Source organism: Bradyrhizobium sp. LVM 105 (genome assembly GCF_003957705.1).
Taxonomy (GTDB): Bacteria; Pseudomonadota; Alphaproteobacteria; order Rhizobiales; family Xanthobacteraceae; genus Bradyrhizobium; species Bradyrhizobium frederickii.
In genome coordinates, this window is sequence record NZ_QZMV01000004.1 from 1 (window position 1) to 226,852 (window position 226,852).

Annotated in this window: 215 protein-coding genes, 3 tRNA genes and 3 pseudogenes (1 of these 221 cut by a window edge); 153 read left to right on the top strand and 68 right to left on the bottom strand. The window is 64.1% G+C overall.

The annotated features are described in order from the left end of the window. Positions 1-32 precede the first annotated feature (32 nt). Positions 33-1,637 carry a TRAP transporter large permease gene (locus D6B98_RS12410; RefSeq protein ID WP_126257304.1) on the top strand — a complete coding sequence of 535 codons (1,605 nt, stop codon included), beginning with the start codon at positions 33-35 and terminating at the stop codon, positions 1,635-1,637. Between the two features lie 326 nt (positions 1,638-1,963). Continuing rightward, a complete protein-coding gene (locus D6B98_RS12415) occupies positions 1,964-3,103 on the top strand; it encodes an asparaginase (RefSeq protein WP_126257305.1) in 1,140 nt (379 codons plus the stop codon). Between the two features lie 798 nt (positions 3,104-3,901). On the opposite strand, the gene glnA is transcribed toward D6B98_RS12415, so the two are convergent. Together glnA and D6B98_RS12425 are read right to left on the bottom strand one after the other, a co-directional pair. Next, the gene (glnA, locus tag D6B98_RS12420) at positions 3,902-5,311 is read right to left on the bottom strand and encodes a type I glutamate--ammonia ligase (protein ID WP_126257306.1); all 1,410 of its coding nucleotides are present in this window, start codon (positions 5,309-5,311) and stop codon (positions 3,902-3,904) included. Positions 5,312-5,462: 151 nt separating this feature from the next. Further along, positions 5,463-5,801 (bottom strand): P-II family nitrogen regulator, encoded by a 339-nt coding sequence (locus D6B98_RS12425; protein WP_007603495.1) that lies wholly within the window; start codon positions 5,799-5,801, stop codon positions 5,463-5,465. 380 nt (positions 5,802-6,181) lie between these two features. On the opposite strand from D6B98_RS12425, the gene D6B98_RS12430 reads away from it, so the two are divergent. Beyond that, positions 6,182-7,681, top strand: a complete 1,500-nt coding sequence (locus tag D6B98_RS12430; RefSeq protein ID WP_126257307.1) for an NAD(P)H-hydrate dehydratase — start codon at positions 6,182-6,184, stop codon at positions 7,679-7,681. A gap of 4 nt (positions 7,682-7,685) precedes the next feature. Here D6B98_RS12430 and D6B98_RS12435 read toward each other — a convergent pair whose 3' ends face one another. Continuing rightward, positions 7,686-8,990 (bottom strand): multicopper oxidase family protein, encoded by a 1,305-nt coding sequence (locus tag D6B98_RS12435; protein WP_126257308.1) that lies wholly within the window; start codon positions 8,988-8,990, stop codon positions 7,686-7,688. A gap of 154 nt (positions 8,991-9,144) precedes the next feature. Here D6B98_RS12435 and D6B98_RS12440 point away from each other — a divergent pair. From D6B98_RS12440 to D6B98_RS12470, 7 genes are all read left to right on the top strand, one after another. Beyond that, positions 9,145-9,229, top strand: a tRNA-Leu gene (locus D6B98_RS12440). Positions 9,230-9,404: 175 nt separating this feature from the next. Then, positions 9,405-10,766, top strand: a complete 1,362-nt coding sequence (tig, locus tag D6B98_RS12445) for a trigger factor (RefSeq protein WP_126257309.1) — start codon at positions 9,405-9,407, stop codon at positions 10,764-10,766. A gap of 282 nt (positions 10,767-11,048) precedes the next feature. Beyond that, entirely contained in the window at positions 11,049-11,684 is a 636-nt protein-coding gene (locus tag D6B98_RS12450; protein ID WP_126257310.1) for an ATP-dependent Clp protease proteolytic subunit, read from the top strand. 459 nt (positions 11,685-12,143) lie between these two features. After that, on the top strand, positions 12,144-13,415 hold the full coding sequence (gene clpX / locus D6B98_RS12455; protein WP_018320118.1) for an ATP-dependent Clp protease ATP-binding subunit ClpX: 1,272 nt from the start codon (positions 12,144-12,146) through the stop codon (positions 13,413-13,415). Between the two features lie 324 nt (positions 13,416-13,739). Next, a complete protein-coding gene (gene lon, locus D6B98_RS12460) occupies positions 13,740-16,163 on the top strand; it encodes an endopeptidase La (RefSeq protein WP_126257311.1) in 2,424 nt (807 codons plus the stop codon). 71 nt (positions 16,164-16,234) lie between these two features. Continuing rightward, complete coding sequence (locus tag D6B98_RS12465) at positions 16,235-16,639, top strand: GFA family protein (RefSeq protein WP_126257312.1); 405 nt, start codon at positions 16,235-16,237, stop codon at positions 16,637-16,639. Positions 16,640-16,699: 60 nt separating this feature from the next. Next, positions 16,700-16,776 (top strand) — tRNA-Val (locus tag D6B98_RS12470). A 41-nt stretch (positions 16,777-16,817) separates the two neighbouring features. Here the strand turns inward: D6B98_RS12470 and D6B98_RS12475 are convergent. Beyond that, positions 16,818-17,855: an acyltransferase family protein gene (locus D6B98_RS12475; RefSeq protein WP_349644816.1), complete on the bottom strand. Its 1,038-nt coding sequence runs from the start codon at positions 17,853-17,855 to the stop codon at positions 16,818-16,820. 260 nt (positions 17,856-18,115) lie between these two features. Here D6B98_RS12475 and D6B98_RS12480 point away from each other — a divergent pair, with 260 nt between their 5' ends. Continuing rightward, positions 18,116-18,973 (top strand): class I SAM-dependent methyltransferase, encoded by an 858-nt coding sequence (locus tag D6B98_RS12480; RefSeq protein WP_126257314.1) that lies wholly within the window; start codon positions 18,116-18,118, stop codon positions 18,971-18,973. A 256-nt stretch (positions 18,974-19,229) separates the two neighbouring features. Here D6B98_RS12480 and D6B98_RS12485 read toward each other — a convergent pair whose 3' ends face one another. The 6 genes from D6B98_RS12485 to D6B98_RS12510 form a co-directional block, all read right to left on the bottom strand. Further along, entirely contained in the window at positions 19,230-20,090 is an 861-nt protein-coding gene (locus D6B98_RS12485) for a cobaltochelatase CobT-related protein (RefSeq protein ID WP_126257315.1), read from the bottom strand. A 93-nt stretch (positions 20,091-20,183) separates the two neighbouring features. Continuing rightward, on the bottom strand, positions 20,184-21,149 hold the full coding sequence (locus D6B98_RS12490) for a cation diffusion facilitator family transporter (RefSeq protein WP_126257316.1): 966 nt from the start codon (positions 21,147-21,149) through the stop codon (positions 20,184-20,186). A 2-nt stretch (positions 21,150-21,151) separates the two neighbouring features. Then, on the bottom strand, positions 21,152-24,370 hold the full coding sequence (locus D6B98_RS12495; protein ID WP_126257317.1) for an efflux RND transporter permease subunit: 3,219 nt from the start codon (positions 24,368-24,370) through the stop codon (positions 21,152-21,154). Beyond that, positions 24,363-25,337: a divalent metal ion exporter adaptor subunit IhpB gene (gene ihpB / locus D6B98_RS12500; protein WP_126257318.1), complete on the bottom strand. Its 975-nt coding sequence runs from the start codon at positions 25,335-25,337 to the stop codon at positions 24,363-24,365. Before ihpB ends, D6B98_RS12495 begins: the two co-directional genes overlap by 8 nt. Further along, positions 25,334-26,611 carry a divalent metal ion exporter subunit IhpA gene (ihpA, locus tag D6B98_RS12505; RefSeq protein ID WP_126257319.1) on the bottom strand — a complete coding sequence of 426 codons (1,278 nt, stop codon included), beginning with the start codon at positions 26,609-26,611 and terminating at the stop codon, positions 25,334-25,336. The genes ihpB and ihpA overlap by 4 nt, the downstream gene beginning before the upstream one ends. A gap of 55 nt (positions 26,612-26,666) precedes the next feature. Continuing rightward, the gene (locus D6B98_RS12510) at positions 26,667-27,029 is read right to left on the bottom strand and encodes a hypothetical protein (protein WP_126257320.1); all 363 of its coding nucleotides are present in this window, start codon (positions 27,027-27,029) and stop codon (positions 26,667-26,669) included. 464 nt (positions 27,030-27,493) lie between these two features. On the opposite strand from D6B98_RS12510, the gene D6B98_RS12515 reads away from it, so the two are divergent. Next, positions 27,494-28,384, top strand: coding sequence for a hypothetical protein (locus tag D6B98_RS12515; RefSeq protein ID WP_126257321.1), 891 nt, complete (start codon positions 27,494-27,496; stop codon positions 28,382-28,384). 16 nt (positions 28,385-28,400) lie between these two features. On the opposite strand, the gene D6B98_RS12520 is transcribed toward D6B98_RS12515, so the two are convergent. The 5 genes from D6B98_RS12520 to D6B98_RS12540 all read right to left on the bottom strand — a co-directional run bounded on the left by D6B98_RS12520 (position 28,401) and on the right by D6B98_RS12540 (position 31,569). Then, complete coding sequence (locus D6B98_RS12520; RefSeq protein ID WP_126257322.1) at positions 28,401-29,216, bottom strand: alpha/beta fold hydrolase; 816 nt, start codon at positions 29,214-29,216, stop codon at positions 28,401-28,403. Between the two features lie 29 nt (positions 29,217-29,245). Then, positions 29,246-30,496 carry a peptidase T gene (gene pepT, locus D6B98_RS12525; protein ID WP_126257323.1) on the bottom strand — a complete coding sequence of 417 codons (1,251 nt, stop codon included), beginning with the start codon at positions 30,494-30,496 and terminating at the stop codon, positions 29,246-29,248. Between the two features lie 101 nt (positions 30,497-30,597). Continuing rightward, the gene (locus D6B98_RS12530) at positions 30,598-30,927 is read right to left on the bottom strand and encodes an HU family DNA-binding protein (protein ID WP_126257324.1); all 330 of its coding nucleotides are present in this window, start codon (positions 30,925-30,927) and stop codon (positions 30,598-30,600) included. A gap of 202 nt (positions 30,928-31,129) precedes the next feature. Further along, positions 31,130-31,206 (bottom strand) — tRNA-Asp (locus tag D6B98_RS12535). A gap of 159 nt (positions 31,207-31,365) precedes the next feature. Beyond that, positions 31,366-31,569 (bottom strand): hypothetical protein, encoded by a 204-nt coding sequence (locus tag D6B98_RS12540; RefSeq protein ID WP_126257325.1) that lies wholly within the window; start codon positions 31,567-31,569, stop codon positions 31,366-31,368. Between the two features lie 414 nt (positions 31,570-31,983). Between D6B98_RS12540 and D6B98_RS12545 the strand changes: the two genes are divergently transcribed. The 22 genes from D6B98_RS12545 (at position 31,984) to D6B98_RS12650 (ending at position 54,409) form a co-directional block, all read left to right on the top strand. Next, a complete protein-coding gene (locus D6B98_RS12545; protein WP_164718560.1) occupies positions 31,984-34,245 on the top strand; it encodes a TonB-dependent siderophore receptor in 2,262 nt (753 codons plus the stop codon). Positions 34,246-34,993: 748 nt separating this feature from the next. After that, complete coding sequence (locus tag D6B98_RS12550) at positions 34,994-35,359, top strand: NADH-quinone oxidoreductase subunit A (RefSeq protein WP_008136158.1); 366 nt, start codon at positions 34,994-34,996, stop codon at positions 35,357-35,359. Beyond that, positions 35,350-35,937, top strand: coding sequence for a NuoB/complex I 20 kDa subunit family protein (locus tag D6B98_RS12555; protein WP_028136064.1), 588 nt, complete (start codon positions 35,350-35,352; stop codon positions 35,935-35,937). The genes D6B98_RS12550 and D6B98_RS12555 overlap by 10 nt, the downstream gene beginning before the upstream one ends. Before the next feature lie 11 nt (positions 35,938-35,948). Then, positions 35,949-36,563, top strand: coding sequence for an NADH-quinone oxidoreductase subunit C (locus tag D6B98_RS12560; RefSeq protein WP_126257328.1), 615 nt, complete (start codon positions 35,949-35,951; stop codon positions 36,561-36,563). A 2-nt stretch (positions 36,564-36,565) separates the two neighbouring features. Beyond that, the gene (locus D6B98_RS12565) at positions 36,566-37,762 is read left to right on the top strand and encodes an NADH-quinone oxidoreductase subunit D (RefSeq protein WP_028136066.1); all 1,197 of its coding nucleotides are present in this window, start codon (positions 36,566-36,568) and stop codon (positions 37,760-37,762) included. Further along, entirely contained in the window at positions 37,762-38,724 is a 963-nt protein-coding gene (locus D6B98_RS12570) for an FkbM family methyltransferase (RefSeq protein WP_164718561.1), read from the top strand. Before D6B98_RS12565 ends, D6B98_RS12570 begins: the two co-directional genes overlap by 1 nt. A 12-nt stretch (positions 38,725-38,736) precedes the next feature. Beyond that, positions 38,737-39,348, top strand: coding sequence for an NADH-quinone oxidoreductase subunit NuoE (gene nuoE, locus D6B98_RS12575; RefSeq protein ID WP_091885987.1), 612 nt, complete (start codon positions 38,737-38,739; stop codon positions 39,346-39,348). Beyond that, positions 39,348-39,554, top strand: a complete 207-nt coding sequence (locus D6B98_RS12580; RefSeq protein WP_126257330.1) for a hypothetical protein — start codon at positions 39,348-39,350, stop codon at positions 39,552-39,554. The genes nuoE and D6B98_RS12580 overlap by 1 nt, the downstream gene beginning before the upstream one ends. A 15-nt stretch (positions 39,555-39,569) precedes the next feature. After that, positions 39,570-40,895: an NADH-quinone oxidoreductase subunit NuoF gene (nuoF, locus tag D6B98_RS12585; RefSeq protein ID WP_028136070.1), complete on the top strand. Its 1,326-nt coding sequence runs from the start codon at positions 39,570-39,572 to the stop codon at positions 40,893-40,895. 5 nt (positions 40,896-40,900) lie between these two features. Continuing rightward, positions 40,901-42,976 (top strand): NADH-quinone oxidoreductase subunit NuoG, encoded by a 2,076-nt coding sequence (gene nuoG / locus D6B98_RS12590; protein WP_126257331.1) that lies wholly within the window; start codon positions 40,901-40,903, stop codon positions 42,974-42,976. Positions 42,977-42,986: 10 nt separating this feature from the next. Then, positions 42,987-44,054 carry an NADH-quinone oxidoreductase subunit NuoH gene (gene nuoH, locus D6B98_RS12595; protein WP_085969087.1) on the top strand — a complete coding sequence of 356 codons (1,068 nt, stop codon included), beginning with the start codon at positions 42,987-42,989 and terminating at the stop codon, positions 44,052-44,054. 8 nt (positions 44,055-44,062) lie between these two features. After that, on the top strand, positions 44,063-44,557 hold the full coding sequence (gene nuoI, locus D6B98_RS12600; protein ID WP_191093171.1) for an NADH-quinone oxidoreductase subunit NuoI: 495 nt from the start codon (positions 44,063-44,065) through the stop codon (positions 44,555-44,557). A 116-nt stretch (positions 44,558-44,673) separates the two neighbouring features. Then, positions 44,674-45,312, top strand: a complete 639-nt coding sequence (locus D6B98_RS12605) for an NADH-quinone oxidoreductase subunit J (RefSeq protein ID WP_061027048.1) — start codon at positions 44,674-44,676, stop codon at positions 45,310-45,312. Beyond that, a complete protein-coding gene (gene nuoK, locus D6B98_RS12610) occupies positions 45,309-45,617 on the top strand; it encodes an NADH-quinone oxidoreductase subunit NuoK (RefSeq protein WP_126257332.1) in 309 nt (102 codons plus the stop codon). The genes D6B98_RS12605 and nuoK overlap by 4 nt, the downstream gene beginning before the upstream one ends. Before the next feature lie 8 nt (positions 45,618-45,625). Further along, the gene (gene nuoL, locus D6B98_RS12615; protein WP_126257333.1) at positions 45,626-47,701 is read left to right on the top strand and encodes an NADH-quinone oxidoreductase subunit L; all 2,076 of its coding nucleotides are present in this window, start codon (positions 45,626-45,628) and stop codon (positions 47,699-47,701) included. Further along, positions 47,702-49,210, top strand: a complete 1,509-nt coding sequence (locus D6B98_RS12620) for an NADH-quinone oxidoreductase subunit M (RefSeq protein WP_126257334.1) — start codon at positions 47,702-47,704, stop codon at positions 49,208-49,210. 22 nt (positions 49,211-49,232) lie between these two features. Beyond that, positions 49,233-50,669 (top strand): NADH-quinone oxidoreductase subunit NuoN, encoded by a 1,437-nt coding sequence (gene nuoN / locus D6B98_RS12625; RefSeq protein WP_126257335.1) that lies wholly within the window; start codon positions 49,233-49,235, stop codon positions 50,667-50,669. Position 50,670: 1 nt separating this feature from the next. Next, positions 50,671-51,477 carry a biotin--[acetyl-CoA-carboxylase] ligase gene (locus tag D6B98_RS12630; RefSeq protein WP_126257336.1) on the top strand — a complete coding sequence of 269 codons (807 nt, stop codon included), beginning with the start codon at positions 50,671-50,673 and terminating at the stop codon, positions 51,475-51,477. Continuing rightward, positions 51,477-53,147, top strand: a complete 1,671-nt coding sequence (locus D6B98_RS12635) for a ribonuclease J (RefSeq protein ID WP_164718562.1) — start codon at positions 51,477-51,479, stop codon at positions 53,145-53,147. The genes D6B98_RS12630 and D6B98_RS12635 overlap by 1 nt, the downstream gene beginning before the upstream one ends. Positions 53,148-53,159: 12 nt before the next feature. Continuing rightward, on the top strand, positions 53,160-53,564 hold the full coding sequence (mce, locus tag D6B98_RS12640; protein WP_126257338.1) for a methylmalonyl-CoA epimerase: 405 nt from the start codon (positions 53,160-53,162) through the stop codon (positions 53,562-53,564). 9 nt (positions 53,565-53,573) lie between these two features. Further along, positions 53,574-53,849 (top strand): DUF1467 family protein, encoded by a 276-nt coding sequence (locus D6B98_RS12645; RefSeq protein WP_126257339.1) that lies wholly within the window; start codon positions 53,574-53,576, stop codon positions 53,847-53,849. 212 nt (positions 53,850-54,061) lie between these two features. Then, positions 54,062-54,409 (top strand): hypothetical protein, encoded by a 348-nt coding sequence (locus D6B98_RS12650; RefSeq protein ID WP_126257340.1) that lies wholly within the window; start codon positions 54,062-54,064, stop codon positions 54,407-54,409. An 88-nt stretch (positions 54,410-54,497) separates the two neighbouring features. On the opposite strand, the gene D6B98_RS12655 is transcribed toward D6B98_RS12650, so the two are convergent. Together D6B98_RS12655 and D6B98_RS12660 are read right to left on the bottom strand one after the other, a co-directional pair. Then, the gene (locus D6B98_RS12655; protein ID WP_126257341.1) at positions 54,498-54,761 is read right to left on the bottom strand and encodes a GlsB/YeaQ/YmgE family stress response membrane protein; all 264 of its coding nucleotides are present in this window, start codon (positions 54,759-54,761) and stop codon (positions 54,498-54,500) included. Positions 54,762-54,791: 30 nt separating this feature from the next. Further along, on the bottom strand, positions 54,792-55,259 hold the full coding sequence (locus D6B98_RS12660) for a YidB family protein (RefSeq protein ID WP_126257342.1): 468 nt from the start codon (positions 55,257-55,259) through the stop codon (positions 54,792-54,794). 326 nt (positions 55,260-55,585) lie between these two features. On the opposite strand from D6B98_RS12660, the gene D6B98_RS12665 reads away from it, so the two are divergent. Together D6B98_RS12665 and mtnK are read left to right on the top strand one after the other, a co-directional pair. Then, positions 55,586-55,765 carry a hypothetical protein gene (locus tag D6B98_RS12665; RefSeq protein ID WP_126257343.1) on the top strand — a complete coding sequence of 60 codons (180 nt, stop codon included), beginning with the start codon at positions 55,586-55,588 and terminating at the stop codon, positions 55,763-55,765. A 105-nt stretch (positions 55,766-55,870) separates the two neighbouring features. Then, positions 55,871-57,181, top strand: coding sequence for an S-methyl-5-thioribose kinase (gene mtnK, locus D6B98_RS12670; RefSeq protein WP_126257344.1), 1,311 nt, complete (start codon positions 55,871-55,873; stop codon positions 57,179-57,181). Positions 57,182-57,320: 139 nt separating this feature from the next. Here mtnK and D6B98_RS12675 read toward each other — a convergent pair whose 3' ends face one another. After that, positions 57,321-58,205 carry a hypothetical protein gene (locus D6B98_RS12675; protein WP_126257345.1) on the bottom strand — a complete coding sequence of 295 codons (885 nt, stop codon included), beginning with the start codon at positions 58,203-58,205 and terminating at the stop codon, positions 57,321-57,323. A gap of 267 nt (positions 58,206-58,472) precedes the next feature. Between D6B98_RS12675 and D6B98_RS12680 the strand changes: the two genes are divergently transcribed. From D6B98_RS12680 to D6B98_RS12710, 7 genes are all read left to right on the top strand, one after another. Further along, positions 58,473-60,062 (top strand): ABC transporter substrate-binding protein, encoded by a 1,590-nt coding sequence (locus D6B98_RS12680; RefSeq protein ID WP_126257346.1) that lies wholly within the window; start codon positions 58,473-58,475, stop codon positions 60,060-60,062. 60 nt (positions 60,063-60,122) lie between these two features. Next, the gene (locus tag D6B98_RS12685) at positions 60,123-61,046 is read left to right on the top strand and encodes an ABC transporter permease (protein ID WP_126257796.1); all 924 of its coding nucleotides are present in this window, start codon (positions 60,123-60,125) and stop codon (positions 61,044-61,046) included. Beyond that, entirely contained in the window at positions 61,043-61,864 is an 822-nt protein-coding gene (locus D6B98_RS12690; protein ID WP_126257347.1) for an ABC transporter permease, read from the top strand. The genes D6B98_RS12685 and D6B98_RS12690 overlap by 4 nt, the downstream gene beginning before the upstream one ends. After that, on the top strand, positions 61,861-62,841 hold the full coding sequence (locus D6B98_RS12695; protein WP_126257348.1) for an ABC transporter ATP-binding protein: 981 nt from the start codon (positions 61,861-61,863) through the stop codon (positions 62,839-62,841). Before D6B98_RS12690 ends, D6B98_RS12695 begins: the two co-directional genes overlap by 4 nt. Then, positions 62,834-63,877: an ABC transporter ATP-binding protein gene (locus D6B98_RS12700; protein WP_126257349.1), complete on the top strand. Its 1,044-nt coding sequence runs from the start codon at positions 62,834-62,836 to the stop codon at positions 63,875-63,877. The genes D6B98_RS12695 and D6B98_RS12700 overlap by 8 nt, the downstream gene beginning before the upstream one ends. 80 nt (positions 63,878-63,957) lie before the next feature. Next, positions 63,958-65,238, top strand: coding sequence for a lipoprotein-releasing ABC transporter permease subunit (locus D6B98_RS12705; protein ID WP_126257797.1), 1,281 nt, complete (start codon positions 63,958-63,960; stop codon positions 65,236-65,238). A gap of 375 nt (positions 65,239-65,613) precedes the next feature. After that, the gene (locus D6B98_RS12710) at positions 65,614-67,374 is read left to right on the top strand and encodes a B12-binding domain-containing radical SAM protein (RefSeq protein ID WP_126257350.1); all 1,761 of its coding nucleotides are present in this window, start codon (positions 65,614-65,616) and stop codon (positions 67,372-67,374) included. 54 nt (positions 67,375-67,428) lie between these two features. On the opposite strand, the gene D6B98_RS12715 is transcribed toward D6B98_RS12710, so the two are convergent. Then, positions 67,429-68,055, bottom strand: a complete 627-nt coding sequence (locus D6B98_RS12715) for a LysR family transcriptional regulator (RefSeq protein WP_126257798.1) — start codon at positions 68,053-68,055, stop codon at positions 67,429-67,431. Positions 68,056-68,183: 128 nt separating this feature from the next. Between D6B98_RS12715 and D6B98_RS12720 the strand changes: the two genes are divergently transcribed. Further along, positions 68,184-68,576: a RidA family protein gene (locus D6B98_RS12720; protein ID WP_126257351.1), complete on the top strand. Its 393-nt coding sequence runs from the start codon at positions 68,184-68,186 to the stop codon at positions 68,574-68,576. A gap of 49 nt (positions 68,577-68,625) precedes the next feature. Then, a complete protein-coding gene (locus D6B98_RS12725; RefSeq protein ID WP_126257352.1) occupies positions 68,626-69,327 on the top strand; it encodes an L-2-amino-thiazoline-4-carboxylic acid hydrolase in 702 nt (233 codons plus the stop codon). 153 nt (positions 69,328-69,480) lie between these two features. On the opposite strand, the gene D6B98_RS12730 is transcribed toward D6B98_RS12725, so the two are convergent. The 4 genes from D6B98_RS12730 to D6B98_RS39790 all read right to left on the bottom strand — a co-directional run bounded on the left by D6B98_RS12730 (position 69,481) and on the right by D6B98_RS39790 (position 73,596). After that, a complete protein-coding gene (locus D6B98_RS12730; RefSeq protein WP_126257353.1) occupies positions 69,481-70,506 on the bottom strand; it encodes an ABC transporter permease in 1,026 nt (341 codons plus the stop codon). Between the two features lie 11 nt (positions 70,507-70,517). Continuing rightward, complete coding sequence (locus tag D6B98_RS12735; protein WP_126257354.1) at positions 70,518-72,020, bottom strand: sugar ABC transporter ATP-binding protein; 1,503 nt, start codon at positions 72,018-72,020, stop codon at positions 70,518-70,520. A 6-nt stretch (positions 72,021-72,026) separates the two neighbouring features. Then, positions 72,027-73,049: a sugar ABC transporter substrate-binding protein gene (locus D6B98_RS12740; RefSeq protein ID WP_126257355.1), complete on the bottom strand. Its 1,023-nt coding sequence runs from the start codon at positions 73,047-73,049 to the stop codon at positions 72,027-72,029. 142 nt (positions 73,050-73,191) lie between these two features. After that, positions 73,192-73,596, bottom strand: coding sequence for a globin (locus D6B98_RS39790; RefSeq protein WP_164718621.1), 405 nt, complete (start codon positions 73,594-73,596; stop codon positions 73,192-73,194). 482 nt (positions 73,597-74,078) lie between these two features. Between D6B98_RS39790 and D6B98_RS12750 the strand changes: the two genes are divergently transcribed. The 8 genes from D6B98_RS12750 to D6B98_RS12785 all read left to right on the top strand — a co-directional run bounded on the left by D6B98_RS12750 (position 74,079) and on the right by D6B98_RS12785 (position 83,006). After that, positions 74,079-74,453, top strand: coding sequence for a DUF2946 family protein (locus D6B98_RS12750; protein WP_126257357.1), 375 nt, complete (start codon positions 74,079-74,081; stop codon positions 74,451-74,453). A gap of 88 nt (positions 74,454-74,541) precedes the next feature. Then, positions 74,542-76,749 (top strand): TonB-dependent receptor family protein, encoded by a 2,208-nt coding sequence (locus D6B98_RS12755; RefSeq protein WP_126257358.1) that lies wholly within the window; start codon positions 74,542-74,544, stop codon positions 76,747-76,749. A gap of 63 nt (positions 76,750-76,812) precedes the next feature. Next, on the top strand, positions 76,813-77,346 hold the full coding sequence (locus D6B98_RS12760; RefSeq protein WP_126257359.1) for a copper chaperone PCu(A)C: 534 nt from the start codon (positions 76,813-76,815) through the stop codon (positions 77,344-77,346). A gap of 29 nt (positions 77,347-77,375) precedes the next feature. Beyond that, positions 77,376-77,903, top strand: coding sequence for a YcnI family copper-binding membrane protein (locus tag D6B98_RS12765; protein ID WP_164718563.1), 528 nt, complete (start codon positions 77,376-77,378; stop codon positions 77,901-77,903). Next, positions 77,903-79,465, top strand: a complete 1,563-nt coding sequence (locus D6B98_RS12770) for a copper resistance CopC/CopD family protein (RefSeq protein WP_126257361.1) — start codon at positions 77,903-77,905, stop codon at positions 79,463-79,465. Before D6B98_RS12765 ends, D6B98_RS12770 begins: the two co-directional genes overlap by 1 nt. Before the next feature lie 143 nt (positions 79,466-79,608). Further along, positions 79,609-80,928: a proline--tRNA ligase gene (gene proS / locus D6B98_RS12775; protein ID WP_126257362.1), complete on the top strand. Its 1,320-nt coding sequence runs from the start codon at positions 79,609-79,611 to the stop codon at positions 80,926-80,928. An 88-nt stretch (positions 80,929-81,016) separates the two neighbouring features. After that, the gene (locus D6B98_RS12780; RefSeq protein ID WP_028136099.1) at positions 81,017-82,297 is read left to right on the top strand and encodes a lipoprotein-releasing ABC transporter permease subunit; all 1,281 of its coding nucleotides are present in this window, start codon (positions 81,017-81,019) and stop codon (positions 82,295-82,297) included. A 7-nt stretch (positions 82,298-82,304) separates the two neighbouring features. Beyond that, the gene (locus D6B98_RS12785) at positions 82,305-83,006 is read left to right on the top strand and encodes an ABC transporter ATP-binding protein (protein ID WP_164718564.1); all 702 of its coding nucleotides are present in this window, start codon (positions 82,305-82,307) and stop codon (positions 83,004-83,006) included. A 94-nt stretch (positions 83,007-83,100) separates the two neighbouring features. Here D6B98_RS12785 and D6B98_RS12790 read toward each other — a convergent pair whose 3' ends face one another. After that, the gene (locus D6B98_RS12790; RefSeq protein ID WP_164718565.1) at positions 83,101-84,180 is read right to left on the bottom strand and encodes a zinc-binding dehydrogenase; all 1,080 of its coding nucleotides are present in this window, start codon (positions 84,178-84,180) and stop codon (positions 83,101-83,103) included. A gap of 109 nt (positions 84,181-84,289) precedes the next feature. On the opposite strand from D6B98_RS12790, the gene D6B98_RS12795 reads away from it, so the two are divergent. From D6B98_RS12795 to fabZ, 17 genes are all read left to right on the top strand, one after another. Continuing rightward, a complete protein-coding gene (locus D6B98_RS12795) occupies positions 84,290-85,075 on the top strand; it encodes a helix-turn-helix transcriptional regulator (protein WP_126257365.1) in 786 nt (261 codons plus the stop codon). A 406-nt stretch (positions 85,076-85,481) separates the two neighbouring features. After that, positions 85,482-86,207 (top strand): outer membrane protein, encoded by a 726-nt coding sequence (locus tag D6B98_RS12800; protein WP_126257366.1) that lies wholly within the window; start codon positions 85,482-85,484, stop codon positions 86,205-86,207. A 477-nt stretch (positions 86,208-86,684) separates the two neighbouring features. Next, the gene (gene dnaE, locus D6B98_RS12805) at positions 86,685-90,188 is read left to right on the top strand and encodes a DNA polymerase III subunit alpha (RefSeq protein ID WP_126257367.1); all 3,504 of its coding nucleotides are present in this window, start codon (positions 86,685-86,687) and stop codon (positions 90,186-90,188) included. Between the two features lie 113 nt (positions 90,189-90,301). Further along, entirely contained in the window at positions 90,302-91,045 is a 744-nt protein-coding gene (locus D6B98_RS12810; RefSeq protein ID WP_126257368.1) for a carbonic anhydrase, read from the top strand. Between the two features lie 144 nt (positions 91,046-91,189). Continuing rightward, on the top strand, positions 91,190-91,717 hold the full coding sequence (locus tag D6B98_RS12815; protein WP_164718566.1) for a DUF2846 domain-containing protein: 528 nt from the start codon (positions 91,190-91,192) through the stop codon (positions 91,715-91,717). 202 nt (positions 91,718-91,919) lie between these two features. Further along, on the top strand, positions 91,920-94,502 hold the full coding sequence (locus D6B98_RS12820) for a caspase family protein (protein WP_126257369.1): 2,583 nt from the start codon (positions 91,920-91,922) through the stop codon (positions 94,500-94,502). A 221-nt stretch (positions 94,503-94,723) separates the two neighbouring features. Next, the gene (locus D6B98_RS12825) at positions 94,724-95,719 is read left to right on the top strand and encodes a 30S ribosomal protein S2 (RefSeq protein ID WP_126257370.1); all 996 of its coding nucleotides are present in this window, start codon (positions 94,724-94,726) and stop codon (positions 95,717-95,719) included. Positions 95,720-95,850: 131 nt separating this feature from the next. Further along, the gene (tsf, locus tag D6B98_RS12830) at positions 95,851-96,774 is read left to right on the top strand and encodes a translation elongation factor Ts (RefSeq protein ID WP_126257371.1); all 924 of its coding nucleotides are present in this window, start codon (positions 95,851-95,853) and stop codon (positions 96,772-96,774) included. Between the two features lie 60 nt (positions 96,775-96,834). Next, positions 96,835-97,551: a UMP kinase gene (pyrH, locus tag D6B98_RS12835; RefSeq protein ID WP_126257372.1), complete on the top strand. Its 717-nt coding sequence runs from the start codon at positions 96,835-96,837 to the stop codon at positions 97,549-97,551. A 68-nt stretch (positions 97,552-97,619) separates the two neighbouring features. Further along, on the top strand, positions 97,620-98,183 hold the full coding sequence (frr, locus tag D6B98_RS12840; protein WP_126257373.1) for a ribosome recycling factor: 564 nt from the start codon (positions 97,620-97,622) through the stop codon (positions 98,181-98,183). A gap of 12 nt (positions 98,184-98,195) precedes the next feature. Beyond that, positions 98,196-98,954, top strand: coding sequence for an isoprenyl transferase (locus D6B98_RS12845; protein WP_126257374.1), 759 nt, complete (start codon positions 98,196-98,198; stop codon positions 98,952-98,954). Beyond that, positions 98,951-99,793 carry a phosphatidate cytidylyltransferase gene (locus D6B98_RS12850; protein WP_126257375.1) on the top strand — a complete coding sequence of 281 codons (843 nt, stop codon included), beginning with the start codon at positions 98,951-98,953 and terminating at the stop codon, positions 99,791-99,793. The genes D6B98_RS12845 and D6B98_RS12850 overlap by 4 nt, the downstream gene beginning before the upstream one ends. A 4-nt stretch (positions 99,794-99,797) precedes the next feature. Further along, entirely contained in the window at positions 99,798-101,021 is a 1,224-nt protein-coding gene (gene dxr / locus D6B98_RS12855; RefSeq protein WP_126257376.1) for a 1-deoxy-D-xylulose-5-phosphate reductoisomerase, read from the top strand. Positions 101,022-101,064: 43 nt separating this feature from the next. Then, positions 101,065-102,216, top strand: coding sequence for an RIP metalloprotease RseP (rseP, locus tag D6B98_RS12860; protein ID WP_126257377.1), 1,152 nt, complete (start codon positions 101,065-101,067; stop codon positions 102,214-102,216). 176 nt (positions 102,217-102,392) lie between these two features. Beyond that, positions 102,393-104,915: an outer membrane protein assembly factor BamA gene (gene bamA / locus D6B98_RS12865; RefSeq protein WP_126257378.1), complete on the top strand. Its 2,523-nt coding sequence runs from the start codon at positions 102,393-102,395 to the stop codon at positions 104,913-104,915. Positions 104,916-105,040: 125 nt separating this feature from the next. Then, positions 105,041-106,108, top strand: a complete 1,068-nt coding sequence (gene lpxD, locus D6B98_RS12870) for a UDP-3-O-(3-hydroxymyristoyl)glucosamine N-acyltransferase (RefSeq protein WP_126257379.1) — start codon at positions 105,041-105,043, stop codon at positions 106,106-106,108. Beyond that, positions 106,105-106,566, top strand: coding sequence for a 3-hydroxyacyl-ACP dehydratase FabZ (gene fabZ / locus D6B98_RS12875; RefSeq protein ID WP_024341283.1), 462 nt, complete (start codon positions 106,105-106,107; stop codon positions 106,564-106,566). Before lpxD ends, fabZ begins: the two co-directional genes overlap by 4 nt. A 27-nt stretch (positions 106,567-106,593) precedes the next feature. Here fabZ and D6B98_RS12880 read toward each other — a convergent pair whose 3' ends face one another. Next, a complete protein-coding gene (locus tag D6B98_RS12880) occupies positions 106,594-106,917 on the bottom strand; it encodes a KTSC domain-containing protein (RefSeq protein ID WP_126257380.1) in 324 nt (107 codons plus the stop codon). Positions 106,918-107,092: 175 nt separating this feature from the next. Between D6B98_RS12880 and lpxA the strand changes: the two genes are divergently transcribed. The 5 genes from lpxA to D6B98_RS12900 all read left to right on the top strand — a co-directional run bounded on the left by lpxA (position 107,093) and on the right by D6B98_RS12900 (position 112,131). Next, complete coding sequence (gene lpxA, locus D6B98_RS12885; RefSeq protein WP_126257381.1) at positions 107,093-107,884, top strand: acyl-ACP--UDP-N-acetylglucosamine O-acyltransferase; 792 nt, start codon at positions 107,093-107,095, stop codon at positions 107,882-107,884. A gap of 19 nt (positions 107,885-107,903) precedes the next feature. Next, on the top strand, positions 107,904-108,761 hold the full coding sequence (locus D6B98_RS12890) for an LpxI family protein (RefSeq protein ID WP_164718567.1): 858 nt from the start codon (positions 107,904-107,906) through the stop codon (positions 108,759-108,761). Continuing rightward, positions 108,758-109,957, top strand: coding sequence for a lipid-A-disaccharide synthase (gene lpxB / locus D6B98_RS12895; RefSeq protein ID WP_126257383.1), 1,200 nt, complete (start codon positions 108,758-108,760; stop codon positions 109,955-109,957). The genes D6B98_RS12890 and lpxB overlap by 4 nt, the downstream gene beginning before the upstream one ends. A gap of 264 nt (positions 109,958-110,221) precedes the next feature. Next, the gene (locus D6B98_RS41395) at positions 110,222-110,347 is read left to right on the top strand and encodes a hypothetical protein (RefSeq protein ID WP_283810153.1); all 126 of its coding nucleotides are present in this window, start codon (positions 110,222-110,224) and stop codon (positions 110,345-110,347) included. A gap of 323 nt (positions 110,348-110,670) precedes the next feature. Next, positions 110,671-112,131 carry an adenylate/guanylate cyclase domain-containing protein gene (locus D6B98_RS12900; RefSeq protein ID WP_126257384.1) on the top strand — a complete coding sequence of 487 codons (1,461 nt, stop codon included), beginning with the start codon at positions 110,671-110,673 and terminating at the stop codon, positions 112,129-112,131. A gap of 194 nt (positions 112,132-112,325) precedes the next feature. On the opposite strand, the gene D6B98_RS12905 is transcribed toward D6B98_RS12900, so the two are convergent. The 8 genes from D6B98_RS12905 to gltX form a co-directional block, all read right to left on the bottom strand. Continuing rightward, entirely contained in the window at positions 112,326-113,093 is a 768-nt protein-coding gene (locus tag D6B98_RS12905) for an SDR family NAD(P)-dependent oxidoreductase (RefSeq protein WP_126257385.1), read from the bottom strand. Further along, the gene (locus D6B98_RS12910) at positions 113,090-114,199 is read right to left on the bottom strand and encodes an ABC transporter ATP-binding protein (RefSeq protein ID WP_126257386.1); all 1,110 of its coding nucleotides are present in this window, start codon (positions 114,197-114,199) and stop codon (positions 113,090-113,092) included. The genes D6B98_RS12905 and D6B98_RS12910 overlap by 4 nt, the downstream gene beginning before the upstream one ends. Before the next feature lie 10 nt (positions 114,200-114,209). Further along, complete coding sequence (locus D6B98_RS12915; RefSeq protein WP_164718568.1) at positions 114,210-115,067, bottom strand: carbohydrate ABC transporter permease; 858 nt, start codon at positions 115,065-115,067, stop codon at positions 114,210-114,212. After that, positions 115,060-115,983, bottom strand: a complete 924-nt coding sequence (locus D6B98_RS12920; RefSeq protein WP_164718569.1) for a carbohydrate ABC transporter permease — start codon at positions 115,981-115,983, stop codon at positions 115,060-115,062. The genes D6B98_RS12915 and D6B98_RS12920 overlap by 8 nt, the downstream gene beginning before the upstream one ends. Continuing rightward, a complete protein-coding gene (locus D6B98_RS12925; RefSeq protein ID WP_126257388.1) occupies positions 115,980-117,266 on the bottom strand; it encodes an ABC transporter substrate-binding protein in 1,287 nt (428 codons plus the stop codon). The genes D6B98_RS12920 and D6B98_RS12925 overlap by 4 nt, the downstream gene beginning before the upstream one ends. 59 nt (positions 117,267-117,325) lie before the next feature. Next, positions 117,326-118,504, bottom strand: coding sequence for an ROK family transcriptional regulator (locus D6B98_RS12930; protein WP_205680482.1), 1,179 nt, complete (start codon positions 118,502-118,504; stop codon positions 117,326-117,328). A gap of 278 nt (positions 118,505-118,782) precedes the next feature. Further along, positions 118,783-120,087, bottom strand: coding sequence for a citrate synthase (gene gltA, locus D6B98_RS12935; protein ID WP_126257390.1), 1,305 nt, complete (start codon positions 120,085-120,087; stop codon positions 118,783-118,785). 146 nt (positions 120,088-120,233) lie between these two features. Further along, positions 120,234-121,658 (bottom strand): glutamate--tRNA ligase, encoded by a 1,425-nt coding sequence (gene gltX / locus D6B98_RS12940; RefSeq protein WP_126257391.1) that lies wholly within the window; start codon positions 121,656-121,658, stop codon positions 120,234-120,236. 154 nt (positions 121,659-121,812) lie between these two features. On the opposite strand from gltX, the gene D6B98_RS12945 reads away from it, so the two are divergent. The 5 genes from D6B98_RS12945 to D6B98_RS12965 all read left to right on the top strand — a co-directional run bounded on the left by D6B98_RS12945 (position 121,813) and on the right by D6B98_RS12965 (position 126,619). Further along, a complete protein-coding gene (locus D6B98_RS12945) occupies positions 121,813-123,489 on the top strand; it encodes a glutamine--tRNA ligase/YqeY domain fusion protein (protein ID WP_126257392.1) in 1,677 nt (558 codons plus the stop codon). Positions 123,490-123,495: 6 nt separating this feature from the next. Then, the gene (locus tag D6B98_RS12950; RefSeq protein ID WP_126257393.1) at positions 123,496-123,882 is read left to right on the top strand and encodes a nuclear transport factor 2 family protein; all 387 of its coding nucleotides are present in this window, start codon (positions 123,496-123,498) and stop codon (positions 123,880-123,882) included. Positions 123,883-123,968: 86 nt separating this feature from the next. After that, a complete protein-coding gene (locus D6B98_RS12955) occupies positions 123,969-124,202 on the top strand; it encodes a DUF2171 domain-containing protein (protein ID WP_126257394.1) in 234 nt (77 codons plus the stop codon). A gap of 136 nt (positions 124,203-124,338) precedes the next feature. After that, the gene (locus tag D6B98_RS12960) at positions 124,339-125,403 is read left to right on the top strand and encodes a site-specific integrase (protein WP_126257395.1); all 1,065 of its coding nucleotides are present in this window, start codon (positions 124,339-124,341) and stop codon (positions 125,401-125,403) included. Between the two features lie 517 nt (positions 125,404-125,920). Continuing rightward, on the top strand, positions 125,921-126,619 hold the full coding sequence (locus D6B98_RS12965) for a phosphoribosyltransferase (RefSeq protein ID WP_126257396.1): 699 nt from the start codon (positions 125,921-125,923) through the stop codon (positions 126,617-126,619). 136 nt (positions 126,620-126,755) lie between these two features. Here D6B98_RS12965 and D6B98_RS12970 read toward each other — a convergent pair whose 3' ends face one another. Beyond that, positions 126,756-127,682, bottom strand: a complete 927-nt coding sequence (locus tag D6B98_RS12970) for an IS1595 family transposase (protein ID WP_126257397.1) — start codon at positions 127,680-127,682, stop codon at positions 126,756-126,758. A gap of 130 nt (positions 127,683-127,812) precedes the next feature. On the opposite strand from D6B98_RS12970, the pseudogene D6B98_RS12975 reads away from it, so the two are divergent. From D6B98_RS12975 to D6B98_RS13030, 12 genes and pseudogenes are all read left to right on the top strand, one after another. After that, positions 127,813-129,030 (top strand): annotated as a pseudogene (locus D6B98_RS12975) (ComEC/Rec2 family competence protein); the annotation flags it as partial. Positions 129,031-129,450: 420 nt separating this feature from the next. Continuing rightward, positions 129,451-129,672 (top strand): hypothetical protein, encoded by a 222-nt coding sequence (locus D6B98_RS12980; RefSeq protein ID WP_126257399.1) that lies wholly within the window; start codon positions 129,451-129,453, stop codon positions 129,670-129,672. Next, positions 129,669-130,409, top strand: a complete 741-nt coding sequence (locus tag D6B98_RS12985) for a hypothetical protein (RefSeq protein ID WP_126257400.1) — start codon at positions 129,669-129,671, stop codon at positions 130,407-130,409. The genes D6B98_RS12980 and D6B98_RS12985 overlap by 4 nt, the downstream gene beginning before the upstream one ends. Further along, positions 130,406-130,621: a hypothetical protein gene (locus D6B98_RS12990; RefSeq protein ID WP_126257401.1), complete on the top strand. Its 216-nt coding sequence runs from the start codon at positions 130,406-130,408 to the stop codon at positions 130,619-130,621. Before D6B98_RS12985 ends, D6B98_RS12990 begins: the two co-directional genes overlap by 4 nt. Beyond that, positions 130,608-130,928: an HNH endonuclease gene (locus D6B98_RS12995; RefSeq protein ID WP_126257402.1), complete on the top strand. Its 321-nt coding sequence runs from the start codon at positions 130,608-130,610 to the stop codon at positions 130,926-130,928. Before D6B98_RS12990 ends, D6B98_RS12995 begins: the two co-directional genes overlap by 14 nt. Positions 130,929-131,432: 504 nt before the next feature. Continuing rightward, positions 131,433-131,759 (top strand): hypothetical protein, encoded by a 327-nt coding sequence (locus D6B98_RS13000; RefSeq protein ID WP_126257403.1) that lies wholly within the window; start codon positions 131,433-131,435, stop codon positions 131,757-131,759. A gap of 55 nt (positions 131,760-131,814) precedes the next feature. After that, positions 131,815-132,459: a hypothetical protein gene (locus D6B98_RS13005; protein ID WP_126257404.1), complete on the top strand. Its 645-nt coding sequence runs from the start codon at positions 131,815-131,817 to the stop codon at positions 132,457-132,459. Between the two features lies 1 nt (position 132,460). Beyond that, positions 132,461-133,132, top strand: a complete 672-nt coding sequence (locus D6B98_RS13010) for an HK97 family phage prohead protease (protein ID WP_126257405.1) — start codon at positions 132,461-132,463, stop codon at positions 133,130-133,132. A gap of 145 nt (positions 133,133-133,277) precedes the next feature. Continuing rightward, positions 133,278-133,661 carry a hypothetical protein gene (locus D6B98_RS13015; protein ID WP_126257406.1) on the top strand — a complete coding sequence of 128 codons (384 nt, stop codon included), beginning with the start codon at positions 133,278-133,280 and terminating at the stop codon, positions 133,659-133,661. A 12-nt stretch (positions 133,662-133,673) separates the two neighbouring features. Next, positions 133,674-133,862, top strand: coding sequence for a hypothetical protein (locus tag D6B98_RS13020; protein WP_126257407.1), 189 nt, complete (start codon positions 133,674-133,676; stop codon positions 133,860-133,862). Between the two features lie 135 nt (positions 133,863-133,997). Then, positions 133,998-136,025: a hypothetical protein gene (locus D6B98_RS13025; protein WP_126257408.1), complete on the top strand. Its 2,028-nt coding sequence runs from the start codon at positions 133,998-134,000 to the stop codon at positions 136,023-136,025. Between the two features lie 45 nt (positions 136,026-136,070). Further along, on the top strand, positions 136,071-136,700 hold the full coding sequence (locus D6B98_RS13030) for a hypothetical protein (RefSeq protein ID WP_126257409.1): 630 nt from the start codon (positions 136,071-136,073) through the stop codon (positions 136,698-136,700). Between the two features lie 14 nt (positions 136,701-136,714). Here the strand turns inward: D6B98_RS13030 and D6B98_RS13035 are convergent, their stop codons facing one another. The 7 genes and pseudogenes from D6B98_RS13035 to D6B98_RS13055 form a co-directional block, all read right to left on the bottom strand. Next, positions 136,715-137,278 (bottom strand): hypothetical protein, encoded by a 564-nt coding sequence (locus D6B98_RS13035; RefSeq protein ID WP_126257410.1) that lies wholly within the window; start codon positions 137,276-137,278, stop codon positions 136,715-136,717. A gap of 174 nt (positions 137,279-137,452) precedes the next feature. After that, positions 137,453-138,940, bottom strand: coding sequence for a hypothetical protein (locus D6B98_RS13040; RefSeq protein WP_245481350.1), 1,488 nt, complete (start codon positions 138,938-138,940; stop codon positions 137,453-137,455). Between the two features lie 30 nt (positions 138,941-138,970). Continuing rightward, positions 138,971-139,030, bottom strand: a pseudogene (locus tag D6B98_RS41920) (SEC-C metal-binding domain-containing protein); the annotation flags it as partial. After that, entirely contained in the window at positions 139,031-139,234 is a 204-nt protein-coding gene (locus tag D6B98_RS13045; RefSeq protein WP_126257412.1) for a hypothetical protein, read from the bottom strand. A 17-nt stretch (positions 139,235-139,251) separates the two neighbouring features. Then, complete coding sequence (locus tag D6B98_RS13050; RefSeq protein ID WP_126257413.1) at positions 139,252-139,455, bottom strand: hypothetical protein; 204 nt, start codon at positions 139,453-139,455, stop codon at positions 139,252-139,254. A 21-nt stretch (positions 139,456-139,476) separates the two neighbouring features. Then, positions 139,477-139,620 carry a hypothetical protein gene (locus D6B98_RS39795; protein WP_164718570.1) on the bottom strand — a complete coding sequence of 48 codons (144 nt, stop codon included), beginning with the start codon at positions 139,618-139,620 and terminating at the stop codon, positions 139,477-139,479. A 58-nt stretch (positions 139,621-139,678) separates the two neighbouring features. Further along, entirely contained in the window at positions 139,679-140,212 is a 534-nt protein-coding gene (locus tag D6B98_RS13055; RefSeq protein ID WP_126257414.1) for a hypothetical protein, read from the bottom strand. A gap of 338 nt (positions 140,213-140,550) precedes the next feature. Here D6B98_RS13055 and D6B98_RS13060 point away from each other — a divergent pair, with 338 nt between their 5' ends. Together D6B98_RS13060 and D6B98_RS13065 are read left to right on the top strand one after the other, a co-directional pair. Beyond that, positions 140,551-140,925 carry a type II toxin-antitoxin system RelE/ParE family toxin gene (locus tag D6B98_RS13060; RefSeq protein WP_126257415.1) on the top strand — a complete coding sequence of 125 codons (375 nt, stop codon included), beginning with the start codon at positions 140,551-140,553 and terminating at the stop codon, positions 140,923-140,925. Continuing rightward, positions 140,922-141,257 carry a helix-turn-helix domain-containing protein gene (locus D6B98_RS13065; protein WP_126257416.1) on the top strand — a complete coding sequence of 112 codons (336 nt, stop codon included), beginning with the start codon at positions 140,922-140,924 and terminating at the stop codon, positions 141,255-141,257. The genes D6B98_RS13060 and D6B98_RS13065 overlap by 4 nt, the downstream gene beginning before the upstream one ends. 159 nt (positions 141,258-141,416) lie before the next feature. On the opposite strand, the gene D6B98_RS41400 is transcribed toward D6B98_RS13065, so the two are convergent. Continuing rightward, on the bottom strand, positions 141,417-141,551 hold the full coding sequence (locus tag D6B98_RS41400) for a hypothetical protein (RefSeq protein ID WP_283810154.1): 135 nt from the start codon (positions 141,549-141,551) through the stop codon (positions 141,417-141,419). A 130-nt stretch (positions 141,552-141,681) separates the two neighbouring features. On the opposite strand from D6B98_RS41400, the gene D6B98_RS13070 reads away from it, so the two are divergent. Beyond that, positions 141,682-141,885 (top strand): hypothetical protein, encoded by a 204-nt coding sequence (locus D6B98_RS13070; protein WP_245481351.1) that lies wholly within the window; start codon positions 141,682-141,684, stop codon positions 141,883-141,885. Between the two features lie 201 nt (positions 141,886-142,086). On the opposite strand, the gene D6B98_RS39800 is transcribed toward D6B98_RS13070, so the two are convergent. After that, positions 142,087-142,245 (bottom strand): hypothetical protein, encoded by a 159-nt coding sequence (locus D6B98_RS39800; RefSeq protein ID WP_164718571.1) that lies wholly within the window; start codon positions 142,243-142,245, stop codon positions 142,087-142,089. A gap of 395 nt (positions 142,246-142,640) precedes the next feature. Between D6B98_RS39800 and D6B98_RS13075 the strand changes: the two genes are divergently transcribed. Together D6B98_RS13075 and D6B98_RS13080 are read left to right on the top strand one after the other, a co-directional pair. Beyond that, on the top strand, positions 142,641-143,036 hold the full coding sequence (locus tag D6B98_RS13075) for a hypothetical protein (RefSeq protein ID WP_126257418.1): 396 nt from the start codon (positions 142,641-142,643) through the stop codon (positions 143,034-143,036). Beyond that, positions 143,033-143,470: a hypothetical protein gene (locus tag D6B98_RS13080; RefSeq protein WP_126257419.1), complete on the top strand. Its 438-nt coding sequence runs from the start codon at positions 143,033-143,035 to the stop codon at positions 143,468-143,470. The genes D6B98_RS13075 and D6B98_RS13080 overlap by 4 nt, the downstream gene beginning before the upstream one ends. 840 nt (positions 143,471-144,310) lie before the next feature. Here the strand turns inward: D6B98_RS13080 and D6B98_RS13090 are convergent. Together D6B98_RS13090 and D6B98_RS39805 are read right to left on the bottom strand one after the other, a co-directional pair. Further along, complete coding sequence (locus D6B98_RS13090; protein ID WP_126257421.1) at positions 144,311-144,628, bottom strand: hypothetical protein; 318 nt, start codon at positions 144,626-144,628, stop codon at positions 144,311-144,313. A 373-nt stretch (positions 144,629-145,001) separates the two neighbouring features. Continuing rightward, positions 145,002-145,172 carry a hypothetical protein gene (locus D6B98_RS39805; protein WP_164718572.1) on the bottom strand — a complete coding sequence of 57 codons (171 nt, stop codon included), beginning with the start codon at positions 145,170-145,172 and terminating at the stop codon, positions 145,002-145,004. 467 nt (positions 145,173-145,639) lie between these two features. Here D6B98_RS39805 and D6B98_RS41925 point away from each other — a divergent pair, with 467 nt between their 5' ends. The 3 genes and pseudogenes from D6B98_RS41925 to D6B98_RS13105 form a co-directional block, all read left to right on the top strand. Next, positions 145,640-145,873: a helix-turn-helix transcriptional regulator gene (locus D6B98_RS41925; RefSeq protein ID WP_126257422.1), complete on the top strand. Its 234-nt coding sequence runs from the start codon at positions 145,640-145,642 to the stop codon at positions 145,871-145,873. Between the two features lie 190 nt (positions 145,874-146,063). Then, the gene (locus tag D6B98_RS13100) at positions 146,064-147,197 is read left to right on the top strand and encodes a tyrosine-type recombinase/integrase (protein WP_126257423.1); all 1,134 of its coding nucleotides are present in this window, start codon (positions 146,064-146,066) and stop codon (positions 147,195-147,197) included. 38 nt (positions 147,198-147,235) lie between these two features. Further along, positions 147,236-148,306: pseudogene (locus D6B98_RS13105) on the top strand (ComEC/Rec2 family competence protein); the annotation flags it as partial. 7 nt (positions 148,307-148,313) lie between these two features. On the opposite strand, the gene D6B98_RS39810 reads toward D6B98_RS13105, so the two are convergent. The 6 genes from D6B98_RS39810 to D6B98_RS13135 all read right to left on the bottom strand — a co-directional run bounded on the left by D6B98_RS39810 (position 148,314) and on the right by D6B98_RS13135 (position 153,737). Then, on the bottom strand, positions 148,314-148,748 hold the full coding sequence (locus tag D6B98_RS39810; protein WP_164718573.1) for a hypothetical protein: 435 nt from the start codon (positions 148,746-148,748) through the stop codon (positions 148,314-148,316). 516 nt (positions 148,749-149,264) lie between these two features. Further along, positions 149,265-149,966: a transcriptional repressor LexA gene (gene lexA / locus D6B98_RS13115; protein WP_126257425.1), complete on the bottom strand. Its 702-nt coding sequence runs from the start codon at positions 149,964-149,966 to the stop codon at positions 149,265-149,267. A gap of 175 nt (positions 149,967-150,141) precedes the next feature. Then, a complete protein-coding gene (locus D6B98_RS13120) occupies positions 150,142-151,353 on the bottom strand; it encodes a molybdopterin molybdotransferase MoeA (protein WP_126257426.1) in 1,212 nt (403 codons plus the stop codon). Between the two features lie 213 nt (positions 151,354-151,566). After that, complete coding sequence (locus D6B98_RS13125; protein ID WP_126257427.1) at positions 151,567-151,773, bottom strand: hypothetical protein; 207 nt, start codon at positions 151,771-151,773, stop codon at positions 151,567-151,569. Positions 151,774-151,940: 167 nt separating this feature from the next. Next, the gene (locus D6B98_RS13130) at positions 151,941-152,564 is read right to left on the bottom strand and encodes an HAD family hydrolase (RefSeq protein WP_126257428.1); all 624 of its coding nucleotides are present in this window, start codon (positions 152,562-152,564) and stop codon (positions 151,941-151,943) included. Positions 152,565-152,603: 39 nt separating this feature from the next. Beyond that, on the bottom strand, positions 152,604-153,737 hold the full coding sequence (locus D6B98_RS13135) for an alpha-hydroxy acid oxidase (protein WP_126257429.1): 1,134 nt from the start codon (positions 153,735-153,737) through the stop codon (positions 152,604-152,606). 320 nt (positions 153,738-154,057) lie between these two features. Between D6B98_RS13135 and D6B98_RS13140 the strand changes: the two genes are divergently transcribed. Then, positions 154,058-155,395, top strand: a complete 1,338-nt coding sequence (locus D6B98_RS13140; RefSeq protein WP_126257430.1) for a S41 family peptidase — start codon at positions 154,058-154,060, stop codon at positions 155,393-155,395. Positions 155,396-155,520: 125 nt separating this feature from the next. Here the strand turns inward: D6B98_RS13140 and D6B98_RS41695 are convergent, their stop codons facing one another. Continuing rightward, a complete protein-coding gene (locus D6B98_RS41695; protein WP_347338970.1) occupies positions 155,521-156,021 on the bottom strand; it encodes a hypothetical protein in 501 nt (166 codons plus the stop codon). 83 nt (positions 156,022-156,104) lie between these two features. Beyond that, positions 156,105-156,353, bottom strand: a complete 249-nt coding sequence (locus D6B98_RS39815; protein WP_164718558.1) for a hypothetical protein — start codon at positions 156,351-156,353, stop codon at positions 156,105-156,107. Between D6B98_RS39815 and D6B98_RS13150 the strand changes: the two genes are divergently transcribed. The 7 genes from D6B98_RS13150 to D6B98_RS13180 all read left to right on the top strand — a co-directional run bounded on the left by D6B98_RS13150 (position 156,250) and on the right by D6B98_RS13180 (position 163,365). Continuing rightward, the gene (locus D6B98_RS13150; RefSeq protein ID WP_245481386.1) at positions 156,250-157,473 is read left to right on the top strand and encodes an OpgC domain-containing protein; all 1,224 of its coding nucleotides are present in this window, start codon (positions 156,250-156,252) and stop codon (positions 157,471-157,473) included. The two genes, D6B98_RS39815 and D6B98_RS13150, sit on opposite strands and share 104 nt — an antisense overlap. A gap of 164 nt (positions 157,474-157,637) precedes the next feature. Next, the gene (locus D6B98_RS13155; RefSeq protein WP_245481353.1) at positions 157,638-158,348 is read left to right on the top strand and encodes a Spy/CpxP family protein refolding chaperone; all 711 of its coding nucleotides are present in this window, start codon (positions 157,638-157,640) and stop codon (positions 158,346-158,348) included. Between the two features lie 22 nt (positions 158,349-158,370). After that, a complete protein-coding gene (locus tag D6B98_RS13160; RefSeq protein WP_126257432.1) occupies positions 158,371-160,359 on the top strand; it encodes a 2Fe-2S iron-sulfur cluster-binding protein in 1,989 nt (662 codons plus the stop codon). A gap of 3 nt (positions 160,360-160,362) precedes the next feature. Next, on the top strand, positions 160,363-161,067 hold the full coding sequence (locus D6B98_RS13165) for an iron reductase (protein WP_126257433.1): 705 nt from the start codon (positions 160,363-160,365) through the stop codon (positions 161,065-161,067). A 23-nt stretch (positions 161,068-161,090) separates the two neighbouring features. Continuing rightward, complete coding sequence (locus D6B98_RS13170) at positions 161,091-161,840, top strand: class III cytochrome C family protein (protein WP_245481355.1); 750 nt, start codon at positions 161,091-161,093, stop codon at positions 161,838-161,840. 207 nt (positions 161,841-162,047) lie between these two features. Next, entirely contained in the window at positions 162,048-162,440 is a 393-nt protein-coding gene (locus D6B98_RS13175) for a hypothetical protein (protein ID WP_126257435.1), read from the top strand. Positions 162,441-162,753: 313 nt separating this feature from the next. After that, positions 162,754-163,365 carry an RNA polymerase sigma factor gene (locus D6B98_RS13180; RefSeq protein ID WP_126257436.1) on the top strand — a complete coding sequence of 204 codons (612 nt, stop codon included), beginning with the start codon at positions 162,754-162,756 and terminating at the stop codon, positions 163,363-163,365. Here the strand turns inward: D6B98_RS13180 and D6B98_RS13185 are convergent. The 5 genes from D6B98_RS13185 to D6B98_RS13205 all read right to left on the bottom strand — a co-directional run bounded on the left by D6B98_RS13185 (position 163,362) and on the right by D6B98_RS13205 (position 170,564). Continuing rightward, entirely contained in the window at positions 163,362-166,082 is a 2,721-nt protein-coding gene (locus D6B98_RS13185; RefSeq protein WP_164718574.1) for a bifunctional diguanylate cyclase/phosphodiesterase, read from the bottom strand. The two genes, D6B98_RS13180 and D6B98_RS13185, sit on opposite strands and share 4 nt — an antisense overlap. Positions 166,083-166,258: 176 nt before the next feature. After that, positions 166,259-166,807 (bottom strand): cyclic pyranopterin monophosphate synthase MoaC, encoded by a 549-nt coding sequence (gene moaC / locus D6B98_RS13190; RefSeq protein ID WP_126257438.1) that lies wholly within the window; start codon positions 166,805-166,807, stop codon positions 166,259-166,261. A 1-nt stretch (position 166,808) separates the two neighbouring features. Next, complete coding sequence (gene trpC, locus D6B98_RS13195) at positions 166,809-167,630, bottom strand: indole-3-glycerol phosphate synthase TrpC (protein WP_126257439.1); 822 nt, start codon at positions 167,628-167,630, stop codon at positions 166,809-166,811. 7 nt (positions 167,631-167,637) lie between these two features. Continuing rightward, the gene (trpD, locus tag D6B98_RS13200; protein ID WP_126257440.1) at positions 167,638-168,651 is read right to left on the bottom strand and encodes an anthranilate phosphoribosyltransferase; all 1,014 of its coding nucleotides are present in this window, start codon (positions 168,649-168,651) and stop codon (positions 167,638-167,640) included. A gap of 14 nt (positions 168,652-168,665) precedes the next feature. Next, on the bottom strand, positions 168,666-170,564 hold the full coding sequence (locus tag D6B98_RS13205; RefSeq protein WP_126257441.1) for a peptidylprolyl isomerase: 1,899 nt from the start codon (positions 170,562-170,564) through the stop codon (positions 168,666-168,668). A gap of 223 nt (positions 170,565-170,787) precedes the next feature. Here D6B98_RS13205 and tpiA point away from each other — a divergent pair, with 223 nt between their 5' ends. The 7 genes from tpiA (at position 170,788) to D6B98_RS13240 (ending at position 176,726) form a co-directional block, all read left to right on the top strand. Next, positions 170,788-171,543, top strand: a complete 756-nt coding sequence (gene tpiA, locus D6B98_RS13210) for a triose-phosphate isomerase (protein ID WP_126257442.1) — start codon at positions 170,788-170,790, stop codon at positions 171,541-171,543. A 140-nt stretch (positions 171,544-171,683) separates the two neighbouring features. Further along, positions 171,684-172,070, top strand: coding sequence for a preprotein translocase subunit SecG (gene secG, locus D6B98_RS13215; RefSeq protein ID WP_126257443.1), 387 nt, complete (start codon positions 171,684-171,686; stop codon positions 172,068-172,070). A gap of 166 nt (positions 172,071-172,236) precedes the next feature. Beyond that, complete coding sequence (pyrG, locus tag D6B98_RS13220; protein WP_126257444.1) at positions 172,237-173,868, top strand: CTP synthase; 1,632 nt, start codon at positions 172,237-172,239, stop codon at positions 173,866-173,868. A 76-nt stretch (positions 173,869-173,944) separates the two neighbouring features. Further along, on the top strand, positions 173,945-174,271 hold the full coding sequence (locus D6B98_RS13225) for an NIPSNAP family protein (RefSeq protein WP_126257445.1): 327 nt from the start codon (positions 173,945-173,947) through the stop codon (positions 174,269-174,271). A gap of 117 nt (positions 174,272-174,388) precedes the next feature. Further along, a complete protein-coding gene (kdsA, locus tag D6B98_RS13230; protein ID WP_126257446.1) occupies positions 174,389-175,237 on the top strand; it encodes a 3-deoxy-8-phosphooctulonate synthase in 849 nt (282 codons plus the stop codon). Beyond that, entirely contained in the window at positions 175,237-176,445 is a 1,209-nt protein-coding gene (locus tag D6B98_RS13235) for an MFS transporter (protein ID WP_126257447.1), read from the top strand. The genes kdsA and D6B98_RS13235 overlap by 1 nt, the downstream gene beginning before the upstream one ends. Positions 176,446-176,510: 65 nt before the next feature. Further along, complete coding sequence (locus D6B98_RS13240; RefSeq protein ID WP_126257448.1) at positions 176,511-176,726, top strand: hypothetical protein; 216 nt, start codon at positions 176,511-176,513, stop codon at positions 176,724-176,726. 50 nt (positions 176,727-176,776) lie between these two features. Here D6B98_RS13240 and queF read toward each other — a convergent pair whose 3' ends face one another. Continuing rightward, positions 176,777-177,229 carry a preQ(1) synthase gene (gene queF, locus D6B98_RS13245; protein WP_164718576.1) on the bottom strand — a complete coding sequence of 151 codons (453 nt, stop codon included), beginning with the start codon at positions 177,227-177,229 and terminating at the stop codon, positions 176,777-176,779. Positions 177,230-177,388: 159 nt separating this feature from the next. Next, a complete protein-coding gene (locus D6B98_RS13250) occupies positions 177,389-178,366 on the bottom strand; it encodes a Vgb family protein (protein ID WP_126257450.1) in 978 nt (325 codons plus the stop codon). 174 nt (positions 178,367-178,540) lie between these two features. Between D6B98_RS13250 and eno the strand changes: the two genes are divergently transcribed. The 4 genes from eno (at position 178,541) to D6B98_RS13270 (ending at position 182,839) form a co-directional block, all read left to right on the top strand. Next, a complete protein-coding gene (gene eno / locus D6B98_RS13255; protein ID WP_126257451.1) occupies positions 178,541-179,824 on the top strand; it encodes a phosphopyruvate hydratase in 1,284 nt (427 codons plus the stop codon). A 34-nt stretch (positions 179,825-179,858) separates the two neighbouring features. Next, entirely contained in the window at positions 179,859-180,992 is a 1,134-nt protein-coding gene (locus tag D6B98_RS13260; RefSeq protein WP_126257452.1) for a zinc-binding dehydrogenase, read from the top strand. 118 nt (positions 180,993-181,110) lie between these two features. Then, positions 181,111-182,109, top strand: coding sequence for an MBL fold metallo-hydrolase (locus D6B98_RS13265; protein ID WP_126257453.1), 999 nt, complete (start codon positions 181,111-181,113; stop codon positions 182,107-182,109). A gap of 178 nt (positions 182,110-182,287) precedes the next feature. Then, positions 182,288-182,839, top strand: coding sequence for an NADPH-dependent FMN reductase (locus tag D6B98_RS13270; protein WP_126257454.1), 552 nt, complete (start codon positions 182,288-182,290; stop codon positions 182,837-182,839). Between the two features lie 66 nt (positions 182,840-182,905). Here D6B98_RS13270 and acmB read toward each other — a convergent pair whose 3' ends face one another. Beyond that, entirely contained in the window at positions 182,906-184,099 is a 1,194-nt protein-coding gene (gene acmB, locus D6B98_RS13275; protein ID WP_126257455.1) for a methyl acetate hydrolase AcmB, read from the bottom strand. A 54-nt stretch (positions 184,100-184,153) separates the two neighbouring features. Next, positions 184,154-185,791 carry a flavin-containing monooxygenase gene (locus tag D6B98_RS13280; protein WP_126257456.1) on the bottom strand — a complete coding sequence of 546 codons (1,638 nt, stop codon included), beginning with the start codon at positions 185,789-185,791 and terminating at the stop codon, positions 184,154-184,156. Between the two features lie 357 nt (positions 185,792-186,148). Between D6B98_RS13280 and D6B98_RS13285 the strand changes: the two genes are divergently transcribed. From D6B98_RS13285 to D6B98_RS13345, 13 genes are all read left to right on the top strand, one after another. Continuing rightward, complete coding sequence (locus D6B98_RS13285; RefSeq protein ID WP_126257457.1) at positions 186,149-187,036, top strand: helix-turn-helix domain-containing protein; 888 nt, start codon at positions 186,149-186,151, stop codon at positions 187,034-187,036. A gap of 99 nt (positions 187,037-187,135) precedes the next feature. Continuing rightward, entirely contained in the window at positions 187,136-187,453 is a 318-nt protein-coding gene (locus D6B98_RS13290; RefSeq protein ID WP_094977753.1) for an FtsB family cell division protein, read from the top strand. A 215-nt stretch (positions 187,454-187,668) separates the two neighbouring features. Beyond that, complete coding sequence (locus D6B98_RS13295) at positions 187,669-188,628, top strand: helix-turn-helix domain-containing protein (RefSeq protein WP_164718577.1); 960 nt, start codon at positions 187,669-187,671, stop codon at positions 188,626-188,628. Positions 188,629-188,902: 274 nt separating this feature from the next. Then, a complete protein-coding gene (gene adh / locus D6B98_RS13300; protein WP_126257459.1) occupies positions 188,903-190,420 on the top strand; it encodes an aldehyde dehydrogenase in 1,518 nt (505 codons plus the stop codon). A gap of 263 nt (positions 190,421-190,683) precedes the next feature. After that, complete coding sequence (gene pdhA, locus D6B98_RS13305) at positions 190,684-191,706, top strand: pyruvate dehydrogenase (acetyl-transferring) E1 component subunit alpha (protein ID WP_126257460.1); 1,023 nt, start codon at positions 190,684-190,686, stop codon at positions 191,704-191,706. 29 nt (positions 191,707-191,735) lie between these two features. Then, positions 191,736-193,124, top strand: a complete 1,389-nt coding sequence (locus tag D6B98_RS13310) for a pyruvate dehydrogenase complex E1 component subunit beta (protein ID WP_126257461.1) — start codon at positions 191,736-191,738, stop codon at positions 193,122-193,124. A gap of 3 nt (positions 193,125-193,127) precedes the next feature. Beyond that, positions 193,128-193,430 carry a DUF5076 domain-containing protein gene (locus D6B98_RS13315; RefSeq protein ID WP_126257462.1) on the top strand — a complete coding sequence of 101 codons (303 nt, stop codon included), beginning with the start codon at positions 193,128-193,130 and terminating at the stop codon, positions 193,428-193,430. 2 nt (positions 193,431-193,432) lie between these two features. Beyond that, positions 193,433-193,885, top strand: coding sequence for a nucleoside deaminase (locus D6B98_RS13320; RefSeq protein ID WP_126257463.1), 453 nt, complete (start codon positions 193,433-193,435; stop codon positions 193,883-193,885). A gap of 63 nt (positions 193,886-193,948) precedes the next feature. Next, positions 193,949-195,298, top strand: coding sequence for a pyruvate dehydrogenase complex dihydrolipoamide acetyltransferase (locus tag D6B98_RS13325; RefSeq protein WP_126257464.1), 1,350 nt, complete (start codon positions 193,949-193,951; stop codon positions 195,296-195,298). A 22-nt stretch (positions 195,299-195,320) separates the two neighbouring features. After that, positions 195,321-195,551 carry a hypothetical protein gene (locus D6B98_RS13330; protein WP_126257465.1) on the top strand — a complete coding sequence of 77 codons (231 nt, stop codon included), beginning with the start codon at positions 195,321-195,323 and terminating at the stop codon, positions 195,549-195,551. A gap of 17 nt (positions 195,552-195,568) precedes the next feature. Then, positions 195,569-196,990, top strand: a complete 1,422-nt coding sequence (lpdA, locus tag D6B98_RS13335; protein WP_126257466.1) for a dihydrolipoyl dehydrogenase — start codon at positions 195,569-195,571, stop codon at positions 196,988-196,990. 138 nt (positions 196,991-197,128) lie between these two features. Further along, positions 197,129-198,370 (top strand): threonine synthase, encoded by a 1,242-nt coding sequence (locus tag D6B98_RS13340; RefSeq protein WP_126257467.1) that lies wholly within the window; start codon positions 197,129-197,131, stop codon positions 198,368-198,370. 186 nt (positions 198,371-198,556) lie between these two features. Continuing rightward, on the top strand, positions 198,557-199,525 hold the full coding sequence (locus D6B98_RS13345) for a tripartite tricarboxylate transporter substrate binding protein BugD (protein ID WP_126257468.1): 969 nt from the start codon (positions 198,557-198,559) through the stop codon (positions 199,523-199,525). A 45-nt stretch (positions 199,526-199,570) separates the two neighbouring features. On the opposite strand, the gene D6B98_RS13350 is transcribed toward D6B98_RS13345, so the two are convergent. From D6B98_RS13350 to D6B98_RS13360, 3 genes are all read right to left on the bottom strand, one after another. Then, complete coding sequence (locus D6B98_RS13350; protein ID WP_126257469.1) at positions 199,571-199,957, bottom strand: response regulator transcription factor; 387 nt, start codon at positions 199,955-199,957, stop codon at positions 199,571-199,573. Between the two features lie 93 nt (positions 199,958-200,050). Next, on the bottom strand, positions 200,051-200,722 hold the full coding sequence (locus D6B98_RS13355; RefSeq protein WP_126257470.1) for a response regulator transcription factor: 672 nt from the start codon (positions 200,720-200,722) through the stop codon (positions 200,051-200,053). Beyond that, positions 200,719-202,701, bottom strand: a complete 1,983-nt coding sequence (locus D6B98_RS13360; protein ID WP_126257471.1) for a PAS domain S-box protein — start codon at positions 202,699-202,701, stop codon at positions 200,719-200,721. The genes D6B98_RS13355 and D6B98_RS13360 overlap by 4 nt, the downstream gene beginning before the upstream one ends. Positions 202,702-203,162: 461 nt before the next feature. On the opposite strand from D6B98_RS13360, the gene D6B98_RS13365 reads away from it, so the two are divergent. The 3 genes from D6B98_RS13365 to D6B98_RS13380 all read left to right on the top strand — a co-directional run bounded on the left by D6B98_RS13365 (position 203,163) and on the right by D6B98_RS13380 (position 204,356). Then, entirely contained in the window at positions 203,163-203,372 is a 210-nt protein-coding gene (locus D6B98_RS13365) for a hypothetical protein (protein ID WP_126257472.1), read from the top strand. Between the two features lie 439 nt (positions 203,373-203,811). Next, positions 203,812-204,000, top strand: a complete 189-nt coding sequence (locus tag D6B98_RS13375; RefSeq protein ID WP_126257474.1) for a hypothetical protein — start codon at positions 203,812-203,814, stop codon at positions 203,998-204,000. After that, positions 203,997-204,356: a hypothetical protein gene (locus tag D6B98_RS13380; protein WP_126257475.1), complete on the top strand. Its 360-nt coding sequence runs from the start codon at positions 203,997-203,999 to the stop codon at positions 204,354-204,356. The genes D6B98_RS13375 and D6B98_RS13380 overlap by 4 nt, the downstream gene beginning before the upstream one ends. A gap of 76 nt (positions 204,357-204,432) precedes the next feature. On the opposite strand, the gene D6B98_RS13385 is transcribed toward D6B98_RS13380, so the two are convergent. Continuing rightward, positions 204,433-206,646, bottom strand: a complete 2,214-nt coding sequence (locus tag D6B98_RS13385) for a lytic transglycosylase domain-containing protein (RefSeq protein WP_126257476.1) — start codon at positions 206,644-206,646, stop codon at positions 204,433-204,435. Between the two features lie 322 nt (positions 206,647-206,968). Here D6B98_RS13385 and D6B98_RS13390 point away from each other — a divergent pair, with 322 nt between their 5' ends. From D6B98_RS13390 to D6B98_RS13415, 7 genes are all read left to right on the top strand, one after another. Next, the gene (locus D6B98_RS13390; RefSeq protein WP_126257477.1) at positions 206,969-208,705 is read left to right on the top strand and encodes an adenylate/guanylate cyclase domain-containing protein; all 1,737 of its coding nucleotides are present in this window, start codon (positions 206,969-206,971) and stop codon (positions 208,703-208,705) included. 105 nt (positions 208,706-208,810) lie between these two features. Further along, the gene (locus D6B98_RS39820; protein ID WP_164718578.1) at positions 208,811-208,987 is read left to right on the top strand and encodes a hypothetical protein; all 177 of its coding nucleotides are present in this window, start codon (positions 208,811-208,813) and stop codon (positions 208,985-208,987) included. Between the two features lie 147 nt (positions 208,988-209,134). Next, entirely contained in the window at positions 209,135-209,347 is a 213-nt protein-coding gene (locus tag D6B98_RS13395; protein ID WP_126257478.1) for a hypothetical protein, read from the top strand. 109 nt (positions 209,348-209,456) lie between these two features. Beyond that, a complete protein-coding gene (locus D6B98_RS13400) occupies positions 209,457-209,720 on the top strand; it encodes a hypothetical protein (RefSeq protein ID WP_235885196.1) in 264 nt (87 codons plus the stop codon). 440 nt (positions 209,721-210,160) lie between these two features. Beyond that, positions 210,161-210,568, top strand: coding sequence for a hypothetical protein (locus D6B98_RS40830; protein WP_126257802.1), 408 nt, complete (start codon positions 210,161-210,163; stop codon positions 210,566-210,568). A 465-nt stretch (positions 210,569-211,033) separates the two neighbouring features. Then, complete coding sequence (gene ilvD / locus D6B98_RS13410; RefSeq protein ID WP_126257479.1) at positions 211,034-212,755, top strand: dihydroxy-acid dehydratase; 1,722 nt, start codon at positions 211,034-211,036, stop codon at positions 212,753-212,755. Continuing rightward, positions 212,742-213,569, top strand: coding sequence for a tetratricopeptide repeat protein (locus D6B98_RS13415; protein WP_126257480.1), 828 nt, complete (start codon positions 212,742-212,744; stop codon positions 213,567-213,569). Before ilvD ends, D6B98_RS13415 begins: the two co-directional genes overlap by 14 nt. 124 nt (positions 213,570-213,693) lie before the next feature. On the opposite strand, the gene xth is transcribed toward D6B98_RS13415, so the two are convergent. Continuing rightward, the gene (gene xth, locus D6B98_RS13420) at positions 213,694-214,491 is read right to left on the bottom strand and encodes an exodeoxyribonuclease III (RefSeq protein ID WP_126257481.1); all 798 of its coding nucleotides are present in this window, start codon (positions 214,489-214,491) and stop codon (positions 213,694-213,696) included. Between the two features lie 134 nt (positions 214,492-214,625). On the opposite strand from xth, the gene D6B98_RS13425 reads away from it, so the two are divergent. Further along, on the top strand, positions 214,626-216,956 hold the full coding sequence (locus tag D6B98_RS13425) for a hybrid sensor histidine kinase/response regulator (RefSeq protein ID WP_126257482.1): 2,331 nt from the start codon (positions 214,626-214,628) through the stop codon (positions 216,954-216,956). A 5-nt stretch (positions 216,957-216,961) separates the two neighbouring features. On the opposite strand, the gene erpA is transcribed toward D6B98_RS13425, so the two are convergent. Next, complete coding sequence (gene erpA / locus D6B98_RS13430; RefSeq protein WP_024342679.1) at positions 216,962-217,291, bottom strand: iron-sulfur cluster insertion protein ErpA; 330 nt, start codon at positions 217,289-217,291, stop codon at positions 216,962-216,964. A gap of 129 nt (positions 217,292-217,420) precedes the next feature. Here erpA and D6B98_RS13435 point away from each other — a divergent pair, with 129 nt between their 5' ends. From D6B98_RS13435 to serS, 10 genes are all read left to right on the top strand, one after another. Beyond that, positions 217,421-218,617 carry a deoxyguanosinetriphosphate triphosphohydrolase gene (locus D6B98_RS13435; RefSeq protein WP_164718579.1) on the top strand — a complete coding sequence of 399 codons (1,197 nt, stop codon included), beginning with the start codon at positions 217,421-217,423 and terminating at the stop codon, positions 218,615-218,617. A 10-nt stretch (positions 218,618-218,627) separates the two neighbouring features. Continuing rightward, entirely contained in the window at positions 218,628-220,418 is a 1,791-nt protein-coding gene (gene argS / locus D6B98_RS13440; protein ID WP_126257484.1) for an arginine--tRNA ligase, read from the top strand. 140 nt (positions 220,419-220,558) lie between these two features. Next, entirely contained in the window at positions 220,559-222,076 is a 1,518-nt protein-coding gene (locus D6B98_RS13445) for an SPOR domain-containing protein (protein ID WP_126257485.1), read from the top strand. A 46-nt stretch (positions 222,077-222,122) separates the two neighbouring features. Continuing rightward, positions 222,123-223,151, top strand: a complete 1,029-nt coding sequence (gene nagZ / locus D6B98_RS13450) for a beta-N-acetylhexosaminidase (RefSeq protein WP_126257486.1) — start codon at positions 222,123-222,125, stop codon at positions 223,149-223,151. Then, a complete protein-coding gene (locus tag D6B98_RS13455) occupies positions 223,148-223,987 on the top strand; it encodes a segregation and condensation protein A (RefSeq protein ID WP_126257487.1) in 840 nt (279 codons plus the stop codon). Before nagZ ends, D6B98_RS13455 begins: the two co-directional genes overlap by 4 nt. A 21-nt stretch (positions 223,988-224,008) precedes the next feature. Further along, positions 224,009-224,785, top strand: a complete 777-nt coding sequence (scpB, locus tag D6B98_RS13460; protein WP_164718580.1) for an SMC-Scp complex subunit ScpB — start codon at positions 224,009-224,011, stop codon at positions 224,783-224,785. A gap of 166 nt (positions 224,786-224,951) precedes the next feature. Beyond that, positions 224,952-225,185, top strand: a complete 234-nt coding sequence (locus D6B98_RS13465) for a twin-arginine translocase TatA/TatE family subunit (protein ID WP_028136237.1) — start codon at positions 224,952-224,954, stop codon at positions 225,183-225,185. A gap of 93 nt (positions 225,186-225,278) precedes the next feature. Next, a complete protein-coding gene (gene tatB, locus D6B98_RS13470; protein WP_126257489.1) occupies positions 225,279-225,794 on the top strand; it encodes a Sec-independent protein translocase protein TatB in 516 nt (171 codons plus the stop codon). Continuing rightward, entirely contained in the window at positions 225,791-226,603 is an 813-nt protein-coding gene (gene tatC / locus D6B98_RS13475; protein WP_126257490.1) for a twin-arginine translocase subunit TatC, read from the top strand. The genes tatB and tatC overlap by 4 nt, the downstream gene beginning before the upstream one ends. Before the next feature lie 138 nt (positions 226,604-226,741). Further along, a protein-coding gene (gene serS, locus D6B98_RS13480; RefSeq protein WP_126257491.1) for a serine--tRNA ligase crosses the window boundary here: on the top strand, positions 226,742-226,852 show its 5' end (the start). The gene runs 1,221 nt beyond the window's last position; the window shows 111 of its 1,332 coding nt (coding positions 1-111); it begins with the start codon at positions 226,742-226,744; the stop codon falls past the right edge of the window.

Sequence of the window (226,852 nt, forward strand, 5' to 3'; positions counted from 1 at the left end):
ACCATCGAGGCGAAATACGAGCGGCCGACCCAATGATCACGCTTGAGATGATGCCGCCGCTGATGTTCGGCGGGCTGGTCCTGGCCATGCTGATCGGATATCCGGTCGCCTTCACGCTGGCCGCGCTCGGCCTTTCATTCGGATTTCTCGCAATCCACGAAGGGTTTTTCGGGTTCAGCTTCCTCCAGGCGATCCCGGAGCGCATCTACGGCAGCGTTCTGGCGAACGAGCTGCTGCTCGCAATCCCATTCTTCACGTTCATGGGCTCGATCCTCGAACGATGCGGCCTCGCGGAGGACATGCTGGATTCGATGGGGCAGTTGTTCGGGCCCGTTCGCGGCGGTCTCGGCTATTCCGTGATCATCGTCGGCTTCATCCTCGGCGCCATCACGGGCACCGTGGCGGCGCAGGTGATCGCGATGGCGCTGATCTCGATGCCGGTGATGATCCGCTACGGCTACAACATGCGCTACATCACCGGCGTGCTTGCGGCCTCCGGCACCATTACCCAGCTGGTGCCGCCCTCGCTGGTCCTGATCGTGCTCGCGGATCAGCTTGGGAAGTCGGTTGGCGATATGTATCTGGGCGCCTGGGGCCCATCGATCCTCCAGATCGCCCTGTTCGCCGGTTACACGTTTGTCCTGAGCTTGATCAAGCCGGGCCACGTTCCGGCAGTGCCGAAGGAAGCAAGGACGCTCACGGGTTGGGCGCTCTGGCGCAAATGCCTGTTGGGCATCATTCCGTCCGCCGTCCTGATCTTCGTGGTGCTCGGCACGATGATGCTCGGTCTCGCCACCCCGACCGAAGCAGGCGCGATGGGCGCGGTCGGCGCGATCGTTCTCGCCGTCATCCATCACAAGGATTTCAGCTCGGCCGGACACAAGATATTGCTCGTCGGCGTTGCGGCGGCGGGCGTCGGCACCATCATCGGCATCTATTTCACGCCGAATCTGGCGTTCAAGATCGCCTTCGCGATCGCCTATCTCGCGGTCGCCTGGGTCTGCATCGAGGCGGTCAGGATTCCGGACCTGCGCAGCCTGGTCAAGCAGGGCTACGAGACCACCATGCGCATCACCTGCATGGTGACGTTCATCCTGATCGGATCGACCTGCTTCTCGATCGTCTTTCTCGGTTGCAACGGTGGTGTCTGGCTGGAGCACATGCTGACGTCGCTGCCGGGAGGCGTGTGGGGCTTCCTGATCTTCATGAACCTGTTCATCTTTTTCATCGCGTTCTTCCTCGACTTCTTCGAGATCGCCTTCATCATCATTCCGATGATCGCGCCGATCGCGCAGAAGCTGCTGACGCCGGTCGTCGGCGCGGACGCCGCTTTGATCTGGTTCGGTGTCATGCTCTGCGTCAACATGCAGACCTCCTTCCTGCATCCTCCCTTCGGCTTTGCCTTGTTCTACCTGCGGGGCGTGGCGCCGAAGGAGGTCAAGAGCTCGGACATCTATTGGGGCGCGATGCCCTGGATCGGCCTGCAGGCGATTATGGTTGCGGTCGTCATTGCATTCCCGATCACGGTCACCGGATTGCTGGACGCTCCCAGGAAGGTGGATCTGGACAAGATCAAGATCGAAATTCCGGACATCGAGATGCCGCCGCCGCTCGATTTCGGCCAGCCGAAGAATTGAGGAGATGGCTCTGCGCGCGGGGTGACAGGCGCGGTCCGGCGACGTGCCGACCGCGCCATACACTCAATCGGCATTCCAAATCTCGGACGAGATAAACCAATCAGTAGGAATTGGTCCGGCCTGATATTTGCGGCTCTGATTTGTTCTTTGAGAACGAAGTGGAGTCAGATGCAGAACGAAAGCTGACGGGTCCGATGCGGGGCGCATCCCGATACGGCCGGCGAGATGATGTCTTGCCAGGACTCTACCCGCCCTGCGTGTGCCGTCCATCTTCGGCCCCATTGCGCGGCTTCGAATTGTCTGCCCGGGACAGCAGGAGACATTCGATGACCAGCGACGCCGTCACATCAGCACTTCACGGGCCTGGCCGACGATCGGCACTTGCCATTCCTCTGATGGCTTTCGTGCTCTGGTCTGGCTGCATCGGCGCGGCAGCGCAGGCTGCGGAGCCGGGCAAGGATGCTTCGGCTGGCGGCCTGCCGCGCATACTCGTTCTTGCGACGGGCGGCACCATCGCGGGCCAGGCCGACGCGCGTGCGACGGGGGCGTACAAATCGGGCCAGATCACGGGCGAGCAGCTGATGCAGTCCGTCCCGGGCCTGGACAAGCTGGCGAAGCTGAATGCCGAGCAGATCTCGTCGATCGGGTCCCAGGACATGAACGACAAGGTCTGGTTTGCGCTGGCCCGTCGCATCCAGGACGCTTTCGACAAGAACGAAGCGGACGGCATCGTCATCACCCATGGCACCGACACGCTCGAGGAGACCGCGTTCTTTCTCGACAATGTGGTGCGCGGCGACAAGCCGGTGGTGATCGTCGGCTCGATGCGGCCGGCCACGGCGGTGAGCGCCGACGGCCCCGGCAATCTCTATGAAGCCGTGCAGGTCGCTGCCGATCCGCGCTCGCGCGGGCGCGGCGTTTTGGCCGTGTTGAACGACAAGATTCAGGGCGCGCGCTCGGTCACCAAGACCAACACCACCAGCGTCGAGACGTTCGGCTCGCCCAATGACGGACCGGTCGGCTATGTCGACACCGCCGGCGGCATTCGGTTCATGACCCAGACCGCGAGCTTCAGGCGCGCGACCTATCCGCTGCCGGCGGGCGAGCAATTGCCGCGCGTCGAGATCGTCTACTCGCACGCCAACATGGACGCCGTCCCGATCGAGGACGCCATCAAGCGTGGCGCCAAGGGCATCGTGCTGGCCGGGGTGGGCGACGGCAACACCTCAAAGCCGGCGCTCGATGCACTCGAAGCCGCGGCCAGGAAGGGCATCATGGTCGTGCGCTCCACGCGCGTCCGCTCCGGCTTCGTCACGAGGAACGTCGAGGTCGACGACGACAAGAACGGCTTCGTCGTTTCCGAGGACCTCAATCCGCAGAAGGCGCGCGTTCTCGCCCAGCTGCTGATCGCGAGCGGTGTGACGGTGCCGGCCGAGCTGCAGAAGGCGTTCACGGCGACGTGGTGAGGCGGGTCGCGACGCGTAGGGTTGGTTAGGGCGTGTACTCATAAATTTGCGATGTCCGCTTATTCTCCAACAGCGGAGCAGGAGCGGACATCGCGCGAGGTCCGAGAAGGGCCACAAGCGGACAAATTGGCGGAAACGGGCAGAAGGTCGGCTATGGGCAGAATGGGCGTCGCTCAATCACGCATTTGCGCGCGCTGAAATGCAAAAACAATCCCCATCACGCAGTTCGCAACAAGGACACCAAAGTAAACGACAGCTGCGTATTCAGCGGGAAGCTGAAGAATTATCATTACAAAGAGGAGGATGCATGCCCATGCAACATTGATCATGAACCGCTTGAACAGCACTCCAAGGGTTGGGACACCTGCGAACCAGTCGCTCAAAAAGTACCACAGACTCATATGGCCTCAGGTTAGCAGGCAGCAACGACCATACTACCATAACTCAACCAAGTCTAAGCGTGTATTAACCGCCGCGCACAACCTTCCACTATAGTATGTGGTACCTTGCCGCTGGCGCGTGTGACGACGGCTGGTTTGGGTCAAAACCGGCGATACTCTGATTGAGCAGAAAATTTCTGCTTGGACTCCAAAAGCCGACGTCTGCGCCTTTATGAGTACACGCCCTAGCCGAAGGCGTAACCCACCGCTATTCGTGCCCGGAAAGACGGAAGAGGTGGGTTACGCGCCGCAGACGCGCGCTTCGCACATCTGCGAGGCTAACCCACCCTCCGGTCCCCCAAACGAAAAGGCGCCCCGTTCGGGGCGCCTTTTGCTGGTCGCAGACAGTTCAGGCCGCTTAGCCCGAATAGTACATCTCGAACTCGACCGGGTGCGGGGTCATCTCGAAGCGGGCGACCTCGGTCATCTTCAGCTCGATGTAGGCGTCGATGAAGTCGTCGTCGAACACGCCGCCGGCCTTGAGGAAGCCGCGATCCTTGTCGAGGTTCTCGAGCGCCTCGCGCAGGCTGCCGCACACCGTCGGGATCTGCTTCAGCTCTTCCTTCGGCAGGTCGTAGAGGTCCTTGTCCATCGCCGGACCCGGATCGATCTTGTTCTTGATGCCGTCGAGGCCGGCCATCAACATCGCGGCGAAGCCGAGATAAGGATTGGCCATCGGATCGGGGAAGCGCACCTCGACGCGCTTGGCCTTGGGCGAAGCGGTGTAGGGGATGCGGCAGGAGGCCGAGCGGTTGCGCGCGGAATAGGCGAGCAGCACCGGAGCCTCATAGCCCGGGACCAGACGCTTGTAGGAGTTGGTCGAGGGGTTGGTGAAGGCGTTGATCGCCTTGGCGTGCTTGATGATGCCGCCGATGTAGTGCAGGCAGGTCTCCGACAGGTCGGCGTACTTGTTGCCGGCGAACACCGGCTTGCCGTCCTTCCAGATCGACTGGTGCACGTGCATGCCCGAGCCGTTGTCGCCGAAGATCGGCTTCGGCATGAAGGTGGCGGTCTTGCCGTAGATGTGCGCGACCTGATGGATGCAGTACTTGTAGATCTGCATGTGGTCGGCCATCAGCGTCAGGGTGTCGAACTTCATGCCGAGCTCGTGCTGGGCGGAAGCGACCTCGTGGTGATGCTTCTCGACCTTGACGCCCATCTTGGCCATGGCCCCCAGCATCTCGGAGCGCATGTCCTGCACAGAATCCTGCGGGGGAACGGGGAAATAGCCGCCCTTGGTGCGGATGCGGTGGCCGAGATTGCCGCCTTCATATTCGGTGTCGGAATTGGTCGGCAGCTCCGAGGAGTCGAGCCGGAAACCGGTCTTGTAGGGGTCGGCCGAATAGCGCACGTCATCGAACACGAAGAACTCGGCTTCGGGGCCGACGAACACGCTGTCGCCCACGCCCATCGACTTCACCATGGCCTCGGCCTTCTTGGCGATGCCGCGGGGGTCGCGGTTGTAGGGCTCGCCGGTGGTCGGCTCGAGCACGTCGCAGGTGATGACCATGGTGGTCTCGGCGAAGAACGGGTCGATCGTCGCGGTGACCGGATCGGGCATCAGGCACATGTCGGACTCGTTGATCGCCTTCCAGCCGGCGATCGAGGAGCCGTCGAACATCGTCCCTTCGGCGAAGATGTCTTCATCGATCATGGTGACGTCGAACGTCACATGCTGCCACTTGCCGCGCGGATCGGTGAAGCGCAGGTCGACGTACTTGACGTCGTTGTCCTTGATCGATTTCAGGACGTCTTTGGCGGTCTTCATGCATACCCCTTTTGGCTCTGCGGGTCGGTTTCCAGATGAGCAAAATTATTCTCGCTCAGGCGAGTTTTGCGCGACCGCACAAACGAAATCAGGCCGCCGAAGCAGCCTTCATTCTAGTCGGAGTGTCGCAAAGTGCGGGATAGCACCCGGCTCAGATAGCGTCCAGCCCGGATTCGCCGGTTCGGATGCGGATCGCCTCTTCGATGTTGGAGACGAAGATCTTACCGTCGCCGATGCGCCCGGTTTGCGCGGCGCGGCGGATCGCGTCGATGGCGCGCTCGACCAGATCGTCGCCGATCACGATCTCGATCTTCACCTTGGGCAGGAAGTCGACGATGTATTCTGCTCCGCGGTAGAGCTCGGCGTGCCCCTTCTGCCGGCCAAAGCCCTTGGCCTCGGTCACCGTGATGCCCTGAAGGCCGACTTCCTGAAGCGCTTCCTTCACCTCGTCGAGCTTGAATGGCTTGATGATGGCTTCGATTTTCTTCACTGCGCGCCTCCCGGCCTTTCGATCAAATAGCAACGTCTTCGTCAGGATGCGCTTCTCTAACGCACGATCTTGTCTTCGCTATGCCGGAAGCCCTGACCTGTCCGGCACCAACGGCCGGCGACACCCTGAGAAATGCCAGTGAGCACGACGAACCGAAGCGGCTTCCTCGAAAGCAGGGTCTATGCCAAGTTGCAAATGCCCTGATTATTGGAGCGTTATCAGCCTTTTAACGAGCATCTCTGAGTGGTGGCGCCAATCTGCACAAAATACCGAAGACTACGGAATAGGCAAACGGTTCAATATATGTGCAGTTCGTTGTTCCCTGCGTCGGAGCGGCGCCGAAGCTGCCTGTTGAAAAGGCGATTGTATAGGGAAGTGGCATGGAAGTTCTGACCAACGCCGAAATGCAGCGCGCCGACCAGCTCACCATCGCGGCCGGCACGCCCGGCTTCAAGCTGATGCTGAGCGCGGGCCAGGCGGTCGCCGAGGCCGCCCAGGCGCTGGTCGAGGAGGGGCCGATCCTGATCGTGGCCGGGCCCGGCAACAATGGCGGTGACGGCTTTGTCGCAGCCGCCGAGCTCGCCGCCCAGGGGCGGGAGGTCTCTGTGATCCCGATGTGCGAGCGCGACCAGCTCCAGGGCGATGCGGCCTCCGCCGCGCGCGGCTGGAAGCACCCGGTGCTCCCGTTCAATCCGCAGGCGATCGGAAGACCTGCGCTGATCATCGATGCGCTGTTCGGTGCGGGTCTCAGCCGCCCCGTCGATGGTGAGGCGCGTGCGATGATCGAGGCGATCAACGCCAACGGTGCCCCGGTGCTCGCGGTCGATCTGCCGAGCGGCATCAACGGCACCAGCGCCGCATTGATGGGCGCTGCGGTGAACGCCACCGAGACCGTCACCTTCTTCCGCAAGAAGCCGGCGCATTTGCTGCTGCCGGGCCGGATGCATTGCGGCCGGGTGCGCGTCGCCGACATCGGCATCGAGGCGCAAGTGCTGGACGAGATCGCGCCGCAGACCTTCGAGAACGATCCGGATCTCTGGGGCGCCGCCTTTCCGGTGCCGCGCATCGATGGCCACAAATACGCGCGCGGGCATGTGCTGGCGGTCTCCGGCGATGCGGCCGCGACCGGGGCCGCGCGGCTCGCCGCGCGCGGCGCGCTGCGGGCAGGGGCGGGCCTGGTGACGCTGGCGAGCCCGCGCGATGCGCTCGCGATCAACGCGGCTGCGCTGACGGCGGTGATGGTGCGCCCCGTCGACACCGTCGTCGAGTTCGGCGAGCTGCTCGGCGACAAGCGCTACACCACCTGCATCATCGGTCCCGGCGCGGGCATCGGTGAGCGCACCTGCGATCTCGTCCACACCGCGCTGAGCGCGCAGCGTCGTCTGGTGCTCGATGCCGACGCGCTGACCAGCTTTGCCGCAACCCCCGAGCGCCTGTTCGAATCGATCAAGTCCTCACAGGACAATGCGGTGGTGCTGACGCCGCACGAAGGCGAGTTTCCGCGCCTGTTCTCGGATCTCAGCAACAAATTTCCGGGCCGCTCCAAGCTGGAGCGGGTGCGCGCCGCCGCCGAGCGTTCCGGAGCCGTCGTGCTGCTGAAGGGGCCGGACACCACGATCGCCGCCCCCGACGGCCGCGCCACCATTGCCGCCAACGCGCCGCCCTGGCTCGCCACCGCCGGCGCCGGTGACGTGCTGTCCGGCATCATCGCAGGGCTGCTGGCGCAGGGCGTGCCGGCGTTCGAAGCCGCCAGCATCGGCGTCTGGATGCATGGCGAGGCGGCAAGCGAAGCCGGGCCGGGACTGATCGCGGAGGATCTCACCGAGACGCTGCCGGCGGTGCACCGGCGGATCTATTCCGCGCTGGGCATCGAATACTGAGCGCTCACTCCACCGCGTACCAGCGCACCAGCCGCGGTGCGGCCCAGTCGGTGGCGACGGATTCGAGCAGCCAGCGGCCGGGCGCGGTCGCCGCGAAGGCGACGCGCTGGGTCTGGCCCGGCTCCATCGCCAGCGTGTCGAGCCAGTACGGCTTCCAGCCGTCGTCGAGCTTGTCGAGCAGGCGGAAGGGGTGGCCGTGCAGGTGGAGCACGGTGGTGACAGAGCCGGGGTTCTTCAGGGCAAGCACGACGGTGCGGCCGGTCTTGGCCCGGAAGGCGGGTGCGGAGGCCGTGGAGAAGTTCACCGGCCGGGCCCAGCCGGCGTCGGGCGCGCCGAGCGCGACATCGAACCGCAGGGCGCCTCTCAGATCGAGCTTCTCGGGAAGGTCGTTCGGAGCGAGCGGCTGCGGCGGCGCCAGCGCAACGCGCCGCGCCAGCTGATCTGAGATCTTGAGGCTGCCGACCTGGTGCGCCGCCGTGCCGTCATGCAGCAGGAACCGGGCGGATACGGCCGCATCCACGAAGGCGTCGGCCCGTGCTCCGGGCGCCAGCACCAGGGCGCCGTTGCGCGCCGAGAACGGCTCGGCGGGCTGCCCGTCCAAGGCCAGCACGCGGACGTCGTGGCTTTCCAGTTTGACAGCCAGCACAGTACGTTGCGAGCCGTTGATAAAGCGCAGCCGCAGCCGTTGATGGCCCAGGCCTGAGAGTTCGAATGAAGTCTGACCGTTGATCGTATAGAGCGCCGTCGCGTCCTTTGGATCCTGGCCCGGCGGGACAGCGGTGCCATCGGGGCGCAGGCGCCATTCCTCGATCAACAGCACCTGGTCACGGTCGACGACGGGCGGGCTGGTCTCGGCCGCCAGGATCGGAAGCGGGCGCGCGGGCTGCTTCAGGCTGTCCTCGAACAGGCGGAAGTCGACCAGCAAGGTTCCGGCATGAGGTATTGAAACAATTGATGTTTCGACCGCATTCGATGGCGCGGGCGCGCGCCCCCGCAGCGGGTCGGCCGTAGCGGGGCCATTGAGGCCGTACCAGACTGGGGCAAGCGGCACAGGCAGGTCGTTTCGAAACACCACCTCGCAACGGTCGCCGCGCTTGAGCCGGACGTCCTGGAGGTGGCTGACGGCGGCCAGCTCCCAGATTGGTGTTGCCGGCTGACCGGGTCTGAGAGCCAGGGTTGACGCCCTTGCCTGAAGGGCAAGCTGGGCGGTCACAGGCGGGGTTGCTCCGCCCGCCAGGACCCCGGCCGCGGAAGCGCCAAGCCCGGCCAGAACCTCGCGCCGATTGGGGTCAAAGATCCGCGGTTTCATGGGGCGATCCGGACCACGCCGCGCTGGATAAGTCCAGCCATCGTGCCTACTTGAAGCCTGCCGCCATCAGACCATTTTTTTGCTGCGAACAGTCAGGCACATGCTATAAGCCCGGCCGCCCGCGGCATCGCGGCCGGTCTTGATGCAACTTCACGCGGGCGTGGCGGAACTGGTAGACGCGCTGGATTTAGGTTCCAGTGACGAAAGTTGTGGGGGTTCGAGTCCCTCCGCCCGCACCAAGCGCTTATCGCGTTTGCACGGATTACGAGGACCTGCTTTCGCGCGGATGTCTTGTCCGCTGGGAGCCGGTCCGATGCAGCACCGGCATTGAGGCGTTTGCCTTGCGCCGGATCGATTAATGACAGCGTCCCGACGCATGCGCGCCGGGACCGAACGAGAAGAAGATTGGACGCCATGCAGGTCACAGAGACCCTCTCGGAAGGTTTGAAGCACGAGTTCAAGATCAGCGTTCCCGCGTCTGATCTCGACGCCAAGGCCGGCGCCAAGCTCGTTGACCTCAAGGACAAGGTCCGCATCAACGGCTTCCGTCCCGGCAAGGTGCCGGTCTCGCACCTGAAAAAGGTCTACGGCCGCTCGGTGATGGCCGAGACCATCGACCAGACCATCCGCGACACCAACACGCAGCTGTTCTCCGAGCGCGGCTTCCGCCTTGCGACCGAGCCGAAGATCACCATGCCGAGCGAGCAGGCCGAGGTCGAGGAGCTCCTGAGCGGCAAGACCGACCTGACCTACACGGTCGCGATCGAGGTGGTGCCGGCGATCGCGCTCGCCGACTTCAAGACCTTCCAGGTCGAGAAGCCCGTCGCCGAAGTCACCGACGCCGACGTCGACGAAGCGATCAAGCGCATCGCCGACAGCAACCGCACCTATGCCGCGAAGGCCGAGGGCGCCAAGGCCGAATCCGGCGACCGCGTCACCATCAACTTCAAGGGCTCCATCAACGGCGAAGTCTTCGAGGGCGGCACCGGCGAGGGCATCCAGGTCGCGATCGGTTCCAACACCTTCATTCCGGGCTTCGAGGAGCAGCTGATCGGCATCGGCGCCGGCGAGACCCGCACGCTGAAGGTGTCGTTCCCGAAGAACTACATGAACGACAAGCTTGCCGGCCAGCCGGCCGAGTTCGAGACCACCGCAACCTCGATCGAGGCGCCGCAGGACGTTGCGATCGACGACGAGTTCGCCAAGACGCTTGGCCTGGAATCGCTGGACAAGCTGAAGGAAGCCGCGCGCGAGCGTCTGGTTGCCGAGTTCGCGACCGCGACGCGCCAGCGCGTCAAGCGCGCCTTGCTCGACCGCCTCGACGAAGCGCATCGCTTCGAGGCGCCGCCCTCGCTGGTCGATGAAGAGTTCAATCTGATGTGGAATTCGGTCAAGGCCGAGATGGCTTCCGCCGGCAAGACCTTCGCCGACGAGGACACCACCGAGGACAAGGCCCAGGAAGAGTACCGCAAGATCGCCGACCGCCGCGTGCGGCTTGGCCTCGTGCTCTCCGAGATCGGCGAGAAGAACAAGATCACCGTCACGGATGACGAGGTCGGCCGCGCCGTGATCGAGCGCGCGCGCTCGATGCCGGGCCGCGAAAAGGAGGTCTGGGACTATTACCGCAGCAACGCCCAGGCGTTGGCCCAGCTTCGTGCACCGATCTATGAGGACAAGGTCGTCGACTTCATCCTCGAGCTCGCCAACGTGACCGAGAAGAAGGTCTCGCGCGAGGACCTCTACAAGGACGACGAGGCGGAAAAGACCGCGGCCTGAGGACTTTGAGAGAGCCATCTGTTAAGGATGATCAGCGAAGAGGCCCAGCTAGCCAGATGGCCGGCTGGGCCTCTTTGTGCGAATCAGCGTCAACTGCCCGACGGATTAAGCCTTAATGCGCGCCGCACTTGTCAGGAGCGAATTGGGCTATATCTGTCGATACGCCTTCTACCTCTTACCCAAGTTCCTGCATCACAGGACGTCCATTCGCCCGTCCGGCAGTTCCAGCCAAGCTGGCAGCCTTGCCCGGCGATGGCCGTCTCCGAAAACCCTAGGTGACTCATGCGCGATCCGGTTGAAACCTACATGAACCTCGTGCCCATGGTGGTCGAGCAGACCAACCGTGGCGAGCGCGCCTACGACATCTTCTCGCGCCTCCTGAAGGAGCGCATCATCTTCGTGACCGGCCCGGTCGAGGACGGCATGTCGACGCTGATCGTCGCACAGCTCTTGTTCCTTGAAGCGGAAAATCCGAAGAAGGAAATCTCGATGTACATCAACTCGCCGGGTGGCGTGGTGACGTCGGGCCTTGCGATCTACGACACCATGCAGTTCATCCGTCCGCCGGTCTCGACGCTGTGCACGGGGCAGGCGGCCTCGATGGGCTCGCTGCTGCTCTGCGCCGGCGAGAAGGACATGCGCTTCTCGCTGCCGAATTCACGCATCATGGTGCACCAGCCCTCCGGCGGCTTCCAGGGCCAGGCCACCGACATCATGCTGCACGCCCAGGAAATCCTGAACCTGAAAAAGCGGCTCAACGAGATCTACGTGAAGCACACCGGCCAGACCTACAAGACGATCGAGGACGCGCTGGAACGCGACAAATTCCTCACCGCCAACGACGCGAGGGACTTCGGCTTGGTCGACAAGGTCATCGAAAAGCGCGCTGAGGAACCCGCGCCGGCGAAGACCCAGTAACACTACTGGGGTGGACGGCGATCCCTCGGCAACCCCTTGGGAAGATCGCCTGTCACCATCAGGCGACGTTCACGCTATGGTCGCGTGCGCGCGTTGCAAAACGCAGTTTTCCGACCTGCGACAGGCAGAAAGTTCCGCTTTCGTGCTTGTTTTTCGTGGCAATCCAGCAACGCCGTGGTGATTTCGGTCACTTCGCCCGTGCCAAGACCGGAAATCACGGTATTGTCACGGGTAGCCGGCGGCCCCCGATTAGCGAATTCTTGATAGTCGGGTGACAGCATGGTTGGCTACGATTGATCGGCTATGATCGCGGAGAATCGAGCGACCGTGATTCGCACGGGATGTAATGCGTAGGGTCTTTTTTGGTACGGAATTTGCTCTACTTAAGCTACATGCCGACCGTCGTGTCGGAATGGAGCGATCGAGCGGAACGGGATCGAACCGCGGACGGAGACATGAATGAGTAAGGTCGGCACGAGCGACTCCAAGAACACGCTATATTGCTCGTTCTGCGGCAAGAGCCAGCACGAAGTCCGCAAACTGATCGCGGGTCCCACGGTCTTCATCTGCGACGAGTGCGTCGAGCTCTGCATGGACATCATCCGCGAGGAGAACAAGTCCTCGCTGGTCAAGTCGCGCGACGGCATTCCGACGCCGAAGGAAATCTGCAAGGTCCTGGACGACTACGTGATCGGCCAGAGCCATGCCAAGAAGGTCCTGTCGGTCGCGGTGCACAATCACTACAAGCGCCTCAACCACCAGACCAAGCACAACGACGTCGAGCTCGCGAAGTCGAACATCCTGCTGATCGGTCCGACCGGTTCGGGCAAGACGCTGCTTGCGCAGACGCTCGCCCGCATTCTGGACGTGCCGTTCACCATGGCGGATGCGACGACGCTGACTGAGGCCGGCTATGTCGGTGAGGACGTCGAGAACATCATCCTGAAGCTGCTCCAGGCCGCCGACTACAATGTCGAGCGGGCTCAGCGCGGCATCGTCTACATCGACGAAATCGACAAGATCAGCCGCAAGTCCGACAATCCCTCGATCACGCGCGACGTGTCGGGTGAGGGCGTGCAGCAGGCCCTGCTCAAGATCATGGAAGGCACGGTGGCGTCGGTTCCGCCGCAGGGCGGCCGCAAGCATCCGCAGCAGGAGTTCCTGCAGGTGGATACCACCAACATCCTGTTCATCTGCGGTGGCGCGTTCGCCGGCCTCGAGAAGATCATCTCCGCGCGCGGACGGTCGACCTCGATCGGTTTCGCCGCCCAGGTGATGGCGCCGGAAGACCGCCGGACCGGCGAGATCTTCCGTCACGTCGAGCCTGAGGACCTCCTGAAGTACGGCCTCATCCCCGAGTTCGTCGGCCGTCTGCCGGTCGTGGCGACGCTCGAGGACCTCGACGAGACCTCGCTGAAGAAGATCCTCACCGAGCCGAAGAACGCGCTGGTGAAACAGTACCAGCGGCTGTTCGAGATGGAGAACATCGAGCTGACCTTCGCCGACGAGGCGCTTGGCGCGGTCGCCCGCAAGGCGATCGAGCGCAAGACCGGCGCGCGGGGCCTGCGTTCGATCCTCGAAGCGATCCTGCTCGAGACCATGTTCGACCTGCCGGGTCTGGAAGGTGTGGAAGAAGTCGTGATTTCCCGCGAAGTCGTGGAAGGCACGGCGCGTCCGCTCTACATCTACGCCGATCGGTCCGATCGCGCCGTCGAGAACGCCAGCGCCTGATCTGGCGGCGCTGGAACGCTCCAATCGTACCTTCAAGTCGGGCTGCGGAAGAATATCTCCGCAGCCGGTGTTGCGTCGCTTACCGCGTTGCGTAAGCGCCTGATGGCGCGCGTTTTTCAATGACTTGACACCCCCCGGGTCGATAGCCACCTAATGTCGGCGGCGAGCGAGAATTCTCTTCCAGATTCGCCTCAGTTCCGATCCGGCGAGCCGGTCCAACTCGTAGAGGACCGACCGGTCTTGCGGATCACCTCGGCACCTTGTGGCGGTTGCGCATGAGCATGGCGGGCTGCGTGCAAGGGGGCAAAGCAAAAGGAAAAGGCCATGACTAATCCAAAAACCCGGCCAACCATCGTCCATGGCGAAACGCACGCCTATCCTGTGCTGCCGCTGCGCGACATCGTCGTCTTCCCGCACATGATCGTTCCGCTCTTCGTCGGTCGCGAGAAGTCGATCCGCGCGCTCGAGGAGGTGATGAAGAACGATGCGCTGATCATGCTCGCGACGCAGAAGAACGCGTCCGACGATGATCCGGCGCCCGATGCCATTTACGAGACCGGGACGCTCGCCAGCGTGCTGCAGCTCTTGAAGCTTCCCGACGGCACCGTGAAGGTGCTGGTCGAAGGGCTCGAGCGCGCGCGCGTGTCGAAATACACCGATCGCGCCGATTATTACGAGGCGACGGCCGTCGCGCTCGCCGACACCGATGCGAAGTCGGTCGAGGCGGAGGCGCTGGCACGCTCGGTCGTGTCCGACTTCGAGAGCTATGTGAAGCTCAACAAGAAGATCTCGGCCGAGGTCGTCGGCGTCGTGCAGGCGATTACCGATTTCGCCAAGCTCGCCGACACCGTTGCCTCGCATCTCGCGGTCAAGATCGCGGATCGGCAAGGCATCCTGGAGACGCTGTCGGTCACTACGCGCCTGGAGAAGGTGCTGGGCCTGATGGAGAGCGAGATCTCGGTGCTGCAGGTCGAGAAGCGGATTCGTTCTCGTGTCAAACGACAAATGGAGAAGACCCAGCGCGAGTATTATCTCAACGAGCAGATGAAGGCGATCCAAAAGGAACTCGGCGACGACGACGGTCGCGACGAGCTCGCCGACCTCGAAGAGAAGATCTCCAAGACCAAGCTCTCCAAGGAAGCGCGCGAGAAGGCGCAGCATGAATTGAAGAAGCTGCGCCAGATGTCGCCGATGTCCGCGGAAGCGACCGTCGTGCGCAACTATCTGGATTGGCTGCTGTCGATTCCGTGGAACAAGAAGTCCAAGGTGAAGAAGGATCTGGAGGCTGCGCAGGCCATCCTGGATTCGGATCACTATGGGCTCGAGAAGGTTAAGGAACGCATCGTCGAGTATCTCGCGGTGCAGTCGCGCGCCAACAAGCTGACGGGCCCGATCCTGTGCCTCGTCGGACCTCCCGGCGTCGGCAAGACCTCGCTTGGCAAGTCGATCGCGAAGGCGACGGGGCGCGAATTCGTGCGCGTCTCGCTCGGCGGCGTGCGCGACGAGGCCGAGATCCGCGGTCACCGCCGCACCTATATCGGCTCGATGCCCGGCAAGATCATCCAGTCGATGCGGAAGGCGAAGTCGTCCAACCCGCTGTTCCTGCTGGACGAGATCGACAAGATGGGCGCCGATTTCCGCGGCGATCCGTCCTCCGCCTTGCTCGAGGTCCTCGACCCCGAGCAGAACGGGACCTTCAACGACCACTATCTCGAGGTCGACTACGATCTGTCCAACGTGATGTTCATCACCACCGCGAATACGCTCAATATTCCGGGGCCGCTGATGGACCGCATGGAGATCATCCGGATCGCGGGCTACACTGAGAACGAGAAGGTCGAGATCGCGCGCAAGCATCTGATCCCGAACGCGGTGTCCAAGCATGGCCTGGACTCCAAGGAGTTCTCGATCGACGACGACGCGCTGCTGCTGTTGATCCGCCGCTACACCCGCGAAGCGGGCGTGCGTAATCTGGAGCGTGAGCTCTCCACACTCGCCCGCAAGGCGGTGAAGGAGCTGATGATCTCCAAGAAGAAGTCGGTCAAGGTCACCGAGAAGACTCTGGAAGAGCTGCTCGGCGTGCCGAAGTACCGCTTCGGCGAGATCGAGAGCGAGGCGCAGGTCGGCATCGTCACCGGCCTTGCCTGGACCGACGTCGGCGGCGAGCTCTTGACGATCGAAGGCGTCATGATGCCCGGCAAGGGCAAGATGACGGTCACCGGCAATCTGCGTGATGTGATGAAGGAGTCGATCTCGGCGGCGGCGTCCTATGTCCGCTCGCGCGCGATCAACTACGGCATCGAGCCGCCGCTGTTCGACCGGCGCGACATCCACGTGCACGTGCCGGAGGGCGCGACGCCGAAGGACGGTCCGTCCGCAGGTGTCGCGATGGCCACCGCGATCATCTCGGTCATGACCGGCATCCCGGTCCGCCACGATGTCGCGATGACCGGCGAGATCACGCTGCGCGGCCGCGTGCTGCCGATCGGCGGCCTGAAGGAGAAGCTGCTGGCTGCGGCCCGCGGCGGTATCAAGACGGTGCTGATCCCCGAGGACAACGCCAAGGATCTCACGGAGATTTCCGATGCGATCAAGGGCGGCATGGAGATCATCCCGGTCTCCCGCCTCGACGACGTCATCGCCAAGGCGTTGGTGAAGAAGCCGACGCCGATCGTCTGGGAAGAGGACACCAAGGTGACGGTGAAGCCCGACGGCGACGAGGCCGCCGGCGGTCTGACCGCTCACTAGGCCGAAGCGAAAGATGATAAAACGGCGCCTTCGGGCGCCGTTTTTGTTTGGGGTGGAGGGGAGAGAGGGCGATGCAGATCGACGGCCAATGCCATTGCGGCAGGATCACCTATCAAGCCGAGATCGACCCCGAAGCCGTGTCGGTTTGCCATTGCACCGATTGCCAGACCCTGACCGGCTCGCCGTTCCGCGTGACGGCCATCTGTTCGGGAGCTGACATTCGCCTGACCGCCGGCACGCCAAAAATCTACGGCAAGCGCGGCGACAACGGCCGGATGCGCTTCCAGCACTTCTGCGCCGATTGCGGTTCCCCGCTGTTCACCAGCGGCGAGGGCGACCAGGCCGACGATTGGGGCATCCGCTGGGGCTCTATCCGCCAGCGCGACCAGCTGCGCCCCGTCCGGCAGATCTGGTGCCGGTCGGCCGCGGTGTGGATCGACGCGGTGCCGCTGCTGCCGGGGCGGCCGCAGGATTGAGGCCGGGACTGAAGTTCCGCGCTTGCCCGTCCGGGGCCTGTGAGGCTAAAGAGGCGGCGAGGGCGGTTAGCTCAGCTGGTTAGAGCATCTCGTTTACACCGAGAGGGTCCGCGGTTCGAATCCGTGACCGCCCACCAATCTGCCGGTCGGTGCGCTTGCGATTCAGCGCGGATCGGATCTACCCGACCGGCTCCCCGCGCGCGACGTCTGCGCTGGCCGCGGCGGCTTGATACCGGGTTTGCGCCGCTGACGGCTGCCATTGCCGAACCCAAGCGAGCGGGTTGGCCAGCAACGCTGTTAGCGGCTTGATCGCGGGTTTCTCAACAAGTGCAAAGATCAGCCAAGCCATGCCAGCGAGGAAACCTGGCAGCACGACGGCTCGAACGAGCAGGGCCGAATTATGGTCGCGGCCAATGTGAGCCCAGTGCAGGATCATATTCCCGATGTCCTGATGAAGCAGGTAGAGCGGATAGCTGATGACGCCGATGAAGGCCAAGGGGACGGCCACGGCGCGAAGCGATCGAAGCAGGACATGGTCATACCGCGCGGCAAGATAGACGGCCGCCGTGCCGGACCATAGCAGCAGCGACCGGTACATCTCGATTGCGACCGACGGCTGCTTGACGTTGAAATTCAGATGATAGAGTTCGACCGAGAACGCCACGGCGATTCCAATGATCGCCTCCCTCCTGCGCCCCCTGACGAGAGCTGCGACGCTCATGCCGGCAATGAAGAACGGAAAGAAATCGTTTGAGGTGTAGAAGTCCGTGCTGGTGGTCAGGGTCCGGAATATGGTCACCACGCAGAGCAACGCCACGAGCCGTTGCTTGAGGCCCAGCGCCATCATCACGAAGCAGAAGAGGTAGAACTGAAACTCAATCTGCAATGACCAATAGGCGCCGTCGGGCAAATGATGATCGACGTGGAGGACGTTGAGAGTCGGGAGAGATATCAGCGTATAGACGTAGTCGAACCAAGTCACTCCACGGCCTTGCTCGACCAGATCGGGCATCACATTCTTGAACAGCGTCGTCAGGAAGCCGCAGACGATCAGCGCCGGCAGCAGGCGGCCGAGCCTCTTGGCGTAGAAGTGCCAGGCCGATTGCGAGGTCTCAACGCTGAATGCGATGCAATAGCCGCTGATGATGAAGAACAGCAGGACGCCAAACGTACCGCGATTGAAGACCTGAAGCGGCACAAAATGAAAGAGCAGCACCCAGATGATCGCGATGGCGCGCAGGCAATCGATGCCGACTGATCGTTCGGATTTCAAAGGGTTTCCCCATGTTTCCCGAGTTAGAACAGTGGGTCTCGATTGTGTCAACTCTGGACCGGTCGCACACGTCGCTCCCGTACCTTTCCGCTCGCGACTGTAGCTGCCGCAGATAGCTCGCCGGAATCGGTCTTGCGTCCGGGAACTGCATGCGGATAAGCCTCTTTCGGCGGGGCGGGCGGCCCAGCCCGAAGGAGAATGCGATGCAACAGCCTGGCCACGAGCAGAATGCCGACCAGATCGCCTATTGGAACGGCCCGAGCGGGCAGCGCTGGGCCGATCGCCACGCGGCCCAGGAGAACCTGCTCGGACCCATTGCCGACGCGCTGATCGACCGCGCCCGGCCGAAGCCGGGTGAGCGCGTCCTCGACGTCGGCTGCGGCTCCGGCGCGACGACGTTCGCGTTCGCCAAGGCTGTCGCGCCCGACGGGTTTGCGCTCGGCCTCGACGTCTCTGAGCCGATGCTGTCGCAGGCGCGTGCACTGGCGCCAAAGGGCCTGCCGCTCGATTTCGTGCTGGCGGATGCGACGGTGTACCCGTTCGAGCCGGCGAGCTTCGATCTGCTCGCCTCGCGCTTTGGCGTGATGTTCTTCGCCGATCCGATCGCGTCCTTCACCAATCTGCGACGCGCGCTGAAGCCGTCGGGTCGGCTCGCCTTCGCCTGCTGGCGCGAGCCCAAGGAGAATCCGTGGATGATGGCGCCGCTGATGGCGGTCTACAAGCACGTGCCGAAGATGCCGCCGGTCGGGCCGGAGGAGCCGGGCCCGTTCGCCTTCGCTTCGGAGGAGCGCGTGATGCGCATCCTGAAAGGCGCAGGCTTCGTGGACGTGGCGATGCAGCCGCACAATCTGCCGATGGATGTCGCGATCGGCGGCGGGCTCGATGCCGCCGTCGACGGCGCGCTGCAGATCGGCCCCGCCAGCCGTGCGCTGCAGGGCCATCCGCCGGAGACGTACGATGCCGCCAAGGCGTCGATCCGTGAGATGCTGACGCCATTCCTGAAAGGGCAGAGCGTGGCGTTGCAGGGTGCGATCTGGATCGTGACGGCGAAGGTGGGGTGAGGCTCGGCGCTCTCTCCACGCCCGTCATTGCGAGGAGCGAAGCGACGAAGCAATCCAGAGTCTTTCTGCGGAAGGATTCTGGATTGCTTCGCTGCGCTCGCAATGACGAAAATCTACGAACTGGGTCACTTGCGGCCGCAGATATGAGTTGGTCGAATCGACGACAGCACGCTGCCGTGGAGGGTGAGCCGTCACCCGCTTTGATCCTCGAGATTTCAGCTGCTGGCGTGAAGCGGTTGACCGAGGAGCAGGGCCACTAGGTCGCCTTCGCAGTGAGCACACGCTCGATGAGCGACAGCAGGGCGCCGCCCAGATCGCTGGCGGCGTCGATCTGAGCGAACACGGGGTAGTGTGGGCGGGCTTCGTGGCCGATCAAGACGGCTGCGAGTTGCACCTCGCCAGTTCCTTGGATCCGTTCGATCACGTCGCGGAGGTGATCCCAGAGGTAGTCCTTGCCATTGGCTTGAAGCGTCGAGTCATCGACCGGCGCGCCATCTGACAAGACAATGAGATGCTTGCGTCGGTGCGGCAAGGCTCGCAAGCGGCATTCCGCCCACAGGATTGCTTCACCGTCGATATTCTCCTTGAGCAAATCTGGGCGGAGCATCTGGCCGAGATGCCACGCGCTGATGCCTTTGTCATTCGGGCTTTGGTAGACGATGTGAAGGAGATCATTCAACCGGCCCGGGTTTTCTGGTGGTCTAAAGCGCCACTTCCACCGCCTGCGCGAGCGTCCGCCACGCCATTGCGAGGTTGTGAAGCCGAGCACCTCGTGCGCAATCCCTAGCGATTCCAGAAACCTGTGGACCACTTCTATCGCGGCTGCCGTGTACAGGATCTTTTGCCCCCGCATTGAGCCCGAATGGTCGATGAGAATGGAGACGACGGCATCCGCCCGTCCGGCGTCTCCAAGAGTCGATCTGATCCGGATCGCAGTCTCGGAAGCAGTAATTTCGAGGTCTGTTTTCCAAGGCAGCAGGCGCATTGCCAGCACCCGCCTGGCCTCGTCGAGTGCCGCTTGCTCGTTGGGAGATAGCGGACCCAGGACTGAGTCGATCTCGCCGGCGCGGATCTCTTTGTCAAACTTGGTCGTATAGACGCGATATTCCGACGGCATGCGCTTTTCGACGGCAGGGATGGGCAAAGGGGCAGTCTCACATTTTGAGCAGCGCCGGTGCAACCGGCAACCGGCACAGCCGTTGCCGTCTCCTCACACCACATCATCAGGCGCCAGCGCGCAGCCGTTGTCGGGATGGGTCTCGACCTGGAGCGTGGTGTGGCCGATGCGGAAGGATGTCTTCAAGAGCTGCGCCGTCTGCATCAGGAATGCGTCGTCCGCGCCGGCGGGCATGACGAGATGGCAGGTCAACGCCGTCTCGGTCGTCGAGATCGGCCAGACGTGCAGGTCGTGGATGGCCGACACGCCGGGACGCGCGAGCAAAAACGCCCTGATCGCGGCGAGGTCGGTGCCTTTGGGTGCGGCTGCCATCGACATGTCGATCGAGCCACGCAAGAGGCTGGTGGTGCTCCAGAGAATCGTGGCGCAGATGGCGAGACTGGTGACGGGGTCAAGCCAGAGCCAGCCCGTCCAGATGATCAGCGCCGCCGAGACCACGACGCCGAACGAGACCGCGGCGTCGGCCGCCATGTGCAGATAGGCGCCTTCGATGTTGATATCGTCCTTGCGTCCGCCCGCGAACAGCAGGGCGGTGAAGCCATTGATGAGGATGCCGATGCCCGCCACCACCATCACGGTGACGCCCGCGACCGGCTCCGGTTCGCGCAGGCGCAGGATCGCTTCCCAACCGATCGCGCCGGTGGCGACCAGCAAGAAGATGGCGTTCGCCAGCGCCGCCAGGATGGTGGAGGCGCGCAGGCCATAGGTGAAGCGGCCGCTCGGCGCGCGTCGCGCTGCGATCGAGGCGCCCCAGGCGATGACGAGGCCGAGCACGTCGGACAGGTTATGGCCGGCGTCGGCGAGCAGGGCGGTAGAGTTGCCGATGTAGCCGTAGATCGCCTCGGCGACGACCAGCGCGGTGTTGAGCGAAATGCCGAGCGCGAACGCCTTGCCGAAATTCGCGGGGACATGGACATGGCCGTGCCCATGACCATGACCATGATCATGCGAATGGCCGGCATGATCCTGGTGGTGATGAGCGTGGTGATCGTGGCCCAATTCTAGCGCTCCCCGGAAGCCGCCAAATCAGGCGTCATTGTAGGCGTTTCGCGCGCCCCGTCACGGCGGAACAGCACGTAGAGCGCCGGCAGCACCAGCAGGGTCAGGACGGTCGAGGAGATGATGCCGCCGATCACCACGGTCGCGAGCGGCCGCTGCACCTCGGCGCCGGCGCCGGTGGCGAGCGCCATCGGCACGAAGCCGAGCGAGGCGACGAGCGCCGTCATCAGCACCGGCCGCAGCCGCGTCAGCGCGCCCTCGCGCACGGCCTCCGCGATGGGGCGCCCCTCGCTGCGCAGCCGCTCGATGAAGGCGATGATGACGAGGCCGTTGAGCACGGCGACGCCCGACAGCGCGATGAAGCCGACACTGGCGCTGATGGACAAGGGAATGTCGCGCAGCAGCAGCGCGGCAACGCCGCCGGTCAGCGCCAGCGGCACGCCGGAGAACACCAGCGCCGCGTCGGCCGCCGATCCCATGCTCATGAACAGCAGCAGGAACACCAGCAGCAACGCCACCGGCACCACGATGGTCAGCCGCTTGGTCGCCGAGACCAGCTGCTCGAACTGGCCGCCCCAGCCGATGAAGTAGCCCGGCGGCAGCTTGACCTTCTCGGCCACCGCTGTCTCGGCCTCGGCTACGAAGGAGCCGAGGTCGCGCGCGCGGACATTGGCGGTGACGACGATCCGTCTCTTGCCGTTCTCGCGGCTGATCTGGTTGGGCCCGGGCGTCGCATCGACGGTTGCGACCGACGACAGCGGCACGTAGCGCATCTGGGCGAGGGGAGAGGCGACGAGGGCGGTTCGAATGGCCGGGCCGGAGCCGGCCTCCTCGCCAGGCGGCAACGGGATGGGGATCGCCCGGATCGCCTCGAGATTGCCGCGCAAATGCTCGGGCAAGCGGACCACGATGTCGAAACGGCGGTCGCCCTCGAACAGCTTGCCGGCGGACTTGCCGCCGACTGCGATCTCGACGATGCCCTGCACCTCAGCGACGCTGAGGCCGTAGCGGGCGAGCGCCTGGCGGTCGAGCCGGACGGTGAGGATGGGCAGGCCCGCGACCTGCTCGATCTTGACGTCGCTGGCGCCTCGGATGCCGCGGATCGCGGCCTCGACCTGCCTTGCAGCACCTTGCAGGATGTCGAGGTCATCGCCGAAAATCTTGACGCCGACATCGCTGCGCACGCCGGAGATCAGCTCGTTGACCCGGAACTGGATCGGCTGGGACAGTTCATAGGCGCTGCCGGGAATGTCGTCCGCGGCATGGTCGATGGCCTCGATCACCTCCGATTTCGGCTTGTCCGGGTCGGGCCATTCGCTGCGTGGCTTGAGCATGATGTAGCCGTCGGTCTGCGCCGGCGACATCGGGTCGGTCGCGATCTCGGCGGTGCCGATGCGGGTGAAGAACTCCTTCACCTCCGGAATCTGCGTGATGCGCTTTTCCAGCGCCTTCTGCAGATCCAGCGATTGCGTCAGGCTGGTGCCGGGAATCCGGATCGAGGCAAGCGCGACGTCGCCTTCGTCCAGGCTCGGAATGAACTCGCCGCCCATGCGCGAAGCAGCGATCCCGCTGGCGATCACGATGAGCGCGGCCATGATGGCGACGGCCGCGCGGTTGTCGATGGCCCAGCGGAGCAGGGGCAGATAGCCGCGCTTCGCCATCCGCATGAACAGGTTTTCGTGCTCGGACACCTTGCCGGTGACGAAGATGGCCACCGCCGCCGGCACGAACGTGATCGAGAACAGCACGGCGGCGCCCAGCGCCATCAGCACGGTCAGCGCCATCGGCGTGAACATCTTGCCTTCGACGCCGGTCAGCGTCAGCACGGGCAGGTAGACCACCGCGATGATCAGCGTTCCGAACAGGCTCGGCTTGATGACTTCGCTCGACCCGCGCAGGATCGCGCGCAGCCGCTCCGGGAGCGTGAGCAGGCGCCCCTTCTCGCGCTGGGCCGCAGCCAGCATGCGCAGGCAATTCTCGACGATGATCACTGCACCGTCGACGATGATGCCGAAATCGATCGCGCCCAGGCTCATCAGGTTCGCGCTGACCCTGGTCTCGACCATGCCGGTGATCGTCATCGCCATCGATAGCGGAATGACGCAGGCCACCACGAGCGCCGCGCGGATGTTGCCGAGGATCAGGAACAGCACCGCCACCACCAGCGCCGCGCCCTCCAGCAGGTTGTTCCTGACGGTGCGGATGGTGGCTTCGACGAGGTCGGTGCGATCGTAGACGGTCCGCGTCACGACGCCTTCGGGCAGCGATTTGGCGATGTCCTCGAGCCGGGCCGCGACGCGGCGCGCCACCGTGCGGCTGTTCTCGCCGATCAGCAGCATGGCGGTGCCGAGCACGGTTTCCTCGCCGTCGCGCGTCGCAGCTCCCGTGCGCAGATCGCGGCCCTCGGTGACGGTCGCGACGTCCCTGATCCTGACGGGATTGCCGCCGCGCGAGCCGATCACGATGTCCTGGATCTCGCTGATGTTGCCGACCTGGCCCGGCGAACGAACCAGATATTGCTCGCCGTTGCGCTCGATATAGCCGGCGCCGACATTGGCGTTGTTGGCGGCGAGCGCCGTCATCACGTCGCGGAAGCCGAGCCGGTAGGCCATCAGCTTGCCGGGGTCCGGCAGTACGTGGAATTGCCGTTCGAAGCCGCCGATGGTGTTGATCTCGATCACGCCGGGCACGTTGCGAAGCTGCGGCTTGATGATCCAGTCCTGCACGGTGCGCAATTCGGTCAGCGAATAGTCGTGGCCGCCTTGCGTCTTCGCGCCCGCCTTGGCCTCGACTGTGTACATGAAGATTTCGCCGAGCCCGGTCGAGACCGGGCCCATCGCGACCTCGACGCCAACAGGCAGCTGGTCCTTCACCTGCTGGATGCGTTCGCCGACGAGCTGGCGGGCGAAGAAGATGTCGGTGCCGTCCTTGAAGACGACCGTCACCTGGCTGAGGCCGTAGCGCGACAGCGAGCGGGTGTAGTCGAGTTTCGGCAGGCCTCCCATCGCGGTCTCGACCGGGAAGGTGATGCGCTGCTCGGTCTCGAGCGGGGAATAGCCGGGCGCGCGGGTGTTGATCTGGACCTGGACGTTGGTGACGTCAGGCACGGCGTCGATCGGCAGGCGCTGGAAGTTCCAGGCCCCGAAAGCGATGGCGCCGAGCGCGAGCAGGAGGACCAGCCAGCGCTGGGCAAGCGAGACGGCGATGAGGCGCTCAATCATGCTCGGCCTCGCCCTTGCCCATCTCCGCCTTCACGACAAAACTGTTCTCGGCGACGTAATGCTCGCCGGCAGAAAGCCCCGCCTTGATCTCGACGTGGCGGGGATCGGAATCTCCAAGCTCGACCGGGCGGGCCTCGATCTTGTCGCCGTCCTCGCGGACGAACACGATGGTCCGGCTCTCCAGCGTCTGAATCGCGCTCCGGCGCACGGCGACCGCGACGTTGCGTGCGGCGAGGATCAGCCGCGCCGTGACGAACAGGCCGGGACGCAGGCGCCCGTCCGGGTTTTGCAGCACCACGCGCGCCAATGCGGTCTGGGTCTCGCTCGAGCCGATCGGCGCCATATAGGAGATCGTGCCCTTGATCTCGCCGCGGCCGTCGTCGGGATCGATCAGCACCTCGTCGTTGAGGTGGACACGCCGGAGATCCTGCCGGTAGATCGAAAGATCGACCCAGATGGTGGAGAGGTCGGCGACGACGAAGGCCGGCTTCTGCTCGGAGGCGTATTCGCCGAGCGAGATCTGCCGCTCGATGATGGTGCCGGCGAACGGCGCCTTGAGCTCATAGACGGTGAGACTCTGGTTGCTCTCGATCGCGGCAAGCAGATCGTCCTTGGCGACCTTGTCGCCGATGCGCTTCAGGATGGATTTGACGACGCCCGGAAAGCGCGGCGTCACCTGCACCACGGCTTCCTGGTTCGCGCGCAGGATGCCGTTGAAGGCGAGCGTGTCGGTCAGCGTCGCGCCCGCGGCCTCCGCCAGCGTGACGCCAGCGGCGGCCAGCTTGACGTCGGAGATGCGGATGCGGTCGGCGCCGTGTTCGTCCTGCTCGACATGGTCGTTCGGCTTCTTTTCGGCATGCTCGGCATGCTCGGTGTGTGCGAGCTTGTCCGGGGCGAGCAGGGAATAGCCGTAAGCGCCGAGCGCGGCGGCAACGATGGCAACGACAATGGTGGAGGACGTCTTCATCGTGCGCTCTCCCGCGCCAGCGTGAAGGGATTGCCGACGAGGCCTTCGATGATCGCAACGCCGGCGTGGAAATTCTGCAGCGCCTCCTGCTCGCGCAGCCGGGCCTGGGCGACGCTGGCCTGGGCATCGAGCACCTCGAGCAGGGTGAAGCGGCCCTGGCCGTAGCCTTGCGAGATCGCCTCGGACGCTTCGACTGCCTTGGGAATGGCGGTCTCGCGCAGCACCGCGAGCTCGCGCAGCGAGCCCTGCAGCGAGTCGTAGGCGCGCCCGGCAATCACGATCAGCGTGTTACGGTTGGCCTCGCGCTCGGCTTTGGTCTTGGCAAGGCTTTCCTGCGCCGACAGGATGTTGCCCTGGTTCCGGTCGAACACGGGGATCGGAACCGAGAGGGACAGCCGCACCGCGTCGTCATTGGTCTCGCTATAGTGACGCCAGCCGGCGGCAATCCGTACATCAGGATAAGGCTTGAGCCGCGCCAGCAGCAGCTCGGCGTTGCGCTGGGCAAACACCGCGGTCCAGCGCACCAGCTGCGGATTGGCGTCGATGGCGGCGACGACGGATTGGAACGTCGGCGGCTTGCCCATGGTGTCGAGCCGGCCGGAGACCTCGCCGAATTTCGCGGCGGGATCGCCCATCAGCACCGCAAGCTCGCGCCGGGCGCTCGCCAGGCTCGCCTTGAAGCGTTCGCGGTCGGCCCTCACCAGGGCGGAGGCGACCTCGGCGCGGCCGGTCTCGGCCGGCGAGGAGGCGCCGGCCTCGACGCGGCGGCGCAGCAGCGGGGTCAGGCGGTCGATGGCGGCGATCTGCTCGTCGAGGATCTGGATGCGGCGCTGCGCGCCGAGCACGCTGAGGAAGGCGATCGCGGTCTCCGACAGCACTTCGAGCCTGACGGCCTTGCGCTGGATCGCCGCGACTTCGACACCGGCCGCTCCGGCCGCGATCCGCGCGTCGCGCTTGCCGAACAGCTCGAAGGCCTGGCTGATCTGGAGCGTGGTCTCGGCCGATCGCGTCCCGCGATATTTGCCGGAGCCGAGTGAATCGTCCTGCTCGTAGGACAGCTCCGGATTGAGCAGCGCGCCGGCCTGGATGCGCTGGCCCGTGGCGATGCCGACGTCGCGCTCCGCCGCCGTCAGCCGCGGGCTCGCGGCCAGCGCGCGCGACAGTGCACTGCGCATCGTCAAAGTCTGGGCCTGCGACGGCGGTGCAAGCGCCACTCCGGCAATCAGACACGCTGCCGCGCACGCCAGGCGCGCGGCCATTCCCCTGCGAAACATGAAACCGACCTGTGAAGGATGAACCTAATGGGCGCTGAACGCCCGACCAATCCGTTCAGGCAATGCGTTTGGGGGGCGGAGAGTCAGTTTCGGGGACAATGCCGGCGAGCCGGGAGGCATGTTGCGGGCGTGTTGCCGGCACGGGCGCGACCGACGCGGCCGATGGCGCCGGCTGGGTGACCGTCAGCGAGAAGCAGCCATGACAATGATGTCCGCCGACGGCCTTGTGGTCGCTATGGCCCGAGGGTTCGTCCAGGACCGCGGCAGTTTCCGAGCCGCCGCCGGGCGTGGTCACGTCGATATCGTGCGAGGCGTGCAGGGCGCCCGCAAGCAGATACACCACCGCGATCAGCACGGACAGCAGCCCGCGCCAATGGCACGGACGGCAGGTTGCTGAGGGCTGGCGGGTGGCGAGCACGACGTCACTCTGGTTGCGGTCGATGCCCGGCCTAGCATGGCGGCCGGAACAGTGTCGACCCGCAACATTGTTACGTCCCTGGAACAATTGCCGCAGCGGTGCACGCGAGCCGATCGCGTTTCATCGGCGGGCGATATGGCGCCGGCGCGAAGCCAATGTCTCGATCGTGGCCATGCGAACCGGCGCCGGTGCGGCGGTCGCAGACACGGAAAGGCCCCAGCCGGAACTAGCCGACTGAGGCCTTGTGCTCACAATCTTCATCCTTGGGACTCCAGCACTCAATTCGCATCCCGCCCATTCGTTCCCGCCGATCTCTGCAATTTGGAACGTTCCTCATACGTCGCGATTAGGCGTCAGAAGAAACTGAGGAGGACGGACAATGGACGGACTGATTTATCTGATCGGCTTGGTCGTCGTCATCATGGCGATCCTGTCGTTCTTCGGCCTGCGTTGAGGCGGCCGCAATGACGGTCGAAACGCTCATGCGGGAAGAAATCATGGAAGGCGGCCTGGAAGGCGAAGCCCCCCGCACAATCCAATGGAGCTCGGTGTTCGCAGGCGCTCTCGCCGCCAGCGCAATGTCGTTCATCCTGATCGGATTTGGTGTCGCGGTCGGCTTGGGGGTCAGTTCGGCCTCGCCGACTTGGCGCGATGCATCGGCAGCGCTGGCGCTGCTCTCCGGACTCTATTTGATCATCCAGGCGATCGTCAGCTTCGGCTTCGGCGGCTACATCGCCGGCCGGACGGCCCGACCGGCGCCTGCGCTTGCAACCATCGAGGATGATGGCGAGCGGCGGGACGGCCTGCACGGGCTGACTTCCTGGGCCCTGGCGGTGCTGGCTGGCGCGGCTCTGCTCGCGCTTCTCGGCGCTGCCGCGCTCGATCGTTCGCCGATGCGGAGCTCAGCCAGCAATACGTCCGCGGCCGAGCCTCTGTTGAGCTATGAGCTCGACAAGCTGTTTCGCGCACCCCGCCGCGCGCCGAACATCGATCTGAGGGAGGCGCGGGCTGAAGCGGGACGCATTCTGATGACGTCGTCCAGCCACAGCGGTGTCAGCACCGATGACCGGGCCTACCTGGTGCAACAGGTTGCTGGTCTCACAGGGCTGGCGGCCCCCGACGCCGAACGGCGCGTCGATGCGCTGATCGCGGATTCGAGGACGGCGATCAACCGCGCGCGTCGCAACTCGATCATCGTGGCATTTTCGGTCGCGGCCGCGACCCTGATCGGCGCCGCGGTGGCCTGGGCTGCAGCCGTCGCCGGCGGTCGGCATCGCGATGGAGAGCCGTTGCCGAACTGGATGGCGAGCTCAAATCGTTTCCATCGCAATCCGCGCGTGATGCCGGTGCCGTAGTTTTCGAGGCGTGCCTCTACCTGCCTGTGCCCGCGTGCCGGCGGACGAACTCGGTAACGAGACTTGTGACGTCCGCCGGGCGCTCCAGGCTGGGGAGATGGGCTACGTCAGGCATTTCATGGCCCTGCGCGCCCGGGACTGCCGCGACGACGTGGCGACAGCGATCCTGAACATAGGGGAAGTCGAGTTCACCCCAGACGACAAGGGTAGGCACCGCGATCTCATGAAGCCGGTAGTAGAAGGGTTGAATATCGACGTCTGATCCGAACGGTGCGGAGCGGAGTGCGATGCCGTTCATGTCGAGGAGCAGATCGCGGGCGGGACCGGTGACGCGGCCTTCGAGAGCCAGCGGACCATCCAGCCACAGGCGCGCCTTCATCGCGTTCAACCGTTCGAGGTCGCCGGAGGCCTCGGCCTGCTTCGATTGCTTCATCAACGCCTCGATGTCGGGGCCATAGACCGGATCGGGTGCGCCTGCGACATTCGGAGCGATCAGAACGAGGGCGCGAACGCGGGAGGGATGCCGGACCGCGGCATCGAGCGCGATGCGCCCGCCGAGGGAGCAGCCGACGAGGATTGCGGGCTGGCCGCCTGCGGTCGCCTCCAGCACCGCGACGAGGTCGGCGAGGGCGGAAAAGTCTTCAGGCTCGGCGCGGGTTTCGCCGAACCCGCGTCGGTCATAAGCGACCACCTTGTGGGTGGCGCTCATGCGATCGAATTGGGCGCGCCACATGCGCCGGTCGCACACATTGGCATGAAGAAAGACGACGGTCTCGCCGTCGCCTGCGACTTCCGTTGCGAGGCTGGCACGGCCGGATGGGATGTATTGCATCGAATTGCGAAGTCGATTCTCGTCGCGCGTCAGGCCTTCTCCTCCCAGATCATCGCGAGATGGACGATGGTCTGCACCGCCTTTTCCATGTCCTGCCGGCTGACCCATTCGAGCCGGGAGTGAAAGGCGTGCTCGCCGGCAAAGATGTTGGGGCAGGGCAGGCCCATGAAGGAAAGGCGCGAGCCGTCGGTGCCGCCGCGGATCGCGGTGCGCATCGGGCGCAGCCCGGCGCGGCGGATCGCCTCGATGGCGTATTCGAGCACGTGCGGGTGACGGTCGATCACCTGCTTCATGTTGCGGTATTGCTCCTTCACCTCGAATTTGTAGGTCGAGCGCGGATAGTCCTTCATCACGTCCTTGACGATGCTCTCGAGCAAATCCTCCTTCTCCTTCAGCCCTTCCTCGCTGAAGTCGCGGACGATGAAGGACAGCGTCGCCTGCTCCAGCGCGCCCTCGATGCCGATCGGATGCAGAAAACCCTGCTTGCCCGAGGTCGTCTCCGGCGAGCAGCCTTCGCGAGGCAGCCGCTCGACGATGGCAGCCGCGATCTTGATGGCGTGCTCCATCTTGCCCTTGGCGTAGCCGGGATGAGCGCTGACGCCGTTGATGGTGATGGTGGCGCCATCGGCCGAGAAGGTCTCGTCCTCGACGCAGCCGGCGCTTTCGCCGTCCATGGTGTAGCCGAAATCGGCGCCGAGCTTCTTCAGGTCGACATTGTCGACGCCGCGGCCGATCTCTTCGTCCGGCGTGAACAGGATCTTGATGGTGCCGTGCTTCACGTCAGGATTGTTGATGAAGAAATGCGCGGCATCCATGATCTCCGCGACGCCGGCCTTGTTGTCGGCACCCAACAGCGTCGTGCCGTCAGTGGTGATGATGTCGTTGCCGATCTGGTTCTTCAGCGCCGGATGCTCATTGAAGCGGATCACCTGGCTGGGGTCGCCCGGCAGGGCGATATCGCCGCCGCGATAGTTCTTCCAGATCTGCGGCTTGACGTCCTTGCCGGTGACGTCGGGCGAGGTGTCCATGTGCGAGCAGAAGCAGATCACCGGCACCTTCTTGTCGGTGTTGGCCGGGATCGTGCCGTAGACGTAGCCGTAATCGTCGAGATGGGCGTCCGCGACGCCCATGGCCTTCAGCTCGGCAGCGAGCACGCGGCCGAGATCCTTCTGCTTCTCGGTCGAGGGCGAGCGGGGGGATTCCGGATCGGACTGGGTGTCGATGGTGACGTAGCGCAGGAAGCGCTCGGTCACGGTGTGCGAAAAGGTGAGAGAGGACATTTCTGGTCAACCGCCGGGTCAGGGGATGAGATGCGATATACCAGAAAGCGGGCCGCGTCGCGGCTGGATCGAGATGAGAACAGGCCTAACGAAACCTTGCCTCAAATCGCCTCTTTCAGTTCCTTGACCGGACGGAAGGTGACCTTCTTGCTCGCCTTGATGTGGATCGCCTCGCCGGTGGCGGGATTGCGGCCGGTGCGGGCGGCGCGCTTGCGGACCTGGAGGATGCCGAGACCGACAATGCGGACGCGGTCGCCCTTCCGCAGGTGCTTGGCGATCAGGTCGACCATGTCGGTCAGAACCGCCTCGGCGTGCTTTTTCGAGAGCTCCTGGCTCTCGGCGATATCGGCGGCGAGATGCTTGAGCGTGATGGTGGCGGGAGTGGCTGCCTTCTTCGCCGAATCTTTCTTCGCCGAATCCTTCTTAGCCATGGCTGGCCTCCTCGATTCCAATGACAGGGAGGCCCCGGAAATCCCGGTCATGCGTGGGGAATCCCTCCAAGCTTTGGAAGGCGTAGACGATTCGGGCGCGGGCTGACCATGCCGAGAGTTCCCGCCGTGCGCGGTCAAATGCCGGCGCAGATGCCGTGGGCGTTGAGAAGTTCAGGCTAAGGCTATGAAGGGATTGCCAAAATGGCGCGAGAGACGGGGCTCGAACCCGCGACCTCCGGCGTGACAGGCCGGCGCTCTAACCAACTGAGCTACTCCCGCGTGGTTCGCTCGATGCGCGCGGAACGAGGGGGGAATTAAAGGCGGGGCTGGGTGAAGTCAAGGACGTTGCGCTTCCCCGGTGCATCTCGGCTAAGCATTGCTCCGGAAAACGAAAAAGGCCGCCCGAAGGCGGCCATTGGTCAGCCCGGAAGAGGATTATCAGCGAATCTCCGAGGTCCCGGCGCTCGTCACCACCACCGGCTTGCCGGCCTTGATCACTTGGGTGGATTGGGCGGTCTGGCTGTAATCGGCATTGGTACGGGCTGCGATCCCGAAGCCGGCCACCATGATGCCGGCTACCAGCGCCACCACCACGATCTTGAGGTGGGTCGCACGATCAGCAGAGTGAATTGAGTGGTTCATCTGAGCCTCCCGACGGGCTTTGCCGCCGTCTATGGCTGTTGTCTTAAGGACCATCTGTTTCCGGATGGTTTCGCGGGTTCCGCAAAATGGTTTCATCTCGCCGCCGGGCTGGCTTCGTCCGCCGCACCTGAGGGCGGGGGCCCGGTTGGTCGCGTCCGGCTCCGCCGATGCCTGGCGACCTGTCCCGGGCTTCCGCAAGCTGATTGGAAAATCGGGTAATCCGAAAAGAAGCCAGGCCGACTCGCAGCAGCTTTGGACATGTTGGATCGTTTCTAAGAGCCGTTCTAAGAAGCTTTCAATTAGGGAATTTTCGCGCCCTCCCATAAGCGTGACGTCCGAGCGCATGCCGTCCGGGGACAGCGGCATGACGTATCGAACATGCAGCTTTGGGGTGGCGCGTTGAACAGTCTTGGAATGCTGCGGTCGGCCGTGTTGGCGACCGCGTCCGCTTTGGTCTTGATGCCGCAGGCATCACTTGCACAATCTTCCTCGCAGAGTGGGGCGCAGAACCTGCCGTCGGTGACGGTCACCGCGCCGGAAGCCCGCCGCCGCGCGGCCACAACTCCTCAGCGCCGTCTGCCGCGGGCGTCGGAACAGGTCGCCGCTCGAAACAGACCGCAGCAGCCGCAGCGCAATGTCGGCTTCGTCGAGACTCCGCGCGGTCCGGTGAACGGTTACGTCGCCGGACGCAGCTCGTCGGGCACCAAGACCAACACGCCGATCATGCAGACGCCGCAATCGGTGTCCGTCATCGGCGCCGAGCAGATCCGCGACCAGAAGCCGATGAAGCTCGACGAAACCCTGCGCTACACCGCCGGCGTGCGCGCCGGGACATTCGGCGCCGATACGCGCAACGATTGGTGGCTGATCCGCGGATTCAAGTCCGACGACATTGGGCTGTTCCTGGACGGCATGCAGCTGTTCTACACCGCCTATGCGAGCTGGCGGCTGCCGCCGTCCAACATGGAACGCATCGAGGTGCTCCGCGGTCCGTCCGCCGTGCTCTATGGCGGATCGAGCCCGAGCGGCATCGTCAACGTCATCAGCAAGCTGCCGCCGGCCGAGCCGATCCGCTACATCGAGACCGGAGTGAACAATTTCGGCAATGCTTATGTCGGCTTCGATGTCGGCGGGCCTGTTGCGACGCAGCCTCAGGATGGCAAGCTGTTTTATCGCGTCGTCGGCGAGGTCAGGAACGGCGGCACGCAGGTCGACTTCACGCCTGATAACAACTATTTCATCGCGCCGTCATTCACCTGGAAGCCTGATGCCGATACGACCTTCACGGTTCTCGCGTCGGCGTCGAAGACGGACACCCGCGGCATCAACTTCCTGCCGTACCAGGGCACGGTGACCAACGCACCGTTCGGCAAGATCCCGACCAGCTTCTTCGTCGGCGATCCCGGCGTCGACAAGTTCACGCGCGAGCAGGAGATGCTCGGCTACCAGTTCGAGCGCAATCTCACCGATGACCTCACGTTCCGGCAGAATGCGCGGTTCGCGCACGTCGATGTGACCTATCGCGGCTACGTCGGCAACGGCTATACCAATGCGACGGCCGGCGACATCTTCCGTTATAATTGGTATGCGAAGGACACGGCCAACCAGGCCAATCTCGACAACCAGTTGGAGTATCGTTTCGATACCGGCCCGGTGAAGCACACGATGCTGTTCGGCGTCGATCTGAGAGGCTACCAGATCGACGACTATCAAGCCTTCAGTTTCGTCGGGGTTCCGTCGATCAACGCGCTGAATCCAGCGTATGGTGTGGGTGACATTCCGATCACCGGCGATCCGTTCAGCAATGTCAGGATTACGCAGAAGCAGGCCGGCACCTATCTTCAGGATCAGATGAAGCTCGGCAACTTCACGCTGGTGCTGAGCGGGCGCAATGACTGGGTCGAGACGACTCAGGCCGCTCGTGATACCGGCGCCACCGTCGCCAGCCGCGATGACAGCAGGTTCAGCGGGCGCGCCGGATTGATCTATAATTTCGACAACGGCATCGCGCCCTACGTCTCTTACGCGACCAGCTACAATCCGATCATTGGCATCAATAGTGCAACGAAGCGCCTGTTCCTGCCGGAGACCGGCCAACAGGCCGAAGTCGGCGTGAAGGTCGCTCCCAAGGGCTTCGACGGCTACTTCACCGCCTCGGTCTTCAACCTGAAACGTCAGAACGTGGCCACCACCGATCCGGTGATCCCCACGTTGCAGAACCAGACCGGCGAGGTGACTTCGCGCGGCATCGAGCTCGAAGTAGTGGCCAACGCCACCAAGGAGCTGAAGTTCATCGGCGCCTTCACGGCCTATCATCTCTTCACCAGCAAGGATCTCAATCCGGCGCTGGTCGGGAAGACGCCGACCAACACGCCTGAGCTCCTGGTGTCGGGCTGGGCCGACTACACCTTCAAGGACGGACCGCTCGAAGGGTTCGGCTTCGGCGGCGGGGTCCGCTACGTCGGCTCGTCCTGGGCCGACCAGGCCAACACCCTCGAGGTCCCCGCGGTCGTGCTCGGCGATCTCGCGCTCCACTACGAATGGCAGAACTGGCGGACCGCGCTGAACGTGATCAATCTGACCGACAAGATCTACGTCGCGAGCTGCGCGTCGGCCGCGTCATGCTTCTACGGCGACCGCCGGCGCGTGACCGCCAGCGTCTCCTACAAATGGTGAGGATGGGCGAGGGGAGACATCGGTCGGGCCGGCCTGATCTCGACCGTCCCTCTGTCCCTGTTTGGACTGCCGCCGGTCTTCGATCACGCATTTGATGAGCTCCCGGGCTATGCCCCCCTGGCCCGAAGCTCATCCGAGCGCGGCACGCGCGACGGCCCTCCACGTCGCCGTCGCCGCGCTCGCGGCGGGGTCCGATCGGACGGCACTATAGCGCAAGTCGATGCCGATCCCGCAGGAGGCAGGCCCGGTCCTCACCGCGATGCATGGCTCGTCTGATGGCCTGCGCCTGTGGATAGGTGTCCTTGCTCCAACTTGTCTTGAACCTTGTCTTGGCTCGCGGCTGACAATCACCGGCCCCTCGGGCGCTGCAGCTTCGGATTTGGCCAGCCAAGCTGTCGCCGGGGACAGTCGAAGGTTCCTGAGGTGGGTGTTATCCCTCGCTGCGTGCGCTGCCGCAGCCGAAAACCCGGCGTTTTCCTCGGGCGATCGACGGCAAGGCGCTGCCGTGGCCCGCGCGCCGCAATCTCCGAGCTGCTCCCCCTGCAAAACGGCTGACCGCCCTTGCTGGGCCCTGCGATCTGCTCCATACCAACGCGGGGTGATTCCGGGATTTTTGCCGTTCTGGGAGCGGCAAAGGGCCTGAAAAGACCGTGTCTTGCGCCCATTGGTGCACTGCGCTAAGGCTCAGAATAATTCCAAACCGGACGAATCCGTGGCTGTCCCGAGGCTGCGGGAAAAAGGGCTCGCCATGAGCGGCATTCTGCAGAACTATCTTCCACTCGTCGTCTTTATAGGGGTAGCGGGCCTGATCGGCCTCGTGCTGCTGATCGCGCCGTTCATCGTGGCGTTCCAGCAGCCGGATCCGGAAAAGCTGTCGGCGTATGAATGCGGCTTCAACGCCTTCGACGACGCGCGCATGAAGTTCGATGTCCGCTTCTACCTGGTCGCCATCCTCTTCATCATCTTCGACCTCGAGGTGGCGTTCCTGTTTCCCTGGGCGGTGGCGTTCGGCAAGCTTGGCGCGACCGGCTTCTGGTCCATGGTGGTGTTTCTCGCCGTGCTGACGGTCGGGTTCGCCTATGAATGGAAGAAGGGAGCACTGGAATGGGATTGACCCCTGTAGCGTCCACGGGCCCGGTCGTCGCGCCGGCCCCCAAGGGCATCCTGGACCCGTCGACCGGCAAGCCGGTCGGCGCCAATGATCCGTTCTTCCTCGAGGTCAATTCCGAGCTGTCCGACAAGGGCTTCTTCGTGGCCGCGACCGACGACCTCATCACCTGGGCGCGCACCGGCTCCCTGATGTGGATGACCTTCGGTCTCGCCTGCTGCGCGGTCGAGATGATGCAGGTGTCGATGCCGCGCTACGACGTCGAGCGCTTCGGCTTCGCGCCGCGGGCCTCGCCGCGCCAGTCCGACGTGATGATCGTCGCGGGCACGCTCACCAACAAGATGGCGCCTGCGCTGCGCAAGGTCTACGACCAGATGCCGGAGCCGCGCTACGTCATCTCGATGGGCTCCTGCGCAAATGGCGGCGGCTATTATCACTATTCCTACTCGGTCGTGCGCGGCTGCGACCGCATCGTGCCGATCGACATCTACGTGCCGGGCTGCCCGCCCACGGCGGAAGCGCTGCTCTACGGCGTGCTGCTGCTGCAGAAGAAGATCCGGCGCACCGGCACCATCGAACGCTAAGGTTTTACGTCATGGACGACGCCAAGCTCGACGCCCTGGGGCAGACGATCGTTAGCGCGCTTCCGGGCGCCGCCACCGGTCATTCGGTGGCCTTCAACCAGCTCACGGTTGAGGTCGAGGTCAGCAAGATCGTTGAGGTGGTCAAGTACCTCCGCGATGACCCGAGCTGTCGCTTCGTCAGCTTCACCGACATCACGGCCGCCGACTATCCGTCGCGCGAAAAGCGCTTCGACGTGATCTATCACTTCCTGTCGCCGACCCTGAACGCGCGGATCCGGCTCAAGGCCCAGGCCGACGAGACCACCCAGGTACCGTCGCTGATCGACGTCTTCCCCGGCGCCGACTGGTTCGAGCGCGAGGCCTACGACCTCTATGGCGTGTTCTTCGTCGGCCATCCCGACATGCGCCGCATCCTCACCGATTACGGCTTCGAGGGTCATCCGCTACGCAAGGACTTCCCGACCACCGGTTTCGTCGAGGTCCGCTACGACGATCAGGAGAAGCGGGTGGTGTACGAGCCGGTCAGGCTCAACCAGGAATTCCGCAAGTTCGACTTTTTGTCGCCGTGGGAGGGGGCGGATTATCCGGTGCTTCCGGGGGATGAAAAAGCGGGGCCGAAGGTCTGATCATGAACGAGCAACCCGAACAGCTTCGCAACTTTACGATCAACTTTGGACCGCAACATCCTGCGGCGCACGGCGTTCTGCGTCTTGTGCTCGAATTGGATGGTGAGGTGGTCGCGCGCGTCGACCCGCACATTGGTCTCTTGCATCGCGGCACCGAAAAGCTGATCGAGCAGAAGACCTATCTTCAGGCGATCCCGTACTTCGACCGGCTCGACTATGTCGCGCCGATGAACCAGGAGCATGCCTTCTGCCTCGCCGCCGAAAAGCTGCTCGGCATCGAGGTGCCGCGCCGCGGCCAGCTGATCCGCGTGCTCTATTGCGAGATCGGCCGCATCTTGTCGCATCTGCTCAACGTCACCACGCAGGCGATGGACGTCGGTGCGCTGACCCCGCCGCTGTGGGGCTTCGAGGAGCGCGAGAAGCTGATGGTGTTCTACGAGCGCGCCTCGGGCAGCCGTATGCATGCAGCTTACTTCCGCGTCGGCGGCGTGCATCAGGATCTGCCGCAGAAGCTGGTCGACGACATCGAGGCCTGGTGCGATCCGTTCCTGAAAGTCGTCGACGATCTCGACCGCCTGCTCACCGCCAACCGCATCTTCAAGCAGCGCAACGTCGATATCGGCGTGGTGCCGCTGAAGGAGGCCTGGGAGTGGGGCTTCTCCGGCGTGATGGTGCGCGGCTCGGGCGCGGCCTGGGACCTGCGCAAGTCGCAGCCCTACGAATGCTACGCCGAGATGGATTTCGACATTCCGATCGGCAAGAACGGCGACTGCTACGACCGCTATCTGATCCGCATGGAAGAGATGCGCCAGTCCGTGCGCATCATGAAGCAGTGCATCCAGAAGCTGAATGCGCCTGACGGCAAGGGCCCCGTCGTCGTCGAGGACAACAAGGTCGCGCCGCCGCGGCGCGGCGAGATGAAGCGCTCGATGGAAGCGCTGATCCACCACTTCAAGCTCTACACCGAGGGCGTGCACGTGCCGGCCGGCGAAGTCTACGCCGCGGTCGAGGCGCCCAAGGGCGAGTTCGGCGTCTATCTGATCTCCGACGGCACCAACAAGCCCTACAAGTGCAAGATCCGCGCGCCGGGCTTTGCCCATCTGCAGGCCATGGACCACATCTGCCGCGGCCATCTGCTCGCCGACGTCTCGGCGATCCTCGGCTCGCTCGACATCGTGTTCGGAGAGGTCGATCGGTGATGGCGCAGGCGCCAATCCAGTTTGACCGCGCCTCGGGGGCCCTGGAAGGGGCCAACCTGTGGGAGCGGACGGCTGCCTTGGCGCTGGTGACGGGATCGAAGATCTCCTCGCACTTCTCGCATATGGGCTACATCGCCTGCGCGAATTTGCTGCGGAAGACGCTGCCCGAGCGCAACATCGCGATCAAGCTCAACCCCGACGCCGTGTTCGAATTCCCCTACGGCGACGGCTATTGGAGCAAGCTGCTCAACCGCTCCTACAATTACGAGGACGAGCTCGAGCTCTTGTTCGCCGACTCCATCGACGTCGACTACACGCTGCTCGATTGCGGCGCCAATTACGGCTACTGGTCGGTGCTGGTCTCGAGCAAGCCGTTCGGCGCGCACAAGGCGATCGCGATCGAGCCGTCGGGGCAGAACTACCCGAAGCTCGCCAACAACGCCCGCGTCAACGGCGATCGCTTCGAGACGATGAAATGCGCGATCGGCGCGGCCCGCGGCACCGCGCGGCTGTCCGGCACCAAGCACGAAGCCTTCAGCATCGCCGGCGATCCCTCGGCGGGCGGTGAGGAGGTGCCGGTCATCTCGCTCGATGATCTGATCGAGGACGGCAGGGTCGCTGCCACCGGCAAGTATCTGATCAAGCTCGACGTCGAAGGCGTCGAGATCGAGGCGATCAAGGGCGGCGCGCGGCTGCTCCAGGCCGACAGCGTCATCATGTGCGAGGAGCACGGCAGCGACCGCTCCCATGCGGTGTCGCGCTACATCCTCGAGCAGACCCCGCTGAAGCTGATCGTGTTCGATCCGCGCAGCAAACGGATGGAGACCGTGACCGAGCTGTCGATCCTCGACCGCATCAAGGTCTCGACTCACGTCGGCTACAACGTTTTCGGCACCGCAAGCGCATTCTGGCAGGACAGGATCGAAGCCCTGAATGCGAAGACCGCGCGCCGCATGCAGTGAGAGATTGAAGAGATGTCCGTTCGTCGACTAGCACCGAAGGAAGTCCAGCCCGCGAGCTTTGCGTTCACGGAGGAGAACCTCGCGTTTGCCAGGCAGCAGATCGCGAAATATCCGGCCGGACGTCAGGCCTCGGCCGTCATCGCCATTCTCTGGCGCGCGCAGGAGCAGAACGAGGGCTGGGTCTCGGAAGCCGCGATCCGCGTCATCGCCGACATGCTCGACATGCCCTATATCCGCGTGCTGGAGGTTGCGACCTTCTACACCATGTTCCAGCTCGCCCCCGTCGGCAAGAAGGCCCACGTCCAGGTCTGCGGCACCACGCCGTGCCGGCTGCGCGGCGCCGAGGATCTGATCCACGTCTGCGAGCACCGCATCCATCACGAGCCGTTCCATCTGTCCAAGGACGGCAATTTCAGCTGGGAAGAGGTGGAGTGCCTGGGTGCCTGCGTGAACGCGCCGATGGTGCTGATCGGCAAGGACACCTATGAGGACCTGACCAAGGAGAGTTTTGGCAAGGTGCTCGACGGCTTCGCCTCGGGCAACCCGCCCAAGCCCGGTCCGCAGAACGGCCGCCAGTTCTCGGCGCCGATCACCGGGCCGACCACATTGAAGGAGATCACCTGATGCGTGATCTTTCGTCGCCCGCAGGGCAGGAGAGCGGTGCCATGAAGAAGTGGGGCTTCGTCGCGATGCACGCCGTCGTGGCGGCCGCTTTCATCTTCCTGCTGCAGCGTTTCGGCCTGAACGCGTCGCTGGAATCCAGCCTGCTCTGGGCGCTGACCTTTGGCGTCTGCGCCGCCGGACTTGCCTACAAGCAGTCCAATCGTTGATCGGAAAGCACTGATATGCTCGAGGACAAGGACCGCATCTTCAAGAACCTTTACGGCCTCCACGATTGGGGGCTCGAGGGTGCGCGGCGCCGTGGCGCCTGGGATGGCACCAAGGCCATCATCGACAAGGGCCGCGACTGGATCATCAACGAGATGAAGGCCTCGGGGCTCCGCGGCCGCGGCGGCGCCGGCTTCCCGACCGGCCTGAAATGGTCCTTCATGCCGAAGGAATCGACCGACGGCCGGCCGAGCTATCTCGTCGTCAACGCCGACGAATCCGAGCCCGGCACCTGCAAGGACCGCGAGATCATGCGGCACGATCCGCATCTTTTGGTCGAGGGCTGCCTGATCGCCAGCTTCGCGATGAACGCGCATGCCTGCTACATCTACGTCCGCGGCGAGTTCATCCGCGAGCGCGAGCGCCTTCAGGCCGCGATCGACCAGGCCTATGAGGCCAAGCTGGTCGGCAAGGACAACGTCAACGGCTGGCCGTTCGACATCTACGTCGCGCACGGCGCCGGCGCCTATATCTGCGGCGAGGAAACCGCGCTGCTCGAAAGCCTCGAAGGCAAGAAGGGCCAGCCGCGCCTGAAGCCGCCGTTCCCGGCGAATGTCGGCCTGTTCGGCTGCCCGACCACCGTCAACAACGTCGAGTCCATCGCGGTTGCGCCGGACATCCTGCGCCGCGGCGCGGCCTGGTTCGCCGGCATCGGCCGTCCGAACAATGTCGGCACCAAGCTGTTCTGCATCTCCGGCCATGTCGAGCGGCCCTGCAACGTCGAAGAGGCCATGGGCATTCCGTTCCGTGAGCTGATCGAGAAGCATTGCGGCGGCATCCGTGGCGGCTGGGACAACCTCAAGGCCGTGATCCCCGGCGGCTCGTCGGTGCGCATGGTGCCGGCCGAGCAGATCATCGACACGCCGATGGATTTCGACAGTCTGAGCAAGCTGCGCTCGGGCCTCGGCACCGCGGCCGTGATCGTGATGGACAAGTCGACCGATCTGATCCGCGCCATCGCCCGCATCTCGTACTTCTACAAGCATGAGAGCTGCGGCCAGTGCACGCCGTGCCGCGAGGGCACGGGGTGGATGTGGCGCGTGCTGACCCGCATGGCCGAGGGCCGCGCCCACAAGCGCGAGATCGACATGCTGCTCGAGGTGACCAAGCAGGTCGAAGGCCACACCATCTGCGCGCTGGGCGACGCGGCGGCATGGCCGATCCAGGGCCTGATCGCACATTTCCGTCACGAGATCGAAGCGCGCATCGACCAGTATTCGCACAGGGCCGACATTGACGATATCGGCGTCCGCGATCCCGTGAACATGGTCGCGGCGGAGTAGAGAGAATGACCAAGCTCATCATCGACGGCAAAGAGATCGATGTCCCGCCGGAGTACACGCTGCTTCAGGCGTGCGAGGCGGCCGGCGCCGAGATTCCGCGCTTCTGCTACCACGAGCGGCTGTCGATCGCCGGCAATTGCCGGATGTGCCTCGTTGAAGTGAAAGGCGGCCCGAAGCCGGTCGCGAGCTGCGCCTGGGGCGTGCGCGACTGCCGTCCGGGCCCCAAGGGCGAGCCGCCGGAAATCTCCACGCGTTCGCCGATGGTGAAGAAGGCGCGCGAAGGCGTGATGGAGTTCCTGCTCATCAACCATCCGCTGGACTGCCCGATCTGCGACCAGGGCGGTGAGTGCGACCTCCAGGACCAGGCGATGGGCTATGGCGTCGACACCAGCCGCTTCGCCGAGAACAAGCGCGCCGTCGAGGACAAATATCTCGGCGCGCTGGTCAAGACCTCGATGAACCGCTGCATCCAGTGTACGCGCTGCGTCCGCTTCTCGGCGGAAGTCGCCGGCGCCCCCGAGATGGGCGCCACCGGCCGCGGTGAGGACATGGAGATCACCACCTATCTCGAGCACGCCCTGACCTCGGAATTGCAGGGCAACCTCGTCGACATCTGCCCGGTCGGCGCGCTGACCTCGAAGCCCTATGCCTTCGCGGCGCGCCCGTGGGAGCTTGGCAAGACCCAGTCGATCGACGTGATGGACGGTCTCGGCTCTGCGATCCGCGTCGACACCCGCGGCCGCGAGGTGATGCGCATCCTGCCGCGCATCAACGAGGCCGTGAACGAGGAGTGGATCTCCGACAAGACCCGCCACGTGGTCGACGGCCTGCGCACCCAGCGGCTCGACCGGCCCTATGTCCGTGAGGCCGGCAAGCTGCGCGCGGCGAGCTGGCAGGAGGCCTTTGCCGCGATCGCCGCCAAGGCGGCGCGCACCGACGGCAAGCGCATCGGCGCGATCGCCGGCGACCTCGCCGGTGTCGAGGAAATGTTCGCGCTGAAGGACCTGCTCGCCAGGTTCGGCTCCGGCAATCTGGCGGTGCAGGGGGGCGATGCCTTCGATCCCTCGCTCGGCCGCGGCTCCTATATCTTCAACCCGACGCTGGCGGGCGTGGAGCAGGCGGATGCGCTGCTCATCATCGGCGCCAACCCGCGGAAAGAGGCGGCCGTGTTCAACGCCCGCATCCGCAAGCGCTGGCGCGCCGGCGGCTTCAAGGTCGGCGTGATCGGCTCCAAGGCCGATCTGACCTACGACTACGATCATCTCGGCGCGGGCACCGAGACGCTCGGTGAGCTCGCCGCCGGCAAGCACTCCTTCATGGACGTGCTGAAAAACGCCAAGAACCCGATCATCCTGGTCGGCGGAGGCGCCGCCTCGCGCCACGACGGCGCCGCCATCCTCGCGGCCGCTGCCAAGCTCGCGCTCGACGTCGGCGCGCTCAAGGACGGCTGGAACGGCTTCGGCGTGCTGCACGAGACCGCCTCGCGCGTGGGCGCGCTCGACATCGGCTTCTCCGCAACCGGCGGCGGGCTGAACGCGGCGCAGATGACGACCTTCGGCACGCTCGACCTCCTGTTCCTGCTCGGGGCCGACGAGATCAACGCGGCGGACGGCACCTTCGTCGTCTATATCGGCACCCATGGCGACCGCGGCGCGCACCGCGCCGACGTCATCCTGCCGGCGGCCGCCTACACCGAGAAGTCCGCGATCTACGTCAACACCGAAGGCCGCGTGCAGATGACGGGCCGCGCCGCGTTCCCGCCGGGCGAAGCCCGCGAGGACTGGGCGATCGTCCGCGCGCTGTCGGAAGCGCTCGGCAAGAAGCTCGGCTACGACTCGCTCGCGCAGCTGCGCCAGGCGATCTTCAAGGCCGTGCCGCATCTGATCCGTCTCGACCAGATCGAAGCCGGCTCCGCCGACCAGATCAGGAAGCTGGCGGGGAAGGGCGGCTCGCCCGAGAAGGCGCCGTTCAAGCCGCTGGTCGAGGACTTCTATTTGACCAACCCAATCGCGCGTGCGTCCGCCGTGATGGCGGAATGCTCGCGCCTCGCCTCCGGGCACATGCTGACCGCAGCGGAGTGAGCGTGATCTGATGGAATTCTTCGAAAGCGCATTCTGGACCGGTTTCCTCTGGCCGCTGATCATCATGGTCGCGCAGAGCGTGCTGGTGCTCGTCGTCCTGCTGGTGGCGATCGCCTACATCCTGCTCGCCGACCGCAAGATCTGGGCGGCGGTGCAGATCCGGCGCGGCCCGAACGTGGTCGGCCCCTGGGGCCTGCTGCAATCCTTCGCCGACCTCTTGAAGTTCGTGCTCAAGGAGCCGATCATTCCAGCCGGCGCCAACAAGGGCGTGTTCCTGCTGGCGCCGCTGGTGTCGTGCGTGCTGGCACTCGCGGCCTGGGCGGTGATCCCGACCAATCTCGGCTGGGTGATCGCCGACATCAATGTCGGCGTCCTCTTCATCTTCGCGATCTCGTCGCTGTCGATCTACGGCATCATCATGGCCGGCTGGTCGTCGAACTCGAAGTATCCGTTCCTGGCCGCGCTGCGCTCGGCGGCGCAGATGGTGTCGTACGAAGTCTCGATCGGCTTCGTCATCATCACGGTGCTGCTCTGCGCCGGCACGCTGAACCTGACGGCCGTGGTCGAGGCCCAGCACGCGCGCGGCCTCGCCAGCCTGATCGGGCTGCCGCAGCTCACCATCCTGAACTGGTACGTCTGGCCGCTGTTCCCGATGTTCGTGGTGTTCTACGTCTCGGCGCTGGCGGAAACCAACCGTCCGCCCTTCGACCTCGTCGAAGCCGAATCCGAGCTCGTCGCCGGTTTCATGGTCGAATACGGCTCGACTCCGTACTTGCTGTTCATGCTCGGCGAGTATGTCGCGATCGTCACGATGTGCGCGCTGGCGACGATCCTGTTCCTCGGGGGCTGGCTGCCGCCGGTGGATCTGCCACCCTTCAACTGGGTGCCGGGCATCATCTGGTTCTCGCTGAAGCTGTTCTTCATGTTCTTCCTGTTCGCGATGGCAAAGGCGATCGTGCCGCGCTACCGCTACGACCAACTGATGCGCCTCGGCTGGAAGGTGTTCCTGCCGCTGTCGCTGGCGATGGTGATCGTGGTGGCCGGCGTGCTGCATTTCGCCGGCATCGCGCCGAAGTGAGGGCTGTCATGGGTATCAACGTCAACGCCACTGCACGCTCGCTTCTGCTGTCGGAATTCGTCTCGGCGTTCTTCCTCGCCATGCGCTATTTCTTCCAGCCGAAGCCGACGCTGAACTATCCGTTCGAGAAGGGCCCGATTTCGCCGCGCTTCCGCGGCGAGCACGCGCTGCGCCGCTATCCGAACGGCGAAGAGCGCTGCATCGCCTGCAAGCTGTGCGAAGCGGTCTGCCCGGCGCAGGCCATCACCATCGAAGCCGGACCGCGCCGCAACGACGGCACCCGCCGCACCGTGCGCTACGACATCGACATGGTGAAGTGCATCTATTGCGGCCTCTGCCAGGAGGCCTGTCCTGTGGACGCCATCGTCGAAGGTCCGAACTTCGAGTTCGCGACCGAGACCCGCGAGGAACTGTTCTATGACAAGGCCAAGCTGCTCGCCAACGGCGATCGCTGGGAACGCGAGATCGCGAAAGCGATCGAGCTCGACGCGCCGTACCGGTGAGGTGAGGGCATGATCCAGATTTCCAAGTCATTCCGGGATGGTCCGAAGGACCAGACCCGGAATCTCGAGATTCCGGGTTCACGCTTCGCGCGCCCCGGAATGACGGGAGTTTCTCGATGATCCTTCCCGCGCTGTTCTTCTATCTGTTCGCCGGCGTCTGCGTCGCCTCGGCCGTGATGGTGATTGTCTCGCGCAATCCCGTGCACTCGGTGCTGTACCTGATCCTGGCCTTCGTCAACGCTTCGGGCCTGTTCGTGCTGATGGGCGCCGAGTTCCTGGGCATGATGCTGATCGTCGTCTATGTCGGCGCGGTCGCGGTGCTGTTCCTGTTCGTGATCATGATGCTCGACGTCGATTTCCTCGAGCTGCGCGAGGGCTTCATCGAGTACCTGCCGGTCGGCCTCGTGATCGGCGGCATCTTCCTGTTCGAGCTGCTGCTCACCGTCGGCTTCTGGGTCATCAATCCCGGCGTGTCCAAGACGATCACGGCGGCGATCCCGGCCAACGTTTCCAACACCGAGGCCCTCGGGCTCGTGCTCTATACGAAGTACATCCACTACTTCCAGCTCTCGGGCATGGTGCTCCTGGTCGCCATGATCGGCGCCATCGTGCTGACGCTGCGCCACAAGGCCAGCGTGAAGCGGCAAGACATCAACGTTCAGAACGCGCGCACGCCCGAGATGGCGATGGCGATGCGCAAGGTGGCGCCGGGGCAGGGGCTCTCGGATGCCGATGCGGCGGAGTGGGTGAAATGACGGTCGGGCTCGGACATTATCTGGCGGTCGGCGCGATCCTGTTCACGCTCGGCATCCTCGGCATCTTCCTGAACCGCAAGAACATCATCATCATCCTGATGTCGATCGAGCTGATCCTGCTCTCGGTCAACATCAACCTCGTGGCATTCTCGACCTTCCTCGGCGATATCGTCGGCCAGGTCTTCGCGCTGCTGGTGCTCACCGTCGCGGCGGCCGAAGCCGCGATCGGTCTCGCCATCCTGGTGGTCTATTTCCGCAACCGCGGCTCGATCGCGGTTGAGGACGTCAATCTGATGAAGGGCTGAGCTCTCAAATGGTTCAGGCAATCGTTTTCCTGCCTCTGCTGGGCGCCATTTTGGCCGGCCTGATCGCGCTTGTGGGCGCGCATGCCCGCAACCCCTCGGGCGACGAGGTCGAGCATCACGGCGACCACGGTCACGGCGCCCATGCCTCGACGGCCCATGACGCCCATGGCCACGACGATCACGGCCACGACGATCACGGCCATGGTCCGGCCGAGCCGCCCGCGGCGGGCTCGCGCCCGGCCGAGCTGATCACGACGGCGCTGCTGTTCGTCTCGGCCGCGCTGTCCTGGATGACGCTGGTCGATGTCGGCTTCATGCACCATGACGCCCGCATTCAGCTGTTGCCCTGGATCTTCTCCGGCGATCTCCAGGTCTGGTGGACGCTGCGGGTCGACACGCTCACCGCCGTGATGCTGGTGGTGGTGACCACCGTGTCCTCGCTCGTGCACCTCTATTCCATCGGCTACATGGACGAGGACCCGAACCGGCCGCGCTTCTTCGGCTATCTCAGCCTGTTCACCTTCGCCATGCTGATGCTGGTGACGGCAGACAACCTCGTTCAGCTGTTCTTCGGCTGGGAAGGCGTCGGTCTCGCCAGCTACCTGCTGATCGGCTTCTGGTACCAGAAGCCCTCGGCGAACGCCGCCGCCATCAAGGCTTTCGTGGTCAACCGCGTCGGCGACTTCGGCTTTGCGCTCGGCATCTTCGCCGTCTTCATGCTGGTCGGCTCGACCGATTTCGAGACGATCTTCCATGCCGCGCCCGGCCTCACCGGCAAGACCATCAACTTCCTCGGCTGGCACGCCGACGCGCTGACCCTGACCTGCCTGCTGCTGTTCATGGGCGCGATGGGCAAGTCGGCGCAGTTCCTGCTGCACACCTGGTTGCCGGACGCGATGGAAGGCCCGACGCCGGTCTCGGCGCTGATCCATGCCGCGACCATGGTCACCGCGGGCGTTTTCATGGTGGCGCGCCTGTCGCCGCTGTTCGAGCTCGCCCCGACCGCGCAGGCCGTCGTGATGTTCTTCGGTGCGACCACGGCGTTCTTCGCGGCCACGATCGGCCTCGTCCAGAACGACATCAAGCGCATCGTCGCCTACTCGACCTGTTCGCAGCTCGGCTACATGTTCGTGGCGATGGGAGCGGGGGCCTATTCGGTCGGCATGTTCCATCTGTTCACGCACGCCTTCTTCAAGGCGCTGCTGTTCTTAGGCTCCGGCTCGGTGATCTACGCGATGCATCACGAGCAGGACATCCGCAACATGGGCGGCCTCTGGAAGAAGATCCCCTACACCTATGCGGTGATGGTGGTCGGCACGCTGGCGCTGACCGGCTTCCCGCTCACGGCCGGATATTTCTCCAAGGACGCCATCATCGAAGCGGCCTACGCCTCGCATAATCCGTTCGGGGTGTACGGCTTCCTGATGACGATCATCGCCGCCGGCCTGACCTCGTTCTACTCCTGGCGCCTGATCTTCAAGACCTTCCACGGCGAGCCGCATGACGAGCATCATTACGAGGCCGCGCACGAGGCTCCGCTCTGGATCCTGGTCCCGATCGGCGTGCTCGCGGTCGGCTCGTTCGTCGCAGGGTTCCCGTTCAAGGAGCTGTTCGCCGGTCACGGCGTCGAGGAGTTCTTCCGCGAGTCCGTGAAGATGAACCCGCACATCATCGAGGAGATGCACCACATCCCGCAGACCATCGCCTTCCTGCCGACGGTGATGATGGTGCTGGGCTTCCTCGTCTCGTACCTGTTCTACATCCGCCGGCCCTATCTGCCGGTCGAGCTCGCGAAGACGCAGCCGATGCTGTACCAGTTCCTGCTCAACAAATGGTACTTCGACGAGCTCTACGACATCATCTTCGTCCGTCCGGCGAAGTGGATCGGCTACCAGCTCTGGAAGAAGGGCGACGGCTTCATCATCGACGGCTTCGGCCCCGACGGCGTCTCGGCCCGCGTGCTGGACGTCACCCGCAACGTCGTGAAGATCCAGACCGGTTATCTCTATCATTACGCGTTCGCCATGCTGATCGGTGCCGCCGGCCTGATCACCTGGTTCATGTTCGGCTTTGGAGGCCAGTAAATGACAACCTGGCCCATCCTTTCGGTCACGACGTTCCTGCCGCTGGTCGGCGCGCTGATCGTTTACTTGAGCCGCGGCGACGACGAGGCGGCCAGGCGCAATTCGCGCTGGATCGCGCTCTGGACCACGCTGATCACCTTCGCGGTCTCGGTGATCCTGGTGATGCGCTTCGACCCCGCCAATCCCGACTTCCAGTTCGTCGAGAAGGCGAACTGGCTCGCCACCGGCATCACCTACCACATGGGCGTCGACGGCATCTCGCTGCCGCTGGTGATCCTCACCACCGCCGTGATGCCGTTCTGCATCATCGCGAGCTGGAAGGCGATCACGAACCGCGTCCGCGAATACATGATGGCGTTCCTGATCCTGGAAACGCTGATGATCGGCACCTTCTCGGCGCTCGATCTCGTGCTGTTCTACTTGTTCTTCGAGGGCGGCCTGATCCCGATGTTCCTGATCATCGGCGTGTGGGGCGGCCCGCGCCGGGTCTACGCGTCGTTCAAGTTCTTCCTCTACACGCTGCTCGGCTCGGTCCTGATGCTGCTCGCCATCATGGCGCTGTACTGGAACGGCGGCACCACCGACATCCCGACCCTGATGCACACCGCCGTGCCGCGCTCGTTGCAGACCTGGGCCTGGCTCGCCTTCTTCGCCTCCTTCGCGGTGAAGATGCCGATGTGGCCGGTGCACACCTGGCTGCCCGACGCGCATGTCGAGGCGCCGACGGCGGGCTCGGTGGTCCTGGCCGCGATCCTGCTGAAGATGGGCGGCTACGGCTTCCTGCGCTTCTCGCTGCCGATGTTCCCGCTGGCCTCGCACGACTTCGCGCCGCTGATCTTCACGCTCTCGGCCATCGCCATCATCTACACCTCGCTGGTGGCCCTGATGCAGGAGGACATGAAGAAGCTGATCGCGTACTCCTCGGTGGCGCATATGGGCTTCGTCACCATGGGCATCTTCGCCGGCACCATGCAGGGCGTGGCCGGCGGTATGTTCCAGATGATCTCGCACGGCATCGTCTCTGGCGCGCTGTTCCTCTGCGTCGGCGTCGTCTACGACCGTCTGCACACCCGCGAGATCGCGGCCTATGGCGGCCTCGTCAACCGGATGCCGCTCTACGCGATGACGTTCATGGTCTTCACCATGGCCAATGTCGGTCTGCCCGGCACGAGTGGCTTCGTCGGCGAGTTCATGACGCTGCTCGGCACCTTCAAGGTCTCGATCCCGACGGCGTTCTTCGCCAGCTTCGGCGTGATCCTGTCGGCGGCCTATGCGCTGTGGCTCTACCGCAAGGTCGTGTTCGGGGCGCTGACCAAGCCGTCGCTGGCGAGCATGAAGGATCTCACCTTGCGCGAGTGCGTGATTCTGTTCCCGATGATCGCGCTGACGATCCTGTTCGGCGTCTATCCGAAGCCGGTGCTCGACATGTCGGCTGCCTCGGTCCAGCAACTCGTCAACAATTACAACACCGCTGTGACGGCCGTGAAGGCCGCCGCACTGCTCCATTGATCGGGCAGGTCAGGATATTGTCATGAGCTTTGAGACTGCAGGTTATCAACTGGCGCCGGTGCTGCCCGAGATCGTGCTCGCGATCGGCGCCATGGCTCTGCTGATGCTGGGCGCCTATCGCGGGCAGGGGACGACCGGTGCGATCACCTCGCTGGCGGTCGTGCTCCTGGTCGTGGTCGGCGTGCTCGAATACATGCTGCCCGCCGGCAAGCATGTGACCTTCGGCGGCAGCTTCATCGTCGACGATTTCGCCCGCTTCATGAAGATCCTGGCTTTGATCGGCTCGGCGGTGACGCTGATCCTGTCGACCGAGTTCCTGTCCGACCCGTCGCGCCGCATCTTCGAATATGCCATCCTCGTGCTGCTCTCGACGCTCGGCATGATGGTGCTGATCTCGGCCGGCGACCTGATCTCGCTCTATCTCGGCCTTGAGCTGATGTCGCTGGCGCTCTATGTCGTCGCGGCCTCCAACCGTGACAACGCCAAGTCGACCGAAGCCGGCCTGAAGTACTTCGTGCTCGGCGCGCTGTCCTCGGGCATGCTGCTCTACGGCGCCTCGCTGATCTACGGCTTCACCGGCACGGTCAGCTTCACCGGCATCGCAGCGGTCGCGACGGTCTCGAATGTCGGCCTGCTGTTCGGTCTCGTCTTCCTGCTCGTCGGTCTCTGCTTCAAGGTTTCGGCGGTGCCGTTCCACATGTGGACGCCCGACGTCTACGAGGGCGCGCCGACCCCGGTCACCGCCTTCTTCGCCTCGGCGCCGAAGGTCGCCGCGCTCGCCGTGTTCACTCGCGTCACGCTGACCGCTTTCCCGGGCATCGTCTCGCAGTGGCAGCAGATCCTGGTGTTCGTGTCGATCGCCTCGATGGCGCTCGGCTCCTTCGCCGCCATCGGCCAGACCAACATCAAGCGCCTGATGGCCTATTCCTCGATCGGCCACATGGGCTTCGCCCTGGTCGGCCTTGCCTCCGGCACGGTCGAGGGCGCGCAGGGCGTCCTGATGTACATCGTGATCTATGTCGCGATGACGCTGGGCTCGTTCTCGATCATCCTCGCCATGCGCCGCAACGGCCAGGCCGTCGAGCAGATCAGCGATTTCGCCGGCCTCTCGCGCACCAATCCGCTGCTCGCCTTCATGTTCGCGATGCTGCTGTTCTCGCTCGCCGGCATTCCGCCGCTCGCCGGCTTCTTCGCCAAATGGTACGTCTTCGTCGCCGCCATCAAGGCGAATTTGTTCACGCTCGCCGTCATCGGCGTGCTGACCAGCGTGGTCGGCGCCTACTATTATCTCGCCATCGTCAAGACGATGTATTTCGACGAGCCGGCCGGACAGGTCGATCCGGTGCGGGTCGAGGTGAAGACGGTGCTGGCGGTTGCGGGCCTGTTCAACATCCTGTTCGCGCTGTTCGCAGGTCCCGTGGTGAGCGTCGCCTCCGCCGCGGCAAAGTCGCTGTTTTAGGATGGCTTTCGCGCTCGGTCCTCGCGCCTCATCTGCGGGCTACAAGCTCGCGGCGTTCGAGCGGACCGGCTCGACCAACACCGAGGCGATCGAGCGCGCCAGGGCCGGCGAACGCGGCCCGATGTGGTTCGTCACATCCGAGCAGACCGCCGGCCGCGGCCGCCGTCAGCGCCCCTGGATCGCGCCGCGCGGCAATCTCGCCGCCAGCGTCCTCGAAGTCCTGGACGTCGCGCCGGCGGTTGCCGCCACCATCGGGTTTGCCGCCGGGCTGGCCGAGGAGGCCGCCCTGGAGAAGGTCAGCTTCGAGGCCGCGCTCCGCCTCGGCGAGGGCCGTCCCCGCTACGCCTTGAAATGGCCCAATGACGTGCTGGCCAACGGCAAGAAGCTGGTCGGCATCGGTCTGGAGGCCGAGGCGGTCGGCGATCGCCTCGCCATCGTGGTCGGCATCGGCACCAACGTCGTCGCAGCGCCCGAGGGCACCCCGACGCCCGCGGTGTCGCTGGCCGCGCTCGGCGTCCAGATCAGCGCCGAGGAGCTGTTCTCGGCCCTCTCCGACGCCTGGGTCGAGTTCCGCGGCATCTGGGACAATGGACGCGGCTTTGCCGAAATCCGCAAGCTGTGGCTGGAGCGGGCCGCCGGCCTCGGCGAGAGGGTCGCGATCCAGACGGGGACGATGACGCTGGAAGGCATTTTCGACACCATCGACGACACCGGCTGCCTGATCGTCCGAACCGCGGAGGGCCGCCGCGTGCCGGTGGCGGCAGGCGAGGTGTTCTTCGGTCCAGTCCGCTCGGTGGGAGCTGCATGATGGCGAAGCCCGAGGAACTGGTATTTGCGCCGCTCGGCGGCGTCGGCGAGATCGGCATGAACCTGTCGATCTACGGCCTCGGCAGCCGCCAGCAGCGCGCCTGGCTCGCGGTCGATCTCGGCGTCTCCTTCGGCGACGAGGAGCACCTGCCGGGCATCGACCTGATCATGCCGGACATCTCCTTCCTGGAGAAGGAACGCAAGAACCTGATGGGCCTGGTGCTGACCCATGCCCACGAGGACCATTTCGGCGCCATCATCGACCTCTGGCCGAAGCTGAAATGCCCGATCTATGCGACGCAGTTCAGCGCCGCGCTGTTCGAGGCCAAATGCGCCGCCGAGCGCAACGCGCCGAAGATCCCGGTGACGGTGGTGCCGTCGGGCGGGCGCATCGACGTCGGCCCGTTCAACGTCGAATTCATCCCCGTCGCGCATTCCATTCCCGAAGCGCACGCGCTGGCGATCCACACCTCGGCCGGCACGGTGCTGCACACCGGCGACTGGAAGATCGACCCGACCCCGACCCTGGGGAGCCCGACCGACGAGAAGCGGCTGCGCGAGCTCGGCGAGGCGGGCCTGCTCGCCTTGATCGGCGATTCCACCAACGCGGTGCGCGACGGCCGCTCGCCCTCGGAGGCCGAGGTCGCCCGGACCATCATCGACCTCGTGAAATCGGCCAAGGGCCGCGTCGCCGTGACGACCTTCGCCTCCAACGTCGCGCGCATCAAGGCCGTGGCGGCCGCCGCCAAGGCCGCCGACCGCGAGGTCGTCGTTGTCGGCCGCGCCATGGAGCGCGTGGTGCAGGTGGCGCGCGAGACCGGCTATCTCGACGGCGTGCAGAATTTCCGCTCGCCCGACATCTACGGCCATCTGCCGCAGGACAAGGTGCTGGCGCTGTGCACGGGCAGCCAGGGCGAGCCGCGCGCCGCGCTGGCGCGCATCGCCAATGACGACCATCCCGAGATCACGCTCAACCGCGGCGACAGCGTGATCTTCTCCTCGCGCACCATCCCCGGCAACGAGAAGGCCGTCGGCTCGATCATCAACAATCTGGTGCTGCAGGGCGTGGAGATCATCACCGATCGCGACGCCCTGGTTCACGTCTCCGGCCACCCCCGCCGCGACGAATTGCGCGACCTGATCGCCTGGACCAGGCCGCAGCTGCTGATCCCCGTCCATGGCGAGGCGCTGCATCTGCACGAGCACGCCAAGCTGGCGCGCGCCGCCGGCGTGCCGCGCGTGCTGGTCTGCCGCAACGGCGACCTCGTCAAGCTCGGCCCCGGCGATCCCGGCATTATCGGCGAGGTGCCGTCGGGGCGTCTCTACAAGGACGGCACGATTTTGGAGGATTCCAAGTCCCGCGCCGTGGTCGAGCGGCGGCGCATGGCGTTCTCCGGCTGCGCCTTTGTCGCCATTGCCATGACCGAGCAGGGGGAGCTCGCCGACGATCCCGAGGTCGACCTGGTCGGCGTCCCCGAGAAGAACCGGGCGGGCGAGCCCTTCGACGACATCGTCTTCGACGCGGTGATGTCGACGATCGAGGGCCTGCCGAAGGCGCGCCGCCGCGATGCCGATGCGCTGGCCGAGTCGGTGCGACGCGCCGTCCGGGCCGTCATCAACGAACATTGGGGCAAGAAGCCCCCCTGTCTGGTACACGTACTGACAGTCTAACGGGAGAGAACCATGCTGGGCCGGCTCAACCATGTCGCGATCGCGACCAAGGACGCCGTCAAGGCGGCCAGGATCTACGGCGCCGTGTTCGGCGCCCAGGTCTCGGACGCCGTGCCGCTGCCCGAGCACGGCGTCATCACCGTGTTCGCGACGCTGCCCAATACCAAGATCGAGTTCATCGAGCCGCTCGGCGAGGCCTCGCCGATCGCAAAGTTCGTCGAGCGCAACCCCGACGGCGGCATCCACCACGTCTGCTACGAGGTCATCGACATCATCGCCTCGCGCGACACGCTGGTGAAGGAGGGGGCAAGGGTGCTCGGTGACGGCGTGCCGAAGATCGGCGCCCACGGCAAGCCGGTGCTGTTCCTGCATCCGAAGGATTTTTCCGGCGCGCTGGTCGAAATCGAGCAGGCGTAAGGCCGTCCCATGGCCATCCAGATATCCACCGCGATCGCGATCTACTTCGTCATCTGGTGGGTCACGCTGTTCGTGACGCTGCCGTTCGGCGTGCGCAGCCAGCACGAGGACGGCGTCGGCGCGCCCGGCACCGATCCCGGCGCCCCGATCCTGACCCGGATGGGCCGCAAGCTGATCTGGACCACGATCATCTCGGCCATCGTCTACGGCCTCGGCATGGTCGCCTATAACGCCGGCTTTCTCTCGATCGAGCGCCTGTCGAAGATGATGGGCATGCCGTTCTAGGTCTATCTGCGTGCGGCCCATCCTTCGAGACGCCCGCTTCGCGGGCTCCTCAGGATGAGGACAGAGTGCGCGGCCGCAGTTTCAACGTGCGGCGATGTCCGTTAGCCTCATCCTGAGGAGACCGCGAAGCGGTCGTCTCGAAGGACGGCGCTTGCTCCATCTCGCCGCGTGCTTAGAATTTTTCGCCTGGCTCATTGTTTCGGGGGACACAAATGACTTTTCAACGCATCGTCGTCGCGCTGCTGGTGCTGATCGTCGCCGGGCTCGGTGCCATCGGCTATGTCGAGTGGAAGATGGCGGTGCAGCTGCGAACGCTGAAGGCGTTCGTCGAGGGCTACGTCTTTAACGAAGCGGTGATGGCCTGCGAGCAGGCCAAGAGCTCGACACCGTTCAAATGGAACGGCGGCAAGAGCACCTCGGTGATCGGCCTGAACTCGGTCAAGCTGGACAAATACAACGTCAGCGCCAGCTACACGCTGGTGGCGGATCTCGTTTATTGCGATTACGATCCGATCAAGAGAAAGGCCGAGATCGGCTCGAGCTTCCTGGAGCGGGAGTAATTGTTCGGTGTCCCGCGTGAACTCGGCGCCGAACTGTGCATCTCTTGACGCGAGTGCGTAGCCTCGACGCAGTTTTCACGCAAGACTATCAAATCGGTCGGCGTTGGCGGCCCGCGATCATTCCGTAGACGAGCAGCACGACGATCGCGCCAACGACCGCGCCGATCAATCCTGCCCCTTCTCCGGGACGATACCAGCCGAGGGCCTGGCCGAGGTAGGTCGCAACGAATGCGCCCACGATCCCGAGGATGGTCGTCAGGATGAAGCCGGACGGCTCGTTGTCCCCGGGCATGATGAATTTGGCTATGACGCCGGCGACGAAGCCGATGATGATCGTCCAGAGAATGCTCATTTCAAACCTCTTCAAGTTAAGCAGCGGCGGTTAAGCCTGCGGCAGGCGCCCGTCCGGTGTGTACTTGTCGATTGCCGACGGCAATTCCCGGGACAGCCTTGCGAGGATCTCGTCTTGAGAGAGCCCCGTCTGCTGTTCGAGCTTCTCGAGCACGTCGGCGCCAACGGCAGTTTTCAGCTCAGGCGGCGTAATCTCCTTGTTGGGGCCGGGCTTTACCCAGGAGTCGGCTATCTCGCCCCGGCCATTCTGGTTAAATCGTTCCAGGAGCTCGCCAATTCCTCCATTGAGCAGCCCCCCGATGCCGCCCGCGCCGAGCATGCCGCCCAGGTTGCCCAACATTCCCCCGAGCGGCTCCTGAGCACTCCCGCCGGCGGGCCCTCCGCCCGCAGACCCTGCGCCTGAACCCTTCAGCAGTTCGGCCAGCTTGTCGCGGTTTTGATAGCCAGCTATGGCCAGCATCGCCAGAAGGGCAGTCATGGAAGGCATTCCGCGTGCCATTGGCGTCTCCTTGAGATCCGAGATCCGAGAAGAGCGAAACTGTCTCAACACGCATGAGTTCCCGAGATCGCACATGATCACTGCGGCGAAGCGTCTCTCTGTCGCGAGGGAGAGAAGCAACGACGGGGTGGCACGGGCTGGCCGGGGACGACGGCAGGAGGCAGTAAAATCCCATCTCAGCTGGACCTCGGCGGAGCCGGACGATCTCAGGACCAAGCGTCACGCGAGAACGCAAATGTCATCATCGGAAGCCGCCGCCCGGATCATCGATCTCTACCAGCGCCAGGCATTGGACTGGATCGAGAAGCGCGCCCAAAGCGGCCTGTTTGAGCGAGCCTCTCGACCGCTTTCGAGCGTTGCTGCCTGCGAATATCGGCTCGCTCCTGGGCCGGAACGGCTTCCGCGTCGTGTCGCATGTCGCCGACGATCGCGATTGCGGCGGCCACACGATCTGGCTTGCGCAGCGCATCGATACGCTCGGTTCAGTCGAACGATCGTGGCGATAGGCGCCAGCGCGCTTTTTGGCTATGATGATCCGAAAAGAAGGCCGGCTCAAATCCTGACATGGGAGTGAACAGCTGCTCCCGCCGGCATAGTGGGGGGAGACCGGCATGAGTTCAGCGCCTCGACCGTTGGCCGATCCGCGGCGGCAGGGTTATCGAATTCTCCATGAAGCCGATTTGCGGGATTACATTGCAGAGATCTTCGATGTCGCGGCCCGGCTGGGCGGCGAGCCGGCGTCCTGGACGATCACCGAGGTCGGCGACGGCAATCTCAACCTCGTCTTCATCGTCAAGGGCGCGCGCGGCGGCGTCGCCGTCAAGCAGGCGCTGCCCTATGTCCGCCTCGTCGGCGAAAGCTGGCCGCTGCCGCTGTCGCGGGCCCATTACGAATATCTGGCGCTGTCGAAGCAGGCCCAGCTCGCACCCGGCCTCGTGCCGGCCTTGCTGCATCACAACGAGAACCTGGCGCTGACGGTGATGGAGCTGCTCGAGCCCCATATCATCATGCGCAAAGGGCTGGTTGCGGGAACGCAATATCCCGGCTTCGTCGGCGACATCACCACCTTCATGGCGCGAACGTTGTTCTTCACCTCCGACCTCGCGCTGTCCGCCGCCGAGAAGAAGGAGGGCATCGCCGCTTTCGCCGGCAACCACGCGCTGTGCAAGATCACCGAGGATCTGATCTTCACCGATCCCTACCGTATCGCCGAGCAGAACCGCTGGACCGCGCCGTATCTCGATGCCCTCGCTGCGGAGCTGCGCGATGACATGGAGCTGCACGTCGCGATCTCCCGGCTGAAGCTGAAGTTCATGGCAAGCCCGGAGGCGCTGCTGCATGGGGACCTTCATACCGGATCGATCATGGTCACGGAGAGCCAGACGCGGGTGATCGACCCCGAATTCGCGTTCTATGGCCCGATGGGGTTCGACGTCGGCGCCGTGCTCGCCAACCTCCTGATGGCCTATTTCGCCTCCGCCGGTCACGAGCGTTCACCGGGCGCGCGGGCCGCCTTCGAAGGCTGGGTCCTGGAGACGGTCGAGCAGGTCTGGAGCGAATTCGCCCGCAAATTCCTCGAGCTCTGGCGCGCCGGCGCTGCCGGCGACGCCTATCCCGCCTCGCTCTTTGCCGGAGAGAAGGGCGCCGCGCGCCTGGAGGCCGAGCGGCAGGCCTACCTGCAGCGCCTGTTCACTGAGACGGTCGGCTTCGCCGCCGCAAAGACCATCCGCCGCATCTTCGGCCTCGCCCACAACATCGACTTCGAGCTGATCGCGGACCCGAAGATGCGCGCCATCAGCGAAGCGCGCGCGGTGCGGCTGGCACGTGCCATGATGGTGGAGACGGGAACGTTCCGGACGGTCGCCGACGTTACGGGAGCTGCGCGAAAACTGCGGGACTGGATGCCGGAACTGTCGGGCTGAAGACGTCGCCGAGGGCATGCCGCACACTCCGTCATTGCGAGGGGCCCTGTCGCCGCGAAACATTCTGGATTGCTTCCGCCTTCGCCAAGGCTTCGGCGGACAAGTCGCTGCACTCGCAATGACGGGGAGACAGACGCCCTCAATACAGCCGTATCGGCAGCGGCACACCCTCGGGGCCGACCAGAAGGCCCCAGGCCTCGTTGGCCGCGACCTCGAACTCCCGGCTCGCGGCCGCGCTGCCGTCGAGCTTGAGGGTGACCTTGTATGTGCCGGGCGACAGATCGATCTTCTGGCTATCGGGCAATTTGTCCGCGGCGACGTCGGAGTCGATCAGTTTCTCTCCGGCGTGAGCCGCCAGTTTGATAGTTCGCCCATTGACGGTGATGTCGGCCGCTTCGTCCGTCTTGTTGCCGAGCAACAACATCACGTGGCCCGGCGCCGGCCGGATGGCGGACGTGGCTGCCAACAGCTTACGCAGCGAGAGGTCGACAATCGTCATGTTGTCCTGACGGACCAGCCGCAGCAGCCCCGGCCCATCTGACGTCGTGAAGGCGACGACGGCCCGATCGGGCGCGACGACCGCACCGTCATCTTCGGTCCAGCCGCGCTTTGCGAGTGCAGCGCGATAGAAGCCGAGGACGGCCTCGACACCAAGCGGCGTTTCGACGTGAGCCGACCTGATGAACGGTGAATTCTTCGCGGTCATCAGGCCCCAATCTTCCGCGAGCGGCAGGCCCATGTCGTCGGACATCTTGGCCTCGAACGTCCGGCTTGTCGCCCGTGCCAGAAGCCCGATGGCGTCGCAGAGCAGGCGCTCGCCGAGAAAGTCCGGGGCGCAACGGTCCCTGAGTGCCCACCATGTCTCGTCGACGTACCCGTTGGACCGTGTGGTGTGGGACCAGCTGACCTGGATGGTGTTCGTCGGGCTGTCACGGAGAGCGTCCGGCGTAACGGGAATCGCCATCGCGGCCGTCGCGGCCACCAGACTGCCGACGAGCAAGGCGCCTAACGTTCCGCGTTTCATTTTTTGGCAATCCTCAGGGCTCAGATGACGATCCAGAGCTTGGTCGCGTTGACCGGGAAATATGTTCACCCGTCCGGGTCGCCCGATGACGCACCGCCTCAGTGCGGCTTGCACTGCTCGGGGGATGCAACCTGGCTTCCGAGCTCCTTGCCGAAGCGCCGCCATCTCGGAACTGACATTGCTCTCCAGCAAAAACTACGCTTGCATTCGATGGGCTGCGAATGATCAAATCTCTTATCGGCATCGAATTGCGTTGTTGGGGGACACATGATGTTCAGGATGATCGCAATCATCGCGGGGATGGGGCTGGCGCTCGCCGCAACGGCGGAGGCCCAGACGCCGCGCAAGGGCGGAACCATCCGCATGACGGCGCCCTACGGCTCGAGCTTCACGAGCCTCGACATTCACACCACGCAACGCGCCCAGGACGAGATCTACGCCAAGGCGCTGCATCGCTCGCTCTACATCTGGAATTCCGCGGAAGGCAAGCCGGTTCTGGAACTCGCCAAGGAGAAAGTGGTCTCCGGCGGCGGCCTGGTTCACACCTTCAAGCTGCGCGACGACGCTTATTTCCACAATGGCCGCAAGATGACGGCCGACGATATCATCTGGTCCTATAACCGCATCATGGACGGCACCAAGGCCTATCCCGGGGCGCGCTTCGTCCGTGTCATCGAGGGTGCCGCCGCGGTCGAGAAGGGCCAGGCCAAGGAAATCTCCGGCCTGAAGAAGATCGACGATTTCACCATTGAGATGAAGCTGACCGAGAAGGTCGATCCGGGCTTCTACTTCTTCACTGCGCTGACTTCGATCTATCCCGCCGACGAGGGCGCCAAGGAGAGCTTCATCCAGAAGCCGATCGGCCTCGGACCGTTCAAATTCGTCGAGCACGTGCCAGGGTCGCGCATCGTGCTGGAGCGGTGGGACCGGTTCTACAAGCCCGGCAAGCCCTACGCCGACAAGGTCGTCGTGTCGATCATGGCCGAAGCCGCGGCCCGCGACGTCGCCTTCCGCAACAAGGAGATCGACACCTCGGTGCTGGGACCTGCGCAATACGTCGCCTATCAGTCCGATGCTGCCCTCAAGGGCACCATCGTCGAGGTCGCCGAGGTCTTCACACGCTACATGGGCATGAATCCCTCGTTCAAGCCGTTCTCCGACAAGCGCGTGCGGCAGGCGATCAATTACGCGATCGATACCGATCTGATCATCAACAAGCTGGTCAAGGGCAAGGCCTATCGCGCCACCAGCTGGCTGCCGCTGACCTCGCCCGCCTACGACAAGGCCATGAAGCCTTACCCCTACGACCCCGCCAAGGCCAAGCAGTTGCTCGCCGAGGCCGGCTATCCCAACGGCTTCGAGTTCGAATGGACCGCCAGCCCGAACGAAAGCTGGGGCCTGCCGATCGTGTCGGCCGTGATCCCGATGCTGGACAAGGTCGGCATCAAGGCCAAGGTCAAGCAGGTCGAGACCGCCGTGCTGGCGGAGGTGGTTCGCACCGGCGACTACCAGGCCTTCATCTATTCCCAGGCCAGTGGCCCGGATCCGCTGGCTGCCCTCAAATGCTTCCACTCGTCGACGCCGCAACCGGCCTGCAACTACATGGCCTACAAGAATGCCGATTTCGACAAGATCGTCGATCAGGCAGCGCAGGCCGACGACGTCGCAAAGCGCAGCGAATTGCTGCAAAAGGCCAATGCGCTGCTCTATGAGGAGGCTCCGGTCTGGTTCTTCAACTACAACAAGGCGGTGATGGCGGTGCAGCCATGGCTCAAGGGGATTCAGCTGAACGCGACGGAGCTGACCCATCAGAACGTCGAAGATCTCTGGGTCGACGAGACCTCGCCCGCGAAGTGACATACGCTCGCGCGCTCCCTCCATCGCCTCAAGCCATGGAGGGAGAGAGGAACAGTGCCGATGCTCTCCTTCCTGATCCGTCGATTGCTGCAAACCGTTCCGACCGTGCTCGCCGTCGTGCTGCTGGTCTTCGTGCTGTTCAGCGTCGTTCCGGGCAGCATCGTCTCCTCCATGAGCGACGACAGCGATCCGCAGGTCGAGCTGCGCATGAAGAAGCAGCTCGGTCTCGACGATCCTGTCTATGTGCGTTTCGGCGCCTACATTGCCAAGCTCGCGACCGGTGATTTCGGCACCTCGTTCCGCACGCGCGAACCGGTCACGACCATGATCGCCAAGCGGGCATGGCCGACGCTGCAGCTGATCTTCGCGGCCATGGCCTTTGCGATTCTGATCGGCGTTCCTCTGGGCTTCATCGCCGCGCTGAAACCGGGCGGCATCGTCGACACGCTCGCGATGGTCGTGGCGGTGTCGGGCCTATCCATCGCCAAATTCTGGCTCGGCCTCGTCCTGATGTACCTGTTCGCGTTGAAGCTCGGCTGGCTGCCGAGTTTCGGCTATGGCGACGGCGGATTGAAATATCTGCTGCTGCCGGCCGTTACGCTCGGCGTCTCGCCGATGGCGCTGTTTGCCCGGACGACGCGCGCCGCGGTCCTGGAGATCATGACGGCTGATTTCGTCCGCACTGCGCGCTCCAAGGGCATGAGCGAAATCAGGGTCGTGAAGTGGCATGTGATGCGCAATGCGCTCGTCATCATCCTCACCACCGTCGGCCTGCAGTTCGGCGGGTTGATGGGGCAGGCGGTCGTCGTCGAGAAATTGTTCTCCTGGCCGGGCATCGGCTCGCTCCTGGTCGACAGCGTCCTGCAACGGGACATTCCGGCCGTCCAGGGCTCCATCCTCGTGGTGGTGATGGCCTTTCTCGCGATCAATCTGCTGATCGACGTGCTCTACGGCGTGATCGATCCCAGGATCAGATACGCATGAATCTCCGCCCCAATCTCGTCATCGGTGGCGTGTTGTTCGCGCTGGCGATCCTGGTCGGCCTGCTGGCGCCCTGGCTGGCGCACACCGATCCCGTGATGGACGCCAACCTGATGAACGCGGAGGAGCCGCCGAGCTGGACCTGGTGGTTCGGCACCGACGATCAGGGCCGTGACATCTATTCCCGCGTCGTGTACGGCGCCCGGGTCTCGCTGACGGTCGGCATCATCTCGCAGCTGATCAACAGCGTCATCGGCGTGGCCTTAGGGCTGAGCGCCGGCTATTTTGGCGGCTGGTGGGACGATTTCGTCAACGCTCTGACCAATCTCATGCTCGCGATCCCTTCGCTGATCTTCGCGCTGGCGATCATGGCGGTGCTCGGCCCCGGCCTGACCAGCCTGTTGATCGCGCTCGGGCTGACCAACTGGTCCTTCACGTGCCGGATCGCGCGGGCCTCGGCGCTGTCGCTGCGGAGCCAGGGCTATGTGCAGGCGGCGACCGTGCTCGGCTACGGCGATCTGCGCATCATGATCACGCAGCTCCTGCCGAACATGCTCGGGCCGATCATCGTCATCGGCACGCTCGGCATGGGCAGCGCGGTGTTGTCCGAGGCCGCATTGTCGTTCCTCGGGCTCGGCGTCCGTCCGCCCTTTCCAAGCTGGGGCAGCATGTTGTCGGAGGCCCGCGAGCAGATCACGACGGCGCCGTGGCTCTCGGTGTTTCCGGGCCTCGCCATCTTCCTGACCGTGCTCGGCCTCAATCTGCTCGGGGACGGCCTGCGCGACATTCTCGATCCCCAATCGCGGAGCCGGCGTACATGACAGGCACGCCGCTGATCGAAGTCGAGAATCTCCGGCTCGATCTCGATGTCGGATCGAGCCGAGTCGCGGCGGCCGAGGACGTTTCATTCCGCATCGATCGCGGCGAGACGTTCGGCCTCGTCGGCGAATCCGGCTGCGGCAAGAGCATCACGGCGCTCGCCTTGATCGGCCTGTTGCGGCCGCCCTTGGCGATCGGCGGCGGCGTCATCCGGTTCGAGGGCAAGGAGATCCAGCATCTTTCGGCCGCCAGGCAGCGGGAGCTGCGCGGCAACCGGATCGCCATGATCTTCCAGGAGCCGATGACGGCGCTGAACCCGGTCTCGCCCGTGGGCCGGCAGATCGCCGAGATGTTCGTGCTGCACAAGGGCAAGAGCTGGCAGGAAGCCAACCGGCTGGCGGTCGAGGCGCTGGCAAGCGTCCGCGTGCCTGCGCCGGAGCGGCGGGTGAAGGACTATCCGCACCAGCTGTCCGGCGGCATGCGCCAGCGCGTGATGATCGCCATCGCGATGGCCTGCGGTCCGGATCTGCTGATCGCCGACGAGCCGACCACCGCGCTCGACGTCACCGTGCAGGCCGAGATCATCGAGCTGATGCGGAATCTCTGCGCCGAGCGGGGAACGGCGATCCTGATGATCAGCCACGATCTCGGCCTCGTCGCCAATGTCTGCCGCCGCGTCGCCGTGATGTATGCCGGCCGCATCGTCGAGGAGCGCCGTTCGGCGGATATCTTCCGCGCGCCCTCGCACCCCTACACGCAAGGCCTGGTCGACTCGCTGCCACGGCTCGGCAGCCGTGCGGCGCTCGGCCGCGGCAGGCTCCAGGAAATCGCGGGCGTCGTTCCCGCCATCACCAACTTCCCCGAGGGCTGCCGGTTCAATCCGCGCTGCGCGCAGGCGACCGAGATCTGCCGGACGGTCGTGCCGGCGACGGACTTGCTGGGGGCGGGCGGTCTGGTGAGGTGTCATCACCATGCATGAGCCGCGCAACATGCCGGGTGAGCGGCGGCCGGACGACGATCTCATTCTCAGCATCGAGGATCTGGCGGTCCATTTTCCGCTGGGCGGCGGCCTGCTGGGCCGCGGCCGGCGGCTGCTTCGTGCCGTGGACGGTGTCGACCTCGAGCTGAAACGCGGCGAATGCCTCGGCCTCGTCGGCGAGTCCGGCTCGGGCAAATCGACGGTCGCCTTGTCGATCCTTGGCCTGCTGACGCCGACGCGCGGCCGCATCGTGCTGGACGGGGAGGTCGTCAGGACCAGGCAATCCGGCGACCGCAAGGAGTTGGCGCGTACCGTGCAGATGGTGTTTCAGGATCCCTACGCCTCGCTCAATCCGCGCCAGACCGTGCGCCGCACGCTGGAAGATCCGCTGCGGGTGCACGGCGTGACCGCGAAAAGCGAGATCGAGGACCGCGTTGCCACCATGCTGCGGCATGTCGGCCTGCGGCCCGAGCAGGCCGGCCGCTACCCGCACGAGTTCTCGGGCGGCCAGCGCCAGCGCATCGGCATTGCCCGGGCCCTGATCCTCAATCCCAAGATCGTCATCTGCGATGAGCCGGTATCGGCGCTCGACGTCTCGATCCGCGCCCAGATCATCAATCTGCTGCTGGAGCTGAAGGAGACGCTCGGTCTGTCCTACATCATGATCAGCCACGATCTCGGCGTCGTCGAGCACATGAGCGACCGCGTCGCCGTGATGTATCTCGGCCGCATTGTCGAGAACGGCCACTGGCGCGAGATCTTCGAGCGGCCGGCGCACCCCTACACGCAGGCCCTGATCGCCGCCATCCCCGATCCCTTGCGCCACGCCCCGCTGGCGACGACGGGCGGCGACCTTCCCAACCCGCTCAATCCGCCCAACGGCTGTGCCTTCAGCCCGCGATGTCGTTACGCGGAGGCGGTGTGCCGGAGCGAGCCGGGGCCAGCGCTGGAGACGCGCGCCGATGGACATGCGGTGCGGTGCTGGCGGAGCGAGGAGATTGCCGGGCGGTCGGCATTAATCTCGGCGGAGGGCTGATGCGCCGAAAGCGCGTCTAAGCACACGCCAAGGTAGCCAATCCGATCATAACGGGACAGAATGGCGGCCCTAATCGGATGATGGACGAGACTGTGATGGATTCGCCGCAAGCCGCACCCTTTGCACCGTTCGAATGGATGCTCGCCGCACGCTATCTACGCGCCCGTCGCAAGGAGGGGTTTGTCTCGGTCATCGCGGGGTTTTCGTTTCTGGGAATCTTGCTCGGGGTCGCCACGTTGATCATCGTCATGGCGGTGATGAACGGCTTTCGCACCGAACTTTTGGGTAAGATCCTCGGGTTCAACGGGCATATTGTGGCGCAGCCGCTAGAGGCCCCTTTGATCGACTGGAAGGATGTCGCCGAGCGCATCGGTCAGGCGCAGGGCGTTCGGTTGGCGGTACCGGTTGTTGACGGCCCGGCACTGGCATCTTCGTCAAACGCTTCTGGCGTTTTGGTGCGCGGCATTCGGGCGGCGGATCTCATTCAGCTCCCCTCAATAGCCAATGACATCAAGCACGGGTCACTCGACCATTTTGATGAGGGCCAGGGCGTCGCCATCGGCCAGGGCCTTGCCGATCAACTCTCGGTACATGCTGGCGAAAGTATCACGCTCGTTGCGCAACGCGGCGCAGTCACGCCTATGGGCATGATGCCGCGTGTCAAGAAATATCGAGTCGCGGCTGTCTTCGAGATTGGGATGTCCGAATACGACGCGGGCGTCATCTTCATGCCGATCGCAGAAGCGCAGGCCTTTTTTAACCGCAATCAGGACGTCACCGCGATCGAGGTTTTCACGGCCAATCCCGATCGTGTCGACCTGTTTCGCAAGACGGTAGCGGAAGCGGCTGGTCGACCAATCTTCCTCGTTGACTGGCGGCAGCGCAATACGACGTTCTTCAACGCGCTCGAGGTCGAACGCAATGTGATGTTTCTCATCCTCAGCCTGATTGTTTTAGTAGCCGCACTGAACATCGTGGCCGGCCTGATCATGCTGGTGAAGGACAAGGGCAGCGACATCGCGATTCTCAGGACCATGGGCGCCTCACAGGGGGCGATCATGCGGACGTTCATGATCACCGGCGCTTCGATCGGCGTGGCGGGGACGCTGGTCGGTTTCGTCGTCGGGCTTCTCGTTTGCAGGAATATCGAAGGGGTCCGGCAATTGTTGTCCTGGCTGACGCGCACCGAGTTGTTCCCGCCAAAGCTCTATTTTTTGTCAAGACTGCCGGCGGAGATCGATCTCGTGGAGTCCGCAGCGGTCGTGACCATGGCGCTAACCCTGTCATTCCTCGCAACGCTATATCCATCGTGGCAAGCCGCGCGGCTCGACCCCGTCGAGGCTCTACGACAGAGGGGCTAGTCACGGCAACGACGCGCGGCGGCTATCCGGCGGGCGCGTTTATGGGATGGATATTTCGCCTTCCGGTCCAACTCTGACCTCTGGTGAGGGCGGCTTCTGCGCGGCTATCAGGAGCATAGTGGACCGCAGCCGCGCTCGGCACGGGTTTAGGGGCACGCGGAATCTTGTGATCAATCAGATCATTATCGCACGTGACCCGGAGCAGACGTCTTGCGCACTAGCTGGCGACTACGCAGCCCCATTTGTGCCGAACATGGTATAGCGCCGTCTGCGGTTAGCTAATCGGATGTTTTCGTGCCACAGTTCGTCGTCTTTTTTGCGAGGAGCTGACGGAAACCAGTTGGCCTTTGACCGAGATCAAGCTACTCGTAGCTTATGAGGAAGAACAAGACTTTTCGGCTTGTTCTGATCAAGCCGTCACATTACGACGACGATGGCTATGTCATTCGATGGTGGCGCGGCGGCCTGCCTTCGAATTCACTAGCCTGTCTTTACGGCATCGCGCTCGATTGTCGTGAACGCGGCGTTCTCGGGCCCGATTGCAACATCGAGATCGACGCCATCGATGAGACCAACTGGAAGGTGCGTGTAGCGGATCTGGCGCGCGCGATCAAGGCCGCGGAGGCCGGCATGGTGATGCTGGTCGGGGTCCAGTCCAACCAGTTTCCCCGATCGCTCGATCTGGCGAGACAGTTTCGCAAGCTCGGAATCCACGTTGCGATCGGTGGCTTCCATGTGTCCGGCACTCTCTCGATGTTGCCGGAGCGCGATCCCGGCGTTCAGGAGATGATGGACCTCGGTGTGTCGGTCTTCGCAGGCGAAGCCGAGGGACGGCTCGAGGAGCTGTTGCAGGATGCGGTCGCCGGGCGATTGCAGCCTCTGTACAACTACATCGACGATCTGCCACACTTGGAGAACCAGCCTTTGCCGATCATTCCCCGCCAGCAGATCGGACGGGTCATCGGCCACACCACGAGCTTCGACGCGGGGCGCGGCTGCCCGTTCCAGTGCTCGTTCTGCACCATCATTAACGTGCAGGGCCGCAAGTCGCGACGCCGCAGCGCCGACGATATCGAGGCCGTGATCCGCGCCAACGTCGCTCAGGGCGTCTTCGCCTTCTTTCTCACCGACGACAATTTTGCGCGCAACAAGGATTGGGAAATTTTGCTCGACCGCATCATCGCGTTGCGCGAGAAGGAGGGCTGGGACCTCCGTTTCACGATCCAGGTCGACACGCTCTGCCACAAGCTGCCTAACTTCATCGAGAAATGCGCCAAGGCCGGCGTCCGGCGATGCTTCATCGGCCTCGAAAACATCAACCCGGACAGTCTGCTCGGCGCCAAGAAGCGGCAGAACAAGATCACCGACTATCGCGAGATGATGATGGCCTGGAAGAGGGCCAGGATCATGACCGTCGGCGGCTACATTGTTGGCTTTCCCAACGACACACCGGAATCGATCGTCCGCGACATCGAGATCATCAAGCATGAGCTGCCGATCGACATGCTGGAGTTCTTCTTCCTGACGCCGCTGCCGGGCTCGGAAGACCACAAGACGCTCTACTTGAAGGGCGTCGCGATGGATCTGGACCTCAACAAATACGACCTGGACCACGTCACGACGGACCACCCCGCCATGTCCAAGGCGGACTGGGAGCGCGCCGTCGAGCTCGCCTGGAACACCTATTACAGCTGGGAGCACATCGAGACGCTGATGCGGCGTGCCGCGGCGATGGGCAATAATGTCGGCAAGATCGGCACCTACGCGCTCTATTTCAAAGGCTACCATCCCATTGAGCGCGTCCATCCGCTCGAAGGGGGTGTGCTGCGGCTGAAGAGCCGCGGCGAGCGCCGTCCGCATCTGCCGGTCGAGCCGGCCTGGTCGTTCTATCCTCGCTATGCCGCCGACACCGTCGTAAAGGCCGTACAATGGGCTTCGCTCGCTCTGCGCCTCCACCGGCTGGCGCGCAAGGTCAAGTCGGATCCGCACCGGCTCGCCTATGTCGATGCGGCGATCACACTGCAGGCCGACGAGACCGCGAGTCTGGATTTGTACAAGACGCGGTCCAGCCAGGCGTTTCTCGATCAGCGGCGGCATATCGAAGAGGCACAGAAACCTAAGTTAGCCGGGGGATAGGATGCCTTGAGTTGAACGGCAGCCCTGGGCCTCGGCACGCAACCTTTGGCCCTGTCAACTCCCAACGCCGCCGACCAGACGCGGCCTGCGATTTGCGAGCGGCTTCGCCGCGGGCAAGGCGCGTAGCCACACGCGAAAACTCACGATCTCCGGACAATCTGCCGTACCTTCCGGCGCAACCAGCCAATCACCCCCGCCCGATCCCTCATCGATCCGCTCGCAGCGATAGCCCGGATGATGGCGGAGGCCGCGGGCGATCAACAGGTCGACCTTGCCCTCGACCAATTCGTGCAGGCCGGCCGGCTGCAGCACCCGCAAGCCGATCTCCGCATGGGTGCTGCGAAACGCCGCCAGATCGAGCCGGCGCAGGTCGAAGCTGCCATGGACTCCCAATTGAAGCTGCATCGCGCCTGCCGGTTTCAATTGCGAGGTCGCCTCCGCAATGTGGCGAAAACCTTCGGAGATGCCGGGCAGGTAGGCCTGTCCGGCCGCGGTGAGGATGAGCTGCTTGTGCAGCCGCTCGAACAGCTGCACGCCAAGGCGCGCCTCCAGCGCTTTCACTTGCTGTCCCACGGCAGCAGGCGTCACGTGCAGCTCGTGCGCGGCCAGCTTGAAGCTGAGATGCCGTGCGGCGGCTTCGAAGGCGCGGAGCGCGTTCAGTGGTGGAAGAGCGTAGGTCATCGCGCTGCACTTTGACACTGCCGGGCCGGGGCGCTGCAATAGATTTTCTTGCGCTGAACCGCAGGAATGATGCTTTGCGCGGCCGCGATGCCGGCGGGTAGGGTCGGCTCGCAATCCGGAGAAACACCATGCCCCCAGCTCACATCGTCAGCCACAATCCTGCAACGCTCAACGCGCCGTTGGGCGGCTACAGCATGGGACTTGAGCTGAGGCAGCATCGCCGCCTGCTGTTCATCAGCGGCCAGGTCCCTGAAAGCTCCGACGGCACCGTGCCAGAGGGTTTCGAGGCGCAATGCGAGCAGGCCTGGCGCAACGTCAAGGAAGTGCTCGCCGCGGCCGGCCTTGGCGTCGAGCATCTGGTCAAGATCACGACGTTCGTGACCGACCGCAACCAGGTCGTGCCCAACCGCATCATTCGGCGCGCGATGCTCGGGGAGCACCAGCCCGCCTTGACAGTCGTGATCGTCGAGACTGTCGACAGCAAATGGCTGCTGGAGATCGAGGCGATCGCCGCGGAATGAAGCCGGGCCTTGCCGGCCTCGCAATGAAACGAACCGAAATGGGTGACCAATGACTGAGATCGTCCATCCCTTCTACGAGGCGCATCGAAGCGCCATGGTGGCCGCCATGCGCGATCGCATCGACCTTGCCGGAACAATGTTGCGCGAGCGCGCGCACTTGGGCGATACCGACGGAATCAGCCGGGAGGTGATGGACGAATTCGAGATCGTGCTCGCCCAGATGCCCTATGTCGGCGGCGCGGCAAGCCGCATGAGCGATTTCTTCATGCGCCTTACGGGCTTCATGGCCATCAGCCGGGTGCTGCAACGGCACGGCGTGCCGGTGGCCGTGATCGGCGAGATCGAGCGGGAAACCTACAAGGCGCAATTGCTCAGGGTGTCCGAAGCCGAGCGCCTGGCCTCGGGCCGCCAGTTCATGTCGCCGGAGAACCAGGCGTTGTTACGCGAGCAGGCGGCAAGAAGCGTCACCGAGAGCCATCAGGAGCAGTTTCCGGAAGACTTCGTCTACGATTTCGTCGAGCCGGGTCCGCACGACAAGTTCGAATTCGGTATCAACTACAAGGCCTGCGGCTTCTGCAAGCTCGCGGCGCGCCATGGCGACAACGACATCCTGCCGAACATCTGCGGGCTCGATTTCGACGCCTATGCAACGCGAGGCATCCGCCTGGAACGGACACAAACGTTGGCGGGCGGTGCGAGCCACTGCGATTTCCGGTTTTCGCGCGTTGCGGATATCGAGCCGTCACCCTGAGGTGCCGATGACATCGTGGCCCTGTTTTGCCCGACGCGTCAAACGCACTTCGTGAAATCCGCAAGCGCGGAGCGTCACTGGCAAGCCATTGATTCTGCTGGCCCCGGCTACTGTGCATGGGGTTGTTTTCGCGCTTTTTGTCTTGAAGAGCGTCTAGTCCGCCGCCTTCTCCCTCAAGCGCTGCGCGTAGACGTTGATGACCAGCGCCGCCAGCAGGATCAGGCCGCGGATCAGGATCTTCAGGAAACTGTCGATGTTGACGTGGTCGAGGCCGTTGTTGAGGACGCCGAGCACGAACAGCCCGACGATGGTGTTGCCGATGCCGCCGCGGCCGCCGAACAGGCTGGTGCCGCCGACCACGACCGCGGCAATGGAGTCGAGAAGGTAAGTATCGAACTCGTTCTGCTGCGCGCTGCCGAAATGGGCGACACCCAGCATGCCGCCGATGCCGGAGCAGACCGCCGAGATCACCATCACGCTGCCCAGGATGAGCTTGACGTTGAGGCCGGAATATTCGGCCGCCTCGCGGTTGCCCCCGACCATGTAGACGTAGCGGCCGAAGCGCGTGTAGGTCAGCACCAGATGACCGGCGAGCAGCATGATGGCGGCGACGATGACGATCCAGGGAATGCCGCCGATCGATCCCGAGCCGAGCGTGGTGACGAGGCTCGGCACCTTGTAGGCGATCTGGCCGCGCACCAGCAGCGCCGAGATGCCGGCGGCGATCTGCATCATCGCCAAGGTCATGATGAAGGAGGGGATGCCGATCACGGTCAGCCCCAGCGCATTGACGAGGCCAAGCAGGGCGCAGAGCAGGATCGACAGCAGGATCGCGACCGCGCCGGGCAGCGGGATATTGGCGATGTTGACGTAGGATTCCTGCAGCGTGAAGTAGGCGACGGCGATGCCGGTGACGTTGGCGATGCTGGCGATCGACAGGTCGATCTCGGCGCAGAGGATCACGAAGGTGAGTCCGACCGCAATGATGCCGGTGACCGATACCTGCGTCAGGATGTTGCCGAGATTGTCCAGCGTCGCAAAGGAGGGGCTGGCGAAGGCGAAGAAGGCGGACAGAAAGATCAGGGTGAGGAACGGGGCGATGTTGCGCATCTGCGAGCGCAGGAAGGGCGCAAGGCCCCGCGTCCGCTGCCCCGCCGCTAAAGCCGTCTCGCTGCTCATGTGCTTCTCCGTCACGCCGCTTCCAGCAGGCGGTCCTTGCTGACCGGCTCGTTCCTGAATTCCCGCACCAATGCGCCGCGCTTGAGCACGAGGATGCGGTCTGCCAGCGACAGCACCGTCTCCGGCTCGGTCGACAGCACGATGATCGCGAGCCCTTTGGTGCGGAGATCGCGGACGATGTTGATGACGTCGTTCTTGGCGCCGACGTCCATGCCGCGGGTCGGCTCGCACAGCACCAAGAGCTTGGGCGGATAGGTCAGCCATTTCGCCAGCGCGACCTTCTGCTGATTGCCGCCGGAGAGCATGCCGAGGTCGAGACCGACCACCGGCGGCCGGATCTGCAACTGCTCGACCTGGCGCTTGGCGATGTCGCGCTCCTGCGCCGGCTTGAGCAGCAGCGTGGAGATGCGGTCGAGAATGCTGATCGAGATGTTCTTGTAGACCGGCTCCTGATGAAACAGCATGTCGCGCCGGCTCTCCGGCACCAGCGCCACGCCGGCGCGCCGTGCCGCCGCCGTGCTGGCGAAGGTCTTCGGCGTGCCGTCGACGACAAGCGTGCCGGTGTCCGGCTTCAGCTTGCCGAACAGGATGCGCGACAGCTCCTGCTGGCCGCAGCCCATGAAGCCGTAGATGCCGAGCACCTCGCCGGCGCGCGCCTCGAACGAGACGTCCTTCAGGCTGCGGGACAGCGAGAGCTGATCGACCTTGAGAACGACCTGGCTGTCGCTTGGCCGCGGCAGCATCAGATCGTCGGTATAGCTGTGCTCGAGCGCCTCGCCGCCGCGGCCGATCATGGCCTCGATAAGCGCGCCCTTGCTGGTCGCCGCGCTCGCGGTCTCCGCGACCTTCCGACCGTTGCGGAACACGGTCACCGTGTCGGAGACGAGCAGGATGTCCTCGATGAAATGCGAGATGAAGACGATTGCGGTGCCTTGCTCGCGCAGCCGCCTCAGCGTTGCGAACAGCCGCTCGACCTCGGGCGGGGAGAGCGCGGAGGTCGGCTCGTCCAGGATGATGATGCGGGCGCCGGAGAACAGCACGCGCGCGATCTCGATCAGCTGCTGCAACCCGATGGGGAGGTCGCCCAGCCGCGTCATCGGATCGACGTCGATGCCGAAGCGGGCAAGCTGCTCGCCGGCCTCGCGCGCCATCCGCCGCCATTGTACGAGGCCGAGGGCGTTGGTCGGCTGGTTGCCGAGGAAGACGTTCTCGGCGACCGTGAGGTCGGGCGCGACGGAGAGCTCCTGGTGCACCATGGCGATGCCGGCCGCGTGCGCATCGCGGGCCGAGCGGAAATGCGTCTCCACCCCGCCGATCAGGAAGCGGCCGGAGAATTCGGTGTGCACGCCGGCGATGATCTTCATCAGCGTGCTTTTTCCGGCGCCGTTCTCGCCGACGAGACCGTGGATCTCGCCGGGATGGAGCGCGAAGTCGACACCACGAAGTGCCTCGACGCCGCCGAAGCTCTTCGTGATGCCCTGCAGTTCAAGGATGGGTGGACGACCCTCGGACATGAAAGTTCAGATCAGGAAGTGATCCTGCATCCACTGCATCCCGGCGGCGTTGGCCTTGGTCACGACCGGGCCGTCGGTGACGACGTTCTTGGGAATGCCTTGGCCGCTCTTCTCGCCGCCGACCACGGCCGAGACGCCGGCGATGATGGCGCCGCCGTGGATGCGGCAGGAGGGATTGCGGACGGTCGCGAACATGCGGCCTTCGCTCACCGCCTGGATCGCCGGCGGCATCGCATCGACGCCGCCGATCAGGATGTTGGTGCGGCCGCGCGCCTTCATGATGTTGGCGGCGGCGAGGGCCATGTCGTCGTTGTGGAAGAATGCCGCGTCGATCTGGGGATACTTGGTCAGATAGGTTTCCCACAGCCGCGCCGTCTTGGAGACGTCCCAATCAGCGGGCTGGGTGTCGAGGACTTCGATGCCGGGGAATTGCTTGACCACTGAATTGAAGCCCTTGGCGCGTCCTTGCGCGCCGGTATGCCCGAGTGCGCCCTGCGTCATGATGATCTTGCCCTTGCCGCCCATGGCGTTGCAGAGGGCCTGCGTCACCGAGGCGCCCATGAACTCGTTGTCGGGAGCGAGGAAGGAATGCACGTTGATCTGGTCGAGCGGGGCGATCAGCGTGTCCATGTCGATCACCGGCGTGCCGGCGTCGATCATCTTCTGCACGGGCTGGGTGAGGGTGCCGATGCCGAAGGCCTGGATCGCCACGAAGTCCCATTTCTGCGAAGCCATGTTGTCGATCGCCGCCCGCTGCTTCACCGCGTCGAGCTGACCGTCGAACCAGGTGACCTCGACGTTGAACAGCTTGCCCCAGAATTCGGCGGCCTGCTTGCCTTGCGCGCACCAGGTGGCCTGGAGGCCGGCATTGGAGAACGCCGCCTTCAGCGGCTTCTCGCTGCGTCCGACCGCGGCTGCCAATGCGGGGTTCATGCCCATGCTGCCGAGGAGGGCAGCTCCGGCGCCGGCGGTCGCGGCCGCCTGAAGAAGATCGCGCCTCGTCGTCGAGAAATCTTTCGTCCCGGACATTGCTCGCTCCCATAAGAGTTTAGCCTCGGCGCGTCATTGATTGCGCTACCGATGTCCGAAAGTGTCTCACAAGAGTTGCCGCCACTCAATCTGCAATCACTCGCCGACATTGCAGCAGGCCGCGTTGGTGCAGCGCAAAGTGTCAGGCCGTCGCGCCGGCGATCGTGTCGATGTCGGCGAGCAATGCGTCCCAGGCGTGCGCTATCTCGATCGACCATTGGTCGCCGAGCAGATCGCGCAGCGTATCCCTGATGATGGCGAAGAACGCGATGAACAGCTCACGCGGCGTGCCATAGCCATCGTGCGAGGCGGCTTCGCAGGCGATCAGCCGGAAATGCCCGCGACGCTGACCGGCGAAATCGAGGATCGCCTCGATCGCCAGCGCGAGCATTGATCCTTTCGCGAGGTCGCGGCCGTCGGAACGGAACATCGCCTGCGTCTCGGGACGCTCGTCGAACAGGCGTCGGTAGACGAAGGGCGTGAGATCTTCGCAGCGCGTGGCCGCCAGCTCGAAGCTGATTTCGATTGGATTGCGCAAAGCACGCAGCCGCGCGTCAGCCTCGCGGACAAAAAAAGAGCGGGGCCCTGGCCCCGCTCAAAAATTGTGTCGACCCTATTATCCCCGATTCTAAGATTTGCTCTTGATTGACGGGGCGACGCTGCATTTTGCGCGTCAGGGGCTCCTCCCGAGACTTGGACCACCAGACTTTGACCTCACGGCCAGCCTGAGCGAGAGGGATGCTAGATCAACTTTTCTCACTTGTCATCATTTTCGGCAACGAATGTTCAAAATTCGGTCAGTAGACGAAATGATCAGGCGTCGTGGCCCGCAAGTATATGACAAATAAAAGAAATCTGTTGAGCGCGGGTCCGTTTGACCTGCCTCAAATGGCTGCCGTCCATCCTATGCTGGGTTATTCAGGCCACGATTTTGGACAAGTTTGCGCTGGGGCAAGAAGGGGGCGGTGCTGGCCTCGACTTGGAGCTGGGTGCGGTGTTTAGTTAGCAGACGAACGAACGGTTCGGCGGATGCGCGCACGGCTACAAAAATTTCTGCCCCTGGTCCTGCTCGCCCTGGCGATGCAGGTGCTGGCGCCGATTGCCGCCTGCTGGGCGACCGGCTTGGCCATTGCCGATCCGCTGTCTGCCGCCGTCATCTGCCATAGTGCGAGCGAGCAGGGCGGCCTGAACGATCAGACCGGCGTGCCGACCGCCCATGCCGGCGCGTGCGCCCTGTGCTGCCTGGCCCAGGCCAATGCCTCGCTCGATTCGCCGACGCCCGCGGCATTCTCGATTCCCGTTCGCCATGCCGAGCGGGTGGTGTGGCGTCCGGCGGACGCGTCCGCCACCACCGTTCACAAGGGCTCGAGCGCCCAGGCGCGCGCGCCGCCTCACATTTCCTGATCTAGCTACGAATCTGCCTCGTCAGCGGCTGCTGCACGGGGATTCGCAATACACCGGCACTACTCGTGCTGGTATCGGGAATTTTCACATGTCTCGCCTTGGTTTGCTCCAAAGCGCTTCCGCGCGCGGAATTTTGCTTGCTTCTCTCTCTGCTCTCTCCCTGCCACAGCTCGCCGACGCGCAGGAAAGTGGGCGCGAACTTCCTCCGGTGACCGTCGACTCGCCACGCGAGAGGCGCGCTGCGCCGGCCCGCTCGCAGCGGACTCCCGTGCGATCAACGCGCGCGCGCACCGCGGCTCCGCAACAAGCGGCGCGTTCGCAGGGTGAAGGCGCGAGCGGTCCAGGCGCGTTGACCGTTCTGACGGCGCAGCAGGCCCTTGCGGAAATCAACCAGACGCCGGGCGGCGTGGCGCTGGTGACAGCCGAGGCCTACCGGAATTCTACGCCCGCGAGCACAATCAAGGACGTTCTCGACTACGTCCCTGGCATCTTCGCCCAGCCTAAATGGAGCGACGACACCCGGCTCTCGATCCGAGGCTCCGGGCTGTCGCGTAATTTCCATCTGCGCGGCGTGCAGCTCTATATGGACGGCATCCCGATCAACACCGCGGACGGTTACGGCGATTTCCAGGAGATCGACCCTACCGCCTACAGGTACGTTGAGGTCTACAAGGGCGGCAACGCGCTCCAGTTCGGAGCGAACTCGCTTGGCGGAGCGATCAACTTCGTGACGCCGACCGGCCGCGATCCGTTTCCGAACGGGGTTTCCGTCGATATGGGAGGCTTCGGATATAAGCGCTTCCAGGCCAACGCTGGCGGAGCAAACGGTCCTTGGGACGGCTTCGTCACGGCCTCGACGCAGGCCGCGGACGGTTTTCGAGACCACAGCTTTGGCTCAAGCAACCGGCTCAGCGCCAATGTCGGCTATCAGTTTTCGCCGGATTTCGAGACGCGCTTCTATCTCAACGCCAACGAGGTGCGGCAACGCATTCCCGGCACCGTTACCAAGACGTCTGCGCTGACCAATCCCGAGGCTGCAGCTCCGGCAAATGTTGCCATGGATCAGCAGCGCAATATCGACACGGTCAGGCTGGCAAACAAGACCACGATCCGTTTCGACCAGACCAAGGTTGAATTCGGAGCCTTCGGCGTCGATCGCCATCTGATGCATCCGATTTTCCAGTGGCTCGACTATCGTTACAAGGACTACGGAGGCTTCGCGAAAGTTACCGACGAGCGCTTCATCGGCGGCTTTCGCAACAGGCTGGTTGCGGGTGTCAACGTGCTGAATGGCAGCATCGACAATCAGCAATTCGCCAACATCGCTGGACAAAAGGGAGCTCTGCTCTCGTCGTCGATCGATCGCTCGAAGAACACATCCGTCTACGTTGAAGACAGCTTCTATTTCCTTCCCAGCGTTGCGGCGATAGCCGGAACGCAGTTTCTCCATGCGACTCGCAACCGGCAGGACCGTTTTCTCAGCAACGGCGATCAATCGGGGGCGACCCGCTTCAATCTGTGGTCGCCGAAAACGGGCTTGCTGTGGCAAATCGATCCGACATGGCAGGCTTTCGCCAACGTGTCGCGGAGCGCCGAAGTGCCGAGCTTCGGCGAGAGTTCAAATGGGCCGGGCATTCCGACGATTCCGTTTACCAGCATCCGCGCCCAGATCGCGACGACCTACGAGATCGGGACGCGCATGCGGAGGCCGGACTACTCGTGGGAGCTGACCGCTTATCGCGCCAACATCCGCGACGAACTGCTATGCCTCTACAGCGCCTTCGGCAATTGCAACGTGACCAATGCGGATCGGACCATCCACCAAGGCATCGAAGCCGGCGCGGGGGCCGCGGTCTTCCATGACCTCTTCGTAATGGGAAGCGCGCCGGACAAAGTGTGGCTCAATCTGGCCTACACCTATAACGACTTTCGCTTCGACAACGATGCTACCTTTGGCAACAATCAGCTACCTGGAGCGCCTCGTCACTATTTGCGCGCCGAATTGCTCTACAAGCATCCGACGGGCCTCTATATCGGACCTAACGTCGAATGGGTGCCGAAGGCCTATTTCGTTGACAGCATGAATACGCTGACGACGGAGCCTTATGCATTGTTGGGACTGAAGGCCGGTTTTGACAATGGCGGTCCATTCTCCGCCTACGTCGAGGGCCGTAACCTTACCAACCGGATCTATATCGCAAGCGCCAGCATCATCGACCGCGCGACTGCGGCGTCGACTTTGTTCGAGCCGGGAACGGGACGGACGGTTTATGCCGGAATGCGGTATCGATGGTAAGTGCTGCGGGCTCGCTGAAACAACCTTACGCGATCGGCCAGATCAACCACGAGGGAACCAAAAATGAACAGGACCAGACAAACACTTTTCGCCATCGCCATTCTGCTAAGCGGCAGCGCGGCTGCATTGGCCGACGACGTCAAGGCCGGCGATCTCGTCATCTCGCAGGCCTGGAGCCGTGCGACCCCGGGCGGCGCAAAGGTTGCCGGCGGCTATCTCGTCATCGAGAACAAGGGGACGGCGCCGGACAGGCTGGTCGGCGTGTCCGCCGACATCGCCGGCAAGGCCGAGATCCACGAGATGGCGATGGATAACGGCGTGATGAAGATGCGCGCACTCGACAAGGGGCTGGTGGTCGATCCCGGCAAGACGGTGAAGCTCGCGCCCGGCGGCAATCATTTGATGCTCCAGGAGCTGAAGGGCCCGTTCAAGCAGGGTGACAAGGTGCCGGTGACGCTGCAATTCGAGAAGGCCGGCAAGGTCGCCGTCTCCCTCGACGTCCAGGGCGTCGGCGCGCAGGCCCCCGGCGATGCCGGGCATTCGGGTCACATGGACATGAAGAAGATGCCGGATCATTCGGGAATGAAAATGAAATGAGATCGATGTCGATTCCCGGGAGACCGAACATGAAGAGAGCCTGCCTGTTCCTGGTTGCCGCGCTCGCTGCCTCGCCGGCGGCGGCGCACGTGTCGCTCGAGACCAAGCAAGCGACGGTCGGTGCTTCCTACAAGGCTGTGTTCACCGTGCCGCACGGTTGCGCGGGCTCGCCGACGGTGAAGATCCGTGTGCAGGTCCCGGAAGGGGTGATCGCGGTGAAGCCGATGCCGAAGGCGGGCTGGAATGTCGATGTCGTCGAGGGCAAATATGCCGTCGAATACGACTATCACGGCAACAAGCTCTCCTCCGGCGTCAAGGAGGTGGCGTGGTCCGGCGGCAAGCTGCCGGACAAGCACTATGACGAGTTCGTCATGCATACGGTCCTGACCGACAAGCTCAAGCCGAACACCACCCTATACTTCCCCGTCGTCCAGGAATGCGAGACCGGCGTCAGCCGCTGGATCGAAATCCCGACCGAGGGAGCAGGGCATTCGCATCAGGGCAAGTCCGAGGGCAAGTCGCCGGCGCCGGGCGTGAAGCTGCTGCCGAAATCCTGATGCGCTTCTTCGCCGCGCTCGCGACCCTGCTGTTCGCCGCCGGATTCGCGGGCGCGGCGTGGGCGCATGCAGCGCTGATCTCGGTCGAGCCGCCGAGCGGGAGCATGCTCGCGGCCGCGCCCAAGGCGGTGGAGCTGCGCTTCAACGAGGCTGTGACGCCCGGTGCGATCCGGCTGATCGACGGTGCCGGCAGAGCGCGGGACGACGTAGGTATCAGCGCATCCGGCGAGACGATTTCGGTGGCGATGCCTGCGGATCTGCCTGAGGGCACCGCGGTCGTCAGCTATCGCGTGATCTCGCAGGACGGCCATCCGGTCGTCGGCTCGGTGATCTTCTCGATCGGCATGCCGACGGCGACGAAGCTCCCCGCCGCGGTTGACGGCGAGGTGAATGCGCTGATCTGGCTGGCGCGCGTCGGCCTCTATCTCGGGCTGTTCGTCGGCGTCGGCGGCGTGTTCTTCGCGCGCTGGATCGCATGGTCGATGATCGGCATGGCCGCGCCGCGCATGGCGATCGCCATCGGTATCCTTGGTGCTGCAGCGTCTCTCGGCACGTTGGGCCTCGACCTTCTCGGCCTGCCGCTAACAGCTCTCACGACCGCCGCACCCTGGAAAGTCGCGCTCGGGGCGAGTGCCGGTCCCGCCCTGCTGGTCGCCATCGCGGCGATGCTGCTGGCGCTAATGGCGCTGCGAAGCGCGCGGTATGCGCACGCACTTGCGATCGTGGCCTTGGTCGGCGTCGGGCTGTCGCTCGCCATGACTGGGCACGCCGCAACCGCCCCGCCGGAGGCGCTGATGCGTCCGGCGATCTTTCTTCACGGCCTCGGTGTCGCCATCTGGATCGGTGCGCTTGCGCCGCTCGTCGCCCTGGTCTCGCATCCGACGACACCGCCGCTCCCAATCGTGAACCGCTTTTCCCGCATCGCTGCGCTGGCGGTCGGTGTGCTGGCCGTGACCGGCCTCGCTCTCGCAATCGTGCAGCTCGAAAAGCCGGGAGCGTTGGTGGAGACCCGTTACGGACTGATCCTCGCGAGCAAGCTCGTTCTCGTCACGGGATTGCTGGCACTGGCCGCGCTCAACCGGTTCCGGCTCACACCGGCGCTGGCCCGGGACGGGACAGGGACGCCCGCGCTCAAGCGCTCGATCTTGGCCGAATGCGCCATCGCGCTGGCCATCCTGGCCGTCGTCGCCGGCTGGCGCTTCACGCCGCCGCCGCGGACCATCGTTCCCGAGACGCCGCTGGCGATCCACATCCACAGCGACAAGGCGATGTTCCAAGTCCTGGTCTCGCCCGGCAAGCCGGGGATCAATGACTTCGTGCTCCAGCTCATGAACGGCGAGGGGAGTCCGCTGGCGGCACGGGAGACGACGTTGACGCTGAGCCTGCCCGAGCGCGGCATCGAGCCGATGGAGCGGAAGGCCGCGCTGGGGCCGGACGGCCACTGGCATGTGCGCAAGGTCGAGCTTCCCTTTGCCGGCCGCTGGCACGCGCGGATCGACGCACTGGTGAGCGACTTCGAGCAAATCACGCTCGAGGATGAACTCGACGTCACTTCGCGTTAAGGCGCGGTTCGCGCTGAACCTGAAGTCCGAAGGAAAAATGACAGGAATTCCGCTGCTTAGCGGCTTTTCCTCATTCCCGGTCTTGTATTTTCGCTCTCAATCCGGTTTCACTGCAACCGATCACTGATTCCCAGAGTATTGCCATGCGGTTGTCGCGGTTCTTTCTGCCCATCCTGAAGGAAAATCCGAAAGAGGCGGAGATCGTCTCGCATCGGCTGATGCTGCGCGCCGGCATGATCCGGCAGGAGGCGGCCGGCATTTACGCCTGGCTGCCGCTCGGCTTCCGCGTGCTCAAGAAGATCGAGCAGATCGTGCGCGAGGAGCAGGATCGCTCCGGCGCGATCGAGGTTTTGATGCCGACGCTCCAGCTGGCCGATCTCTGGCGCGAGAGCGGCCGCTACGACGCCTATGGCCCGGAGATGCTGCGCATCGCCGATCGCCACAAGCGCGAGCTCCTGTACGGGCCGACCAACGAGGAAATGATCACCGAGATCTTTCGCGCCTATGTGAAGTCCTACAAGAGCCTCCCGCTCAATCTCTATCATATCCAATGGAAATTCCGCGACGAGCAGCGTCCGCGTTTCGGCGTGATGCGCGGCCGCGAGTTCCTGATGAAGGACGCCTATTCATTCGACCTCAACGAGGCCGCAGCGCGCGTCGCCTACAACAAGATGTTCGTTGCCTATTTGCGCACCTTTGCGCGGATGGGGCTGAAGGCGATTCCGATGCGCGCCGAGACCGGCCCGATCGGCGGCGACCTCAGCCACGAATTCATCGTGCTGGCGGAGACCGGCGAATCCGGCGTCTTCATCAATCGCGACGTGCTGGACCTGCCGGTGCCGGGTGAGGATGTCGACTACGAGAACGACCTGACGCCGATCATCAAGCAATGGACCTCGCTCTATGCCGCGACCGAAGACGTCCACGACGCCGCGCGCTTCGAGCAGGAGGTGCCCGCGGACAAGCGGGTGAACACCCGCGGCATCGAGGTCGGGCAGATCTTCTACTTCGGCACCAAATATTCCGAGCCGATGAAGGCGCTGGTGGCAGGGCCCGACGGCGTCGACGTGCCGATCCATGGCGGGTCCTACGGCGTCGGCGTCTCGCGCCTGCTCGGCGCCATCATCGAGGCCTGCCATGACGATGCCGGCATCAAATGGCCGGAGGCGGTGGCGCCGTTCCGCGTCTCGATCCTCAACCTCAAGCAGGGCGATGCCGCCGTCGATGCGGCCTGCGAGAAGCTTTATGCCGAGCTCACCGCCAAGGGCGTCGACGTGCTCTATGACGACACCGACCAGCGCGCCGGCGCCAAGTTCGCCGCCGCCGACCTGATCGGCATTCCCTGGCAGATCATGATCGGGCCGAAGGGGCTTGCCGACGGCAAGGTCGAGATCAAGCGGCGAAGTGACGGCTCCCGCGAGACCATGTCGCCTGCGGACGCGGTCGCAAGACTTGTGGGCTGATAAGGCTGGTCGGCTGAATATTGTTCATCGCAAGATCGCGGCCGCCAATCCGGCCACAATTGACCCCGAATCATGGGATTATCGAGCGATGGATGAGACCATGACCGAAACCGTGCAGACCGCGCCTTTTGCGCCATTCGAGTGGATGCTGTCGGCGCGCTATTTGCGGGCGCGCCGCAAGGAGGGATTCATCTCGGTCATCGCCGGGTTCTCCTTTCTCGGCATCATGCTGGGCGTGGCGACGCTGATCATCGTCATGGCCGTGATGAACGGTTTCCGCAAAGAGCTGCTCGACAAGATCCTCGGGCTCAACGGCCACATCCTGGTGCAGCCGCTGGAATCGCCGCTGACCGACTGGAAGGATGTCGCCGACCGCCTCAGCCAGGTCGGGGGCATCCGGCTCGCCGCGCCCGTGGTGGACGGCCAGGCGCTGGCATCGTCGCCATGGAACGCCTCGGGCGTCCTGGTGCGCGGCATCCGCTCCGACGACCTCAACAACCTCACCTCGATCGCCAAGAACATCAAGCAGGGCTCGCTCGAAGGCTTCGACGAGGGGCAGGGCGTGGCGATCGGCCGGCGCCTCGCCGACCAGCTCTCGCTGCATGCCGGCGACAGCATCACGCTGGTGGCGCCGAAGGGCGCGGTCACCCCGATGGGCACGACGCCGCGCATCAAGCCGTACAAGATCGTCGCGGTGTTCGAGATCGGCATGTCCGAATACGATCTCGGCTTCGTGTTCATGCCGCTTGCCGAAGCGCAGGCCTATTTCAACCGCAGCAACGACGTCACCTCGATCGAGGTGTTCACCACCAACCCCGACAGGATCGACGCCTTCCGCAAGGCGGTGACGGAGGCCGCGGGACGTCCGGTGTTCCTGGTCGATTGGCGGCAGCGCAACTCGACCTTCTTCAACGCGCTCCAGGTCGAGCGCAACGTGATGTTCCTGATCCTGACCATGATCGTGCTGGTCGCGGCGCTCAACATCGTGTCCGGCCTGATCATGCTGGTGAAGGACAAGGGCAGCGACATCGCGATCCTGCGCACGATGGGCGCCTCGCAGGGATCGATCATGCGGATCTTCCTGATCACGGGCGCCTCGATCGGCGTGGTCGGCACGCTGGTCGGCTTCTTCGTCGGGCTCGTGATCTGCCTCAACATCGAATCGATCCGGCAATTCCTGTCCTGGCTGACCAGCACCGAGCTGTTCTCGCCGGAGCTCTATTTCCTGTCGAAGCTGCCTGCCGAAATCGACATCGGCGAGACCACGGCCGTCGTCATCATGGCGCTGACGCTGTCGTTCCTGGCGACGCTGTATCCGTCGTGGCGCGCCGCGCGCCTCGATCCCGTCGAAGCGCTGCGGTACGAGTGAGGGGCTGATGGAGCAGCAGGGGGCTGACGATGTACCGGTCATTTATCTCCACGAGATAAAGCGGCAGTACTTGCAGGGCGAGGTGCCGCTGACGATTTTGGACGGCGCCAAGCTGGCGCTGTGGGCCGGTCAATCGGTCGCGCTGGTGGCTCCGTCGGGCTCCGGCAAGTCCACGCTGCTGCACATCGCAGGGCTGCTCGAGGCGCCGGATTCCGGTGAGGTCTATGTCAACGGCGCGCCGACCTCGCAGCTGCCCGATATCGAACGCACCCAGCTGCGCCGCACCGATATCGGCTTCGTCTACCAGTCGCACCGGCTGTTGCCGGAGTTCTCCGCGCTCGAGAACGTCATGCTGCCGCAGATGATCCGTGGCCTGAAGAAGTCCGAGAGCGTCACGCGTGCCAAGGAGATCCTCGGCTATCTCGGCCTCGGCGAGCGCATCACCCATCGCCCCGCCGAGCTGTCGGGCGGCGAGCAGCAGCGCGTCGCGATCGCCCGCGCGGTTGCCAATGCGCCGCGGGTGCTGTTCGCGGACGAGCCGACCGGCAACCTCGATCCGCACACGGCCGATCACGTGTTCCAGGCCCTGATGCAGCTGGTCAAGGCGACCAGAGTGTCGATGCTGATCGCGACCCACAACATGGAGCTCGCCGGCCGCATGGACCGGCGCGTGTCGCTGTCGAACGGCCAGGTGGTCGAGCTCGACTGACAAAACCGCGAAAACAACCCCATGCACAGTAGCCAAGTGCTTGGCGGGACTTGCGAAAAAAATCGGCGATCGCGCTCGGCCGCGCCGCAAGCAGTCAAGGCCGGATCACCGTCATCTTGAACGGCCCGCCATTGGCGGCGGCGTGCGCCACGGCCTCGTTGGCATGATCGAGGTCGAAGGCCGTCGTCTCGTATTCCTTCAGCCTGAGCAGTCCCGCGCGCACCAGCGCGATCAGGCGGCTCGCGGCATCCGGCGGGTACATCCAGACGCCGTGGATGCTGATGCAGTTGCGCATGATCCAGGGGTAGGGCAACTCGAGCCCGGCGCCGCCGGCCATGCCGACGCCGCCCATCAGTGCGACGCGTCCATAGGGGCGCACGGTCATGATCGCGGCCCGCACCACGGTCGGGCTGACCGAGGGCGGCATGATGTCGAGCACGCAGTCGATTGGGCCGGACGCCGCGCGCTTCATCGCCTCGCGGTCGTCGTTCTCATCGCCAGCGAGCTTGACCGGCTTCACCCGCGGGCCGAAGCGGCTGACGAGATCGGCGAGGATCGTCTCGTTGCGGCCCGGTGCGACCACGCAGGCCGCGCCCATCGCCAGCGCGACGGAGACGGCTGCGCTGCCGAAATTGCCGGTGGCCCCGCTCACCAGCACGGTCTCGCCTGGTCGTAGGTTCGCAGCGAGGAAGCCGCCGTAAGGCACCAACAGCGTGCCCAGCGCGCACCATTGCGCCGCTTCCTCGGACGTGATCGTGCCGATCCGTTTGACGTTCTCGGTCGGCAGGCGCATCTGCTCGGCAAACGAGCCGTGGCGAAAATGCTGTTGCAGGCGCATGCCGCCGGGACCGGCGGCGGTGAGCCCTTGCAGCGCGATGTCGGGCGCCGCCGCGTCGTCGCGCGAACGCACCGTCGGATCGCAGAACACCCAGTCGCCGACGCTGAGCCTGGTTGCGTCCGGGCCGATCGCGCGCACCCGGCCGATGCCGCCAGGACCCGGGATGATCGGCAGGCCGAGTGCGTAATTGCGCGTCCCGTCCAAGACTTCGTTCATGTACGACAACACGCGCGTGGCGACGACATCGACGATGACCTCGCCGGTGCCGAGCACCGGTTCGGGGACATTCTCGATCGCCAGCGGCGAACCGAAGGATTTGAGCACGGCAGCTTTCATGATGTTCACCTCGACGTCGGGTGATGCCGGTATGCGCCGCCTTGGAGCGAACAAAAAGGCCTGGTATTATCCTAGTATTGCAGAGGCCCTCCATGCAGGAGCGACAGCGATGGCCGACCCGCGCCGCGTCGAATTCGGCGATTTTCTCAGGTCCCGCCGCGAAAAGCTGTCGCCGAAGACCGTCGGGCTTCCGGCTGGCCGCCGCCGGCGCACCGCGGGGCTGCGCCGCGAGGAGGTGGCGCAGCTCGCCGGCATCGGCGTCGACTGGTACATCCGGCTCGAGCAGGGCCGCACCGTCAGCCCGTCCGTCACCACCATCGACGCGCTGGCCCGCGCGCTCCGTCTCAGCAAGGCCGAGCACGCGCACCTGAAGGCATTGGCGCGTGACGGTGCCAGAGGCGCGTTCACGCGCGAGATCGTGCCGCCGCCGATCCGGCGGATGATCGCGAGCCTGAACCAGCCGGCCTATGTCACCGGGCGGCGCTGGGACGTGCTGGCCTGGAACGAGGCCGCCGAGGACATCTTCGCCTTCGGGCAGTTGCCGGAGCAGGATCGCAACACGCTGCTGCTGGTGATGACCAACAAGCAGACGCGAAAGTTCTACGGTGCGACCTGGATCGAGGTTGCGAAAAGCATGGTCGCGATGTTCCGCGCCACCCATGACGTCTGGGCCGGCGATCCCGCTTTTACTGAGCTGCTGGCGCGGCTGCGCCAGGGCAGTCCGGAATTCGTCAAATGGTGGGAAGCCCACGACATCCGCAGCACGATGTCCGGCCTCAAGACCATGAACCATCCGACCAGGGGCCTGCTCCGGTTCGAGCACACCAGCTTCCAGGCCAACGATGACCCCGCGCTGAAGCTGGTGATTTACACGCCGGTCGAGGGTGGGGACTGACGGGGCAGGCTTCAACTTCTGAAGACTGATTGGCAGGCCTGTTCACCTCTCGCGGCCAGCGCGCGCCGGTGTGATGCGCTCGACGCGCGCGCAAAATGTGGCGAGTGCGAGCAAAAAATGTGGCGACAATGGGCAGAGCAATTCGGCTACGCATTTTCAATTCGGCATCACGCGAATGTGCGCGCGACGTCGTTACGCGCGTACGCAGCTGACGCCCTCGAGCGAACATTGGAACTACAGAAAACACTTGTTTCAAAGGGTTTCGGACGCGCCCTGATAAATCTTCATTAATGAAGCGCGGGCCTTTGGCGCGAACTGTTGCGTCGAGGTTACAGCAATTCTGTCGATCGCTGTTATGACGACGGCACGGCCCGGGGGCCTCTGAAGAAACTGGAACGGGAATCAAATGAAGAAGAATTTGTTGCTTGCTGCTGTGAGCTTGGTCGCGCTGAGCGCGGCGGCGCCGGCGCTGGCTGCTGACCTCGCGGCGCGGCCCTACACCAAGGCGCCGCCGGCGGCGCTCGCTGCGGTTTACGACTGGAGCGGCTTCTACATCGGTATCAACGGCGGCGGTGGTTCGTCGCACTCCACTTGGGATCTCGTCGGCGGCGGCCGTGAGGGTTCGCACGATGCGACCGGCGGCACGGTCGGTGGCCAGATCGGCTATCGCTGGCAGTCCGGCCAGTGGGTGTTCGGCGTGGAAGGTCAGGGCAACTGGGCCGACTTCTCGGGCGACAATGTCAGCGCGCTGTTCGCCACTCGCAACCGCTCGAAGATCGATTCGTTCGGTCTGATCACCGGTCAGGTCGGCTACGCCTGGAACAACGTCCTGGTCTACGTCAAGGGCGGTGCGGCTGTGGTCGGCGTCAAGTACGACGTGTTCAGCACGGCTTCGGGCGCGCTGCTGTCGTCGAACGACCAGACCCGTTGGGGCGGTACGGTCGGTGCCGGCCTCGAGTACGGTTTTGCGCCGAACTGGTCGGTTGGCGTCGAGTACAACCACATCTTCCTGGAGGACAAGGACGTCACTTTCGCAGGCTTGGCGGGTACCGACCGCATCAAGCAGGACGTCGACATGGGCCTCGTCCGCCTGAACTACAAGTTCGGCGGCCCGGTGCTCGGCCGTTACTGAGACCGATCGCTCTTCTCGGAGCGCTCGTCGAGAAGCCCCGGCCTTGGCCGGGGCTTTTTTATTGTGTGAATTCATCGAGTTAACCATTGCCCTTGGAGGCCGTCTGCCGCGCTTGACTCTTCAGAACAAAATGAGAACAATGTTCTTCATACGTTCTAGCAAGGGAGCGAGGCATGTTCAGGGTTTTCGTCGAAGAAGCCGCCGCACTGGCGTCGATCACGCTGTTCGTCGGGATGATCGCGATCTGGGCTCAAGTCATACCGCAGCTCTGATTGCGGCGCTCCAGGGCGGGAGCCCACGTTGGCCCTTGGGGAAAAGCAGGACGGCGCGGCCAATTGGCCGCTCGGGCGTGGACTCTGAAGCTGCGGCACCTCACCATTGCGCGGCGAGTCGGCAGAAGAGGGCAGATGCGGGTGCATGATGCCTTGAGGAGCCGGCGACCGCTCCATTCCATCTGCAAGAGGCCGTCACGCGACCATGCCGAGCGCCGGATTTGTCCACCTTCACGTTCACTCGGCCTATTCGCTGCTCAAAGGCTCGATCAAGATCGGCAAGCTCGCCGAGCTTGCCAAGAAAGACCACCAGCCGGCCCTGGCGCTGACCGACACCGACAACATGTTCGGCGCGCTGGAGTTCTCCGACAAGATGGCGAGTTCCGGCATCCAGCCGATCGTCGGCTGCGAGCTGGCGATCGATTTCGGCGATCAGGATCCGAATGCGCGCAACGCGATGGGGCCGTCGCGCGTGGTGCTGCTGGCGGCGCAGGAGCGCGGCTATCGCAGCCTGATGCGGCTGAACTCGCGCGCGTTCCTGGAGACGCCCGACACCCATGCCTCCCACATCAAGTTCGACTGGCTCGAGGGCGAGACCGAGGGCCTGATCGCGCTGACGGGTGGACCGGACGGGCCGATCTCGCTGGCGCTTGCCGGCGGTCATGCCGAGCTCGCGGCCTTGCGCTGCGAGCGTCTGGCCGGCCTGTTCGGCGATCGCCTCTACATCGAATTGCAGCGTCACAACACCGAGAAGGAGCGGCGCGTCGAGAGCGGCTTGATCGACATCGCCTATGCCAGGGGCCTGCCCCTGGTCGCGACCAACGAGCCTTATTTCGCGACGACCGACGATTACGAGGCGCATGACGCGCTGCTCTGCATCGCCGGCGGGCGGCTGATCGCCGAGACCGAGCGCGAGCAACTCACGCCCGATCATCGCTTCAAGACGCGCGCCGAGATGGCGGTGCTGTTCGCCGATATTCCGGAGGCGCTGGCCTCGACGGTGGAGATCGCCGAACGCTGCTCCTTCCGCCCGATGACGCGCAAGCCGATCCTGCCGCTCTTTACCGTCGGCGCCGCGCAGAGCTCGGACGCTGCCGCAGTCGAGGCGGCGGAATTGAAGCGCCAGGCGGAGGAGGGGCTCGCCAAGCGTCTCAGCGTCCACGGCCTGTCGCAAGGCACCAGCGAAGAGGATTACAACAAGCGCCTGGCGTTCGAGCTCGACGTCATCATGCGCATGAAATACGCGGGCTACTTCCTGATCGTGTCCGACTTCATCAAATGGGCGAAGAGCCAGGGCATTCCGGTCGGGCCTGGCCGCGGCTCGGGCGCGGGCTCGCTGGTTGCCTGGGCGCTGACCATCACCGACCTCGATCCGATCAAGTTCGGCCTGCTGTTCGAGCGCTTCCTCAATCCCGAACGCGTCTCGATGCCGGACTTCGACATCGACTTCTGCCAGGACCGCCGCGGCGAGGTGATCAAGTACGTCCAGGAGCGCTACGGCCGCGACCAGGTCGCGCAGATCATCACCTTCGGAACGCTGCAGGCGCGCGGCGTGCTGCGCGACGTCGGCCGCGTGCTACAAATGCCCTATGGCCAGGTCGACAAGCTGACCAAGCTGGTGCCGCAGAATCCGGCCGCACCGGTGACCCTTGCGGCCGCGATCGAGAGCGAGCCGAAGCTCCAGGCGTTCCGCGACGAAGATCCGATCGTGGCGCGCGCCTTCGACATCGCGCAGCGCCTCGAAGGCCTGACGCGGCACGCCTCGACCCACGCCGCCGGCATCGTGATCGGCGACCGCCCCTTGAGCGAGCTGGTGCCGCTCTACCGCGATCCCAAATCCGACATGCCGGTGACCCAGTTCAACATGAAATGGGTCGAGCCGGCCGGCCTCGTCAAATTCGACTTCCTCGGCCTGAAGACGCTCACCGTCCTCGACGTCGCGGTGAAGCTGTTGAAGCCGCGCGGCATCCATGTCGATCTCGCCACGCTGCCGATCGACGATGCCGAGAGCTACCAGATGCTGGCCCGCGGCGAGGTGGTCGGGGTGTTCCAGGTTGAAAGCCAGGGCATGCGGCGCGCGCTGGTCGACATGCGCCCGGACCGTTTCGAGGACATCATCGCGCTGGTGGCGCTGTATCGGCCGGGCCCGATGGCGAACATCCCGACCTATTGCGCGCGCAAGCACGGCGACGAGGAGCCGGAATATCTGCATCCCGTGCTGGAGCCGATCCTGAAGGAGACCTTCGGCGTCATCATCTACCAGGAACAGGTGATGCAGATCGCGCAGGTGATGTCGGGCTATTCGCTCGGCGACGCCGACCTGCTGCGCCGCGCCATGGGCAAGAAGATCCGCGCCGAGATGGACAAGCAGCGCGACATCTTCGTCGCCGGCGCGGTGAAGAACGGCGTGCCGAAGGGGCAGGCCGAGACCATCTTCGAGCTGCTCGCCAAGTTCGCCGATTACGGCTTCAACAAGAGCCATGCGGCAGCCTACGCGCTGGTGTCCTACCACACCGCCTACATGAAGGCGCATTACCCGGTGGAGTTCATCGCGGCGTCGATGACGCTCGATCTCAACAACACCGACAAGCTCTCCGAATTCCGCTCCGAGGCGCAGCGCCTCGGCATCAAGGTCGAGCCGCCGAACATCAACCGCTCCGGCGCGACCTTCGAGGTCGGCGAGAAGACGATCTACTACGCGCTCGCAGCGCTCAAGGGCGTCGGCATCCAGGCGATCGAGCAGATCATCGAGGAGCGCACCAAGCGCGGATTGTTCACCTCGCTCGCCGACTTCGCCGCGCGGGTCAATCCGCGCGCGATCAACAAGCGCATCATCGAAAGTCTAGCCGCCGCCGGCGCCTTCGACACGCTGGAGCCGAACCGCGCCCGCGTCTTCGCCGGCGCGGACTCGATCCTGGCCGCCTGCCAGCGCGCGCATCAGGCCGAGACCATCGGCCAGAACGACATGTTCGGGATGTCGGCGGATGCGCCGACCATCATGCTGCCGCAGATCGAACCCTGGCTGCCGGCCGAGAAGCTCCGCCGCGAATACGACGCCGTCGGCTTCTTCCTGTCGGGCCATCCGCTCGACGATTATGCCACCGTGCTGAAGCGGCTGCGGGTGCAGAGCTGGGCGGAATTCTCGCGCGCGGTGAAGACCGGCGCCACCGCCGGCAAGGTCGCCGCCACCGTGGTCTCGCGCATGGAGCGGCGCACCAAGACCGGCAACAAGATGGGCATCATGGGGCTCTCCGATCCCACGGGCCATTTCGAGGCGGTGCTGTTCTCCGAAGGCCTCGCGCAATATCGCGACGTGCTGGAGCCGGGTGCCGCCGTGCTGCTGCAACTGGGCGCCGAGCTGCAGGGCGAGGATGTCCGCGCCCGCGTGCTGCATGCCGAGCCGCTCGACGATGCCGCCGCCAAGACGCAGAAGGGCCTGCGCATCTTCGTGCGCGATACCAAGCCGCTGGATTCGATCGCCAAGCGTTTGGCCGGCCCCGATATGGCGGCTGCAAACGGCGCTGCGCCGAAGGTCGGCAGTCCGGGCATCGCGCCGCGCGGAAATGGCGACGGCGAGGTCTCGCTGGTGATGATGCTCGACCTCGAGACCGAGGTCGAGATGAAGCTGCCCGGCCGCTTCAAGGTCTCGCCGCAGATCGCCGGCGCGATCAAGGCGGTCGCGGGCGTGGTGGACGTGCAGCAGATCTGACGCTGCCTGCACCGTCGCAAACCAAAGCTTAACTATCAGGCTCACGCATGGTTTCGAAGTCTGCCGGGCACAGCTATCAGTTGTTTCCCGGCGCGAAACAAGGAAGAACAACCATGTGTGACAAATGCTGTGAAAATCCCGATCAATCGCTCGCTCCCTCCCGCCGCTCGATGATGCTTTTCGCCGCCTCCGCGCTGGGGGCCGCGGCGTTTGGCGGGGCCGCGTCGGCCAAGGAGGCGAAGGCGCCGCCGAAACCCCAGAACGTGCTGTCGCCCGATGCGGCGCTGAAGCGGCTGATGGAGGGCAATTCGCGCTACGTGTCGGGCGTGTCGCGCCGCCACGATTTCAAGCATGAGCGCGAGGCTCTGGTCGGCGGTCAAAATCCCTACGCAGCCGTTCTGAGCTGCGCCGATTCGCGGATCGCGCCCGAATACGCCTTCGATAGCGGACGCGGCGATCTGTTCGTGTGCCGCGTCGCCGGAAATTTTGCCGGCGACGAGACCGTTGCGAGCATGGAATACACCGTCGCCGTGCTCGGCACGCCGCTGATCCTGGTGCTCGGCCACGACAATTGCGGCGCCGTCGACGCCACGATCAAGTCGCTGAAGGACGACAAGCCGCCGCCCGGACACATCCCCACGCTGATCTCCGCGATCGCGCCGGCGGTGAAGACCGCGGCCCAACAGAGCGGCAACGCGCTCGACAACGCCATCCGCCAGAACGTCATCGACAACGTTGCCAAGCTGAAATCGGCCGCGCCGATCCTCAACGCGGCGGTCGAGCAGGGCAAGCTCAAGGTGGTCGGCGGTATCTATCGGCTGAGCACGGGCACCGTCGAGTTGCTTGCCCAGGGCTAAAGCCCGGCGTTTGGAGCACCGGGCGTCGCGTGCAGCAGCACCGACGTCCGGTCTGCGCGATCTCCGCGATGGTTGTCGGACGTTGTTGCAACCTGTCGCTGATTCCAGCTAGCATGCATCCCGGGGAATGGACTGGGGTGTGCGATGTTGCGACGGGGCGCGTTGTTGTTGGCCGTCGGTGCGATGCTGGTGGGCTGTGTCAGCGATCAGGTCGGGACCGACTTTGCCTCTGTATCAAAGAAAGTCGGACCTCCGCGCGCCGGACATTCGCGCGTCGTCCTGCTCCAGGACAAGCGGAACGGTCTCAGCATGGCCATCTGCGCCTGCGAGGTGAAGCTCGACGGTGCGCCGCTCGGCAAGGTGGTGGCTGGGAAATATGCCTATGCCGATCGGCCGGCAGGTCGCCACGAATTGCTGGTGACGGAGCTGATGTTTCCGGGCGACACCAAGCGCGAGATCGTGATGGAAGCCGGCCGGACGCATTTCTATCTCATCAGGAGCAGCCCCAGGCACGATGCCACGACGGGCGGAGCGGTCCTCGGCGGTCTGATCGGGCTTGCAGCGGTTTCCGTCGCGACGGCGGGCGAGGCCAATCCCGGTCCGGCCGAACTCGTTGCGCTGGACGAGGCGACGGCGCGAACGAAGCTCGCCGAGCTGCAAGCGGTGGAGTGAGGCGCGCTGCGCAGGGACCTGAAGGAGCCTTGCGCCGTTTCGACGCTGACTTGAGGTCGCCGTGAGGCTGCTGCGGAGCTGACGCGAGCGGCGGCGCGGCCACGCCACCGCCTCAATCCGAGCTTTTCGTTCAAGCGCCGTTCAGCTGGCCGCGCGCCTGATGCGTGGTGGCACCGCAACAAGAATAACGGGCAAGCAAGCCATGCGTGGGACGTTCAGAGTCTTCATTTGTCTTCTCCTGCCGATGATGGTCCTTGCCGCCGGCGCGCCGGACGCGGCCCGCGCGCAGCAGCCGGAAAAGCGCATCGCGCTCGTGGTCGGCAACGGCGCCTATGCCAAGTCGCCGCTGGCAACCCCCGCGAACGATGCCGGCTTGATCGCGCAGACGCTGCAGGCGGCCGGCTTCGACGTCGTCGGAGCGCGCGATCTCGACGGCGACACGCTGCGCAAGAGTCTTCGCGACTTCATCCAGAAGGCCCAGGCCTCGGGGCCGGGAACCGTCGCGATGATTTATCTTGCCGGCTATGGCGTGCAGCTAGCCGGCGAGAACTATTTCATCCCGGTCGATTCCAACATCGCGCGCGATACAGACATTCCGACCGAGGCCCTGCGCATCAGCGATTATGTGCGTCAGCTCGCTGCGATTCCGCTCAAGGCCAACATCCTTGTGCTGGACGCGGCCCGCGCGCAGCCGTTCATCGAGGGCGGGATCGCGGGCGGTCTGGCGTTGGTCGAGCCCGACGCGAACATGCTGATCGCGTTCAACGCGGCGCCCGGCACTGTCGCGCCGGAGGAGCCGGGGCCGTACGGCATCTATGCGCAGTCGCTGGCCGAGATGATCCGCACCGGCGGCCTGCCGCTGTCGGAGGTGTTCGACCGTGTCCGCCTGCGCGTCAACGAGGCCAGCAAGGGCGCGCAGGTGCCCTGGAACGAGCAGAAGATCTCGGCACCGTTCTCGTTCTTCGAGCGCGGGCCCGACGCGCCGCCGCCGGAGACCGCACCCGACCAGGTCGCCGCAATCCGCAGCAAGCCGATCCGCGATCTCGGCGTGCAGGACGCTTATGCCGCCGCGCTCGCGCGCGACACGCTGCCGGCCTATGAGGAATTCCTCGCGGCCTATCCGGGCGATCCGCTCGCAAAGCGCGTGATGGCGATCGTGGCGGCGCGCCGCGAAGCCATCACCTGGCGGCGGACCTATCGCGCCGATACGCCGGACGCCTATTGGTCGTATCTGCGCCGCTATCCGCACGGGCCGCATGCGAGCGATGCCCGGCGCAGGCTCGCGATCCTGACCGCGCCGCTCGAGCCGCCGCCGACTTTCACGATGCTGGACTACGACGTGCCGCCACCGCCGCCGGAGGAGGTGGTCTATTTCGACCGTCCGGTGCTGTATTTCAGCGACCCCGATTTCGGCTTCGCGCCGCCACCGCCGCCGCCGGTCTATTATCTGCCGCCGCCGCCGCCGGATTTCGTCGTGCTGGCGCCGCCGCTGCCGGTGGTCGGCCTGTTCGTGCTGCCACAGCCGGTGTTCGTGCCGATTCCGGTGTTCGTCCGGCCGCCGGTCTATGTCGCGCCGCCGCCGAACAACATCATCTACCAGAACATCCATAATACGACGGTGATCAACACTGTGATCAATCGCCCGCCGGCACCTGCGCCGGCCGCGGGGCCGGGACCTGGTCCGGCCAATCTGGCGCCGGCGGTTGCCGGCCGTGCCAATCCGGCAGGGCCGGCCGTGCCGCAGGCGGTCGCGCAGCGCGCCGCGCTGATCCAGCAGGGCAAGGCACCGATGCCGCCGAGCGCGACGATCCAGCCGACGGCGAGGCCGGGTATTCCGGCACCAGCTCCGGCCAATGTCGCTCCCACCACAACAGTGCAGCCTCCGGCTGGGGCTAAACTGCCGCAGGCCAATACCTTGCCGGCGCCGGGGACTCCGGGCACTCCGCCGACGGGGGCGGGGGTTGCGCCCGGTGTCGCCGCGCCGAACGCCGCACCAAGTCCGACCGCGCCGGCGCCGGCCGGCAATGCTGCGACGACGCCGCACCCACCAGCACCCGCCAAGCTGCCGCAGGCGAACACATTGCCTGTCCCCGGGACCCCTGGCGGACCGCCGCCGGCGGCTGGTGCAGGGCGCGCGCCCGGCGCTGCCTCACCCCCCGGCAAACCCGTTGCGACCACCACCTCGCCCGCCGGCAACATCCCGCCCGCGCAGCCGAACGCGGCGACCGCGCCGGCGCCCAACCAGCCGCCGTCCGCAACTGACCGGCGTGGCAGGCCGGCCGGTCCCCAGCCTGGCGCATTGCCGCCTCCGAGCGCGGCCACCGGCCGGCCGGGGGTCCCGAGCGCGGTCAGACCGGCGGCGCCTCCACCGCCGCCGCCGGTGGCAGCGCGGGAGCCGTCCAGGGTCCCGGATCATCGGCCCGGCCCGCCGCAGGCCGCCAAGCCCGTCACGCCGCCAGCGCATCCGCAGGCTCTGGCGCGACCGACGCCCCCGCCACCGCCAAGGGTCGCACCGCCTCCGCCGCCACGGGCTGCGCCTCCGCCCGCGGCCGTGGCCCGGCCGGCCCCACCGCCGCCCGTGGCCCGGCCCGCACCGCCCCCAATGGCGCGGCCGGCGCCACCTCCGCCTCCGGTTGCGCGGCCCGCGCCGCCACCACCGCCCGTTGCGCGGCCGGCGCCGCCGCCAATGGCTGCCGCGCCGCCGCGTGCGGCGCCGCCTCCGCCTCCGCCGCGGCCCGCCGGACCTCCCCCGAAGTCTTGCCCGCCCGGCCAGCCGAAGTGCTAGCCGGTCGAGGAGGGCGCCGGGAATCGGCGCCAGCGTAGCGACCGCAGCTTTCGGGCGCGCGCGAGCGCCGCCTTATTTCCTTGCTTCTGGCCGAAATGGCGCTATATAGCGCGCCATCTCACACGGAAACATGGCTCACAAGGCCGTCCGGTGGCAGCCGGGGCGAGAACGCTCCGTTTTGCTCACACGTTTCCGGAGGAACCAACCGGAGAAATAGAACGATGGCACTACCCGATTTCACTATGCGTCAGCTGCTCGAAGCTGGCGTGCACTTTGGTCACCAGTCGCACCGCTGGAATCCGAAAATGGCTCCGTTCATTTTCGGCACCCGTAACAACATCCACATCGTCGATCTCGCCCAGACCGTGCCGATGCTGCACCAGGCCCTTCAGGCCGTCAGCGACACGGTTGCCAAGGGCGGCCGCATCCTGTTCGTCGGCACCAAGCGCCAGGCGCAGGACGGCGTCGCCGACGCGGCCAAGCGCTGCGCGCAGTATTTCGTCAATTCGCGCTGGCTCGGCGGCACGCTGACCAACTGGAAGACGATCTCGGCCTCGATCAAGCGCCTGCGTCACCTCGACGACGTGCTGGCGGGCGGCGATGCCAGCTCCTACACCAAGAAGGAGCGCCTGACGCTTCAGCGCGAGCGCGACAAGCTCGACCGCTCGCTCGGCGGCATCAAGGACATGGGCGGTCTGCCCGACCTGATCTTCGTGATCGACACCAACAAGGAAGACATCGCGATCCAGGAGGCTCAGCGCCTCAACATTCCGGTCGCCGCGATCGTCGACACCAATTCCGACCCGAAGGGCATCACCTATGTGGTGCCGGGCAATGACGATGCCGGTCGCGCCATCTCGCTGTATTGCGACCTCATCGCGCGTGCGGCGATCGACGGCATCTCGCGGGCCCAGGGCGATTCGGGCGTCGACGTCGGTGCCTCGACCCAGCCGGTCGTCGAGGAACTGCCGGCGGCGTCGACGAGCGGCTTCCAGGGCCTTGCAGGTCCGCGCGGCACCGCCGACGACCTCAAGAAGCTCCCGGGCGTGTCGGGTGCGATCGAGAAGAAGTTCAACGACCTCGGCATCTTCCACTACTGGCAGCTCGCCGAGCTCGACCACGACACCGCGCACACGATCGGCGAAGAAGTCGGTCTGCCGAGCCGCGCGGATGCCTGGGTGGCCAAGGCCAAGGCGCTGACCGCAGAAGCGGAATAGTCGAGAGAGCATGGGCTGGCCGGATGAGATCCGGCCACCATTTCAGTTGACGCGAATTCCTGAGATGGACCGCGGCGGGGCGCTTCGATGCCACGCCGCGGCGAACCGGCAGGCACAAAGGATTTTCAACGATGGCAACGATCACAGCTGCGATGGTCAAGGACCTGCGCGAGTCGACCGGCGCGGGCATGATGGACTGCAAGGCCGCGCTGACCGAAAACGACGGCAACATGGAAGCGGCGCAGGATTGGCTGCGCAAGAAGGGCCTGTCCAAGGCCGCCAAGAAGTCGGGCCGCGTCGCCGCAGAAGGTCTGATCGGCGCGCTCACCAAGGGCACCAAGGGCGTCGTGGTCGAGGTCAATTCCGAGACCGACTTCGTCGCGCGCAACGGTCAGTTCCAGGGCCTGGTCAAGATGATCGCCCAGGTCGCATTCGACGTCGGCGCCGACGTCGAGAAGATCAAGGCCGCCAAGGTCGGTGACGTCACGGTCGAAGCCGCGATCAACGACGCGATCGCCACCATCGGCGAGAACATGACGCTGCGCCGCGCCGCTGCGCTCGAGGTGAGCCAGGGTGTCGTGGCGCACTACGTCCACGGTGCCGTCGTCGATGGCGCCGGCAAGATGGGCGTGATCGTGGCGCTGGAATCGCCGGGCAAGGCCGACGAGCTCGCAGCGCTCGGCCGCCAGATCGCGATGCATGTCGCCGCCGCCAACCCGCTCGCGCTCGATCCGTCCGGCCTCGATCCGGCGGTGGTCAAGCGCGAGAAGGACGTGCTTGCCGACAAATATCGCCAGCAGGGCAAGCCCGAGAACGTGATCGAGAAGATCGTCGAGTCCGGCCTGAAGACCTACTACAAGGAAGTCTGCCTGCTCGAGCAGGCCTTCATCCACGACACCGGCAAGTCGGTGGCGCAGGCGGTGAAGGAAGCCGAGGGCAAGGTCGGCGGCGCCGTGAAAATCGCGGGCTTTGTGCGCTATGCTCTCGGTGAGGGAATCGAAAAGCAGGAAAGCGACTTCGCCGCCGAGGTCGCCGCGGCCAGCGGCAAGAAGTAAGCGCCGGAACGTTCCTTCCGGCGTGCCGCCGGAAGCGGCGCCCGGACAAGGAAGGTGCTCATGACTGATCCGGTCTATCGTCGCGTCGTGATCAAGCTGTCCGGCGAATATCTCGCGGGACAGCAAGGCTTTGGCATCGACCAGCCGACCGTCGACCGGGTTGCGGATGATCTGATCGCCGCCCGCAAGCTCGGCACCGAGGTTGCGGTCGTGATCGGCGGCGGCAATATCGTGCGCGGCGTCGAGGTCTCCGCCCGCGGCGTCTCGCGCCCGACCGGCGACACCATGGGCATGCTCGCCACCATGATGAACTGCCTCGCGCTGGAAGCGGCGATCGAGCGCAAGGGCACGCCGGCGCGCACGCTGTCGGCCTTCGTCATGCCCGAGATTTCCGAGCTGTTCACCCGCACTGCGGCGCACAAATACCTCGCCGAAGGGCGTATCGTGCTGCTCGGCGGCGGAACCGGTAATCCGTTCTTCACCACCGATACGACCGCGGTGCTGCGCGCCGCCGAGATCGGCGCCCAGGCGGTGCTGAAGGCGACCAATGTCGACGGCGTCTACTCGGCCGATCCGAAGAAGGATCCCGCCGCCACGCGGTTTGACCGGCTGTCCCATTCGCAGGCGATCGAGGGCGGCTACAAGGTGATGGATGCGACCGCCTTCGCGCTTGCCCGCGAGACGTCGCTGCCTATCATCGTATTCTCGATCGCGGAGCCGGGGTCGATCGGCGCGATTCTGCGCGGCGTCGGCCACGGAACCATCGTCGCCGGCTGACGGCTGATCTGGCGCGCCCGCAAGGGAAGGCGCGGGAGCGGTCGCCGGGATTTTGAAGGAGAAACGTGATGCCCACGGGTAATTTCGACCTCAACGAAGTGAAGCGCCGCATGCAGGGCGCCGTCCAGTCGCTCAAGCACGAGCTCGGCGGCTTGCGGACGGGGCGCGCCTCCGCCTCGATGCTCGATCCGGTGCAGGTCGATGCCTATGGCGGTCACATGCCGCTCAACCAGCTCGCCACCGTCAGCGTGCCGGAGCCGCGCCTGATCTCGGTGCAGGTCTGGGACAAGTCGATGGTCAAGGCGGTGGAGAAGGCGATCGTCGATTCCAATCTCGGCCTGTCGCCCGCAACTGAAGGCCAGGTGCTGCGGCTGCGCATCCCCGAGCTGAACGAGGAGCGGCGCAAGGAGCTGGTGAAGGTCGCGCACAAATATGCGGAAGCCGCCAAGGTCGCCGCGCGCCACGTCCGCCGCGACGGCCTCGACGTCCTCAAGAAGCTCGAGAAGAATCACGAGATGTCGGAGGACGACCAGAAGCGTCACGCCGACGAGGTGCAGAAGGCGACCGACGGCACCATCGCCGAGATCGATCAGTTGCTGGCTGCCAAGGAAAAAGAAATCCTCACCGTTTAAGGCATCGCCTTCATGTCCAACGCCGCCGCGCCCGCAACGGAAGGACCCGATCGGTCCGAGGCGCCTGCGCATGTCGCCATCATCATGGATGGCAACGGGCGTTGGGCGGCCGCGCGCGGCCTGCCGCGTGCGGAGGGCCATCGCCGCGGCGTCGAGGCCCTGCGCCGGGTCGTGCGCGCCTCGCACGAGCTCGGCATCCGCTATCTCACCATCTTCTCGTTCTCGTCGGAGAACTGGTCGCGCCCGGCGAGCGAGATCGGCGATCTGTTCGGCCTGCTGCGCCGCTTCATCCGCAACGACCTGGCGAGCCTGCATCGCGACGGCGTCAAGGTCCGCATCATCGGCGAGCGCGAGGGGCTCGAGAGCGACATCTGCGCGTTGCTCAACGAAGCCGAGGAGCTGACACGCGACAATTCACGCCTCACGCTCGTCGTCGCCTTCAACTACGGCTCGCGGCAGGAGATCGCCAAAGCGGCGCAAAAGCTCGCCCGCGAGGTTGCGGAAGGAAAGCGCGACCCTGCTACGATCGATGCCGAGACGCTCGGGGCGCATCTCGATGCGCCCGACATTCCAGATCCCGATCTCATCATTCGCACCAGCGGCGAGCAGCGCCTGTCGAATTTCCTGATGTGGCAGGCCGCCTATAGCGAGCTCGTGTTCGTGCCGATCCACTGGCCCGACTTCGACAAGGCGGCGCTCGAAGGTGCGATCGCCGAATTCGCCAGGCGCGAGCGCCGTTTCGGCGGCCTGGTCGCGAAAACCGCCTCGTGAGCGAACACGATTCCGCACCGGTGGGCGCCAAGCCTGCCCCGAGCAATCTGGTGATGCGGGTCCTCGCAGCGCTGGTGCTGGCGCCGCTCGCCATTGCGATCGCTTATGCCGGCGGCTGGCTCTGGGCGCTGCTCGTGACCCTGGTTTCGATCGGGCTGTTCGCGGAATGGCTGACGGTGGTCGGCGCAGGCTCGGCCGCGCTGACCGGGGCAGGGACGGTCGTCATCGCCATGATGGGCGCCGCCGTGACTTTTGGCGGGCTCAAGACCTCCGTCGTCGTTGGCCTCGTCGGCGGCGTGATCGTGACGCTGATCGCGCGCGGCAAGTTCGTCTGGGCCGCGACGGGCTTTGCCTACGCAGCGGCGGCGTTGCTGGCCTCGATCCTGCTGCGCAAGGACCTCGTCAACGGCTTCTCCGCGCTGATGTTCGTGCTGCTCGTGGTGTGGGCGACCGACATCGGCGGCTATTTCGCCGGCCGCAGCATCGGCGGGCCGAAGCTCTGGCCGCGCGTGAGCCCGAAGAAGACCTGGTCCGGCGCGCTCGGCGGCTTCGTGGCGAGCCTTGCGGTGGCCGGAGGTTTTGCCGCTTGCGGTATCGGCAAGGCAGTTCCGCTGCTCCTGGTCGGCGCCGTCCTCTCAGTGGTGTCGCAACTCGGCGATCTCTTCGAATCCGCCGTGAAGCGGCGCTTCGGTGTCAAGGATTCCAGTCACTTAATTCCCGGCCATGGCGGGCTTATGGACCGCCTGGACGGTTTTGTCGCCGCCATCCTGGCGGCCTGGATTATCGGCTTTCTCCGCCATGGTGTGCATAGCGCCGGAAGCGGTCTTATGGTTTGGTGAGGATATGAGCGCGGTCCCATTGCGAAACAACAAGGCTGCGGCGGCGTCCGTCCGCAGCGTCACGGTTCTCGGCGCCACCGGCTCGATCGGCGACAGCACGATGGATCTGCTGCGCGCCTCGCCCGAGCGCTACCGCGTCGAAGCGCTGACGGCGAACGGCAATGTCGAGGCGTTGGCAAAGCTCGCGAAGGAATTTTCCGCGCGTTATGTCGCGATCGCCGACACCTCCAAATTCGCCGAGCTCAAGGCCGCCCTGGCGGGAACGAGCACGGAATGCGGCGCCGGCGAAAGCGCGGTGATCGAAGCCGGCGCGCGTCCGGCCGATTGGGTGATGGCGGCCGTGAGCGGCGCTGCGGGATTGAAGCCGGCACTGGCGGCGGTCGATCGCGGCGCGCATGTGGCGCTGGCCAACAAGGAATGTCTGGTTTGCGCCGGTGATTTCTTCATGCAGCGTGCCGCCAAGGCGGGCGCATGCATCCTGCCGGCCGATTCCGAACACAATGCGCTGTTCCAGGCGCTGAGCTCCGGCAACCGCGACGAACTGGTCCGCGTCATCATCACGGCCTCGGGCGGCCCGTTCCGCACCTGGAAGCCGGCGGACATCGAGCAGGCGACCCTCGAACAGGCCCTGAAGCATCCGAACTGGAGCATGGGCCAGAAGATCACGATCGATTCCGCCTCGATGATGAACAAGGGCCTCGAGGTGATCGAAGCGTCCTATCTGTTCGCGCTTGCGCCAGAGGAAATCGACGTTCTCGTTCATCCGCAGTCGATCATCCACGGCATGGTCGAATTTTCCGACTGCTCGGTGGTGGCCCAGCTCGGCGCGCCTGACATGCGCACCCCGATCGCGCATTGCCTCGGCTGGCCTGACCGGATCAAGGGGCCGGCGGCCAAGCTGGACCTCGCCAAGATCGGCCAGCTGACCTTCGAGGCGCCCGATTTCGAGCGCTTCCCCGGACTGCGCCTGGCTTTCGATTCGCTCAGGACCGGGAAGGGGGCGACCACGGTCTACAACGCGGCCAACGAGGTCGCCGTCGCCGCGTTCATCGCCGGCAAGATCCGGTTCGGCGCGATCGCACGGCTGGTGGAGGCGACACTGGACGACTGGATCCGGAGCGGGAACCAGGCACCGCTGACGTCGGCAGACGATGCAATCTCTGTTGACCATGTTGCGCGAAATAGAGCTGCCGCCCTATTGCCTCAAATTGCCTTAAAGGCATCCTAGTTGGTTCGGACCAGGGCCTTGCGGCGCTGGATGAGGGAACTCGATGATCGATTTTTTTACCCATAGTTTCAATACGTTGAGCCATGGGCTCCTCGGCTACGCGGTTCCCTTCCTGTTCGTCCTGACGATCGTCGTGTTCTTCCACGAGCTCGGCCATTTTCTGGTCGCGCGCTGGGCAGGCGTGCGGGTGCTGACCTTTTCGCTCGGCTTCGGACCTGAGCTGATCGGCTTCAACGACCGCCGTGGCACCCGCTGGAAGATTTCGGCCATCCCGCTCGGCGGCTACGTCAAGTTCTTCGGCGACGAGAGCGAGGCCTCGACGCCGTCCGCGCAGACCCTTGCGGCCATGACAGCCGAGGAGCGCGCCGGCAGCTTCCACCACAAGAAGGTCGGTCCGCGTGCCGCCATCGTCGCGGCCGGCCCGATCGCCAATTTCATCCTGGGTGCGCTGATCTTCGCCGGCATGGCCCTGTATTACGGCAAGCCGAGCACGATCGCGCGCGTCGACGGCGTCGTCGCCGATGGCGCCGCGGCTGCGGCCGGCTTCAAGGTTGGGGACGTGGTCATCCAGATCGACGGCAAGCCGATCGAGAGCTTTGCCGACATGCAGCGAATCGTTGCGATGAATGCGGGTTCGGCGCTTGCCTTCCAGGTGAAGCGGGACGGTACGATCGTATCGCTGACGGCAACCCCGGCGCTGCTCGAGCGCAAGGATCCGTTCGGCAACAGCCACCGTCTCGGCGTGCTCGGCATCGAGCACAAGGCTCAGGCTGGCGAGGCTTCCACCGCGCCGGTGGGCATGGGCGAGGCGCTCAAGATCGGGGTCGAGCAGGTCTGGTTCATCATCACCAGCACCTTCAAGTTCCTGGGCTCGCTGTTCGTCGGGCATGGCAATCCCAACGAGGTTAGCGGCGTCCTGGGAATCGCGAAGATGTCGGGGCAGGCGGCCAGCGCCGGGTTCCAGTTCGTGATCAACCTGTGCGCGGTGCTGTCGGTGTCGATCGGCCTGCTGAACCTGTTCCCGATCCCGCTGCTCGATGGCGGCCACCTTATGTTCTATGCGGCGGAAGTGGTCCGCGGCCGGCCGCTGTCCGACCGGACTCAGGAGATGGGGTTCCGAATCGGGCTCGGCTTGGTGCTGATGCTGATGGTGTTTGCGACCTACAACGACATCCTGCGGATGGCGGCATCTTGATGGAGGCTTTTTTGTGGCGTTGCTGTTGAGCAACGTCTTGGAATGAAATTGAAATCACGACGCTTTCGGCCGTTTGCGGCGTCGGCGAAATTGGCTACAAGCGGCCTCGACTTGGGGAATCTCCGGACCGGCGTTGGGGTTGGGTCTGGCACGGAATGATAAGGGCGCGTTGCGCGATGAAGTTTGGACTGCGACTCCGGGGGGGCTTGCTCGCAACCCTGATCATGTTCGGCGCGCCGGTGGTTGCCCCGGTCGGGGCTGTTTTTGTGTCTTCGTCTGTGCTCGCTCAGACCGTTCAGTCGATTTCCGTCCAGGGAAATCGCCGCGTCGAGGTGGAGACAATCCGCTCCTATTTCAAGCCGGGTCCGGGCGGTCGCCTGGATCAAGGCGCCATCGACGACGGCCTCAAGGCGTTGATCGAGACCGGCCTGTTCCAGGACGTCAGGATCAACCGCGGTCCCGGCGGCCAGATCGTCGTTTCGGTGGTCGAAAACCCGGTGATCGGCCGGATCGCCTTCGAGGGCAACAAGAAGATCAAGGACGAGCAGCTCACCCTTGAAGTCCAGTCCAAGGCGCGCGGCACTTTCTCCCGCGCCATGGTGCAGTCCGACACGCTGCGAATCGCCGAAATCTATCGCCGGTCCGGCCGCTACGACGTGCGCGTCACGCCCGAGGTCATCGAGCAGCCGAACAACCGCGTCGATCTCGTCTTCACGATCGAGGAGGGCGTCAAGACCGGCGTCAAGTCGATCGAGTTCGTCGGCAACAACGCGTTCTCGTCCTACCGCCTCAGGGACGTCATCAAGACGCGCGAAACGAACCTGCTGAGCTTCCTCGGCAGCGGTGACGTCTACGATCCCGACCGCGTCGAAGCCGACCGCGATCTGATTCGCCGCTTCTATCTCAAGAACGGTTACGCCGACGTCCAGGTGGTGGCCGCGCTCACCGAATACGATCCGGAGAAGAAGGGCTTCAACGTCACCTTCAAGATCGAGGAAGGCGCTCAATATCGCGTCGGCGCGGTCGACTTCCGCTCCAGCATCCCGAACTTCGATCCATCGTCGATGCGCGGCTATTCGCGCGTCCATGCCGGCTCGCTCTACAACGTCGAGTCGGTCGAAAAATCGGTTGAGGAGATGCAGATCGAGGCCTCGCGCCGCGGCTACGCCTTCGCCGTGGTCCGCCCGGGCGGCGACCGCAACTTCGAGGCGCACACCGTCTCCGTCGTGTTCAACATCGACGAGGGCCCGCGCACCTATATCGAGCGCATCAACCTGCGGGGCAACACGCGCACGCGCGACTACGTCATCCGCCGCGAGTTCGACATCTCGGAGGGCGATGCCTACAACCGCGCCCTGGTCGATCGTGCCGAGCGGCGCCTGAAGAACCTCGATTACTTCAAGAGCGTGAAGATCACGACCGAGCCGGGCTCGTCGAGTGATCGCGTGATCCTGATCGTCGACATGGAAGAGAAATCCACCGGCGACTTCTCGGTCTCGGGCGGTTACTCCACCACCGATGGCGCTTTGGCCGAAGTCTCGATCTCCGAGCGCAACCTGCTCGGCCGCGGCCTGTTCGCCAAGGCGTCGGTGACCTATGGCCAGTACGCACGCGGCTACTCGCTGTCGTTCGTCGAACCCTATCTGCTCGACTACCGCGTCGCGCTCGGACTCGACCTCTATCAGCGCCAGCAACTCGCCAACAACTACATCTCCTACGGCACCAAGACGCTCGGCTTCTCGCCGCGCCTCGGCTTCTCGTTGCGTGAAGATCTGTCGCTGCAGCTGCGCTATTCGATCTACCAGCAGGAAATCACGCTGCCGAGCTACCTGGCGAATTGTAACAACAATCCGGGCAGCGCGGCGTTCAATCCGAGCCCGGCTTACGCGGCCGCCAACGGCATCGACCTGAGCTCGAGCGGCGGCCTCGGTTGCTACAGCGATGGCGAGGCCTCGCTGCCGGTACGCAGGGAGCTTGCCAGCGGCAAGACGCTGACCTCGGCGCTGGGCTACACGCTCACCTACAACACGCTGGACAACAACAAGAACCCGAGCGACGGTCTACTCATCGACTTCCGGCAGGATTTCGCCGGCGTCGGCGGCGACGTGTCCTATCTGAAGACCGTGGCGGACGGAAAGTACTATGCCCCGCTGGTGTCCGACATCGTTGGTCTCGTCCGCCTGCAGGGCGGCATTCTGACCAAGATGAACGACGATCTGCGGATGCTCGACCATTTCCAGATGGGTCCGAACCTGGTCCGCGGCTTTGCTCCCAACGGCATTGGCCCGCGTGACTTGAACCCCTTCGGTTCGCGAGACGCGCTCGGCGGCACCAAGTACTGGGGCGCTTCGCTCGAGCTGCAGATGCCGTTCTGGTTCCTGCCGAAGGAAGTGGGTCTGAAGGGTGCGGTCTATGCCGATGCCGGCGGCCTCTACGACTATAAGGGACCGACGAGCTGGACCACGACCAACGAAGTCAATGTGCCGGGCTGCATCCCGTCGACCTTCGATCCGTCAACGACGGGGACATGTACCGGCCTCGTCTATGACGACAGCAAGGTCATCCGCTCGTCGGTTGGTGTCGGCCTGATCTGGCAGTCGCCGTTCGGTCCGCTGCGCTTCGACTACGCCGTGCCGCTCAGCAAGGGCAAGTACGACCGTACGCAGGAATTCCGGTTCGGCGGCGGCACCACGTTCTAGTTCGATCAGCACGGCACGATCCGGATCAATGGAGCCGGTTTCCGAAGGGGATCGTGCCATTCCAAGAGATGGGGCATGATGCGGCCTGACCGCTTCATGCCGAAGCCGGACCGCGACGGGGTGGAATGGCGCAGCCGATCTTCTTCACAAAGCCGCCTGCCTCAGCGCTGGCTGACATTGCCACGCTGGCCAAGGCCGAGCTGGTCGATCCCGGCAGGGGCGGCCACGTCATCACGGGGCTTGCTTCGCTCGACGAAGCCGGCCCGATGCATCTGGCGTTCTTCGACAACCTCAAATATGCCGACGACCTCAAGGCGACCAAGGCCGGCGCTTGCCTGGTCAGCCCGCGCTTCGAGGCCCAGGTGCCCGCCCATGTGGCAGTGCTGCGGGTGGCGCAGCCGTTCCGGGCCTTCGTCAGGATCGCGCGGGAATGGCATGGGGACGCGCTGAGGCCGCAATCCTGGGTCGGTAACGACGGTATCGCACCGTCGGCGATCATCGATCCCTCGGCCCGGCTCGAGGACGGCGTGATCGTCGACCCCCTGGCGGTGATCGGCCCGGATGTGGAGATCGGCAGCGGCACGGTGGTCGGCGTCGGGGCGGTGATCGGTCCCGGCGTCAAGATCGGCCGGGACTGCAACGTCGGCGCCCGAACCGCGATCCAGTGCACCCTGATCGGCAACAACGTGCTGATCCATCCCGGCTGCTCGATCGGCCAGGACGGCTACGGTTTCATCTTCTTCGGCCCCGAGGGCCATCTGAAGGTGCCGCAGACCGGCCGGGTCCTGATCCAGAACGATGTCGAGGTCGGCGCGGGGACCACGATCGACCGTGGCAGCTTGCGTGACACGGTGATCGGCGAGGGGACCAAAATCGACAATCAGGTCCAGATCGGCCACAATGTGACCATTGGCCGGCACTGCCTGCTGGCGGCCCAGATCGGCCTCGCCGGCAGCCTGACCATCGGCGACAACGTGGCACTCGGAGCAAAGGTTGGCATCAACAACCACCTCAAGATCGGCGATGGAGCCCAGGTCACCGCGATGAGCGGCGTCAAGGACGACATCCCGCCGGGCGGACGCTGGGGTGGCCTCTTTGCCAAGCCGACCAAGCAATGGTTCAAGGAGATCATCGCGGTGGAGCGCCTGGTGCGCGACAGCAAGGCCGATGCGAAGGACGAGGGACGGGAATGACGGCGGAATCACCTGTGAAGTTCGAGCTGGTGGATATCAATGCCATCCTCCAGACCCTGCCGCACCGCTTTCCTATGCTGCTGATCGATCGCGTGATCAACATCCGCGCCGACTACAGCGGCATCGGCATCAAGAACGTCACCTTCAACGAGCCGGCCTTCCAGGGGCATTTCCCGGAGCGCCCGGTCTATCCCGGCGTCATGATGATCGAGGCGATGGCGCAGACGGCAGGCGTGATCGGCATCAAGTCGGTCGAAGGCACCGAGAAGCCGCGCGCGGTCTATTTTCTCACCATCGACAAGTGCAAGTTCCGCAAGCCGGTGCTGCCCGGTGATACCATCGAATATCACATGCGCTCGCTCGGCCGCCGCAAGGCCATGTGGTGGTTTCACGGCGACGCCAAGGTCAACGGCCAGGTGGTGGCGGAAGCCGATGTCGGCGCCATGCTGACGGACTGAGCGTTTCCGGGCTCGGCGGGAGGGGGCTCACGCGCTGCAATCGTAGCGGCCGCCGGCGGCCTCGCGGCGGATATGCCGATTGAAGAATTGGCCCATGGACGGCGCGCCCAGAAGGCGGTCGACCGTCTCGGCGGCGACGCCGCAATAACGCGCATAGAAGCCGCCAGTCGCGACGACGAGATCGTGCCGCGCGGGGTCGTAACAGACGCGCTGAAGCACGGTGCTGCGATTGATGTCGCGGCATTCGAATGTCGCGAGGTCGACCGGTCGGCGATCACCTGTTTCGACCGTCTCGGACACGATCGGCGCGGCCGCGAGCTGTGCGAGTAGAAGTGCCAAGGTCCTGACCACGAGTGTTGAAGCTCCGCATGAACTTTTGGGGCGGACCGGGACGGCCGCCTCATCCGATACTTGAAACACGGCGAGATGATACGTCACTGGACGATCGGGCATAGACGCGCTAACCACCGGAAAACTGAATGACTTCAACACATAATCAGAGCTTCCTGACGAGTAAGATTGCTTGATGAGCAAGATTGATCCCACCGCACGGGTGGCGGACGGCGCCGTGATCGGCGAGGGCACCGAGATCGGACCCTATTGCATCATCGGCCCCAATGTCGTGATCGGCGCGAACTGCAAGCTGATCGGGCACGTGCATGTCACGGCGCAGACGACCATCGGCGATGATTGCACCATCTATCCCTTTGCCTCGCTCGGCACGCCACCGCAGTCGCTCAGCTATCGGGGCGAGCTGACGAAGCTCAAGATCGGATCGGGTTGCACCATCCGGGAATCCGTGACGATGAACGCCGGTACCGTCGCCGGCGGCGGTGTCACCGCGGTCGGCGATCGCGGCTACTTCATGAATTGCAGCCACGTCGGTCATGACTGCCATGTCGGCAATGATGTGATCTTTGCAACCTCTGCCACGCTCGGCGGTCATTGCGAGATCGGCGACTTCGTCTTCATCGGCGGCCTGTCCGCCGTGCATCAGTTTACCCGCATCGGGCCCCAGGTCATGGTCGGCGGCGTCTGTGGCGTACGCGACGACATCATCCCGTTTGGCCTCGTCAACGGCCAATATGCTGTGCTGGAAGGCCTCAACCTGATCGGCATGAAGCGGCGCAAGTTCACCAAGCAGCGGCTGGCGACGGTGCGTGGGTTTTACCAGAAGCTTTTCCACGGCCCTGGTACCTTCGCCGAGCGGTTGGAGGCATCCAGGCCGCTCGCGGGCGAGGATCCGGCGATCGCCGAGATCCTCGACTTCATCGGCAAGGGCAAACGCCCGCTGTGCCTTCCCGCCATCGCGAAGTGACTTTGGGATGGCCCCGGGCATGACATCGGCGGCTTCGCAGGGTTCATCGCCGGTCGGCATCGTCGCCGGCGGCGGCGCAATGCCGTTCGCGGTCGCCGACTCGCTGGCCGCCCGCGGCATCACGCCGGTGCTGTTTCCGCTTCGGGGCGCCTGCGATCCGGCGCGGGTGGAGAAATTCCGTCACCGCTGGATCTCGGTCGGCCAGCTCGGCCGTGCGATGCGGCTGTTTCGCGAGGAAGGCTGCCGCGACCTGATCTTCATCGGCACCCTGGTGCGCCCCTCGCTCGCGGAGATCTGGTTCGACGTCAAGACGCTGCGCCTGCTCGGGAACGTCATCCGCGCCTTTCGCGGCGGCGACGATCATCTCCTGTCAGGCGTCGGCCGCCTTCTCGAGCAGGACGGCTTTCGCATGGTCGGCATCAAGGACGTCGCCCCGGATCTCCTGATGCCCGAGGGCTGCATCAGCCGCGCCTGGCCGAACGACAACAGCAAGGCCGACATCGAGCGGGGCCGTGCGGTGCTGGCCGCGCTCGGCCCGTTCGACATCGGCCAGGCGGCGGTGGTGATCGACGGCCATGTGGTGGCGGTCGAGGACATCGAGGGCACCGACGCGCTGCTCGCGCGCGTGGCGCGGCTGCGCGAGGAGGGACGCATTCGCGCGGCCGCCGGCCGCGGCGTGCTGGTGAAGGCGCCGAAGAGCGGCCAGGACCTGCGCTTCGACCTGCCGACGATCGGCCCGCGCACGCTCGAAGGTGTGGCCGCCGCAGGGCTCGCCGGCATCGCCGTCATCGCGGGCAACACCATCGCGGCCGAGCCGCAGGCGATGATCGCGCTGGCCGACGCCAAATATCTCTTCGTCATCGGCCTGCCGGCGTGATGCAGTCGCGCGATCCCAAGCGCAGGATCTGCCTGATCGCCACCGAGGAATCCGGCGACCGGCTCGGTAGCGCCTTGATGAAGGTGCTGCGCCAGCGCCTCGGCGACGGCGTCGAATTCGTCGGCGTCGGCGGCCGTACCATGGCGCGCGAGGGGCTCGAATCGCTGTTTCCGATCGAGGAGCTGTCGATCGTCGGCTTCGCCGCGGTGGTGCAGCAATTGCCGAAGATCCTGCGGTTGATCCGCAACACCGCGGATGCCGTGCTTGAGGCCGCGCCGGACGCGCTCGTCATCATCGACAGCCCCGATTTCACCCATCGCGTCGCCCGCCGCGTGCGCGCGAAGAATTCTGCGATTCCGATCGTCGACTACGTCTCGCCGCAGCTCTGGGCGTGGCGGCCGGGACGGGCGCGGACCATGCTCGGCTATGTCGATCACGTTCTTGGTCTCCTGCCGTTCGAGCCGGAGGAATACCGCAAGCTCGGCGGACCGCCATGCAGCTATGTCGGCCATCCCCTGGTCGAGCAATTGTCCTCGCTGCGGCCGAACGCGGAGGAGCAGGCCCGCCGCAACGCTGAGCCGCCGGTGCTGCTGGTGCTGCCCGGCAGCCGCCGCAGCGAGGTCAGGCACCATCTCGGCGTGTTCGGCGCAACGATCGGCCGCTTGCAGGCGGAAGGCCGCGCCTTCGAGCTGATGCTGCCGACCATGCCGCATCTCGAAGCCACCATCCGCGAGGGCATCGCGAGCTGGCCGGTCAAGCCGAACATCGTGATCGGCGAGAACGAGAAGCGCGCCGCCTTCCGCATCGCGCATGCGGCGCTGGCCAAATCCGGCACGGTGACGCTGGAGCTCGCGCTATCGGGCATTCCGATGGTGACGGCCTATCGTGTCGGCGCGATCGAGGCCTTTATCCTGCGCCGCGCGATCCGCGTCTCCTCGGTGATCCTCGCCAATCTCGTGATCGGCAAGGAGGTGATTCCGGAATATTTGCAGGAGGAGTGCACGCCGGAGAAGCTGGCGCCCGCGCTTCATGATGTGCTGACGGAGTCTCCGCTGCGGCGGCGACAGGTCGAGGCCTTTGCCCAGCTCGATCAGATCATGTCGACCGGCAACAAGTCCCCGAGCGTGCTCGCCGCCGATATCGTGCTGGCGACGATACGCAAGGGCAGGGGAACGAGCTCGGGCGTGTCCTCATAAGCGTCGGCTTGCAGCGGCCCGGCGGAAGTCACTTGATTTGGCCGCGATCGACGGCTTATGACCCGACGCTGACACCATACTCGCCTCCAATGTGCTAGGCTGAAGCCCGGTCGGATGCTCCCGGCGCCCCTATGAAGCGGCGCGAGTTCTGCAGTGGCCGGAGCAGGCGGAAGAAGGCGGAATGATGGGCTACGGTCCCCGTCTCAGCGCGGTCTTCGACCAATGCGCGCGTCAGGTCGCAAGACTGTTACGGGGCGCGCAAAAGTGGCCATGGTACCTGTTGAGCAGCCGACCAAGCTCGAACTGGTCATCAATCTCAAGACAGCCAGGGCACTGGATGTCGAAATCGCACCAGCGCTGCTTTCCCGTGCGGACTCGACGATCGAGTGAATCCGCTTCCTTTCATGGAATCGATGAGGCGGGTTCGGCCCATTGAGCTGCGCTTGATTGGGCGGACGGATTGCAATTGCTCAAGGCGAGTTCTTGGCGTTTCGAGGCAGCCATGTCGGCTTCTGGCCCCTTAGCTGCCTCTCTGTATGCACACCCTGACGTCTGCTTACCGCATGCCAACGGACCAAGGACGGATATCGCGGGCATTCCCGCACGTACCCCACAAGCGACATGGTCGGATTGGAAATTCTGCCATATAATCGGCTGACCGGCCCCAATTGCTCAAAACGACGGGCTCGGTTGCAATGGTCAGGAGCTGACCAATGACGTCTATCGACGAGTGGCTTCTTGAAAGCAAGATGACACAGATCGAGCAGGCTCGCGCTTGGAGCCCGCGTGTCATTTCCAAGTTCGAAACGCTGATGCGCAGCGGCGACGAGGTCAGTCTGTACCGTGCCAATCCGCTGGCGTTCGCCCGCGATCGCAACGTGGCTGAGCCGGAGTCGATCGATCTGTTCCTCCACGCCGCCCGCGCCGGGCTGCTCGACATGCATTGGGATATTCTCTGCCCCCACTCGGGCCTGGTGCTCGAAAGCTTCGGGAGGCTCCGTGCGCTCCGTAGTCATTTCGTTTGCGGGCTGTGTGATATCGAGGGTCAGACAGACCTAGACGACTTCATTGAGGTTTCCTTCTCCGTGTCGCCGCAAGTCCGGCGCCTCGCTCTGTATGACGTCGATAATCTTTCGATCGAGGATCTGCACTGGAAGCTGAAGTTCGCCAACAGCGGGCGGCTGCCCGGGGGACAAATTCGCTTCGTCGATCTCCTGCGCAGCCTCGTCCGCGGAATGAGTTATCTGCCAACCGGCCTGACGACGCTGCACGCCGAAATTGGGCCGGGCGCACTCTCGGGCGTCAATGTCCAAACCCAGGCGGGCTTCATGCTTCCGGTGATGCTCGCTTCCTCTGCTGAGCAGAGTTCGAATATCCCGCGGATCGTCCGCATCGCCTATGACGGGCAGCGGTTCACGCCCGCCGTTTCGGCCGTGCCGTCGGGCCCCGTTATCTTCGAGATCAACAACACCAGTCCCAGGCGTGGTTCGCTGCTCTTGATCAACTGGTCCCCAGAAATCCTGGCGATGCCTGAGAAGCCGACGCTCGAATTCGATCCCTATGTCTCGGGTGGCATGCTGCTGACGCGCCAGACGTTCCGAAAGCTCTTCCGCTCGGAACGCGTCGATGAAGAGGAGGGCCTCGGCGTCCGGCAGGTGACGTTCCTGTTCACTGACTTGAAGGGGTCGACCGCGCTCTACGAGCGTCTCGGGGACCTTAACGCCTATGCTCTCGTCCGCGAGCATTTTGCGCTCCTCGACGCAATCGCCCAACGGCATGCCGGTGCGATCGTGAAGACCATCGGCGATGCCGTCATGGCTGCGTTCTCCCGGCCGGTGGATGCCGTGGCGGCGGCGCTCCACATTCTGCAGGACATCGGACGGTTCAACCGCGAGCACGGTCAGCCGGCTATCATTCTCAAGATGGGTGCGCATTGCGGCCCCTCCATTGCCGTGACCCTAAATGAGAATCTCGACTATTTCGGCCAGACCGTGAATATTGCGGCGCGGGTGCAATCATTCGCCGACGCCGGCGAGGTCTGCCTCACGGAAGCGCTCTATACGGCCCCTGCCGTTCGCGAACTGCTGGCAGGCTACGATGTCGAGGAGTTCGACGCGCCGCTGCGTGGCGTCGAGGGCGAGGCGCGAGTCTATCGGGTCACTGGCCGATCGTAGACGTGGGCTGCCAGTTCGCTCAAACACCTGTAAGCTTGAAGAACATGCTAATGGCAGCGGTTCTGCGCGCAACAGACCTGGCGCCTTTGGTAGTGGATGTCGGCTTGTGGCCCCACAGGCAACCTGCATGGATGCTTGCTCGACGTCTTCCTTGGAAAGAAAAGCGATCCCGAAACGATCTATGAGTACACGTCCTACGCAAGCCCGGCATCGACCCGGAAACACTGGCCGGTGATGCGCTGGCTTTCGTCGGAGGCGAGGAACAGCGCCATGTTGGCGATGTCCTCGGGCGTGACCGCGTCCGGAACAGCCTGGCGCGAGCGCATCGCGGCGATGACCTGCTCGTCCGGATACCACAGCCGGCGCTGCCGCTCGGTGACGACCATGCCGGGCGCAATCGCGTTGACGCGGATGCGGTCGGGGCCGACCGACCGGGCCAGCGAGTTGGTGAAGCCGACGATCGCTGCCTTGGCCCCGGCATAGACCGGGAGCGCAGGCGCACCGCGCATCCAGGCGATCGACGACATGTTGATGATCGAGCCGCCGCCGCGCGCCTGCATCTGCGGCACCACCGCTTGCGCGGCAAAGAAGACGTGCTTGAAATTGACGCCGATCATCCAGTCGAACTCGGCGGGCGTCACCTCGGCCAGCACCTGGCGCTGGTCGTTGGCGGCGTTGTTGACGAGCACCGCGGCGTCGCCGAGCGATTGCCGCACCTCCGCCATGGCGGCGCGCAAGGCCTCGATGTCCAGGAGATCGCAGGGCACGAATAGCGGCGCGGTGCCGCATGCGGCCGCGACCTCGACGACCAGTGCCGCGCCGGCTGCTGCATCGATATCGAGGAACGCGACGCGAGCGCGCTGGGCGGCGAAGGCGCGCACGAAGGCGGCGCCGATGCCGCTGGCGCCGCCGGTGATCAGCACCACGCGGTCCGCGAGACCGGCATAGCTCGTCTTGGTCATACGATCAGTCGCTCCGTCTTGGGGTCGAACAGGCAAATGCGGCGCGTGTCGAGCGCGAATGAGGCGAACGCGCCGGGCACGGGCCGGATATCGGGCGAGATGCGCGCCATCGCCGGCTCGCCCCCGAGCCGCAGCGACACCATCGTTTCGGCACCGGTCGGCTCGACCATGTCCACCGGCGCCTCGATGAGGACGGGCGCATCGTTCGAAAATGCACGGCTGCCCTCGGCGATGCACTCCGGCCTGATTCCGAACACCACGTCGCGTCCGACAAAGGAAGCTGCGGCGTCATAACCTCTCAGGCGCAGGCGGATTTCGTCCGGCCGGCCTGCGCCGATCACGACCACCAGCTCGTCATTTTCGCTCTCGAGCCGTGCCGGCAGCGTGTTCATCGGGGGCGAGCCCATGAAGCGCGCGACGAACAGATTGGAGGGATAGCGGTATACCGTATCGGGGTCGGCGAATTGCTGCACGCAGCCCTGATGCATCACGGCGATCCGCGTCGCCATCGTCATGGCCTCGATCTGGTCGTGGGTGACATAGACGATGGTGGCGCCGATGCGCTGGTGCAGGCGCTTGATCTCCATCCGCATCTCGACGCGCAGCTTGGCGTCGAGATTGGAGAGCGGCTCGTCGAACAGGAAGAGCAGGGGATCCCGGACCAGCGCACGCCCCATCGCGACGCGCTGACGCTGGCCGCCGGAGAGCTGCGACGGCTTGCGGCCGAGCAGCGTCTCGATCTGAAGCAGCTTTGCAACATTCGCGACCGCGGCGTCCTGCTCGGCCTTGGGCACGTGACGGCACTCCATGCCGAAGGTGATGTTCTGCCGCACCGTCATCGACGGGTAGAGCGCGTAGGACTGGAACACCATGGCGATGTCGCGGTCCTTGGGCGGGACGTCGTTGACGACGCGCCCGCCGATCTCGATCGTCCCCGCGCTCGGGCGGTCGAGCCCGGCGACGATGTTGAGCAGCGTGGACTTGCCGCAGCCGGACGGTCCGACCAGCACGGTGAATTCGCCGCTCTCGATATCGAGCGCGATGTCCTTCAGCACCTCCAGATTGGCGTAGCGCTTGGACAGGGCGCGAATGCTCAGTGCTGCCATGACAACTCCATCATTTCACGGCCCCGGCAGTCAGGCCGCGGACGAAGTACTTGCCGCCGAGAAGGTAGATCAACAGCGTCGGCAGCGCGGCGATGATCACCGCCGCGCTCTGCACGCCATGCTGCGGGATATCGGCGACCGCGGCGGAGAGCGCGATCAGAGCCGCCGTGACGGGCTGCTGCTGGCCGGTCGTGAAGGTCACGCCATAGAGGAATTCGTTCCAGATATGCGTGAACTGCCAGATCACCGTGACGATCAGGATCGGCCCGGAGAGCGGCAGGATGATGCGCCAGAAGATGCGGAAGAAACCAGCGCCGTCGATCCGCGCCGCCCTGATCAATTCATGGGGAATAGCGACATAATAGTTGCGGCAGAACAGCGTGGTGAAAGAGAGCCCCTGGATGGTGTGGATCAGCACGAGGCCGGCCAGCGTGTTGATGAGACCGACGTCGCGCAGCACGATGGTCCAGGGAAGAAGGCGCATCTGCTGAGGCAGGAAAAGGCCGAGGGTCACGATCCCGTAGATCCAGTTGTCGCCGCGAAAGCGCCAGAGCGACACTGCGTAGCCGGCGATGGCGCCGAGCAAAGTGGAGAAGATCGTCGCGGGAATCGTCACCAGCGCGGAGTTCAGCATATAGGGCCGGATGCCGGCGCAGGTCTCGGCCACGCAGAAGCCGCTCCAGGCGGCGGCGTAGTTGCTCCAGGCCAGATGTTGCGGCCAGCCGATCATCGACCCCTGCGCGATCTCCTCGTTGGTCCGCAGCGAGTTCAGAACGACGACCGCCAGCGGCGCCAGCCAGGCCGCGGCGATCAGTGAGACGACGAGATAGATCCAGATCCGGCTCGGTTTGAAGCTGCGATCACGCATGGAGGGCCCGCCGCCGCTGGATGTACCGCCACGCCGCATAGGGCACGAGCACCGCGAGAAGAATGAGCAGCATCAGCACTGCCGCCGCCGCGCCGCGGCCGAGCAGGCTGCGCTGGAACATCAGGTCGTAGACGACCAGAGCGGGCAGCTGGGTCGCAATTCCCGGCCCGCCGTTGGTCAGGGCGCGGACGAGGTCGAACGTCGAAATCGCGAACTGCAGCTGGATCACGACGACGGTGATGGTGATCGGCCAGAGCGAGGGCAGAATGATGCGCCGGTAGATCCGGACCGGTCCGGCGCCGTCGATCTGCGCGGCCTTGATGATGTCGGCATCGACGGAGCGCAGGCCGGCAAGAAACAGAGCCATGGCAAAGCCCGAGGACTGCCAGATCGCAGCGATGACGATGGTCCAGATCGCCATGTCGCGGTCGATCAGCCAGTCGAACTTGAAGGAGGTCCAGCCGAGATCGTGGACCAGCTTCTGAATCCCGAGGCCAGGATTGAGCAGCCAGCTCCAGACCGTGCCGGTGACGACGAACGACACTGCGAGGGGATAGAGGAAGATCGATCGCAGCACGTTCTCGCCGCGAATACGCTGATCGAGCAGGATCGCAAGAACGAGGCCGGTCGCCGCGCTCAACACGACGAATGCGCTGCCGAATAGCAGCAAATTGTCGAAGGCGATCTGCCAGTTCCGCGATGCCAGGACGGCCGTGTAGTTGCGCAAGCCCAACCAGCCCGAGACCGGAACGAGCGTGGAGGGCGTGAACGAGATCCAGATCGTCCACAGCGAGAACGAGACGAGGTGCGCTGCGGACAGCAGCAGCGGCACCCAGATCATCAAATATTCGGGCAGCCGGCGCACCCATTCAGGAAGCGCCGGCCGGCCCGGTCTTATCGCGGCGGCATTGCTCAACGTGCGCCCTCGACGGCCTCGGCGAGGCGGATCGCCGCCTGCTCGGGCTTGATCGTCTTGTTCTTCACGTACTCCGTGATCACGTCGATCATTGCGGCGGTCATGCCGTTTTCCTGCGCCATGTTGTGCGCCATGCTGAGCACCGCCTGGTTGCTGGCGATCGCCTCCTTCAGAGCCTTTGCGGTCGTTCGTTGACCCTCCGACCAGCCTTCGCCGGACAGATCGACATCGGTGCGTACGGGGATCGATCCCGTGATCTGCGAATACATCGTCTGGATCGCCGGATCCATGACGAGCTGGGCCATCAGCGTCTGGCCGGCTTGCAGGTCAGCCTCCTTGCGCTGCCAGAAGATGAAGGCATCGGCATTCAGGAGGAAGACCGGCTTGCCGTTGTCGCTGGGTCCTGGCGCAATCATGAAGTCCTCGAACTTGAAACCGGCATTGCGCAACACGCCCTGCGCCCAGCCACCCATGATCATCATGCCCATGTCGCCGTCGATGAAGCGCTTCAGGTTGGTCGAGAAGTGCTGGGCGCCGACATTGGGGTCCATCCAATCGGCGATCTTGCGCACCTGCGCGAACGCAGCCTTGATCTCGGGACCCTCCAGAGCCTTTTTCTCGAGATTCATGATGGCGGCGCGGTATGCCAGGGGACTGATGCCGGCGAGAGCGGCCTCGAATTTCTGCCCGTCATCCGGGCGGGTCCCGCCGTTGGCGATAGGATGGGCGACGCCGCCGGCTTTCATCTTTTCAGCAAGATCGTTGAAGTCCGCCCAGGTGACCGGGATCTTGTCGGCCTTGGCCTTGTCCATGGCACGCTTGGACAGGAACAGCATGTTGGTGCTGTAGATCTGCAACGGCAGTGCGATCCATTTGCCGCCCGGCTTGTGTAATTTCGCAAGGTCAGGCGCGACGACCTTCTCGTAACCGGCGGCGGCGACGACGGCGTCGAGATCGACAGTCGGGGCTATTTTCGACCAGGCCGCAATCTCGGGCCCCTTGAGCTGCGAGCAGGCCGGCGGATCGCCGGCCATGATCTGAGCGCGCAACTTGTTCATCATTTCGGTGGTGAAGCCGGGGACGGGCGAATGTTGCCAAACGCCTCCCTTCTCCTCGAACTTCTTGCCGAGCGCCGTGATGGCCGCGCCGTCGCTGCCCGCGGACCATTGCGAGATCGCGGTCAGGCGCGGCTTGACCGCGCCCTGCGCGCGGGCAAAGGCCGGTAGTGCGAGCGTAGCGACGGAGCCAGCGAGCAGACGGCGCCTTGTTGTGGTGATCGGCATGGCAGTTCCTCCCGGTGTGAAAGTTTCGGCGCGTGTGGGGCGTGCAGGTTCAGCCCATGTCAGGCCGCCTCCGTCGAGCTGGCGGGCATGCCGCCACGGCTGGCGAGACAAAAGCCGGCGAAGGCGAGCGCGGCCTGCGGATCGTTGCCGGTCGACGGCGGCACGAAGGCGATCGACACCTGCGCCAGTTTACGTCCGCCCAGCAGGCAGGCATCGATCCCTTCGACCACGGCATTGCGATCGTCTGCGGCGAGAAGCGACGGCCAGCCGCTGATCGCAACGCCGCCGCACGGTTTCACGTTCAGCGTGTTGCCGATGGCAAGGCCGAGCCGGAACAGCCGCCGGCGCAGCTCCTGCCGCACGCGCGATGAGATCGGGATCGTGTTCACCCATTCGTTGCCGAGTTGAAGCAACTCGGCTTCGGCAACGCCGAGAAGCTCGGCGAGGGCCGGAATCGACGCATAGGCCTCGACGCAGCCATGATGTCCGCAGCGGCAGCGCGGGCCCTCAGGCTCGAAGACCATGTGGCCGAGCTCGATCGCTTGCAGCGCATCGGCCTTCGCCGGATCATCCATCCAGGCGCCGGCAACGCCGTGGCTGACGAGCACGAACAGATGTGTGTCGCTGAATGGATAATTCTCTGTGCGGCAGCGGTGAAAGGTGGCGTGGGCGACCACCGAATTGGTGATCTCGAGCGGCACGCCGGCGAACATCTCGTCGAACATCCCGCCGACGCGCCCGACATCGCAGGGAATGATCGGGTTGGCCGATATGCTGAGACGGCCGAGGCCTGGAATGGAGACGCCGATCTGGGAGAGGGTGATCCGGCGCCGCCGCGTCCAGTCGCGCAGCAATGTCATGGCTTCGCGAAACGCCTGGCCGACGCTCTCGGCGGTCGGCGTCTTCGGCAGCTTCACCCGCTCGGTGTAGTGCAGTTCGCCCGACAGGCCGCCGACGCCGACGCTGAGATGCTGAGCGGTCAGCTCGAAGGCTGCGACGGCGACCGAGGCATCGAGCGACACGAGGCCGGTCGGGCCGCCGACGTAGGGAGCAGGGCGCCGCACCTCCTCGATCAAGCCTTCGGCCTTCAGGTCGAACAGGATGCGCGACAGGCTCGCTTCCGACAGGCGCACGGCCTTGGCCAGAGGCGGACGGAACGAGCCGCCCGACTGAAGCAGATGGGTCAAAATGGCAGCGCGGGTCTGCCGCCGACTTCTCGGCTGCTCCGGCATTTCCATCCCTGTCGTCATTCTTACTTAGTGTAAGAATGCGCGCGGGGCAGTTCGACTGTCAAGCGTTGGGCGGCGCGGCGCACGGACTTGTTGTTGTGCGCGGCAGCAAGATCGGAGCGGTACGGGTCTCGTAGGGTAGGCAAAGCGAAGCGTGCCCACGATTTCGTACCTGTCGCAGAGAGGTGGTGGGCACGCTGCGCTTTGCCCACCCTACGGCACCTGCACAAACGAAAACGGCGCCATCTTGCGATGGCGCCGTTTCGATAGCCGTATTGGCTCAAGACTTACTTGCGATCCTTCATCGCGACGTAGTCGCGCTTGGTGACGCCGGTGTAGAGCTGGCGGGGACGACCGATCTTCTGCTGCGGGTCCTCGATCATCTCGCTCCACTGGCTGATCCAGCCGACGGTGCGGGCGACCGCGAACAGCACGGTGAACATCGAGACCGGGAAGCCCATCGCCTTCAGCGTGATGCCCGAATAGAAGTCGACGTTCGGGTAGAGCTTGCGGTCGATGAAGTACTGGTCGCTGAGCGCGATCTTCTCGAGCTCCATCGCCACCTTCAGCATCGGATCGTCGCCATGACCGGTCTCCTTGAGCACGGCGTGACACATCTTCTGCATGAGCTTGGCGCGCGGATCGTAGTTCTTGTAGACGCGGTGGCCGAATCCCATCAGGCGGACTTCGGAGTTCTTGTCCTTCACCTTGGCGATGAATTCGGGAATCTTGTCCACGGTGCCGATCTCGGCGAGCATCGCCAGCGCGGCTTCGTTGGCGCCGCCATGCGCCGGACCCCAGAGGCAGGCGATGCCGGCGGCGATGCAGGCGAACGGGTTGGCGCCCGAAGAGCCGGCGATGCGTACCGTCGAGGTCGAGGCGTTCTGCTCGTGGTCGGCGTGCAGGATGAAGATCTTGTCCAGCGCGTCGGCGAGCACCGGGTTGATCTTGTACTCCTCGCACGGCACGGCGAAGCACATGTGCAGGAAGTTCTCGGCGAACTTCAGCGAGTTCTTCGGGTACACGAACGGCTGGCCGATCGTGTACTTGTAGGCCATCGCCGCCAGGGTCGGGATCTTCGCAATCATGCGCATGGATGCGATCATGCGCTGCTTCGGATCGTTGATGTCGGTGCTGTCGTGATAGAACGCGGCGAGCGCCCCGACTGCGGCGACCATGATCGCCATCGGATGAGCATCGCGGCGGAAGCCCTGGAAGAAGCGGGCCATCTGCTCGTGCACCATCGTGTGATGGATCACGCGGTCGTCGAAATCCTTCTTCTGCGCGGCGGTCGGCAGGTTCCCATAGAGCAGGAGATAGCAGGTCTCGAGGAAGTCACCGTTCTCGGCCAGCTGCTCGATCGGATAGCCGCGGTATTCCAGCACGCCCGCGTCGCCGTCGATATAGGTGATCTTGGACTGGCAGCTCGCGGTGGAGGTGAAGCCCGGATCGTAGGTGAACAGGCCGGACTGGCCGTAAAGCTTGCCGATATCGATGACGTCAGGCCCGACGCTGCCGCTGTGGATCGGGAGATCGTAATTCTTGTTTCCGACCGTCAGCGTAGCGGTCTTTGGGCTTGGTTTTGCGTCCATCAGAGGTCCCCGATGTATGGTGAAACGGGCCGGAGCCGGAGGCCCCGAGGCAGATCCTGGGGGCAGGCCGGATGTTCCAGAAGGTACGGGGCAGATGGGTATATTATTGCTATGTGCGCTGCAAGATCGCCGCACGCATGGTCGACTTACGTCGTAGCCTGATCCTTGAGCCGGCCAAGGCTTTCCTGGCGTCCCAGGACGTCCAAAACCTCAAATATACCAGGCGAGGTGGTCCGTCCGGTCAGCGCCGCCCGCAGGGGCTGGGCGACCGCGCCGAGCTTGAGACTATTTTCCTCGGCAAAGGCGCGCAGTGCGGCCTCTGTGGTGGCGCCGCTCCACGTCTCGACTTTCTCCAGCGCGGAATGAAGCTGGCCGATCAGCCTGCGGTTTTCCGGTGTGAGCAGGGCCTGCGCCTTGGGATCGAGCTCCAGCGGCCGGTCGGCGAAGATGAAATAGGCGCCGTCGATCAGCTCGATCAACGTCTTGGCGCGCTCCTTCAGGGCCGGCATCGCCTTGGCGAGCTGCGCGCGCGTGGTGTCGTTCAACTTGGCCTTGAGCTCGTCCCGTCCCGGCACGTGGTCGAGCACGTCCTCGAACATCTTCACGAGTGATTGATCGTCGGCGTGGCGGATGTAGTGGCCGTTGAGGTTTTCCAGCTTGGCGAAATCGAAGCGTGCGGCGGCGCGGCCGACACTGGTGAGATCGAAGGCTGCGATCATCTCCTCGGTCGAGAAGATCTCCTGGTCGCCATGGCTCCAGCCGAGCCGGACGAGGTAATTGCGCAGCGCCGCCGGCAGGTATCCCATGGCGCGGTAGGCATCGACCCCAAGCGCGCCGTGGCGCTTCGACAGCTTCGAGCCGTCCGGGCCGTGGATCAGGGGAATGTGGGACATGCTCGGCAGCGCCCAGCCCATCGCATCGTAGATCTGCTTCTGGCGGGCGGCGTTGATCAGATGGTCGTCGCCGCGGATCACATGGGTGACGCCCATGTCGTGGTCGTCGACCACCACGGCGAGCATGTAGGTCGGGTTGCCATCGCCGCGCAGCAGGACGAGGTCGTCGAGGTTCTCGTTTTGCCAGACCACGCGGCCCTGAACCTGATCCTCGATCACGGTCTCGCCGGTCTGCGGCGCGCGCAGGCGGATGGTCGGCTTGACGTCGCCAGGGGCGGTCGCGGGATCGCGGTCGCGCCACATGCCGTCATAGAGGCGGGTGCGCCCCTCGGCGCGCGCCTTCTCGCGCATGGCGGCGAGCTCCTCGGCACTGGCGTAACAGCGATAGGCCTTGCCGTCGGCGAGCAGCTGCTCGGCGACCTCGCGGTGACGCGCGGCGCGGGCGAACTGGTAGATGACCTCGCCGTCCCAGCCGAGCTCGAGCCATTTGAGACCGTCGAGGATGGCACCGATCGCGGCCTCGGTGGAGCGCTCGCGGTCGGTGTCCTCGATCCGCAGCAGCATCTTGCCGCCGTGCTTCTTCGCATAGAGCCAATTGAACAGCGCCGTGCGGGCGCCCCCGATATGGAGGAAGCCGGTCGGCGAGGGGGCGAAGCGGGTGACGACGGAATCGGTCATTCTTGGCAGGGCCTATGCATTGGAAGCGGTGGTGTATAGCAGGACCGGCGCATAACTAAAGCCCGACGGCGGACCTGCCGGGCCTGCTTAAGCTCTTGGCTCAGCCTCCCGAATTTGGCAGAAGGACCGCTGATTTCCCGACAGGATTTTCGTAATGACAGAACCGGTGGCAGCTGAGGTTGGGCGCGATTTCATTCGTGACATCATCCAGGCCGACCTCGACCAGGGCAAGTACAGGGAGATCGTGACCCGGTTCCCGCCGGAGCCGAACGGCTACCTGCATATCGGCCACGCCAAGTCGATCGCACTCAACTTCGGCATCGCCCAGGAGTTTCCGGGCCGCTGCCACTTGCGCTTCGACGACACCAATCCGGTCAAGGAAGAGCAGGAATACATCGATTCCATCCAGGCCGACGTGCGCTGGCTCGGCTTCGACTGGGGGAAGAACCTGTTCTTCGCCTCGGACTATTTCGACCGCTTGTACGAATGGGCCGAGCAGCTGATCCGCGACGGGCTCGCCTATGTCGACGACCAGACCCAGGAGGAGATCCGCGCCTCCCGCGGCACGCTGACCGAGCCCGGCAAGAACTCGCCGTTCCGCGACCGCAGCGTGGAGGAGAACCTCGACCTGTTCCGCCGCATGAAGGCCGGCGAATTCCCGAACGGCGCGCGCGTGCTGCGGGCCAAGATCGACATGGCTGCCGGCAACATCAACCTGCGCGATCCCGTGCTGTATCGCATCCTGCACGCGCACCATCCGCGCACCGGCACGAAATGGAGCATCTATCCGAGCTACGATTATGCGCACGGCCAGTCGGACGCGATCGAAGGCATCACGCACTCGATCTGCACGCTGGAGTTCGAGGACCACCGGCCGCTCTACGACTGGTTCATCGAGAAGCTGCCGGTGCCGTCCAAGCCGCATCAGTACGAGTTTGCGCGGCTGAACCTCACCTACACGCTGCTGTCCAAGCGCGTGCTGACGCAGCTCGTCCGCGACGGCCATGTCGCGGGCTGGGACGATCCGCGCATGCCGACCATGGCGGGGATGCGCCGCCGTGGCGTGCCGCCGGCGGCCTTGCGCGAATTCGTCAAGCGGATCGGCGTTGCCAAGGCCAACAGCGTTGTCGATGTCGGCATGCTGGAGTTCTGCATTCGCGAGGAGCTGAACCGCACCGCGCAGCGCCGCATGGCGGTCTTGAAGCCGCTCAAGGTCGTGATCGAAAACTATCCGGAAGGGCAGACCGAGGAGCTCGAGGCGATCAATCATCCGGATGATCCCTCGGCAGGCACGCGGAAAATCACATTCGGCCGCGAGCTCTATATCGAGCAGGACGACTTCATGGAGAACCCGCCGAAGAAGTTCTTCCGCCTGTCGCCGGGCAACGAGGTGCGGCTGCGCTACGCCTATTTCGTCAAATGCACCGGCGTGATCAAGAACGACAAGGGCGAGGTGGTGGAGCTGCGCTGCACCTATGACCCCGCAACCAGGGGCGGCAACGCGCCCGACGGCCGCAAGGTCAAGGCGACGATGCACTGGCTGCCGGCCGCGACGTCGAAGCCTGCGGAAATCCGCATCTACAACCAGCTGTTCGCCAATCCGAGCCCGGACGCCTCGAACTTCGCGCCTGATCTCAATCCGAACTCGCTGGATATCCTGTCGGACGCACGAGTCGAGGCAGCTGTGGCCGAGAGCAATTCGACCGAGCCGATGCAGTTCGAGCGCCAGGGCTATTTCGTGCGCGACAAGGACTCGACGCCGGGCAAGCCGGTGTTCTCGCGCACCATCGGCCTGCGCGATACCTTCGCAAAGGAAGTCGCGAAGGGCTGAGGCACCATGAGCACGGAGGCCGACGACATCGTTTCCGCCATTATCGCGAAATGGTGCGCCGGCTTCGCGACGCTCGACGCTGCCGCGCTCTCGTCGCTCTATTCGAAGAACGCGTTCTTCTTCGGCTCCAATCCGAAGCTCTACCGGGGCCGGGATGGCGTTACCGAATATTTCAACGGCCTGCCGCGCTGGCGCCAGCCGAGCGCCGTGTTCTCCGACGTGAACGCAGCGCAGGTCGGCCCGGACCTGATCAACATGGCCGCGACCATCTCGTTCGATCTCGCCGGCGAGCGGGACGATCTCGTCGTCAAGATGAGCTGGGTCATCATCCGCGAGGACGGCGAGTGGAAGATCGTCAATCACCACGCCTCGTCGCAGGCGCCGCTGATCTGACCGTCAGTCGCACACGGCATCGTCATTCCCGAGAGAGAACGAACGCGCTTCCTATGCGTTGGCGTGGGTCCAACAAGGAACCCGCCATGCAAGACATCGCAGAGCATATGGAAGTCATCGGCGCCGGCGGCGTCCATGTCGGCACGGTCGACAAGGTCGAAGGCAACCGCATCAAGCTGACCAGGAAGGACAGCGGTGAGGGCAGCCACAAGGGCCATCATCATTTCATCGACAAGGGCCTCGTTGCCGACGTCGAGGGCAACAAGGTGCGGCTGTCCGCCAAGGCGTCGGTGGCCGTGACAATGGAAGAGGAAAAGTAGGGGCGCCTTCTTGCGTTCCTGATCTGTACCGCTATTCGCCCGGCGATTATATACTTGACACCACAAGCCCTATAGGTGGGGGTCACCGTTCTTCGCACTGTTGACCAAACTCCATGGCGCCGGTATGTTGGGAACCATGGAAAAGGAATCGGCCCCCACCTTTGCCTCTCTGGAAGAGGAAGAAGCCGCCCTTCGGGCGCGGCTGGATAAGATCGCCCAGTTCAAGACGCTAGCGCGTGAGCTGGGTGTATCCTTGGAGGCGACGGGCCTTGCAGTGGGGAGGCCGGTACTTGGCTCTCCGCCCCTCACCATCACGGCCCCGGCAGCCAGTTCTTTCGACGGGACCCTTGGAGACCTGATCCGTTGCTATCGCAGCAATGAGCAGTCCCCGTTCCACAAACTGAAATACGCCGTCCAGAACAACTATGTTGGGATGCTGAACAAGATCGCTGCTGACTTCGGCGCGCATCGTATTGCCGACCTCAGCTCCGACCGCGTGATGCAGCTTTACAACCAGTGGGCTGAGGGCGGAAAAATCTCGATGGGTCATGCCCTGGCGGCGAAGCTCCGCTTGCTGGCGGGCTTCGGCACCACTGTGCTGCATGACGATGACTGCACCTTGTTCTACGCCCGAATGCGCGCCATGCGCTTCCCCGTCGCTGAAAAGCGGCTGGTGGCAATGACGGCAGAGCACGCCGAAGCATTGCGTGCAAAGGCGCATGAATTGGGGTGGGGATCTATCGCGCTTGCTCAGGCAATTCAGTTCGAGTTGCGGCTGCGTCAGGCACAGGTCATTGGCGAGTGGGTCCCCATGTCTGACCCCGCGCCTTCGGCAATCACTTGGGGCAACGAGAAATGGATTCGGGGCCTGAAATGGTCGGACCTGGATGACAAGCTAATTCTCCGCTTCCCTGTCATCGACAAGCGGAAACGCAGAAAGGATATGGAAATCGACCTCTCGTCCAAAATGATGGTCTTGGAAGAAATGGATAAGCTTCCTTCCATACCGTCCACAGGACCGATGATTATTTGCGAGGCGACGGGTCGTCCGTATTCGAACAATGAATTCCGCCGCAAGTGGCGCATCGCAGCCACTAAGGCGGGCATCCCTGACAACGTGAGAAATGCAGACAGCGTTCGCGCTGAAGGCGTTCAAGCGACGAAGGAAGAAGATCAGCCGACCTTCTCGGTCGTGAAATGAAAACGGCGGGCTAGGCCCGCCGTCTGAATCCGTCTGCATGAGGCCGTGGCACTGATGCAGAGGGGAAAGCGAAAAGGGTGCGACCCCCGAGTAGCTTATGCGGCGCGAAACGGGGCGGTCACGGTAAGCCCCGCAGAAGGAGGTGGTCGCGATGCAACCACCATAGTGTAGGCGTGGCGCTGCTTCGGTGGATCAGACTGAAGTGGCGTCACGCCGATACTATAGGTAAATCCTTGGAAAAATGCAAGGAATCCTGTGAGCAAGCCACGCCCAGACGACCAATATAGTGAAGTGGAGGCTCAGAAGCGTTTTGAGACTGCCTTGCGCGGTGCTCTTCAAACAGAGCCAAAACCACTCAAGGAAAAGCCGAAGGCCCGCCCCAAAAAGAAGCCCCCCAATCGGGGGAAAGCGGCAAAGTAGGTTTGGCAGGACGCCGCAACCCCTGATATCGTCGCCGCTATATTGAGCAGGGACAGTAATGCGGACGCCTTGGGGGCAAAATTTCCCGAAGATCAGGGTGAATGTGCCGTGGCAGGGCAACAATGGAGGATTCGGAATTGCGGATCATCCTGCCTATTGGCCCGCCAAAAAGAAGCGGGATGTAAGGGCGGCGATTGCCCTTTGTGACGAATTGGTCACAGAAGAAAATCTGGAATATTTGTATGATCTTGGCTACGGAACCGACCCAATTGTGGCCGTTCCGGCCGTAACTATCCATGAAACCCAGAATGCGCTGGCGCGAACCTATGGGCAGTGGCTGGCGACCAAAATGAATTGGAGCCTGGATTCCAAAATTTACCAGACCAAAACAATTAACCGCGACTTTAACACTGATGGATGGTTCCGAATCGTAAATGAGCCTGCGTACTACGGTAAGGTGGAACCGGGCCGGCCCTACATCATCGCAGATGACGTTTGCGCGATGGGGGGAACATTGGCCAGTCTGCGTGGCTATATTGAGACTAACGGCGGCAAAGTGCTTGGAATGACGGTTTTGGCCAGCGGGAGTGGAAAAAATGTCCAGATTTCCCTTGTCGGCGACACATTCGCGAGGCTTACTACTGCTTGGAACGGTGAGCTCATTGGCGCTTACCCTCAGGAGATCGGTCATGAACTGGAGTCTGTTACGGAGCCGGAAGGACAATTCCTCCTCCGATGCCCGTCTTATGACGGATTCCGAGCGGGCATCGATGGAGCGCGCAACGGCGGAGATTGACGCCGAGGCGGCAGCGCTGCTGCGCAATCGCGGCACGGCCTTCCAATTCACCCCGCGTCAACGGGCGGCTGGCTAGCCGCCCGGATGGCGTCGTTTTGCCCTCAGAAGCCGCCGTATCCACCGGCTAAAATCTCGCTTAGTTAGATTGACGGTACGTCAGACGCTTGCCAGCCGCGCCTTTGACGGCAAGGTCCGCACGTTCTCCGTCGCCAATTCCGAGAGCAACGCGGTTGCTGTAGCGGAAATCAAACTCAGCCAGATAGCGGTGAAGGTGCTTCTCAGAGCAGTGCTGATACACGCCCTTCATTCCGCGCTTAAAGATGCTGTAATAGCCTTCAACCGTGTTGGTAGAGATCACCTTGTCGCCTTCGCGGCGGACGTATTCGTCCTTGCTGTGGTTGACGGTCGCGTGGTCGAGAGCATCAGCCTCAGCAATGTACTTGTAGGAATAGTGCTCGTCCGTCATCAACTGAGCCTCGCGGCTCAGGTTTTCACGAATGATCGGCATCAGATCGCCAACGCGGACGCCGTCAACGTGGAAGCTGCGAGCAGAACCGCCGCGCTCAACCAAGGTCAAAACGACGTTCTTATTCGACCACGCGCGGCGACCGGTCTTGGGCTGGCCTTCTAGAAAGCCATAGAACGTCTCGTCAGCTTCCACGACTTTGCCGCCTGCGCCCATGGGCGCCAGCAAACCACCAGCGCGCATCGCCTCGCGAATGCGATGGGTGAGAAACCAAGCCGTCTTGTAGGTCACGCCAAGGGCGCGATGGAGCTGATGGGAGCTAACGCCCTTCTTGCTCGACGCCATCAGGTAGAATGCCTGTAGCCAGACGTGCAGCTTGATATGGCTGCTTTCCATCACGCTCTTGGTGGTGACGGTGAAGTCTTTGCGGCATTCCTTGGCAGCGCAACGATAGACGCCCGGCTTTTTCTTGTTTTCGTAAGACTTCCCGACCGTGCCGCAGTGCGGGCAAACGCGCTCAGAGCCCCAGCGGATCGCCTCAAGATAGGCGCGGGCCGCTTCGTGGCTCTGGAAGTGCGGTGCGTTGAACTGCGACATGACGCGAAACCCCTTGGAATGATCCAAACCTAGGGGTTGCGTTTTGTGGTGTCAAGTATATAATCGCCATTCGCCCGCCCGCACGTTCCGGTAGCCTTGGCGCCCATCGCGTCGCGTAAGGTGCAGTGGAATGGCGGAGCCGGGCCGGCCAGCACGGTCCCAGGGTATTGCCGGGACGTGGCCGGTTGGCCGCGCCGCAGCCGCTGGCGGCTTTGCGCCGGCGGGTTTTGGCATCTGGCCCGCGATCGTCGAAACGCTCCGCGGATGGGCCCGCGCCGAGGCCGGTCCCGGGCGCCTGCTGCCGTGGGTGCCGGTCGCCTTTGGCGGCGGCATTGCGCTCTATTTTGCCGCCGATCATGAACCGGTGCTGTGGGTTGTCGCGACGACGGCGGCCGCGCTGCTGCTCGGCGCGATCCTGCTGCGGCGGAGCCGACTGTTCGCACCAGCGATCATGATCGCGGCGGTCGCTTCCGGCTTTGCCGGGGCGACCTGGAAGACGGCGCGCATCGACCATACCGTGCTGGCCAAGCCGCTCTATTCCGTGTCGCTGTCAGGCTTCGTCGAGACGCGCGACATCCGGGAGCGCACCGATCGCTTCGTGCTGCGCGTCACCGCGATGGAGGCGCAGCGCAGCGACGTCAGGCTCGATCGCGTCCGCCTGTCGGTGCGCAAGGGCACTGCGCCCGAGGTCGGCAGCTTCGTGCAACTGAAAGCGCGGCTGATGCCGCCGCTCTCGCCGGTGCGCCCGGGAAGCTACGACTTCTCGCGCGACATGTTCTTTCAGGGTATCGGCGCCTCCGGCTTCGTGATGGGCGCGATCACGGCGTCAGTGCCGCCGGACGCCGGCGGCCTGCGGCTGCGCTACGCCGCCTTCATGCAAGGCCTGCGCGATGCGATCGACGCCCGCATCCGCGCAACGCTCGAGGGCGACAACCGCGCGATCGCGACCGCGCTGCTCACCGGGCGGCGCGATGCGATCTCCGCGCCCGTCAACGACGCGATGTTCATTTCGGGGCTCGGGCACGTTCTCTCGATCTCCGGCTATCACATGGCGGTGGTCGCGGGCGTGGTCTTCTTCGCGGTGCGCGCGCTGCTGGCGTTGATTCCGGGCCTGGCCGTCGGCTTCGCCATCAAGAAATGGTCGGCGGCCGCAGCATTGGTGGCCGCCGCGTTCTATCTGTTGCTCTCGGGCGCCGAGGTCGCAACGCAACGATCGTTCTTCATGACGGCGGTGGTGCTGATCGCGGTGATGGTCGATCGCCGCGCCATCACCTTCCGCACGCTGGCGGTGGCGGCGCTGATCGTGCTTGCGGTTGCGCCGGAGGCGCTGGTGCATCCGAGCTTCCAGAACTGGAATGTATAGCCGGTTCTGCGTGCGCTTTAATCTATAAAACCATTGATCCGCTTGGGTTTTTCGATTTAGGGCGCTTGCCCTTGAGCGAACAAAAACAGGCCGAAAGGGGGCTGATTTCGGGATTACACGGCGGAAAGTCCCGGAAAACATCCCGGAGGACGTTCACGCATCGTTCAAATGGAGACGCTTCGTGATGCACGCGCCTCCTAGCCTAGAAATGCGAAGGGCCGCCACGGCAAATGGCAGCCCAGATCGCAATCAGAAGTCCAGTGCATCAGAATTTACACCAGCGACCGTCCATTCGCAAGGATCGGACATGCTGGCGTTTCAGGCGCACCGCTGCGCCCGCCTATTCGCCTTACCATACGCCACAGCGCTAACGATCGCGCAACTTGCCTATGGGGCGAGGCCATGATGGCGCACCAGATCGCCGCGAAAGCCGCCGGCGGGCGGGTCTCCATCGTGGGCTACCGCAATCCTGCCGACGGCAGCGAGACCTACGGGGCCGCCTACACGCCCATAGGGAGCCGCAGCGCGCCCGACTGGCTGTCTCCCCAGCGCTTCGCCGATCGAGCCCATGCTGAGGCTGCCGCGGCGGTCTTGGCCGCCTTCCTGGGCGTGGAGGTCCGGCAGTGAGCGCGAAGAAAGAATTCTTCATCCGCAAGCTTCGATGGCTCGATGAGGTCTCGATAACGGCCGGCAAGGATCATTTCACGGCCCATGTCGCGATGATCATCGGAAAGCATCTAAACAGCGAAACGGGTCAGACCTTCGTCGGACGAGAGACCATCGCAGACCTAATCGGAGGGCATGTCCGCACGGTCGAGTTGGCGATTCAGAAGCTAGAGAAATGGAAGTTGCTCCATGTCGATCGGGCCCGCGGCCGTGGCCACGTCAATACCTACACCATGACCTTCCCGGAAAAGGCGGTCTCCACACCGCCTTTAGAGAATGAAAAGGCGGTCCCTACACCGCCTTTTGTTGCGGAAGAAAAGGCGGTCAGCAAAGAGGTAAAAGGCGGTGAAAGTCCTCTTAAAAGGCGGTCCCCAGACCGCCCTAACCTTAAAGATTCTAACCTTGAAGAAATAACCTTAGGGATAACGGGTGTTTCAGATGGTGCTGTGGCGACACCGCCCGCCCGTCTTCGACCGGTGCCAGTAGCGCAACCGAAGAGCTTCCGAAACAGAGGGGAGTTCGAGCAGCGCATCGCCGAGCTAATTACAGAAGCCGGCGGGGATGGCTGGGACGTGCTGATGGAGCTCGACGAAGTCCGAGTCGCGGCGCTCTGCCGCCGGCTCAAGAATGGCGTGCTCACACAGATCGAGATCGCGGAGCTATGCGCTCCCCATCGTCAACAGAGAGGGCTCGCATGAGCGACAAACCGGACGACTTGAACGATCAGATACGCAACACCATCAACGAGACAATCTCGTCGTTGGTGGCTGTCGGATGCTCGCACGAGACGGCCTGCGGGCTGCTTGTGGTCCAAGGGATGATCAGGATGCGGGACCGCGAGAAGATCGCAGAGCTGCGCGATTTCCTCGATAGCTGCACCGAAGTTGGGGACGACGATGAAGGAGACTGAGGCCAAGCGGCAGTACGATCGGCGTCGCGGCAGCGCTCGCCGGCGTGGCTATACGCGCGCTTGGGACGTGGCCGCAGCAGCATTCAAGCGCGACAATCCGCTTTGCGTAATGTGCGCCAAGGAAGGCCGGTGGACGCCAGTCTTCGCAGTGGACCACATCATCCCGCATAAGGGCAATCAGGACCTGTTCTGGGACCGGTCCAATTGGCAAAGCCTTTGCGAGCCCCACCACAACCGTGACAAGCGGCTGATTGAGCGTGGTCGACTTCCGCAAAAAGTTGGGTCCGATGGTTGGCCTATCGGTTGAGCACCCACCCCCCGTGCCAAAGTCTGGGCGATTCACATTCGGGACCGATGGCGCCGGAAAATTCGCAAAAAGCCAAAAATAGATTTTGGAATTTCTACTATGGTCAAAGGCAGACGTCCAAAGCCACCCCATCTCCGCCTGGTTGACGGCACACACCGGCCCACGAGACACGGCCGCGAGGCTGACGTCCGGGCTGCCGTCGAGCGTGATGCGCACGGCTTCGGTTCGCTTAAAATGCCGTCGTACCTCAAAGGGGAGGCGCGGGCCGCCTGGAAACGATACATCGAGCCGGCCCATTGGTTGGATGCCTCTCGCGAGCCGTCAGCGATTGTTTTCTGCGAGCTCTATCAGGAGATGCGACGTGCACCGGCCAGCTTTCCGGCTTCGAGGCATGCTCAGCTCCGCGGGTACATGGCGGATCTGGGCCTAACAGACGAGCGCAGGCGGCCAGTCGCCGAGAAGTGCGTTCGCGACGAATTTTTCGACGATTGAGCGGCCAACGAGATGCTCAACACAAAATCCAAGGCCGTCCTCGCCGAAATGCTCTACAATCTCGCAGAAGCGAGCGGAGATCGTGACGTTCTTCGATCTGCGAAAGAGTTGATGCGCGCTCATGGCGGCAGAACGGCCAATCCAAACAATCATGCGCTAGTCGCTGAGGCGCAGCGTCGCTTAGCGACAAACGCTGAACAGCCCACTCCGAAAAAGGAAGTTGAGATATTGCGCTGCGTTGCCCGAGATCTATCGCCTTATGAAGATCGCAACAAATGTGCGGAGCGAATCCGCAAACACCTGCGATTGGCCGAGCGCAAGAAAAACCAACGCAAGTGATTTCGTTGGTCAGGGGACGTGCCATCGTAGGGCCAATCATTCACGAGGCGCAGTGATGGCACCGCTGAAACTACTCAAGAGCAACGACAACTCCAACCTGCTGAGACCCGAAGACGTCTCCCCGAAGCTCAGTGAGCTTCGCCAAAAGGCTGAGGCCATCGGCTGCGACATTGAGGCGCTACGCCGGCGCCAGAGAGAGTTGGCGGATGCCGCCGGAGATGCCACGTGGGATGCTAAAGGCGATGGCGGATCAAACGCAGCAACAGAAGCCCGAGTGGCAAAGATCCTTGGTCGGCAGCCGGTCGAAGTAGCGCCCAAGCGGGACCTTGATAGAGATATTCAGGCGATCGGTCGCGACATCAAAGATCGCGAGGCGGCTCTTCTGGTACTTGACCGCGAGATCGACGTTGAGCGTCGCGCCGCGTCGGCAATTGTCATGAAGCGTCTGGAGCCCGCATATCGCGAGATCGTCGCGCAGATCTGCAAATCTTTGCTTGAGCTTCATGAGGCGAACCGGCGCTACAACGAATTCGCCGACCATGTGAACGGGAACAACGTCGACTGGTCGGGTATCAGCGGAATGGCACCTTGGTTCCTCGGGCACCCGAACAATCCAGACAGCAACCTAGCGCGGTATCTGCGTGAGGCTGTCGAAGGGAGCTTCATGAAGGCAGCCGACTTCCCGCCGGAGTTTCGTTGAAATGAGTTGGCGCGATTACGAGACCATGGCCAGGCCTTGCCCGATCGAATACGGCGCCCCGGTCAGCATCAATTGGGTGCCGGACGAGGAGCGACGTGAGATCCGCCGTCTGAGCGCAGGGCACAGACTCGCCATTGGAGGATACGCAACCCGCTTCAAGAAGCCTCACCCCTATAAGGAAGGCATCGACGTCTTCATGCCTGGGTGTTTCGCAAGGACGCTAATTCAGAAGTCGGATGTGCGCCTTCTCGAAGATCACAACGAATACAAGCTTCTCAATGTGACGGGTGAGGGTCTGCATATTTGGGCTGACGAAGTCGGCCTCAGCTTCAAAGCTATCTTACCAGACACTCCAGAGGGACATCGCGTCTATGCTGGTGTCAAGTCCGGATCGAAGACGAGCGTCTCAGTTGGATACCACGTCTCCGATTTCGAAATGAAGAGAATCGAGGGTCGCGAGGTCAGGCTCATTCATGCTGCGCGCCTCGGTGAGATTAGCATCGTCGACAAGGGGGCTGTGAAAGAAGCGTATGCGATCTGTCTGAGTGATGACGATCGGATTGAGCAGCCTCTCTTGCAGAGTAAATGGGAGGCCGATTTCGAAGCGTCAGTCGCTCGATTTAAGGAAATACTTTGCGAGCTGCAAAAACGCGTCGTGGAGCACTACTCGTGAGAGTCAATTCGTCTCGATCGAATGCGGCGCCCCGCGTTGATGCCGAACGCGATTACGGCGCGATCTGCGACACATCGCTGCCGACGTGGCCGGGAAGGCCGGAGAAGTCAAACGTGTGGAGGTTTGTATGAGCCGAAAATCTACCATGTCCATGGCCATCGCGATGGCGGTGCTGTCGGCTCTTCCGGCGCTGGCGCAGAGCAGTCCCGAAACCAATCTGCGGAGGTGTGCGCCGCTGGATTTTTCCTCTGGAAACTTCCGAAATGTGACCGAACCGGGAGATGTTCGCATTCTGCCGACAGACCAAGTGGTGCTGATCAACAAGGTGAAGCCCGAAGCGACGCGCGTCATTTTCGGCCGGGCGACATCCGTTCTTTCGCTATTCGTCCTCATAAAGGATTGCAGCGGGACCGCGCAGAAGTACGTCCTGACAATCTCTGGAGAAATCGACGTCGGCGAAACCACGATTGATGGAAACTATGGCATCGCGGCCTTCCGGCGCGTTGGCGATGCTTGGATGATCCAATAACGATTCAGAAACATGAGCGACCAAGACAGAGTCATCGTTGGCCTGAAGCGCGAACTGAAATCGACGCGCGATCAAGTGCGCGAATTGAAAACGCAGAACGGCCGTTGGCATGTTGTCGCGCAGACGTTGCGCAAGCTCGCCGGATTGGACGAAGCCAAGTTCAAGAACCTACTACAAGCGGAATCTCTCCCCTCTGAGTGACTAGGCTGCGCTCGCCTCAAGAGCGTTTCGGATCTGGGCTTTCCCGTAAAAGAGCCCCGCCTTTGGACATCGGCGTGAACGTCTCTCAGCGGCCTCCCTGATTGGGGCCTCTCCTCGACGAGAGACGCTTAAAAAATGTCACGGTTCGCGCGCAAGCCTTCTTCAGCTACCGCCTTTCTCCTCGCTGTGCTGGCAATCATAGCCAGCGCGCTTGCTTCGCCTGTGCTCGCCCAAGAGAGTTTCGGCACCTCTCCAATGCATGTTCGTCGGGGCGGGACCGGGGCGGAGACGCCGGCGGGCGCACGCAGCAATCTCCAAGTCGACAAGTTCACCGGTCACGGCGATTCCGCATATTCGATCGATGCCTCAGACCGCGTCGTCGGCACCAATGCGACTTTCACGGCGTCACGGACCTGGACGCTGCCGGCGGCGAACGCCGTCAATGCCGGCCAAGAGCTCATCGTCGCCGACTTCGCCGGCACCGTCACCGGCACCAACACTCTGGTAATCGCGCGCGCCGGCAGCGATACCGTCAACGGCGGCACCAGCGTCACCATCAGCTCGGCCAACGGCGCTTATATCCTGGTGTCGGACGGGTCCTCGAAGTGGACAGCGCAGGCTGTCGGATCATCGATCGCGTCTGGCGTCAGCTCGCTGGATGGTGTGACCGGCGCGATCTCGACGCAGATGGGCAGCCTCGACGTCACCGGCTCGACGCTCTCCACCAACTTGCTGTCATCGCGCACCTTTGCGGCGACGCAGGATCTATCAGCTTTCAGCGCGGTCCGGACGCTGGGCTATGCGACCGCGGGCGATGGCGGCGAGGCAACGTTCCAGAAGATCGGGGGCAACTTCATCGACACCCAAATAGTATCCGGCACCCTTACAGCGAACGGAACCTCTGGCTGCACCAACGGCACATACTATGGCGTCGACCTTGATGGTGGGTCCGGTCGTGGGGCCAAGGCCGTCGTCACAGTGTCTGGGGGTGTGGTTACCGTCATCTCCATGGGCCGAGGCGGGCGAAACTCCGCGATCGGATATGCCGCGGGTGATGTCCTTTCCATCGGTAGCACAATTCCAGGCTGCTCTGGCGCGAAGACTTGGACAGTCTCGACGGTCACAACTCCGACAGGCAGTTTCACCGATAGCGCCGGCAACAAGTGGCAAATCCAATATCCGGCCGCAGGCCTGGATACCCGCGCCTTTGGCGTTAAGTTCGATTGGGATGGCAATGACGGCACCGCGACCAATAACACCGAAACGCTTCAAAACGCGATCAGCTTTGCGGGCTATCGCACCGCAACCATCTCAGATCTCGGTGGTGCGATTGGCGGTCAGGTTCTTCTTGCTAAAGCAACCGCTCTGTACGGGTGCAATGTTGACGATTCTCTGATTGTTCCCCAGGGCGTTAAAATAAAGGGGCAGGGCAACTACACGAGCGTCATCAAAATCTGCGACACCTTTAATGCTGCTTCAAACCAGGTCGAGCTCTGCGACAGCAACACGCACCTTGCCTGTTTCGGTACGCTGCTGGAAGATTTCCAGATCTTCAACAGCGCTTCTGTCAGCGGCATTTCCTCGCGCTCTGTGGTGTACACCAATAACGCCCAGCACGAAGCCGGCATGCGCCGCATGACGATATATCCCGGCGGCTGCGGACGAGGAGCGACTTACGAGACTGGCTATGGCGGCGCTACCTACATTTTGATGGACAGCGTTGAATACAAGGGAGGTAAGTCCAACGCGAACTGTGGCGGAGCGAACGGACCGGAGGTCTACATCAACTACGGCACCACGCAGGTCATGGTCAACAACCTCAACCTTTCCGGGTTCTCTTCCGGCTCTGGCGGCCCTCGCGCCGATGGTTTGGCAATCGTGGGCGGCTTTGTCGATATCGTCGGTATCCACACCGAGCAGATTATCAATCCGGTGACGATCAATATCACGAGCATAAACAACGGCCAGGTCCGGGCGCGCTCGGTGATCGGCGGTGTCGACTGCGTCGGCATGTTCACGCTGGCCGGAACCAACACGTCGGGCAACTTCATGCTCAGTCCGCCGAAAGCGGTCAATGGCTGCACGCGCCTCGTGGCCAATGCTCAAGCGGGGGGCTCGAACCTGACCGGACCGGTGTTGGTGGATACGATTTTCAATCCTTGAGGTGATGCCGTCCGTGGTGCAGTCGCTGCGGACGGTGCCCCATAGTTGGGAAAGGCTGCACTGATGGTGCAATCAAGCAGAGACTTTATCCGAGTGGCTCGTCACCAATTCGTTGTGACCAACCATCGAGGCGATGTGGTCCCGTTCGCCAATGTTGAAGTGCGGTCCGAGACTTCGGGCAGCTTGATCCAATGCTATTCGGATCCCTTGGGGCGAAATCCAAAAGGTAACCCCTTCAAGACGGATGCATCTGGGTCTGCTGATTTTCACTGCGTCGGAGGGTTCTATAGAATCCGTGCATTTCAAGGAGCGGAGGAAAGTATCCGGCGTTACGTCGGTATAGGCTTGGCTCAAGGCTCCGACGTCGAGTCAGAGGGCATCATCCAACGCTATCACACTGCGGCTGGCACGGTGACGGTTGGCGTCGAAGACGTCGATATCATTGTGATCAGGAAAGACGTCGGCGAGCCGACGCCCGTCGAGCTGCCAGATCCGTATGACGCCACCCGGAAGGTGAAGATCGTCGACGGCAAATACGATGCGTTGACCAACCCAATAACCATCACTTCGCTCGGCACCGCCAAGACCATCATGGGCGGGGCGGACTACGTGATCGATTCCAACGGCGGCTCGATCGAGTTGACGCCGCTGGCGGATGGAACGGGTTGGATTTAATGGATTGGGATCCCTCAGCGGGAATTTGTTGTTTGCTTTGAGATTGCAATGACCTCAAACGCCGCTTTTGCCTTAACCAGGCCTGACACGAAGAAGCCAATAGCTACCGTCATCGCCAGAACGCCCAAATAGCGGAAGCACTCGCCGGCGACCCTGTGTCGTTTCGAAGAAGCCGTATCGCGTAGGAACGGCTCCTCATAGTTTCGGCTCATGCGGTTTGAGGTCCCTGCGATCATGAGATTGGTGAAATATGCCGCCGCTGCCGCCATGACCGCGGCGGCCACGCCTGATCCAAAAAACAGGAGAGGTTTGATGACTTGAGTGAGGTGTTCGGGCGAGATCAGATCTTTGGAAGCAACCGTTCCGATGAAGGCCAACATGGCGACTGAGCTACCGCCATTTATGAGAATCACCGCTTTGATTGCTTCCTCCGCCGCCTTTACCGCAGCCTCGTTCGCCTTCCGGCCAAATTCGGTCTCTTTGTCGTGCTCGCGCTCAGCTAAACGCACGCGCAGCGCAAGATGCTCTTTGGGATCTAAGACGGGCTTGTATTCTGGTGGCTGCTGCGGGCTGTCCATGATACCTTCACTGAAAAAAGCGATAGACGCCCCAAGAGGCCAGAAGCAGGGCAGCTAGAACCACCTCGATGCGGCGGGGGCGAACCATCCCAAGATTCTACCAGAAGGAGCGTCGACGCGCTCCCCAAAAGGGATGGTTTTAGGTCACGGGCGCCTGCGCGCCTGCTTGCTGCCTCAGTCGCGCTTTTGGTGCTGATTTGCTCCCAATCCCCACTGCTCGCATACCCAGATTGCAAGATCTTTTTGGCTGAAGTCACGCACCTGATCGATCAATGGATGATCCTTCATCCAATCCAATAGTGTTTCGCGTGGCGTGTCCTTGTAGACGCTGTAGAAAAAGTCGGCCAGTTCAGCCGCACTCTTGACCTGCTGAGTGACTTCTTGAACTACTCCAAAGAATGTCTCAGGTTTCCTAAGATAGACCGTAACCTCGTATTCGGTCATTGGGGCTTCGACAGAGAAGTGAAATCCGTTGAGGGCGAAGATTCCCATCATTTTGCGTTGATCGGGCATCGCGCATGCGCTCGTTAGCACGGCAACCACTTCAGCATTATTGGGGCCAGGTACAACGTATTCGTTGCCAATCAGCCACCGGGGAAACTTTGGCTTCTCATAGACAAATTCTGGAGCTTGACCGTCAAAGGTAGATGGCGGTTCGCTATGGACCGCCATCGACTGAATGAGAGCATGCATTTCCGGGTGAGCTTCCCTCGCGATAATATGGTCACGAAAGCTGATGGCACCTCGCGGCTGAAAAGTGGGCAGCTTGAATCCAAGCGCACCAATCATCGGGGCTCCTTCCAGCGATGTGAGGTTGTAGTGAAATGGTTGATTGGCGAGGAACAGGTAGGCTGATGGAGCCGGGGCGTTTTTTATTCGGAGCGAACGCTCAGCTTCCTCGACCTCAGATAGCGCGTCAGCAAGAAGTGGGTCTTCATGGTCCACGATAACATTTGGGATGTTCAAATCGACGAAGACGACTCGGGACCACGGCAGATCCTTCTTCAGTGCCTGAGAGAGCTTATTTTTTAGTTTGATCTGATCTTTTATGGGTGCTCCTGGCCTTAGTGCCCCAGTTCTGGACTTGACCTCCACAGAGAAGCGCCTGCCCGTCAGCGGATAGGTCGCCACAAATTCGGCGTGGTGCCCGGCTTGAAGATCATCCTCATACTCCAACATAAATCCGGCCTTGAGGAAGGCGGCTGCGGAGTAAGTCTCTGCTACGGTCGCTAGGAAGCCATCTGGTCGACGTAGTCGTTTTACGAAGCGATCGAACAGCGGCTTGTCATACTGCTCGTAATGGTGCTCGATCAGATAGATATTGTATGCCAACGAGAGAATGCTTCGAAAGCCGTTGTTGATTTTGTTGGAAGTCACCATTCCCGGAGGAACGCTGCTTTTGGCGCCGCGCATCGCCGATGCCCATTGTCCAATCAGATGACCGTCAACACCCTTGCTCATCTCCTCGGCGATCCATAATCGCCCCATGCGCTCGGCTAGATAGTCAAGCAGGAAATCAGTGAACGTTAACCAGCGGCCGATCATAAGCTCCCGGCCGATCACCAATGCGGTGCCATCCTGAACTTTATAAAACTGGATCGCTTTGCCGAGACCTTGCTGCGCCTGTCTGTCGCGGACTTCTGCTTCACGTCGGCGACGCATGATGTCGCTTCGTTCATCAGCCTTGTGTTGGCCGTGGCAGTGCTTGAATTTCTTCCCTGACCCACATGGGCACGGGGCGTTTCGCTTCATTTACTTCTTTGTGCCGTAGGGGCTTTGGTTAGTGGGTGCGAGCGAAATTCCTTCTTCAGAGGCTTTATTGTAGATCGCATTTTCGGTGCGCCCTAACTTCAGACCAATTACACGTGTCGGCGTGTTTGCCTTCACGAGCTGCTTTAGGTCTTTTACGTCAGTCGCTGTCCAGGGCTTGCCGCTATTCCGGGTGGATTTTGCCATCGCGTTGTTTCTCCCTGCTAAACTGTTTTAGGGTCGAAGTTTACTGACAGCCATTGGCTTGGGCCGAACACGTAAGCAACCTGACCGTTGGCTGTCACGATCAGCGAGCCGTCCTTGATGTCGATGCCGAGGTCGGGGCCTTTGAACGTCGTGGGCGATCCTTGAGTGCGATAGATTGTGTAGGCGCCGGCGATGGCGGCGGGAACTTCGATCTCAGGCATGGGAAATTCCTTCAGCTGGGTCTAAGCGCCGGCAGGCCCCTGCGACACGTCGATTACGTGGCGGTCGGGCCCGATGGTGATCACGATGGTGTAAGTCTTGGGACCGCCGCCTTGGTCGGTCGGGGGCGCAAGGTGGAGCTGTCCGCCGTACCATTCACCTGGCATCAAGGTGTTGTCCTTGATTACGGCTTGCTCCAGCGCTGCCATATTGCGCTGCCCCGTCTCAACAGTGGCAGCGATCATCGCCTCGTTCTGAGCAGCGGCGTTGTTCTGAGCGATCACAGCCGCCGTGGCTGTAGAACGTTCCCGTGCGTCCGCTGGGGGTCGTGTAGCTGCCATGACCAGCGTTCGCGGCGCTGTAAGCATTGGCGCCGGCGGCCAATCCGGTGAGGAGGGCGGCGGCGACTTGCCGATTTCGCTCCTCCTGCACCAACATCTCGTAGGTCACGATCTTCATTTCGAAATCAGAGCCGGCGGCGTGCTGGACAGCTTCGACTTGTCCAACCCGGAAGTCGACCGGCTGCTTGCTTAGATTGTTGATGCCGACCACGAAGACCGGCCGTCCGTTGGCCTGCATCTGTCGGGATGCCGGTCGCACCAGGACGAGCGAGCTCTTCTGCCGAGAGACGAGGGCGGGTTGCCCGTCGCGCATGAGCGCTTGCTGCTGCGGATTTGATGTTCGGAAAGAAACCGTCTCGCCAGTCGACATACAGCCGCCCAGCACGGCGCAAAGCGCGAAAATACCCAAACCACGCATGTGGATCCCCCGACCCCAAAAACGGCATCCAAGCGCAACCGACGCGCGAGAGCAATGGGCCGGGCACGTAAAAGCGGGGGACCAAGGAAAATTACGGGTGCCATCGCTTCAGCGCAGCGGGAGGCAATTAGGGGCTGATCCCGTCTGGACGATCGATGCCGTGCTGCCGCTGGAGCCGAACCGTCCGGTTCGGGAACCCAGGACTTCCGGTAATCGAGGGTGGGAAGTCCAGCGGTGTTGCGAAAAAGTTACCCGGCGGCTTATTGCGGCCGGAACTTGACTGTACTACGTGAATTACGTACAAGAGCATGGTACGTTAATTACGTAGTAATCGAACCATGCATACTGTCGCCCGTACTAAACCTTTTGACGCAGCCGCGAAGCAGGCGGGGCTGTCCGAAGATGAAATCTTCGACATGATCACCTATCTGGCCGAGAACCCCGAAGCCGGAGACGAGATGGTTGGCACCGGGGGGTGCCGCAAGGTCAGATTTGCAGGTCGCGGCAAAGGCAAGAGCGGCGGATATCGGACGGTGACGTTCTACTCTGGTGAGACAATGCCGGTCTTTCTCATCACGGTATTCGGCAAAGGAGAAAAGTCAACGTTGACGGGCAAAGAAGCAGCAGGGCTGAAAGCCCTAACCAAACTGATCGTAGACGAGTACAAAAAGAAAATTTCCAGCTTGGCAGAGCGGAGAGGATTAGCGGGATGAGTAAGAAAGCTTTCGACAAGATCGCGGCGGGCTTGACCGAAGCGCTGGAGATCGCGCGCGGCAACTCGAAGCCTACCAAGCTCTATGTCCCGCCGGAGATCAATGTTCGCGGCATTCGGAAGAAGCTTGGACTTTCTCAGGATGATTTTGCTCAAGAGTTTGGCTTCACGATCAATCAAATCCGCGATTGGGAACAAGGGCGCACGCGCCCTCTGGACGGCTTGCGTGCCTACCTGATGATTATTGAGCGGAACCCACAAGCCGTTCTTGCGCTACTCCGCGCCGATGCGAAGTCGGCTGCGAAGGCAGCGCGGAAGAACAAGGCAGCTTAACTGCTTTCGAAAATCAATGTGAGCCCGGCCAAGTGCCGGGCTTTTTGTTGACTATCCTGATTCCCCTCTGCGGGTGTCCAGGGCACTAAGCGGGAAGGTTTGCGGCGGCTCGCCCAAAATGGGGATGTCGTTTCTTTATCGGCCGCACGGCACGGGCCTTCAGTGTAGCTTGCGGGCCAGCTTCTTGATGATCTCGCGGAGGTCGGCGGCGTATTCCTCGATCACGCGCCGCGCTTCCTCCAGCCGCGACGGCTCGGCCTCCTTCCCCTCAGGCTGTTTGTCGGGATCGGGCATGCCCGCAGAGTTCGCCCGCGGCAGTCGGGAGGGTTGACCTAGCTCAAGTAATTGAGGCCGCGAACAAGGCCCGGGGGTGCGAACCGGTCTCTTCCTCAGACGTTAATGTCGGGGCCTTGGAGCTATGGCCATGACCGACAGCCGCCGTCGCGCAAAGCAAACCCGCTCCCTCGAAGACCGAATAGCTGAGAACTCTGCGAAGCTCAAAGAACAAGCTAGTCAGTTGCCTCCTGGGGCTGAGCGTGACGCCATGCTGAAGCTAGCTAGGATTGCGGAAACGGGCTCGCATCTGTCCGAATGGTTGAACTCGCCGCGCTTGCAGTCGCCCAAATAGCGGTCTCCTAGGCACACCGGGCCGTAGTCACTTCCCTAGGAACGATCTGCAAGCGACTGGCTTGGTGCTACGCTCAGGCTCCAAGCCCCCTGCGATGCCGGAGTAAGTCCCAACGGCCCAGTCGCCGCCAAATGGCTGGGGCCGTTTTTTGCCTGGCTGATCGCCTCGGGCGCGGGTGCGTCCCTGAAGGGGATGGATTTGCTATTTGGGACCGAAAGCGCTCAGGAGCCCGATCGCGATGGGTATCAGGGCGACGCAGGCCCACAGAGCTGGCGCGCCAGAATTTAGACCGGCAATGAAGATCCCGATGCCAAAGCCGACGATAAAGGCCGAGATCGCATAAGCAACTACTGTGTCCATCGGTCGATCCACAGGGCAACAGGATCGATGCCTTCAGGACGCGCTGCGGCACCAAACGTTCCAGCGCGCCGAGGCGCCCCGAAAGGGGTGGATTTTTAACCAAATCAGTGGTGCAGTGTCCGTGGGTGTCGAAACCCGGACCGAAGATGAGGCCAGCGACCTTTGGCGGGGTGGCGGCCGACAATGCGCGTAGGAGACCTTGGCGGGTTTCCTCAGGCGCTCAGGAGCGCTTGGCGGCGCGCCTCAACCTGGCCTTTATGCCGGGGGCGGTGCGCCATGTCCAGAGCCGAAAGGCTTAAAAGCACGCCGACCAGTCTCTTCGGCTGGTTTCGACCCCCCGGCTGCCGGTCTGTCACCGGCGCGGCTGTCGAAAGCCAAACCGAAGAGCACTACCCATGACACTTGCCAGACCTATGTTCCCGCCAGCTGCGGGCCTCACCCATGCGCCCATTTCCTCCGGCCTCGCTCGGCAAGAACGGGACCGCAAGAAGGCGCTCAGACACCTCGCCGGGCTCCGAGAGAAGGCTGCGGCCGAAATCGAGCGGCTGATCGCCTTCCTCGACGCCTCCGACCCCTACGTCTGCACCGAGGTAGAGGAGGATTTCGAGAGGGAGCCGGAGACAGGCGAGCCGGCTCTAGGCTCGTGCGGCCAGCAGGTCGACCAAACCCTCTGGTCGGATGGCAGCGCTGATGATTGCGAACTCGATCCGGCTGAGTCCGGCATTGGCGACCATAACGGCCTGCTGGAGCAGGTCGGGTCGCAGGACTGGACGCAGGCGGTGATGGCATGACCGACAAGATCGGACAAGGCGCCACCGGCGCCGATCAATTGTCTCCCCAGCTCCTGATTCCAGCCAGCCCGGCACGCGCAATCCTGCTTCCCGTTGTGCCGCCAGAACTGAGGCGTTGCGAACGCACTTGTTCGCCGCGGGGCGCACACAGGAGAACGGCCATGCACTTGGCGGCTATCGGACATCCAGTCATTCGGCGGAACGACGTACACAGCATGAAGATCACCAGCGTGGAGAAGCATGTCGGCTCTGGGCAATGGTTTGGCGAGGCTGCTCACGAGGGGAAGCGGTACAAATGGTATTACCAGCCGCGCCGATGGCTGCATGTGCACGAGCAGGATGAAAGAAACCCGTACTGCTGGATGGTCGTCGAACCGCCTCAGGGCGCGCGCGAAACGGTCCTGAAGGCCATCCGGGCGGCCAAAGCGGCTTGACCCCAGCGAAGCAACCCGACTTGAGCCCTGACAATCAGGCCCGCCGGTTCGCGCTGGCGGGCCTTTTGTCGGGCAAGAGGAAGCCCGTAGTTCTCCGACCCAGAACAGATAGTGTGAAATAGCGCACCAGCTTTGTTCTTTCTGTGTGTATTTATAAGCGGAACACCTGAGCTAAGGCCGCCTCGGTGGCGATAGGGACGACTCTCCAGCCGAGAGAATTGAGATTTCGGTCTGTGGCGCGACACTCCAGGTGTTGCGACATCCACCCGGGACGGCCCATCGTCCGAACGCGCGTTTGGCGCTCCACTCCGGGAACTAGCGGCAATCGGTTGGATTGGTGCTGTGCTCCGGTTCAAAGCCCCCTTGGTGCCGGACCGTTTCCAACGGCCCCAGCCGCCGCCCCCTGCTGGGGCCGTCGTTTGTGCGCAGCGCTCCGCTGATCCGCGGTTCACGCTGGCGGGCCAACGAAAAAATGACCCAGCCGCTGTCTGGACGGCTGGGAGCTACCGAAGGAGGGTCACCTGTTCTTCGGCATATGTGAGAGGCCAACCGCCGCGAGGAGGGCGCGTTCCTAGACGAGTGCTTTGCCGCGCGAAGCGTTGTCGCCACTGTGATTTGGGCCGGTCGGCGACCCACGGTAGTATGACAGCGGTTCTCACCTATAGTTATTTTTGGCAACGGAGCCCGAAATGATTACCGCCGCAGCCTGCCAAGAAGCAGCAGAGCGCTACAAAGCACTTTCCACAGATCCAGGTATTTCAGCCTCGCGGGCTTCCCTTTTGAAGAACATCGCAAAGAGCTTCGCCGGCTTGGCCACCCAGTTGGACAGACTAGCAGCACTCACAAGAGACGAAGGTCGTCGCTCTGTAAACGGTCCGCCTTCGGTTTCGCGCCCATGATCGCAAGCCGTGGGTTGCCCCGATCAAAGTCAGGCCGCACGTCCGCACCGCGGCTGCCGCACCCCTGACAGACGAACTGCGGCTCGATATCAGACAGCCGCACCTGATCGCCCCAGCGGCCGGCGTCGAGGGCAACGTGACGGCCACAGTGGCAATAGACCAGCACGCCGCGAAGGCCCATGCTGCGCATCTCGCCGAAGGTGATCTTCTGCGGTCGACCGTCGGCATGGGTTGGCGTGTGACGTCGAGGTCGAGGCATGCCGCCATCGAAGCGCAGCGCCGGCCGGAGTCAAATCATCAATCCCTTGGGCCCAGGAACGCGCGCGAGCTACTGCGCGTCGTGGGTGTGGATGACTGGCTGCCCGTCACTGGTCGCGAGATTGTGTCTCTCGTCCGAGGTTGCGGGGTTTGGTAGCCCATGCAATCCTAGGCGGCCCGGAGGAGCACTCCGGACCGCCCGCGGGATCGCCATCTCAGTGGGTACAGCGAAGGCCGGCGCTTCCGACGCCGGCCTTTTGCTTTTCACCGAGCTCCCCATGGTTCAGACCGAGCAATGGCGAACCAAGGGCAGAGCGGAGGTGATGCACCTCACTGAGCACGGCGATTGTGCCTCAATCGGTTTGTGTACGGCATCACGAAGTGGCGACCTTGAACACCGGACGATTCCGGGGTGGGTGCTTACCGCTGCCGCCGCACGCTGGGCAGAGCCGGTACAGAATCTTGCGGATAGGATAGCGCGACTTCATCCAAAGGTCGTCGCCTGTGCCGAAGCATTCTTCGCAGTCGTTGTCTTGATCGCTCATTTGGATTCCTCCGACTCGAGGCGGGTTGCCTCACGACCCCGATCGAGCCTCAAATTGTTGGTCGCAACAACGCACCACGACTCCGGGCGGAGCAGGGGCCCCGAGGGTTCGCTCGGCAGGCCTTCTTTGCAACACCACGGCGACACGAGCGGGCTAACTCATTGATACAATTCGGTACACAACGGATTTCGATTCCGATGGTCGGAGGTTCGAGTTTTTCCGAGCGGCCCAGCAATTCCCGCCGGGCGGGAACCGGCGGGCTTCCGCTTTGGCTGAGCAGCCGCGCAAGTTCTTGAAATCGGCTGTGGGGGGATTGTGGATTACTGAAATCGCGCTTCTCTTTTCCCGGCAAATCACGGCAGTAGCGAATTGGGCTGGGGAAGAAAGCGATCTAGTTCGGAGCAACCGAACAGGTGCTGTTTCTTTCGGAGGGAAGTGTATCGCGTTTCCTTTGGGAGTTGCCCCCTATGAGCAGTGCACCAACGTGCAAGTTTTTTTTGATCGACGAACTAGCAGAGCGGCTGCCGTTCTCGACCGTGACGATGTGGCGAATGGAGCGGAAGGGGCGATTCCCCAGGCGCGTCCGGATCTCGCCAGGGAAGGTCGCTTGGCGCAAATCGGACGTCGAAGCCTGGGAGGCCGATCCTGAGGGGTGGTGCTCACCGACCGGCGCATTGCTCGGGCAATCGAAAGTTGCCTGATGTCCGGGATCTTGCTCACTGCCAAAGAGGCAGCATTCCAGCTTCGCATTACCGAGGAGCAGCTTAGCGCGCTTACGGCCGACGGCGAGATTAGTTACATCAACGTCGGACGTGGCAAGAAGCGTCCGCGCCGACGATATACAGAGCAGGACATTCAAGAGTTCACAGAGAGGCGCCGAAGGAGGGAAGCGTGTCCGTCTATCGCGACAAGCGTTCGCCGTACTACCAGTTCGACTTCCAAATCAACGGTCATCGGTTTCATGGCTCAACGAAATGCACGTCGCGCAAAGACGCCATCAGATTCGAGAATGCAGAAGTAGAGAAGGCGAGGGCGCTGCTAAAGGCAAGAAGGCGTTCCAAGGAGTCGCTTGCGATCGATGATGTTGCGGATCGGCTGTGGAATGACCAGGCGCAATATGACGCGGACCCTAAAGCAACTGAGACCAACCTTGCGCGGCTGGTCGAATATTTTGGTGAGGCAACCCCTTTGACTGCAATCGGCCATGGCGAAGCCAAGAAGCTGGTCGCGTGGCGGCGCGGCCATCGAGTCCACCGCCGCGGCAAGCCAACCAAACAGCAGACGGACGCGCTGCCCCTGGTGGCCAACGCCACCGTAAATCGGTCAACTATCAAGGTGCTGCAACGGCTATTCAAATTCGCTAAGGCCGAAGGTTGCGATTTTGACAGGGAACCGAAGTGGGAAGAGCTTTTGTTACAGGAGCCGGAAGAGCGTGTCCGTGAATTGAAAGGCCAAGAAGCGGAAGCAATCGAGGATGCCATCCGCGACGACTACGGCGCCTTCTTCGACTTCGTCCGTGCGAGCGGCATCAGACTAAAAGAATGCGTAACGCTGCGTTGGCCAGAGGTTGACTTCGACACTCGACAGATTGTGCGCATCGGCAAGGGCGGCCGGCGCGTGGTGTTTCCGATCACTGATAGCGTTCGGGATATCCTTTTTCCTCTACAAGGCCAGCATCCGGAGTTCGTCTTTACCTACGTCGCCGTATACGGCAATCGACGGCTGGGCTTGGTTCGAGGTGAGCGCTATCCGATCACCTACAACGGTACCAAAACTGCTTGGCAGAAGATTCGAACTCGTGCCGGCCTGAGCGATTTCCGTTTTCACGATTTTCGGCATGACTTTGGGACTAAGCTACTTCGCGATAGCGGGAACCTCAAGCTCGTCCAGAAGGCGATGAATCATCGCGATATCAAGAGCACCCTGCGGTATGCGCACGTGCTGGATGAGGATGTTGCCGCCGCTGTGGAACGGCTTGCAGAGTCCCGGAAAAAGTCCCGGAATGACAAAAGAAAGGCCAGTTAAAGTGTTGATCTCGCAAACGAAATCTGGAGAGGCGTCTAAGCTTCCAGATGTCGTTTGCGGCAACGCTCGGGCTGGTGGCGCTGGTTCAGATCGGCATGCCGAACCTGCTTGCTTCGCCCGATCATTCGGCGACGGCACGCGTCGCGCTGTGGGGCGGCCGCGAGATTGCGATGCTGTTCCTGGCCTCGCTGATCGCGGGGCTTGCGACCACGCCCTACGCCGCCTTCCACTTCCATCGCGTCACGCTCTATGGCGTGCTCGCCAATCTCGGTGCGATGCCGGTGGTCTCGGCGCTGGTGATGCCGGCGGGGCTGTTGGGATTGCTGGCCGCGCCCTTCGGGCTCGATGGCGTGTTCTGGTGGCTGATGGGACTGGGCATCGACTGGATGGTCGCGGTCTCACGCTGGGTGGCGGCACTGCCGGGCGCGGTCGGCCGCATCCCGGCGTTCGGCATCGCGCCGCTGATCGCAGCGAGCCTCGGCATCATCTTGATGGGATTGTTGCGCACGCCCTTGCGCTGGTGCGGTGCCGTGGTGCTGCTGGCTTCCATCGCCTTTGGCCTGTCGGTACGGCAGCCTGATGTCCTGATTGCCGGCGACGGCGCGAGCGTCGCGGTGCGGGGCGGGGACGGGCGTCTGCACCTGATCAGGGCGGGCAAGGACAGTTTCCTGCTGAAGGAGTGGCTGGCGGCCGACGCCGATCCGCGCAATGCCGGCAGCAGTGCGCTGGCCGAGGGCGTGTCGTGCGACGAGGCCGGTTGCGTGACTCCGCTCGCCGATGGACGCCTGGTCGCGCTGGCCTTGCGCATCGACGCGCTGGCGGACGATTGCAGCCGCGCCGCGCTGGTGGTGACGTCACGGCCCGCGCCGCCCGATTGCGCGGCTATGGTGGTGGATCGGCAGCGGCTCGCTCGTCAGGGCGCGCTGGCGCTGACACGGCATGGCGATGGATTTGCGGTTCAGGCGGTGAAGGCGAGGGGTGCAAGCCGCCCCTGGTCGCCGGCGGCAGCCGGCGAGGGAGATTCTGACATGACCCTCATGCCACGGTCGGCAGCTCCACGCGTTCGCGACGCAACGCCGTCGGAGGCCGATCTTCAGGCCGAGGACTGAGCTTCTATCAGCCGATCGGCAGGCGCCTGACCGGCGACCGACTGTCGGCGATGATCTGCGGCTTCTGCTCGCGCTCGCCGACCGGCTGCGTCACCGGCAGCTGCAGCACGGTTGCGCGCTGGCCTTCGACCAGCTGAGTCACCAGCACGTACTTGCCGTCCGGAAATTCGATCGCGTCGTGATGGCGATCGGGAACGTGCGGATCGATCTTGCCGAACTTGCCGACGCGGGAGTTGACGGTGCGCGTCCAGATCCAGCGGTTGTCGTAACGGACGTTGTCGGCGAAGGCGAGCTCCGTCCCCGGCAGCAGGCAGACCGCAACGGAGAGATCGGCTTCGGAGGCGAAGCCGCGTGTCGAGGTGCCGCGGAAGGTTGTCGTGACGATCGTCTCGCCGACTTCAGCGGGGCGCGTCGCGATAGCATGCAGGCTATAGTCACACATCGGGTGCTCCTCATGCGAAGATAGCGACCCGCACCTCTCCTTGGAGGCGCAGGCCTCGAAGTAGAAGTATGCAACGCTCTGCTCGGTTATAGGCGAATCTGCGGCTGCGATTCGCGAGGCGCGATCACATTAACTTTCCCGAAGTCGATAGGAACAAAGCCGGGTCCCGTGCATTTGGCCGGCGCGCGTCTACGACTGCCAAGTGTCGCCAGCTCGATTGCGATACCTCCACGCTTGTATTGCGGGCGTTGCGGACTTGCCCGTTCACTGCCGTGTTGTTGCGGAGATTGTGATGCGATTACGCGGCAACGGCGGCGTGCGTGCCGATGCCGCGATCAGCGTCGCGACGGCTGCACCAAACGATCTGGCGCTCGGCTGTCCTCTCGAACGCGAACGGCCGTGAAGCGATGTTGCTTCGTGGAGCGGACATTCATCCGCTCCAATCTTTGATCGGCGATGCCGACCGAAGGGCGCACGCAGACGCCAAAATATATCTCGGACCGAGTCCTTCCGGAATCAGTACTTCCGATAAAGCCCGATCAGCTTGCCCTGAATCTTCACCCGGTTCGGCGGCAGGATGCGGACCTCATAAGCGGCATTGGCGGGCTCGAGTGCGATCGAGGCGCCGCGGCGGCGGAAGCGCTTGAGCGTGGCCTCCTCGTCGTCGATCAACGCCACCACGATGTCGCCGGTATCCGCGCTCTCGTTGCGCTGGATCAGCGCCATGTCGCCGTCGAGGATACCGGCTTCGACCATGGAATCGCCGCGCACCTCGAGTGCGTAGTGCTCGCCCGCGCCGAGCATGTCGGGCGGCACGCTGATGGTGTGGCTGCGGGTCTGCAACGCCTCGATCGGCGTGCCGGCCGCGATACGGCCCATCACGGGGACTGCAACCGGCCGCTCGCCCTCGTCCATGGACGGGCTGGAGGTCGCGCGGATCTTGCCGAGATTGCCCTCGATGACGCTCGGCGTGAAGCCGCGCCGGGCGCCGGCGGCAGCCTGCAGCTCCGGCAGCTTGATCACTTCGATGGCGCGTGCGCGGTTAGGCAGGCGGCGGATGAAGCCACGCTCCTCGAGCGCGGTGATGAGGCGGTGGATGCCCGACTTCGAGCGCAGGTCGAGCGCATCCTTCATCTCGTCGAAGGAGGGCGGCACGCCGCTTTCCTTCAAACGTTCGCTGATGAACCTCAGAAGCTCGTATTGTTTGCGCGTTAACATCTCGACCAAAGTCCCCCGGTTGATGTCGTTCGATTCCGAGACGATGAGTTCAGCGATAAGCCGCTACATGCTCGAAACAAATCATGAACGGACACTATATGTTCGATACATGTTCCGCAACTGCTTAATTTACCGTGAACGGCGGCAAACTCGCGGAATGCGTGTGGCCGTGGACTCAGACGGGGAGCCGCAGCACCTCGCAGGGGCCACCGGCCTCGGCGTTCGCCGCGAACGGTGCGCGCACGAGAAGTACCTGTGCCGCAGCAAGATTTGCAAGCAGAGAGGAATCCTGATGGCTGACGGGAATGGCGACTTGCGTACCATCGTCGCGCAGCTCCAGGCGCGCGCGCAGATAATCCTCGCGCTGGTCGTTGGCACCGAGGTCGCGACCCAGCACGGCGCGCTCGCGGCGATGATGAATCACTGAACGGCCCGACAGGGCACGAATCAGCGGCACCATGAACAGGAACGCGCACACATAGGACGACACGGGATTGCCGGGCAGGCCGATTACGCGCATCGCGCCGAGCCGTCCGTGCATCATCGGCTTGCCGGGGCGTATCGCGATCTTCCAGAACGCCATCGAGATGCCTTCGCCCAGCAGCGCCTGCTGGACCAGGTCATGGTCGCCGACCGACGCGCCGCCGGTCGTGACCAGGATGTCAGCCCCGCTCTCGCGGGCGCGGCGGATCCCGGCGGAGGTGGCCTCCAGCGTGTCGGCGGCCACCCCGAGGTCGATGGTCTCGGCGCCCTCGCTGCGGGCGAGCGCGTGCAGGGCGTAGCCGTTGGAATAGACGATCTGGCCGTGCCCGGGGGCGGTGCCCGGCCTCACCAGTTCGTCGCCGGTGGCAAGGATCGCAACCTTGGGACGGCGGCAGACGGCGAGGTGCGGGTGATTCATCGCCGCCGCGAGCGCGAGATCGCGCTCCGTCAGGCGGGTTCCCTTGCGCAGGAGCACGTCACCCTCGCGGAAATCGACGCCGGCCGGGCGGATGTGCCGTCCGGTGATCGCGGCTTCCTTGATGGTGACGCTGTTGCCATCTGTGACGGTGTCCTCCTGGATCACGACCGCGTCCGCACCATCAGGGACGACGCCGCCGGTGAAGATCCGCACCGCTTCCCCCGCGCCGACCGTTCGGGCGAAGGGACGGCCGGCCGCGACCTCGCCGATCACCGTCAGCCGGGAATCGATCGTTGCCGCATCGGCCGCGCGCACCGCGTAGCCGTCCATCGCCGACATCGCTTGCGGCGGCTGCGTGCGCCGTGCCGCGAGGTCATGCGCGAGCACGCGGTGATAGGCTTCGTCGAGCGAAACCATCTGTTCAGGCAGCGGCTCTGCACCTGCCAGCACCGCAGCAAGGGCGTCGGAAACCGGCATCAGGGCCACGGGCGAAACTCCTGCTCGGCACATCGGTCAATGGGCGGCGAGAGTTCTAGCTGACTGCAGGCGCAAGGCAAAGCAGCACGCAGACTGATCTATCCTGCGTGATCTCCGTGGCGGAGGAGCAAGGGCAGGTCCGCCAAGCGCATGATCCGGAATGCGAGACAGACCGGGATGGAAGATGGCCATGGCAAGGCACGAGCGCCACGCCGGAATCGGTCAACTCCCGGTCGGCCCGTCCGGGCTGACGTGCCATGCGACGTCGGGCGGTTTGGGGCCTTGGTCCTTGTCGGGGAGCGGATCGGCCTGCGATTTCAGGTCCGCAGCCTTGCTGATCAGCTTGGCGGAAAGCTCGGAATCCGAGGTGTTTCTTGCGAATTCAAGCAGGAGAGAGGCTTGCTTGGTGAGGTAGGTTTTGCCCAGCACGTCGATCAGTCCGATGTAGAAATCCCAACGGACTGATGAGTCCGAAGAGGGGTATTCCGTTCCGGGAACTCCGTATAAAAATGCACAAAGTGATCAGGTTCCACACTTCCTGCAAATTTAGCGCCGGACGCGGGCCGGCTGCCGACCGCCGGGGCGGCAGCGCAACGTTAGATGCCCAATGCCTTCAAGGCGTTGCCGACGTCGCGGGGCGACGTCACATGTACGGCCGTCAAGCCACGCGCCCGTGCTCCCTCGATATTCTCTTCGAGATCGTCGAAGAACACGATGCGCTCGGCCGGCACACCGATCGCCGCGACGACATGGTCGAAGGCGTCGGCATCCGGTTTGCGCAGGCCGATGCTGGACGACAGGTACAGCTCGCGGAAATGGCCGAGCAGATCGGCATATTCCTTCGAGAAATAGTCGACATGCGGCCGATTGGTGTTGGAGAAGGCGTAGAGCGGCATCTGCTTTGCCGCACGCGGTAACAGCTCGGCGATATCGGGCATCTCGCCGGCGAAGATCGCATTCCAGCCCTCCAGGAACTGGGCGTCCGAAATGCCGATTCCCAGCGAAGCGCGCAAGGAGGCGAAATAATCCGCGTCGCTGATCTTGCCGACCTCGTGCAGCCGGTAGGCCTCGTCGCGCACATAACGCGCGAGGAGGCTTTCGGGCTGGCAGCCGGCATGTCCCGCCCAACAGGCGATCGCCTTGGAGAAGTCGATGTCGAGCACCACGCGCCCGAGATCGAACAGAAGCGCATCCGCGCTGCCGGGAGAGAGCGATGTCATTGCGTCCTTTTCACTTCAATGTCGGCAGGAATCCGTAAGTTAGTACCGATAAGGCTCGTGGTCGAACAGCGGGAACGCGCTGAACACGCTCGGCGCGTTGGTGGCGGCCGCCGGATGCAGGCAGGATTTGTCGATCTCGGCAAACGATGTGGCACCCAACAGGCCGAGGCAGCGCAGCACCTCGTCTTCCAGCAGCTCCAGCATCCGCGCGATGCCGGCTTCGCCGGCGGCGGCCAGCGCCCAGCATTGCAGCCGGCCGATGCCGACGAGATCTGCGCCTGCCGCGATCGCCTTGACGATGTCGGTGCCGCGACAGATGCCGCCGTCGACCATGATCTTGGCGCGGCCCTTCACGGCCTCGACGATCTCGGGCAGCACATGCATGGCACCGCGGCCATGGTCGAGCTGGCGGCCGCCATGATTGGAGACGTAGATCCATTCGACGCCGTGATCGACCGCGATCAGGGCGTCCTCGGCGGTGGCGATGCCCTTCAGGATCAGCGGGATCTTGAACCTGTCCTTGATCATCTTCACGGTCCGCCACTCCAGGCCCTTCTGGAAATCGCCGCCGGTGGCGCGCAGGCGGCTCTCGCGAACGTAGCGCTTGGCGATGTCACGTTCGCGACGGCTGTAATGGGCGGTGTCGACGGTCAGGCAGAAGGCGGCATAGCCGTTCTTCTCGCTTCGGCTGACGACATCCGCGACGAAGGCGTCGTCGCCGCGGACATAGAGCTGGTAGAGCCGGAGCGCATCGGGCGCGGCCTCGGCAGTGCTCTCCAGGCCGGGTTCGGACACCGAGCTCAGCATGTGCGCCGCACCGAAGCTGCCGGCACCGCGCGCGACGCTCGCCGCACCATCCGGATCGAAGATTTCGAGCGCGCCGACGGGTGCGAGCACCACCGGAAGGCGCATCTTGCGGCCGAAATGCTGAACCGAGCCGTCCACCCTGCGGACGTCGCGCAAAACGCGCGGGCGAAAGGCGATTTCGTCCAGGGCCATGCGGTTGCGGCGCATCGTGGTCTCGGTTTCGGCGGCGCCGACGATGTAGTCCCAGGCGTTCTGGTTGAGGTTGGCCCGCGCTTTCCGGATGAATTCGTGGAGGTTCTGGAACGGCTCGTTGCTGGCGCCGAGTTCGACGTTCCGTTCCGGCCGGACGCCGGGTGCTTCGTTCATTGTTATCCTCCCGAGAATTTGAACCCTTATGTCATCGCCTAACCCGTCCAGCCCTGCAAAACTATCTTAAAATTGCATGGCTGCGAGGCGCGGGCCGGCCATGATTCCGCTTGCGGACAGGCCAGTCCTGCAACGTTGCCAAAAGTTTAGGTCCGGGCGAAACGATTTCTACGGCGTACCCGTCGGCATGGCATCCCGGCCTTGAAGAAACCAGAATGGTATTGTGAGAAACGAGCTGGATCGCCAATTGCATGGCGCCTCCCCAGGTCTCGACAGACAAGCCTAAAGCGAACCGCCAAAGCACAAAGGCCAGCCCATCCATGCGGAAATCCCTGCTGTTCCCTCTGGGCACGCTCACCGGAGCGTGTCTCACCCTTCTGGTAGCCAGTCCCCAAGGCGGCGTATGGGCGGCGCGGGCGACAGCGAACGCGAATGATGCCTATTCCCAGCTCAACCTGTTCGGCGAAGTGTTCGAGCGCGTGAAGGCGAGCTATGTCGAGAAGCCCGACAATGCCAAGCTGGTCGAGGGCGCGATCACCGGCATGGTGACCTCGCTCGATCCGCATTCGCGCTACATGAACGCGAAGGCCTGGACCGAGATGCAGGAGACCACCTCCGGCGAGTTCGGCGGCCTCGGCATCGAGGTCACGATGGAAGACGGCCTCGTCAAGGTGGTCTCGCCGATCGACGATACGCCCGCCTCGAAGGCCGGCCTGATGTCAGGTGACCTCATCAGCAAGATCGACGGCGAGGCCGTGCAGGGCATGACGCTCGAGCAGGCCGTCAACAAGATGAAGGGCCCGGTCGACACCAAGACCAAGCTCACCATCCTGCGCAAGGGCGCGGACGCGCCGCTCGACGTCGCGATCACGCGCGAGATCATCCATGTGCGCCCGGTGCGCTTCCGCGTCGAGAGCGGCGACATCGGCTATATCCGCATCACCTCGTTCAACGAGCAGACCACCGACGGCCTGAAGAAGGCGATCGCGTCGATCTCCAAACAGGTTCAGCCGGAGAAGCTCACCGGCTACGTCGTGGACCTGCGCAACAATCCGGGCGGATTGCTCGACCAGGCCGTGTCGGTGTCGAGCGCGTTCCTGCAACGCGGCGAGGTCGTTTCGACCCGTGGCCGCTCTCCCGAAGAGACCCAACGCTTCACCGCCCATGGCGGCGACCTCACCAAGGGCAAGCCGCTGGTGGTGCTGGTCAATGGCGGCTCGGCCTCGGCCTCGGAGATCGTGGCCGGCGCGCTGCATGACCACAAGCGCGCCACGATCATCGGTACGCGCTCGTTCGGAAAGGGCTCGGTGCAGACGATCATTCCGCTCGGGTCCGGCAATGGCGCCCTGGCGCTGACCACGGCGCGCTATTACACGCCGTCGGGCCGCTCGATCCAGGCCCAGGGCATCGCCCCCGACATCGAGATCCTGCAGGACGTGCCGCCCGAGCTGAAGGGCCGCATGGACACCATGGCGGAGTCCCAGATGCGCGGACATCTTTCGGCCGGCGAGGGTGGCGAGCAGACCGGATCGCAGTCTTACGTCCCGCCGGAAGAGAAGGACGACAAGGCTCTGCATGCGGCCTACGACTTCCTGCACGGCGTCACCGCGAACGCGGTTGCGGCGAAGCCCGCCCCGAAAGGTACGGTGCCGAACTAAACTCTACGACTCTTCATCTACGAAATCGCCCGGGAGTGGATGGCCATTCCCGGGCGAATTCTTTTGTGACGCTGTTTCGGTTCGGCGTCATGGCCGCGGCAAGACGCGAGATTGCCGCGCGATGGTCATTGCTGCTTCTTCGGACCCACGTGGTGCGGGACCTCGCTCTTCGGTCCGCCGCCGTAATGGTGGCTGCCGCCGGATCCGCCGGCCGATGCGCCGTCGGTGTCCTTCTTGCCCATGTGGTGCGGAGTCTCGGTCTTCGGTCCGCCCGAATAGTGATGGCCGTTCTTTTCGCCGGTCTTGCTCGTCTGCGCCGTGGCAGGCAGCGCGACGAACGACATGATCGCGGCGGCGACGATCAGCTTGCGGTGACTCATTCTGGTTTCTCCTGTTGATATCGTCGAGTCGGTGTCAATCAAGTCCCGGTGGCTCGATCGAGCTGCAGCCAAACCCGCCGCGTGATTGTGTAGGTTGAGCAAGATCAAATGTCGACGCGCGCATTCGCGTGCGCCGTTGCGTGGATCGTCGCGTTGCTGCAGGCGACGAGAAACGTCGATCTTCTTACAGAAAAAAATTCGGCGCGCAGCGCGAGATTGCGGGCCGCAGGCAAAGTCGTCGGTCATGCCGCGAGCCGGATGAGAGATGTCGTGGCCGATGACTCTTCCGGTCGGTGACGACAGCTGCCGCGATTCATTACGCGATCGAGCTACAAAAAGATTTGGCTGGCGCGGCGAGCGAGTTTGATGTCCGTCAAACCCGCATCAATGACGCAACCTAGCGTGCCGGCGCGAACGAGCGGCGACATGATCACGATCCGAAAGAGGTCGGCCGCGGAGATGGAGAACGAGCCTTTGACTGACGAGACTATCCACGCGCCTGGTCGGCCGTCACGAGCAGCGTTTCTCCTGCGTCGCTTGTTGTGGGAGACGATCACGATCAGATCGGTGCTGGTCAAGACGCGGCGCGATGTACGCCTCGACCTGTTCCGGGGTCTGGCGAACTGGCTGATCTTCCTCGGACACATTCCGGACACGGCGCTCGCCTGGTTCACGACGCGAAACTACGGCTTCAGCGATGGCGCCGATCTGTTCGTGCTGATCTCCGGATACACCGCGACCTTGGTGTTCGGCTCGATGATGATGGAACGCGGCTTCGTGATCGGCGCAACCCGGCTGCTGCGGCGGGTGTGGCAGCTCTATGTCGCTCACCTGCTGCTGTTCCTGGTCTATCTCACGGCCGTGCACTACATCGCGCACAGCTTCGACGATCTTCATCTGATGGATCAGTTCAACGTCGCGCCGTTGATGAACTTTCCCGTCGAGACGCTCTCCCAGGGGCTGATCCTCAAGTTCAAGCCGCTCAATCTCGACGTTCTGCCGCTCTACATCGTGCTGATGGCCGCGTTTCCCGTCGTGCTCTGGTTCATGCTGCGCTGGCGCAACGCGGTGATGATCGGCTCGCTCGGACTCTATCTTGCGGCCCGTCATTGCGAGTGGAATCTGCCGGCCTATCCGGCTGGGGTCTGGTATTTCAATCCGTTCGCCTGGCAGCTGCTCTTCGTGTTCGGGGCCTGGCTGGCCCTGGGAGGAGCGGCGGCCTGCCGCTGGCTGCTGTCGTCCCGCATGCTGCTTGCCCTGAGCGCCAGCTTCCTGATGTTTGCGCTCGCGATGACGCTGGCCGAGCACATTCCGGAATTGCGGGACCGCGTCCCTGAAGCGCTCGCCGCCGTCTTCATTCCGAACGACAAGACCAATCTGGGACCTTATCGCGTCATACATCTGGCGAGCCTGGTGTTCATCGTCGTTTCGCTCATTCCGATCGACTGGCCAGGCCTCAGGTCGCCGTTGCTCCAGCCTTTGATCCGATGTGGTCAGCAGTCGTTGTCGGTGTTCTGCGTCGGCCTCTTTCTGTCGTTCGTCGCCCATTTCGTGCTCGAATCCGGATCCGAAGGATTTTGGGCCCAGCTGCTGGTCGGTGCCGCCGGCCTCTCGATCATGACGATCGTGGCCTACTACCGAACCTGGTCGAAAGACGTCGACAGGAGTCGCTTCACCGGCGAGGAGGCGAGCGGATGAAGAGGTCCGGGCTGATCTTAACGGAAGAGACCGTCAAGCTGCGTGGCGTTTGCGCGCGTAAGAGCCGCGGACGCTTCGCGTCTATGACGCCTGACCCGCGCCGCACTACACCGCTCGATCGTCGACCTCGACGATCAGATCACCATCCAAATCAAACCAGGAGAATGACCATGAACCATCCGAGACATGTTTTCGTAAAAGCAGCCGCCTTCGCCGTGCTCCTGCTGGCCCCGGTTGGGCTGTCGCCTGCAATCGCCGGCGGCTTTGGTCAGATCGCGATGATGGATGACGACAAGATGTCGAAGATGCCTGCTTCCTCGGATTCGAGCGGCAAGATGAACACCGGCGAACCTGTGGGGCAACCGAACATGAGTGGCGGCCGAATGAACGACGACAAGATGAAGATGCCGCCGCAAGGCCAGATGCGGGACTGCCAGGGCGCCGGCTGTCGGGAAAATTCCGGCATGATGCCCATGATGCAGATGATGGAGAAGATGATGCGTGGCCAGATGAGTTCGCCCGCCGGAGGCGGTGCGACGAGCGGCCCGGCGGACGTGACAGAGCGGCTCGAAGGGCGCATTGCCTTTCTGAAAGCGGAGCTGCAGATCAGTGACAAGCAGGCCGCCGATTGGAGCAATGTCGCAGACGCCCTGCGGTCGAGCCGGCAGCATCTGCTCGAAGCGCGCAAGATGCTCGCCACGGACGACAGGTTGGGAAGCTCCGACCGCCTGGAGCACTACGAGCGGCATTTGTCGGAGCGTCTGGAGGCGATCAAATCGGCTCGCTTGGCCTTCACGCGGCTCTACGTGTCGCTGAACGAGAGTCAGAGGCAGACCGCGGATACGATCCTGTTGCCGCTGATCGCGTCGTTCTGACTCATGACGTGAACGCAACATCATGTTCGGTTCGTCCTTTCGATGTCGCTCCGGCCTGTTTGCGCTTGCCATCCTGGCGAGCCAGCCTTTCGCGATTGCTGGGCCAGCGTCGGACGTCGGCCGCGGCTTACCGCATGCCGCCGGTCAGTTCGCCCAGCGCTGGCAGGTCGCGGAGGCAGAGGGCGATCACGCCGCCCACCATCCCGCCGGAACCGGCGAAGAAGCGAGGCCGAAGCCGGATGGATCAGCCGGTTCAAGCGAGGGCCATGCGGCGGGCGCGCCGCCTGGCACTGCCGCGGCGGGCATGATGGATGGAATGGACGGCATGATGGGCCGGCCACGGAAGGCGTTCTATCCGGCATTGATGGACATGCCGGCGCTGTCCGCCGAGCAGAGGAGCAGTCTTGAGGGCCAGGCGCGCGCGCGGATCAGCGCTGAGTCCGATCGGCTGACGAGTGCTGAAATGGACCTGCGGCACGCGGTCGCCGGGGGCGACATCGTTGCCGCGGATCAGGCCTCGCGTCGGCTTCGCGAATCCCTGAACGAGGTCCAGAGCGGTGTGATCGCCCTGCGTTCGCTTCACGAAGGCAAACCGCCGCAGCAGATCGCGCAGGCCTGGTTCAAGTCGCAAATGAACCTGCTGCCTGCTCGAAGCGCCATGGATGCCGATGACGGCGCGACCGCAATCTCGTGGTTTCACGTCACCACCATGGCGCTGCTGGTGCTGTTCTCCGGGGGGATGCTTGCGATCTATCTCGCGCGCATGCGCCGGGCGAACGCGCTGGTCGACCGACTGGCGCGCGCGGCGGTCGCTCCGGTCGCTGCCACGCGACTCGTGGCGACGCCGACCGCCGGCCCGTCGAACGACAGGGACGGAACGACACCCTCCCGGGATACAGACCGCCGACCGCAGCGCGGTGCGGCGAGCGGCCCCTGGAAAGGCAAGCTGAGAATCTGTGCGATCTATCAGGAGACGCCTGATGTGAAGACCTTCCGCCTGCAGGCAGCGGACGGTGGTGCGATTCCGTTTACGTTCCTGCCAGGGCAGTTCCTGACCTACGCCATCGAGATTGGCGGACAGACAGTCAGGCGCTCCTACACGATCGCCTCGTCCGCCGCCCAGACCGCCTATGTCGAGACCACGATCAAGCGCCAAGAGGGCGGGCTGCTGTCCGACTACATGCATGGCCGCTTGAAGGAGAGGGACCTCGTCGAGGTCGCAGGCCCGTCCGGCGCCTTTACGTTCACGGGGACGGAGGCCGACAGCGTCGTCCTGATTGGCGGCGGCGTCGGGATCACGCCGCTGATGGCGGCGATCCGGTATCTCTCGGACATCGCATGGCCCGGCCAGATCTACCTCGTCTATGGCGCGCAGACGACGGAGCAATTCATCTTCCGCGACGAGCTGGAATATCTCCAGCGCAGGATGAACAATCTGCACGTCGCGGCCACGATGATGCGGGCGGCGGGCACGTCCTGGATGGGACGCGAGGGGCAGATCACAGCCGAATTCCTGACGCAGGCCGTGCCGGACCTTGCCAAGCGGCGCGTTCATCTGTGCGGTCCGCCCGGAATGATGGAGGCGCTCCGCAAAACCCTGATCGGCCTCGGCGTGCCGGGCGAGCGGATCAAGACGGAAGCCTTCGGGCCTGCCCGCGGCGCCGTTCCACCGCCCGGCAAGATCGCCGCCGAGGCGGGGGTGCCGGAAGATGAAGCCGGCAACCAAGGGGCCGCGGCAATCGGCCCGGCAACGGCAACCATCCGCTTCACGAGATCCGGCAAGATGGCGGCGTTACCGCCGGACAAGAGCGTCCTGGAGGTCGCTGAGAGCGCCGGGGTTGCGATCGACTATTCCTGCAGGGCCGGGGTCTGCGGGCTCTGCAAGACCCATCTGTTGCAAGGGAACGTCGCGATGGAGGTTCAGGACGCCCTGACCGCGGACGACAAGGCGAACGGTCTCATCCTGGCCTGCCAGGCGAGATCCATCGGCGATCTGGTTGTCGAGGCCTGACGGATGAACGGGAGAGAGCGCCTGATCGCGGATGCCGTTCTGGCTGCCCTGTTGCTGCTGGTGCCGGCTTTCCTGCTTCATTCCAACAGCCGGTTTGCCGGAAGCCTGGCCGGCTTTGTCCTCGGGGCGAGTGCGGCCGCGTTGATGATCCTTCTTCTCGCCTATCCCCTGATCAAGCACAGCACGAGGCTCAAGGGGCTCGTCACGCGATGCGTATCGATGTCGGCGCTGCTGGCGTTTCATGCCTATGCCGGGATCGTCGCGGCCTTCCTCGCGCTGCTGCACACCGGGCACAAACTCCAGAGTCCGCTTGGGATCGTCCTACTGACCAGCATGCTGATCGTCGTCATCACCGGATTCGTCGGCCGCTACTACCTGCCGCAAACCGCAATGGAGCTTCGCCAGCAGCAGTCGCATCTGGCGACCTTGAGATCGGCCTATGAGCACACCGCAGCGGCGATGTCGTCGCCCGATCGGGATCAGCGAGACGGGCCCGGCATGCATGCACGAGTATTGCAGGATGTGCCGCTGCTGCAACTCGTCGATGGCATTTCTGACGTCGAAGCGGCGATCGGCTCGCGTGAGGCGGTCAAGAAGGTCTTCATGCAGTGGATCGGACTGCATGTCGTGGCCGCGATTGTCATGTACGCGCTGCTCGTGGTCCACGTGGCGAGCGAGGTCTATTACGGGCTGCGGTGGCTCGCGTGACGATCCGAGGGGCGCTCTACGTCGTGGTCGCGACACTGGCGGTCGCAAGTGCGGCGGCCGCGTCGATCGCCTTGTTTCGGGGCAGTGCGGGGATCGTACCGGGATGGACGCGGCTCGTAAGTCCCGGTCCGCTGTCTGCGAAGCATGCATTTCTGTCCAACAGCTGTGAGAGCTGCCATACGCCGGTCAAAGGCGTCGAGGCGGCCGCCTGTATCGCCTGCCACTCGCCTTCAGCCGCCGATCTTGCCAAACAATCGACGGCGTTCCACGCAGTGGCGGGTGGTCAATGCTCCGGCTGCCATCGCGAACATGCCGGCGGCATGCGGCCGACAGGGATGAACCATGCGTCGCTGCTGCCAGTCGCGATGTCTGCCTCCGACAAGACGGTGTTCGGCCGGACCGCGGCCGATCAAATGACAGCGGACCTGAGGGAGTTTCTCGGCCTGCCAAAGTCGGAGCAGCCGGAGAAGGCGGCGCTCAATTGTGCCATCTGTCACAGCAACCGCGATCCGCACCGCGAATTATTTGGGCGGGAATGCGCGAATTGCCATGTGCTCGCGTCCTGGAAAATTGTGGGGTTCCTGCATCCTTCGCCAACCTCGAAGGACTGCGCGCAATGCCATCCGGCGCCGCCGAGCCACAACATGGGCCACTTCATGATGGACCGGATGATCGCGGGACAGGAGCATGCATCGGTCGATCAATGCTTTCTGTGCCACATGACGGACTCGTTCAACGACATCAAGGGCGTCGGCTGGCTGAAGCACCATTGACCGGTGCGGGCGACGCTTGTGGGTCTCCAACATTACAGCATCGCCCGAAAATATTTCGTGATCCGTCTTGCAATGGGTTGCCGAAGGGCGGTGCGTCGCGAACGTGGGTGAAAGGTCCGTCCTGCATGGCCGCTCGGCATGGGTCGTTTTCTGTTGGCCGACGCTACAACCAGAGTTATATCTTCCAGGGCAAGTAGCGGTGCAGGAATGATTGGCTCGACAAGGCCAAGGCGAAGGTGGTGGGGATGGCTTGTCGCCATCGCCTATCTGCTTGCGTCGATGACGCCGTCTCTTGCGATCCCGATCTCCCCCGTCACGGCGATACCGTGCGAACAGCCTGCGCATGCACACGATCAGATCGATGCCGGATCTGCGGTGCATTCGCATGACGTTGCGATGGAGGGGGAGTGTGACGACGACCACGGGCACGGCGACCGACATGCGGCCTGCTGCGGCTCGGTGCTGTGCTTCAGTGCCGTGTCGCCTCAAGCTCCTGGATTCGCGGAATTCGGGTCCCAGCACTCGCGCTGCGAAGCGCAGCCCGACGTGATCGCCGACGAAGGCGCGTTCCGCCGCCACTACCGTCCCCCCATCGCCTGAGCTAGCTCCCGAAGACCGTACTGCGCCGCTCCAAGTCAGAGCGCCGATCGACACGTCCGTGACGGGGTGCATCCCTGCGGATGATGGCGATCGCGCCAGGGACTCGCGTGGCGCTGCGCGTTGAGCGGAAGGACGTCGACAGGGCGATCATTCGCTGGCGGCAAGGCGAGGCCGCCGCGCGAGCAACCCGAGCGGCGATCTCTCACGACTTCTGTTCGGGAGCGGCAGTATCCGCCGATCGCGCTGGCGCGCGATCCGACGAACCTGGCTCCAACGAAGCGATCTGCCGAATGGCACGCAAGGACGATAAGTCATGAAATCGCCGAACGAGGGGCCGCCGGTACAGGCGGCAGGTTCTCTGGACGTGCAGGACACGGTCGTTCGTGCCGCGCTCGTCGGCAGCTACGATCGCCTGCGCGATTATCTGCAGCGACGCTTTGGCGGCCGGGCCGAAGCGGAAGAGGTGCTGCAGGCATTCATGTTGCGCGCGCTAGAGCGGTCTGGCGACATTCGCGACGCGGATTCGGTTCGAGGCTGGCTCAGCAGGGTTCTGGCGACGACCATCGCTGACTTCCATCGCCAAGCATCAAGGAGCAGGACGCGGGAGATGCCGTTCCCGCATGAACTCAACGACCGTCTGGCGGCTGACCAGGGTGCCGCGGCGAATGGCGCGGTTTGCGAGTGTCTCCATGTCCATCTGTCCCTGCTGAAGCCGGAGCATGCCGAGGTCATTAGAAGGGTCGATCTTGGCGGCGAACCGCGGGAACTGGTTGCCGCCGATCTGGGCGTGACGGTGAACAACCTGACTGTTCGTCTTCATCGCGCACGGCAGGCGCTGAAGGAGCGGCTCGAGCAGACCTGTGTTGTATGCCTCGAGGAAAGTTTCTGGGAATGCCGCTGTGGTGATAACCGGGGGCCGACCTAACCCGCCTCGCGGCGGCGGCTGCCGCTGCCTTCGCGCTGGGCCAGCCGGCTGCGATGCAGCGCGAACAGCTCCAGCACCTTGTCGGCGGGCTTCGCCGCGCTGAACAGATAGCCCTGCATCTCGGAGCAGCCGAGCGCACGCAGCAGGCGCTGCTGCTCCTCGGTCTCGACGCCCTCGGCCGTGGTGGTCATGCGGCGCGCGGCCGCCAGATTGACGACGGCCTGGACGATGCTGGCGGAGCCGTCGGGACCGGCGATGTCGTCGACGAAACAGCGGTCGATCTTGATCTTGTCGAACGGGAAGCGGTGCAGGTAGCTCAGCGACGAGTAGCCGGTGCCGAAATCGTCGAGCGCGATGCGGACGCCGATGGCGCGGAGCTGGTGCAGGATCGTGAGCGCGGCATCGTCGTCGCGGATCAGCACCGCCTCGGTGATCTCGAGCTCGAGCCGGCTCGCCGGCAGGTTCGAAGCAGCGAGCGCCGCCATGATCTTCAGTGCCAGGGTGCCGCTCTTGAATTGTACCGGCGAGACGTTGACCGCGAGGCGGATGTCGTCGGGCCAGTTCACAGCGTCCCGGCAGGCGGTCGCCAGCACCCATTCGCCGACCTCGTTGATCAGGCCGGTGTCTTCGGCGATCGGGATGAACTCCGCCGGCGAGACCATGCCGCGCTCGGGATGGCGCCAGCGCACCAGGGCCTCGCAGCCGGTGATGCGATCGTCCTTCAGGTTGAGGCAGGGTTGGTAATAGACCTCGAGGCCGCCATGAGCGATGGCGTGGCGCAGGTCGCTCTCGAGCTGCCGGCGCTCGCGCACCTTGGCATCCATCTCCGGCTCGAAGAAGCGATAGGTGCGGCGTCCGGCGGCCTTGGCGGCGTACATCGCCATGTCCGCGTTCTTGAGGATCTGGTCGAGCACCGTGCCGTGTTCCGGCGCGAGCGCGATGCCGATGCTGGCGTCGGTGGTGAGATGATGGCCCATGCAGTCGAACGGCGCGCGGATGGTCGCGTACATCCGCGCGACGAGCTCGTCGACCTGGTCTCGCGACGTCACCGCGCTCTGGACGACGGCGAATTCGTCGCCGCCGAGCCGCGCCACGAAATCCGCCGGGCCCGCACAGCGGCGCAGGCTTGCGGCAACCGATTTCAACAATTCGTCGCCGACGAGGTGGCCGAGCGCGTCGTTGACGCCCTTGAACTCGTCGATGTCGATGTAATGCACCGCGATCTCTTCGCCGTTGCCGACCGTGGCCAGCTCGTTGCGCAGATGCTCGTGGAACATGGCACGGTTGGGCAGATCGGTCAGCGCGTCGTAATGGGCAAGGTGCGTGATGCGTTCCTCGATGCGGCGGCGCTCGGTGATGTCCTCATGGGTCACCACCCAGCCGCCGTCCGCCAGCGGCTCGTTGAGGATGTGAATCGAGCGGCCATCGGAGGTGTCGACCACCATGGAGTTGCGCGTATGGACGCCCTTCAGCACGCGCCTGACGTAGGCGCCGACGTCGCCTGTGAACGAGCCGGTTGCCTTGCGATGGGCGATGATGTCGTGAAAACTGCAGCCGGGCTTCACGATTTCGGCCGACAATCCGTACATTTCGATGTAGCGCTGGTTGCAGACCACCAGCCGCCGCTCGGCGTCGAACAGCAGGAGACCCTGCGTCATGTTGTTGACGGCGCGGTCGAGCCGCTGCTTCTCCAGCGTCAGCCGCTCGCGCGAGGCGCGGTGCTGCTCCAGCAGCTTGCGCACGACCGCGATCAGCACGCCTGCGATGGCGAGCGCAGAGGCCACGGCGACCGAGACCAGCATGCCGATCTGCTCGCGCCAGTCGGCCAGGGCCGCTGCACGCGTCGTGCTGGCCATCATCAGGATCGGGAAATGGGGCAGGGCGCGCGAGGAGATCAGTCGATCTTCGCCGTCAATCGGGCTCGTGAAACGGCCGGCGAAATGATCGAGCCCGAAAACCCGCTGGTGTTCGAACTGATCGGTCTTGAAGTTTCGTCCCATCAATTCGCTGGAATGGGGATAACGTGCGAGCAGCGTGCCGTCTCGATGCAGCATCGAGATCGTCGCGCCTTCGCCGAGCGCGACGGAAGCGAAGAACTTTTCGAACTTGGCGGGCTCGATGCCGCGTCCGACGACACCGAGGAACTCGCCGTTGGGCCCGACGATCCTCCGGGCCACCAAGACGGTCCAGGCACCGGAGATGCGGCTGTGCAATGGCTCGATCAAGACGTCGGGCGCATTGGGATCATACCTAAAGGTGCGAAAATAGGCGCGGTCGGCCATGTTGACCTTGGGAGCCGGCCACGTCGTCGATGAATTGATCAGGTTGCCTTCGGCATCGATGATGTTGACGCCGCCGATGTGGGGCAGCGCCTCGATCTTCGAACGCAGCATGCGGTGGACGTCCTGACCAGAGAGGCGCGCGCGCAAGTCTGCGACGCTCGAGATGCCGATCGAACGCGCGTGATCGACGAAGTCTTTCTGGATGACCGCGAAATCCTGCAATTGCTGGTCGAAGTGATGGGCAAGCATCAGCACGGTGTTTTCCAGCTCGCGGCTGGAGTTGCGCAGCGCCCGCTCGCGGAAATTCTGCGCCATCAGGACCGAGCCTATGGCGATGGCCGCGATCAGCAGCGTGCCGCCCGCCACCAGCCAGCGGATCGGGCCGCTGCGCACGAAGGCCTGGTCAAAAAAACGAAAGCCGAATCTCATCGTCATGCTGATCATTGCCGCGCACACCCCAGGATCAACTTATGGCCCTGAGAACACCCGTTGGTTTACGGGGACGATGTGGAAGCAAAGTTAGGAAGCGGGGTTAACGGAACGTGAATTGCCGCGCGCAGAAGCGAGCGATGCGCGTCGCAGGAGCGCCGGGTCGCCGAGACGAGCGCGCTTCAGGCGCGGTAATGTCCGGACTTGCCGCCGAGCTTCTCGACCAGATGGATGCCTTCGATGCGCACGCCGCGCTCGACCGCCTTGATCATGTCGTAGATGGTGAGGCAGGCGACCGACACCGCGGTGAGTGCCTCCATCTCCACGCCGGTCGGTCCCGTCACCTTCACGCTGGCGCGGACGAGGCAGCCCGGCAGCTTTGCGTCGGGCTCGATGTCGACAATGACCTTGGACAGCGCGAGCGGATGGCAGAGCGGGATCAGCTCCGAGGTGCGCTTGGCGGCCATGATGCCCGCGATGCGCGCGGTGCCGAGCACGTCGCCCTTCTTGGCGTTGCCTGATACGATCAGGTCGAGCGTCGCCTTGGTCATGACGACGCGGCCTTCCGCGACCGCGAGCCGCTCGGTGGCCGGCTTGTCCGACACGTCGACCATGCGCGCCTCGCCGGAGGCGCCGATATGGGTAAGGGCTGGGCCGGCCTTTCTCTTCAAGGTCCTGGTCTTCAAGGGCCCCGTCTTCGACGGCCTGGTCGCGGAAGCCTTGCGCGCCATGTCAGCGCGTACCAGTCGCGCGCGCGCCCGTCTGCCGCGCCAGCAGCGTGCGCGTCGCCGCGGTGACGTCGGCCTGCCGCATCAGGCTCTCGCCGACCAGGAAGGTCGACATGCCGACGCGCTCGAGCCGGGCGAGATCGGCGGGCGTGAAGATGCCGCTCTCGCCGACCATCAGCCGGTCCGCCGGGATCAGCGGCGCCAGGACCTCGCTGGTCGCGAGCGTGGTCTCGAAGGTGCGAAGATTGCGGTTGTTGACCCCGATCATCGGCGAACGAAGTTTCAGCGCCCGGTCGAGCTCGGCGCGGTCGTGGATCTCGATCAGCACGTCCATGCCGTAGGCAGTCGCAGCGTCCTCGAGATCCCGGGCGGTGGCATCGTCGAGCGCCGCCATGATGATCAGGATGCAATCGGCACCGTGCGCGCGGGCTTCGGCCACCTGATAGGTGTCGAACATGAAATCCTTGCGCAGCACCGGCAATGACGTTGCGGCGCGCGCCGCCACCATGAAGTCGAGATGGCCCTGGAACGAGGGGGTGTCGGTCAGCACCGACAGGCAGGCAGCGCCGCCCGCCTCATAAGCCTTGGCGAGCTGCGGCGGATCGAAATCGGCGCGGATCAGGCCCTTCGACGGCGAGGCCTTCTTCACCTCGGCGATCAGCGCGTAGTCGCCGTTGGCGTGCCTGGCCTTGATCGCGCGCACGAAGCCGCGCGGAGCCCCTTGCGCCTTCGCCTTTGCCTCAATCGCCGCGAGCGGCTGTGCGCGCTTGGCGGCTGCGATCTCCTCGCGCTTGTAAGCTTCGATCTTGGTCAGGATGTCCGACATGTCAGGCTCAGCCGTTCGAGACCGCGATCAGGTGCTTCAGGCGCATGTTCGCCGCGCCGCTGTCGAGTGACTTGGTGCCGATCGCAACGCCCTCCTTGAGGTCCTTGGCGCGCCCGGCCACGACCAGTGCGGCGGCGGCGTTCATCAAGGCCACGTCGCGATAGGCGCTCGGCTTGCCATTGAGCACGCTTTGCAGCGCGATCGCATTGGCGTCGGCGTCGCCGCCCTTCAGCGCGCCGGCCTCGCAGCGCGGCAGGCCTGCGTCTTCCGGCGTCACCTCGAAATTCCGGATCTCGCCGTTGTGGAGCGCGGAGACGAAGGTCGGGCCGGTGAGGGTGATCTCGTCGAGACCATCGGAGCCGTGCACCACCCAGGCGGATTCGGAGCCGAGGTTCTTCAGCACCTGCGCCAGCGGCTGCACCCACTGCCTGGAGAAGACGCCGACCATCTGCCGCTTCACGCCGGCCGGATTGGACAGGGGGCCGAGCAGATTGAAGATCGTTCGCGTCGCGAGCTCGACCCGGGTCGGGCCGACGTTCTTCATCGCAGGGTGGTGGGCGGGCGCGAACATGAAGCCGATGCCGCATTCGCGCACGCAGCGCCCGACCTGCTCCGGCCGGAGGTCGATCTTGACGCCGAGCGATGCCAGCACGTCGGCGGCGCCCGAGCGCGACGACAGCGCGCGGTTGCCGTGCTTGGCCACCGGCACGCCGGCGCCCGCGACGATGAAGGAGGCGCAGGTCGAAACGTTGACCGAGCCGGAGCCGTCGCCGCCGGTGCCGACGATGTCGACGGCGTCCGGCGGTGCCGTCACGGTCAGCATCTTGGAGCGCATCGCCGCGACCGCGCCGGTGATCTCGTCCACGGTTTCGCCGCGCACCCTGAGCGCCATCAACAGGCCGCCCATCTGCGAGGGCGTGGCCTCGCCGCTCATCATGGCGTCGAAGGCGGCAGCGGATTCGTCACGCGACAGGCTGGCGCCGGTCGCCACTTTTCCAATGATCGATTTCAGGTCGTCCATCGCGTGCTTTCAACTCACTGGTTCGCGCCGGTCACCTGCGCGAAGGCGGCCTGATTAATGGTGGTGCCGATGTCGGTTTCAAGCTTGTTGACGTAGGAGGCGACCTGCTCCTCGGTCTGGGCGCGGTCGAGGCTCTCCTTCAGCTTCTTGACCGCGTCGGAGGCAACGTCGACCGCGGGACCGACGATGTCGGTGACGCGGAAGACGATGACCTCGGTGCCGCCGGTCACCGGCGTCTGTCCGACGCCATCCTTGGCGGTGCGGAAGGCGGCCGCCACGACTGCTGCGGGCACGCCGGCTGGCGTATCGTCGCGCTTGAAGCCGGTCGCGGTCTCGACCTTGGCGCCGATGGCGGAGGCCTCGTCGGCGAGCTTGGCGCCGGCCTCGAGCTTCTTCACCATCTCGGTCGCCTTGGCCTTGAGCTTGGTCGCGATCTGGTCCTGGCGCCAGCGCGCCTCGACCTGGTCGCGGACCTCGTCGAGATTGCGGTCGCGCGAGGGTGTGATGGCGAGCACGTCGTACCAGACATAGCCGCCCTTGAACGAGATCGAATCGTTGTCGACGCCGACATCGGTGTTGAAGGCCTGCGACACCACGTCGAGGCCCTGCGGAATGCTGCCGACCAGCTGGCCGTTCGGGGTGCGGCCGGAGCGGTCGACGGCCTCGATGGTCACGGCGGTGAGCCCGAGCTTCTGTGCCGCCTCGATCACGCTGGCGCCGCCGCCGCGCTCGTCTTCCATCTTGTCGCGGAGATCGTTGACCTGGACGCGCGCGCGCTCGGTTGCGATCTCGCGCTTGATGTCGCCGGCCGCGCTGGCGTAGTCCGCCTCCTTGCCCGGCTCGATCTTGTCGACCTTGACGATGGACGTGCCGAGCGCGCCCTGGATCGGCTGGCTGATCTCGCCGGCGGGAAGCGCGAAGGCGGCTTCGCCAACTACGGCGTCCAGCGAAGATTTGGTGACGAGGCCAAGATCGACGTCGGAGGCGCTCAGTCCGCGTTCCTTGCCGAGGTCCTCGAACGACATGCCGCCGACCAGACGCTCCCGGGCGGCCTGCGCTTCCGCGGCGTTGGGGAAGACGATCTGCTGGATCTGGCGCTTCTCCGGCGTGCCGAGCCGGTCCTTGCGCTGCTCGAACACCTTCCTGGCGTCCTCGTCCGACACCTCGCTCCACTTGCCGATCTCTTCCGGCGAGACCACCACGAAGGCGATCTTGCGATATTCGGGCGCGCGGAACTGGACCTTGTGATCCTCGAAATAGGCCGCGAGCGCCTCGGGCGAGGGCGCGTCGATCTGGCCCGCCTGGGCGGCATCGAGCCTGACGAATTCAATGGCGCGCTGCTCGTTCTGGTAGCGCGTCAGCACCTCGATCATGGCCTTCGGCGGCTCGAGGCCGGCCCCGATCGTGCCGGTGATCTGCCGGCGCAGCGACACCTTGCGCTGCTCGGCCACGTAGCGCTGCTCGGTATAGCCGAAATTGCGGATGACGGCCTGGAAGCGGTTCGCATCGAAATTGCCGCCGACACCCTTGAAGTTGGGGTCGTTCATGATGAGCTGGCGGATCTGGTCATCGGACTGACCGAGCCCGAGCCGGCGCGCCTCCTCGTCGAGGGCAGCTTCCGCGATGGTCTGCTGCAGCACCTGGCGGTCGAGGCCGAAGGCGCGCGCCTGGTCGGGCGTCAGCGGACGGCCGACCTGGCGGCCGATCTGCTGCAGGCGGTCGGTGTAGATCTGGCGGAACTCGTTCAGCGAAATCTCGGTGCCGCCGACCTTGGCCACCGTGGACTGCCCGAAGCCTTTGAAGATGTCGGCAATGCCCCAAACGCCGAAACTGATGATCAACACGCCCATCACCACGGCCATAATGATCTTGCCGAGCCAGTTTGATGAGGCCTTGCGCATTCCTCGAAGCATTTGGTCCAACTTGTCTGAGCAGGAGGGGAACGGGAGCGCGTCTTAATGCAGATTCCGCAAAAGCGCGTCACCAAATTGATCCATCATCATAAAGTGGCGGCTTTCCCCCCGCAACCTCGGGTCCTGGGACCGCTTACGGCTGCGGTGAAAAGCCTCTGGTCTCTGGAACTGCGGCAGGTCCTCTGCTAGCGCATGCACAAACCTCATTTTGCTGGGAATCGACATGACCGACGCCATCCGCCCCCTGATCGCCGGCAATTGGAAGATGAACGGCCTGAAGGCCCAGGCTGCCGAGTTTGAGGCCATGCTCGACGGTGCGGCCGCGGTGACCGGCAAGGCCGATCTGCTGGTCTGCCCGCCCGTGACCCTGATTATGGCCTTCGCCGAGAAGGCGCGCGGCAAGAAGATCGCGGTCGGGGCCCAGGATTGCCATCCCAAGGCCTCCGGGGCGCATACCGGCGATATTGCCGCCGAAATGCTGGTGGATGCGGGGGCGAGCGCGATCATCGTCGGCCATTCCGAGCGCCGCGCCGATCATGGCGAGGGCGATGCCCTGATCCGCCAGAAGGCGGAAGCGGCCTGGCGCGCCGGGGCAACAGCGATCGTCTGCGTCGGCGAAACCCAGGGACAGCGCGACGCCGGTCAGACCCTGGAGATTCTGCGCGGGCAGCTCGCCGGCTCGCTGCCGGACGGCTCGACCGCCGCCAATCTCGTCGTGGCCTATGAGCCGGTCTGGGCCATCGGCACCGGCCTGACCCCCACGGCCAAGGATGTCGAGCAGATTCATGGGTTTATCCGGGAACTCCTGACCGTCAGGTTCAAGGCCGAAGGTAGCCGGATGCGCATCCTCTACGGCGGCTCGGTCAAGCCCTCGAATGCGGCCGAGCTGATGGCCGTGAAGAACGTCAACGGAGCGCTGGTCGGCGGCGCCAGCCTGAAGGCGGCCGATTTCCTTGCGATCGCCAAGGGCTGCCCCTAGCTAAGTCCAAAGCGCTGATCCGGATCCGATCGGGGGTGGCAATGCCCCTTCCGATCGTGTAACACCGCGCAACTTCAGGAAAACCCGCGAAGCGCGATCGGCCGACGTCAGGCGCCGCCCGCTTGTGACGGAAGGGCACTATGCAGACCGTTGTGATCGTCATCCATCTCATGATCGTCGCCGTGATGATCGGCGCCGTCCTGCTCCAGAAGTCGGAAGGCGGCGGCCTTGGCATGGGCGGCGGCGCGGGCTTCATGTCGAGCCGCGGCACCGCGAACCTGTTGACGCGAACCACCGCGATCCTCGCCGCCGGGTTCTTCCTCACCAGCATGTTCCTGTCCTGGCACGCGGGCTACAGCCGCGCGCCGTCGTCGATCATCGGCGCGCCGGCGTCGCAGGGCCAGCCGGCCGGCGGATCGCCGATCGCGCCGCCGACCTCGGGCGGCATCCTGGATTCGCTGAAGAAGGCGGACGAGCAGCAGCAGGCGCCGGCTCCGACCGGCCCACAGGTGCCGCGCTCGCAATAAAGCAGGGGGGCCATGCAGGGCGGCAGCTACCGTCCTGCCTCAACAATCCCCATCAAGGCACTGTCACCACTCTTCGTTTTGGCTCACCCACAGGCCCGCAGAATCTTTGGGGCGGAATACGAATCGCTTTGGCGAATCGAATTCGAGGGATTAGAGGTTAAGTCCCATGGCGCGGTACATATTCATCACCGGCGGCGTGGTTTCTTCGCTCGGCAAGGGTCTGGCTTCAGCGGCACTCGGTGCGCTGTTGCAAGCCCGGGGCTACAAGGTCCGCCTCCGCAAGCTCGACCCCTATCTCAATCTCGATCCCGGAACGATGTCGCCGTATCAGCACGGCGAAGTGTTCGTGACCGATGACGGCGCGGAGACCGATCTCGATCTCGGTCACTACGAGCGTTTCACCGGCCGGCCGGCGACCAAGGCCGACAACATCACGACCGGGCGCATCTACCAGGACATCATCTCCAAGGAGCGCCGCGGCGATTATCTCGGCGCGACCATCCAGGTGGTTCCGCACGTCACCAACGCGATCAAGGAATTCGTCCTCGACGGCAATGACGATTATGATTTCGTCCTGGTCGAGATCGGCGGCACGGTCGGCGACATCGAGGGCCTGCCGTTCTTCGAGGCGATCCGCCAGCTCAAGAACGAGCTGCCGCGCGATCACGCCGTCTACATCCATCTGACGCTGCTGCCCTATATTCCGAGCGCCGGCGAACTGAAGACCAAGCCGACGCAGCACTCGGTGAAGGAGCTGCGGTCGATCGGCATCCAGCCGGACATCCTGCTCTGCCGGACCGACCGCGAGATCCCGAAGGAAGAGCGGCGCAAGTTAGGGCTGTTCTGCAACGTGCGCGAAAGCGCCGTGATCGAGGCGCGCGACGTCGACAACATCTACGCGGTGCCCGAGGCCTATCACAATGCGGGCCTCGACGACGAGGTGCTCGCCGCCTTCGGCATCGGCTCGCGGATTCCGCCGGAGCTGCGCAGCTGGCAAGAGACCAACGAGCGCGTGCGCAATCCCGAAGGCAACGTCACCATTGCCATCGTCGGCAAATATACCGGCATGAAGGATGCGTATAAGTCGCTGATCGAGGCGCTCTCGCATGGCGGCATCGCCAACAAGGTGAAGGTCAATCTCGACTGGATCGAGAGCGAGATCTTCGAGAAGGAGGATCCCGCGCCGTTCCTCGAGCACGTCAACGGCATCCTCGTCCCTGGTGGATTCGGCCAGCGCGGCGCCGAAGGCAAGATCAAGGCGGCGCAGTTCGCGCGCGAGCGCGACGTGCCGTATTTCGGCATCTGCTTCGGCATGCAGATGGCGGTGATCGAGGCGGCGCGAAACCTCGTCGGCATCGAGGACGCCAATTCCACCGAGTTCGGCCCGACCAAGGAGCCCTTGGTCGGCCTGATGACGGAATGGCTGCGTGGCAACGAGCTCGAGAAGCGCTCGCAGGCCGGCGATCTCGGCGGCACGATGCGGCTTGGCGCATACCCTGCGGCGCTGAGCCGCGGCAGCCGCGTCTCACAGGTCTATGGCGGCGCCACCGAGATCTCCGAGCGTCACCGCCATCGCTACGAGGTCAACACCGCGTACAAGGACCGGCTCGAGCAGCACGGCCTGAAATTCTCAGGACTCTCGCCCGACGGCGTGCTGCCTGAAATCGTCGAGTACGAGGACCATCCCTGGTTCATCGGTGTTCAGTTCCACCCCGAGCTGAAGTCGCGCCCGTTCGAGCCGCATCCGCTGTTCGCCTCGTTCATTCAGGCGGCGATGGTGCAGAGCCGGCTGGTGTAGCCGGCCCGCCCGCCTTTGACGGGTGCGCAATTTGTTGCGACAACTCCCGCCGCAAGAACAAAGGGAGTGAACTGCAATGATCTACGAAATGCGCGTCTATCGCTGCGTGCCCGGCCGGCTGCCGGCGCTTTTGAAGCGGTTTGAGACCGCTACGCTGAAGATCTGGGAGAAGCACGGCATCAGGCAGGCCGGGTTCTTCACGACGCTGATCGGTGACTCCAACCAGGAGCTGACCTATTTCCTGGCCTGGGACTCGCTCGCCGAGCGCGAGAAGAAGTGGGGCGCGTTCATGACCGATCCGGATTGGATGAAAGCCCGTGCCGAGAGCGAAGCCGACGGCCAGATCGTCGGCAACATCGTCAGCCAGATCCTGACGCCGACCGCATTCTCGGCGGTGAAGTAGCGATCCGCGCCGCGGCGGGGAGCTCCGGCGCAACCCTGATATTCGAACGGTCCGGGCCGAATAGGGTTGATCCGACCCTCATCGCGGCTATGGTCGCGCCGAAACGAGGGATTTGCCTTGAGCTCTTCGCATTCAGCGGCGCCGGTCGTCACCATTGGAAAGGTCAAATTCGGCAATGATCTGCCGATCTCGATCATTGCCGGACCCTGCCAGCTCGAAAGCCGTCAGCATGCGCTGGAGGTCGCCTCCGCGCTGAAGGAGATCGCTGCGCGGCTGAACATCGGCCTCGTCTACAAGACCTCGTTCGACAAGGCCAACCGCACCAGCGCCTCGGCTGCGCGCGGGCTTGGCCTTTCGCAGTCGCTGCCGATCTTCGCCGAAATCCGCTCCTCGCTCGGCCTGCCTGTCCTGACCGACGTGCATGAGGCCGCGCAATGCGCCGAGGTGGCGCAGGCCGTGGACATCCTGCAGATCCCCGCCTTCCTGTGCCGGCAGACCGATCTGCTGCTGGCAGCGGCTGCGACCGGCAAGGTCGTGAACGTCAAGAAGGGCCAGTTCCTGGCGCCGTGGGACATGGCCAATGTCGTCACCAAGATCACGAGTGCGAACAATCCCAACGTGCTCGTCACCGAGCGCGGGGTGTCGTTCGGCTACAACACGCTGGTCTCCGACATGCGCGCGCTGCCGATCCTGGCGCGCACCACCGGCGCTCCCGTGATCTTCGATGCCACCCATTCGGTGCAGCAGCCGGGCGGGAAGGGGACCTCCTCGGGCGGCGAGCGCGAATTCGTGCCGGTGCTCGCGCGCGCCGCGGTCGCGGTCGGCGTTGCCGGCGTCTTCATCGAGACCCATCCCGATCCTGATCGCGCCCCCTCCGACGGGCCCAACATGGTGCCGCTGCGCGAGTTCGAGGGGCTGATCGCCAGATTGATGGCGTTCGACGCGCTGGCAAAGAACCCGCGCTGATGCAGCAAGGCGAGGCGCGGGCGCACGATCACGGCCTGCCGACAGCGCTCTACGTCATCTCTGGCGCAAGCTTCGCCGCAGCCTTGTCGGCGCGCGCGCTCGATCCGGTGCTGCCCCACGTCGCCGAGGATTTTAACGTCAGCATCGCCACCGCGGCGGGCTTTGCCGCGGTGTTCGCCTTCACCTTCTCGATCATCCAGCCCATCATCGGCGCTGCCGCCGACCTGTTCGGCAAGACGCGGCTGATGATCGGCTGCCTTGCGCTGCTCGGCCTCGCCAACATCCTGGGCGCATTTTCGACCTCGTTCTCGGTTCTGTTTGCGACCCGCATCCTCGCCGGCATCGGCTCGGGCGGCGTGTTCCCGGTGGCGCTCAGCCTGACCAGCGATCTCGTCGGGCCCGAGAAGCGCCAGGTTGCGATCAGCCGCACGCTGGCCGGCGCCATGACCGGCAATCTGCTCGGCGCCTCGGCCTCCGGTCTGATCGGCGATTTCCTCGGCTGGCGCGGCGTGCTCGCGGTGCTCGGGGGGCTCGTGATCGTGGCGTCGATCGCGGTGGCGGCCGGCTTTCGCGGCGCCAAGGTCAAGCCCCCGCCGAAGACGAGCCTGTCGGCACTGAAGGCCGGCTATCGCACCATCTTCACCAACCCGAATGCCTATGTCTGCTATTCGGCGGTGTTCATCGAAGGCTGCTGTGTGCTCGGCCTGTTTCCCTACATCGCCTCGTTCCTGTTCGAGCTCGGCCAGACCTCGCTGTCGATCGCCGGCATGGTCATCGCGGGCTTTGCGGTCGGCGGCCTGTTCTACACGCTGACGGTGTCGCGCCTGCTGCCGTGGCTGGGCATGAAGGGCATGATGATTGCCGGCATGACGCTGGTCGCCTCGCAGCTCGTCGCCGTCGCGTTCGGTCCGCGCTGGGAAGTGCAGGCGCTGAATCTCATCGTGATGGGATGGGGCTTCTACATCGCCCATGGCTGTCTGCAGGTCTTCGCCAGCGAGCTCTCGGTCGAGGCGCGCGCCACCGCGCTGTCGCTGCATTCGTTCTTCTTCTTCATGGGGCAGACCGTGGGCCCGCTCGCCTATGGCTTCGGGCTGCATCACGCCGGCAAGATGCCGACCCTGTTTGTCAGCGCCGCGGTCATGGTGGTGCTGGGCCTCGTCTGCGCCCGGCTGCTCAAGCCGCGGGCACCCTCCGACGCGCGCACCTGACGAAAGTGCGCCGGAATCCTGCAACTAAAATCGGACGTCGTGCCGTCGGCGTGCTACAGCCGGGGATGACAAAGTTCCTGATCGCCGCGCTGCTCGCCATTGCTCCGGTCGCCGCGCAGACGCCTCAAGTCGAGCCCAAGCCGCCCGTGACGGATCGCGAGCAGGTGCAGGCTGACCGCGCGAAAGCGGCTACCGAGGAAAAGAACGCGCCGACCGCGCGTCCATGGGACCGAGATGCCAACGGCAAACGTCCCTGGGAAAGGTCATCCGTCTCGAAGTAGCGCAACGCACCTCGCAACCAGGTTCGAGCGCTTCGCCGTTCACGTCGTTCTCAGCCCCGCCCGCGATAGGGCGCGACGCCTTGCTCGGGCACCCACAGGCCCTTCGGCACGCGGCCGGTCTGCCAGAACACGTCGATCGGAATGCCGCCGCGCGGATACCAATAGCCGCCGATGCGCAGCCATTTCGGCTTGATCTCCGAGGCGATGCGCTTGCCGATCATCACGGTGCAGTCCTCGTGAAAGGCGCCGTGGTTGCGGAAGCTCGCGATATAGAGCTTGAGCGATTTCGACTCCAGCAGCCACGCACCCGGCGCGTAGTCGATCATCAGATGCGCGAAATCCGGCTGGCCAGTGACCGGACAGAGCGAGGTGAATTCCGGCACGGTGAAGCGCACCAGATAGTCGGTGCCCTTTTGCGGATTGGGCACGCGGTCGAGCTGGGCGTCTTCCGGTGTGTGCGGCCACTCGATCGCACGGCCGAGCTGGAGGGATTTTTTCGCCATCGTCGTCACATCCTGTGGAGCATGATCCGGACCCGGAGGGCCGCATTAGCGCAAAATGGGCACCGGTTTTCCGAGAGATCACGCTCAGTCAAAAAAAGGCTAGAGCGCGATAAGATCGCGCTCTGGATGATGCCGGGATGGACGCAAATATCGCGGCCGTCAACCGCTCGCGATCGTCTGGATCATGACGATGCGGTCGTTGCCGGACTCGCAGCCCCAGAGCTCACCCGGCCGTCCGTCGAGCTGGCGCACATTGGCATTGGCCTTGTCGCTGGCGAAGACGTTGAACGTCTCCGTAGCGGGATCGAAGCGCACGATGGCGTTGGCGGAGAAATCGGTCAGCCAGACCTTGTCCTTGTCGTCGACGAAGACGGCATAGGCGCGGGGGCGTTCGCCCGGCAGCTTCCACGTCTTCCAGGTGCTGTCCGCGGGATCGTGCACCGAGACATGGCCGCTATTCCATTCGCTGACCCAGATCCGGCTCTTCGAGTCGGACCACACCCGCCGCGAGCCTTGGCCCGGCGTCGGCGGCTCGACAACGCTGGCGTTGCCGGTCGCCAGATCGATCTTGGCGATATGACTGCCGGCCAGCGAGGCGTACCAGACATCGCCCTTGGGGGTGACCGTGATGCCGTAGGGGCCGACGCCCTTGGGCGCCTTGAACACATTCATGTCGCCAGACTTCGGCGCGAGGCGGCCGTAATAGCCGGACTGACCGGTGAACCAGTAGGTGCCCTCCTTGTCGAACACGCCGGTGTTGAGATTGGCGGCAGCGAACTTTTCCGGCAGGCGGAACAGGGTGACCTTGAGATCGGAAGGGTCGACCCGTGCGATCGCGTTCTGGCCGCCCTCGGTAATCCAGGGCGCGCCGTCGGGGCCGATGGTCACGCCATGCGGAGCGGCGCCCTCGCCGAGGCTGATCGTCTTGAAACGGCCATCCCGGGGATCGAGCCTGCCGAGCAGGCCCTTGCCCTGCGCCGTGAACCAGACCGAACCGTCGGGGGCGGGGGCCAGATCATGCAGGCCGATGCCGGCACTGACCGGGAAATATTTCGTCCGGAACGGACCTTCCTGGGCAAGAGCTGGGCGGCTCAAGAGCAGCGCGGCGTTCGAGACGAGAAACTGGCGGCGATTCATGGCGTTACCCCGGCTGGTTGAGATTGAGGTTGGACGCGCAGATCAGGCGAATTCGAGCTTAGCCCTGGCCGCTTCACGCGTCAGTCGAAGCCCACCGTCCAAGCGTTCACATTTGCTTGCGGCCCGTGTAAGACCCGCGGCACCGATCAGCCCTAACGAACGGAAGTGCACATCATGACCGCCATTATCGACATCATCGGCCGCGAAATCCTCGATAGCCGGGGCAATCCCACCGTCGAGGTCGATGTCGTGCTGGAGGATGGCGCGCTCGGCCGCGCTGCCGTGCCCTCGGGCGCGTCGACGGGGGCCCATGAGGCGGTGGAACTGCGCGACGGCGACAAGGCGCGCTATCTCGGCAAGGGCGTCAGCAAGGCGGTCGGCGCCGTCAACGGCGAGCTCTTCGAGGCCCTCAGCGGCCTCGATGTCGAGCAGCAGGCCCAGATCGACCAGATCATGATCGACCTCGACGGCACGGCGAACAAGAGCCGGTTGGGGGCCAACGCCATCCTCGGCGTCTCGCTGGCCTGCGCCAAGGCCGCCGCGAACTCGCTCGACATGCCGCTCTATCGTTACGTCGGCGGCACCTCGGCGCGCCTGTTGCCGGTGCCGATGATGAACATCATCAACGGCGGCGTGCATGCCGACAACCCGATCGACTTCCAGGAGTTCATGATCCTCCCCGTCGGCGCGTCGAGCTTTGCCGAGGGCCTGCGCTATGGCGCTGAGGTGTTCCACACGCTGAAGTCGGAGCTGAAGAAGGCCGGCCACAACACCAATGTCGGCGACGAGGGCGGCTTTGCCCCGAACCTGCCGTCGGCCGACGCCGCGCTCGACTTCGTCATGAACGCGATCGGCAAGGCCGGCTTCAAGGCCGGAAGCGACATCGTGCTCGGCCTCGACTGTGCCTCGACCGAGTTCTTCAAGGCCGGCAAGTACGTTTATGAAGGCGAGGGCAAGACTCGCTCGATCTCCGAGCAGGCCAAGTACCTCGCTGACCTCGTCTCGCGCTATCCGATCGTCACCATCGAGGACGGCATGTCGGAAGACGACATGGACGGCTGGAAGGAGCTCACCGACCTCGTCGGCAAGAAGTGCCAGCTCGTCGGCGACGACCTGTTCGTCACCAACGTCAAGCGCCTCGCCGACGGCATCAAGGCCGGCCGCGCCAACTCGATCCTGATCAAGGTCAACCAGATCGGCACGCTGACCGAGACGCTCGCCGCCGTCGAGATGGCGCACAAGGCCGGCTACACCTCGGTGATGTCGCACCGCTCCGGCGAGACCGAGGATTCCACCATCGCCGACCTCGCGGTCGCAACGAATTGCGGTCAGATCAAGACCGGCTCCCTTGCGCGTTCCGACCGCACCGCCAAATACAATCAGCTCCTGCGCATCGAGCAGCAGCTCGGCAAGCAGGCGCTCTACGGCGGCAAGGCGGCACTGAAGGCGCTGGCATAAGCCGGCGCTTTACCAAACACAGGGGAGGACCGACATGAGCGACGGCAAGTCCGGACTGCAGCTGCGTTCGCTGCTCAAGAAGAGCGGCGAGCTGGAATTGTCCCTCGTGAACGTCCCGACGCCGGAGCCGGCCGACGACGAGGTCGTGGTTCGCGTCGAGGCGACGCCGATCAACCCCTCCGACCTCGGGCTCCTGATCGGTCCGGCCGACATGTCGGCCGCCAAGGCCTCCGGCACGAAGGAGATGCCGGTCATCACCGCGACGATGCCGGAGGCGGCGATGCGGATGATGGGAGCCCGGCTCGATCAGTCTCTGCCGGTCGGCAACGAGGGCGCCGGCACGGTGATAGGGGCCGGATCGTCGGACGCTGCGAAGGCCCTGATGGGCAAGACGGTGTCGATGATCGGCGGCGCGATGTACACGCAGTACCGCGTGCTGAAGGTCCGCGACGTCATGGAGCTGCCGGCGGGCACCACGGCCGCCGACGGCGCGTCCTGGTTCGTCAATCCGCTCACCGCGCTCGGCATGACCGAGACGATGCGGCGCGAGAACCACAAGGCGCTCGTGCACACCGCGGCGGCCTCCAATCTCGGCCAGATGCTCAACAAGATCTGCATCAAGGACGGCATCGGCCTCGTCAACATCGTCCGGAGCAAGGAGCAGGCGGATATCCTGCGCAAGATCGGCGCCAAGTACATCGTGGATTCCAGCGCCCCTGATTTCACGGACGCGCTCACCAATGCGCTGGTCGAGACCGGCGCCACGATCGCGTTCGACGCGATCGGTGGCGGCAAGCTGGCCAGCCAGATTCTGACCGCCATGGAAGTTGCGGCCAACAAGACCGCGAAGGAATACAGCCGCTACGGCTCCAACGTGTACAAACAGGTCTATATCTACGGCAGCCTCGACAATCGGCCGACCGAATTGAGCCGGTCGTTCGGCCTGACCTGGGGCGTCGGCGGCTGGCTGCTGACGCCGTTCCTCCAGAAGATCGGCCCGGCCGAGATCGGCCGCCTGCGCCAGCGCGTGGCGTCCGAGCTCAAGACCACCTTCGCCAGTCACTACACCAAGGTGGTCTCGCTGGCCGAGGCGCTCGATCCCGCCAACATCGCCGTGTACGGCAAACGCGCCACCGGGGAAAAATTCCTCATCAACCCGAATAAATAATCGTGATCTGCGCCGGCAGGTCACCGAAGGAAGGTCTTGCCTTCTGAGCGCAGCGGGAGATTATTCCGCCGCTATTGCAAGCGGAAAAGCCGCAAAGCGCTCAGAAGGGGACCTCTCCATGATCGATCTCAATCGCCGTCAACTGCTCGCAGGCGCCGCCGCCCTCGGTGCGGCTGCCGCGACCGGGCTTGGACCGACCGCCGCCAAGGCCGCAGTCCCGCAAGCGGGAACGCAGGCGCCGGGCTTCTATCGCTACAAGGTCGGCAGCTTCGAGTGCACCTCGATCAACGACGGTGCGCGCACCTTTCCGATGCCGGACAAGTTCGTCACCAACATTCCGAAGGACGAGGCGCTGGCCGCAGGGGAGGCGGCCTACATGCCGAAGGGCATGGTCACGATCCCGTTCAACCCGCAGCTCATCAATACCGGCTCCAAGCTGGTGCTGATTGATACCGGCAACGGCATAGCCAATCTCGAGGCGAGCAAGGGCGCAGTCGGCCGCACATTGCAGAACCTCCAGGCTGCCGGCATCGACCCCAAGAGCGTCGACGTTGTGCTGCTGTCGCATATGCACGGCGACCACATCAACGGCGTTCGGCTGGCCGACGGCGCCTTGGCCTTTCCGAACGCGGAGATCATGGTGCCCGGCAAGGAGTGGGAGTTCTGGACCAGTGAGGACAACGCCGCCAAGGCCGAGTCCAATCAGGCGCTGAAGAGCAACTTCGCCAACGTGAAGAAAATCTTCGCCGGCCTCGAGTCCAAGGTGACGAAGTATGACTGGGGCAAGGAGGTCGCGCCGGGCATCACCTCGATCGCAACGCCGGGCCACACGCCCGGACACACCTCGTTCGCGGTTGCGTCGGGCGATGCCAAGGTGCTGATCCAATCCGACGTCACCAACATCCCGGAATTCTTCCTGCGCAATCCGGACTGGCACGTCGTGTTCGACATGGACGCAGCGATGGCGCAGGCCACGCGCCACAAATTCTACGACATGGCGGCAGCGGAGAAGGCGAGGGTGGTCGGCTTCCACTTTGCGTTCCCGTCGGTCGGCCATGTCGAGAAGGATGGCGCCAAGTATCGCCTGATCCCGTCGGCGTGGAATCCGACGCTCTGAGCTGGGTCAGTATCCGTGCGCAAGGATCGGGCCGCCGCTTGGCGGCCCGAATTGTTTGGACCATCTACTTTCGCGAAACGCAGCGTTTCCAAATCGGGCTGATTCATGCACTTGCATCCATCGGTCCGGATCGCTTAAGTGCCATCGGGCACTTCTCCTCAAGGTTCAAGGACACCTCATGGCCTACAATATCGTCACGATCGCCGGCAGCCTGCGCAAGGACAGCTTTTCGCTGAAGATCGCCAACGCGCTCGCCAAGCTCGCGCCCGGCTCGCTGAAGCTGGAGGTCATCACGCCGGCCGGCATCTCGTTCTTCAATCAGGATCTCGAGGCTACGCCGCCCGCGGACTGGCTGACCTTTCGCGACAAGCTTCAGAAATCCAACGGCGTCCTGTTCGTCACCCCCGAATACAATCGCTCGATCCCGGGCGTCCTCAAGAACGCCATCGACGTCGCCTCGCGCCCCTATGGCAAGAGCTCGCTCCTCGGCAAGCCGGTCGGCATGGTCTCGAACGCGCCGGGACCGCTCGGCGGCGTCAGCGCGGCCAAGCATCTGCAGAACATCCTGCCGGGCATCTCCGGTCCGCTGCTGCAGCAGCCGGAAATCTACCTCAACGGCGTCGGCGATGCCTTCGACGCGGACGGTAATTTGACCAAGGACTCCCTGAAGACGGTGCTGCAGCAGTACCTCGAAGCGTTCGCCGCGCACGTCGCGAAGAACCAGGGCTGAGGCCGCATTGCTGAGGACGAGGCCGATCCAACGATCGGCCTCCCATTGGACCCTTGAGACGCAAGTCTAGCTTGCCATGCGCTGCTTCAGGCTCTGGTAGAACGCCGTCTCGAAGTTCATGTAACCGATGAACGATGTTGGATCACCGAAGGGGAGAATTTGGGTGGCCCAAAACCCGCCGAAGCCGTTCTGGCGGTCGATCCAGTAGAACAGGTTGGCAAGGCCCGCCCAGCCAAGCGCGCCGGCGGGACGTCCCGTCGGCGCTTGTTCGTCGTTGATCATAAAGGTCAGTCCCCACGACTTGGACTGGCCGGGGAAGAACTCCGCGTCATTGCACAGCGAGGGAATGACTCCGCTGATCGGCGTCACCTTTTTGTCGCCGAGATGGTTCTTCTCCGCCATGCGCACGGTTTCGGCCTTCAGCACGCGGCCGTACTCGCCCGCTCCGTCATTCAGCCACATGCGGATGAAGCGCATGTAGTCGCCGACGGTGCCGTAGAGCCCGTGACCCCCCATATGAACTTCGGGCTTGGCCGGCAGTTCGAAATCCATCGGCGTCAGCGAGCCGTCGGCGTTTCGCGCGTGGATACCGGCCAGTCGTTGGCGCATCGGCTCGGTCAGTTCGAAGGTCATGTCCTTGATCCCGAGCGGTTCGAAGATGCGCGCCTTGAAGACGTCCCCGAGCCGTCGGTCCGCGATGGCTTCGACGATCTGGCCGCACCAATCGATGTTGGTTCCGTAGTCCCATCGCTCGCCCGGCTCGAACAGGAGCGGGGTCATCAGGCAGGCTTTGGACGCGGTGATCACGCTTGGCTGACCCTTTTCCTGGGCCAGCCGATTGTAGGTGTGGTTGATGAAATCGTAGCTCAATCCTGCGGTGTGAGTCATCAGCATGCGGGTGGTGATATCGCGCTTTGGCGGACGCAGGATCGGCTCGCCCCTGTCGTCAAAGCCATCGATCACCTGGAGCTTGCCGATCTCGGGCGCATAGCGCTTCGCAGGCGCGTCGAGATCGAGCTTGCCTTGCTCGACAAGTTGCAGGACCGCCGTACCGGTAATCGCCTTCGTCGTGGAGAAGATGGCGAAGATGCTGTCGGTCGTCATGTCGGCGGCAGAATCGAGCCGGCGCTTGCCGGCAGCGCCCTCGTAGACGTTGCGGTAGCGATTCGTCACCATCGCGACGACGCCCGGTACGCTCGGCGTGGATGCAACGACATCGTCGAGAAGCGTGTCTGCCGTCGCGCCAAAGTTCATGATCATAATTGTCCTCCGGTGTGGATTGAAAATTGTTCGCTCGAGGCGGCGCTTGCGCGGTCAGTTCATGGCAAAGCCCTGGTATGCGCTCGCCGCGGCTTCGTCGCATTTCTGGCGATAGGCGCCGACGCCGCCGCAATAAGAAAGAACGCGGCGCGGCTTGCCTTCGACGTTCGAGCCCAGGTACCAGGAATTGGTCTTCGCGATCAGCGTCGCGTTGGCGATCTCGTCGTGGTGCGTCACCCAGCCGTCTTCCGCGTCCTTGGTCGGCTCGATCACCTTCAGGCCCTTGGCCCGCATGTACCTGATGCAGTTGTCGATCCATTCGACCTGCTGCTGCAAGCACGTGGTCATGTTGCACAGAGCAGCCGCAGGCGCGAGCGGCGCGGCTGTCGTGAACATGTTGGGGTAACCGTGAACCTGCAGGCCCATCGTCGTGCGAATATCCCTGGCCCAATCCTCTTTGAGCGATCGTCCGCCCCGTCCCCTGATATCGATGCGCGTCAGGGCGCCAGTACCGGCGTCGAAGCCGGTTGCGAGAATGATCATATCGAGCTCATGGACCGTGCCGTCGGCGGTCTGGATGCCCACCGGCGTCACCCGTTCGATCGGATTGTTCTTGACGCTGACGATCTCGACATTGGGCCGATGGAAAGCCTCGAGGAAGTTCTGCTCGAGCGGCACCCGGTGCGTCCCGAAGCCATACTCTGCGGGGATCAGGAGGTCGCACAGCTTCGGGTCCTTGAGCCGCTCACGCATCTTCTCGCGGACGAAGTCCGAGATTTCCGCGTTGACCGGCTCTTCGAAGAACAGCTCGGCGAAGGATGAGATCCATAGCTTCAGCGAGCCGTCATTCCAGCAATCCTCGATCACCTCCCGGCGTTTCTCGGGTGATAGGCCGGCCCACGCATGCTCGAAATCATATTCGAAACCTGTGAAGGTGTGCGGCAAACGCTGCTTGAAGTGCTCGAACTTGGACTTGTAGGCTTGCGCGTCCGCCGCACTGAATTTGGGATTCTTCATCGGGATGATGTATTGGGGCGTACGGATGAAGACCTTGAGATGGCCGACCTCGCCCGCGATCGTCTGGATGACCTGGATGCCGGTTGCGCCGTTGCCGATGATACCGACGCGCTTCCCCGCGAAGTCGATCGGCTGCTTTGGCCAGCGCGCTGTGTGGAACAGTTGTCCCTTGAAAGTCTCCTGGCCCGGAAACGACACGTGGGGGGCCGAGAGCATGCCGCAGCAGGTGACCAGGAACTGGGTGTCGATCACGTCGCCCTTGTCGGTCGTGACCAGCCAGCGCTGTGTTGCTTCGTTGAAATGGGCGCTTTTGACCGTTGTGCCGAACTGGATGTCTTTGCGGAGATCGAGACGGTCGGCGACGTAGTTGAGCCAACGTTCAATTTCCGGCTGGCCCGGGAATTTCTCGCTCCAGCTCCAACCCTTATACAGCTCCTCGGAGAACAGATACTGGTAGATGTAAGCTTCCGAGTCGAAGCGCGCCCCGGGATATCGATTCCAGTACCAAGTGCCGCCGACGCTCGACGCGGCGTCGATCGCCCTGACTCTCAATCCCTGCTCGCGCAAACGATAGAGTTGATAGAGTCCTGCGACGCCGGCTCCCACCACGAGGGCATCGAGCTTGGCCGTGTCATGCGCGCCATTGCTTCCATTGGTCTTGCCATCGGTTTCCATATGAGTCCCTCCTCACGTTTCCAGAGCGCACGCGACCTTCCCCCGTCCATGAGGTCATCGGACGTTGGTGCATCGCGTCATTTCGATCCCAGCAGCGCGATGGAATGGGCTCGTTTGGCCCGCGGCCGCTCCGCCGCTTCTCCCGCAATGCCCGGAACACAAGAAAGGCTACGAGACACCGAGCTTTGGGGCTTGAACAAAACCGACAATCCTTTGAACGGAGCCCGGCGCCGGACCTCGACACAGTTCGCTTGGCAAACTGCAAAACCGGCTTATGCTCTCCTCCTGCCGTTCGGCCAATGAGAAGCGGAAGCGGTCAACCGCGCCACAAGATCCTAGGGAGGGGAGGCTCGCGCGATGGGCCAATTCATCACGGTCGAGGAGCTGCCACGCTACGCGCCCGGCGAGCTGATGCTGGACAGTTCGGCGGTGGGCAAATCCGACTTTCGGCTGCGCGTCTTCCGCTATGCGCCATCGGACATCTGGGTTCCCCCAAACGAGAACTTCCTGATCGTCGTGTATCGCGAAGGCACAACGTCGATGAATCGCCGAGTGACCGGCGTCTGGAAGCAGGATTATGTTGGCCGCGGCGTCACGACACTGCTAACGCGTGCGGAGCCTTCGAACTGGCGCTGGAGCCACGACATCGAGGTCAGCCATTTCTACATTTCCCCGACCTTGATGGCGAAGACGGCGAGCGAAGCGTTTGACCGCGATCCGGACGGCATCGAGCTTCACGACCTGCTCAGGATCGAGGATCCGGTGCTGACCTGGATCGGCGACCGCATGGTGCACGAGGTGTCCGAAGGAGCTCCGGGCGGGCGGCTCTGCTATGATGCGCTGGCACTTCAGGCGAGTGTGCACCTCCTGCGAAGATACGCCTCCGTGCAATTCAAGATGCCCTGTGCACAGGGGCGCTTCAGGCCAGCCCACGCGCGGCTGATCGAGGACTATATCGAGCAGAACATGTCGAGGAACATCACGCTCGAGGAGCTCGCCAATATCTGCAACTGCACGCCGGTGCAGTTTGCGCGCAAATTCCAGGTCCACTACGGCATGCGGCCGCATGCCTATGTGCTGAGCCGCAAGGTGCAGCGTGCCTGCCAACACCTGCGCAAGGATCGGCTTGCTCTGAAGGAGATTGCGCTCTTGAGCGGATTTTCCGATCAGAGCCATCTCAACCGGATCTTTCGCAGACACCTGAACATCACGCCCGCAGAATATCGCAAGAGCTGCCTGAGTTAGTCTCGCTGCGTCCCAATCGGACCCGGTCCTGACCATGAAGGTTCGGTATGGAATGGCGGAATTAGCACTCCCTTAACCAACCTGTCCCATCTTCCCAGGATGGTCTCCCGCGCGCGCCTGAAATCGATCCTGACCGGCCTTGCCCTCTACGCGATGGCGGCGGCCATCGTCGGCTATTTCGGCGTCAACGCCTACACCGGCAAATACGGCCTGAACGCTCGCCAGGAGCTCGACCAGGAGATCATCGCGCTGACCAGCGAACTGGCCCAGCTCAAGCGTGAGCGCGCCAGGAGCGAGCAGCGGGTGTCGCTGCTGCGGTCCGAGCGGATCGACCCCGACATGCTGGACGAGCGGGCACGGTACCAGCTCGACTACGTCAATCCGCGCGATCTCGTTCGGATGATCCCGGCGAAGTAGCGCTTTCCGCAAGCTTCAAAATCGACACGAAAGCCGCTGGCGAAATCCGACCTCTTTGCGCCTTGCTCCTTCGAAGGTCGTAACTCTGGAACCGGCTGGCTGCCTTGACGCCGGCACCGCGGCGGGCTCATGGCTTGTGTAGCGCTCGCTGAAGTTGACGCAGATCAAGCAGGTGACGCCGGCACGTTTTAGTCTGTCATCTGGAGGAAACTGTGATGAATGGGTCAATGCCCCGGCATCACGCGGCCCGTGTCGAGGCCGCCATCGCGTCAGGCCAGGCGGCTCGGTCCGCGCTCGTGGCCTCGTGGCGCCGTTCGTCCAGATTGCATCATCTCGATCCCGGTGGCCGCACCTCGCCGCTGCGGCTGACCGAGGCCGAGCTGCACCGGGCGCGCGAGCGTGTCGCCCCGCTGCTGGCCGCCGCGCAAGGCGCGATGGACCGGCTCTATCAGGCCGTCGGCGCGAGCGGCTGCTGCGTGCTGCTCGCCGACGGGGAGGGCGTGCCGGTCGATCGCCGCGGCACGCCGGCGGACGATGCGACGTTTCAATCCTGGGGCCTGTGGACCGGTGCGCTCTGGAGCGAGGAGCATGAGGGCACCAACGGCATCGGCACCTGCCTGGTCGAGCAGCGTGCGCTGACGATCGACCGCGACCAGCATTTCTTCGCCCGCAACACGCTTCTGAGCTGCACCGCCGTTCCGATCTACGACCATGAGGCTGCGCTCGCCGGCGTGCTCGACGTCTCCTCCTGCCGCGCCGACCGGACCGATGCGTTCTCCAGCCTGATCGCACTTGCGGCGGGCGAGGCGGCCAAGCGGATCGAAGCGGACCTGTTCCGTAAGGCGTTCGCCCATGCCCGCATCGTGCTGACGCAAGCTGCGGACGGCCAATGCGGGGGCCTCCTCGCGGTCGATGCGGACGATCTCGTGATCGGCGCCACCCGCTCCGCCCGGGCGGCGCTCGGGATTGCGCCCGGCCGGGCATTGCGGCCGGTGCCCGCAGCCGATCTGCTCGGCGGCGATGCCGCGCACGATCATCTTGCCGGCGGTCAGCGCGCCGTGGTGCAACGGGCATTGCTCCGCGCCGGCGGCAATGTCTCGGCGGCCGCCAAGGCTCTCGGCGTCAGCCGCGCCACGCTACACAGGAAGCTGAAGCGGTTCGAACTGAACCACTGAGCCGGGCTATTTCTCCAATCGTCATTGCGAGCGCAGCGAAGCAATCCAGAATCTTTCCGCAGAGAGACTCTGGATTGCTTCGCTGCGCAATGACGCCGTGGAAGCTACGAGCGCTGAATCGCGCACTACCTCGCCCGCGACCTGTCGCAGAACTGCGACAGGTCCGCCTCGCCATCGCTCCCGCCGGGGCTGACAGAAAACGCCTCCCGCATCATCGTCGGCGCAAGTCGTGAGCACACGACGGCAAGCAAGCAGCAATCAACGGGAGTGATCAATGAACAAGGTGGAATTCCTCAGCGTCACCAAAGTTCCCTTTGCCGAACGCTACGACAATTTCATCGGCGGCAAGTTCGTCGCGCCGATCTCCGGCAAATATTTCGACAACGCCTCGCCGGTGACCGGTCAGGTCGTCTGCAAGATCGCGCGCTCCGACGCGCAGGACGTCGAGGCCGCCCTCGACGCGGCGCATGCCGCCAAGGCGGCCTGGGGCCGCACCAGCGTCGCCGAGCGCGCCGCGGTCCTGAACCGGATCGCCGATCGCATGGAAGAGAATCTCGAGCGTCTCGCCATCGCCGAGACCTGGGACAACGGCAAGCCGATCCGTGAGACCCGCGCCGCCGACCTGCCGCTGGCGATCGACCATTTCCGCTATTTCGCCGGCGTGGTGCGCGGCCAGGAAGGCTCGATCGGCGAGATCGACCACGACACCATCGCCTATCATTTCCACGAGCCGCTCGGCGTGGTCGGCCAGATCATCCCCTGGAACTTCCCGCTGCTGATGGCCTGCTGGAAGCTCGCGCCCGCGCTCGCCGCCGGCAATTGCGTCGTGCTCAAGCCTGCCGAGCAGACCCCGGCCTCGATCATGGTCTGGGCCGAGCTCATCGCCGATATCCTGCCGCCCGGCGTCCTCAATATCGTCAACGGCTTTGGCCTCGAGGCCGGCAAGCCGCTGGCCTCGAGCCCGCGCATCGCCAAGATCGCCTTCACCGGCGAGACCACGACGGGCCGGCTGATCATGCAGTACGCCAGCCAGAACCTCATTCCCGTCACGCTGGAGCTCGGCGGCAAGTCGCCGAACATCTTCTTCAAGGACGTCACGGCCGAGGACGACGATTTCTTCGACAAGGCGATCGAAGGCTTCGTCATGTTCGCGCTGAACCAGGGCGAGGTCTGCACCTGTCCGAGCCGTGCGCTGGTCCATGCCGACATCTATGACCGCTTCATGGAGCGGGCCTTGAAGCGTGTTGCGGCGATCAAGCAGGGCGACCCGCGCGATGCCACCACCATGATCGGTGCGCAGGCATCAGGCGAGCAGCTGGCGAAGATCCTGTCCTACATCGACATCGGCAAGGAGGAAGGCGCCAAGGTGCTCGCGGGCGGCGGAAGGGCCGAGCTCGGCGGCGATCTCGCCGGCGGCTTCTACGTCAAGCCGACCGTGTTCGAGGGCCATAACAAGATGCGAATCTTCCAGGAAGAGATCTTCGGTCCCGTGGTCTCGGTCACGACCTTCAAGACCGACGACGAGGCGCTCGAGATTGCCAACGACACGCTGTACGGCCTCGGGGCCGGCGTCTGGAGCCGCGATGCCAACCGCTGCTACCGTTTCGGCCGGGCGATCCAGGCCGGCCGGGTCTGGACCAATTGCTACCATGCCTATCCCGCCCACGCGGCGTTCGGCGGCTACAAGCAGTCGGGCGTCGGTCGCGAGACCCACAAGATGATGCTCGATCATTATCAGCAGACCAAGAACCTCTTGGTCAGCTACAGCCCGAAGAAGCTCGGCTTCTTCTGATCGGGAATGCGGAGAGGGCGGCGCCATGTCCGGCGCCGTCCGCTTCGACGACTGGGATCGGCATGATGCATAGTTCTTGAGCTGGTCACAGCTCCGCATCGTGACGCGTAGATTTGTTGCCCGATCGGCGCCAAAGATTTTCCAATATTTCGACCACGTTGCAGTGCGGCATAATGAAAGTCGTGCCAAGTCGCCGCGGTGCTTTCCAAGGGCGTTTGACTTGGGTTAGAGAGGGCGAAAGTTTTCTCTGACCCGGAATTCCTATGGCCGCACCCAAGAAAGCCGCCGCAAGCACTCCACAGCACAAGACCGACGGCGGTTCGCCTCCGGAATTCACCAGGGAGCAGGAGCTCAGGGCGCTCCGCGACATGCTCCTGATCCGGCGGTTCGAGGAAAAGGCCGGCCAGCTCTACGGCATGGGCGCGATCGGCGGCTTCTGCCACCTCTATATCGGCCAGGAGGCCGTGGTGGTCGGCATGCAGATGGCCCTGAAGCCGGGCGATCAGGTCATCACCGGCTATCGCGATCACGGCCACATGCTCGCCACCGGCATGGACGCTAACGGCGTCATGGCCGAGCTCACGGGCCGCCGCGGCGGCTATTCCAAGGGCAAGGGCGGCTCCATGCACATGTTCAGCAAGGAGAAGCATTTTTACGGCGGCCACGGCATCGTCGGCGCCCAGGTCTCGCTCGGCACGGGTCTGGCCTTCGCCAATCACTATCGCGGCAACGACAATGTCAGCGTCACCTATTTCGGCGACGGTGCGGCCAATCAGGGCCAGGTCTACGAGAGCTTCAACATGGCGGAGCTCTGGAAGCTGCCGGTGATCTACGTCATCGAGAACAACCGCTACGCCATGGGCACTTCGGTCTCGCGTGCCTCGGCCCAGCAGGATTTCTCCAAGCGCGGCGTGTCCTTCAACATCCCCGGCAGGCAGGTCGACGGCATGGACGTCCGCGCCGTGAAGGCCGCCGGCGACGAGGCCGCCGCCTGGTGCCGCGCCGGCAAGGGCCCCTACATCCTGGAGATGCAGACCTACCGCTATCGCGGCCACTCCATGTCCGACCCTGCAAAATATCGCACGCGCGAGGAGGTCGAGAAGGTCCGCCACGATCAGGACCCGATCGAGCAGGTGCGCAACCGCCTGTTGGCCGCGAAGGTCAGCGAGGCCGATCTCAAGGCGATCGACGCCGAGGTGCGCGACATCGTCAACGCGTCCGCCGATTTCGCCCAGCATGATCCCGAGCCGGATGCCGCCGAGCTCTGGACCGACGTTTACCGCTGAACGCGCGCAAGCTTTCGTTTGGAGAAGACATGCCAATTCAAGTGCTGATGCCCGCGTTGTCGCCCACGATGGAGAAGGGCAACCTCGCCAAATGGCTGAAGAAAGAGGGCGAGACCATCAAGTCGGGCGACGTCATCGCCGAGATCGAGACCGATAAGGCGACGATGGAGGTCGAGGCGACCGACGAGGGGACGCTCGGCAAGATCCTGATCCCCGAAGGGACTGCCGATGTCGCCGTGAACACGCCGATCGCAACCATCCTCGCCGACGGCGAGAGCGCTGCCGATCTCGCCAAGGCGCCCGCGCCGGCCGCGCAGCAGAAGGCCGCGGAATCCGCCGCCCCCGCCGCTGCGAAGGCCGAAGCGCCTCAGCCCAAGGCCGCGCCGGCGCCGCAGGCCGTCGCCGAACCCGATCCGGAAGTGCCCGCCGGCACCGTGATGATCACGCAGACCATCCGCGAAGCGCTGCGCGATGCCATGGCCGAAGAGATGCGCCGCGATCCCGACGTCTTCGTGATGGGCGAGGAAGTCGCCGAATACCAGGGCGCCTACAAGGTCACGCAAGGGTTGCTCCAGGAGTTCGGCGCCAAGCGCGTCATCGATACCCCGATCACCGAGCACGGCTTCGCCGGCGTCGGCGTCGGCGCGGCGATGACGGGCCTCAAGCCCATCGTCGAGTTCATGACCTTCAACTTCGCCATGCAGGCGATCGACCAGATCATCAACTCCGCGGCCAAGACGCTCTACATGTCCGGCGGCCAGATGGGCTGCTCGATCGTATTCCGCGGCCCGAACGGCGCCGCCGCGCGCGTCGCCGCCCAGCACAGCCAGGACTATTCGGCCTGGTACTCCAACGTGCCCGGCCTCAAGGTCGTCGCCCCGTTCTCGGCGGCCGATTACAAGGGTCTGCTCAAGGCCGCGATCCGCGATCCCAATCCGGTGATCTTCCTCGAGAACGAGGTGCTCTACGGTCACACCGGCGAAGTCCCCAAGCTCGACGATTTCATCATCCCGATCGGCAAGGCCCGCATCGTGCGCGCAGGGACCCACGTCAGCATCATCTCCTGGTCGAATGGCATGACCTATGCGCTAAAGGCCGCCGACGAGCTCGCCAAGGACGGCATCGAGGCCGAGGTGATCGATCTGCGCACGCTGCGGCCGATGGACACCGAGACCATCATCAACTCGGTCAAGAAGACCGGTCGCGCCGTCACGGTGGAAGAGGGCTGGGCGCAGAGCGGCGTCGGCGCCGAGATCGCCGCGCGCATCATGGAGAACGCCTTCGATTATCTGGACGCGCCGGTCGCGCGCGTCTCCGGCAAGGACGTGCCGATGCCTTATGCCGCCAATTTGGAGAAGCTCGCGCTGCCCACGGCGGCGGAAGTCGTCGAGGCCGCCAAAGCCGTCTGCTACAGGTAGGCCATGGCGGGCCCGAAGGAGCAGCCACTGCCGCCCGACGTCATGAGCCGCGACGACGCGGTCGAGATCCTGCGCGTGTTCGTGCTGGACGGCGGGCTGTCGATGGCGTTCCAGCGCGCCTTCGAGGAGCCCGACATGTGGGGCCTGCTGCTCGTCGATCTGGCCCGCCACGCCGCGCGCGCTTATGCGCGCGAGAGCGAATACACCGAGGAGGACGCGTTGAACCGGATCCTGGAGATGTTCCAGGCCGAGATCGAGCGTCCCACTGACACCGGCACCACGACGCCGCGCGGCAAGGGACACTGACCGTGGCCATCGAATCCCATCATTTCGATCTCATGCTCGAGGCAATCCGCGAGGCCGAGGCTTCGATCGCGCAAGGCGGCCTGCCGATCGGCGCGGTACTGACGCGCGACAACAAGATCATCGCCCGCGGCCACAACAACCGCGTGCAGGAGAACAATCCGATCCTGCACGGCGAGATGAGCTGCCTGCGCGCGGCCGGCGCGATCTCGTTCCACGACACCGTCATGTACACCACGCTGTCGCCCTGCGCGATGTGCGCGGGCGCGCTCGCGCTGTTCAAGGTCAAGCTGGTGGTGATCGGGGAGTCCGTCACCTTCGAGGGATCCAAGGACATCCTCGACAAGTTCGGCATCCCCTGGATCGACCTTGCCGACGACCGCTCCATCACCATGATGAAGAATTGGCGTTCCAATCCTGCCAATGAGCGCCTGTGGCAGGGCGACATCGGCAACTAAACCTGGTCTGTTCGTCTTCGGTTGTCGAAGGCGACGTTTTGCAAAGTTCTTCTTGAGGTCAGCATGCCCATCAACATCCTGATGCCCGCTCTCTCGCCGACGATGGAGAAGGGCAACCTCGCCAAGTGGCTGAAGAAGGAAGGCGACAAGGTCAAATCCGGCGATGTCATCGCCGAGATCGAGACCGACAAGGCGACCATGGAGGTCGAGGCCATCGACGAGGGCACGATTGCCAAGATCCTGGTGCCCGAGGGCACGCAGGACGTGCCGGTCAACGACGTGATCGCGGTGCTCGCCGGCGAGGGCGAGGATGTGAAGGCGGCGGGTAGCGCCAAGCCGAGCGCTTCGGCCGCGCCGCCGAAAGCAGACAAGCCCGCAGAGACTCCGGCGGCTGCGCCCGCGCCTGCCGCGCCGAAGGCTGCTCCGACTGCCGCCGCACCCGCGCCGCAGGCCGCAGCTCCGGCCGCGCAGAGCAACGGCCATGGCGGTCGCGTGTTCTCATCGCCGCTGGCGCGGCGTCTGGCCAAGGAAGCCGGCATCGATGTCGGCATGGTCACCGGCACCGGTCCGCACGGCCGCGTGGTCGCGCGCGACGTCGAGCAGGCCAAGTCGGGCAAGGGCCTCAAGGCGCCCGCGGCTGCGCCCTCCGGCGCGCCCTCGATCGCGCCCACCATGTCGGACAAGCAGATCCTCTCGCTGTTCGAGCCGGGCTCCTACGACATCGTCCCGCACGACGGCATGCGCCGCACCATCGCGCAGCGCCTGACTGCGTCGATCCAGAACGTCCCGCACTTCTACCTGACCATCGACTGCGACATCGGCAAGCTGCTTGCCGCGCGCGAGGAGATCAACGCGGCAGCGCCGAAGGACAAGGAGAAGAAGCCGCTCTACAAGATCTCGGTCAACGACTTCGTCATCAAGGCGATGGCGGTGGCGCTGCAGAAGATTCCCAACTGCAACGTCAGCTGGACCGAAAGCGGCATGGTCAAGCACCACCATTCCGACGTCGGCGTTGCCGTGGCGATGCCGGGCGGCCTGATCACGCCGATCATCCGCAAAGCGGAGACCAAGACGCTCTCCACCATCTCCAACGAGATGAAGGATTTTGCCGCGCGTGCACGGTCCCGCAAATTGAAGCCCGAGGAATACCAGGGCGGCACCACCGCCGTCTCCAACCTCGGCATGTACGGCATCAGCCACTTCACCGCCGTGATCAACCCGCCGCATGCGACCATCCTCGCGGTCGGCACCAGCGAGGAGCGTCCCGTCGTGCGCGGCGGCAAGATAGAGATCGCGCACATGATGAGCGTGACCTTGTCCTGCGATCACCGCGCCATCGACGGCGCGCTCGGCGCCGAGCTGATCGGCGCCTTCAAGCAGCTGATCGAAAATCCCGTGATGATGATGGTCTGACGCGGCTGCAGAGGGCGCAACCTTGCATGTCCGGACCCGCTGGCCATGGATATCGCTGCTGCTCGGCGCGGTCGTCGCGCTCAACCCGGTTGGGCTCGATTTTCTTCGGTCGGCCTTCTCGGGAGAGCAGCTGTCCCGGAACATCGCTCAACCGATCGTGTTGAGCGCGCTGGCCATTCTGGTCCTGGTCGGGATCATCGAATGGCTGGTCAGGTTTGTTGTCTTCAAGCGCCGCGCCCGCGGCGCCTCTTGAGCTGAACGGGAGCCGCTATGGCCGACACATCCTTCGACGTCATCATCATCGGCTCCGGTCCCGGCGGCTATGTCACCGCGATCCGGGCCGCGCAGCTCGGCTTCAAGACGGCGATCGTCGAGAAATCCTATCTCGGCGGCATCTGCCTGAACTGGGGCTGCATCCCGACCAAGGCGCTGCTGCGTTCGGCCGAAATCTACCATTACATGCAGCATGCCGGGGACTACGGCCTGTCGGCGGAGAAGGTCTCGTTCGATCCGAAGGCCGTCGTGCAGCGCTCGCGCGGCGTTTCCAAGCGGCTGAACGACGGCGTCGGCTTCCTGATGAAGAAGAACAAGGTCAGCGTGATCTGGGGCGCGGCTTCGATCGACGCGCCGGGCAAGGTCACCGTGAAGAAGTCAGACGTCGAGGCGCCGAAGGGCGCGCTGGGCGAGGGGAGCTATCAGGCCAAGCACATCATCGTCGCAACCGGCGCACGGCCGCGCGTGCTGCCGGGGCTCGAGCCCGACAAGAAGCTGGTCTGGACCTATTTCGAAGCGATGGTGCCGGAGCGGATGCCGAAATCGCTGCTGGTGGTCGGCTCCGGCGCGATCGGCATCGAGTTCGCCTCGTTCTTCCACACCATGGGCTCCGACGTCACCGTGGTCGAGGTGCTGCCGCAGATCCTCCCCGTCGAGGATGCCGAGATCGCCGGCTTGGCGCGCAAGCGTCTGGAGAAGCAGGGCATCAAGATCATGTCCTCGACCAAGGTGACCAAGCTCGAGAAGAAGGCCGACAGCGTCATCGCCACCATTGACGACGGCAAGGGCAAGCCTGTCACGACCGAGTTCGAACGCGTGATCTCGGCAGTCGGCGTCGTCGGCAACATCGAGAGTCTCGGCCTCGAAAAGCTCGGCGTGAAGACCGACCGCGGCATCGTCGTGGTCGACGGCTACGGCAAGACCAACGTTCCCGGTATCTACGCCATCGGCGACGTCGCAGGTCCCCCCATGCTTGCCCACAAGGCCGAGCATGAAGGCGTGATCTGCATCGAGGCGATCAAGGGCCTCAAACCGCACCCCATGGACAAGAACATGATCCCGGGCTGCACCTATTGCCATCCGCAGGTGGCGTCCGTCGGTCTGACGGAAGCCAAGGCCAAGGAGAACGGCCGCGAGATCCGCGTCGGCCGCTTCCCCTTCGTCGGCAACGGCAAGGCCATCGCGCTCGGCGAGGACCAGGGCCTCGTCAAGGTGATCTTCGACAAGAAGACCGGCCAGCTGCTCGGCGCCCACATGGTCGGCGCGGAAGTGACCGAGCTGATCCAGGGCTACGTCGTCGCCATGAATTTGGAGACGACGGAAGAGGAGCTGATGCACACCGTGTTCCCGCATCCGACCCTGTCGGAGATGATGAAGGAAGCCGTGCTGGATGCGTATGGACGGGTGCTGAATATTTGACAACCGCCGTCATTGCGAGCGAAGCGAAGCAATCCAGAATGTCTCCGTGGAAATGGTCTGGATTGCTTCGTCGCAAGAGCTCCTCGCAATGGCGCGTGGAAAGAGCGGTTTGAACAAGCAAGAAGAAAGAAGCGAGCCATGCACGACAACGACAACCTCACCATCGAGCGCCCGACCTTCGTCACCCATCTCGAATGTGCGATGGAAGGCGATCACTACGCCGCTGACCAGGTCCACAATCTCTCCAAGGCCGGCAAGCCGCTCCTCGTCCGCTACGACCTTGCCGGCGTGAAGAAGGCGCTGACCAAGGACGCCCTCGCGCAACGCCCCGGCGACATGTGGCGCTATCGCGAGCTGCTGCCGGTGCGCAAATGCAAGGACATCGTCTCGCTCGGCGAGGTGACCACGCCGCTGATCCGACTGCCCAAGCTCGGCAACAAGCTCGGCGGCGGCGAGATCATCGTCAAGGACGAGGGCCGGCTGCCGACCGGCTCGTTCAAGGCGCGCGGCCTCGTCATGGCGGTGTCGATGGGCAAGGCGCTCGGCATCAAGCACATGGCGATGCCGACCAACGGCAATGCCGGGGCGGCGCTGGCGGCCTATGCGACCTCGTGCGGCATCAAGACCACGATCTTCTGCCCGGCCGACACGCCGGAGGTGAACGTCAGCGAGATCGAGCTGCAGGGCGCGACCGTCTACCGCGTCAACGGCTATATCGACGATTGCGGCAAGATCGTCGGCGAGGGCAAGGCCAAGGTCGGCTGGTTCGACACCTCGACGCTGAAGGAGCCGTACCGCATCGAGGGCAAGAAGACGATGGGCCTCGAGCTCGCCGAGCAGCTCGGCTGGGACGTGCCCGACGTGATCTTCTATCCGACCGGTGGCGGCACCGGCCTGATCGGCATGTGGAAGGCGTTCGACGAGCTCGAGAAGATCGGATTCATCGGGAGCAAGCGCCCGCGCATGGTGGCGGTGCAGGCCTCCGGCTGCGCGCCGATGGTGCGGGCCTATGAGGCTGGCACCGAGCATGCGACGCGCTGGGAGGACGCCCACACCATCGCCTCCGGCATCCGCGTGCCGCAGGCGATCGGCGATTTCCTGATCCTGCGCGCTGTGCGCGAGAGCAAGGGCTTTGCCATCGCGGTCGACGACGACAAGATCTCGGCGGCGCTGAACGAGGTCGCGCGCGAGGAAGGGCTGCTGCTGTGTCCCGAGGGCGCCGCCACCTACGCGGCCTACAAGGAGAGCCTCGCCGACGGCCGCGTCTCGAAGGCGGACCGCGTCATGCTGTTCAACTGCGCCACCGGCCTGAAGTATCCGCTGCCGCCGGTCACCCGCACGCTCGACCGTCACAAGCCGATCGATTATTCCCAATTCTAGGAGTTCTCCCTCGCCCCGCTTGCGGGGAGAGGGGCGGGGTGAGGGGGAGCCTCCGCGAGGGCGGCAACAGTCGAGTTCGCGGAGACTTCCCCTCACCCTGAATCCGCGCTACGCGCGAATTCAGGCCTCTCCCCGCAAGCGGGGAGAGGCAAAGAAAACAAAAATGACATCGCTGGGGAGAAGACAATGAAGGCTGCCTGGGCTGCGCTATTTGCCATTCTCACGTTCACCGGCGCCGCGCGCGCCGATGACTATCCCTCCCGTCCCATCACCATCATCGTGCCGTTCGCGGCCGGCGGCCCGTCGGATGCGATGGCGCGTGTGCTCGCCGAGCGGATGCGCACCTCGCTCGGCCAGCCCGTCGTGGTCGAGAACGTCACCGGCGCGGGCGGCTCGATCGGCGTCAGCCGCGCCGTGCAGTCGCCGCCGGATGGCTACACCATCTCCTTCGGCCATCTCGGCACCCACGTCGCCAATGGCGCCGTCTACAAGCTGAAATACGATCTCGTCGCCGATCTCGAGCCGGTGGTGCTGCTGCCGAGCAATCCGATGATCGTCGTCAGCAAGAACGCGGTGCCCGCGACGTCGCTGAAGGAGCTGATCGAATGGCTGAAGTCGCGCAGCTCGCCGCCGACGGCGGGCACTGCCGGCGCCGGCTCCGGCAGCCACATCGCCGGCGTCTATTTCGAAAGCGTCTCCGGTATCAAGCTGCAATACGTGCCGTATCGCGGCACGGCGCCTGCGTTGAACGATCTGATCGCCGGCCAGATCGACATCATCGTCGACCAGACCTCGAACTCGATCGCCCAGGTCCGCGCCGGCACCATCCGCGCCTACGCCATCACCGACAGCAAGCGCCTGTCCTCGGCCCCGGATATCCCGACCGCGGAGGAGGCGGGCCTGAAGGGCTTCAACATGACGCTGTGGTCGGGCATGTGGGTTCCGAAGGGTACGCCGAAGGAGATCGTGGCAAAGCTCAACGCCGCGGCCGTCGATGCGCTGAACGATCCCGCCGTGCGCAAGCAGCTGGAAAACCAGGGACTGGAGATGACACCGAAGGACCAGCTCGCCCCCGAAGCGCTCGGCACCCGTCAGAAGGCCGAGATCGCAAAATGGTGGCCGATCATCAAGGCGGCGAACATCAAGGTGGATTGAAGCGGGCGGTGCTGTTGTCACGTGCCGGCGCTCACGGCCGGGCGATCACTCCAGGTTGTCGCGACCTGCTGCCAGCGCATGGTCCAGGCATTGCATCAGATCCGAGGCGGCGAAGGGCTTGGCGAGAAAACACGTTGCGCCCGCTTTTAGCGCACGCGCACGAACGCTCTCGTCCGGGAAAGCTGTGATGAAGATAAACGGCGGAGCCGAACCCTGCGCGCGCATCTGCGTCAAGAGATCGATCCCGTTTATCGGCGGCATCTGCACGTCGGCGATCACGCAGGAGGTGTCATTCGAGTCCGTCGACCTCAGGAACTCCTCGGTTGAGGCAAACGTGCGGACGACGTACCCGCGCGACTCCAGGAGATTGTTGATCGCGGCCCGAACGTAGGGGTCGTCGTCCAGCACCGAAATGACCGAAGCCGCTGACAAGACGTCCGCTCCTCGTCCGGGATTGCGCTCGCCGCCGCTATGGCCCGATCTCAACCGAGGGTGGACCGGCCAGTCACCGTTGGAAACTCATACTTAGGTTTGTACGTCGGACTTGTTCGGCCCGATGCCGAGCGCCTCGCTCATTCTCACGAGCTCTGCCAGCGACTTCGCGCCCATCTTGCGCATGATCTGGCCGCGATAGATCTTGACGGTGATTTCCGCCAATCCGAGCTTGGCGGCGACCTGCTTGTTCATCAGGCCGGACGTCACCAGCGACAAGACGTCGCGCTCCCGCGAGGACAGTGACTCGAAGCGTGATCTGAGCGTGGAGACGGTCCTGTTGAGGTCGCGGCGTTTGCGATCTCGCTCGATCGCGGCCTGGACTGCGTCCAGAATATCCTGGTCTCGCACCGGCTTCGTCAGGAAATCGATCGCGCCGCTCTTCATCGCTCGAACTGTCATGGGAATATCGCCATGACCGGTAATGAAGATGATGGGCGTGTGGATATTTGCCTTGGCAAGATCGGCCTGGAGGTCAAGGCCGCTGACGCCAGGCAGGCGAATGTCGAGCACCAGGCAGCTGGGGACTTCCGGCGGCTTCGCCTGAAGGAGTTGCGGCGCCGAGCCGAATGCCTCGACCTTGAGGCCGACCGACTCGAAAAGATTGGTGAGCGCCCGGCGCATGGAAGCGTCATCGTCGACCACGAAGACGATTGGCTCATCGCCGTCCTCCTGCGGAGGGGAAGGCCGTGCGCGCTCGGTCACGACGTTTCCTCTCGATCAAGCGGCAGGGTGATCTGAAAAGTCGCGCCGCGCCCCTGGTTCGGTGCGGCGGAAAGCCGTCCGCCATGGGCTTCGATGATGGAGCGACAGATCGACAGCCCCATGCCCATGCCGGAGGATTTCGTGGTGAAGAACGGCGTGAACAGGCGGTCTATCGACTGCTCACAGATGCCGACGCCGCAGTCGGAAACGCTGAGCAGCATCGCGCCGTCACCGCTCGCTGCCGAACGGATCGCCAGCTCGCGCGGGCGATCATTGACGCTTTCCATGGCCTCGATCCCGTTCATGATCAGGTTGATCAGAACCTGTTGCAATTGGATTCGATCGCCAACGATCTTGGGCAGCGCCGACGACAGCTCCATTCGAATCGACACGGCGTGACTGGCCATCTCGCGCTGAACGAGCGCGACCGCCTCCCGCACGACGCCGTTGACGTCGAGCGGAGCCATCTCGACCTCGGTCCGCTTGGCGAGCGCCCGAACCCGGCGGATCACGTCGCTGGCACGCGTGCCGTCCTCGATGATCCACTCCACGGAGCGGCGCGCCGCCTTGATATCGGGGGGACTGCGCTGCAGCCAGCCGAGGCACGCGTCAGCATTGGCTATCACTGCGGCGAGCGGCTGGTTGATCTCGTGCGCAATCGAAGCGGTCAGTTCGCCCAGTGTCGTAACGCGCGTCACGTGGGCGAGTTCGGCTTGAGCCTTGCGCAGCGCCGCTTCCGCCTGATTGGCACGGATGGCGGCGGTCACGTCGGTGCAGACGCCACGATATCCGAGAAAAGTGCCGTCGGCGCCGAAGATCGGCTTGCCGCTGGTCCGGACATAGATCGGCTGCCCGTTGCGGTCCCTGCTGCGATACACGAGGTCGCGGAATGGGACGTGAGCGTCGAGCGCCGCGCGATGTTCTTGCCACTTCTCGGGCTCGAGAGCGGCGTCCGGAGCAATGTCCCACCGCGTCAGTCCGATCAATCCCGCAGGCGCGGTGATGGTATCGGAGTGTTCCGATACCTGGGTCACGCGATGGTCGGGTCCCGTCTCCCAGAACCAGTCGGAGGCGGTTTCGGCATAATCGCGAAAGCGCTGCTCGCTGTCACGCAGCCTGCGCTCGGCCTCTTTGGTCGCCGTGATGTCGGACACCGACCCGACGAATTCGACCTGACCGCTGGCATCCCGCGCCGCCCGGGCCACCGCGCGGACGTACTTGATCGAGCCGTCGCCCATCACCAGTCGATACTCGTGATCGTAGTCCTTGCACTCGCGTGCCGCCCGACCCGTGGTCCGGAGCACCGCAGGCCGGTCCTCGGGATGGATGCGCTCGAGCATGCGCGGGATCTCTGGCTTGGTTCCCTCCTCGAATTGGAAGATGCGATAGGTTTCCTTGGACCAGGTGATCTCGCGGGTTGCGGCGCTCCAACCGAAACTCCCGGTGTGGCTCAATTCCTGCGCCTGGGCGAGGTAAGCCTCGCTCTGTCGCAGTGCATTCTCCGCTTCCTTGCGCTCGGTGATGTTCTCGCAGGCCACCAGCACGAGCGGCTCGCCATCGGCCCGCAACATGGCCTTGGCGTTCTCGCGCACCCACAGCACCGAGCCGTCCTTGCGAACCTTCCGGATTTCCCAGGTGTGTGACTGATCAATGGTCTTAAGGCATAGCGCGACACACGATCGGACGAAGTCGCGATCTTCCTCGAAGAAGACACCCATCACCGATCGGCCGATCAATTCCGCGGCCGTATAGCCCAGCTGTGCCGCGCCGAAACTGTTCACGTTGATCACGGTTCCGACCCGATCGACCATGAAGTACATGACCGGGTTGTGCTCGAAGACCTGCTGCCACGGCTTGACCGCCTCGAGCAGACCAGCGTCAGGCTCGGTGCGAGGCCTGGCATTGACAACCTGCCTGACGCAGCCGACGAGGAATTGCGCGGCTGACTTCCCGAACGTTGCTGCCCGGCCCGACTTCATCGCAGACGCTCCCGGCGCTCTCTGCGTGCACACGAGTAGAGCACGTTGCCGCGAGAGGAGCAATTCCGGCCAAAGTGGGGGGCAGGGAGGGGCGTTTCGCCTTTGAACGACTGCGCGCGGGAGGATGCACTCCGACGCGTCAAGCACGCCGTTCCAGACCGATTTTTTTCGCGGTGCCCGTGCAAGGCGCGCATCGTGCGTCGTCTCGTTGAACGGGAATAAGCCGTTAGTCACCGGGCGACTACGGGGCAAACCTAGGTATAGCTGCTCTAATCCAAGTCATGGCGCACATTTACCTCCGTACAATTGAGCGCATCGTACCGGGGACCTAGTCTCGTGACCATCGGGAGTGTCGACACCCAAGAACGGGCGGCTTCATTTCTCGACAGCCGCGTCGCGGCAATTCACGACCCGCATGAAGTCGAGGGAACGACTGGCGCAAGCAAGAGAGGGAGAGAACAATGTGCGATACGTCGCAACTTCCTGAGCGTCGCCTATCCGAGTCCGAACGTTGCACTTCGGTCAATGGCTGTGCGGTTTGCGGCGGCAAATTCGGTCTGATCCGCTACTATTCCTGGCGCACCGCGCTCTGTTCCAAGAAGTGTGTCGATCGCTTCCGCACCCGCCGCGAACGCGACCGCCGGTGGTTGTTCCGGGCTCAGGTTGCCTGAGTCGAATTGGAGAACTGACCTCGTTCCGAAGGACTGACCCGGGAGCCCGTGCGTTGAAGCGCTCATGCAAGCTCTTGTGCTCGATGATTCTCCTCGGCTCCACTGCGGTCCAAGCACAGGAGATTGGACAGGGTTCCGTCCATCGCCAGCACCCACCCCAGGACCGGGCGCTGCACGAACAATTCTATTCGACCTGGCACATGCCGGACAATCCGAGCGTCAGTTGCTGCAACAGCGCTGACTGCTATCCGACCGATATCAAATACATCGACGGCCAGATCTATGCACGGCGCCGGGAGGACGGGAGATACATTCTGATCCCACCCCAAAAGGTGGAGCGAAACAGGGATAATCCGGACGGCCGAAACCATCTTTGCGCTCCACCACCCGCACTGTCTCCGTTGGACAGCGTTTACTGCTTCGCCTTGGGAGGTGCCACATGAGATTCGCGTTCGTGCTCGTGAACGATCGTACCCCGTTCCGGCAGACCTGGTGCATGCAGTGCTGCGAGCCGATCGGCGGCAGCTATCTCCGCGAGATCGCTACCCGTCTGCCTTACTGCGACTATCAGTGCTACGCGCTGTTCTGCCAGGCACTCGCGACAAATGACGTGAGGGCGGCTTCATGAAATTCGTGGTGGTCAATCACGAGCCGCCGTCGTGCCCGGCCACCTGCAGCACCTGCTCGCGGTCGATCCGGTCCGGCTATGTCCGGCATGTGCAGACAAAGCTCCGTTACTGTGACCACGATTGCTACCGGCGAGGCGAACTCGTGAGGAGGTCGATGTATTGGTCGGCGCGGCTGACAGAGCCGGCCACCGCGAGCCTCGAGGCCGTCGCCGGCAACATCATCGAGATGTTGACGGTCATGACTGCCGTCTCGTGCTGGAGCTGCACGATACTTATCTGGACCTTCGCAAGAGCCTCGACCGGCGCCCACTTGGACGGTCGCGATCTGATCGCAACGGAAGGAGGTGAGATCTAGCTGCGCGACTGCACTCGCGTGGAAGCCGCAGCCCCGCAACCTTGCAGGCGCCCGTGTCCAGCCCCGGCGGCGTCGACTAGGGAGCGGGCGCTGCGGCCGCTACGGGTGCCGTTGCTCCGGCCTCGTGCGTGACGACGCGCTCGTCGCTCTTGCCGGCGACCATGCTGCTGGCTTCGAACCGCGCGCGATAGACCAGCACGTTCTCGATCACGCGCTGGACGTAGTTACGCGTCTCCGACAGCGGAATGCGCTCGACCCAGTCGACCGGATCGACCTTGGGATCCCGGGGATCGCCACGCACCTGCACCCATTCGCGCACGCGGCCGCGGCCGGCATTGTAGCCGGCGAAGGTCATGATCTGGTTGCCGCGATATTCCGACAGCAGCGCGCTGAGCTCGGCCGCGCCCATCTGCGTGTTGTAGACGGGATCGGAGACCATCTTGTCCCAGTCGTAGGTCAGGCCGAAGCGCTTGGCGGTGTCGCGGCCCGCTTCCGGCGTCACCTGCATCAGCCCGACCGCGTTGGCATGGGACTTGTCGCGCTGGTCGAACGAGCTTTCGGTGCGCGCCACCGAATAGATCACGCTGGTCTCGATCGCAGGCGCGACCTGCCGGTGCTCGGGGATGCCGATGGTCGGAAAAGCGTAATGGTCGAGCGCGAGCCCGCGCGCCAGCGCCGTCTTGCCGACCTCCAGCATCACGCGGGCATCGTTGCGACGCCTGGCGAGCTCGCCGAGCGCTTCGAGCGCGGCGACGTCAGTGCTCTCCTTGGCAAAGTCCTCGGCGTAGTAGAACACCATGTCGCGCTCGCCGATGCCGTAGAGCATGTCGGCGGCGCGCACGCGCTCGTCCGCGGGTGGCGTATCGGCGGCGGCCAGGACGGGCGAGGGCGCACGCAGCTCGACGCGGTCGAGGCCGAGCTTGGCGCGCGCCAGCTGGCCGTAATAGGCGGTCGGATAGCGCGAGGCCGCCCGATAGCTCATGCGCGCATCGGCCGCAGCACCCATCGCCTCGGCGGCGCGGCCGCGCCAGTAATGGGCGCGCGACAGCGCGATCGGATTGGCCGAGCCTTCGTCGACGGCGGCGAAGTGCACCATCGCCGTCCTGGGATCGTCGAGAAAGCGCAGCGCGATCCAGCCGCACATGAAATGATAGTCGACGCGATAGACTTCCTTGTCCGGCACCGCGGCCGTGCGCACCACGTCATAGGCGGTTGTGAACTTGCCCTGGTCGAGCAGCTTGCGCGCAAGCATGCGCCGCTCGCGCCACCAGGCGTCGGTATCCTGAGCCGCCATGGTGTCGGGCGCCGCCGCCAGGATCACCTCGGCGGCGTCGTCGATGTGGTCCTTCTGCAGGTGCCATTGGGCGCGGCACAGCACATAGCCGAGATCGCGGCGTGCTTCGGCCGCTACGTCATCGAGATAATCCTTGGCCTTGCTCGCCTTGCCGGTGACTGCGGCGCAGGCCTTGACGATCGCGAGCGCATCCTCGCCGAGCCGTTTCGCGGCGCGCCGCGCCGCCTCGTAGTCCTTGGCGCCGAGCCGCTTGTCCATGCGGGCGCGATGATCCTCCGCGGTGAGGAGGTCGCGGAACGCCTCGTAGGAATCCTCCTCGCTGCGCTCGGACAATTCATCCGTGCGCCAAGCCTCGCGCACCAGCCGCGCGGCTCGGTCGGTATCGCCTTCAGCGAGCAGCACGCGGGCGAGCGCGAACTTGCCCTTGGCGCTGATCGGACGGTCCATGGTGAATTTGTGCACGGTGGCAGCGTCGCTCTTCTCCTGCCACAGCCGCCCCTCTGCGCGGCGGCGCAGCAGCGTGCGGCTCGGCCAGTCCGGATTGGCCGCGAGGAACGCGGCGTAGCGCTTGAAATTCGCCGTGCTCTCGGAATGGCGCAGCATGAACCAGTCCGCGAGCTTCTGTCCGGCAGGATCGACGATGCGGTCGCGCGCCGCGCTTGCATCCTCGCTCTTGCCCTTGCGCGCAAGGTCGATCGCGTCCTTTAGCGCGGCGAGATCGCCGGTCAGCGGCGGCAACGCCGGTTTGCTGGACGGCGCGTCGTCGGTGTTCTTCGACTTGCGCTTGGCCTCGGCATGCTTGCCGTGGCGCGACTTCGCCGAGGACTTCGCCGCGGCGTGACGCTGCTTGCCGGCTTTCGCCTCATGCGTCTTCTTCGGCGCGGACGATTTGGGCGCGGACGATTTGTGACTGCTTTTTGCCGCCAGCTCGGAGGGAAGGAGAGCCAATGCGGCCACGGCAACGACACACGCGAGCGAGCGTAGGCACTGGTTCATTCCATGGTCCCCCTGCGAAACCACCACAAACCAAGGTCCGCGACGACATGCGGCTTGAGAATCAAAGACACCGAATACGATGCCACCGGCATCGTCTCGCATTCCTCACGCTGTCGCAACAATGCGGCGAAATACGGATGAGATGCGGGAACTCCTGGAACTCGACCAAGGGTTGTTCTTTTTAACCTTTGTTAACGATCTGGGCGCGCGCGACGGCGAGCGCGGTTCAAGACGCCAGGAGGAACCAGATTGCGCGTGTTCCCGCAGCCGGATCCGGTGTATGGAGTTCCGTCCCTCATCCTTTTGGCGTTTGCCCGCACCTATGCCGATTTTCAACCAGTCGATCCGGCGCAAGATCGTCGGCATCGCCCTCGGATTGATCGTCCTGATGCTGGTCACCTCGATCCTGTCGATGGTGATGTCGAGCCAGGTCGGTGTCCTCCTGGACGAGCTGACCAACCGCTACATCCCGGCCTACAGCCATCTGGCCCGCGCCAATATCCGTTCGCTGGAGCGCGCGCTGGCGCTGCGGCAAATGGTCATGACCAAGATGGAGTCGTCGTCGGACGAGGAGGCGTATGCGGCGCGGCTTCGCGACTTCGAGGCATTGGACCGCAAGTTCGAGGAAGAAGCCGAGACAGCGCGCAAGCTCATCAACGCGATCATCGATGATACCAGGACGTATTCCGACAATGCCGCGCTGGCACGGCTCGACGTCCGCATCGAGAGCGCCGTCAACGAGCTGCGGCGCAGTCTGGACGAGGGCAATGCGAAACTGCTCAAGCAGATCGAGGCCAAGGACATGGTCCAGGCCCGCGCCACGCTGGAACAGCTGGACACCCTGCGCGACCAGTTCAACCGCAAGATCGACGCAATCCGCGCCGACATGCTGACGCAGGTCTTCTTCTCGACGTCGCAGGTGATCAGCCGCCAATACCAGGCGATCATCGTGTCGGGAGCCGTGACCTTGCTCGCAGCGGTGGTGGGATTTGCCTTTGCGCTCCTGGTGTCCAGCGGTATCACGCGCCCGGTGCGGCTGCTGCTGGCCGGCACGCGCGAGGTCGAGGCAGGCCGCTTCGACAAGACCATCACCGTCTCCACCCAGGACGAGATCGGCGAGCTCGCCGCCGCGTTCAACCGCATGACCGAGCAGCTCAGGCACAACGAGCGCGTCCGCGAGACCTTTGGCCGCTACATCGATCCCAAGGTGGTGCAGGGGCTGATCGACCGGCCGGAGGTCGCGATCGACGGCGAGCGCCGGCTCATGACCATCATGTTCTGCGACATGAGCGGCTTCACCTCGATGAGCGAGGGCATGACGCCGCGCGGCCTCGTCAAGGTGATGAACCACTATTTTACGGTGATGTCCGCACCGGTCAGGAACAATCGCGGCATCATCGACAAATATATCGGCGATGCCATCATGTCCTATTGGGGGCCGCCCTTCATAGAGGAGAACGAGCAGACCCTCCTGGCCGGCATCGCGGCGATCGAGATGGCTGATCAGGTGCCCGCGCTCCAGCGCCAGCTGCCCGACCTGCTCGGTATCCGCGCCATGCCCGCGCCGTGCGATTTGCGGATCGGCATCGCCACCGGCGAGGTGCTGACCGGCAGCATCGGCTCCGAACTGATGATGAGCTTCACCGTGATGGGCGATGCCGTGAACCTGGCCTCGCGGCTGGAAGCGGTCAACAAGGTCTACGGCACCCGCATCCTGATCGCGCAGGCAACGGCCGAGGCGATCGGATCGCGGCTCGAGCTGCGCGAGATCGATCGCCTCGCGGTCGCCGGCCAGATCGCGCCGCAGGCGATTTTCGAGGTGATGGCGAGGGCGGGCGCACTCACCGATGCGCAAGCCAGCTTGCGCACGCATTATGCCGAGGCGCTCGACGCCTATCGCGCCCGGCGCTTCGATGCGGCGCGCGCTGCCTTCAACGCGGCGCTCGAAGCCGTCCCCGGTGACGGGCCCTCGCGCACGATGCTCGGCCGCATCGCGCAGTTCGAGGCGAGCCCGCCCGGCGAGGGATGGGACGGCGCCTGGCGGCTCGACAGCAAATAGGCTGCCGCACCGGAAAAATTGCTTCTGCTCGATAACGATGTTCGCCGTGACCTATTTCCCGGGCTTAGGTTGGATGTCCTTGAGGCGTTTGATGGGGACACGCCGATGCCAGAACTTGAGGACAGGCTGGAACGGTTCGAGACGCTCACCGCCGAATGCGAGCTGATCGCCAAGCTCGCCACCGACAGCAACAAGCGCGAGTTCTATCTGAGGCTTTCGGAGCAGTACCGTCAGTTGGCGGTCGACATGCGCCAGGCGATCGCGACCAAGGCTGCGGCCTGAGGCCGGCTGCAATCCGTTCTTAAGGTTTGGCGCGCATCCTGATGGCATGCGGGCGTCGCTGATCGATGCCCGTAGTGGGAAGGCCGGTGTTCGTTGCAATGCAGCGTGCCCCGTGAACGTCATTTGCCATGCCTGATAGGGCATCCCATGCGCCTCGTTGCCGTGATCATCATCGCGCTCATGACGGCGGCCTGCGATCAGGAGCAGGACATCACCGGCTCGACGTCGGCTGCCTGCCCCTTGCGGAACTCCAGCTACAATCCCCGCGACATGAACCAGTGCGTCAACGCCTGCAAAGCATGCGATCGCGGCACCACCGTCACCTGCTCGACCTCCTGCACCCTCAAGGGCGCGCGCTGAGCGCAGGGCCGGCTGCCCCGGAGGTGCCTCTCGCAACCGGTGGTGCTGGGGCACCGGAACGATCCACTTGGGTTAGTCATTGAAGAAGGCAGGCAGGACGCGGAGTTCGATGGAAATGGGTATGCTCGATCCCGGTCGATTTCTGGTGTCGTGCTCGCATTGCGAGGCCTGGCCGATGGCCGCCAACGTGAAGCGGTCGAGCTGGTCGGCGTCCCCGCACGAGGTCCGCTTTGTCTGCACGCGCTGCCGCCGCGAGGAAACCGCGATCGTCTCGGCCTCCGGCGAATTGACCCCGGTCAGGCGCGCCGATGTTCCGCCGCGCGACGTCGCTGTCGCCTGGGCCCAGGCCCAACGTTTGCGCGGGCGAACCTGAGCCCCGGCGCAGCTCTCATGGACCTGGATTGGCCGCTGCGTCAACGCCGGCTCACGCCGGCGACACCGAACGACCGGTCGATTGACTCCCGGGGCGGGCCGTCGCGGCGAAGGGATCGCGCTTGACGCCTCACTTCCCAAAAATCAGGTGGAGAATGAGCAGGACCGGCGGTGCCATTCCCAGCGCAATTATCCCGATCTGAACCCAGCGTTCGCGTCCCATGCCGTGTTAGAGGCTATCGAAAGGTTGCCGAAAATGGTGTGCACTTTTTGCCCGAGCATGCGGGCACGGCGTTTTTGCTGACGCTTACAACGTGCGCAGGCTTGTTGCTGGAAAGCACGCGCCGTAGCAGCGCCAACTATGCTTGATCTACGTCAACATCGCCCGCAGGCAGGCCAGCAGTCTTGAGTGCTCCTGAACTCCAAGGTCGGAGGAGCATGATGTTGAAATACATTCTCGTCGCTTTAGCGGCGTTCACTCTGCTCACTGCAACTCTCATCCCTGATGATGCGTATGCCCGCCGTGGCGGAGGTGGCGGGTTCCGTGGCGGCGGAGCTGGCTTTCACGGTGGTGGCATGCGCGCCGGTGGCATGCACGCCGGACGCATCGCGCGGCCATCGCATCCGATAGCGGGCCGCCCGATTGCGGGGCGTCCCGGCCGTCCAATCGCAGGTCGCCCGGGCCGTCCCGTCGCGGGCTACCCCGGTTATGGTCGCGGTTGGGGGTACGGCGCTGCGGCGGTGGGCGCAGCTGCTGCTGCGGGTGCCTACGGTTACTACAACTCGAACTGCTACTATGACAGCTACGGGCAATACATTTGCCCGAGGCAATATCCCTATCAGTACTGACGTCAAAGTCTGGACGGCGGTCCAGCGCCGCCGTCCACCTGCGAATGCTAACGCTGGGTCCTTTGAGCGACGCTGCTCTCGCTGGGACGCGCGATGGTTGCCGTCAGGCAGGCGCCGACTCACTTGCCTCGGCGAGGCGCCCGGTTCGGAATAGGACGCAATGTTCGCGCAGCGAAATTCGAAGTTGTGGAGTGTCATCCTGCCAAGGGTATTAAGGTAGGAAAATCCGTGTCTTCCCGGTAACGATTGTGCTGCCCGCGCAACACTCGACCTGCATTTAACCTTCATGAGAGGCGGTGTGCATCGCCGCCGCTTTTTGGCCACACCCGAACATGAATAAAATCACTCTAATGTTTTTGAAGGGCAGCGGCCGTCTTCGAGGGCGTCGGAAAATCCCAAGGTCGATTCAAATCTTGGCTCTGATTTTTCGGGTCTGAAAGGGTTGACCGGGGAAACTGGTTTGCGATGCGCACGAAGATTGACAAGCAGAGGCTGCCGAGCCGTCACGTGACGGAAGGCCCTGCGCGTGCGCCGCATCGGTCCTACTTCTACGCCATGGGTCTGACCACCGAGCAGATCCACCAGCCCTTCGTCGGCGTCGCTTCCTGCTGGAATGAAGCCGCGCCCTGCAACATCGCGCTGATGCGCCAGGCCCAGGCGGTGAAGAAGGGCGTGGCATCGGCCGGCGGCACCCCGCGCGAATTTTGCACCATCACCGTCACCGACGGCATCGCCATGGGACATGACGGCATGCGCTCGTCGCTGCCGTCGCGCGAATGCATCGCCGATTCCGTCGAGCTCACCGTTCGCGGCCACGCCTATGACGCCCTGGTCGGGCTCGCCGGCTGCGACAAGTCGCTGCCCGGCATGATGATGGCGATGGTTCGTCTCAACGTGCCCTCGATCTTCATCTATGGCGGCTCGATCCTGCCCGGCACGTTCCGCGGGCAGCAGGTCACCGTGCAGGACATGTTCGAGGCCGTCGGCAAGCACTCGGTCGGTGCCATGTCGGACGAGGACCTCGACGAGATCGAGCGCGTGGCGTGCCCCTCGGCGGGCGCCTGCGGCGCGCAGTTCACCGCCAACACCATGGCGACGGTCTCCGAGGCGATCGGCCTCGCACTGCCTTACTCGGCCGGTGCGCCGGCACCGTATGAAATCCGCGACGCCTTCTGCATGACCGCGGGCGAGAAGGTCATGGACCTGATCGCGTCCAACATCCGGCCGCGCGACATCGTCACCCGCAGGGCATTGGAGAACGCGGCTGCCGTGGTCGCCGCCTCCGGCGGTTCGACCAATGCTGCGCTGCACCTGCCGGCGATCGCGCATGAGTGCGGCATCAAGTTCGACTTGTTCGACGTCGCCGAAATCTTCAAAAAGACACCATATGTCGCGGATTTGAAGCCGGGCGGCCGTTATGTCGCCAAAGACATGTTTGAAGTAGGTGGCATACCGCTTCTGATGAAGACGCTGCTCGACAACGGCTTCCTGCACGGTGATTGCCTCACCGTCACGGGCCGCACGATCGCCGAAAACCTCAAGAGCGTTAAGTGGAATCCGCACCAGGACGTGGTGCACCCGGCAGACAAGCCCATCACCGTGACAGGGGGGGTGGTCGGTCTGAAGGGCAATTTGGCGCCAGAAGGTGCGATCGTGAAAGTCGCGGGAATGTCCAACCTCAGGTTCACCGGTCCGGCCAGGTGCTTCGACCGTGAGGAGGATGCTTTCGAGGCGGTCCAGAACCGCACCTACCGCGAAGGCGAAGTCATCGTGATCCGCTACGAGGGGCCGAAGGGCGGTCCCGGCATGCGGGAAATGCTCCAGACCACCGCGGCGCTGACCGGCCAGGGCATGGGCGGCAAGATCGCGCTCATCACCGACGGCCGCTTCTCCGGCGCCACCCGCGGCTTCTGCATCGGCCATGTCGGCCCGGAAGCCGCCATTGGCGGCCCGATCGGGCTGCTCGAGGACGGCGACATCATCGAGATCGACGCGGTCGCCGGTACCCTTAACGTAAAATTGAGCGACGCCGAGCTCGCCCAGCGCAAGACCAAATGGAGCGCTCGCGCGACTAACCATACGTCGGGTGCGCTCTGGAAGTATGCTCAGCAGGTTGGACCAGCGGTCGGGGGGGCAGTGACCCATCCGGGCGGCGCGCACGAGAAACAGTGCTATGCGGACATCTAGGCGTGCCATAGTTGCGTTTGTGTTGGGGGCTAGCGCGCTGGCCACGTCGGCGCTTGCCTTCGACGGCGCTCCGGTCAACCCGAAGGACGCAACCATCCCGGTCGTGACCACCTTGCCGGGGACCGCGGCGACCGTGCGCGGCAAGATCGCGCCGGCAGCTGTGCCTCAGGAGACCTCGCTCAGTGCGCTGCAATATGCCGCCGAGGGCGGCCACCCCATCGCGCAGTGGAAGCTTGGCCGCATGTACGCCAATGGCGACGGCGTCGCCCAGGATGATCTGCGTGCCTTCGAATATTTCAGCCGAATCGCCAACGCGCATGCCGAGGACAGCCCGTCGGCGCCGCAGGCGCAGATCGTGGCCAACGCCTTCGTCGCGCTCGGCCGTTACTATCTCAGCGGCATCCCGAACTCGAAGATCAAGTCGGATCCGGAGCGGGCGCGGGAGATGTTCTCCTATGCGGCGTCCTATTTCGGCAATGCCGACGCGCAATACGATCTCGCCCGGCTGTACCTGAAGACGCCGGACGCCTCGCGTGAGGATTTCCGCTATGGCGCGCGCTGGCTCGGTCTTGCCGCGCAGAAGGGCCAGCACCAGGCCCAGGCGCTGCTCGGCCAGATGCTGTTCAACGGCGACCGTCTGCCGCGACAGGCTGCCCGCGGGCTGATGTGGTTGACCCTAGCGCGTGACAGCGCCGGCACGGAAGAGACCTGGATCAAGGAAAGCTACAACCGCGCCTTCGCCAAGGCCTCCGACGACGACCGCGCCATGGCCCTGCAAATGCTGGAGCAATGGGTGCAAGGCCGTAGGGAATAGTCACGGTCCCGTAGGGTGGGCAAAGGCGCAAAGCGCCGTGCCCACGATCTCGTAATGATCGGAACAGGTGGTGGGCACGCTTCGCTTTGCCCACCCTACGGCAGGTGCGGCATCTCGGCGTGCGTCACGCCGCCTCCAGATCGAGATCCGCCCACACCGGCACGTGGTCCGACGGCTTCTCCCAGCCGCGCACATAGCTGTCGATCCCGACATTGGCGAGCTTGTCGCTGGCCTGCGGCGACAGCAGCAGATGGTCGATCCGCAGTCCCTGGTTCTTCTGCCAGGCGCCGGCCTGGTAGTCCCAGAAGGTGTACAGCCCGCCCTCGTCGGTGACCGCCCGCAGGGCGTCGGTCAGGCCGAGGCCGAGCAGGGACTGAAAGCTCTCCCGCGTCTCGGTCTTGAACAGGGCGTCCTCGGTCCAGGCGGCCGGATTGTGCACGTCGCGGGCATGCGGGATGACGTTGAAGTCGCCTGCGAGGATCAGCGGCTCCTCGGTCTTGAGGCGCTCCTTCGAATAGTCAAGAAGTCGGGACATCCATTTGAGCTTGTAGGGATATTTCTCGGTCCCGACCGGGTTGCCGTTAGGCAAATAGAGGCAAGCGATGCGCAGCACGCCCGACTTGAGCGTCACCACGCCTTCGAGGAAGCGGGCATGGGCGTCCTCGTCGTCGCCGGCGAGCCCCGACTTGGTCTCGTCGAAGCGGAGCTTCGAGAGCAGGGCGACGCCGTTGAAGGTCTTCTGCCCGTGCGTGACCACGTTGTAGCCGAGCGCCTCGATCTCCAGCCGCGGAAAGGCCTCGTCGACGCATTTGATTTCCTGGAGGCAGACGATGTCCGGCTGGCACTCCTTCAGCCAGGTCAGCAGCAGGTCGATCCGCTGCCGGACCGAGTTCACGTTCCAGGTTGCTACTCTGATGGTCATGTCGACGGGGCTCCGGGCAGGGGCCATGGTTAGAACAAACTGCAAACGCGCCCGTCAAGGATGCCGCAAAATCTCCCACAAAATTAACCCGGCTTAAGCAGCCGGCAGGCCATTGATCGTCAAAGGTTCCTCGGATGGGCTGGCCGGACAAGTCGATGAAGCGAACTGCGCCGCGTGACGGCCTGATCGGCGCCTTCCTGTATTGGCTCGGCGGCTTCGAGATCGAGGACGGGCTGACCGCCGGTCTCAGCGAGCGCGAGATCCGCCGCATCCGCGCCAAGCAGATCGACGCCGTGACGCAGCTGATCCCGGTGACCATGGCGGTGACGATGCTGAACGTCGCCATCGTGCTGATCCTGTTCTGGGGCCGCGGCTGGAACGACTTCCTCACCATCTGGGGCCTGACGCTCGCCACCACCGCCTCGCTCGCGGTGCGGTCATGGCGGAGGTCGCATCAGAACCCGCCGCAGGAGGCCTCGCCCCGCGCCGCGCGGCAGATGCTGCGGCAGGCGGCCTTCCTCGCCGCGATCTGGAGCGCGCTGCCGCTGGCTCTGTTCAGCCGCATCGAGCCGACCAGCCAGCTGATCCTGGCCTGCCTGATGGTCGGGATGATGTCGGGCGGCGCGTTCACGCTCTCGACCTTCCCGCGCGCCGGCCTCGTCTATCTCGCCACCGTGACGATCGCCTGCGCCGGCGCGCTGCTGCTGTGCGGCACCGGGCCCTATCTGGTGACGGCGGTGTTCCTGCTGCTGTTCGCATTCTTCATGGCGCGCAACATCGTCTCGCAGGGCAATCTCTTCCTCGGCAATCTCAAGGCCCAGCTCGAGCTCGAGCGGCAGACCGAGATCATCTCGCTGCTGCTGAAGGATTTTCAGGAGAACGCCAGCGACTGGCTGTGGCAGACCGATGCCGAGGGGCGTCTGGTCGACGTGCCCGACCGCTTCGCCGACGTCGCGCAGGTGCCGCTGCCGCTGCTGAAGGGATCGTATTTCGCCGACGTGCTCGACATGCTCTGCCCCGAGGACAAGAGCGCGGCCTATAACGTCGTCGGCCTGATGGAGCAGAACGAGCCGCTGCACGAGATGAACCTCAAGGTCGTCGCCGGTGGCGAGGCGCGGCTGTGGTCGCTGACGGCGAAGCCGGCCTATGACCGCGAGGGACAGTTCCTCGGCTATCGCGGCTTCGGGCGCGACGTGACCGAGCGCTGGCGCGCCGAAAAGGCCGAGGCCGAGAGCCGTGCCAAGTCCGACTTCCTCGCGGTGATGAGCCACGAGATCCGTACGCCCATGAACGGCGTGCTCGGGCTTGCCAGCATGCTGCTCGAGACCAGGCTCGATCCGGAGCAGCGCGAGGCGGTCACCACGATCCGCGAATCCGGCGACAATCTCCAGCGCATCCTCAACGACATCCTCGACCTGTCCAAGCTCGAGGCCGGACGCTTCCAGTTCGAGGCGATCGATTTCGCCCCGCAGACGCTGGTCGAGACTGTAGCCAACGTCGCGCGCGCTAGCGCCAAGGGCAAGGAATTGGCGATCAAGATCGAGCTCGATCCGAACCTGCCGCCGACGCTGCGCGGCGATGTCGCGCGCATTCGCCAGGTGCTGCTCAACCTCGCGTCCAACGCGGTGAAATTCACCGACGAAGGCGAGGTGACGATCTCTGCCACCTGTCAGGCGCGCCGCGACCTACTGGCGACCGTGGAATGGGCGGTGACCGACAGCGGCATCGGCATCGCCCCCGAAAAGCTCGGCCAGCTCTTCAGCGACTTCGCGCAGGCCGATGCCTCGATCAGCCGCCGCTTCGGCGGCACCGGCCTTGGCCTTGCGATCTCGCGGCGCATCATCGAGCAGATGGGCGGCACGATCGGCGTCACCTCGACGCCGGGGCAGGGCTCGACCTTCCGTTTCACGCTAGTGCTGCCCTGGAGCCAGGCGCAGGCATCTGGCCACGCGTCGGAGCGCGACGAGGCCGACGAGCTCAAGGCCCGCATCGCCGGCCTCGATCGGCCGCTAAAGGTGCTAGTCGCCGAGGACGATGCGGTCAACCGCATGGTCGTGAGCAAGATGTTAGGGGCCTTCGACGTCGAGCTGCGGGTCGTCACCGATGGCGCCGAGGCGGTCGCGGCTGCGACCGAAGGCAATTACGACGTCGTGCTGATGGACGTGCGCATGCCCGACATGGACGGGCTTGCCGCCACCCGCGCGATCCGCGCGCAAGGCGGGCGCTTCGCAGGCCTTCCGATCGTCGCGCTGACCGCGAACGCCTTCCCCGAGGATGTCCGGATCTGCCGCGAGGCCGGCATGTCGGACTTCCTCGCCAAGCCGCTGCGCAAGCCGGCGCTGGTCGCGGCCCTGCTGCGCGCACTGGATGGCTACAAGATATCGGACGACGCGCCGCTCCAGCCGGACCTGATGCCGGTCGAAATGGAGTGGACGGACGAGGAAAGGCAGGCGACCGGCACGTAGCCGGGTCAGACCGAGAAGCTGGTGCCGCAGCCGCAGGACGCGGTGGCGTTCGGATTGTTGACACGGAACGAGGCGCCGATCAGATCGTCGACGAAATCGACCTGCGATCCCGCCAGGAACGGCTGCGAGGCGGAATCGACCAGCACCACCGCATTGTCCTGCTCGATCACGAGATCGTCGTCGGTCCGGGCACGGTCGATGTCGAACTTGTACTGGAAACCCGAGCAGCCGCCGCCCTCGACCGAGATGCGCAGCATCGCGCCAGACCCTTCGCCCTTGAGGATCTCCCCAATCCGGCGTGCGGCCCGGTCGCTGATGGTCACGGCAGTGGTCATTGTCGGTCTCCGATAGTCCGGTCGTCCTGCGTCATACCCATTTCATTTGGTATCCCGCGTCCGGCATAGTTAAGTGCAAGGATACGCAGAATCAAATGGATAGGGACTAAATTCGTCGTGTCCGTCGGAATGGCAGCCCCCCGCGCGCCCTATGCCTGCGATCCCGACCGGAGCCGCGGCCGGCTGGTCGCGGAGCCGCCAAGCCGGACCCGCAGCCCGTTCCGGCGGGATTGCGACCGGGTGATCCATTCCACCGCGTTCCGCCGCCTGAAGTACAAGACCCAGGTGTTCGTGTTCCACGAGGGGGACCATTACCGCACGAGGCTGACCCACTCGCTGGAGGTGGCGCAGATTGCCCGCGCGCTGGCGCGGCAGCTCGGGCTGGACGAGGACCTCACCGAAACCCTGGCGCTCGCCCACGATCTCGGTCATCCCCCGTTCGGCCATGCCGGCGAGCGGGCGCTCGACGCCTGCCTGAAGGAATTCGGCGGCTTCGACCACAATGCCCAGACGCTCCGCGTCGTCGCTTCGCTCGAGCACCGCTATCCCGAGTTCGACGGGCTCAACCTGACCTGGGAATCGCTGGAGGGCATCGTCAAGCACAACGGTCCGCTGACCGATCGCAGCGGCGCGCCGGTCGGGCGTTATCGCGAGCAGGGCATTCCCGTCGGCATCGCCGACTACATCAAGACCTATGACCTCGAATTGTGGAGCTTCGCCTCGCTGGAGGCGCAGGTCGCCGCCATCGCCGACGACATCGCCTATGACGCCCACGACATCGACGATGGCCTGCGCGCCGGCCTGTTCCATCTCGACGATCTCAAGGTGATGCCGCTCACGGCGGAGATCATCGCCGAGACCTCTGCGCATTATCCTGACCTTGAAGACCTCAGGCGCGGCGCCGAACTGGTGCGCGAGCTGATCTCGCACCTGATCGGCGCGGTATTCGCGCAGGCGCAGAAGAACCTCGCCGCGGTGAGGCCGCAATCGGCCCAGGACGTGCGCCAGCAGAGCCGGACCCTGGTCGCGTTCCCACCCGAGGTCGCGGAGGAAGAGGCCGCCATCAAGGCCTTCCTCTACCAGCACATGTACCGCCACAAGCGGGTGATGCGGGTGATGGGGGAGGCGGAGCAGATCCTGTTCGACCTGTTCGCGAAATACCTGCAATCGCCTGGCGAACTGCCGCCGGAATGGCTGCTCGGGGCGGAGGCGGACAATGAGGGCGACAGGGCGCGCCGGATCGGCAATTTCATTGCCGGAATGACCGACCGTTTCGCCCTGACCGAGCACCAGCGGCTCTTTGACTCGACCCCGGATTTGCGTTAGGCGGCGGGCCATGCCCGACACATCCTCATCCCTGCATTTGTTCGCCGACGTGCTCGCACGCGTGCATGCCGCCTGCCGCGCGCTTGCGAAGGACGCCAACTGGCCCGAGGGCATCGATTTCTCACGCGTGGTGGTCGAACCGCCGCGCGATGCCTCCCATGGCGACATGGCGACCAACGCTGCCATGGTGCTGGCGAAAGAGGCAAAGGCAAAGCCGCGCGACCTCGCCGAGCAGATCGCCGAGCGGCTGCGTGCCGACGCGCTGATCGCCAAGGTCGACGTCGCCGGTCCCGGCTTCATCAACCTGACACTCAAGCCGGCCGCCTGGGCCGAGGCGCTGCGGACGGTGCTGCGCGAGGCCGCCGATTACGGCCGCGTCCGCGGCGGCTCAAAGGTCAATGTCGAATACGTCTCGGCCAATCCGACCGGGCCGATGCATGTCGGCCATTGCCGCGGCGCCGTGTTCGGCGACGCGCTGGCGAGCCTGCTCCAGTTCGCCGGCCACGACGTCACGCGCGAATATTACATCAACGACGCCGGCGCCCAGGTCGACGTGCTCGCGCGCTCCGCCTTCCTCAGATATCGCGAGGCGCTCGGCGAGGACATCGGCGCGATCCCGGAAGGCCTCTATCCCGGCGACTACCTCAAGCCGGTGGGGCAGGCGCTGGCGAAGGAGCACGGCGACACGCTCCTCGCGATGAGCGAGGCCAGGTGGCTGCCGACGGTCCGCGCCAAGGCGATCGCGATGATGATGGACGAGATCAAGGACGATCTCGCCGCCCTCAACATCCGCCACGACGTGTTTTTCTCGGAGCGCTCGCTGATCGAAGGCGGCAACAACAAGGTTGCCGAGACTATCGACTTCCTGAAGGCCAAGGGCGACATCTATGAAGGCCGCCTGCCGCCGCCGAAGGGCGCCCCGGTCGAGGACTGGGAAGACCGCGAGCAGCTGCTGTTCAGGGCGACCGCCTACGGTGACGATGTCGATCGTCCGCTGATCAAGTCGGACAATTCCTATACCTACTTCGCCTCCGACATCGCCTACCACAAGAACAAGTTCGACCGTGGTTTTGCGGAGATGATCGACGTCTGGGGCGCCGATCATGGCGGCTACATCAAGCGCATGCAGGCGGCGGTGAAGGCGACGACGTCGGGCAAGGGCTCGCTCGACGTCAAGATTGTCCAGCTCGTCAAGCTGCTGCGCAATGGCGAGCCGGTGAAAATGTCCAAGCGGAGCGGGGACTTCGTCACCTTGCGTGAGGTGGTGGATGAAGTCGGCCAGGACGCCGTCCGCTTCATGATGCTCTATCGCAAGAACGACGCGGTGCTCGACTTCGACCTCGCCAAGGTCATGGAACAGTCGCGCGACAACCCGGTGTTCTACGTGCAGTACGGTCACGCCCGCGGCCACTCGATCTTCCGCAACGCGCGGGCCGAGGTGTTCCCGGAGCTTCCCGAGGATACCGGGGAACGGATCGCCTGGCTCAGTGAGTCGGCGGTGGAACGGTTGTCGGACCCGGTCGAGCTTGAACTTCTCAAGCGCCTCGCAATATATCCTCGCATGCTCGAAGCCGCCGCCGCGGCCCACGAGCCGCACCGAATTGCCTTTTATCTCTATGATTTAGCCAGCGAATTTCATGCACTTTGGACGAAGGGGCGCGATTTGCCCTATTTACGCTTCATTATCAATAATGATGCAGATCTAACAAAGGCGCGGCTGGCCATGGTCCAGGGCGTCGTCTCGGTTCTGGCATCGGGCCTCGCCATCCTCGGCGTCCATGCTCCGGACGAGATGCGGTAGTTTGGGGCGAACTACCTAAGGGGAATTCGGGGGTAACCGGCAGAAGCCGGATCGCTTAGACTTGGTTGAAAGCCTTGTGGGTCGAAAGCCGTGCCTTGGTCGAGGGGCGCGCGGCTTTCCCGAAGGGACGCATCATCACGATGGCCGAACGATATCAGGACAGACCGTTTCCTTCCGATGACTATGGTCGCGGTGGCGACCAGCATGGCAGGACGGACAGCGATCCCTTGGCTGAGCTCGCCCGCCTGATCGGACAGACCGATCCTTTCGCCGCCCAGTCGCGGCCGGGTGCGCGTCCGCCGGCCATATCTCCGCCCACCCAGAGCTATCAGGACGACGACCGGCACGACGATGATCGGCAGGACGATGCCGATCCGGCGCCGCCCGGACCGCCATCATGGATGCGGCGCGCCAATGTGCAGCCGCAGCCGGCACCCGCGGAGCCTGACTATCCGGTGACTGTCAATCCGGTTCATCCGTTGCATCGCTATTCGGCCCCGCCCGCCGCGCCGGAGCCTGAACTTCGCCAGCCGCAGGCCCATCAGGATCACGCCTATCAGGATCAGGCCTATCAGGATCAGGCCTATGAGCAGCAAGCGTATCCGCAGCCCGATCCGTCGCGCTACGACGATGCGCTCTATGGCCGGCTCGAGGCGGGCGAGCAGGACTACCAGCGTGAGCCGGCCTATCCGGACGATCCTTACGCGTACCAGAGCGAGTATCCGGAGGAGGAGCTCGACGAGCCCAAGAAGCAGCGCGGCGGCATGATGACGGTCGCGGCCATCCTGGCGCTGGCCGTGGTCGGGACCGGCGCCGCCTTCGCCTACAAGACCTATATCGGCTCGCCCCGCAGCGGCGAGCCGCCGATCATCAAGGCTGACAACACCCCGACCAAGATCGTGCCCGCGCCGACGGATTCCTCGGCCAAGGTGCCGGATCGCATGGTGAGCGGCGACGGCACCGAGAAGATCGTGCCGCGCGAAGAGGCGCCGGTGGACGTCAACGCCAAGGCAGGCGGTCCCCGCGTGGTGTTCCCGCCGCTGAACCAGAATGCGAACCCGCCATCGGTCGCGAGCGTGTCGCCGTCCGCGGTGCCGCCGCCGGGCGCAAGCACCGGCACGTTGCCGAACAATTCGCCGCGCCCGATCAGGACTGTCGCCGTGAAGGGCGATCAGACCGACAGCGCCACGCCGCAAACGGCTGCCGCCGCCAAGGCCGCTTCCGCGCCGAAGCCTGTTGCCGCGCCGGCACCGGCTGCGCCACGCAATCCGCCGACCTCGGCCAATGCCAGCGCCAATCAGCCGATGTCGCTGGCGCCGCAATCTTCCCCGGCGGCCGAGCCGCCGCAGCGGATGGCTGCGACCACGCCGACCCAGATCGCGCCCGCCAGCAGCAGCGGCGGCGGCTACATCGTGCAGGTCTCCTCGCAGCAGAGCGAGGACAGCGCCGCCGCGTCCTACCGCGTGCTCCAGAGCAAGTATGGCAGCGTGCTCGGCTCCCGCTCGCCGGTGATCAAGCGCGTCGACCTGACCGACAAGGGCAAGGGCGTCGTCTACCGCGCCTTCGCTGGTCCCTATGCCTCGGCGGAAGAGGCGACGCATGCGTGCAACAGCCTGAAGTCCGCCGGCCTGTCCGCCTGCTTCGTCCAGAGGAATTAACGGCCGTTTCCTTGACCCCCTCGCGGGTCAGGGTTAATCGGCCGTTATGAGCACGCGGGCCTTCATTACCGGCGTATCCGGAACGGAACTGACCGCCGTCGAGCGGGAGTTTATCCGCGACCAGCGCCCATGGGGCTTCATCCTGTTCAAGCGTAATGTCGCAACGCCAGCGCAAGTCGCTGCATTGGTTGCAGAATTGCGTAGCGCGATCGGTGTCGCCGACGCGCCCGTCCTGATCGACCAGGAAGGCGGACGGGTGCAGCGGCTCGGTCCGCCGCACTGGCCCGTCTATCCGCCGGGCGCCGTGTTCTCGACCTTGTACGACACTGATTCGGCGCTTGGGCTCACGGCGGCGCGCCTGTCCGCCCGCCTGATCGCGGCTGACCTGGCCGATCTCGGCATTACCGTGGATTGCTTGCCGCTGGCCGACGTGCCGGTGGCGGGTGCCGATGCCGTCATCGGGAACCGGGCCTATGGCACCGAACCGGTCAAGGTCGCGGCGATCGCGCGCGCCGTCACCGAAGGGTTGGAGCAGGGCGGCGTGCTGCCGGTCCTCAAACACATTCCCGGTCACGGCCGCGCCACCGCGGACACCCATTTCAAGCTGCCGACGGTGGATACGCCGAGGGACGAGCTGGAACGGACCGACTTCGCGGCGTTCAAGCCGCTGTCGGACCTGCCGATGGCCATGACTGCACATGTTGTGTTTAGCGCGGTCGACCCCGCCCATCCGGCGACGACATCTGCGACAATGATTGCTGACGTGATTCGCGGCGCAATCGGGTTCCAGGGTTTGTTGATGAGTGATGACGTGTCGATGAACGCGCTGTCGGGCAATATCGCCGAACGGACCCGCGCCATCTTCGCGGCCGGCTGCGATGTGGCCCTGCATTGCAACGGCAATATCGAGGAGATGCGTGCGGTTGCCGGTCAGACGCCTCTGCTGTCGGGCCGGGCGCTGGAGCGGGCGAATGCCGCGCTCGGCGCGCGCAAGGCGCCGCAGCCGCTCGACCGCGAGGCCGCACGCGCTGAGCTGGACGCATTGATCGCACGGGCAAACACGGCATCCGCATGACCGCAGAAATTCTATCCTTCGAAACCGGGCGGCCCGCAGAGCTTGCCGAGGGTGAGCCGGCGTTGGTGGTGGACGTCGAGGGCTATGAGGGCCCGCTCGACCTGCTGCTCGCGCTGGCGCGGCAGCAGAAGGTCGACCTTGCCAAGATCTCGATCCTGGCGCTGGCCGACCAATATCTCCACTTCATCGAGGCGGCGCGAAAGATCCGGCTCGAGCTTGCCGCCGACTATCTCGTCATGGCGGCGTGGCTCGCCTTCCTGAAATCGCGTCTGCTGCTGCCCGAGCCGCCGAGCGCGGAGGGCCCGAGCGCCGAGCAGATGGCCACCGCGCTCGCCAACCGGCTGCGCCGGCTGGAGGCCATTCGCGAAGCCGCCAACCGGCTGATGAACAGGCCGCAATTGCAGCGCGACATCTTCCCGCGCGGCGAGCCCGAGCAGATCGCCGAGATCAAGCATCCGAAATACACCGCGACACTGTACGATCTGCTCACCGCCTATGCCGCGCAGCGCCAATCGCGCGTGCTGGCGAGCGTGCATCTGGCCAAGCGCACGGTGTGGTCGCTCGCCGAAGCGCGCGCCACGCTGGAGCGGCTGGTCGGCAGCCTCAACGAACAGGACGACTGGGGCGTGCTGGACGATTTTCTGGTCAGGCACGTCGCCGATCCGACGCAGCGCGCGACGGTGTTCGCCTCCAGCTTTGCCGCCGCGCTGGAACTGGTGCGCGAAGGTCAGCTGGAACTGAATCAGAAAGAGGCGTTTGCGCCCATCTATTTCCGGAAGGGGCGCCCAAAACCGGTCCCGGACGCAGCTCCTGCGCCTGACGCGCCGGTCGCTTAAGTGCAAGAAGGAGAATCTACCATGGCAAGCCTGGCTGAAGTGCGGGTAGAAGAGGCCGAGCCGATGGAGAACGAATCCCAGGCGCGTCCCGAGGAATTGCGGCTGCTGGAAGCGCTGCTGTTCGCTTCGAGTGAACCGCTGGACACCGCGACGCTGGCCAAGCGCATGCCCGAAGGGGTCGACGTCAAGGCCGCGCTGGAACAGCTCCAGGCCGACTATTCCTTGCGCGGGGTGAATCTCGTCCGCGTCGCCAACAAATGGACCTTCCGCACGGCCGGCGATCTCGCCTGGCTGATGACGCGGGAGAGCACCGAGACCCGCCGCCTGTCGCGCGCCGCGATCGAGGTGCTGGCGATCATCGCCTATCACCAGCCGGTGACGCGCGCCGAGATCGAGGAGATCCGCGGCGTCGTCACCTCGAAGGGCACGCTCGACGTGCTGCTGGAGACCGGCTGGATCAAGCCGCGTGGCCGGCGCAAGACGCCGGGCCGTCCGCTGACCTTTGGAACCACCGAGGACTTCCTGTCGCAGTTCACCCTGGAACAGCTCGGCGATCTGCCGGGCCTCGAGGAGCTGAAGGGCACGGGCCTCCTGGATTCGCGCCTGCCGACCGGATTCAGCGTGCCGACACCGTCTGACGATCCGACGTTGCGCGAGGATGAGGATCCGCTGGAACCGGGCGATGACCTCGATTTGGCGCTCGCGCCTGCGGTCGAGCCCGAGACTTCGGACGCGGCGCCGGAGGGCGGCCATGACGATGGCGGCGAGGCTGGCGGCAAAGGCGGCGCCGAGGACTGACATACCGTCCGCTTACGGGCCCCTGCGACCGGTTAACACTTAGCAAGATTACGTAGCGCCGACAGCGAATTGGCGCTGCCTTGGTCCTTGTTTTTGAGGCCTGCCAAGCCTAGGTTTCGGTAAGATCGGCCGGGTCCCCGGCTATGCGCGTTTGGAGGGTTGCAGGATGGGTTCTCTCAGCATTTGGCACTGGATCCTGGTGATCGCAGTGGTCCTGCTGCTGTTCGGCCGCGGGAAGATTTCGGATCTGATGGGCGACGTGGCGCAAGGCATCAAGGCGTTCAAGAAGGGCATGCAGGACGACGACAAGTCCGCCGAGAAGCCCGAGCCGGCCAAGTCCATCGAGCACAATGGTGCACCGACCGCGGCGCGGACCGACGTCGGCAGCAAGGCCGTCTGAGCCGAAAGCAGCACGCGAGACGTGGGTAGGGCGGCCCCGATCCTGCGCGCAAGGGATTGGGCCGGTTGCGGCTTCGCGTGAACGGAAGACCTCATGTTCGACATCGGGTGGAGTGAACTGGTCCTGATCGGGGTCGTGGCCCTGATCGCCATCGGCCCGAAAGAGCTGCCGGGTGTGCTGCGCATGGTCGGACAATGGATGGGCAAGGCGCGCAAGATGGCCGCCGAATTCCAGGGCCAGTTTCAGGAAGCGATGCGCGAGGCCGAGATGGCCGACCTCAAGAAGAGCTTCGACGAGGTCAAGGAAGCTGCCACCAGCTTCAATCCGCTGACCTCGCTTCAGAAGGACGTCAGCGACGCGCTCCGCGTCGATGCGCTGGACAAGCCCGCCGAGACGCCGACGACCACGGCTGTCGAACCTCCGGCGACTTCAAGTGAAGCGCCTGTCACTCCTACCACTCCGGAAGCGCCGACGCCCGCGACTTTCATGGAAGCCGAAGCGCATGCGGCTGCCGACGAGCCGCTTGCGATCACCCGTGAGGTCGAGCAGGCAATGGTGGCGCAGGACACCGCGCCCTCCGAAGCGATCAAGGACGCCAAAGCGTCATGACCGACGCCGATATCGAGGCCAGCAAAGCCCCGCTGATGGACCATCTGATCGAGCTGCGCTCGCGGCTGATCAAGGCGCTGCTCGGCTTTGGCATAGCTTTCATCTTCTGCTTTTTCTTCGCCAAGCAGATCTACAACGTGCTGGTCTGGCCGTTCGTCTGGATCGCGGGCCCCGAGAACTCCAAGTTCATCTACACGGCGCTGCTGGAATATTTCATCACCCAGCTCAAGCTCGCGCTGTTCGGGGCCGGCTTCATCTCGTTCCCGATCGTCGCGACCCAGATCTACAAATTCGTCGCGCCCGGCCTCTACAAGCACGAGAAGCAGGCCTTCCTGCCGTACCTGGTCGCGACCCCGTTCTTCTTCGTACTCGGCGCGGCGCTGGTCTATTTCGTCGTGCTGCCGATGCTGGTCCGCTTCTCGCTCGGCATGCAGCAGGCCGGCGGCGACGAGACCGCGCAGATTCAGCTCTTGCCCAAGGTCGGCGAATATCTGTCGCTGATGATGTCGCTGATCTTCGCCTTCGGCATCGCCTTCCAGCTGCCGGTGATCCTGACGCTGCTCGGCCGGATCGGCATCGTCAGCTCGAAGATGCTGCGCGAGAAGCGCCGCTATTTCATCGTCATCGCCTTCGTCATCGCCGCCGTGCTGACGCCGCCCGACGTTCTCAGCCAGTGCTCCCTGGCGTTTCCGCTGATGGCGCTCTACGAGGGCTCGATCATCGCGGTCGGCATGGTGGAGAGGAAGGCCGCGGCCTCGCAAGCAGCCACCGGCACCGACGTGCCGACACCGGCCAATCCGGCGGAGTAGGGGCGCTCTCGCTCTATCATGTCGCTGCTCAGCCGATGATTCGTCATGCCCGGGCTTGACCCGGGCATCCACGACTTGATCTAAGGCGGCATATACGTGGATGGCCGGGATAAACCCGGCCATGACGGGAAGACAGCCATGCACGACATCAAATCGATCCGCGACAATCCGCAAGCCTTCGACGCCGGTCTCGCCCGGCGGGGTCTGAAGCCATTGTCGGCCGCGCTGCTCGCGATCGACGAGACGCGG

Excerpts from the sequence above, each read along its gene's own strand:
- D6B98_RS12410 (WP_126257304.1), top strand. The coding sequence starts at position 33 with ATGATCACGCTTGAGATGATGCCGCCGCTGATGTTCGGCGGGCTGGTC.
- D6B98_RS12415 (WP_126257305.1), top strand. The coding sequence starts at position 1,964 with ATGACCAGCGACGCCGTCACATCAGCACTTCACGGGCCTGGCCGACGA.
- glnA (WP_126257306.1), bottom strand. The coding sequence starts at position 5,311 with ATGAAGACCGCCAAAGACGTCCTGAAATCGATCAAGGACAACGACGTC.
- D6B98_RS12430 (WP_126257307.1), top strand. The coding sequence starts at position 6,182 with ATGGAAGTTCTGACCAACGCCGAAATGCAGCGCGCCGACCAGCTCACC.
- D6B98_RS12435 (WP_126257308.1), bottom strand. The coding sequence starts at position 8,990 with ATGAAACCGCGGATCTTTGACCCCAATCGGCGCGAGGTTCTGGCCGGG.
- tig (WP_126257309.1), top strand. The coding sequence starts at position 9,405 with ATGCAGGTCACAGAGACCCTCTCGGAAGGTTTGAAGCACGAGTTCAAG.
- D6B98_RS12450 (WP_126257310.1), top strand. The coding sequence starts at position 11,049 with ATGCGCGATCCGGTTGAAACCTACATGAACCTCGTGCCCATGGTGGTC.
- clpX (WP_018320118.1), top strand. The coding sequence starts at position 12,144 with ATGAGTAAGGTCGGCACGAGCGACTCCAAGAACACGCTATATTGCTCG.
- lon (WP_126257311.1), top strand. The coding sequence starts at position 13,740 with ATGACTAATCCAAAAACCCGGCCAACCATCGTCCATGGCGAAACGCAC.
- D6B98_RS12465 (WP_126257312.1), top strand. The coding sequence starts at position 16,235 with ATGCAGATCGACGGCCAATGCCATTGCGGCAGGATCACCTATCAAGCC.
- D6B98_RS12480 (WP_126257314.1), top strand. The coding sequence starts at position 18,116 with ATGCAACAGCCTGGCCACGAGCAGAATGCCGACCAGATCGCCTATTGG.
- D6B98_RS12485 (WP_126257315.1), bottom strand. The coding sequence starts at position 20,090 with ATGCCGTCGGAATATCGCGTCTATACGACCAAGTTTGACAAAGAGATC.
- D6B98_RS12495 (WP_126257317.1), bottom strand. The coding sequence starts at position 24,370 with ATGATTGAGCGCCTCATCGCCGTCTCGCTTGCCCAGCGCTGGCTGGTC.
- ihpB (WP_126257318.1), bottom strand. The coding sequence starts at position 25,337 with ATGAAGACGTCCTCCACCATTGTCGTTGCCATCGTTGCCGCCGCGCTC.
- ihpA (WP_126257319.1), bottom strand. The coding sequence starts at position 26,611 with ATGTTTCGCAGGGGAATGGCCGCGCGCCTGGCGTGCGCGGCAGCGTGT.
- D6B98_RS12515 (WP_126257321.1), top strand. The coding sequence starts at position 27,494 with ATGACGGTCGAAACGCTCATGCGGGAAGAAATCATGGAAGGCGGCCTG.
- D6B98_RS12520 (WP_126257322.1), bottom strand. The coding sequence starts at position 29,216 with ATGCAATACATCCCATCCGGCCGTGCCAGCCTCGCAACGGAAGTCGCA.
- pepT (WP_126257323.1), bottom strand. The coding sequence starts at position 30,496 with ATGTCCTCTCTCACCTTTTCGCACACCGTGACCGAGCGCTTCCTGCGC.
- D6B98_RS12530 (WP_126257324.1), bottom strand. The coding sequence starts at position 30,927 with ATGGCTAAGAAGGATTCGGCGAAGAAAGATTCGGCGAAGAAGGCAGCC.
- D6B98_RS12540 (WP_126257325.1), bottom strand. The coding sequence starts at position 31,569 with ATGAACCACTCAATTCACTCTGCTGATCGTGCGACCCACCTCAAGATC.
- D6B98_RS12545 (WP_164718560.1), top strand. The coding sequence starts at position 31,984 with ATGCTGCGGTCGGCCGTGTTGGCGACCGCGTCCGCTTTGGTCTTGATG.
- D6B98_RS12550 (WP_008136158.1), top strand. The coding sequence starts at position 34,994 with ATGAGCGGCATTCTGCAGAACTATCTTCCACTCGTCGTCTTTATAGGG.
- D6B98_RS12555 (WP_028136064.1), top strand. The coding sequence starts at position 35,350 with ATGGGATTGACCCCTGTAGCGTCCACGGGCCCGGTCGTCGCGCCGGCC.
- D6B98_RS12560 (WP_126257328.1), top strand. The coding sequence starts at position 35,949 with ATGGACGACGCCAAGCTCGACGCCCTGGGGCAGACGATCGTTAGCGCG.
- D6B98_RS12565 (WP_028136066.1), top strand. The coding sequence starts at position 36,566 with ATGAACGAGCAACCCGAACAGCTTCGCAACTTTACGATCAACTTTGGA.
- D6B98_RS12570 (WP_164718561.1), top strand. The coding sequence starts at position 37,762 with ATGGCGCAGGCGCCAATCCAGTTTGACCGCGCCTCGGGGGCCCTGGAA.
- nuoE (WP_091885987.1), top strand. The coding sequence starts at position 38,737 with ATGTCCGTTCGTCGACTAGCACCGAAGGAAGTCCAGCCCGCGAGCTTT.
- D6B98_RS12580 (WP_126257330.1), top strand. The coding sequence starts at position 39,348 with ATGCGTGATCTTTCGTCGCCCGCAGGGCAGGAGAGCGGTGCCATGAAG.
- nuoF (WP_028136070.1), top strand. The coding sequence starts at position 39,570 with ATGCTCGAGGACAAGGACCGCATCTTCAAGAACCTTTACGGCCTCCAC.
- nuoG (WP_126257331.1), top strand. The coding sequence starts at position 40,901 with ATGACCAAGCTCATCATCGACGGCAAAGAGATCGATGTCCCGCCGGAG.
- nuoH (WP_085969087.1), top strand. The coding sequence starts at position 42,987 with ATGGAATTCTTCGAAAGCGCATTCTGGACCGGTTTCCTCTGGCCGCTG.
- nuoI (WP_191093171.1), top strand. The coding sequence starts at position 44,063 with ATGGGTATCAACGTCAACGCCACTGCACGCTCGCTTCTGCTGTCGGAA.
- D6B98_RS12605 (WP_061027048.1), top strand. The coding sequence starts at position 44,674 with ATGATCCTTCCCGCGCTGTTCTTCTATCTGTTCGCCGGCGTCTGCGTC.
- nuoK (WP_126257332.1), top strand. The coding sequence starts at position 45,309 with ATGACGGTCGGGCTCGGACATTATCTGGCGGTCGGCGCGATCCTGTTC.
- nuoL (WP_126257333.1), top strand. The coding sequence starts at position 45,626 with ATGGTTCAGGCAATCGTTTTCCTGCCTCTGCTGGGCGCCATTTTGGCC.
- D6B98_RS12620 (WP_126257334.1), top strand. The coding sequence starts at position 47,702 with ATGACAACCTGGCCCATCCTTTCGGTCACGACGTTCCTGCCGCTGGTC.
- nuoN (WP_126257335.1), top strand. The coding sequence starts at position 49,233 with ATGAGCTTTGAGACTGCAGGTTATCAACTGGCGCCGGTGCTGCCCGAG.
- D6B98_RS12630 (WP_126257336.1), top strand. The coding sequence starts at position 50,671 with ATGGCTTTCGCGCTCGGTCCTCGCGCCTCATCTGCGGGCTACAAGCTC.
- D6B98_RS12635 (WP_164718562.1), top strand. The coding sequence starts at position 51,477 with ATGGCGAAGCCCGAGGAACTGGTATTTGCGCCGCTCGGCGGCGTCGGC.
- mce (WP_126257338.1), top strand. The coding sequence starts at position 53,160 with ATGCTGGGCCGGCTCAACCATGTCGCGATCGCGACCAAGGACGCCGTC.
- D6B98_RS12645 (WP_126257339.1), top strand. The coding sequence starts at position 53,574 with ATGGCCATCCAGATATCCACCGCGATCGCGATCTACTTCGTCATCTGG.
- D6B98_RS12650 (WP_126257340.1), top strand. The coding sequence starts at position 54,062 with ATGACTTTTCAACGCATCGTCGTCGCGCTGCTGGTGCTGATCGTCGCC.
- D6B98_RS12655 (WP_126257341.1), bottom strand. The coding sequence starts at position 54,761 with ATGAGCATTCTCTGGACGATCATCATCGGCTTCGTCGCCGGCGTCATA.
- D6B98_RS12660 (WP_126257342.1), bottom strand. The coding sequence starts at position 55,259 with ATGGCACGCGGAATGCCTTCCATGACTGCCCTTCTGGCGATGCTGGCC.
- mtnK (WP_126257344.1), top strand. The coding sequence starts at position 55,871 with ATGAGTTCAGCGCCTCGACCGTTGGCCGATCCGCGGCGGCAGGGTTAT.
- D6B98_RS12675 (WP_126257345.1), bottom strand. The coding sequence starts at position 58,205 with ATGAAACGCGGAACGTTAGGCGCCTTGCTCGTCGGCAGTCTGGTGGCC.
- D6B98_RS12680 (WP_126257346.1), top strand. The coding sequence starts at position 58,473 with ATGATGTTCAGGATGATCGCAATCATCGCGGGGATGGGGCTGGCGCTC.
- D6B98_RS12685 (WP_126257796.1), top strand. The coding sequence starts at position 60,123 with ATGCTCTCCTTCCTGATCCGTCGATTGCTGCAAACCGTTCCGACCGTG.
- D6B98_RS12690 (WP_126257347.1), top strand. The coding sequence starts at position 61,043 with ATGAATCTCCGCCCCAATCTCGTCATCGGTGGCGTGTTGTTCGCGCTG.
- D6B98_RS12695 (WP_126257348.1), top strand. The coding sequence starts at position 61,861 with ATGACAGGCACGCCGCTGATCGAAGTCGAGAATCTCCGGCTCGATCTC.
- D6B98_RS12700 (WP_126257349.1), top strand. The coding sequence starts at position 62,834 with ATGCATGAGCCGCGCAACATGCCGGGTGAGCGGCGGCCGGACGACGAT.
- D6B98_RS12705 (WP_126257797.1), top strand. The coding sequence starts at position 63,958 with ATGGACGAGACTGTGATGGATTCGCCGCAAGCCGCACCCTTTGCACCG.
- D6B98_RS12710 (WP_126257350.1), top strand. The coding sequence starts at position 65,614 with ATGAGGAAGAACAAGACTTTTCGGCTTGTTCTGATCAAGCCGTCACAT.
- D6B98_RS12715 (WP_126257798.1), bottom strand. The coding sequence starts at position 68,055 with ATGACCTACGCTCTTCCACCACTGAACGCGCTCCGCGCCTTCGAAGCC.
- D6B98_RS12720 (WP_126257351.1), top strand. The coding sequence starts at position 68,184 with ATGCCCCCAGCTCACATCGTCAGCCACAATCCTGCAACGCTCAACGCG.
- D6B98_RS12725 (WP_126257352.1), top strand. The coding sequence starts at position 68,626 with ATGACTGAGATCGTCCATCCCTTCTACGAGGCGCATCGAAGCGCCATG.
- D6B98_RS12730 (WP_126257353.1), bottom strand. The coding sequence starts at position 70,506 with ATGAGCAGCGAGACGGCTTTAGCGGCGGGGCAGCGGACGCGGGGCCTT.
- D6B98_RS12735 (WP_126257354.1), bottom strand. The coding sequence starts at position 72,020 with ATGTCCGAGGGTCGTCCACCCATCCTTGAACTGCAGGGCATCACGAAG.
- D6B98_RS12740 (WP_126257355.1), bottom strand. The coding sequence starts at position 73,049 with ATGTCCGGGACGAAAGATTTCTCGACGACGAGGCGCGATCTTCTTCAG.
- D6B98_RS12750 (WP_126257357.1), top strand. The coding sequence starts at position 74,079 with ATGCGCGCACGGCTACAAAAATTTCTGCCCCTGGTCCTGCTCGCCCTG.
- D6B98_RS12755 (WP_126257358.1), top strand. The coding sequence starts at position 74,542 with ATGTCTCGCCTTGGTTTGCTCCAAAGCGCTTCCGCGCGCGGAATTTTG.
- D6B98_RS12760 (WP_126257359.1), top strand. The coding sequence starts at position 76,813 with ATGAACAGGACCAGACAAACACTTTTCGCCATCGCCATTCTGCTAAGC.
- D6B98_RS12765 (WP_164718563.1), top strand. The coding sequence starts at position 77,376 with ATGAAGAGAGCCTGCCTGTTCCTGGTTGCCGCGCTCGCTGCCTCGCCG.
- D6B98_RS12770 (WP_126257361.1), top strand. The coding sequence starts at position 77,903 with ATGCGCTTCTTCGCCGCGCTCGCGACCCTGCTGTTCGCCGCCGGATTC.
- proS (WP_126257362.1), top strand. The coding sequence starts at position 79,609 with ATGCGGTTGTCGCGGTTCTTTCTGCCCATCCTGAAGGAAAATCCGAAA.
- D6B98_RS12780 (WP_028136099.1), top strand. The coding sequence starts at position 81,017 with ATGGATGAGACCATGACCGAAACCGTGCAGACCGCGCCTTTTGCGCCA.
- D6B98_RS12785 (WP_164718564.1), top strand. The coding sequence starts at position 82,305 with ATGGAGCAGCAGGGGGCTGACGATGTACCGGTCATTTATCTCCACGAG.
- D6B98_RS12790 (WP_164718565.1), bottom strand. The coding sequence starts at position 84,180 with ATGAAAGCTGCCGTGCTCAAATCCTTCGGTTCGCCGCTGGCGATCGAG.
- D6B98_RS12795 (WP_126257365.1), top strand. The coding sequence starts at position 84,290 with ATGGCCGACCCGCGCCGCGTCGAATTCGGCGATTTTCTCAGGTCCCGC.
- D6B98_RS12800 (WP_126257366.1), top strand. The coding sequence starts at position 85,482 with ATGAAGAAGAATTTGTTGCTTGCTGCTGTGAGCTTGGTCGCGCTGAGC.
- dnaE (WP_126257367.1), top strand. The coding sequence starts at position 86,685 with ATGCCGAGCGCCGGATTTGTCCACCTTCACGTTCACTCGGCCTATTCG.
- D6B98_RS12810 (WP_126257368.1), top strand. The coding sequence starts at position 90,302 with ATGTGTGACAAATGCTGTGAAAATCCCGATCAATCGCTCGCTCCCTCC.
- D6B98_RS12815 (WP_164718566.1), top strand. The coding sequence starts at position 91,190 with ATGTTGCGACGGGGCGCGTTGTTGTTGGCCGTCGGTGCGATGCTGGTG.
- D6B98_RS12820 (WP_126257369.1), top strand. The coding sequence starts at position 91,920 with ATGCGTGGGACGTTCAGAGTCTTCATTTGTCTTCTCCTGCCGATGATG.
- D6B98_RS12825 (WP_126257370.1), top strand. The coding sequence starts at position 94,724 with ATGGCACTACCCGATTTCACTATGCGTCAGCTGCTCGAAGCTGGCGTG.
- tsf (WP_126257371.1), top strand. The coding sequence starts at position 95,851 with ATGGCAACGATCACAGCTGCGATGGTCAAGGACCTGCGCGAGTCGACC.
- pyrH (WP_126257372.1), top strand. The coding sequence starts at position 96,835 with ATGACTGATCCGGTCTATCGTCGCGTCGTGATCAAGCTGTCCGGCGAA.
- frr (WP_126257373.1), top strand. The coding sequence starts at position 97,620 with ATGCCCACGGGTAATTTCGACCTCAACGAAGTGAAGCGCCGCATGCAG.
- D6B98_RS12845 (WP_126257374.1), top strand. The coding sequence starts at position 98,196 with ATGTCCAACGCCGCCGCGCCCGCAACGGAAGGACCCGATCGGTCCGAG.
- dxr (WP_126257376.1), top strand. The coding sequence starts at position 99,798 with ATGAGCGCGGTCCCATTGCGAAACAACAAGGCTGCGGCGGCGTCCGTC.
- rseP (WP_126257377.1), top strand. The coding sequence starts at position 101,065 with ATGATCGATTTTTTTACCCATAGTTTCAATACGTTGAGCCATGGGCTC.
- bamA (WP_126257378.1), top strand. The coding sequence starts at position 102,393 with ATGAAGTTTGGACTGCGACTCCGGGGGGGCTTGCTCGCAACCCTGATC.
- lpxD (WP_126257379.1), top strand. The coding sequence starts at position 105,041 with ATGGCGCAGCCGATCTTCTTCACAAAGCCGCCTGCCTCAGCGCTGGCT.
- fabZ (WP_024341283.1), top strand. The coding sequence starts at position 106,105 with ATGACGGCGGAATCACCTGTGAAGTTCGAGCTGGTGGATATCAATGCC.
- lpxA (WP_126257381.1), top strand. The coding sequence starts at position 107,093 with ATGAGCAAGATTGATCCCACCGCACGGGTGGCGGACGGCGCCGTGATC.
- D6B98_RS12890 (WP_164718567.1), top strand. The coding sequence starts at position 107,904 with ATGACATCGGCGGCTTCGCAGGGTTCATCGCCGGTCGGCATCGTCGCC.
- D6B98_RS12900 (WP_126257384.1), top strand. The coding sequence starts at position 110,671 with ATGACGTCTATCGACGAGTGGCTTCTTGAAAGCAAGATGACACAGATC.
- D6B98_RS12905 (WP_126257385.1), bottom strand. The coding sequence starts at position 113,093 with ATGACCAAGACGAGCTATGCCGGTCTCGCGGACCGCGTGGTGCTGATC.
- D6B98_RS12910 (WP_126257386.1), bottom strand. The coding sequence starts at position 114,199 with ATGGCAGCACTGAGCATTCGCGCCCTGTCCAAGCGCTACGCCAATCTG.
- D6B98_RS12915 (WP_164718568.1), bottom strand. The coding sequence starts at position 115,067 with ATGCGTGATCGCAGCTTCAAACCGAGCCGGATCTGGATCTATCTCGTC.
- D6B98_RS12925 (WP_126257388.1), bottom strand. The coding sequence starts at position 117,266 with ATGCCGATCACCACAACAAGGCGCCGTCTGCTCGCTGGCTCCGTCGCT.
- D6B98_RS12930 (WP_205680482.1), bottom strand. The coding sequence starts at position 118,504 with ATGGAAATGCCGGAGCAGCCGAGAAGTCGGCGGCAGACCCGCGCTGCC.
- gltA (WP_126257390.1), bottom strand. The coding sequence starts at position 120,087 with ATGGACGCAAAACCAAGCCCAAAGACCGCTACGCTGACGGTCGGAAAC.
- gltX (WP_126257391.1), bottom strand. The coding sequence starts at position 121,658 with ATGACCGATTCCGTCGTCACCCGCTTCGCCCCCTCGCCGACCGGCTTC.
- D6B98_RS12945 (WP_126257392.1), top strand. The coding sequence starts at position 121,813 with ATGACAGAACCGGTGGCAGCTGAGGTTGGGCGCGATTTCATTCGTGAC.
- D6B98_RS12950 (WP_126257393.1), top strand. The coding sequence starts at position 123,496 with ATGAGCACGGAGGCCGACGACATCGTTTCCGCCATTATCGCGAAATGG.
- D6B98_RS12955 (WP_126257394.1), top strand. The coding sequence starts at position 123,969 with ATGCAAGACATCGCAGAGCATATGGAAGTCATCGGCGCCGGCGGCGTC.
- D6B98_RS12960 (WP_126257395.1), top strand. The coding sequence starts at position 124,339 with ATGGAAAAGGAATCGGCCCCCACCTTTGCCTCTCTGGAAGAGGAAGAA.
- D6B98_RS12970 (WP_126257397.1), bottom strand. The coding sequence starts at position 127,682 with ATGTCGCAGTTCAACGCACCGCACTTCCAGAGCCACGAAGCGGCCCGC.
- D6B98_RS12980 (WP_126257399.1), top strand. The coding sequence starts at position 129,451 with ATGGCGCACCAGATCGCCGCGAAAGCCGCCGGCGGGCGGGTCTCCATC.
- D6B98_RS12990 (WP_126257401.1), top strand. The coding sequence starts at position 130,406 with ATGAGCGACAAACCGGACGACTTGAACGATCAGATACGCAACACCATC.
- D6B98_RS12995 (WP_126257402.1), top strand. The coding sequence starts at position 130,608 with ATGAAGGAGACTGAGGCCAAGCGGCAGTACGATCGGCGTCGCGGCAGC.
- D6B98_RS13000 (WP_126257403.1), top strand. The coding sequence starts at position 131,433 with ATGCTCAACACAAAATCCAAGGCCGTCCTCGCCGAAATGCTCTACAAT.
- D6B98_RS13005 (WP_126257404.1), top strand. The coding sequence starts at position 131,815 with ATGGCACCGCTGAAACTACTCAAGAGCAACGACAACTCCAACCTGCTG.
- D6B98_RS13010 (WP_126257405.1), top strand. The coding sequence starts at position 132,461 with ATGAGTTGGCGCGATTACGAGACCATGGCCAGGCCTTGCCCGATCGAA.
- D6B98_RS13015 (WP_126257406.1), top strand. The coding sequence starts at position 133,278 with ATGTCCATGGCCATCGCGATGGCGGTGCTGTCGGCTCTTCCGGCGCTG.
- D6B98_RS13020 (WP_126257407.1), top strand. The coding sequence starts at position 133,674 with ATGAGCGACCAAGACAGAGTCATCGTTGGCCTGAAGCGCGAACTGAAA.
- D6B98_RS13025 (WP_126257408.1), top strand. The coding sequence starts at position 133,998 with ATGTCACGGTTCGCGCGCAAGCCTTCTTCAGCTACCGCCTTTCTCCTC.
- D6B98_RS13035 (WP_126257410.1), bottom strand. The coding sequence starts at position 137,278 with ATGGACAGCCCGCAGCAGCCACCAGAATACAAGCCCGTCTTAGATCCC.
- D6B98_RS13040 (WP_245481350.1), bottom strand. The coding sequence starts at position 138,940 with ATGCGTCGCCGACGTGAAGCAGAAGTCCGCGACAGACAGGCGCAGCAA.
- D6B98_RS13045 (WP_126257412.1), bottom strand. The coding sequence starts at position 139,234 with ATGGCAAAATCCACCCGGAATAGCGGCAAGCCCTGGACAGCGACTGAC.
- D6B98_RS13050 (WP_126257413.1), bottom strand. The coding sequence starts at position 139,455 with ATGCCTGAGATCGAAGTTCCCGCCGCCATCGCCGGCGCCTACACAATC.
- D6B98_RS39795 (WP_164718570.1), bottom strand. The coding sequence starts at position 139,620 with ATGCCAGGTGAATGGTACGGCGGACAGCTCCACCTTGCGCCCCCGACC.
- D6B98_RS13055 (WP_126257414.1), bottom strand. The coding sequence starts at position 140,212 with ATGCGTGGTTTGGGTATTTTCGCGCTTTGCGCCGTGCTGGGCGGCTGT.
- D6B98_RS13060 (WP_126257415.1), top strand. The coding sequence starts at position 140,551 with ATGCATACTGTCGCCCGTACTAAACCTTTTGACGCAGCCGCGAAGCAG.
- D6B98_RS13065 (WP_126257416.1), top strand. The coding sequence starts at position 140,922 with ATGAGTAAGAAAGCTTTCGACAAGATCGCGGCGGGCTTGACCGAAGCG.
- D6B98_RS41400 (WP_283810154.1), bottom strand. The coding sequence starts at position 141,551 with ATGCCCGATCCCGACAAACAGCCTGAGGGGAAGGAGGCCGAGCCGTCG.
- D6B98_RS13070 (WP_245481351.1), top strand. The coding sequence starts at position 141,682 with ATGACCGACAGCCGCCGTCGCGCAAAGCAAACCCGCTCCCTCGAAGAC.
- D6B98_RS39800 (WP_164718571.1), bottom strand. The coding sequence starts at position 142,245 with ATGGACACAGTAGTTGCTTATGCGATCTCGGCCTTTATCGTCGGCTTT.
- D6B98_RS13075 (WP_126257418.1), top strand. The coding sequence starts at position 142,641 with ATGACACTTGCCAGACCTATGTTCCCGCCAGCTGCGGGCCTCACCCAT.
- D6B98_RS13080 (WP_126257419.1), top strand. The coding sequence starts at position 143,033 with ATGACCGACAAGATCGGACAAGGCGCCACCGGCGCCGATCAATTGTCT.
- D6B98_RS13090 (WP_126257421.1), bottom strand. The coding sequence starts at position 144,628 with ATGCCTCGACCTCGACGTCACACGCCAACCCATGCCGACGGTCGACCG.
- D6B98_RS39805 (WP_164718572.1), bottom strand. The coding sequence starts at position 145,172 with ATGAGCGATCAAGACAACGACTGCGAAGAATGCTTCGGCACAGGCGAC.
- D6B98_RS41925 (WP_126257422.1), top strand. The coding sequence starts at position 145,640 with ATGAGCAGTGCACCAACGTGCAAGTTTTTTTTGATCGACGAACTAGCA.
- D6B98_RS39810 (WP_164718573.1), bottom strand. The coding sequence starts at position 148,748 with ATGTGTGACTATAGCCTGCATGCTATCGCGACGCGCCCCGCTGAAGTC.
- lexA (WP_126257425.1), bottom strand. The coding sequence starts at position 149,966 with ATGTTAACGCGCAAACAATACGAGCTTCTGAGGTTCATCAGCGAACGT.
- D6B98_RS13130 (WP_126257428.1), bottom strand. The coding sequence starts at position 152,564 with ATGACATCGCTCTCTCCCGGCAGCGCGGATGCGCTTCTGTTCGATCTC.
- D6B98_RS13135 (WP_126257429.1), bottom strand. The coding sequence starts at position 153,737 with ATGAACGAAGCACCCGGCGTCCGGCCGGAACGGAACGTCGAACTCGGC.
- D6B98_RS13140 (WP_126257430.1), top strand. The coding sequence starts at position 154,058 with ATGCGGAAATCCCTGCTGTTCCCTCTGGGCACGCTCACCGGAGCGTGT.
- D6B98_RS41695 (WP_347338970.1), bottom strand. The coding sequence starts at position 156,021 with ATGACCGACGACTTTGCCTGCGGCCCGCAATCTCGCGCTGCGCGCCGA.
- D6B98_RS13155 (WP_245481353.1), top strand. The coding sequence starts at position 157,638 with ATGACCATGAACCATCCGAGACATGTTTTCGTAAAAGCAGCCGCCTTC.
- D6B98_RS13160 (WP_126257432.1), top strand. The coding sequence starts at position 158,371 with ATGTTCGGTTCGTCCTTTCGATGTCGCTCCGGCCTGTTTGCGCTTGCC.
- D6B98_RS13165 (WP_126257433.1), top strand. The coding sequence starts at position 160,363 with ATGAACGGGAGAGAGCGCCTGATCGCGGATGCCGTTCTGGCTGCCCTG.
- D6B98_RS13175 (WP_126257435.1), top strand. The coding sequence starts at position 162,048 with ATGATTGGCTCGACAAGGCCAAGGCGAAGGTGGTGGGGATGGCTTGTC.
- D6B98_RS13180 (WP_126257436.1), top strand. The coding sequence starts at position 162,754 with ATGAAATCGCCGAACGAGGGGCCGCCGGTACAGGCGGCAGGTTCTCTG.
- D6B98_RS13185 (WP_164718574.1), bottom strand. The coding sequence starts at position 166,082 with ATGACGATGAGATTCGGCTTTCGTTTTTTTGACCAGGCCTTCGTGCGC.
- moaC (WP_126257438.1), bottom strand. The coding sequence starts at position 166,807 with ATGGCGCGCAAGGCTTCCGCGACCAGGCCGTCGAAGACGGGGCCCTTG.
- trpC (WP_126257439.1), bottom strand. The coding sequence starts at position 167,630 with ATGTCGGACATCCTGACCAAGATCGAAGCTTACAAGCGCGAGGAGATC.
- trpD (WP_126257440.1), bottom strand. The coding sequence starts at position 168,651 with ATGGACGACCTGAAATCGATCATTGGAAAAGTGGCGACCGGCGCCAGC.
- D6B98_RS13205 (WP_126257441.1), bottom strand. The coding sequence starts at position 170,564 with ATGCTTCGAGGAATGCGCAAGGCCTCATCAAACTGGCTCGGCAAGATC.
- tpiA (WP_126257442.1), top strand. The coding sequence starts at position 170,788 with ATGACCGACGCCATCCGCCCCCTGATCGCCGGCAATTGGAAGATGAAC.
- secG (WP_126257443.1), top strand. The coding sequence starts at position 171,684 with ATGCAGACCGTTGTGATCGTCATCCATCTCATGATCGTCGCCGTGATG.
- pyrG (WP_126257444.1), top strand. The coding sequence starts at position 172,237 with ATGGCGCGGTACATATTCATCACCGGCGGCGTGGTTTCTTCGCTCGGC.
- D6B98_RS13225 (WP_126257445.1), top strand. The coding sequence starts at position 173,945 with ATGATCTACGAAATGCGCGTCTATCGCTGCGTGCCCGGCCGGCTGCCG.
- D6B98_RS13235 (WP_126257447.1), top strand. The coding sequence starts at position 175,237 with ATGCAGCAAGGCGAGGCGCGGGCGCACGATCACGGCCTGCCGACAGCG.
- D6B98_RS13240 (WP_126257448.1), top strand. The coding sequence starts at position 176,511 with ATGACAAAGTTCCTGATCGCCGCGCTGCTCGCCATTGCTCCGGTCGCC.
- queF (WP_164718576.1), bottom strand. The coding sequence starts at position 177,229 with ATGGCGAAAAAATCCCTCCAGCTCGGCCGTGCGATCGAGTGGCCGCAC.
- D6B98_RS13250 (WP_126257450.1), bottom strand. The coding sequence starts at position 178,366 with ATGAATCGCCGCCAGTTTCTCGTCTCGAACGCCGCGCTGCTCTTGAGC.
- eno (WP_126257451.1), top strand. The coding sequence starts at position 178,541 with ATGACCGCCATTATCGACATCATCGGCCGCGAAATCCTCGATAGCCGG.
- D6B98_RS13260 (WP_126257452.1), top strand. The coding sequence starts at position 179,859 with ATGAGCGACGGCAAGTCCGGACTGCAGCTGCGTTCGCTGCTCAAGAAG.
- D6B98_RS13265 (WP_126257453.1), top strand. The coding sequence starts at position 181,111 with ATGATCGATCTCAATCGCCGTCAACTGCTCGCAGGCGCCGCCGCCCTC.
- D6B98_RS13270 (WP_126257454.1), top strand. The coding sequence starts at position 182,288 with ATGGCCTACAATATCGTCACGATCGCCGGCAGCCTGCGCAAGGACAGC.
- acmB (WP_126257455.1), bottom strand. The coding sequence starts at position 184,099 with ATGATCATGAACTTTGGCGCGACGGCAGACACGCTTCTCGACGATGTC.
- D6B98_RS13280 (WP_126257456.1), bottom strand. The coding sequence starts at position 185,791 with ATGGAAACCGATGGCAAGACCAATGGAAGCAATGGCGCGCATGACACG.
- D6B98_RS13285 (WP_126257457.1), top strand. The coding sequence starts at position 186,149 with ATGGGCCAATTCATCACGGTCGAGGAGCTGCCACGCTACGCGCCCGGC.
- D6B98_RS13290 (WP_094977753.1), top strand. The coding sequence starts at position 187,136 with ATGGTCTCCCGCGCGCGCCTGAAATCGATCCTGACCGGCCTTGCCCTC.
- D6B98_RS13295 (WP_164718577.1), top strand. The coding sequence starts at position 187,669 with ATGAATGGGTCAATGCCCCGGCATCACGCGGCCCGTGTCGAGGCCGCC.
- adh (WP_126257459.1), top strand. The coding sequence starts at position 188,903 with ATGAACAAGGTGGAATTCCTCAGCGTCACCAAAGTTCCCTTTGCCGAA.
- pdhA (WP_126257460.1), top strand. The coding sequence starts at position 190,684 with ATGGCCGCACCCAAGAAAGCCGCCGCAAGCACTCCACAGCACAAGACC.
- D6B98_RS13310 (WP_126257461.1), top strand. The coding sequence starts at position 191,736 with ATGCCAATTCAAGTGCTGATGCCCGCGTTGTCGCCCACGATGGAGAAG.
- D6B98_RS13315 (WP_126257462.1), top strand. The coding sequence starts at position 193,128 with ATGGCGGGCCCGAAGGAGCAGCCACTGCCGCCCGACGTCATGAGCCGC.
- D6B98_RS13325 (WP_126257464.1), top strand. The coding sequence starts at position 193,949 with ATGCCCATCAACATCCTGATGCCCGCTCTCTCGCCGACGATGGAGAAG.
- lpdA (WP_126257466.1), top strand. The coding sequence starts at position 195,569 with ATGGCCGACACATCCTTCGACGTCATCATCATCGGCTCCGGTCCCGGC.
- D6B98_RS13340 (WP_126257467.1), top strand. The coding sequence starts at position 197,129 with ATGCACGACAACGACAACCTCACCATCGAGCGCCCGACCTTCGTCACC.
- D6B98_RS13345 (WP_126257468.1), top strand. The coding sequence starts at position 198,557 with ATGAAGGCTGCCTGGGCTGCGCTATTTGCCATTCTCACGTTCACCGGC.
- D6B98_RS13360 (WP_126257471.1), bottom strand. The coding sequence starts at position 202,701 with ATGAAGTCGGGCCGGGCAGCAACGTTCGGGAAGTCAGCCGCGCAATTC.
- D6B98_RS13365 (WP_126257472.1), top strand. The coding sequence starts at position 203,163 with ATGTGCGATACGTCGCAACTTCCTGAGCGTCGCCTATCCGAGTCCGAA.
- D6B98_RS13375 (WP_126257474.1), top strand. The coding sequence starts at position 203,812 with ATGAGATTCGCGTTCGTGCTCGTGAACGATCGTACCCCGTTCCGGCAG.
- D6B98_RS13380 (WP_126257475.1), top strand. The coding sequence starts at position 203,997 with ATGAAATTCGTGGTGGTCAATCACGAGCCGCCGTCGTGCCCGGCCACC.
- D6B98_RS13385 (WP_126257476.1), bottom strand. The coding sequence starts at position 206,646 with ATGAACCAGTGCCTACGCTCGCTCGCGTGTGTCGTTGCCGTGGCCGCA.
- D6B98_RS13390 (WP_126257477.1), top strand. The coding sequence starts at position 206,969 with ATGCCGATTTTCAACCAGTCGATCCGGCGCAAGATCGTCGGCATCGCC.
- D6B98_RS39820 (WP_164718578.1), top strand. The coding sequence starts at position 208,811 with ATGCCAGAACTTGAGGACAGGCTGGAACGGTTCGAGACGCTCACCGCC.
- D6B98_RS13395 (WP_126257478.1), top strand. The coding sequence starts at position 209,135 with ATGCGCCTCGTTGCCGTGATCATCATCGCGCTCATGACGGCGGCCTGC.
- D6B98_RS13400 (WP_235885196.1), top strand. The coding sequence starts at position 209,457 with ATGGAAATGGGTATGCTCGATCCCGGTCGATTTCTGGTGTCGTGCTCG.
- D6B98_RS40830 (WP_126257802.1), top strand. The coding sequence starts at position 210,161 with ATGTTGAAATACATTCTCGTCGCTTTAGCGGCGTTCACTCTGCTCACT.
- ilvD (WP_126257479.1), top strand. The coding sequence starts at position 211,034 with ATGCGCACGAAGATTGACAAGCAGAGGCTGCCGAGCCGTCACGTGACG.
- D6B98_RS13415 (WP_126257480.1), top strand. The coding sequence starts at position 212,742 with ATGCGGACATCTAGGCGTGCCATAGTTGCGTTTGTGTTGGGGGCTAGC.
- xth (WP_126257481.1), bottom strand. The coding sequence starts at position 214,491 with ATGACCATCAGAGTAGCAACCTGGAACGTGAACTCGGTCCGGCAGCGG.
- D6B98_RS13425 (WP_126257482.1), top strand. The coding sequence starts at position 214,626 with ATGGGCTGGCCGGACAAGTCGATGAAGCGAACTGCGCCGCGTGACGGC.
- erpA (WP_024342679.1), bottom strand. The coding sequence starts at position 217,291 with ATGACCACTGCCGTGACCATCAGCGACCGGGCCGCACGCCGGATTGGG.
- D6B98_RS13435 (WP_164718579.1), top strand. The coding sequence starts at position 217,421 with ATGGCAGCCCCCCGCGCGCCCTATGCCTGCGATCCCGACCGGAGCCGC.
- argS (WP_126257484.1), top strand. The coding sequence starts at position 218,628 with ATGCCCGACACATCCTCATCCCTGCATTTGTTCGCCGACGTGCTCGCA.
- D6B98_RS13445 (WP_126257485.1), top strand. The coding sequence starts at position 220,559 with ATGGCCGAACGATATCAGGACAGACCGTTTCCTTCCGATGACTATGGT.
- nagZ (WP_126257486.1), top strand. The coding sequence starts at position 222,123 with ATGAGCACGCGGGCCTTCATTACCGGCGTATCCGGAACGGAACTGACC.
- D6B98_RS13455 (WP_126257487.1), top strand. The coding sequence starts at position 223,148 with ATGACCGCAGAAATTCTATCCTTCGAAACCGGGCGGCCCGCAGAGCTT.
- scpB (WP_164718580.1), top strand. The coding sequence starts at position 224,009 with ATGGCAAGCCTGGCTGAAGTGCGGGTAGAAGAGGCCGAGCCGATGGAG.
- D6B98_RS13465 (WP_028136237.1), top strand. The coding sequence starts at position 224,952 with ATGGGTTCTCTCAGCATTTGGCACTGGATCCTGGTGATCGCAGTGGTC.
- tatB (WP_126257489.1), top strand. The coding sequence starts at position 225,279 with ATGTTCGACATCGGGTGGAGTGAACTGGTCCTGATCGGGGTCGTGGCC.
- tatC (WP_126257490.1), top strand. The coding sequence starts at position 225,791 with ATGACCGACGCCGATATCGAGGCCAGCAAAGCCCCGCTGATGGACCAT.